This is a genomic window from Amycolatopsis sp. NPDC023774, assembly GCF_040639695.1.
In the GTDB taxonomy this organism is placed as follows: domain Bacteria; phylum Actinomycetota; class Actinomycetes; order Mycobacteriales; family Pseudonocardiaceae; genus Amycolatopsis.
In genome coordinates this window covers 1-228068 of sequence record NZ_JBFAAJ010000008.1, presented here as the reverse complement: position 1 = coordinate 228068, position 228068 = coordinate 1, and the positions used below count along the sequence as shown (strand labels likewise).

Sequence of the window (228068 nt, the reverse complement as noted above, 5' to 3'; positions counted from 1 at the left end):
GTGGGCGACACCAGCAGTGCCCGCACGGTGCGTGACGAAGGATAGCGCAGGGTGAGTCGCGCGAGGGTTGTCCGGGACGCATCTCACCCCTGTGCGGAGCGCGCGCCGAGGATCAGACGGCCGGCTTCCAGCCCAGCTCAGGGCCCAGCCGGGTGGCGATGTCCGTCAGGATCTGCACGTAGTCGGCGTGCTCGAAGGTGAACGGAAGCGCGAACGCGACTTCCGAGACCTCGCGGAACGCGGCATCCGCGTAGAGCCGCTCGGCGATGGAAGCCGACGTGCCCACCAGGTCCTCCGCGAAGGTCATCCGGGCGGGGCCGTGGGCCTTGCCGACGCGGGGCAGGCGGGAAGCGGCGTACGCCTCGTACTTCGCCCGCTGCTCGGCGCTCGCGCTGTCGGTGGGGATGACGACCAGGCCCTGGGACACGCGGGCGCCGGCGCCGAGGGGGTGGTGGGCGCGGAACTCGCGGATCTGCGCGGCCTGGATGGCGGCGAAGTCGATCTCCGTGGCGTCGGGGTCCTCGACGCGCACCACACTGCTGGCCAGCAAGTTCATGCGGTGCTCGCCGGCCCAGCGGGCGGAGCGGGTGCTGCCGCCGCCGTACCAGAGGCGGTCGGTGAGACCGGGCGAGTGCGGCTGCACGCGGGGCGAGTACTCCTCGATGCCCTCGGTGCCGCTGAAGTCCGTGGCCTTCTCGCCGCGGATGAAGGACAGGAGGCGTTCCACGCGCTGGTAGCCGAAGTCCTCGACCGACGCGGTGTCGGGGTAGAGCGCGGGCGCGAGGTGATCGTAGTGGCGCGGCTCGCCGACGCTCAGGCCCGGATTGAGGCGGCCGCCGGACAGGATGTCGACCGTGGCGAGGTCCTCGGCGATGCGAAGCGGGTTTTCCCAGCCGAGGGGGATCACGGCGGTGCCCAGCTCGATGCGGCTCGTGCGCTGCGTCGCGGCGGCCAGAACCGCGACGGGCGACGAGATCCCGAACTGCAGGTGCCGGTGGCGAACCCACGCGCTGTCGAAGCCGAGCTCCTCACCGAGCTGGATGACCTGCAGCGTCGACTCGTGACCGGCGGCGGGATCGGCCTCGTCGAACAGCCCGATCGTGAGGAAGCCCAGCTTGCGCAACGGTTCCGAGGTGATCGGCACGGCAGTTCCTTCCTGGCTCCGGGTCCTTGTCGCACATCAACCTCGGCACCGCCGGGATTGTTCCGGTTCGGGAGTGGTCTGGAGCACTTCGTCGGTATCTCACGGTAGGGTCCGAGTTCCCGGACTGAAACTAACTTGTAACGGGGCGAAGGTTCCACTCCGTCGGTGCGCACGCCAGAATCGCGCGTTGTGATCGCGTCAGAAAAGATTCGGAGGTTTGCCGTAAACCCTGAAAACAGGTACTGGCGCGAATCATTCGGACAAAGTTCCCGAACATTCGGATCGAGGCTCATCCATGGTTGAACCTGCCCAGAAAACCGCAGTGGCGGGCACTTCGCCGAGAATGCGCAGATCGGTCGGTTTCTACGGCCTGATGTTCGTCTCGCTCGGCTCGATCATCGGCTCCGGCTGGCTGCTCGGCGCGCTCAAGGCGGCGAAAGTCGCAGGCCCGGCGTCGCTCGTTTCGTGGGTGCTGACCGCGGTCATCATGGCCACGCTCGCCCTGGTCCACGCGGAGCTGGGCGCGGCCTACCCGGTCGCCGGCGGCACGGCCCGGTACCCTGCGCTCGCGTACGGCGTGCTCGGCGGGTTCGTCGGCGGCTGGGTGGCGTGGCTGCAGGCGGTGGCGCTCGCGCCGGTGGAGGTCGAGGCGAGTCTCGAGTACCTCGACAACGTCACCTGGATCAAAGAACACCTGAATCTGCTGAGTCCCTCGGGCACGCTCACCGCGAGCGGATTCGGCTGGGCGACGCTGCTGATGGCGATCTTCACGCTGATCAACCTCGTCGGTGTGAAATTGCTGTCGGAAAGCAATTCGGCCACGGCGATCTGGAAGACCGCAGTGCCGGTGCTGACCGTGGTCGTGCTGCTGTCGCTGCGGTTCCACCCGGGCAACTTCACCGCGGGCGGCGGCTTCGCCCCGCACGGCGCCCACGGCATCTTCGCGGCGCTGCCGGTCGGTGTGGTGTTCGCGTTGCAGGGCTTCGAACAGGCCGTGCAGGTCGGCGGCGAGGCGCGCGACCCGCAGAAGGACCTGTCGCGCGCGATCATCGTCGCGATGGTGATCGGCACGATCGTCTACCTGCTGCTGGAGGTCGCGTTCATCGGCGCGCTCGACCCGGCGGCGCTGCTCAAGGGCTGGGACAACCCGATCGCACAAGGGTCCTTCGGCCCGTACGCCACGCTGGCAACCCTCGCCGGCGCGGGCTGGCTGTCGTACGTGCTCTACGCCGACGCCTTCGTGTCTCCGGCCGGCACGGGGATGCTGTACCTCGGCACGTCGGCGCGCCTGTCGTACGCGATGGGCCGCGAGCGCACGCTGCCGAAGGGCCTGGGCAAGCTCAACGTGCGCGGGGTTCCGGTGTGGTCGATCGGGTTGTCCTTCGTGGTCGGCGAGATCGCGTTCCTGCCGTTCCCGAGCTGGCAGTCACTGGTCAGCGTGATCACCTCGGCCACCGCGCTGATGTACGCGTTCGCCCCGATCTCGATGATCGCGCTGCGCAGGCGCGACCCGGACCGCCCGCGCCCGTACCGCGCGCCGATGCCGAAGGTGCTGGCGCCCGCGGGGTTCGTGGCCGCGAACCTGATCATCTACTGGGGCGGCTTCGACATCACGTGGAAGATCATGATCGCCGTGGTGATCGGCTTCGTCCTGTTCCTCATCGCGCGCGCGACGAGCTCCAAGTTGGAACTCATCCCGATCGACTGGAAGGCCGCGCAGTGGATCGCACCGTGGCTCGCCGGACACGTGCTCATCGGCTACCTCGGCCGCTACGGGGAGTCGGGCAACATCAGCGCCCTGCCGGAGTGGGTCGACCTGCTCGTGGTGATCGTGTTCAGCCTGGCGGTGTTCTACTGGGCCGTGAACGTCGCGGTGGACAGTGACAAGGTGAAGGCGGCGGTCGAGCGGGAGGCGCTGGAGCTGGCCGTGCAGTGATCTCGCGGGTGACCGGTTTCCCTCGCGGGAGACCGGTCACCGGCGCCGCCACGCACCGGGCGTCGTGCCTTCCCGGCGGCTGAACACGCGGGTGAGCGCGGCGTTGGACTCGTACCCCACCCGAGCGGCGATCTGCGCGACGCTGAGGTCGGTCTCGCGCAGCAGCCGCTTGGCCTGGTGCAGCCGCCACGACGTGAGGTAGCTCAGCGGCGTCTCGCCGACCACGGCCCGGAACGCGGCCGCGAACGCCGAGCGCGAAAGGCCGGCCTCGCGGGCCAGCGCCTCGACGGTCCACGGGCGCGCGAGGTCGGCGTGCAGCGCGCGCGTGGCGGCGGCGAGGCGCGGGTCGCGCTGGGCGGCGAGCCAGCCCAGGTTGCCGCCTCCGCTGTCGCAGAACACGCGGACGGCCTGGATGAACAGCACGTCCGCGAGCCGGCTGGTCACGAGGCGGGAGCCGAGACCCGCGCCGGCCTCCTCGCGGGCGAGCAGGTCGAACGTCGCGCGCAGTTGCTCCCCGGCCTCGCCGTGCAGATCGAGCAGGAACAGCGGCGGCAGCATCGCGAACAGCGGCTCGGCCGCGGTGGCGTCGAACGAGAACCGGCCGGACACGATGTCGGTGCGCTCACCGGTCCCGCCGTGCGCCGCGACGGTGCGTTCCGGCTCGGTGAGCAGGGTTTCGCACTCGAGGAGCTCCCGGCCGGGCTCGTCTTCGAGCTTGAACCGCGCGCCGGCACGCACGACGAAGCAGTCTCCCGCCGTGAGCCGGCGCGGTTCGCCCACGTGCTCGCCCGTGAGCACGCACGAACCGGAGGCGATCAGCACGAGGCGGGTGGTCTCGGGCGCGTGGAAGGCGATGCCCCACGGCGCGCCGGCCTCGATCCGCACGTACCGCGATTGCTCGATCCGCATCGCGGTGAGCACGTCCTCCACCGGATCCATGGGGGCTCCTGGACGATCGGACAACGATTGCGGACCCGAAGGTAACACTCGTCCGGTCTGGCGGTTCTAGCGTGGGTCGCATGAAGATCACCGAACTGTTCGACCTGACCGGCAGGACTGCCCTCGTCACCGGGGCGAGCCGGGGGATCGGCGCCGCCGTGAGCCGGGTGCTGTCGGAGGCGGGCGCACGCGTGGTGCTGGTCGGCCGGTCCGCGGAGACCCTGGCTGCGGTGGCGCGCGAGCTCCCGGGTGACGCCGACGTGGTCGCCGCCGACCTGGCACGCCCGGACGCCCCGGCCGAGATACTCGCCGCCGCGGGCCCCGTCGACGTCCTCGTCAACAACGCCGGCAATGGCACGGGCGCGGGTTTCGCGGACTCGCTGCAGCTCACCGACGTCGACGAGGCCTGGGCGGTGTACCTGCGCGCCCCGATCGTGCTGTCCGGCCTCGCCGCCGCCGGCATGGCCGCGCGCGGCGGGGGCAGTGTCGTCACCCTGTCGTCGGGCGCCGCCCACCAGGGCCTGCCCGGGTTGTCTGTCTACAGTGGACTCCGGGCCGGCGCCGAAGGCGCCACCCGCGCGCTGGCCGCCGAGTGGGGCTCCCGCGGCGTCCGCTTCAACGCCGTCAGCCCCGGTGCTGTCCGGACCACCCTCGGCGCCTGGATCGTCAACGACGACTCGGCCCGGGCGAAGTACCTGGAAACCGTGCCGCTGGGCCGGGTCGGTGAGCCGGACGATGTCGCTGCCGCCGTGTTGTTCTTCGCGTCCCCCGCGTCGTCGTACATCACCGGCCACACCCTCACCGTCGACGGCGGCTGGGTCACGACGGCGCCGTCGCCGGTGGGCTGAGCCGGATCCACTGACCGCACCGCCGGCCGGGTCCCGATGTCCTTGCCGGATGAATCCCGTGGGGGTTCTCGGCGTGGTCGGTATCCGGACGCGGTTGACTTGTCAGCGCTCTGTGCCGCCTGACGGCTCCGAATCCGCCGTCGCCGGTGGGCCGAGCAGGATTCTGGCTTTCGCCGTGGTGAACTCGGGCGCCGGGCACTGGACGGGAACACGCTGCGGGTGCTCGACGTCGGCGGCGGAACCGGTGAGCCGCCGCGCTGGCTCGCGGCGGAGGGCACTCCGTGCGCGTCGTCGCGGTGCCCCGGCACGTCGAGGCCGCGGCCGGGATCCCCGGCGTGACGGCAGAACTCCGCGACGAGACGCTGGGGGGCACTCGGCCCTGGCGGGGTGTTGTGCGCGACGGCGATCAGCCGGTATTTGTCGCCGCCGGAAAGCCGACGCGGCCGGCGAGGTCATCGGCACCGGAAGGTACGACGGTCACGTCGGGTTCGTTCCCGCTCTTTCCCACCGCCGCGGAGATGGCCGCCGAGCTGCCGTCGGCCGGTGTTCGCGACGTCGACGTGTTCGGCGTGGCAGGTCCTGCCTGGACGGCGCTTGACGTTGAGCAACGCCGGCCCGCACCTCCTCGCCGCCGGAAAAGCTTAGGCAGGGGCAAAATCGCTTGACTCCCGCAGCAGACTCGCCGGTATGGGGTCGTGGGGGCGGTTGCAGCTGGTCGCGGTGTTCGGGTCGGCGGGGGAAGGGCTGGTGCTGTCGGCGATTCCGCTGCTGGCCGTGTCGATCACGACCGACCCGCGGGAGATTTCGCTGGTGACGGTGGCCGGGCAGGCGCCGTGGTTGGTGTTGTCGTTGTTCGCGGGCGTGGTGATCGACCGGGCGCGGCGGACGGCGGTGCTGGCAGGGGCGTACGCCGTGCTCACCGCGGCCGCCGTGGTGCTCGCCGTGGCCGGGTCGGTGCGCGGGCTGAGCCTGCCCGTGGTGGCGGTGGTGGCGTTCGTGGTCACCACGGCGCAGGTGTTCGGCGACGGGGCGAGCGGCGCGCTCGTGCCGGACGTCGTGGGGTCCGACCGGCTGGCGGCGGCGAACGCGCGGCTGCAGGTGATCGACCGGGGGCTGGTGCAGTTCGTCGTCCCGCCGGTGACGGGTGTGCTGCTGGGGATCGGGGCGGGAATTCCGGCGTGGGGCGCCACGGCGGCGGCGGTCGTGGCGTTCGCCTTGGTGCGCGGGATACCGTCGGCGCCGCCGGTCAAGTCGCCGTCGCACCCGGTGCGCGACATCGGCGAAGGTCTGCGGTACCTGGTGGGCACGCCGCTGCTGCGGTCGATCACGATCACTGTCGCGCTGGGATCGTTCGCGGCGAGCGCGGGCAACGCGATGCTGGTGCTCTTCGCGACGCAGGTGCTGCACCTCGGGCCCACCGGCTACGGCGGGCTGCTCGCGTGCCTGGCCGTGGGCTGGGTCGCGTCGTCGTTCGTGATCGACCGGGTGGTGCGACGGCTGGGCTACTCGTGGTCGATGCGGCTGGCGCAGAGCTGCGCGGTGGTGGCGCAGCTCGCGATCGCTGTGGTGCCGCCGTGGCCGCCGGTCGTGGGGCTGGTGCTCGTGTTCCTCACGGCGACCACGCTGGTGTGGAATGTCTGCTCCCAGTCCTCACGCCAGCGCTTCACGCCGTCGCCGTTGCTGGGCCGCGTGCTCACCAGCCACCGCGCGCTGGCGTGGGGCCTGACCCCACTCGGCGCGCTCGCCGGAGGGTTCGTCGCCGCGCAGGTGAGCCTGCGCGCGGTGTGGGTGATGAGCGCGCTGATCCAGCTTGCCGGTGCCGCGGTGGTGTGGTGGCAGCTTTCGCCGTCCGCCTTCCGCGATGCGGAACTTGCTCAGGCCCGCTTGGGCAGCTTCCAGCCCGGCCGCGGGAAGTGACACGAGTACCCGTTCGGATACGTCCGCAGGTCGTCCTGGTGCTCGGGCTCGGCTTCCCAGAAGTCGCCGGCGGGGGTGACCTCGGTGACGACCTTGCCGGGCCAGAGGCCGGAGGCCTCGACGTCGGCGATGGTGTCTTCGGCGACCTTCTTCTGCTCGTCGTTGGTGTAGAAGATCGCGGAGCGGTAGCTCAGGCCGATGTCGTTGCCGTTGGTTGGCGGTTCTTCGTGGTCGGGTCGTGGACCTGGAAGAAGAACTCGAGCAGGTTCCGGAAGTCCGTCTGCGAGGGGTCGTAGAGGACCTCGATGGCCTCGGCGTGGGTGCCGTGGTTGCGGTAGGTGGCGTTGGGTGTGTAGCCGACGCGGGTCGACACGACGCCGGGCTGGTGGCGGAACAGCTCCTCCATGCCCCAGAAACATCCGCCGGCGAGGATCGCCTTTTCCGTCGTCATGGTTCGCCATCGTGGCCGCGCCGCAGCAGGCCGAGCACGAGCGCGAGCGGCGGCCACGCGTCCCGCCCGCGCCGGGTGGCCGCGAACGACCGCAGCCGCACGTCCGGCCCGGTCAGCGGCAGCAATGCCACCTCCGGCCGAGTCGGGCGCGCGACCGGCAGCAGCCCGACGCCGGGCCCCGCGACGATCAGGTCCTCCACGAGATCGAGGCTGTCGGCCAGGTGCGTGACGCGCGGGGTGAACCCGACCATCGACGCCAGAGTGCGCACCACGTCCTCGTCGGCGCGGTTGCGGGAATTGCCGATCCAGTCGTGGTCGCGGAACGCCTCGAACACGGCCAGCGTGCCCTCGCCGGCCACCCGGGTCGCGTCCGCCGCCGGCACGCCCAGTCCCCACGCGGCCGTCCACAGAGGACGGACATCGAGTGACGGGTCCGTGGTCGCGGGCGCGAGGTCGTAGTCGTAGACCAGCGCCAGGTCGATGTCGTCGGTCAGCAGCTGGGCCAGGGCTTCGGCAGGTTCGTACTCGCTGATCACCAGCTGCACCCGTGGCTGCGTCCGCGCCAGCCGGTCGGCCGCCGGCAGCAGAGCACGCCGGATCGCCGTCGCGAAGCCCGCCACCCGCACGGTGCCGGCCGGCTCCGCGTGCGGATCCAGATCCGCCCGCGCCGCCTCCACAGCGGCCAGGATCGTCACGGCGTGCTCGGCCAGCCGCCGCCCGGCCGGGGTCAGGCGCACGCGCCGGCCGTCCGGTTCGAGCAGGGGCGCCCCCGTCTCCCGGGCCAGCGCGGAGATCTGCTGCGACACCGTCGACGTGGTGGTGTCGAGCACATCGGCGACCGCGCGCATCGAGCCGAGCCGCGACAGCTCGAGCAGGAACTGCAGCCTGCGGGTGTCCATGCCGCCATTGTCCAGGGTTCCCGAACAGTACGTCCACGATCGGCACGTGGACATGAACGGTGGGCGTCGGTTCTCCTGGACGCGTGCTCTTTTCCTCCACCCGCGCCGGGGCGGCGCTCGCCGTCGCCGCGATGCTCTGCGTACAGCTCGGCCTGGCGCTGTCCGTCGGCCTGTTCGACCGCGTCGGGCCCGAGGGCGCCGCGTGGCTGCGGCTCGCCTGGGCCGGGGTGCTGCTGCTCGTGCTGGTCCGCCCGCGCCCGTCCTCCTGCAGCCGCTCGTCGCTGCTCGCATGCGTGCTGCTGGGCGTCGTCACCGCCGGCATGACGATGCTGTTCATGGCCGCCGTCGCGCGGCTGCCGCTGGGCACCGCGAGCGCGCTGGAGTTCCTCGGCCCGCTCACGGTCGCGATCACCCGCGGACGCGGCGGCAAACGCCTGTGGCCCGTGCTCGCGGCGGTCGGCGTGCTGCTGCTGACCGAACCGTGGGAGGGCGGGGCGGATCTGCTCGGTGTCGGCTACGCACTCGCGTCAGCGGTCTGCTGGGCCACCTATATCGTGCTGACGCAGCGCGTCGGTGACGAGGTGTCGGGTGTGCGCGGCCTCGCGGTGTCCATGCCGGTGGCGGCGATCGTGGCCACGCTGGTGCAGGGGCCGGCGGTGTTCGGGCACCTGTCGTGGGAGCTGCTGCTCGCCGGGCTCGGACTCGCGATCCTGCTGCCGGTGGTGCCGTTCAGCTTCGAGATGCTCGCGCTGCGGCGGCTCACGGCGTCGGCGTTCGGCACGCTCATGAGCCTCGAACCCGCCATCGCGATGACGATCGGGCTGCTCGTGCTCCACCAGGTGCCCGACCTCGCCGCGGCTGCGGGAGTGCTGTTCGTGGTGGTCGCGGGCATCGGTGCCGAACGCACGGGTGCGCGGGAACCCGTTGCGTCGCCTTAGGTTTCGGCCAGGCGCGCCCGGCGCGTCCGCAGGAAGGCGCGTTCGGTGTCGTTGCCGGCCAGGCTGATCGCCTCGTCGTAGGCGGCGACGGCTTCCGCGGTCCGGCCCAGCCGCGTGAGCAGATCGGCCCGGGTGGCCGGCAGAAGGTGGTACCCCGGCAGGTCCAGCTCGTCCACGGCGGACAGCGCCGCCCCCGGACCGTGCACCTCGGCGACGGCGACCGCCCGGTTGAGCGCGACGACCGGGGTCGGGGAGTGCTGCAGGAGCTGGTCGTAGAGCGCCAGGACCTGCGTCCAGTCGGTGGCCGGCCCGTCGGTGTGCACGGCGTTGATCGCGGCTTGCAGCTGGTACGGACCCGGCTGTCCCCGGCGCAGGCAGCGGCGCACCAGCTCGTGCCCCTCGGTGATCAGCTCGTGGTTCCACCGCGACCGGTCCTGGTCCGACAGCACCACCAGCTCACCCGAAGGCCCGACGCGAGCAGGCCGGCGCGCTTCGGTGAGCAGGAGCAGCGCCAGCAGGCCGAGTACCTCCGGCTCGTCCGGCATCAGCTCGGCGAGCGCCCGCGCAAGGCGGACGGCTTCCAGACACAGGTCCGTCCGCACCAGCTCGCCCGACGTCGACGTGTAGCCCTCGTTGAAAACCAGGTAGAGCACGGTGAGCACGGGCGGCAGCCGGTCGGGCAGGTCGGCCGCGCCCGGCACCCGGTAGGGGATGCCCGCGTCGCGGATTTTCTTCTTGGCACGCACGATCCGCTGGGCGACGGTCGCCTCCGGCACGAGGTAGGCACGCGCGATCTCCGGCACCTCCAACCCGCCGAGCAGCCGCAACGTGAGCGCGGTCTGCGCGAGCGGTGACAGCGCCGGGTGGCAGCAGGTGAAGATCAGGCGGAGCTGGTCGTCGCGCACGGGTCCTGCCTCCTCCGGCTCGTCGGGCTGATTCAGCAGCAACGCCTGCGCGTGGCGGGATTCGCGAGTGGATTCGCGGCGCAGGCGGTCGATGGCGCGGTTGCGGGCGGTCGTCACGATCCACCCGCCGGGGTTGGGTGGCAGCGCGTCGGCCCACCTGGTGACCGCCACCGCGAACGCGTCCTGCACGGCCTCCTCGGCGAGCCCGATGTCGCCGAGCAGCCGCGTCAGCGTGGCCACGCAGGGGCCGTACTCCGCCCGGTAGACGCTGTCGAGGTCCACCGGCGTCTCAGCGTTCCGAGAGGTCGTCGAACGGGCGCACCTCGATCGGCTGCCCGCAGGCCAGCGCGCACTTCTCGGCCCACGCCAGCGCCTGGTCGAGGTCGTCGCACTCGATCACCCAGAACCCGCCGAGCTGTTCCTTCGTCTCGGCGAACGGGCCATCGGTGATCGTGACCGTGCCGTCGCCGGGCCGCACGACCGTGGACGCGTGCGAGGGCCGAAGGCCGCCGACGAACACCCACACCCCGGCGGACTTCATGTCCTCGGTGACCTGACCGGTCCGGGCCAGCATCGCCTCGAAGTCGTCCTCGGGCTCCGGTTTGCTCTCGTCGAGCTGGACGGCGAGCAGGTACTGCTTCACGGCGGGCTCCTTCGCTCGGGCGACCGGTCCGTTCGCCGGTCCCTCACCCTGCCCACGAACGGGCTCGACGCCATTCGACACCACGAAGGACGAAATTTCTCGGTTTTGCCGTGTTTCCGGCCGCCCTACACGTCCGCGAGGTCTTCTGGCGCTTGCTCGCGTAGTGGATCGCCCACGCGGCGGCGTCGAACGCGAGGCCGGTGAGCGGGTTGCCCATCGCGATCATGGCGAACGCGCGCCGACCGTGCGGTCCTGGTCGTAGAGGTACTGCTGCACCACGAACCGCGACGCGAACACCAGCGTCGCCGTGGCCGTGGTCAGCCCCGGGATGAGCCCCGCGAAGGAGTCGGGCCCACGGTCGGGTGGTCCGGGCGTCACCGTGCGGTGGGTCCGGCTCACGGCGAGCCGCCCCACCCGCGCGGCGCCCGGTTGCCTCGCCTCGCAGGAAGGGCCGCTTACCTGGGAGTGCGTACTTCTGGATCACCTCCGCGGTCCTTAGGCTGGGGGTATGCACGTGGAAATCTGGAGCGATGTCATCTGTCGGTGGTGCTACCTCGGGAAGGCGCGGTTCGAGGCGGCGCTGGAGGGGTTCGAGCACCGGGACGAGGTGGAGGTGACGTTCCGGTCGTTCGAGCTGGACCCGTCGCGCGACACGGTGGAGCCGTTGCAGGAGATGCTGACCGCGAGGTACGGGCCGCAGGCGGTGGAGATGGAGGAGCGCCTCGCCGGGCTGGTCGCGGAGGTCGGGCTCGGGTACCGGTCGGACCGGGAGATCGGCAACACCTTCGACGCCCACCGGCTGATGCACCTCGCGCGCGAGCGCGGGCTGGAACACGACATGGTGGACGCGTTGTTCAAGGCCAACTTCGCCGAGGCGCGCCCGCTGTTCACCGGGGACACGCTGCTCGACGTGGCGGTGGAGGCCGGCCTGGACCGCGACAACGCGAGCCGCGTGCTGGCCGATCCGGCGGCCTACGCGGACGCGGTGCGCGCGGAGGAGCGGGAAGCGGCGCAGCTCGGCGCGACCGGGGTGCCGTTCTTCGTGCTGGACCGGCGCATCGGCGTCGCGGGTGGTCAGGCCGTCGAGGTGTTCGCGCAGGCGCTCGAGCGCGCGTGGGGCGAGCGCGCGGCGTAACCGGAGTCCATTGTGGACGGCAGGCTCAGCCGGACCAGCCGCTGAGCCGGTCGAGCAGCCGTTCCAGTACTTCCGGGTCGGCGGCGACCGGCGCGCCCGACACGGGCTCGTCCACGAGGGTGCGGCGTTCCTGGCGGCGTGGCAGGCGGACCTGGCCTGCCGTCATGCCGCCGGGCAGCGGCATCTCGCACCACGTGAGGCGGCCGTTGCGCAGGGGCTCGACGCCGATCCGCTCGCCGGGCGCGGTGCGCGGCGGGTTCGGGCCGACCAGGTCGTCCTCGATCTCGACCACCAGCACCTCGCCGCGCAGCTGCAGGCGCACGGTGATGAACGCGGGGGCGGCGGCACTGCTCTGGTCCACGATGTCGCCGACGAGCCGCGACGTGGTGGCGGTGACCTGTTCCAGCATCGGCAGGAGCGACCAGTCCGTCAGGATCAGGCGGACGAACAGCTCGGTGCACGGAACCGCACTGGGCTGAGCCACCAGTCGGAGATCGTCCACCTGGGTGGTGCGCGTGCTCAAGCCTCACCTTCCTCGTCGGCTCACTGCCGCCCTCCGCGGGCGGGACCGGTTGGGGCATCATGCCATCGACCTCCCGCCGGTTCGCGACGGGAGGTCGATGTGCGTGTCCGCACGCCTCACGCATCCGGATTCGCTCGGTGAACGCCCCAGGTCACAGCTTCGAGGTGCCGGCCGGGGAGTTCGAGAAGTCGGCGTGGTCGTCGTGATCGGGCCTGGGTGTGTCCGGTGGCCGCCGAACCGGCAAGATCTGCTCAGCTGTCCTTTTCGCCCAGGTCCCAGTACAGGCCGGTCATGATCGCGACTGCCTCGCGCGCCAAGGGAGCGAGCAGGTGCTCGTCGGGGGCGTGCTGCGCGCAGGCCGGGTACGAGTGGGGGAGCCAGATCGTCGGCATGCCGAGGACTTCCGCGAACGCGTCGTTGGGGATCGTGCCGCCGAGGTTGGGCAGCAGCACGGGCGCGCGGCCCGTGGTGCGGGCGACGGAGCCGGCGGCCCAGCGCACCCAGGGGTGACCAGGATCCGTGCGCGTCGGCGGCCGTGTCTCGGTGACCGCGACGTCGACCATCGGAAAACCGCGTTCCGCCAAGTGGTTCCGCAGGGCCGGCTCGAGTCCGGCGAGGTCCGTGCCCACCACCGACCGCAGCTGCAGCGTCGCTTCCGCGCGGCCCGGGATGGCATTCACCGGTGACGCGGGCGTGCCGGCGAGGAAGGCCAGGACTTCGACGGTGTTCCAGCCGAACAGCCGTTCTGCCGGCGTGAGATCCAGCTCGCCCCAGTCCTCGTCGACGGCCGGGTCGTCCGCGCCACCGCCGACGGGCACGGTGGCCAGCGCCGCGCGCACGGACTCCGGGATCGCCGGGGGGCGCAGTCCTGGCACCAGAATCCGGCCCCGGCCGTCCACAAGGGACGTGATCGCGGCGGCCAGCGTGGTGGCCGCGTTGCGGAGCACGCCACCCCAGTTGCCGGAGTGGTGGTCGCGCGGGCGCAGGTCCGCGGTGAGCGTGAACTGCGTGACGCCGCGCGAGCCGAGGAACAGGGTCGGGAGGTCGGCGCGCACGCGCGGCCCGTCGGAGGCGATCAGCACATCCGCGCGCAGCTCGTCACGCAGCTCGCCGCACACCTCGACGAGGCCGGGGGAGCCGCGTTCTTCACCGGTTTCGATGAGCACGACGAGGTTGAACCCGAGCTGCCCGCGTGCGCGCAACACCTCGCGCAGGGCGAAGAGGTTGAGCGTGTGCTGGCCCTTGTTGTCGGCCGACCCGCGGCCGTACCAGCGCTCGTCCTCGGCGATCAGCGTCCACGGATCGAGGCCCTTGCGCCAGCGGGGCGCCTCGCCGTTGACGACGTCGCCGTGGCCGTAGAGCAGCACCGTGGGGCGGTCGACGGACTCGTGGCGGGTCGCCACCAGCAGCGGGCACTCGGGAGCGAGGGGGTTCTCGGCCACGCGAGTGCGGCAGCCGAGGGCTTCCAGCGCCGGAGCCAGCTCGTCGGTGAGATACGCGCGCAGCCGCGGGTGCCCGTCCGCGAGATTGCTCTCGGTCCGGTACGCCACGCGGCGGGCGAGCTCGGCGAAGAGCTCGCCGGAGTCGAACCGCTCCAGGGCCTGGTCGATCGTGTCCGCGCGCTGCATCGAGCACCTTCCGGTCGGGGACGCCGCGGTCCGTTGTAGCACCCGGCCCCGACGGAAATGGACTCAACCTTTTCGCGGTGCCGCTCGTCTGACCGGTCATGTACGCGCGCGAGGACCGGCATGGCCCGAGGTGACAGCGAGTTCGCGGAGTTCGTCCGCGCGGTCTCGCCGCGGCTGCTGCACGCGGCCTACCTGCTGACCGGTGACCGGCACCAGGCAGAGGACGACGTCCAGACCGCGCTGGTGCGCACGTACACGTCCTGGCCGCGGATCCGCAGGCAGGACCCGTTCGCCTACGCGCGCAAGGTGCTGGCCAACCACGTGATCGACCGCTGGCGCCGCCCGTACCGGGAGCAGGCCACCGAGGACGTGCCCGAGCGCGCCGTCGAACGCGACTTCACCGTCGGCGTCGCCGATCAGGAGTGGCTCATGCGGGCGCTGGCCCTGTTGAGCGCGCGGGAACGGGCGATCGTGGTGCTGCGGCACTTCTGGGACCTGTCGGAGGCCGACGTCGCGGCCGAACTGAAGGTGTCCCTGGGCACCGTGAAGAGCACCAACTCGCGCGCGCTGGCGAAGATGCGCGTCACGGCCGCCGAGCGGCACTCGTGCGCGGCGGGGCAGGCGTCGTGACTGATCCCGAAGCGCTGCGCGGGGTGCTGGCGGAGCCACCCGCCGTCGAGTTCACAGCAGTGGACTTGGCCGATGTGATGCGGCGGGGACGCCGTCGCCGTCGCGTGCGCCGGCTTTCGGCCGCCGCGGCGACGGTGGTCGTGCTGGTCGGCGTCGTCGTGGGCGCGCAGCTGCTGCGGACGCCCGATTCGCCCGCCGTGACCACGCTGACGGTCACGGCCGCCCAGCCCGAGCGACGCGCGGCGGCCCCGATCGGCGAAGTCGTGGGCACCAAGGTCGAGGACCCGGAAGGCGAGGTGGTGCTGTTCTTCGAACGCACACCGACCGGACCTGACACCTCGCCGTACCAGCTGGTGCTGGGCCACCGCACAGGCGAGGGCATCACCGCCGAGCTCGCCACCGGCTCCCGCGCGAGCTCACCCGGCTTCCACGCGCTCACCGCGGGCCGCCCGGGCCAGGACGTGCCGCTCTACGGCTACTACTCCGGCCCAGCCGCCCGCATCACCGCGGAGGTGGGCGGCCTGCTGTACAGCGCCGACACGCAGCGCGTCGAGGCCTTGTCGGTCACGGTGTTCTGGTTCCCCCGCCGCGACACCACCGTCTTGGGCGGCATCGCGACGGTGCCGATGAACGCGTACAACACGGTGGGAGACTCGCTGCCGAAATGACGCGGCTCAGACCGTCCGCGCCGCTTCCCAAGCCGCGCTCGCGCTGAAGTACGTGTCGTAGATTTCCTGGACCTCCAAGAGGCTTTCGGGGGCCGCTTTGCCGTACGCGATGCGCTCGAGGTGGCGGAAGTACTCGAAGCGCTCGACACCCGGGGTGATGACGATGAGCAGGTCGGCGTCTTCGCCCGGTGCGGCCGCGAAGGCGTGGGTCAGGTTGGGCGGCACGACGACGAGGTCGCCGCGGTCGGCGGTGACGACGGTGTCGCCCGAGAGGACCTGGACGGTGCCGCCGAGGACGTAGAACAGCTCGGCCGAGCCGGCGTGGTGGTGGGGCGCCGCGCCGTTGGCGCCGTCCTTGAGCGCGACCTGGATGGTCGACAGGGCGCCGCCCGTGGAGCTGCTGTCGGCGAGCAGCTTGACGGTCGTGGGTGCGCGGCCGATGACCTCGGCGTCGCCCGACCGCACGATCACGGAATCGTCGAAGCTGGGAATGACGATGGACATGCGAAGCCCCCAGGAAGTCCGTCGTGGGATCGCGGCGGCGCCGGATCCGCGGCGAACCTACCACGACCCGACCGGCCCCAGCGTCGTGAATTCCCCCAGTGCGCCAACGGTTTTCCGTGACGGGACACGCACTGGCGAGCAGGAGGGGTGCCTGCGTACAGCGGAACGGAGGCGCCCCTCCTCTTGCGCACCGGGAGCGATCATGTCCGCACGCCACGCCATCGAGACCTGATCTTCACCAACGCCGCGCACGTCGACTCCCGGAACTTCGCCGCGGCGAGCTGTTCGCCCACGGCACCTTCGCGGGCGGCGCCCCGGCGACGGGGCGCGAAGCCGTCGAGCGGTACTTCCACGACGCGCTCGTGCTTCTACCCCGATGGCACCCCACGCACCCGCCACCTGACCAGCAACGTGCGCGGCCACGTCGACGAGGCCGCCGGCACCGCCACGGCCCACAGCTACTGGACCGCGCTGCAGGCCGCGCCCGGGCTGCCGCTGCAGCCCATCGCGTCGGGCCACTACGACGACCGCTTCGAACGTTCGGACGGCGTGTGGCACTTCGTCGAACGGCGCCCGCGCGTGGCGCCGGCCGGGGACCTCAGTCACCACTTCAAAGCCGCGTGACCTGCCCGCTGCGCGCCGACGCCCGCCGCAACCGCGAACGGCTCGTCGCCGAGGCCAAGGCGGCGTTCCTCGCCCACGGCACGGGCGCGTCGCTCGAGGAGATCGCGCGCCAGGCCGGCGTCGGGATCGGCACGCTCTACCGCTACTTCGCGCACCGTGAAGCCCTGCTCGACGCGGTGTTCCAGGGCGAGGCGGACGCGCTGCTCGACTTCGGCCGGGAGCTGGCGCGCGCCGACGACGCGTTGGCCGCGCTGAGCACCTGGCTGAGAGCAGTGGTCGACCGGCACCGCGCGTGGCAGGCCATCGCGGCGGCGACGGGCCCGGACCGTCCGAACGCGACACTCGCCGCGTCGCGGATTCCCGTCGAGCAGGCCGGGAAGACGTTGCTCACCCGAGCGCAGAAGGCAGGGCGGCCCGTAAGGACGCGACGATCGCCGACCTCCTGCGCCTCGCCGGCGCCATCGGCCAGGCAGCCGACGAAACGCCGGACGACCCGAAGCTGGCGGACCGCCTGCTGCACCTCGTGGTGGACGGGCTGCGGGCTCAGCCGCGCACGGGCAAACGCGCGAGGTAGTGGTCGCGGGCTGTGAGGCTCGTGCCCAGGTGACGCACGAGCGGCTCGAAAAATGAGCTGCGGTACGTCGAGTCCGTGACCGCGCCCGCCGCGAAGTACAGCGCGGAGAACGCGCCGATGAACAACGACACCTGCAGCAGCTCGTTGGCGATCGGCACCTGGATCCCGAACAACGTGCCCGGTGTCGGGTCGTGCCCGACCCACGATTTGATCACCGGCGCGCGAACCGTGATCACGCCGAACGCCACGAAGAACACGAAGGTGAGCACCGACAGCACGAGCGTCTGCAGGATCTGCGTGAGCAGCAGGACGAGCACCATGTTCGCCCGCTCCAGCTCGGTCAGTGGCACCCGCTCCGGCGCGGGATCGGCGCACGAAGCGAACGGGGTCCCGTCCAGCGTGTCCGGTTCGGCGGGCTGCTCCGCCTTGGTCAGCGACCGGACCTCGTCCGACAGCGTGGACACGCGAAACAGCACCGCCACCACCGAGAACAGCCCGACGACAGCCGGGTCCGGTGCCTCGTGAGGTCGGCGGTCACCTGTCAGATCTCGGTGGTGAAGAAACCGAACAGGGTGAACAGCAGGAGCAGCGGCAGAGCGCGACACGTGAGGTCACCGAGGCGGCCGAGCTGGCGGAACGCGGCCCGCAGCGCCCAGCCGAGAATGGACCCGCCGCCGAAGAACGCCGCGACCAACCCCGACCGGCAGCGAGTCGTGCGGCGGGGCCGCGGCATCGACGATCAGGTTGAGCACCAGGAACACCGCGGCGACCCCGAGCGCGACGGGCGTGCCCCGCCGCGCCGGCACGCGCCGCCGGACCCAGCGCGCGGCGAGCCACGCGCCGGCCGACGGCACCACCACGTACGCGAGGAGCACGGCCAGGTAGAGCAGCGCGAACCAGGTCTGGTCCATCCGGCGGGCGAACTCGTCGTCGCTGCCGCCGTCGAGCACCGACGTCGCCGTGGTGAACAGCAGCCCGAGCACCACGAACACCTCGGCGGGCACGATCCGGACCAGCAGGTGCGCCGGGCGCCCGCGTACCACCGACGGCAGACCGCGCCGCCGGAACCACTGCTCGGCGGCTTCGCGGTCGTAGCGTTCGTGTGTGGTGCCCACGTCGGGTGACCTCAACGGGACCCGCGTGAACTCTCCTGGCGGAACGCGGTCAGCCGCGGCGGCGCTTGCGCAGTGCGTCGCGTGTGCGCCGACCGACCAATAACGTCGGCACCGACAGCGCCGTACCCACGCCGAGCGGCAGTCCCTGCTGCCACGCCGGCGCGCCGAGCGCCACCGGCGTCGCCGAGTCCTGCGCGTCGAAGTCGCTCACCCCGCCCCAGCGCGACGGTGGCAGGACGATGAAGCGCGCCTTGCCGATCACGTCCTCGACCGGCACCGTGCCGTTGATCCCGCCGCCGCCCTGGCAGCGGGAGTCGCACGAGTCGTTGCGGTTGTCGCCCATGACCCAGAGGCTGCCCTGCGGCACAGTGACCGGGGCGAACGAGTCCTGGGCCGGGTTGTTCGGGTCGACCCAGTGGATGTAGGGCTCGTCGAGCGCCTTGCCGTCCACGATCACCCGGCCCTGCGGGTCACAGCACTGCACCGTCTGCCCGCCGACGGCGATCACTCGCTTGACGAAGTCCTGCTCGTCCGGCGGCGCGAAGCCGACGAGCGAGCCGATCTCGCGCGCCGCCTTCGCGAAGATGTTGCTCGGCTCCTGCGGCGCGATCTCGTGTTCCGTCCACGGGCCCGGCCCGCGGAACACGATCACGTCACCCGGCGACGGGTCGGTGAAGTCGTAGGTGACCCGGTCGACGACCACGCGGTCGCCGAAGCACCCCGTGCAGCCGTGCAGCGTGGTCTCCATGGACTCGGACGGGATCATGAAAACCTTCGCCACGAACTGCTGGATCAGGATCGTGAGCACGAGGGCGATCACGATCAGGATCGGCAGTTCCTGCCAGAACGGACGTTTCTTGCGCGCCTTGCGTCCGCGACCGTCCGAACCGGACGACTCGCCCTCACCGTCCTGATCAGGACGTTCGGGGTCACTCTCGGCGGAACCGCGGGGGATGGGGTCGACCACGGGGCCAGGCTACCGACTTCCCGCTCGCCGCGGCCGCAGCGCCACCGATCACGATCGGGGCGTTGTCCCGCTGAAGGGGATCGCCGGGGTTTCCCTGAGTGCCGCGCGCTCAGCGTGAAGTGATCTTGACCGGAGGGAGCCGGTGGGGACACACCCGTGCTGAAATGCGGGAACCTGGTGCTGGGCGAACTGGATCCGGTGCTGCGCGCCGTGCGCGACACCGGTCCCGTGGCCCGCGTGCGGACGACGGCGGGTGCCGAAGCCTGGCTCGTCACCCGGCTCGCGGAGCTCAGGCCGCTGCGGCTCGACCCGTGGCTGGGCGGGACCGATCCGGCCGCCCGGCCGCGGTACGTGCGCACGTCCGTGCTCGACCTGGCGGTGTCCGACGCCGAGCCGGCCGCGGCCCGCGAACGCCGCGGTGACATCCGCAGCGCCCTCGTGCCACTTCACCGACTGGACGATGCAGCGGCCGGCCGCCGCGTCGCGGATGGGCGACGAGCAGATCGACGTCGTGCTCGCCGCCGGACCCCCGGCCGGCCTGCACAACGACTTTTCGCTGCCGCTGGCGTTCGGGACCCGGTGCGACCTCGTCGGCGTGCCCGATCCGGACGGTCTCCTCGCGTTGCCCCTCGGCGCTGGCGAGGTCGACGCCGAGCACACCGCGGCCGCGGCGCTGGACGAGCTGTACGCCTACCTGCGCGAGCTCGCCCGCCGCAAGCGAAGCACCCCGGGCGACACCCTCGCGTCCACGCTGTGCGAGGTGATCCCGGAGGACGCCGACGTGTCGGGCCTGCTCGCGCTCGTCACGTCGAGCAACCTCGGCGCGGGCATCGCGTTGCCCGCCAGGCACCCCCGGCCGGCGCGGGCGCGTGCGGGCGGGCCGCGTCTGCTCGGCACGGCCGTGGAAGAGGTGCTGCGCGTCGTCCGGGTCGCCGAGTTCTGCGTGCCGCGGTACGTGGCCGAGGACATCGCCGTGGCGGGCGTGGTGATCCGCGTGGGCGACCTCGTGCTGTGCGACCACTGCTCGATCGGCTTCGACGACCTCGTGTTCACCGATCCCGAGCCTGCGCGCCGCGTACGCCGCTTTGCTGCGGCGGATGCCGGACTTGCGCCTTCCCGTTCATGAATCCCCATGCCGGGCCACGGAACTCGGCGACCAGGTGGGCGGGTCGATCGCCCGGCTCCCGATGACCTGGTGAGCGCCCGGCCTAGACTGCCGCGCATGCCCGAAGCTCTCGTCACCGGCGCGACAGCCGGAATCGGCGCGGCGTTCGCGCGCCGGCTCGCCTCGGACGGGTTCGGTGTCGTGCTCGTCGCCCGGGACGCGGCCCGGCTGGAGCGGTTCGCGCGCTCGCTGCGGGCGGACCACGGCGTGCCCGTCGAGGTCCTCGTGGCGGACTTGGCGACGGACGCCGGGATCGCGCGCGTCGAGCAGCGCGTGGCCACGGTGGACCTGGTCGTGAACAACGCCGGGTTCGGACAACGGGGCGAGTTCCTCGAGACCGAGGTGTCCGCCGAGCTCGACATGCTGCGGGTGCACTGCGAAGCCGTCCTGCGGATCACGAAGGCGGCGTTGCCCGGCATGCTGGCGCGCCGGCGCGGGGGAGTGATCAACGTGGCCTCGGTGGCGGCGTTCTTCTCGCGCGGCACCTACAGCGCGTCGAAGGCCTGGGTTGTCGTCTTCAGTGACAGCGTGCGCGAACAGGTGCGCGGCAGCGGTGTGCACGTGATGGCGCTGTGCCCCGGCTGGGTGCGCACGGAGTTCCACGAACGGTCCGGAATGGACACCGGCGGCATCCCGGACTCGCTGTGGCTGGACGGGGAGACCCTCGTCGCCGCCGCGATCCGTGACTTCCGCCGCGGCACGGCGGTGAGCGTGCCGGACGTGCGCTACAAGACCGCGGCGGCGCTGGGCAAGCTGCTGCCCCGCCCGCTGATGACGCGGATCGCCGCGCGGGCGGGCAGCAAACACTGACCCGGGCCGAAAACCTCGGCGTCCCCGGGTCCCAGTGCTCGAACGCTTCAGTGCCCGAAAGCCTCAGTGCTCGAAAGCCTCAGTGCCCGAACGCTTCGGCGAGCCACCACGAACCACCGTCGTCGGAGACCTTCGCGTCGATCACCAGCGGCGCTTCGCGAGGACCGTCGAGCCACTTCGTCACCGCTGCCAGGTCGCCCGGCGTGCGCACGGTGACGCCGGTGCAGCCGAACCCGCGCGCGATCGCCGCGAGGTCCGTGTCGGGGAAGCGCACCGTGTCGAGGTCGGCGTCGCCGAAGTGGTGGACCTCCGCGCCGTACGCGGCGTCGTTGTAGACGATCACCACGAGCGGCAGCCGTAGCCGCACGGCCGTCTCCAGCTCGGAGATCGCCATGTGGAACCCGCCGTCTCCGACGCCGAGCACGGGCAGCCGGTCCGGCCGCGCGAGCGCCGCGCCGATCGCCGTGCCCAGCCCGAGCCCGACACACTGGTAGGCCTGCGTGAAGCAGAACCCGTTCTCGTCTGGTACGGACAGGTACGCGCTCGGGTAACCCATGAAGTTGCCCGAGTCGATCGACACCACGCGCGGGGCGGGCAGCAGCTCGTCGAGGCGGGCGCTGAGCGTGCGCGCGTCGATGCGGCCGTCGCCGGAGCTGTCGAGGTGCGCCACGTCGTTCCAGCGCACCTCGGCGGCCAGGCGCGCCGCGACCTCGGGGCCGCGGTAGCCCTCGGCCTTGTGCCCGCGGGCTTCCAGCAGCTCCAGCACGTCGACGGCCGTGGCCGCGACGTCGCCGACCACGCCGAGATCGATCGGCCGGTGCGCGCCGAGCGCGGCCTGCTCGCGGTCCACCTGTACGAGCCGCGCCCGGGGCCCGAGCAGCTTGCCGTGGCGCGTGGTCCACATGTTCAGCGCGCAGCCCCAGCCCACGACCAGGTCCGCGTCCGCGATCAGGTCGGCGGCCAGCGGCGACGAGAAGCCGCCGCTGATCCCCAGTGACCACGGGTCGTCGTGGAAGAGACCGTTGGCCACCGCCGAGGTCGCGAGCAGCGCGCCGGTGACGTCGGCCAGCGCCCGCAGCGCGGTGGCCTGGCCACGGGCGCCGCGGCCGGCGATGAACACCGGGCGCCGCGCCTCGGACAGCAGCTCCGCCAGCTCGCCGGCGACCGCGGTCTCCGGCCGGATCGGCGCGGGCCCGGGCACGGCCGGCACTTCGCCGTGCGGCGGGGCTTCCTGCTGCTGCAGGTCGATCGGCAGGCTGAACACGACGGTCCGGTTCTCCTGCCGCGCGGTGCGGAACGCGCGGATCGTGTCGGCGAAGGCGGATTCCGCCGAATGCACGCGCTCGGCCACCGCGCCGACCGCGATGCCGAGCGCGTCCTGGTCGATCTTGAAGTTCGACAGCACGGCCGCCGCGGCGGCGTCGGCGGTCACCACGACCATCGGCGTGCGGCTCTTCGCGGCCTCGGTGATGCCGGTGATCGCGTTGGTCAGGCCGCAGCCTTGGTGCAGGCTGAGCACGGAGACCTGGCCGCTCATCCGCGCGTACGCGTCGGCCATGCTCGCCGCGCCGCCTTCGTGCCGCGCGGCGACGAAGCGCACGCCCGCCGCCCGCAGCGCGTTGGTCACCTCGAAGTTGCCGCTGCCGACCACACCGAAGGCCATGCCGACGCCGAGGTCGGCGAGCGTGCGCCCGACGAGTTCCGCGACCTTCATGCGCCACGCTCGACGAGCGCGAACACCCGGGCCGGGCTGCCCGAACCGCCGACGATCGGCAGCGGGCTGATCACCAGCATCGCCCCGGTCGCGGGGAGGTTCGCCAGGTTGCGCAGCTGCGTCAGGCCGAACTTGCCCGCGCCGAGCAGCAACTCGTGGCACGGGAAGGCCGGGTCGAGCCCGGGTGCCTGACCGGCGTCGGTGCCGACGGTCTCCACGCCGAGCCCCGCGATCGGCGTCTCCTCGGCGAGCCACTTGGCGCACTCCGGCGAGACGCCGGGGGTGTGCGAGCCGGACTCGTCGGCGTTGAGGAACTCGTCCTGGTCGCTGGAGTGCACGTCCCAGCCGCTGCGGTAGAGCAGCCACGCGCCCGCGGGCAGCGCGCCGTGCTCGGCCTCCCACTCGCGCACGTCGTCGACCGACAGCAGGAAGTCCGGGTTGCCCTCGGCTTTCGCGGACGCGTCCAGCACCACCGCGGGCGCGACGAGCGTGCTCAGCGGTGCCTGGGAGACGTCGAGACCGTCCTTTCCGGACAGCCAGTGGACCGGCGCGTCGAAGTGGGTGCCGGTGTGCTCGCCGGTGTGGATGTCGTTCCAGTACCAGCGCGGGCCGCGCTCGTCGTACCGGCTGATCTCCTCGAGCCGGAACGGGATCGTGTTCGCGAACGGCTCGGGCAGCTGCAGGATCGGGGTGCTCGAGGTCAGCGGTGCGGTGAGGTCCACGACCTCGATGCCACCGCCGGTGATCGCCGCGCTCAGCTCGGCCAGCAACGACATGCGTCCTCCAGTGCTCGACGGTGAACTGCTCATCCGTGAAACCTGGGGGAGACCCTATGCCCCGCAAAGGGTTCCGGGGAACCGCTCAGCCGGCGCGCAGGCCGTAGAAGCCGGCGATGTGCCGCGTCACCTCGGCCGACGCGCGATCCGGGTCGCCGGTTTCGATCGCGTCGAGGATCCAGGTGTGCTCGGTCGCGAGTTGCCGCGCGGTGGCGGGCCAGTCGGCCGTCCGGGCGTACCCGGCGGTCATCTCGTCGCCCACGGCGTCGCCGAGCGAGGCGAGCAGCACGGCGGCGAGGTCGTTGTGCGCGGCGCGGGCGAGGCGGAGGTGGAAGCCGGAGTCGAGCTCGCGGAACCGCACGCGGGTCACGCCGGGGCGGCCCATCTCGTCGGTGACCTCCCGCAGCTGGTCGAGGTCGTCGGGCGCCACGCCGCGGGCCGCGCGCGCCGCCGACGAGCGTTCCAGTTCGAGGCGGATGGACATGAGGTCACCCGTGGCGAACCGCGACAGCGACAGGTGCAGCCGGAGCAGCTTGTGCAGCGCGCCGCTCGGCTCGCCGGCCACGACCGCGGCGGCGCTGCCCGTGGCAGCAGGTTCGAGCACGCCCGCCGCCTCCAGGGCGCGGATCCCGTCGCGTACGTGCGCGGGCCCGACGCCGAGCGCCCGGGCCAGGTCGCGTTCGGCGGGCAGCGGGTCGCCCGCGCCCAGCCGCGCGGTGAGGATCCAGTCCTGGATCCCCGCCAGCGCCTGGCCGGGTGACCCGAGGTACCGCACGTTGTCCGGTTGGCCCATCGATCGGACCGCCTCCTCGACCGCGTTGTCGGATTTCCGGCTGGTCCGAGCCTAGGTCAGCGGTGGTCAGACCACAATGTGGACTGCTCCAGCAAGTCCAGCTCGTCGGCCAGCGGCGCGAAGAACGCCTCGACGCCCGCGTCGTCGACCTCCGCGAGTGTGCTGGGGCGCCAGCGCGGTGAGCGGTCCTTGTCGAGGATCGCCGCCCGGATGCCCTCGGCCAGGTCGGGGTGCCCGAGGAACCGGCTGCACAGGCGGAAGTCCTGGCGCAGGCATTCCTCGATCGAGGTCATCCCCCGGGCCCGGCGGATGGCTCGCAGCGTCACCTTGAGTGCGGTCGGGGCGGCCGCAGTGAGCGCAGCGGCGGCCTCGCGCGGCCCCGGCTCGTCGATCGCTTCGAGGCGGTACAGCACCTCTTCGACGGTGGTCGCGCCGCCGTACGCGTCGTCGATCCAGCACCGGGCGCCTGCGAGTGGCGCCGGACCCGGGTCGACCGCCCGCGCCGCGACCGCCGGCCGGACGGGCGCGCCCGCGGCGAGATCGTCGACGAGGGCGGGCAGTTCGGCCGACGGCAGGTGGTGGTCCGCGAGTCCACAGTGGACCGCGTCAGCGGGGCCGGCGCGTCCGGCGGTGAGCGCGAGGTGCGTGCCGAGCTCGCCGGGTGCGCGGGCGAGCAGGAGCGCTCCGCCGACGTCGGGCGCGAGGCCGATCGCGACCTCCGGCATCGCGAGCACCGAGCGTTCGGTGACCACCCGGACCCCCACGTGCGCGCCGATTCCGATCCCGCCGCCCATCGTGATGCCGTCCATGAGCGCGACGACGGGTTTCGGATAGCGCGCGAGGCGCGCGTCGAGCCGGTACTCCTCGCGCCACAGCGTCAGGGCGACCGACGGATCGCTGACGGCCGACGAGTGCACCACGCCGATGTCGCCGCCCGCGCAGAACGCCCGCTCGCCCGCGCCGTCGAGTACCACGGCGGTCACCACAGGGTCTGACTCCCACTCGTCGAGGGCGGTCAGCATCGCCCGGATCATGCACAGGTCCAGGGCGTTCAGCGCCTCCGGCCGGTGCACGGTCAGCCTGCCGATCGCCCCTTCTCTGCGGGCCAAAACGGTGCTCAAGTCGGACACCTTCGCCTTCCTGCAGCCGGGTGGTGCTTGATCCCAGGGTTGCACATTTCATGCGCCCACTTCTATGGTCAGACCACATGCAAGGCAGGACCAGACGCGATACAGGTTTGTGGAGCGAGGTGTGGACACGGTGGGCGAGAGCGGCGGCGAACCGATCCGGGTGATGCTGGCCAAGATCGGGCTGGACGGCCACGACCGGGGCGTGAAGGTCGTCGCGCGGACCCTGCGCGACGCGGGCATGGAGGTGATCTACACCGGCCTGCACCGCAGCCCCGAGCAGGTGCTGGAGGCGGCCGTGCAGGAGGACGTCGACGTGCTCGGCGTCAGCCTGCTCTCCGGCGCGCACATGCCGATCTTCACCCGCATCTTCGAGCTGATCGACGCGATGCCCGACCGGCCGGGGTTCGCCATCGTCGCCGGCGGGGTGATGCCGGACGAGGACGAGGAGGCGCTCAAGAAGATGGGCGTCGCCGAGGTGCTCGGCCAGGACACCACCCCGGAGACGATCGTCGAGCGCATCCGCGCGCTGGCCGGCGTCGCAGAGGAGGCGTGATGGACCCGCGGAACCCGATGGAGCAGTGGAGCTGGCCGCCGCGCTACGACGAAACCTACCGCCCGCCGTCCGGGCAGCGGCACTGGTTCCCGCGGCGGGAGACGATGCCCGCCGGTGAACGCGACGAGGCGATCCTGGCGCGCATCCGCGAGGTGATGGCCTACGCGTGGGACCACGCGCCGTTCTACCGGCGCAAGTGGGAGGAGGCGGGGATCCACCCCTCTGCCATCCGCGACCTGTCGGACTTCGAGAAGGTCCCGGTGGTGCGCAAGGAGGAACTGCGCGCCGACCAGGCGGCCCACGAGCCGTTCGGCAGCTACCTCGCCGTGCACCCGAGCGAGGTCAAGCACGTGAACGGCACCTCGGGCACCACCGGCCGCCCGACCGCGTTCGGCATCGGCGAGCGCGACTGGCGCAGCGTCGCCAACGCCCACGCCCGCGTGATGTGGGGGATGGGCATCCGCGAGCACGACACGGTGCTGGTCGCGTCGCCGTTGAGCCTGTACTGGGGTTCGTGGGGCGCCTACATCGGCGCGGAACGCCTCGGCGCGCGGGTGTTCCCGTTCGGCGCCGGCACACCCGGGCAGACCGCCCGCACGGTCATGTGGATGAAGCAGATGGGCGTGACCGTGTTCTACGGGACGCCGTCCTACGCGTTGCACCTGGCCGAGGTCGCCGCCGACGAGGGCCTCGACCCCGCGGATCTGGGTCTACGCAAGCTGTTCTTCTCCGGCGAGCCCGGCGCGAGCGTGCCGACGATCCGCGGGCGCATCGAAGAAGCCTTCGGTGCGGAGGTCTACGACTCGGGCAGCATGGCCGAGGTCAGCCCGTGGATGCACCTGGGTGCCTCGAACCACGAGCCGGGTGTCTTCGCCTGGCAGGACCTCGTCTACACGGAGGTGTGCGACCCGGTCGAGCACCACCGCGTGGACTACGGCCGCGAGGGCACCCCCGTCTACACCACGCTCGAGCGCACCAGCCAGCCGATGATCCGGCTGCTGTCCAACGACCTCACGCGCTGGGAAGCGCCCTCGGCCGACCGCGGCCGCACGTACCCGTTCCTGCCGCAGGGCATCTACGGGCGCATCGACGACATGTTCACCGTGCGCGGCGAAAACGTGTACCCGAGCGCGATCGACGACGTGGTCATGGCCGCGGAAGGCTACGGCGGCGAGCACCGCATCGTGATCAGCCGCAAGTCCACGATGGACACCCTCGCGGTGCAGGTGGAGCACCGCGGCGTCGCGGAGTCCACACTGGACGGCTGGGCCCGCGCCATCGAGGACAAGCTGCGCCGTGCGCTGGGCGTCGGCGCGCACGTGGTCCCGGTGGAGTACAAGACGTTCGACCGCACCGAGTTCAAGGCGCGGCGGGTGATCGACGACCGCGACCTTCTGCGCCGCCTCGGAAGTGGGTCGTGAAGACGCCGGGCGACGTCGTGGGGCGGGTGCTCGCAGGGCAGCACCCGGCCATCGCGCGGATGCTCACGTTCGTGGAGCGGCGTACCGCCGGCGTCGACGAGGCGCTGGCCGAGCTGCACGGCAAAGCGGGGGACGCCCACGTGCTCGGATTGACCGGACCGCCGGGCAGTGGCAAGAGCACGTTGGTGAAGGCGCTGACCGAGCACTACCGCAAGCAGGGCCGGACCGTCGGTGTGCTGGCCGTGGACCCGTCCAGTGTGTTCAGCGGCGGCGCGATCCTCGGTGACCGCATCCGGATGACCGGCCTCGCCGGAGACGAGGGAGTGTTCATCCGCTCGGTCGCCACCCGCGGCGCGCTCGGCGGGCTTTCCCGCGCGACCCTCGACGCGATCACGGTGCTCGACGCCGCGGGCAAGGACGTGGTGGTGCTCGAGACCGTCGGCGTCGGGCAGGCGGAGGTCGACGTGATCAGCGCGGCGCAGACCGTGGCCGTGGTGAGCGTGCCGGGCATGGGCGACGACGTGCAGGCCATCAAGGCCGGCCTGCTCGAGATCGCCGACGTGCACGTGGTGAACAAGGCCGACCGCGAGGGTGCGGCCAAGACCGTGGCCGAGCTGCGCGACATGCTGCGGCTTTCGCACCGCAAGCCGCACCAGTGGAACGTGCCGATCCAGCAGACCGTCGCCGCCACCGGCGACGGCGTGCCCGAGCTCGCCGAGCGGTTCGCCGCACACCTGGCGTGGATGACCGAGCACGGCGAACGCGACCGGCGCGCCCGGCGCAACAGCGCGACCCGCATCCGGTGGGTGGCCGAACAGCTCGTGCTCGACGGGCTGCGCCCCGGCGTCCCCGCGTTCGATCAGGCGGTGGACGACGTGACCGCGCGGCGCGAGGACCCGCTTTCCGCTGCGCGCCGCTTGGTCGGGCGGCCGGGCGCGACGACTGACGAGGAGGAACTGTGGTGAACGAGCACGACCCGGCCCCGGCCGAACGGGCACTGACGACCGAGGCGCTCGTCGAGGCGATCGCGCGCGAGCTCGCCGACTGGGAGGGCGACGAACTCGCGGCGTTCCTCGACCGTCAGCCCGAATCGCGCGAGGTCTACCGCTCCGGCAGCGGTATGGAGGTGCAGCGCGTTCACACGCCCGCCGACCTGCCGGACGACTGGCACGACATCGGCCTGCCCGGCCGCTACCCGTACACGCGCGGCCCGTACCCGACGATGTACCGCGGCCGCACCTGGACCATGCGCCAGATCGCGGGCTTCGGACAGGCCGAGGAGACGAACAAGCGGTTCCAGTACCTGATCGCGCAGGGCCAGACGGGCCTGTCCGTCGACTTCGACATGCCGACGCTCATGGGGCTGGACAGCGACGACCCGATGAGCCTCGGCGAGGTCGGCCGCGAGGGCGTCGCGATCGACACGCTGCCCGACATGGAGGCGCTGTTCGACGGCATCGACCTCGAGAAGATCAGCGTGTCGATGACGATCAACCCGTCGGCGTGGATCCTGCTCGCGATGTACGTCGCCGTGGCCGAGCAGCGCGGCTACGACCTGAACAAACTCTCGGGGACGATCCAGAACGACATCCTCAAGGAGTACGTGGCGCAGAAGGAGTGGGTGTTCCCGGTCCGGCCGAGCATGCGGATCGTGCGCGACACCGTGGTCTACGCCAGCGAGCACATGGCGCGCTACAACCCCGTCAACATCTCCGGCTACCACATCAGTGAAGCCGGGGCGAACGCGCTGCAGGAGATCGCGTTCACGATGGCGATCACGAAGGCCTATGTGGAGGACGTCGTCGCGACCGGCGTCGACGTGGACCAGTTCGCTTCACGGCTGTCGTTCTTCTTCGTCAGCCAGGCGGACCTGTTCGAGGAGGTCGCGAAGTTCCGCGCGGTGCGGCGGTTCTACGCGAAGATGATGAAGGAGACCTTCGGCGCCAAGAACCCGCAGTCGATGCGGCTGCGCTTCCACGCGCAGACGGCGGCGGCCACGCTCACGAAACCCCAGCCGCTCAACAACATCATCCGCACCGCGCTGCAGGCGCTGTCGGCCGTGCTCGGCGGCGCGCAGTCCTTGCACACCAACGGTCTCGACGAGGCGTACACGATCCCCAGCGAGCAGGCGATGAAGGTCGCGCTGCGCACGCAGCAGATCATCGCCCACGAAACCGGCGTGCCGAACGTGATCGACCCGCTCGGCGGCTCGTACTACGTGGAGAACCTGACCGATCGCCTCGAACAGGGCATCCACGACTACTTCGCGAAGATCGAAGAGCTCGGCGGCGTGGTGGCCGCGATCGAACAGGGCTTTTTCCAGCGCGAGATCTCCGACACCGCCTACGACTACGCGCGCCGCAAGGCCAGCGGTGACCGCCCGGTGATCGGCGTGAACTCCTACATCGACGAGGGCGAGGGCGAGAAGATCGAGACCCACAAGCTCGACCCGGAGTCCGAAGCCCGGCAGCTCTCGCGCCTCAAGCAGGTGCGGGCCGACCGGGACTCGGCCCGGGCGAAAGCGGCGATGGAGCACCTGCTCGCCGTGGCGGCCGATCCGGCGGCGAACCTCATGCCCGCCACGATCGAGGCCGTGAAGGCACACCTGTCCATGGGAGAGATCACCGGCGCGCTGCGTGATGTCTTCGGCTCCTACACCGAAACCCCGGTGTTCTGACGAGCCCGGCTCCAGTCCCCACCCCCTCTCAACGACGAGAGTCCCGGAGGTGACCTGTGTACACACAGGTTCCCGCGCCACTGGGCGGCAGCCTCGGCTGGTCCGCCCTCGTGTCCGCCTTGCCCCTGCTGGTGTTGTTCGTGCTGCTGGGCGTGTTCCGCGTCCGCGCCTGGCTGGCTTCGGTCATCGCGCTCGTGCTGTCGATCGTGGTCGCCATCGCGGTCTACGGCATGCCCGCCGGACCGGCCTTCGACTCCGCGCTCGAAGGCGCGGCATTCGGCCTGTTCCCCGCGTTGTGGATCGTGCTCAACTCCCTGTGGATCTACCAGATGACCAAGGTGTCCGGGCACTTCGACGTGCTGCGGCGCACCTTCGCGAAGATCAGCGACGACCAGCGGGTGCAGGGCGTGATCATCGCGTTCTCGTTCGGCGCCCTGCTGGAGGCGCTCGCCGGATTCGGCGCGCCGGTGGCGATCTGCTCGGTGATGCTGGTGGCCGCCGGGCTGAAACCGCTGAAGGCGGCGACGGTCGCGCTGATCGCCAACACGGCGCCGGTCGCGTACGGCGCCGTGGCGCTGCCCGTGATCACGCTCGCGAAGGTGACCGGGCTGCCTCTTGACGACCTCGCGGCCATGACCGGGCGGCAGGTGCCGATCCTCGCCCTGATCGTGCCGCTGGTGCTCGTGATCGTGCTCGACGGGCGGCGCGGGCTGCGGCAGGCGTGGCCGGCCGCGCTCGTGTGCGGCGTGAGCTTCGCCGTGGTCCAGTACCTGATGGCGAACTTCGGCCCGGTGCAGCTCACGGACATCGCGGCTTCGCTCGTGTCCGCCGCGGCCGTGCTGGTGCTGCTGCGGTTCTGGCGGCCGAAGCCCGCCGGGGCACCGGACCGCGCGCCCGGCGACGGTGGCACGGAGCGCGCGCCGGTTTCCGGTGGCAGCGGAGTGGCCGCGGCGACGGCGGTACGGGAGCGGACGGTCCTCGACTCGCGCGTCGAGCAGGTCCGATCGTTCGCGCCGTACGCGACGATCATCGTGCTGTTCTCGATCGCCGCGATCCCGGTGGTGGCCGCGGCACTGGCCACGACGACGAAGACGTTCAGCTGGCCCGGCCTGCACATCGCGACCTCGGAGGGCAAGCCGCTGAGCCTGGTGTCGTTCAAGTTCGACTGGCTCGCAGACAGCGGCACGGTGCTGTTCATCGCCGGTGCCGTGTCCGCGTTCCTGCTGAAAGTGCCGCCGCGGCAGGTGATCCGCGCCTACGGGCAGACGATCGTGCAGCTTCGGACCGCCGGGCTGACGGTGATGGCGGTGCTGGCGCTGGCGTACGTGATGAACATGTCGGGCCAGACGGCCACGCTCGGGCTGTTCCTCGCCGGCGCCGGCGGGTTGTTCGCACTGCTCTCCCCGCTGCTGGGCTGGTTCGGCACGGCGGTGACGGGTTCGGACACGTCGTCGAACTCGCTGTTCGGGGCGCTGCAGGTGGCGGCCGCGCACGGCGCGCAGCTGCAGCCGGTGCTGATGGCGGCGGCGAACAGCAGCGGCGGCGTGCTCGGGAAGATGATCAGTCCGCAGAACCTCGCGATTGGCGCCAGCGCCGTGGGGCTCGCGGGCAAGGAGGGCCTGCTGTTCCGGCGGGTGCTCGCGGCGTCGGCGGTGTTCGTGCCGCTGATGTGCGTGCTGGTGTACCTGCAGTCCACTCCGGTGCTGTCGTGGATGGTGCCGTGAGTGCGCGCGACGCCGTCGAAGAAGCCAATGCGGCCATCGGCGCGGCGGTGTCCACGTGCACGTTGCCGGCCGACGACGAGGCGGTGCTGCTCGACGTCCAGTACGAGCTGCTCGAATTGGCCGACGCGCTCGGTGCCGGGACACCGGCGCCCGAGCTGCCCCGGCTGTGGCGGACGGCTCGGGACCTCGGTCCCGTGGTGGTGCCGCGCGGGTTCGAGGTGCTCGGCGGGCTGAGTGCCGCGGCCGGGCTGCTCAAACTCGCGCGGGCGGTGTCGCGGCGAGCGGCGCGGGAAGCCCCGGCCGACGCGGTCGTGGTGCTCGACCGGCTGGGCGAGGTCCTGCTCGCGATCGCGTTCCGTGCGGAGGAGCGCGAACGGTCACTCGGCTGTGCCGGATCGTGTGCGGACTAGTGTGGTCATACCAACAAAGAGGTCATATTGACACTGGCTGCGAGCTCCGATTACCTTGAGTGAGCACTTCGCGGTGCAGAGGAACTCCGGTGAGATTCCGGGCCGGTCGCGCCACTGTGATCGGACCCCGCCCGGCGGGGTTCGCAGGCAGACCCTCTCGCCGCGTCCATCCTTGACCGGGTCGCACGAACCCGAGGAGGAGCGTGACCACAGTGATGTCGAGGTCGACGCCGAGGAACCGGTCATGACGACCGAGGCGGCCTGGGAGCCGGTCCGCCGCGTGCGGATGCACGAACAGGTGCTGGCGCAGATCGAGGAGAAGATCCTCGACGGCAGCCTGCGCGCGGGGGAGAAGCTTCCCAGTGAACGCGAGCTCGTGAGCGCACTGGGGGTGAGCCGGACCAGCGTCCGCGAAGCCCTGCGCGCGCTCGAGGCCATGGGGATCATCGAGGCCCGCACGGGCTCGGGCGCCGACGCGGGTTCGGTCGTCACGGCGCGGTCGACGCCGGCGCTGACCAACCTGCTGCGGCTGCACCTCGCGCTCGCGCGGATCAGCCTGGCCGATCTGGTCGAGACGCGCGTGCAGCTCGAACGCAACGCCGCACGGGGCGCGGCGGGGGCCCGCACACCCGAGGACGTCGCCCGGCTCGCCGAGCTGGTCGAGGGCATGCGCGCCGCGGACCAGGAGTACCAGCAGTTCAACGCACTGGACACCGAGTTCCACGTGAGCATCGCGCGGATCTCGGGCAACGCGCTGGCCACCGACCTCATGCAGGCCCTGCGGGGCGCCGTCGAATCGGAGATGGCGGCGGCGTTCGCACGTCTGCCCGACTGGCGGACCGTCGCGGCCGACCTGGTGACCGAGCACGAGGGGATCCTGCGCGCCATCGAGGCGGGCGACGGGGATCGCGCGGCCGAGCTCGTGGCCGAGCACATCACGCGCTTCTACACCGACCGCGTGCTCAACCCCTGATCGCGCGGCGGCAGGCGACACGCTCCAGGTCGTAAGCCATCGGGGCCCACCGGCCCGGCAGTCGCCTGCCCCAGTTCTTGCCGATCGCGTCGAGGTTCGATTCACGCTGCCGCGGTGGGCGGCATCGACTAGACTCATTTGCCTCCTTTTCCCGAGAGGGAGGAGTCGGTGATGAGCGACTTCCCCAATTCACTGCACAGCAGGCGGGACGTGTTGCGTGCGGCGGCGGCCGTCACGCTCGGTTCGGTGACACTGGGCGCCTGCGCTTCCGAGGAGGACACCGGGGACACCACCGGGGGCCAAGCCCCGCAGGAGACGTTCAGTGAACCGTCCACAAAGCTCTCCGGTGACCTGAAAATCCTCCTCTGGAGCCACTTCGTGCCGAACCACGACGTGTGGTTCGACCGGTTCGCGCGGGACTGGGGTTCCCGGGTCGGGGTCAACGTGACCGTCGACCACATCGACCAGGCCCAGATCCCCACCCGGATCGCGGCCGAGATCCAGGCTCGACAGGGCCACGACCTCATTCAGTACATCGCGACGCTGTCGCAGTTCGAGCCGAGCGTGCTCGACCAGCGGGATCTCGTCAGCGAAGCGACACGACGGTGGGGACAGCAACTCCCGCTGTGCGAGAAGTCGAGCCTCAACCCCGCCACCGGCAAGTTCTACGCGTACTCGCCGGGGTGGGTACCCGACCCGGGCAACTACCGCAGGTCGCTGTGGGAGGCCGTCGGCATGCCGAACGGCCCCACCACGTGGGACGAGCTGCTCACGGGCGCGGCGCAGATCAAGAACAGCAAGGGGGTGCCGCTCGGCCTCGGCATGTCCCAGGAGATCGACTCCAACATGGTGCTGCGAGCCCTGATGTGGTCCTTCGGCGCGTCAGAGCAGGACGCGGACGAGCGCGTCACGATCAACTCGCCGGAAACGATCGCGGCCGTGGAGTACATGACGAAGCTCTACCAGCAGGCGATGACGCCCGAGGTGTTCTCCTGGAACGCCGCGAGCAACAACCAGGGCCTCGTCGCCGGCAAGATGTCCTACATCGTCAACTCGATTTCCGCCTGGCGGACCGCGGCCGGGTCGAACCCGAGCGTCGCCGACGACACGTTCTTCGTCCCGGCGCTGCGCGGGCCGGAGACCGCACTGGCCGCACAGCACGTCCTGTACAACTGGATCATCCCGCAGCACGCCACGGGGGTGCCGGCGGCGAAGGAGTTCCTGCTCCACTACACCGCCAACTTCGCCTCGGCGACCTACCAGTCGAAGCTGTACGACTTCTCCGCTTGGTCCAAGCTGACCCCCGAGCTGCCGAACTGGCTCGCGAACGACCCGTTCGGCTCTCGGCCGCCGGACAAACTGAAACTCCTCGCCGACGCCATCCCGTGGAGCGCCAACATCGGTCATCCGGGGCCGGCCAGCACGGCCATCGGAGAGGTGTTCAGCACCTTCGTGATCCCCAACATGTTCGCCAGGGCGGTACGCGGCGAAGCCACCCCGCAACAGTCGGTCGCCCAGGCGGAGGGACAGATCAACGCCGTCTTCGCCAAGTGGCGTGCCGCCGGTCTCGTCGGCGGCTGAGTGCGATGGCGGTCGTCGAGGTTCGCGACTTGGTGAAGCAGTTCGACGGCGGGCGGGTGCCCGCTATCGACCGGGTCACTCTGGCCGCCGCGGCCGGGGAGTACCTGGTGCTGCTGGGCCCGTCTGGCTGCGGCAAGACGACCCTGTTGCGCACTATCGCCGGGCTGGAAAGGCCGACCAGCGGTGACGTGCTGATCGGCGGGCACGTGGTGACCGGACTGCCGCCCCGGGCGCGCCAGATCGCGATGGTGTTCCAGAGTTACGCGCTCTACCCGCACAAAACCGTGCTGGCCAACATCGTGTTCCCGCTCCGGGCAGTGGGCATGGACAAGGCGGAACGCGAGAGCAAGGCCCGCTGGGCGGCAGAGCTCCTGGGTCTCGAGCTGCTCCTGGACCGCAAACCTCGACAGCTCTCCGGGGGTGAACGGCAGCGGGTGGCGCTCGCCCGGGCACTGGTGCGCGACCCCCAGGTGTTCCTCCTCGACGAGCCGTTGTCCAATCTGGATGCGAAGCTGCGCGCCAGCGCCAGGGACGAGCTCAAGCGGTTCCAGCAGGAAGTGGGAACCACGACGATCTACGTGACTCACGACCAGGCCGAGGCGATGGGACTGGGCGACCGGATCGCCGTGCTCAACGCGGGCCAGGTCCACCAGGCCGGCCCGCCGGTGGAGGTCTACGACGACCCGGCCGACACATTCGTGGCGACCTTCCTCGGCTCGCCGCCGATGAACCTGATCCCGCACGACGGCAAGCTCGTCGGGTTCCGCCCCGAGCACCTGCTGCCGGTCGAGAACGTCCCCGCCGGCGAAGGAGTCACGATGCCGCTGGCCGTGGAGCGGCTCGAGTACCTCTCCGGGGACCGGCACGTGTACGGCACGGTGTCGCGGATCGGCGAGCGCACCAGGGTGGTCGCCCGGCTGCCGGCCACGGTGGACACCGCGATCGCGGCGGGCGAGACGCACGAGTTCGCCGTGCCCGGCGCGCGCCTGCGGTTCTTCGACTCGGACAGTGGGCAACGCTCCGGGCCGGTCCGCCTGGACGGTGGGTGAGATGGCCACCGCCACCGACACGGTCACCACTCCCGCGACCGCACCGGCGCGGCGCGGGCTGGCGGATCGCGACGGCCTGCTGGCGTGGGGTTTCCTGCTGCCCAGCATCGTCTACATCGTCGCGCTGGTGGGTGTTCCGTTCGTGCTCGCCATCGCGTTCGCGTTCTCGGACGTGACGGCAGGGGACCCCTCCTACGATTTCGTCGGCTTCCGCAACTTCGCGCGGGTCTTCCACGACCCGGTGTTCTGGCGGGCACTGGGCAACACGTTCGTGTTCACCCTCATCTCGATGGTCCTGATCGTGGTGCTGGGCAAGGTGCTCGCCAACATCCTCATCGCGGACTTCCGCGGCAAGTGGCTCGTCCGCTTCCTGGTCTTGCTGGCGTGGACGACTCCGGTGGCCCTGTCTTCGATCTCGTGGCTCTGGTTGCTCGATTCCATCTATTCGCCGATCGACTGGATGCTGCGGCAGTTCGGCGCGCTCGGTCCGGTGGAGAACATGTACTGGCTCGGCCGGCCCGGCCTGTCGATGGCCTCGGTGATCGCGGTCCACGTCTGGCGGCTGACCCCGCTCGCCGCGGTGATCATGATGGCCGGGCTGATGGCCATTCCGAAGGACATCGACGAGGCCGCGCGGGTCGACGGAGCCGGGTACTGGCGCCGGATGTTCGAGATCACCATCCCGCTGGTCCTCCCGGTGGCGGCGGTCGCCGCGCTGTTCGGCGCGATCTTCACGTTCACCGACATGGCGGTGGTCCGGGTGCTCACCCGCGGCGGCCCGAACGACGCCACGCAGGTGCTCGCCAGCTGGGCTTTCTACCGCGGCATCGACGGCGGCGACGTCGCCCAGGGCGCCGTCATCGCGCTGTTCCTGTTCCCGCTGTTGCTCGCCGCGGCGGTGCTCATTCTGCGCGCGGTTCGCCGGATCGAGGTGCGATGACCACCGCCGAGGAAGCCGGACGGCTGCGGCAGCGATACGCCAGGCGCCACGTGCTCGCCCGGGTGGGCCTGTACCTGACGGCGATCGCGGCGGCGCTGATCTGCGCAGCGCCCTTCCTGTGGAGCCTGATCACGGCGTTCAAGCAGAACCGGGACCTGTACAACCCCCAGAACAACCCGTTCGTGTTCAACCGGGCGCCCACCTCCGACCACATCGGCTATCTGTTCACCGACACCGAGTTCCTGACGTTCGTGGCCAACACCCTGCTGGTCGGGGTCCTGGTAGTGCTGATCACGCTCGCGCTGGGCCTGCCCGCCGCGTACGCGCTGGCCCGGCTGGATCGACCGTGGTCCGGGCCCATGGCGATCGGCATCTTCCTCGTTTACCTCGTGCCGCCCAGTCTGCTGTTCCTCGCCTTGTCGCGGATCGTGGTGGCCGTCGGGCTCCAGGACTCGACGTGGTCGCTGGTCCTGATCTACCCGACCATCACCATCCCGGTCTCGGTCTGGCTGCTCATGGGATTCCTCAAGAACATCCCGAAGGACATCGAGGAACAGGCCATGGTCGACGGTTACAGCCGGGTGGGTGCGTTCGTGCGGGCCGTCCTGCCGCTGGCGTATCCCGGCATCATCGCGGTGGTCGTGTTCGCTTTCACCCTGACCGCGAGCGAGTTCATCTACGCGCTCGCTTTCGTCGCCCCGACGGACCAGATGACGGTGAGCATCGGGGTGCCGACCCAGCTGGTGCGTGGTGACGTGTTCTTCTGGCAGTCGTTGCAGGGCGCCACAGTGCTGGTGGCCGTGCCGATCGCGCTGGTGTTCACCTGGTTCCTGGACCGGTTCGTCGCCGGTTTCACGATGGGCGCGGTCAAGGAATGAGCAGCGGAGTGACCGCGTGACCGAGCGCGGACGGCGACCTCGGGGGCCGCGGCACACCTCGGGAACCTGATTGCGTCGATGCTTCGAGGTCGACGGCCGCCTAGTCTGGGCGCCGGAGATCACCGACCCGGGGAGTACGCAGACATGGCTGACGAGCCCACCACGCTGGCCGCCTTCGGTTACGAACTCGGGGTGCTCAAGCGCGTCCGCCGGACAGGGTGGTGGCAGGCCGGCGTGCGCGATCCGGAGTCGGTGGCCGAGCACAGCGTGCGGGCCGCGCAGCTCGCCGCGCTGCTGGCCGCGGAGGAAGGCGCGTCACCGGAACGCGCGGCGTTTCTGGCGCTGTGGCACGACACGCAGGAGACCCGTACGGGTGATTTGCCGCATTCGGCCGGCCCGTACCTGGTGAAGCCGGACCCGCGGGCGATCACGGCGGACCAGACGGCCGCGTTGCCATCGCGTTCGCGTGCGGTGGTGCGCGAGGCTGTCGGCGAGTACGAGGCGCGGGAGTCCACTGAGGCGCGTTGCGCGAAGGACGCCGACAAACTCGAAATGCTTCTTCAGGCGCTGGAATACCGTTCGTCAGGAGTATCCACAGTGGACGAATGGATTGACTCCGCGCGTGCCGATCTGTTCACGGAGACGGCCCGCCGGCTCGCCACGGCCGCGTTGGCGCTGTCGCCGCTGTCTTGGCGCACACTGTGATCCTCGTGGTTCGAAAAACGCCGACCGGGGAATTCTTCCTGTGACTGACGGGAGGCAGAACGATGAAGTCGAGGATCACGGCAGCCTTGGCGGGTGCGGCGGCGGTCGCGGCCACGATCGGCTTCGCCGACAGCGCGAACGCGGCCACCGCGCCGTGCAGCGCCCAGGCGAAAGCCTGCGTCCAGCTGCACACCGGCACGGCCTGGCTGATGGACAACGGAACCGTCGTCCGCGGCGGCGTCCCCATCACGGCGGGCAAACCCGCGTACCCGACGCCGGCCGGCACATTCCGCGTGCAGTACAAGGACATCGACCACTACAGCAAAGAGTTCAACGGCCCGATGCCGTACTCGGTGTTCTTCACGACCACCGGCGTGGCGTTCCACCAGGGCAGCCTGAAGGTGCAGTCGCACGGCTGCGTGCACCTTTCGCACGCCGACGCGGTGGCGTTCTACACCGGGCTTCACCCCGGCGACGTCGTCGAAGTGGTGAAATAGGGGAATTCGCGCTGTGGGGTGCGGGATGCGCTGTCTCACACTCCACAGCTGGGAGACGGGCGCGGCAGGCGGCACGTCGGCGCGGTAGGCGGAGTGGCGATGAGCGCGATCTAGGACCAGGTCCAGCGTCATCTCGACACCCTGGTCGCCACTGGCGCGGAGACCGGGGTGCAGGTCGCGGTCTACCAGGACGGCGCGCTGATCGTCGATGCGGTCGCGGGCACAGCCGACCCGGCCACCGGACGACCGGTCACTTCCGGCACGCCGATCTTCAGTTTCTCGACCTTCAAGAACGTGACAGCCACGCTCGCACACCTGCTGGTCGCGCGCGGCCTACTCGAGTACGACAGCCCGATCACGACCCTCTGGCCCGAGTTCGGGGTGCACGGCAAGGCCACGGCGACACTGCGGCACGTGCTGACCCACACAGCCGGTCTTCCGGCCATGCCGCGCGAGATCACCCCGAGCGAGCTGCCCGACTGGTCCAAGGTGTGTGGCGCGCTGGCCGCCGCCGAGCCGCGCTGGCTGCCGGGGACCGCCACCGGTTATCACTCCTACACCTTCGGTTATCTCGTCGGCGAGCTGGCGTGCCGCGCGACCGGGCTGCCCCCGCACCAGCTGCTGCGTGAGTGGATCACCACGCCGCTCGGTATCGAGGGGCAGCTCTATTACGCCGCCCCGGAGGAGTCGCTGCCCGGGTTGGCGCGCCTGGAGCAGCGGCCGTGGCCCGGCGACCGGGACGACGGGAACGCGATCCTCGCACCGTGGGAAAGCCGGCCCAGTGCCGATTTCGGCAACAACAGCGAAATCGTGCGCGCCGAGGTGCCGTCGGTGGGCATCGCCACCGCGCACGGCCTTGCCGCGATGTACAACGCCGTGCTGCAGGGCGAGCTCGTGGACTCCGCGCGGCTGGTGAAGCTGTCCGCGCTCGCGTTCGAAGGTACGGACCAGGTTTTCGGTACTCCGGCGCGGATGGCACTGGGCTTCCCGATCGGCAGGCTCGGCGCCCCCGCCGAGGCGAACTCCGTGGCCTTCGGCTGGCCGGGTGGCGGCGGGAGCTACGCGTACGCCGACCCCGCGCGGGGCATTGCCTTCGCGCTGACGAAAAACCGGCTCCTGCCGAACTTCGACACCGCGCTGTCGGTCACCAAGATCCTGGCCGACCACCTCGCCGGGAAGCGGTGAGACTTCCCCGCGGATGCGCGGGGGCGCTGAATTCACGACGATCACCAGGAGAAACCATGTCCACGCCCACCGCGGACGACCCGACCGCGCCGCAGACCAGCCTCGGTGCGTTCTCCTCGCCAGGCGCCGGCCCGACGCCGTGGGAGGAGACGGAGGGGGCGCTGCGCCGGATCCAGAAGTTCCAGCTGTGCACGGTGCGCCCGGACGGCCGCCCCCACGTGACGCCATTGCTGGCGATCTGGGCGCTCGGCGCGATGTGGTTCACCACTGGCGACAACGAGCAGAAAGCCAAGAACCTCAGCGCCAACCCGCACTGCGTGCTGACCGCCGGAACCGGCACGCTGACCGGCACGGACTACCTCGTCGAAGGCACTGCGAACCTGGTGACCGACCAGGCGACGAGGGAAACCGTGGCGGCCGCGTTCGAACAGGCCTACGGCTGGCAGCTCACCCGCGAGGACGGCACCTGGTACCAGCTGGGCGACGCCGTCCGGACCGGGAACGTTCAGCTCTATCGGGTCCGGCCGGAGAAGGGCTTCGCTTTCACCACCGGTAGCGCGTCATCCCAGACTCGCTACCGGTGGAGCTGACGGCACGGCACCCGGCTGCTCACGCCGGCGAGGCTTCGTCCGCGAGGCCGCTGGTCTGAACCGCTGCCCACCGGTCCTGGCAGGATGGCCGGGTGGCGGGGAAGCAGGGGCAGCGGCCCGCGCTGGGGCGGGAGTTCGCGAAGGTCTGGGCAGCGGCCTCGGTGTCGGTGCTGGGCGACGGTGTGCGGGTGGCCGTGCTGCCGCTGCTCGCGGCGGCCGTGGCACCGAGCCCGGGAGCCGTGAGTGCGGTCGCGGTGGCCGGGTCGGTGCCGTGGGTGCTTTTCTCGCTGTTCGGCGGGGCGCTGGCCGACCGGCACGACCGGCGGAAGCTCATGTGGCGCACGGACGCCGTCCGCGCAGTGCTGGTCGCGGCGGTGGCGGCGTGGGTGTTCGTGAACCCGCCGCCGGTCTGGGTGCTGGCGGCGCTGACCTTCGCACTGGGGTGCGCGGAAACCGTCTTCGACAACGCGGCCACGGCGTTGCTGCCGGACGTCGTGTCGGCGGATGGGCTCGACGTGGCGAACGGGCGGCTGCTGGGCAGCCAGGTGGTCGGGCTGCAGTTCGTCGGGCCGCCGCTGGGGGCGGCATTGTTCGCGGCCGCGGCCGGGGCGCCGCTGGTCGTGGACGCGGTGTCGTTCGGCCTCGCGGCGCTGCTGATGCGGCTCGTGCGCGCAGCGCCGGGTGCCGCCCGTCCGCGCATGACGTCGATGCGCGCGGACATCGCCGAGGGCGTGCGGTGGTTGTGGGGCCACCACGGGCTGCGGCTGCTCGCCTTCGAACTCGGACTGGCCGCCCTGGCGGTGCAGCTGGCGACCTCCGTGCTGGTCCTGTTGGTCGTGCAGACGCTGCACGCGCCGGAGTTCGTCTACGGCCTGGTGCTCGCGTCGGGCGCCGCCGGCGGGGTGCTGGGGTCGTTCGCGGCGGGACCGCTCAAAGCCCGGTTCGGCCTCGGCGCCCGGATCGCCGTGGCGATCACCGCGATCGGTGTCGCGCTGGTCGTGGCCGGCTTGGCCACGTCAGTGGTCCTCGTCGCCGGGATGTACGCGCTGGGCAGTTTCGGCATCATCGTCTGGAACGTGCAGGCGGTGTCGGTGCGCCAGCGGCTCGTCCCGCGCGAGCTGCGCGGCCGGGTGAACAGCGCGTACCGGCTGATCGGCTGGGCCGGCATCCCGGTCGGCGCGGCGCTGGGCGGGGTGTTCGGCACGGCGGCGGGAGTCCGTGCCCCGATTGTCGCCGGCGGCTGCCTGGCGCTCGGTTCGCTCGTGCTGGTCCCTCGGCTCGCGAAGCTGGACCGCGCCTAGGCCGGCCGCTTGGACCTCGCCCTGCGCTATGGGCCGGAGCCCGGCCAGGTGGCCGACGTCGTGGTCCCGGCCGGTGTGGGCCCCGCGCCAATGGTTCTTGTGGTGCACGGTGGGTATTGGCACGTCGACGTCGATCGCGGGTGTCTTGAGCCAGTTATGCGGGCACTGGCGCGGCCCGGGCCCGTGTTCCCACCCGCACGCGCGAGCTCGGGTGCTCGAATGCCCCGGCGTCGCCGAGGTGGCCGTGGACCTGGCCCGGATCGTGTGCTGCGAGCCCGTTGTGGCTCTCGTGGGACTCGACGTCGCGGCCGGCGGTCTGCCGTGGCTGTTCGGCGCCGAAGTGGCGGCCCCACCACGTGCGCGCGAACGGCTCGTCGAACGCGCCGCGGACGCCCGGCTTCCTTTGGCGCACGGCGGTTTCCGGGTACTCGGGTACCGCGACGTCGGCGACGGCGGCGAGCACGTCGCCTTCGTCCGGGTCGGGCGTGCTGGTCCACGTCCGCGGCCGAGGCTCGCTGTGGTACGGGCTCACCGGGCATCCGGTGCCGGACGGCCCCACTGACGACGTGGCGGAGGAGATCCTGCGCGACCTCGAGGTGGGGGACCGGTCACCCGGATCCGGAACTCCACTGTGGATCTGATGATGTGGCTCCCGGCTGGGAACCGTTCGCCACGGCGGGGTCCCGGTGTGGCACCTCACCCGAAACAGGTGAGGCCGCGCGCCGCGACCGGGCCTAGTGCCAGGCACACCGCCGCCCCGGTCCGCCGACTCGCTCGCCCGCGCCGCCGGCGAGCAGCGGGGCGGGCGGGCAGGGAGGATATCTCGCCCTCAACAGGTGAGGGGGAAACCCGCCGCGGCCTGAGAGGTTCAAGCGTCGCGGGGGGAATGGACCCTGGTCGGCGGAAGAGGACTGAACCATGGCGGGCGATGAGCGGACTGAGCGGATCGCGGAGTTCATCGAGCCGTTGCGGGTGAAGCCGGGGTCGAAGGTGCAGCTCAGCCGGGACTTCGACCCGGCTTACCGAGGTGACGTGCTGCGCAAGAAGGACGGCCGCGAGCTGCTCGCGGCGGGAGTCGCCCTGCTGGCGGACTACCAGCGGCGCCTGGCCGCCCAGAACACCTACGGCGTGCTGGTTTGCCTGCAGGCATTGGACGCGGGGGGCAAGGACGGCACGATCCGGCACGTGATGAGCGGCGTGAACCCGCAGGGCGTGCGCGTGAGTGGGTTCAAGGTGCCCTCGTCCGAGGAGCTGGACCACGACTACCTGTGGCGCTACGCCCGCAGGCTTCCCGCGCGCGGCGACATCGGGATCTTCAACCGGTCGCACTACGAGGAGGTGCTCGTGGTGCGGGTGCACCCGGAGCACCTGGACCACCAGCGGCTGCCCGCGTCGGCGCGGCGCGGGCACGTGTGGGCGCGCCGGTTCCGGGAGATCAACGACTGGGAACGCTACCTGACCGACAACGGGTTCAAGATCGTGAAGTTGTTCCTCAACCTCTCGAAGGAAGAGCAGCGCGCGCGGTTCCTCAGGCGGATCGATCGGCCCGACCGCAACTGGAAGTTCTCCGCGGCCGACGCCCGCGAACGCCGGTTCTGGGACGACTACCAGCGCGCGTTCTCCAAGGTGCTCTCCGCGACCAGCACGGAATGGGCCCCGTGGTACGTGATCCCGGCCGACCGCAAGTGGTTCGCGCGCACGTGCGCGGCCGCCGTCCTGGCGCACACCCTGATCGACATCGACCCCCAGTACCCCACGGTGAGCGACGAGCGGCGCGACGACCTCCTCGTCGCGCGGGCGGAGCTGGAAGCCGAAGCACCCGAAGGCGCGCCGGCGGATCCGTACGCTGCCGCCGCCGAACAGAAGCGGCAGAAGAAGAAGAAAAAGAAGCACTGACGGCCGCGGTTTCGGCTCACGGCGATCGGAGGGCGGAGATGGTCGCACACGAGCACGCGCCGGCGAAGGAGCACAACTGGTACTCACGCGCCCCCGGCGACGTCGCCTCGGCGTTCGGCGTCGACCTGGAGTTCGGGCTCTCGTCGGCCACGGCGGCGGAGCGGCTGAGCGTGAACGGCCCCAACTCCCTGCCCGAGGAGAAACCGAAAGCGGCCTGGCTGCGGTTCCTCGACCAGTACACCAGCTACATGGAGCTCATCCCGGTCGCGGCCGCCGTGGTATCGCTGGTGATCAAGCAGTGGGGCACGGCCGTGCTGCTGCTGGTGCTCACCGTCGGCAACGCGGTCGCGGGCCTGCGCCAGGAGGGCAAGGCCGAAAGCGCGATGAATGCGCTGAAGTCGATGATGAAGGCGACCGCGCGGGTGCGCCGCGACGGGGTCGAAGAGGAGGTCCCGGCCGAGGAGCTCGTGGTCGGCGACGTCGTGCTGATCACGGCGGGCGACCAGGTCCCCGCCGACTGCCGCATCGTCGTGGCCAACGCGCTGCAGATCGACGAGTCGGCGCTGACGGGCGAGAGCACGCCGGCGGTGAAGGACGCGGCCGCGTTGCCCGCCGGCAAGCTCGGCCCCGGCGACCAGTCGAACATGGCGTTCATGAACTGCCCGGTGACGCACGGCAGCGCGACCGTCATCGTGACCGGCACGGGCCGGAACACGGAGCTGGGCAAGATCTCCGGGATGCTGTCGGCCACGGCGCGCGAGCAGTCGCCGCTGACGAAGCAGCTCAACACGCTCACACTGTGGATCGCCGCGGCGGCCGGGATCACCATGGTCGTGATGTTCGTGCTGGGCCGCGGCCGGGACCTGTCGTGGGATGTCCTGTTCGTGAGCGCGATCTCGCTGGCGATCGCGGCCATCCCCGAGGCGCTGCCCACGGTGAGCCAGGTGATCCTCTCGCTCGGCAGCGTGGACCTGGCCAAACGCAGCTCCAGTTCCGTCGCCACGGCGGGCGCCCCGAGGAACATGCCGAGCGCGGCGGGCAGGAGCGTCAGCAGCAGCTGCGCGTAGTTGTGCACGAAAGCGATCAGCGCAGGCCAGCCGCCGCACCGGGGTTCGGGGCGCCGGCGAAGCAGCCGGGCAGGTCCACTGTGGACAGCGTGCTGCGCATGCCGGCGCCCATCGCCACGTAACCCCGGCCAGTACGATGAACAGCACGGCGAGGCCCAGCAGCCGCGCCCGGTCCTGCCGCCAGGAAACCCAGATCACGCCGCGACCTCCTTCGGCTGCCCGGCCGCGAGGTGGTGCAGCACGAGGTCTTCCAATGAGGCGGCCTCGGCGCGCCAGCCCGGCGGAAGTGCCGGCCGCGGACCGCGGATGAGCATCGTGGCCGCGTCGCCCCGGCGTTCGCACGACAGCGGGACCCTCCGGACCTCGTCCACAGTGGACGACGGGCCGGTGAGCCGCGCGTGCTCCGCCATGAGGTCGTCGACGTCGCCGGACAGCACGACCCGGCCGTGGTCGAGCACGACCAGGTGGTCGCAGAACCGCTCGAGCTCGGACACGACGTGAGAGGACAGCACCACCGTGCAGTCGTGGTCGGCTTTCGCCGCCACCACGCTGCCCATGAGGTCGCGCCGCGCGAGCGGGTCGAGGCTCGCGACGGGTTCGTCGAGTACCAGCAGCTCCGGACGCCGCGCGAGGGCGACGCTCAACGCCACCTGGGCCTGCTGGCCGCCGGACAGCTCGCCGATGCGGCGCTGCAGCGGAATGCCCAGTTCGCGCACGCGAGTGCCGCGTGGTGGTCCCAGCGCCGGTTGAGCCGGCGGGCGGCTTCGAGCATCTCGCGCACGCGGAACGACTCGTAGAGCGAATGCCGCTGGTCCGAATGCCGCTGGGCGAGGTACGCGACGCCCTCGGTCGGCTCTCCCGGCTTCACCGGGCGGCCGAACAGCTCGAGGTCCCCGCCCGAGGGTCGCAGGAGCCCGGCCAGGAGGTTCAGCAGGGTCGCTTTCCCGCACCGTTGGGTCCGACGAGGCCGACCACGCGGCCCTCGCCGATTTCGAGTGTGCAATCCCGAATCCCCCAGGTGTGACCGCAGCGCCGGACCAGGGCGTGGGTCGCGATCGCCACTGTACTCACTCGTTCTCCTTACCGGAACGTTTTCCGATGCGCAGGAGCACGGACGAGACGAGGGCCTCGACGTCGGCGACGGTCAGGCCCGACGCGCGGGCCTCGTTGATCCACCGCTCGAACCCGGCGCGCAGCTGCGCCTGGCGTTCGGGCGACACGCCCGCCGGGTCGTCGCGCGCGACGAACGTGCCCATCCCGGGCCGGCCGCGCACGATGCCGCGGTGGTCCAGCTCGCGATACGCCTTCTGCACGGTGTTCGGGTTGATCACGAGCTGCCGTGCGACCTCCTTGACCGTCGGCAGCCGGTCGCCCCGCTTGAGCTCACCGAGCCGCACGGCGTGCTCGACCTGCCGCACCAGCTGCAGATACGGCGGCACACCCGAATCACTCTCGAAGCGGAACTCGAACACCGTGTCCGTTACCCCTGTCCCCGTTACCCCAATTGACTAGGGAGCTAGGTCAACGGCCGGTCAGGGCAGTGATCATCCGGGGGTGATCACTGGGCGCCCATGATCCGTCGCTGCAGGCCACCGTCGTATTCCGCCAGTTCGGCGGCCGGACCGAGGTCGATCCGGACCGTGTGCACGAGCCCGGTGAACGCGTTGGTTCCGGCGGCGTAGGCGTCGGACACCGGTGTGCCGAGGTCGACGCCCACGTCGAGCGTCTCGTCGAAGGAGAAGTAGTACGCGATCGTCCGCTCCACGCGGGCCGCCGCGAGCTTCTCGCCGTCGGCGGTGAGCACGGCGTCGCCACCGAGGCCGGGCCCGCCGCCGTCGTAGGTGAACTCGAGGCGCAGCTCGTGCCGGCCCGGTGCGAGCGGGTCGGTCGCGGCCGCGGTGAAGTGCTCGAGCCCGAAGTAGTTGTAGACGTAGACCGGGCGGCCGTCGGCGAAGTACAGCGCCCAGCCACCGAAGCGGCCGCCCTGCGCGATGATGACGCCGGACGCGGGCGTCGCGGGTGCGCCGGCAAGTTCCACGTCAGCCGTGACGACGTGGGAGCGGTTCTTGACGTTCGGCGTGGTCTCCTCGGTGAAGCGCCGCATCCCGCCGCGGTAGGTCACCGAAGTTCGCGCGCCCAGCAGGTCGAGCCGGCCGGCCAGCACGGGGTTCTCGCGTTCGGTGACGCGGTCGTCGAGCGGGAACACCTGGTGTTTCGCCGCCTCCACGAGGAACAGGTCCTGCAGCTCCCGCAGTTTCGCGGGGTGGTCGGCGGCGAGGTCGTGGGCCTGGCTCCAGTCGCGCGTGAGGTCGTAGAGCTCCCAGACGTCGTCGGAGAACGGCCGCCGCTTCGTCGCCACCATCTCCCACGGCACACCGTGCCGCGTCACCGCGGTCCAGCCCTCGTGATAGATCCCGCGGTTGCCGCACATCTCGTAGTACTGCGTGTGGTGGCGCTCGGGCGCGGCGGCGTCGATGATCGTCTCGCGCAGGCTGACGCCCTCGATCGGCTGCTGCTGCACGCCGTCGACGCTGTGGGGTGCGGGAATGCCCGCACAGTCGAGGATCGTGGGCAGTACGTCGATCACGTGGCTGTACTGGTGGCGCAGCCCGCCGGCCTCGGCGCCGCCCGCGGGCCAGTGCACGATCAGCCCGTCGCGCGTGCCGCCGAGGTGCGAGGCGACCTGTTTCGTCCACTGGTAAGGCGTGTTCAGCGCGAGAGCCCAGCCGGCCGGCGCGATCGGGTAGGTGCCGGGGTCCCCGATCTCGTCGAGGTGGTGGATCATCTCCTCCGGGTCGTCGACGAGCCCGTGACCCAGCCGGTGCTCCACGAGCGTGCCCTCGATGCCGCCTTCGCCCGACGCGCCGTTGTCGCCGAGCAGGTAGACGAACAGCGTGTTGTCGAGCTCGCCCAGCTCTTCGAGCGCGGAGACGAACCGGCCCACCTGCGTGTCGGCGTGGTCGACGAACGCGGCGAACGTCTCCATGAACCGCGCGGCCAGCCGCCGCCGGGTGTCGTCGAGCTCGTCCCAGTGCGGCACGCCTTCGGCCCACGGTGCGAGTTCGGTGTCCTCGGGCACCACGCCGAGCTCCTTCTGCCGCGCCAGCGTGAGTTCGCGTTGCCGGTCCCAGCCGTGGTCGAACCGGCCGCGGTGCCGTTCGCGCCATCCGCGGCCGACGTGCAGCGGCGCGTGCGCGGCGCCGAGGGCGAGGTAGGTGAAGAACGGGCGGTCCGGGGTGAGCGTGCGCTGTGTGCGCACCCAGTCGACGGCGTGGTCGACGAGGTCCTCGGTCAGGTGGTAGCCGTCCTGCGGACTCCGGTCGGGCTCGACGGGCGTGGTTCCCTGGTACAGCAACGGGTACCAGTGGTTCATCTCCGCGCCGAGGAAGCCGTAGAAGGTGTCGAACCCCTCGCCGGTCGGCCACCGGTCGAAGGGCCCGACCGCGCTGATCTCGCGCGGCGGTGTCTGGTGCCACTTGCCGAACGCGGCGGTGCTGTACCCGTTGCCCTGCAAGATCTGCGCGAGCGTCGCGGCACTGCGCGGGCGGAAGCCGTGGTAACCCGGTGCCGAGGTCGCCATCTCCGTGGTGCCGCCCATGCCGACGGAGTGGTGGTTGCGTCCGGTCAGCAGCGCCTGCCGGGTCGGTGAGCACAGCGCGGTGACGTGGAAACGCGTGTAGCGCAGCCCGCCGGCCGCGAGCCGGTCGGCCGTCGGCATGGCGCACGGGCCGCCGAACGCGCTCGAGGTGCCGAAGCCCAGGTCGTCCGCCACCACGATCACGACGTTCGGCGCGCCTTCCGGTGGTGGCACCGGCCCGATCGGCGTTCCCCGGCCGCGCTGCTCGCGCACGTCGAGTGCCGTGGGCGCGGGCACGGGGACGTCCGGGCGCGGCAGTACGTGGCGCCCGGCGGGGAACGCGGACATGAAGAGCTCCTTCCGAAGTGGACGCCAACGAGCTTCACAGCGCCCTACCCCGGGCAGCCAGGCTCCGGACGGGGATGGCCCAGACCGGATTTCGATCAGGCCGAGAGGTGATCTTTATGGGCCTCGCCGGCCAGGGCCAGGAACCGTTCCGCGGCGGGGGAGAGTGGCCCGGCGCGCCAGACCATCCGGCCGCGCCGCAGGAACGGCGGGTCGAGCGGCACGGTGATCGCGCCCTGGCGGCGGGCGTCGTCGGCCATCGCGCGGGGCAGCAGCGCCGCGCCGGCCCCGGCCAGCACGAGGGGCACGATCATCGCGCGGTGCTCGGTCTCCACCACGACACGGGGCTCGGCCGTGCCGCGCAGCGCTTCCTCGACGATCCACCGCGTGGCCGTGCCGGGCGGCGTGGTGACCAGGTCCAGCGCGGCCAGCTCGGTCACCGGCAGCACGTCCCGCACCGGCGAGTCCGCGGCCAGCACGGCGAACACCTCCTGCTCGGCGAGATCGAACCCGGCGAGCCCCGGTGTCTCGGCGCCGGACTCGACGAGACCGACCTCGCTCAGTCCGTTTCGGACACGGTTCACGACGTCGGAGCCTGTCTCCGGCGCCCGCACGCGCACGAGGACCTTCGGGTGCGCCGCGCGGAACCGGCCGAGCAGCTTCGCGAGCGGGTCGACGGCGAGCGTGGTCTGCGATGCGAGGTCCAGCGTCCCGCCGCCGAGACCGAGGACTTCGCGCACGGACGCGTCGGCCGTGCGCAGGTCGCGCAGGATCTGGCGGGCCGGGGCGACCAGCGCCGTTCCCGCGGGAGTCAACGTGGCGCCGTGGGGCAGGCGGTGGAACAGCAGGCCGCCGAGCTCCTTTTCCAGCGTGCGCACGGCGTGCGAGAGCGACGGCTGCGCGACGTGCAGCCACCGGGCCGCGTTCGTGAAGCCGCCGTGGTCGACGACGGCGAGAAAGTACTGAAGCTGGCGGCGTTCCATCCCCGCAGTTCAGGCCACGGGGGCGGGCCGCCGCAAGGCCTGGCGCCGCAACCGGGTGAACTGCTTGGCACTGTTGAGTGCGAAGACCCCGACCGTCACTCCGTCGCGCTGGTAGGTCGCGACGAACGCGGGGTCGTCCGGGCCGCCCTCGGTGAACACGACTTCGTCGCCGGGCCCGGGGTGGCCGGCGAGCTGCAGGGTGGCTTCGTATTGGTCGGACCAGACGTAGCCGCTCGGCGTGTAGTGCCGCGTGGTCGTGCCGGCGAGCAGGTTCGCGACGGCGACGCCCGCTTGCTCGCTCGCGTTGGTCCAGTGCTCGTGGCGGTGGCGCCGTCCGCCTTTTTCCGACGTGTAGGCCGCGACGTCGCCGACCGCGACCACGTTGGGCAGCGCGGTGACGAGCCCGCTCGAGACGTGCACGCCGGTGCCCACCTCCAGGTCCGAACCGGCCAGCCACTCGGTCTCGGGCACCATGCCGATCCCGACGACGACCACGTCGGCGGGCAGTTCTTCACCGCCTGCGAGCCGGACGCCGGTCACCCGCCCGCCCGCGGTCACGAGCTCGTCGACGGCGGCGCCACAGCGCAGGACCGTGCCATGGCGGTCGTGCAGCCGCGAGCACACCGCGGCCAGCTGTGGCCCGAGCACCCGTTCGAGCGGCGCGGCCAGCGCTTCGAGCACGGTGACGTCGAGACCGAGTGAGCGGCAGGTCGACGCGACCTCCGCCCCGATGAACCCGGCGCCCACGATCACCACCCGCGTGCCCGGCACCAGCTCCGCGCGCAGGGCCAGCGCGTCGTCCAGCGTCCGCAGCACGTGGACCCCGGCGACGCCTGCCGTGCCGGGCAGCGTCCGCGCCCGCCCGCCCGTAGCGAGCACGACGCCGTCGACCACCAGGTCAGCGCCATCGGAAAGCACGAGCCGACCGCCGGCGGCGTCGAGCCGTTCGGCCCGGGTGCCCAGCCGCAGCTCCAGCGACGCTGTGTCGCCGGCGTCGAGCAGGTCCAGGGACTCGCGCTCGGCGGTGCCGGCGAGGAAGGCCTTCGACAGCGGCGGCCGGTCGTAGGGCAGGTGCGGTTCGGCCCCGACGAGCACGACGCGGCCGTCGAACCCCTGCGCGCGCAGCTCCTGCGCAGCTCGCGCCCCGGCGAGCGAAGCGCCGACGATCGCGACGCTTTTCACGCGGCGTCCTCGGTGTTTTCCAAGTGCTCCGCCTGTACGTAGATCACGCCGTTGTCGACGAGCACCTCGTACGTGCGCACCGGCTGCTTCGCGGGCAGGCACGACGGCATCCCCGTCCGCAAGTCGAACAGCGCCGCGTGCAGCGGGCATTCGACGAAACACCCTTCGAGCCAGCCGTCGGCCAGCGACGCGTCCTGGTGGCTGCACGTGTCGCCGATCGCGTAGAGCTCGCCGTCGGCGTTGAACACCGCGATCGGCTCGGGCCCCGCGATCCGGACGGATTCGCCGGGGGGCAGTTCGTGCACTGTGCACGCGCGCAGCATCTGGGCCTCCGGGAGGAGCTCGGTTTGACGGGCAGTTTGTTGCGTATAAGGGAACGCGGAACGTGATACGCAACAAGTCTGAGTGCCCAGGCGGGCTGTCGTCAAGGGGCGTCCGGGGTTCCGATCGGGGCGGATTTTGTGGCCCGCTGCCGGACACGCCACGGACCCGTGCGCCGGGCGGGCGCACGGGTCCGGGAGACCGGCGGCTACGCGGGACTGTGGCGGTAGAAGGGTTGCTTGATCGGCGCGAGCGGGGTGTTGCCGAGGATCAGGTCCGCGGACTTCTCGGCGGTCATCATCACCGGCGCGTAGATGTTGCCGTTGGGGATGTAGGGCAGCACCGACGCGTCGACCACCCGCAGGCCCTCGGTGCCGTGCACGCGCATGCTGCCCGGGTCCACCACCGACAGCTCGTCCACGCCCATCTTCGCGGTGCACGAGGGGTGCAATGCGGTCTCGGCGTCCTTGGCGACCCAGTCGAGGATCTCCTCGTCGGTCTCCACGGCCGGACCGGGCGAGATCTCGCCTCCGTTGAACGGGTCGAGCGCGCTCTGGTTGAGGATCTTGCGCGCCACCCGCACGGCCTCCACCCACTCGCGGCGGTCGTTCTCGGTGGACAGGTAGTTGAACCGCAGCGCCGGGTGCTCGCGCGGGTCGGTGGAGGTGATCTTCACCGTTCCGCGGGTGTCGGCGTACATCGGCCCGACGTGCACCTGGTAACCGTGCCCGCCCGCCGGCACCGAGCCGTCGTAGCGGATGGCGATGGGCAGGAAGTGGAACATCAAGTTGGGGTAGGCCACCTCGTCGTTGCTCCGGACGAACCCGCCGCCCTCGAAGTGGTTGGTGGCGGCCGGTCCCGAGCGCAGGAACAGCCACTGCGCGCCGATCCACGGGCGCTTCCACTTCGCGAGCGAGGGCTTCATCGACACCGGCTGCTTGCACGCGTACTGGATGTAGACCTCCAAGTGGTCCTGCAGGTTCTCGCCGACGCCCGGCAGGTCGCGCACCACGTCGATGCCCAGCTTCTCCAGCTCGGCCGCGTTGCCGACGCCGGAGAGCTGCAGCAGCTGCGGCGTGTTGATCGCGCCGCCGCACAGGATGATCTCCTTGCCGTAGACCTCACCCGGCGCGCCGCGGCCCTGCGCGTATTCGACGCCGATCGCGCGGGTGCGGTCGAAGAGGATCTGCGACACGAACGCGTGGGTCTTCACGGTGAGGTTCTTCCGGTGCCGCACCGGGTGCAGGTACGCGCGGGCGGCCGAGAGGCGCCGTCCCTTGCGGACGTTGCGGTCGAAGGCGGCGAAACCCTCCTGCCGGTAGCCGTTCACGTCGTCGGTGCGCGGGTAGCCCGCCTGCACCGCGGCGTCGAAGAAGGCCTCGAACAACGGGTTGGTCGCCGGGCCGCGCTCCAGCTCGAGCGGGCCGTCGTGGCCGCGCCACGGCCCGCCGGGCGCGTCGGCGAGGCAGTTCTCCATGCGGCGGAAGTACGGCAGGCAGTGGGCGTAGTCCCAGTCCGACATCCCGGGGTCGCCGGCCCAGCGTTCGTAGTCGAGCGGGTTGCCGCGCTGGAAGATCATCCCGTTGATGCTGCTGGACCCGCCGAGCACCTTGCCACGCGCGTGGTAGATCCGCCGCCGGTTCATGTGCGGTTCGGGTTCGCTGCGGTAGCCCCAATCGTAGTACTTGCTGCCGATGGGGAAGGTCAGCGCCGCGGGCATGTGGATGAACACGTCCCACTTCGCGTCCTCGCGGCCGGCTTCGAGGACCAGCACCTTCGTCGCGGGGTCGGCGGAGAGGCGGTTGGCGAGCGCGCAGCCCGCGGACCCGCCGCCGACGATGACGAAGTCGTAGGTCTCGGTACTCATGTCTCCTCCTTCGCTCAGCCGGTCACGGAACCGGGCGCCGGGGTGTGCGGCTGGTGTTCAGGGCTCGTGTGCGCGGCGGCCCAGTGCCGGCGGCGGACCCCCAGCAGGGCCCCGCCCACGAGCACGATCAACGCGGTGATGAGCACGGCGCCCCACTGGAAGTACCAGTGGTCGTCGCCGTAGACCTCGGCCCGCGGCCAGATCAGGTTGATCGTCATGCCCGCGCCGTAGAGCACGGCGACGAGGTTCACGAGCGTGCCCCAGCGGCCGAGCTTGAAGTACGGGCCGTGCTCGGGGCGCGGCCACTGCCCGCGCAGGCGGCGCACCAGCATCGGGCCGGTGACCATCAGGTAGGGGATGTAGAAAAGAATGATCGCTGTCGAGGTGAGCACGAAGAACGCGCGCTGGTTGCCGAGGTTGATCAGCAGCACCACCACGGTGAGCCCGCCGGTGATCAGCGCGGGCAGGACCGGCGTCTTCGAGCGCGGGGACACCTTCGCCAGCGCCGTGCTGAACGGCAGCCGCCCGTCGCGGGCCATCGCGAAGGTCATGCGGATCGCGGCGGTCTGCACGGCCAGGCAGCACACCGTGATCGCGATGGCCGAGCAGATCAGGAACGCGTCGCCGAGGCCGGTGCCGAGCGTGCTCTTGAGCAGGTACGGCATGCCGGACGTGGAGAGCTCATCGGCGTTGAGGTCGCCGACGGCCATCATGCCGACGAGCATGATCAGCCCGCCCACGATGAAGGCGGCCGTGAGCGCGCGGATGATGGCGCGCGGCGCGTGCTTGCGCGGCTGCGTGGTCTCCTCCGCGAGCGAGCCCGCGGTGTCGAAACCGTAGAACACATACGCGCTCATCAGCGACGCGACCAGGAACGCGCCGAGGTAGCCGAGCGACTGGCCGTCGCCGGTACCGTGCGTGTCGAACACCAGGCCGGGGCCGCGCTTGATGTGCACGGCGAGCGCGATGATCAGCAGGATGCTCGCGCCGAGCTCCACGGCCACGCCGAAGTTGTTGATCTTGGCCATGAGCTTCACGCCGATGATGTTCACGATCGTCGCGAACACCACGAGCACGAGCGCGAGGATGATCGCGTTCTGCGCGCCGCCGGGGGTGGAGGTGAGGCCGGCGTCGGAGTCGCTGCCGACGATCTGGAACGCGGTGGAGACCTGCGGCAGGATGATCTGGTAGGCCACCGCGACGGCCGCGGCCGTCACGATCGCGCCGACGATCATGATCCAGCCCGCGAGCCACGACGTCGCCGGTTTCGCGATCTGCTTGGCCCACTGGTACACCGAACCCGCGAGCGGGAACTGCCCGGCCAACTCGGCGAAGCACAACGCCACGGCCAGCTGGCCGATGAAGACGAGCGGCCAGGTCCAGATGAAGGCCGGGCCGCCCGAGCCGAAGCCGAAGAAGAACAGCTGGAACACGCCGGTCATGATCGAGATGTAGCTGAACCCGGCGGCGAAGCTGGAGAAGGAGCCGAGTGAGCGCTCGAGCTCCTGGCGGTAGCCGAACTCGGCGAGCTCCGAGCTGTCGGAGTGGTCCCCGGCGGACCCCCCGCCCGCCGGTTTGGATCGTGTGGTCATGGTTCGTCGTCCTCAAAGGTGGTGGGGAGGGAGCAAGGGGCGGGGCGGATCAGCCCTTGAACCAACGCTGCGGTATGGGGTCGATGTTGTGGTAGACGTGCTTGGTCTCGCGGTACTCCGCCAGCCCCGAGGGGCCGAGCTCACGGCCGATGCCCGACCGGCCGAACCCGCCCCACTCCGCCTGCGGCAGGTAGGGGTGGTAGTCGTTGATCCACACGGTGCCGTGGCGAAGAGCCCCGGCCACGCGCTGCGCCCGCCCCGCGTCCGAGGTCCAGACGGCACCGGCCAGCCCGTAGTCGGTGTCGTTGGCGAGCGTGATCGCCTGGGCCTCGTCGGTGAACCGCTCGACGGTCACCACCGGCCCGAAGACTTCCTCCCGCACCACGGCCATGTCGCGGGTGCAGCCGGAGAACACGGTGGGACGCAGGAAGAACCCTCGACGCAACGCGGGGTCGTCGGGCCGGCCGCCGCCCGCGCGCAGCTTCGCACCCGCCTCGATCGCGCCGGCGATGTAGCCCTCGACCTTCGCCCGGTGTTGTTCGGACACGAGCGGTCCCGCTTCGCTGGCGGGGTCGAGCCCGTCGCCGATGCGGATCCGGTCGGCCCGTGCGGCGAGCTCGGCGACGAACCGGTCGTGGACGCCGTCCTGCACGATCAGCCGCGCGCCGGCCGAGCAGACCTGTCCGGAGTGGACGAACGCGGCGGCCAGCGCGTAGTCCAGGGTGGTCTCGAAATCGGCGTCGTCGAACACCACGTTGGGGTTCTTGCCGCCCAGTTCGAGGGCCACGCGCCGGACTCCGCGCGCGGCGGCGGCCATGATCTTCTCGCCCGTGGCGAGCCCGCCGGTGAACGACACGAGATCGACCCCGGCGTGCGCCACCATGGCGGCGCCGACGGCACCCGGGCCGAGCAGCAGGTTCACCACCCCGGGCGGCACCCCCGCTTCTTCGGCGAGCGCGACGAGCCGGATCGTGGACAGCGGGGTGACCTCGCTCGGCTTGAGCACGGTGGTGTTGCCCGCGGCCAGCGCCGGTGCGAGCTTCCACGACATCTGCAGCAGCGGGTAGTTCCACGGCGCGATGAGCGCACAGACGCCCACTGGCTCGTGCGTGATCCGGCTGATCGCGCGCGGGTCGCCGGTGTCCACCACGCGCCCGGCGTCGTGCGCGGCCAGTGCGGCGTAGTAGCGGAAGACCGCGGTGACGTCGTCGATGTCGATGCGGCCCTCTGCCAGCGTCTTGCCGGTGTCGAGAGTTTCGGTGCGGGCCAGGTCCTCGCGGTCGCGCTGCAGCAGCGCGGCGATGCGGATGAGCAGGTCCGCGCGATCGGCCGCGGTCGTTCTTCGCCAGGTCCCGCCGTCGAACGCGCGGCGGGCCGCGGTCACGGCGGCGCCGACCTCGGTCGGACCGGCCACGGCCACGGTGGCCAGCACTTCGCCGTCGGCGGGGTTGAGCACTTCCGAGCGCGCCCCGTCGGCGGCTTCGGTCCAGATTCCGTCGATGTGGAGGTCCTTCATCAGGCCTTCCCAAGCAGCTCGCGGAGCCTTTTGCCACGCGGGGTGTGACGCGCGGCACTTCGAGTGCGTACATTTGTACGCTAAGCGTGTACACATGTCCACAACGAGTTCTCGGCGCCGACACCGGGCGTTCGCGCGAGGCCGTGCGACGATCAGTGGTGCCCGACGAGACCGGTGAGTGAAGGAGCTTGGCGGCGATGACGACGCGTGACACCGCCGGGCGCAGGAAGCTGCGCGGCCCCAACGACCCCGAGCGGCGGACCCGGATCGCGAAGGCGGCCATCGAGGTCGTGGCCGAACGCGGCATCGACGGGCTTACCCACCGTGCGGTCGCGGCGGCGGCCGGGGTGCCCCTCGGCTCCACGACCTACCACTTCGCGACGCTCGACGACCTGCTCGAGGTGGCGCTGCACGAGGCCGCGGCGAACAACGTGCGCGAGCTTCAGGAGTGGGAGCAGGCGCTCGACCCGGACGCCGATTTCGCCGCGGCGCTGGCCGATCTGGTGATGGGCTACATCCACGAGCTCTACCCGCACACGGTCGTCGAGTACGACCTCTACGTCGCAGCCCTGCACCGGCCGCGGCTGCGTCCGGCGAGTGCCGCGTGGGACGACGCCCTGATCAAGTTCTTCTCCACCCGGACCGACCCGCTCACGGGGCGCCTGCTCGCCGGGTTGTTCTGCGGCCTGCTCATGCAGGCGGCGCTGGCCGACCCGCCGCCGACCCGGCCGGAGATCGAAGCGCTCTTCCGTCGCGCCATCGAGGGCCCCGCGGCCTGACGGGGTTTCGTTGGGTTTGAACCGAAACCGCTTCCGTGCACCGGGTTCGCGACGGCGTCCGGTAATCGGGTGACGCGAAAATCCCGTCCTTGACAGCGCCGGTCGAGCGCCCGCATTGTGTTCCGGAGAGGGCAACCGGGCGCGTCCTGCGCAACATCAACGCCGATGATGCTCCTTCCCGCGACTTCTGCCGTTTTCGCGCCGGGGACCTCTGGCGACTCAGCCCTCGTCGATCCGGCCCGCACCGACCGTCCCGCCCCGAGAGGAGCACCGCCGGTGACCACCACCGACCTCCCGCAGAGCCTCCTGCCGACACTGTCCGGCCGCCACTACACCGACCCGGGGATCTTCGCCCGCGAGCAGGAGCGGATCTTCGAAACGGACTGGTTCTGCGCCGTGCGCACCGCGGACCTGCCGACCCCGGGGGCGTTCGAGACGGTGCAGATCGGTCGCGAGAGCGTGCTCGTCGCCCGCGGCCGCGACGGGAAGGTGAACGCGTTCCTCAACGTGTGCCGCCACCGCGGCGCGCGCCTGTGCACCGACGCGCGAGGGGAGGTGAAGCGCGCGTTCCACTGCATGTACCACGCGTGGACCTACGGCCTCGACGGCAAGCTCGTCGCCGCGCCGAACCTCACCGGCATGCCCGACGTCGACCGCACCGAGTACGGGCTCACGAAACTGGCCGTGTGCGAGTGGCTCGGCTACGCGTGGGTGTGCCTGGCCGAGGAACCGCCGTCGTTCGAGGCCACGGTGATGGCCGACGTCTCGGATCGGCTCGGCGGGCCGGGGGAGATCGAGGCGTACGGGCTCGACGGGCTCGCGCTGGGCCGGCGCATCGAGTACGACGTGAAGGCCAACTGGAAGCAGATCATCGAGAACTTCATGGAGTGCTACCACTGCGCGACGATCCACCCGGAGCTCACCGAGGTGCTGCCGGAGTTCGCCGGCGGCTACGCCGCGCAGTACTACGTGGGCCACGGCGCTGAGTTCGGCGAACAGATCACCGGGTTCACCGTGGACGGCAGCGCCGGCCTCACACGGCTGCCGGGCGTCGGGGAGCACCAGGACCGCCGCTACTACGCGATCACCATCCGGCCGCAGGTGTTCGTGAACCTCGTGCCGGACCACGTGATTCTGCACCGGATGTTCCCGCTCGCCCCCGACCGCACGCTCGTGGTGTGCGACTGGCTCTACCTGCCGGAGGTCGTGGAGTCCGGAGTGGACCTCGACCACTCGGTGGAGCTGTTCCACCGCGTGAACCTGCAGGACTTCGAGGCGTGCGAACGCTGCCAGCTCGCGATGGACTCGCGTTCCTACGCGCGCGGCGGGGTGCTCGTGCCGAGCGAGCACCACATCGGCGCGTTCCACGACTGGGTCCGCGCCCGGACCGAAGCCTAGATCAGCGCGCGGATCGCCTGTTCGAACCCGGTCACGTGGTCGAGTGTGAGGTCGGCGGCCTTCTTCGCGTCGCCCTCGATGATCGCCGTGAGCAGCGGCAGGTGCTCGTTCACGTGGCCGGCCATGCCGCGCAGGCGCGGCAGGAACACGCACCAGATGCGGGTGGCGAGGTTGTCGTAGTGGATCAGGGTGTCCTCGAGGAACGGGTTGTGCACGCAGCCGTAGATCGCGCGGTGCAGCTCGAGGTCGGTGCGCAGCAGCTCGGTGTTGTCGGCCGGGTTCGCCGCGTCGAGCTGCTCGCGCAGCACGGTGAGACCGGCGCGGTCGGCGTCCGAGGCGCGTTCGGCCGCGGCCGCCGTCGCCATTGGCTCCAGCGTACGGCGCACCTCCGAGATGTGCGCGAGATCGGAGATGTTCACGTCGGTGGCGAATGTGCCGCGGCGTGGGTAGGCGACCACGAGATGCTCGGTCTCGAGGCGTTTGAGCGCCTCGCGCACGGGCGTGCGGCCCATGCCGAGCGTGCTGCCGAGCCAGTCTTCGTTGATCGGGTCGCCCGGTTTGATGTCGAGCATGACGAGGCGGTCGCGGATGAACAGGTAGGCCTGTTCCGCGAGTGACGGGCCGCTGACCGGGATTGGGCTGTTGACCTGGGTGCTCACCCCGCCTACCCTACATCGAAGATTGATATATCAGAAGTCGACCAGCCCCTTCTGAGTCCAGGCACTGTTGTTGACGGAAGCAGGCAGAATGACCTCGACGATCGAGGGAGCGAGTGCCGTGCTTGGCCGCTCCCTGCAGGACTTCGACCCGGACGTGGCCGCCGCGATCGGCGCCGAGTTGCGCCGCCAGGTCTCGACGCTGGAGATGATCGCCAGCGAGAACTTCGCGCCCCTGTCCGTGCTGCAGGCCCAGGGCTCGGTGCTCACCAACAAGTACGCCGAGGGCTACCCCGGCCGGCGCTACTACGGCGGGTGTGAGCACGTGGACGTGCTGGAGAACCTGGCGCGCGAGCGCGTCAAGGAGCTCTTCGGCGCCCGCTTGGCCAACGTCCAGCCGCATTCGGGTGCGCAGGCCAACGCCGCCGCCATGGCCGCGCTCCTCAAGCCCGGCGACCGCGTCCTCGGCCTCTCGCTCGCGCACGGCGGGCACCTCACCCACGGCACGCGGATCAACTTCTCTGGCCTGCTTTACGAAGTCTCGGCCTACGAAGTGTCCGATAAGGACTTCCGCGTGGACCTGGCCGAGGTCGCGCGGCTCGCGCGGGAGCACCGGCCGAAGCTGGTCATCGCCGGCTGGTCGGCCTACCCGCGCCGGTTGGACTTCGCGCGGTTCCGCGAGATCGCCGACGAGGTGGGCGCGTACCTGATGGTCGACATGGCCCACTTCGCGGGCCTCGTGGCCGCCGGGCTGCACCCGTCGCCGGTGCCCCACGCGCACGTCACGACCACCACCACGCACAAGACCCTCGGCGGCCCGCGCGGTGGGGTCGTGCTGACGAACGACCCCGAGCTGGCGAAAAAGGTCAACTCCGCGGTGTTCCCCGGCCAGCAGGGCGGCCCGCTGGAGCACGTGATCGCGGCGAAGGCGGTGGCGTTCAAGATGGCCGCCGAACTAGAATTCGCCGAACGCCAGGCCCGCACGCTGCGCGGCGCGAAGCTGCTCGCCGAGCGCCTGCTCGCCGAGGACGCCGCGGCGGCGGGGATCTCCGTGCTGACCGGCGGCACCGACGTGCACCTGGTGCTCCGCGACCTCCGCGATTCCGCACTGGACGGAAAGCAGGCCGAGGACCGGTTGCATTCGGTCGGGATCACGGTCAACCGCAACGCGGTGCCGTTCGACCCGCGCCCGCCGATGGTCACCTCCGGCATCCGCATCGGCACCCCGGCACTGGCCACGCGCGGCTTCGGTGACGACGAGTTCCGAGAGGTCGCGGACATCGTGGCCACGGCGTTGCTGCCCGGTTTCGACGAAACGATCGCCGAGAAGCTGCGTGCCCGCGTCGCCGCTCTCACCGCGAAGTTCCCGCTCTACCCGGACTTGGAGGCCGCCCGATGAATCCCGGCGCCGACCTGCCAGAGCACCCCGACTTCCTCTGGGCCAACCCGGAACCGAAGCGGTCCTACGACGTCGTAGTGGTCGGCGGCGGGGGACACGGACTCGCCACCGCCTACTACCTGGCGAAGGTCCACGGCATCACCGACGTCGCCGTGCTGGAGAAGGGCTGGCTCGCGGGCGGCAACATGGCCCGCAACACCACCATCATCCGGTCCAACTACCTGTGGGACGAGAGCTCCGGCATCTACGAGCACTCGCTGAAGCTGTGGGAAGGCCTCGAAGCGGACCTCGGCTACCCGATCCTGTTCAGCCAGCGCGGCGTACTCAACCTCGCGCACAGCCTGCAGGACGTGCGCGACAGCGTCCGCCGCGTGGAGGCCAACAAGCTCAACGGCATCGACGCCGAGTGGGTCGACGCGTCCGGGGTCAAGGAAATCTGCCCCATCGTCAACACCTCGCCCGGCGTGCGGTACCCGGTGCTGGGCGCCACCTACCAGCCGCGCGCCGGGATCGCGAAGCACGACTACGTCGCGTGGGGCTTCGCCCGCGCCGCGGCGGCGCTGGGTGTCGACCTCATCCAGGACTGCGAGGTCACCGGCATCGAGACCGCAGCCGGACGCGTGACCGCGGTCGACACGACTCGCGGCCGGATCGCCGCGGGCAAGGTCGCGCTGTGCGCCGCCGGGCATTCGTCGGTGGTCGCGAAGATGGCGGGGTTCGACCTGCCGCTCGTGTCGCACCCGTTGCAGGCCTTGGTGTCGGAGCTGCTCGAACCGGTGCACCCGACGGTGGTCATGTCGAACGCCGTACACGTGTATGTCTCGCAGGCACACAAGGGTGAGCTCGTGATGGGCGCCGGCATCGACTCCTACGCGGGCTACGGCCAGCGCGGCGCGTTCCACATCATCGAGGACCAGATGGCGGCGGCGCTGGAGCTGTTCCCGGTGTTCGCGCGGGCGCACCTGCTGCGCACGTGGGCCGGGATCGTGGACGTCACGCCGGACGCGTCGCCGATCGTCGGCCTCACGCCCGTCGAGAACCTCTACGTCAACTGCGGCTGGGGCACCGGCGGGTTCAAGGCCACGCCAGGCGTCGGCGACTGCTTCGCCCACACCGTGGCGAAGGGCAAGCCGCACCCCTACGCCGAGCCGTTCACCCTCGACCGGTTCACCACCGGCGCCCTCGTCGACGAGCACGGCGCCGCCGCCGTCGCCCATTAGGAGCTCCCGTGCAACTCATCCCGTGCCCGTGGTGCGGTCCCCGCGAGGAGACCGAGTTCCACTACGGCGGCCAGGCGCACGTCGCCTACCCGCAGGACCCGGCCGCACTGTCCGACGAGGACTGGGCGAAGTTCGTCTTCTTCCGCGCCAACCCCAGCGGCCCGCTGCCCGAGCGGTGGACCCACAGGGCGGGCTGCCGCCGGTGGTTCAACGCCGTGCGCGACACCCGCACCCACGCCCTCCTGGCGGTCTACCGCCTCGACGAGGCCCGGCCGGTGATCCCGTGACCCGGCTGCCCGACCGCGGCGTCGTCGACCGGGCGGCCCCGCTCAAGTTCACCTTCGACGGCCGGGAGCTGACCGGCTTCCGCGGCGACACCCTCGCTTCGGCCCTGCTCGCGAACGGCGTGCACCAGGTGGCCACGAGCATCAAGTACGGCCGTCCGCGCGGGATCCTGGCAGCCGGCGTCGAGGACGCGACCGCCCTCGTGCAGATCGAAGCGCCGTTCCCGGAGCCGATGCTCAGCGCGACGACGGTCGAGCTGTACGACGGCCTGGTCGCCCGCGGCTTGCCCGGCCAGGGCAAGCTCGCCGCCGAGCCCGACCCGGCGCGCTACGACGCCAAGCACGTCCACTGCGACGTCCTGGTCGTCGGCGCCGGGCCGGCGGGGCTGGCCGCGGCGGCGGACGCGTCCGGGCGAGTGCTCCTGGTCGACGACCAGCCCGAGCCCAGCGCCGAGATCGCCGGCGGCGTGCGGTTCCTCTCCCGCACGACGGCGTTCGGCGTGTACGACGACGGGTTCGTGCTGGCCCTCGAACGACGCGGCGAGAGCGCAGCCCCCGAGCGGGTCTCGCGCCAGCGCGTGTGGCGGATCCGCGCGAAGCGGATCGTGCTCGCGACCGGTGCGCACGAGCGGCCCGTGGTGTTCCCCGACAACGACCGGCCCGGCATCATGCTCGCCGGCGCGGCGCGGACGTACCTGAACCGCTACGGCGTGCTCGCCGGGCAGCGCGCGGTCGTGTTCACCACCAACGACAGCGCCTACGCGGCGGCGTTCGACCTCGCCGACGCCGGTGCGCGGATCGCGGTGATCGCCGACGCGCGGGACAGCGTGTCCGCCCGGCTGGGGGAAGACGCCGCGGCCCGGGGCATCGAGATCCGGACCGGGCACGGGGTCGTCGGCACCGCCGGCGGCGACCGCATCACGTCGGCGGCCGTCGCGGAACTCGGGGCCACCCAAGGGGATCGCTTCGCCTGCGACCTGTTGCTCGTGTCCGGCGGCTGGAACCCGGCCGTGCACCTGTTCAGCCAGGCCCGTGGCACGCTGCGCTACGCACCTGAGCTCGGCGCGTACGTCCCGGACGGTGACCTCCCGGCCGTCCGCGCGGTCGGCAGCGCGGCGGGGGAAGGGCTGCCGGAGGCGAAGGTGCTGTGGCAGGTCCCGGCGGCAGCGTCCGAAGTGGACACCCGGTTCGTCGACCTGCAGCGCGACGCCACCGTGTCCGACGTCCTGCGCGCGACCGGCGCCGGCCTGCGGTCGCTGGAGCACGTGAAGCGCTACACGACCATCGGCACCGCGCACGACCAGGGCAAGACGTCCGGGCTGCTTGCCGCGGGCATCACCGCCGAGGCGCTCGGGCGTGACCTGGCCAGGCAGCGGCCGACGACGTTCCGCCCGCCCTACACCTCCGTGTCGTTCGCCGCGCTGGCCGGGCGCAACCGCGGCGACCTGCACGACCCGGTGCGGGTGACCGCACTGCACCCGTGGCACATCGAGCACGGCGCGGAGTTCGAGAACGTCGGCCAGTGGAAGCGCCCGTGGTACTACCCGCGGCCGGGCGAGGACCTGGAAACGGCCGTGCTGCGCGAATGCCGCGCCGCCCGTACCGGCGTGGCGCTGATGGACGGCTCCACGCTCGGCAAGATCGACGTGCAGGGTCCGGACGCCGCGGCGTTCCTCGACCTGCTCTACACGAACCTGATGAGCTCGCTCAAGGTCGGCCGCATCCGCTACGGCGTGATGTGCGGGGTCGACGGCATGGTCATCGACGACGGCACCGTGATCCGCGTGGCCGAGGACCGGTTCCTCGTCACCACGACCACGGGCAATGCGGCGATGGTCCTCGAGTGGATGGAAGAATGGCTGCAGACGGAGTGGCCGCACCTGCGGGTGTTCGCCACGTCGGTGACCGAGCACTGGGCCACGATCCCGCTCGTCGGCCCGCGCTCACGTGCGGTGCTGGCGAAGGTGGCGCCCGGACTCGACGTCTCGAACGACGCCTTCGGGTTCATGACCTGGCAGGACGCCGCGGTCGCCGGCGTCGACGCCCGCGTCTGCCGGATCAGCTTCTCCGGTGAGCTGGCGTACGAGATCAACGTGCCCTCATGGCACGGGATCACGCTGTGGGAAGCACTGCTGGCGGCCGGCGCCGAGGACGGGATCACGCCGTACGGCACGGAAACCATGCACGTGCTGCGCGCCGAGAAGGGCTACCCGATCATCGGCCAGGAGACCGACGCGACGGTGACCCCGCAGGACCTCGGCATGAGCTGGGCCGTGTCGAAGAAGAAGCCCGACTTCCTCGGCAAACGTTCGTTCACGCGAGCGGAGAACGCACGGCCCGACCGCAAGCAGCTGGTCGGCCTGCTCCCGCAGGACCCAGCCGTGCTGTTGCCGGAGGGCTCGCAGCTCATCGAGACCGACCACGTGCCCGAGCCGCCGGTGCGCATGGTCGGCCACGTGACGTCCAGCTATCGCAGCGCCGCCCTGGGCCGCACGTTCGCGCTCGCTCTGGTGCGGTCCGGACGGGAACGCGTCGGCCAGACGCTGTACGTGCCGGTCGGCGACGCCGTGGTGCCGGTGACGGTGACCGAGTCCGTGCTGTTCGACAAGGAGGGGACCCGTCGTGACGGTTGACCTGATGCGCCGCGCTCCACTCGCGGACCACGCGGCCTCGCTGGCCGCCCTCGCGCCCGCTGTGGTCGCGGAGGAACGGCCGTTCCTGACGCAGCTCACCGTGCGGGTGCGCGAGGGCCACGACGCCGTGGGGGCGACGCTCGGAGTGCCGCTGCCGGCCGAGCCGTGCACCTTCACCTCTGGTGCCGGTCCCTTCGGCGCCGTCGACGTGCTGTGGCTGGGTCCGGACGAGTACCTGGTCCTCGCCGGACCCGGCGCGGTGACCGAGCCGGATCTGCGACCGGCGATCGTGGTGGGCGCCGTGACCGACACGTCGGCGCAGCGCACCACCGTCCGCCTGGCCGGACCGGCGGTGCGCGATGTGCTCGCGCACGGCTGCGCGATCGACCTGGACCCGGCCGTGTCGCCGCCCGGCACCTGTGTGCAGACGTTGCTGGCCCGCACGGGGATCGTGCTGCTGGTCCGCGAAGCCGGCGAGTTCACCGTGCTGGTGCGCCAGTCCTTCGCGCCCTACTTCGCCGAGTGGCTGGCCGACGCCGCCACCGAGTACACCCAGGAGGCACCGTGGCCTTCACACTGACGCTCAAGTGCCCCGAACGCGCGGGCATCGTCCACGCCGTCACCACGTTCCTGCTGGAGCGCGGGTGCGACATCGTCGAGCACCAGCAGTTCGACGACGACGTGCGCGGTTCCCTGTTCCTACGCACGTCCTTCACGTGTTGCGTGCCGGCCACTGTGGACGATCTCCGGCGGGCGTTCGTGCCGGTGGCCGGTGACTTCGGCATGGAGTTCGAGTTCGCCGACGGTACGGCGCCGCGGGCGCTGGTGATGGTGTCGAAGTTCGGGCACTGCCTCAACGACCTGCTGTTCCGGTGGCGCGCCGGCAGCTTGGGTGCGGAGATCGCGCTGGTGGTGTCGAACCACGAGGACCTGCGCCCGATGGTCGAGGCGGCCGGGGTGCGGTTCGAGCACGTGCCGGTGACGCCGGCGACGAAGACCGGGGCCGAGCAGCGGCTGCTGGACCTGCTGTGGGAGAACGAGATCGATCTCGTCGTGCTCGCCCGGTACATGCAGGTGCTCTCGGACGAGCTGTGCGGCAAGCTCGCGGGCCGCGCGATCAACATCCACCACTCGTTCCTGCCCGGGTTCAAGGGCGCGAAGCCGTACCACCAGGCCTACGACCGGGGTGTGAAGTACGTCGGCGCGACCGCGCACTACGTGACACCCGACCTCGACGAGGGCCCGATCATCGAGCAGGAGGTGCAGCGCGTGGATCACACGTACTCGCCGCGGGAGCTGGTCACTGTCGGACGTGACGCCGAGGCGCTCGCCCTGTCCCGGGCGGTCCGCTGGCACAGCGAACGCCGCGTCCTGCTCAACGGCAACAGCACCGTCGTCTTCCGGTAAGGAGTGTTCCGCCATGACCCGAGTCGTGATCATCGGCGCCGGCATCGTGGGCGCCAACCTCGCCGACGAGCTCACCGCGCGCGGCTGGACCGACGTCACCGTGCTCGACCAGGGGCCGCTGCCGCTCACCGGCGGCTCGACCTCGCACGCGCCCGGTCTCGTGTTCCAGACCAACCCGTCGAAGACGATGACCGAGTTCGCGCGCTACACCGTCGAGAAGTTCGGCGACCTGGAGGTCGATGGGCTGCCGTGCTTCAACCAGGTCGGCGGCATGGAGGTGGCGAGCACGCCGGCGCGGTGGCAGGACCTGCACCGCAAGCACGGCTGGGCCACGTCGTGGGGCGTCGAGGCGCACCTCATCGACGTCGACGAGTGCGTGCGGCGCTGGCCGCTGCTCGACGGCTCGCGGATCCACGGCGCGCTGTACGTGCCGACCGACGGGCTGGCGAAGGCCTCGCGCGCGGTCGTCGCACTGGCCCGCCGCGCCGAGTCGCGGGGCGCGCGGTTCGTGGGGTCGACCAAGGTGACCGGTCTCAAGCAGGCCGGCGGCCGGGTGACCGGCGTCGAAACGGACCAGGGCGAGTTCGCGGCCGACATCGTGGTGTCGTGCGCCGGGTTCTGGGGCCGTGAGCTCGGTGCGCTGGCGGGCATGGAGGTCCCGCTGCTCCCGCTCGCGCACCAGTACGCGAAGACCGGCCAGATCGCGGAGCTGGTGGGGCGCAACACCGAGACGAGTGAGGCGAGCTTGCCGATCCTGCGTCACCAGGACCAGGACCTGTACTTCCGCGAGCACGTGGACCGCCTCGGCATCGGCTCGTACGCCCACCGGCCGATGCCCGTCGAACCCACCTGCGTGGACGGTGAGGTGACCGAGTCGTCGATGCCTTCGATGCTGCCGTTCACCGACGAGGACTTCGCGCCGTCGTGGGAGGAGAGCAAGCTGCTGCTGCCCGCGCTCGGCCGGACGAAAGTCGAGGAGGGCTTCAACGGCATCTTCTCGTTCACGCCCGACGGCGGTTCGCTGGTGGGGGAGTCCGAGCACGTGCGCGGGTTCTGGATCGCCGAGGCGGTGTGGGTGACGCACTCGGCGGGCATCGCGAAGGCCGTGGCGGAGTTGCTGGTACACGGTCGTTCCGAGACGGATCTGCACGAGGTGGACGTGCACCGGTTCGAGAAGGTGCAGCTCGCGCGGGAGTACGTGAGCGAGACTTCGCAGCAGAACTTCGTGGAGATCTACGACGTGCTGCACCCGTTGCAGCCCAAGCTTTCGCCGCGCGACCTGCGGGTGAGCCCGTTCCACGTCCGGCAGCGCGAGCTGGGCGCGGTGTTCCTGGAGGCGGGCGGCTGGGAACGGCCGCACTGGTTCGAGGCCAACGCGCTCCTGGTGAACCGCCTGCCGCACGAGTACCTGCCACCGGCGCGCGACGCGTGGGCGGGGCAGTTCCACTCGTCGATCGTGGCGGCGGAGGCGTGGTACACGCGCCACGGGGTGGCACTGTATGACATGACGCCGCTCAAGCGCGTCGAGGTGAGCGGGGCGGGCGCGCTGGAGTTCCTGCAGGGGCTGACGACGAACCAGCTCGACAAGTCCGTCGGATCGGTGACCTACACGCTGATGCTCGACGACGCCGGTGGGGTGCGCAGTGATGTCACGGTGGCGCGGCTCGAGCCTTCGGTCTTCCAGGTGGGGATCAACGGGAACATCGATGTCGCGTACCTGAACTCGCTGGTGCCTGAGGGGGTCCGGGTTCGGGACAGCACCGGGGGCACGTGCTGCATCGGCGTGTGGGGCCCGCTCGCGCGGGACCTGGTGCAGCCATTGTCGGCGCAGGACTTCTCACACGCGGGGCTGAAGTACTTCCGGGCGAGTCCGGCGCGGATCGCCGGGGTGCCGGTGACCGCGATGCGACTGTCCTATGTGGGCGAGCTCGGCTGGGAGATCTACACGTCGGCGGACAACGGGCTGCGGCTCTGGGACGCGCTGTGGGCGGCGGGGCAGTCCCTCGGCGTGATCGCGGCCGGGCGGGCGGCGTTCAACAGCTTGCGCCTGGAGAAGGGCTACCGGCTGTGGGGCACGGACATGACCACCGAGCACGATCCGTACGAGGCCGGGGTCGGGTTCGCCGTTCGCCCGGCGAAAGGACCGTTCGCCGGGCGGGAGGCGATCGAGGGCCGTTCGGAGGAGACGGCCGCGAGGCGGTTGCGGTGCCTGACCGTGGACGACGGGCGGACGGTCGTGCTGGGCAAGGAACCGGTGTTCGTCGACGGCGCTGCGTCGGGTTACGTGACCAGCGCGGCGTACGGGTACACGGTCGGGCTGCCGATCGCGTACGCCTGGCTGCCGGGGACCGTCGGCATCGGCGACGCCGTGGAGATCGAGTACTTCGGGCGGCGGGTCGCGGCGACGGTGGCCGCGGAGCCGCTGGTCGACCCGGGCATGGAACGCATTCGACGCTGAGGGGGATTTTCCTGCGGGATCAGATCACGAGCGAGTTCCTGAAGTGCCTGGCGACGCCGCCGCTCGGCGCCGCGGTGCCGGTCGGCGGGACCGTCGCGGCCCTCTCGCCGGCTCAGGCCGCGGCGTTGCCGGCGCGCACCGGCGACGGTGCGGGCGGCGGCTGGATGCACGGGCTGCGGCCGAGCAGGACGCGTTCACGGTGCGGACGTCGGATCTCGAGGCCTGGCGGCCTCCGGCGGACATGATCACCGCGGCGGCCTCCGCGCTGGGCGTGGCCGAACGGCGGCTGCGCGAGGTGCGCGGCGCTGGTCGATGTCGCGGCTGCCCCGGAGGCGCTGCGCTCGGCGGTGGTGATCGCGCGGGTGGCGACCGAGAGCCGGACGGGTTCGGTGGCGGTGCTCGGTGAGGTGGACGAGCTCGTCTCGCGGGCGGCGCGGATCACGGAGGCGGTGCGTAGTGGTCTAACTAACCAACTGGTTGGTTGACGAACCTCCGGGGTCGGTGTCTGACGGAGAGGTAGGCACGAACTCCCGGAAGGCACGCATGTCCAAGACCTGGCTCATCACCGGCAGCTCCCGCGGCTTCGGGCGCGAGCTGGCGAAAGCAGTCCTCGACCACGGCGACCGGCTCGTCGCGACCGCTCGCAAGCCCGAACAGCTCGGCGACCTGGTCGCCCAATACGGCGAACGCGTGCGCGCGGTCGCCCTCGACGTCACCGACCCGGCGGCCGCCCGCGGGGCCGTGCAGACGGCGGTGGACGCGTTCGGCTCGCTCGACGTCGTGGTGAACAACGCCGGCTACGCCAACTCCGCCCCCATCGAAGAAATGCCCGACGACGACTTCCGCGCCCAGGTGGACGCGAACTTCTACGGCGTCGTCAACGTCACCAAGGCCGCCCTCCCGATCCTGCGCGCCCAGCGCTCGGGCCACCTCGTGCAGTTCTCCTCCGTCGGCGGCCGCGTCGGCGGCTCGCCCGGCATGGGCGCGTACCAGGCCGCGAAGTTCGCGGTCGAGGGCTTCTCCGAGGTGCTGGCCAACGAGGTCGCGCCCTTCGGCGTCAAGGTCCTCATCATCGAGCCCGGAGCGTTCCGCACCGACTGGGCCGGCTCCTCCATGCGCGTCGACCCGGTGAGCCCCGACTACGACGAAACGGTCGGCGCGATGAACCGCCGCCGCACCGACTCCGCCACCTGGCCCGGCGACCCCGCCCGCGCCGCCGAGATCATCGTCGACGTCGTCGACCACGCCGACCCGCCCCGCCGCCTCCTGCTGGGCGCCGGCGCGGTGGAACTGGCCGTGCGATCTTCGGCGGAACGCGCGGCCGAGGCCGAAAAATGGGCGGACGTCAGCCGCTCGGTGGACTTCCCGCCGGGGGAGTGAAGTCGTCCCGAAGGACCCCCGGCGCCCGTGCGGAGCACTAGCATCGGATGCATGGAACGACGTGCCGGGCCGAACCGGTGAAGGCCTTCGTCATCACCGGGCCCGGCGAGGCCGGGGTGGCCGAGGTGCCCGAGCCGGTCGCGGCGATGGGCGAGGTCGTGGTGGCCGTGGAGCGCGCCGGCGTGTGTGGCACGGACTTCGAGTTCTTCACGGGCGAAATGCACTACTTCGCCGACGGCCAGGCGCGCTACCCGATGCGGATCGGGCACGAGTGGTGCGGGACCGTGGTCGAGACCGGCGAGGGGGTGCACCCCGCGTGGGTGGGGCGGCGGGTCGTCGGCGACACGATGCTCGGGTGCGGACACTGCCGGCGGTGCCGCAGCGGCCACCAGCACGTGTGCGCCGACCGGCAGGAAGTCGGGATTCGCGGCGGGCGGGCCGGGGCGCTGGCGGAGAAGATCGCGGTGCCGGTGACCTCGCTGCACGAGCTGCCCCCGCACCTCGACGCGACGGCGGGCGCGCTGGTGGAGCCGGGCGGGAACGCGCTGCGGGCGGCGCGGGCCGCGTTGGGCGAGAAAGACGGCATGCGGGTCGCGGTCTACGGGCCGGGCACGATCGGGCTGCTCACCGCGATGTTCCTGCGCGCCGCCGGCGCCGAGGTCCACCTGGTCGGCGTCACGGCCGGCTCGATCGCCTTTGCGCGCGAGCTGGGGTTCACCGCGGCCGCCGAGCCGCCCGCTTCGCCGGTGGACGCCGTCGTGGACGCCACCAGCGACCCGGCCGTCCCGGCGGCCGCGCTGGAGCTCGTGGAGCCGTCCGGCCGGCTCGTCTACATCGGACTCGCCGGTGAGCCGAGCGGGATCGACACGCGGCAGCTGACTCTCAAGGACGTGACCGCCGTCGGGATCCTCAGCGCGTCGCCCGGACTCGAGGCGGCGATCGACCGATACGCCGACGGGGACGTCGACCCGCGGCCGATCGTCGCCGCGACGGTCGGGCTCCACGAGGTCGCCGACTTCTTCGCCGGGCGCCGGCCGCCGGGAGCGGGACCGAAGATCCTCGTCGACCCGAACCGGACGTGAAGGCCGGTCCGTGGGCAGGGGTCGGGGAACCGCGCCCACGGACCGGGGTCAGGCGAGGTACTCCGCGGCCGCGCGCAGGCTCACGTACGAGCCACTGAACGTGTCGATCCGCGGCCCTGTGCCCGAAGGTCCGGGCACGCCCGTCTCGACGCGGATGTAGTCCACATCGGACAGTTCTGCGAGGAACGCGAGCACCGCCGGGTGGCGGTGCGCCTCGCGCGTCACCACGACCACGCTCGCGAAGCCACGGGCCTCCGCGCGCACCAGTGCGGCGTCATCCGGGGACACGGTCAGCGCCCGGGTGCCGGGCACCAGCTCCGCCAGGTGCGGGCCCAGGCCCCACGGCATGGGCCCGGCCGCGATCGACGGGTCGGTGCGCACGTCGACGACCAGCGGCGCACCGGCCAGCCGCGGCGAGCCCTGGATCCGCAGCGCCGCGCGAGCCGCCGAGAGGCCCAGCGCGGAGTCCACCGGTTTCTGCTCGGCAGGCGTCGGCGAGGTGCCCAGCGCCGCCGTCCGGGCCGCCGCGTCCGCGAGCCGTTCCGCGGACAGCGTCCCGTCCGCAACCGCGGCAACGATCGTCGCCGTGATGGCGTCCAACGTGTCCGCCTCGAACGCCGCCCCGCCGATGCACAACGCGTCCGCGCCCGCGGCCAAAGCGCGGACCGCCGTGCTGCCGAGCCCGTCGTGCCGGCCGTAGGAACCCGACACCGCGCCCATCTCGAGCGCGTCCGTGATCACCGCGCCGTCGAAGCCCAGCTCGCCGCGCAGCACGTCGGTGAGCGCGACGTGGTTGAGCGTCGCGGGTTCGTCGCCCCACGCCCGCACCACGAGGTGGCCCGACATGACCGACCGCACGCCCGCCGAGATCGCCGCGTTGAACGGCACGAGCTCGATCTCCCGCAGCTCCTCGACCGTTCGCGGCAGCACAGGCAGCGCCACGTGCGAATCCTCCGTCGCCGCACCGTGCCCGGGGAAGTGCTTCGCGCACGCGGCGACGCCGTACTTCTGCAGGCCCGTCACGAACGCGGCGACGTGCGGCGACGCCTTCGCCGGGTCCGAGCCGAACGCGCGGACCCCGATGATCGGGTCCTGTGCCGCGAGCGTCAGATCCGCGCACGGCGCCAGGTTCACCGTCACCCCGCACGCGGCCAGCCGCTCGCCGAGCGCCGCCGCGACCGCCGTGGTGAGCTCCGGGTCGTCGGCCGCGCCCAGCGCGAGCGGGCCGGGCACGAACGAGCCGGTGTTCACGTCGAGGCGGGTGACGTCGCCGCCCTCCTCGTCGATGCCGACCACCACGTCGTCGCGTTCGGCCCGCAGCGCCGAGGTCAACGCCGCCACCTGCTCGTCGTCGACCACGTTGCGCCCGAACAGGATCACGCCGCCGAGGCCCTGGCCCAGGCGGCGCCGCAACCAGTCCGGCGCCGTCGTGCCCGCGAAACCGGGCAGCAGCACCGCTTTCGCCCACGCCCGAGGATCAGACATCGCTCACCCCTTCACCGCGCCTGCCGTCAGGCCGGACACCAGCTTGCGCTGCACGATCAGGAAGAAGATCAGCGCCGGGATCGCGTACACCACCGATGCCGCCATGATGCCGCCCCAGTCGACCGAGAACGCGGTCTTGAACGACGAGAGCCACACCGGCAGCGTCTGTTTCGGCTTGTCCTGCATGAACACCAGCGCGAACAGGAACTCGTTCCACGCGGTGATGAAGCTGAACACCGACGTGGTCACCAGGCCCGGGCCCAGCAGCGGCAGCGTCACGCGGCGGAACGCGCCCGCGCGGCTGCAGCCGTCGATCATCGCGGCCTCTTCGAGGTCGTACGGGATGCCGTTGATGAACCCGTAGAGCATCCAGACGGTGAAGGGCAGCGACGTCGCGAAGTACACCAGTAGCAGCGAGGGCAGCGTGTTGAGCAGCCCGAGGTCGCGCATCAGCAGGTACATCGGGATGAACAGCGCCGAGAGCGGCGCCAGCTGCGCGACCAGGATCAGCAGCAGGAACCCCTTGCGGCCGCGGAAGCGGAACCGCGCGAGCGGGATCGCCGCCAGCACGCCGACAACCAGCGCCGCGAGCACGGCCCCGAGCGTGACGATGAGGCTGTTGCTCAAGTAGGTCACGAACCCCGGCTTGGTGAGGGCCGACGCGAAGTTCGCCAGCGTCGCCGCGGTGGGGAACAGGTCGTACTTCGGTGAGAGCACCTCGCCCGGTGTCTTGAGCGACGTGGTGAACATCCAGTACGTCGGGAAGAAGAACAGCAGCGCGACGAGCACGCCGGCCACCGAGAGCGCGACCCGCTGGGTCAGGGACTTCCTCACGCGAGCTCACCGTCCTTCGACCGAACCAGCAGCTGCACGTACCGCCCGGTGACCAGCAGCAGGAGTACCAGCATGATGGTGGCGATCGCGGCGGCCGAACCGAAGTGGCTGCCCGCGATGCCCTTGAGGTACTGCAGGATCGCGAGCGTCGTGCTCGCGCCGTCGGGCCCGCCTTGGCGGATCGCCCAGACCTGGCCGAACATGTTGAAGTCCCACAGCACCGACAGGAACGTGACCATCGTCAGGATCGGCTGGATCGCGGGCCAGCTCACCGCGCGGAACGTCTGCCACGGCCCGGCGCCGTCGATGCCCGCGGCCTCGTACTGCTCCCTCGGCACGCCGAGCAGGCCCGCGTAAAGCGTGAACGCCACGAACGGCACGGCCTGCCACAGCACCAGCAGCCCGATCACCGCGAGCGTGCTCGCGCCGGTGGAGAACCACGAGTACCCGATGAACGAGTGGAACCCCAGCCGGTCCAGCGTCTTGTTCAGGATCCCGTACTGCTGGTCGAAGATCCACTGGAACACCGTGGTCGTCGCGATCACCGGCACGGCCCACGCGAGCACGAGCGAGATCTGCAGGATGATCCGGACCACCGGGTTGAGGTGGCGCATGAGCACCGCGATGACCAGCGCGACGACCAGGGTGGCCGCCACCAGCAGAGCGGTGAACGCGACCGTGCGCACGGCGACCGACCAGAACTCAGGATCGGTCAGCTCCTCGGTGTAGTTGTCGAACCCGATCCACACGGCCTTGCCGGTCACGAGCTCGTGCAGGTCGAGCTTGCGCAGGCTGATGCCGAGCATCTGGATCGTGGGCCAGCCGAGCAGCACCAGCACGGCGACGAGGGCGGGCAGGAGCAGCAGGTACGGCATCATCCCCTCGCCGATCCCCACCCGGCGCCTCGGTTTCTCCGGAGTGGCGCGTGCCGATGCCGGCGGGGTGGCCCCCGCCGGCATCGGCACGACTTTGGAGGCGGTCATCCGCCGATGATCTTGTCGAGGGCGGCGTTGGCGTCAGTCGTGGCCTGGTCGATCGACTTCTTCCCGGTGAGGTACGCCGTGAGCATGTCCTTCAGCGGGTTCTGGCCGGACTCGACCTCGCCCCACTTCGGGCTGGTCGGCACGGCGCGGCCGTTCTTCGAGGCCTTCGCCATCACGCCGCCGAGCGGGTCCTTGGCCAGCGCGCTGGTGTCGGTGGAGGTGCCCGGCACGTAGCCGGCGGCGGCCATCTGGCTCATGTATTTGGTGCTGGTGAGCAGCTTCAGGTATTCCTTGGCGAGGTCCGCGTGCTTGCTGTTGAGCGGGACCACCAGGTTCGAGCCGCCGAGGAACACCGGGGCCGTCTGGCCGGCGGTCTTGCTGGGGATCGGGAACGCACCGGTCTTGTCGGCGATGCTCGGGTCGGTCTTCGCGGCCGTGGCGACCTCGCCCGGCGTGCCGATGAACATCGCGACCTTGCCGCCGCCGTAGATGCCGGCCTGCTGCGGGGTGGCCTCGTCGTTGTCCTTCGGCGCAGTGGTGCCGGAGGCGTCCACGAGCTGCTTGTAGAACTCGAGACCCGCCTTCGCGCCGGCCGAGTCCAGCGTCGACTTGAAGCCCTTGCCTTCGGCCTTGGCGACGTCACCGCCGTTGTCCCAGATGAACGACAGCAGGGCGTACCAGTACTGGCCCGGCAGGTAGAGCGGCTGGAAGTCCTTGTCGCTGCCGAACTTCGCCTTCAGCTTGGCGATGTCGTCGAGCCACTCCGCGTTCGAGGTCGGCGGCGCGGTGATGCCCGCCTGCTCGAACATGTCCTTGCGGTAGAGGACCTCGCGGTTGGCGGCGTAGAACGGCACGCCGTAGGTCTTGCCCTCGAACTCGCCCGAGGCCTTGAGCCCGGCCAGCCACTGCGAGCCGTTGAAGCTGTTGACGTCCGCGGACAGGTCGGTGAGCACCTCGTCGGAGGCGAACGCCGGGGTCTGGGTGTTGCCGACCTCGATCACGTCGGGCGGGGTGTCGCTCGCGAGCGCGGTGGTCAGCTTTTGCTGGATGCCGTTCCACGGCTGGATCTGGTAGTTGACTTTGACCCCGGCGTGGGCCGCCTCGAACTCCTTGTTGAGGGCACCCGTGAGGCTGTCCGGCGCGGAGCCGTCCATGAGCCACACCGTGAGCGTGTCACCGTCCGAACCACCCGAACCGGACGCGGTGTCACCGCCGCCCGAACCGGCACACCCGGCTGTCGCGAGGGTGAGGGCGGCGGCACCCGCCGCCAGTTTGAGCCAGCGCTTCACTTGTCTGTCCTTTCGGTGTCCGGCCCCCAGGCCGGTCGAGTGACAAATGGTGTAGACCAATGTGGAGAGGGTGGTCCGGACCACAGCTGGTGTCAAGCCGGTTGCCAAGACGTTGTAAACGCGACGGGGAGTTTGACGCTACGTGTCCGGACGGTTACCAGCGCGCGTCCCGAAAGTGCAGGTGCCGCACCAGAAACCTTGACCGGGCAGGGTTTGTCGCGCCGTGGCGGTTGTTCGTGAAGACCTCTCCGGGGACGGGCACGAGGGCAGGAACTGTCCGCGAGAGGGGGCAGGACCCGGTCCAGTGGTACGGCCTGGTCCGCCCGGAGGTCCGACGGCGCGAAATCGGCGGGGCTGTGACAAGGCCGAGATGGGACCTCGCCCGCAAGGGAGGGAAGCGCCCGATCGCGGTTCGAGCGGGCGAGACCCGGGTGGCTCCCGCTGGCCGGGACACCGCGAAAACGGGTGCCGCTCAAGGGGCCGGGGCACGAAACGGGCCCCGCCCGGCGAGTGCCGGGCGGGGCCGTGGTGCGCTCCCCGAACGGGTCAGGGTCGACCGGTCGGCGGTTGACCGACCGGTGCCGGACGGGTCGGTGCCGGACGGGTCAGTGGTTGACCTTGAACCACGGCTGCGACCAGCCGAGGTAGGTCTGGCCCCACTTGCTCTTGATCTCCGAGATCGTGGTCTGCGTGTAGGTGCCCGCGCCGTGGATGTCGTTCGACAGGAACTGGCCGCCGCCGATCGAGATCATGGTGTGGCCCGCGCCGCCGTTGGAGAAGAAAGCGAGGCCGCCGGCCGGCACGTTCTGGTCGCCGGCGTGCTTGTACTGCGCGGGAATCTGGGTCCAGTGCACGTACGCGGTCTCGGAACCGCTTGCGGAGAACCCGTAGTTCTGGGCGTTGATGCGGTCGCACCAGCCGTCGTAGGACGCGATGTTGGTCGTGTGCACGCGGGTCTTGGCGTAGGCCACGGCCTCCGCGCAGGTCTTCCCGTCACCGAGACCCGAGGTGGAGCAGGTGGCCTGCGGGGGCGGCGGCACGTCGGTGCAGTCGGGGGCGATGCGGCCGTCGGAACCGGTGTAGACGTAGGTGTCGGTGATGTAGCCGCCCTTGGCGGCGACGTGGTCCCAGATGTTGCTGGTGCCGTACTTGCCGGTCACGGTGTCGCCCGTGGTCTGGCAGTCGATGACCACGGCGGTGCCGTCGGCGATGGTGCCGACGGAACTCGCGCCGGTGCCGGGCGCCGAACGCACGGTGAGCGGTGCGCCGGAGTCGGTGTGCACGGTGCCGCTCGCGTCGGCGGCCAGCGCCGGCGCGATGCCCGACAGCGTCAGCGCCGCGGCGAACGCGACCAGGCCCAGCGTGCGTTTCGCGATTCTCATCCTCGGTCCTCCTGATCCCCGGTGGGTGTGGGAACCAGGTTCGCCCGAGCCGATACACGCGCCGTACAAATGCGTTCGCGGCGGCCGTGAACCCCGGACATTCCGGGCGTGCGGTCAGCCCTTGCGGGGGTTGCCGGACTTGCGCCGCGGCACGTAGTCGCGGCTGTCGCCGTGGATCAACCGCGAGCGCAACGTGGTGAGCAGTTCCGAGGTCTGGTTGGCGTGGTCCTCGTCGCGCGAGGCCAGCCCGAGCAGCAGCGCGTCGGCCAGTACCTCGGCGCTGAGCATCTCGCCGGTGAAGTTGCTGGGGGAGTGCGTGGCCTGCAGGGCCACGGCCACGCGGTCGCCGAAGACGGGCGCGAGCGAGTCGGTGATCAGCAGCGTGCGGGCGCCGACCTCGCGCGTTCGGTCGAGCAGCACCTCGATGTCGCCGAGCAGCCGGCTCGGCAGGAACAGCACCACGACGTCGCCCTCGCCGAGGCCGAGCAGGTCGTCGGCGAGGCGGAACCCCGTGGCGCCGCTGGCGCGGGCACGGCGGCCCATCCGGCCGAGGCGCAGCGCGACGTACCCGGCGAGGAAGCTCGACGGACCGATGCCGAAGGCCAGGACCTCGCGCGCGCCGGCGAGCAGGTCCACGGCCTTCTCGAAGTCTTCCTCGGAGACGAGACGCCAGGTCTCGGCCAGCCGCTCCGTCGCCTCGGTGAACACGCGCGCGAGCACGGTCGTGGGCTCGCCGGTGGGCTCGCCGATCTGGCGGTGACGCAACTCGATCGACGGGCTGGTCTCGGTGACCACCTGCCGGGCGAGGTGCTGGCGCAGGTCGGCCAGGCCGCTGTAGCCGAGTGTCTTGGCGGTGCGGACCACGGTGGCGTCGCTCGTGCCCGTGGCCGAGCCGATCTGCTCGGCGGTGGCGAAGATCGCCTCGCGCGCGTGGTGGCGCAGGTACTCGGCGACGGCGCGCTCGGCCCGCGACATCCCGGCGAGGCGGCCGGTGATCCGCTCGGTGAGCGAGTCGCCGCCGTCGGCGGGGGTAGCGTCGTCGGGCATCGGATCACTCTCCTGTCGGCTCGTGTGCATCGTAGTGGTCCGCGGTGCCGTCGTGTGCGGGACCACAGTGGACGGTGTGGCGCGCCCTGTGATCCGCGGCGCGGATCGCCCGCCGGGAACGCGGTGACCGCGGCCGAGCCAGTCATACCTGGTGACTGATTCGAACCGACCAGCCGACGATGTCGGTGATCGAACTGACGACCTTCACGGTTCGTCCCGAGCGGGCCCAGGCGATGCCGGACACCCCGGCCCGGCCTGGTGGAGGCGTTCCGCCGGGACCGGCGCGGGTTCGTCTCGGCGCGCCTCGCGCCCGAAGCGAGGGTCCGGACCATTGCGTACACCGGGCGCGTACGCGACGGCGGCGGAGTGAACTCGGGGGGAGCTCGGCCGGGTGAGCGGGATCCGGTCGCTACGCTGCCGGGCATGACCACCACTCGTCCGGCTTTGCAGGGGTTGCCCGGGTTCGTGCTCGTCGCGCGGTTCTGCACGGAGCTGGCCCTTATGGCGGGTCTCGCGGTCGCCGGGGCGCGGCTGGGTGGGAGCGTGCTGCTGGACGTCGTCGGCGGGGTGCTGTGGCCGGTGTTGGCCGGGGCGATCTGGGCGCTGGTGGTGGCCCCCAAGGCGCCGCGGCGGGCGCCGGAGCCGACGCGGTTCATCCTGGAGTTCGCGTTGTTCGCGGCGGCGGCCGTGGCGCTGGCGGCGTCCGGGTTGCTCATCGTCGGGATCGTGCTCGCGGTGGCCGGCGTGGCGACCGCAGTCGCGGTGCGGGTCTTCGCCAAGGACTCCTAGCCGGAAGCCCCAGCTCGAGGCCCTGGCCGGAAACCCTGTCGAGCCGATCGAGCCGGTCGAGGACGTCCCCCCGAGGTGCGCCGACGGAGCTTAACCGGTGGCGCGCGGGTGCCGCTCGGCCTGGCAGCCCGCTGCCGCGCGCCAGGGTTGCGCCCCGCGCGGCGGTGGATGAAACTCCGGGCTATGCCGAGCCCGTTCAGCGCCGAAACCGGCGAAGCGATCCAGCACGCGCGTCAGCACTCCGTCAGTGACCTGCTCCGGCGCACGGCCGCGCGGTACCCGGGCAAGCTCGCCGTGGTCGACGGCGAGCGGCGGCTGAGTTTCGCGGAGTTCGACGCGGCCGTGAATCGGTGCGCCCACCGGCTCGCCGAGCGCGGTCTCGTCAAGGGCGACCGGCTGGCGCTGCTGAGCCACAACTGCCTGCAGTACGCGGTGCTGGCGTTCGCGACGGCCCGGCTCGGCGTGGTGCTCGTGCCCGTCAACTTCATGCTCGGCGCCGACGAGATCGCCTACATCCTCGGCGACGCCGGGGTGTCCGGGCTGGTCACGGAAGACGCGCTGCTGGCCACCGGGGCCGCTGCGCTGGAGCGCGCCGGGCTCGGCGAGGCGGTGCGCGGCCGCATCGGCGGCACCGCCGAGGACTGGGAAGACGTCAACGCCTGGATCGACGGCCCTGGCGACGAGACCGACCCCGGCGTGGCCGTCGCCGACGACGATCCGCTGCGGCTGATGTACACCTCCGGCACCGAGTCGCGGCCGAAAGGCGTGCTGCTCTCGAGCCGTTCGCTGATCGCGCAGTACGTGTCGTGCGTGATCGACGGTGGCATGAGCGCCGAGGACGTCGAGGTCCACTCCCTGCCGCTGTACCACTGCGCGCAGCTGGACTGCTTCTTCTCCGTGGACGTGTACCTCGGCGCCACCAGCGTGATCCTGCCCGGCCCGGACCCGGCCGCGCTGCTGGCGACCGTCGAGCGCGAGCGCGCCACGAAGCTGTTCGCGCCGCCGACGGTGTGGATCTCGCTGCTGCGCCACCCCGCGTTCGACACCACCGATCTCTCCAGTCTGCGCAAGGGCTACTACGGCGCTTCGGCAATGCCGGTCGAGGTCCTGCGCGAGCTCGCCCGGCGGCTGCCGGACGTCGAGTTCTGGAACTTCTACGGCCAGACCGAGATGGCGCCGCTCGCCACGATCCTGCGCCCGCACGAACAGCTGCCGAAGGCCGGCTCGGCGGGCCGGGCCTCGCTCAACGTCGAGACGCGCATCGTCGACGAGGACGGCCGCGAGCTGCCGCCGGGGGAGATCGGCGAAATCGTGCACCGCAGCCCGCATGCGACGCTCGGCTACTACGGGGACGAGGAGAAGACGGCCGCCGCGTTCGCGGGCGGCTGGTTCCACTCCGGTGACCTCGGCGTGCTCGACGACGAGGGCTACCTGTCCGTGGTGGACCGCAAGAAGGACATGATCAAGACCGGCGGCGAGAACGTCGCGAGCCGCGAGGTGGAGGAAGCCCTCTACCGCCTGGACGGGGTGGCCGAGGTCGCCGTGTTCGGCGTGGCGCACCCGCGCTGGATCGAGGCGGTGACGGCGGCCGTCGTCCCGCGCGAGGGCGTGGAGCTGACCGTCGAGGCCGTGCTCGCCCACGCGCGCGAGCACCTGGCCGGCTACAAGTGTCCGAAATACGTGGTCTTCACCGACGCGTTGCCGAAGAACCCGAGCGGGAAGATCGTGAAGCGCACTTTGCGCGACACCCACGCTGACCTCGCCGTGGGGGAGCCGGGCGCTCAGTCGTCGGGGGCCGTCAGGTAGCGCCGGGCGACAGCCTTGTTGTAGCGGCTCAGCAGCGCGCCGAAGGAGCGCAGATCCTCTTCGCTCCAGTCGCCGAGCAGCTCGGCGGACGCGTTGCGCCGACGCGACTGGGTCACGCGCATGCGGTGGCGGCCCTCCTCGGTCGGTGTGAGGATGCTGCGCCGGCGGTCGGCAGCCGAGGGGCTGCGCTCGACGAGCCCTTTGCCGAGCAGCACCGAGCCCTGCCTGCCGACGGTCGACGGGTCTAGACCGAGTGCCCCGGCGAGCGTGCCGACGTCCGCTGAGCCCAACTCGTCCAAAGTGCGCAGCAGCAGGTACTCCGCTTGGTCCAGTTCGGCGTAGGCGTCGGTGCGGCGGCGCAGCAGTTCGAAGTTGCGCACGAGCACCGCGGTGGCCAGTTCGAGCACGTCGAGTGTGTCGCCGGTCTCGGCGAGCCGAGCCGCGAGCTTCGAGGCTGCGAAAGTCGGTTCGATCACTCGGACTCCAAACCCCTGTATGACACCGGTAATTATCGGTATCATACCGGTGATCGCTCCGAACGCACGGGAAGGCGGGTTTTGTGCTGCCCACGGCCAGGGAGTTCCGGGACAGAGTCGTCGCTTCCGATCCGGGTCTCAACCGGTTGAGATCGGCCGGTTCCGCGACCATCGGCATGGCCAGCGCCTTGGCCGTGGAGTACCTCGTGGCCAAGCTCACCGGCGCCGACGCCATGGGCACGCTCACCTCGATGCTGCTCGGCGCGGTCGTCGGGATGATGGGCGCGATGGCGCTCGGCGACGGCAGCAGGTGGGTCAAGACCCGCACGGCCGCGTTCTTCCCGGTCGCGCTCGGCACCGGCATGACGCTCGGCGTGCTCGTCGGCGACAACGCCACCCTCATGCTCGCCGTGTTCGTGCTGGTCATGTTCATGTCGGTGTACGTCCGCAAGTTCGGCGGGCCGTTCTTCTTCTACGGCTTCATGGGCTGGATGGGCTACTTCTTCGCCGCGTTCCTCCACGCGACATTCGCGACACTGCCGAGCCTGCTGCTCGCCGTCGTCGTCGCGAGTGCGTGGCTGCTGCTGCTTTTCGTCACAGTGCTGAAGACCAACACCACGAGGACCCTGCGCCGTGTGCTGCGGGCGTTCGACGCGCGCGGCCGGGCCGTGGTTCGCGCGTGCGCCGACGTGCTGTCCAACCGCGACCCCAAGCAGGAAGCGAGGTTGCGCCGCCGGGTGCAGCGGCGGCAGGCGCGCCTGGCCGACACGGCGCTGATGGTCGAGGGCTGGTCGGCCCAGCCGGGCGCGGTGCCACGCGGGCGGTCGGCGGCTTCACTGCGGCGGCAGATGGTCGACGCGCACCACCTGCTCGACGAGCTCGCCACGGCCGCGGACTCCTTGGTGCGCAGTGGTTCGGGCCTCACTGTGCTCGCCGCCGAGGTGGCCGACCGCCTGGCCCGCCGCGACGACCGCGGCGCGAGCGAGGTCGCGTACCGGCTCGCGGGGCACGCCGAGGTGGCCGGCGGTGTCGCGGGTGGCTGGTGGCCCGCGCGGCACTTCTCGGCGGCGGCCCTGGAAGTCGTCGCGGTGTTCGACGCCGCGCCGAAGCCCGAGGAGATCGCGGCCGAACCGGTGGACGATTTCGAGCCGGCCGTCGGGCTCGCGTTCGGCAACCTGCCCGGCTCGCCCGCCGCGGCGGGCGACGTGCTGCCGCGGCAGTCGAAGTGGAACCCGTTGGCACGGCTGGACTTCATCACGCGCCAGGCCGTCCAGAGCGCGATCGCGGGCGGGCTCGCCATCCTCATCGGCAAGGAGCTGTCCTCGGCGCGTTACTACTGGGCGGTGCTGGCGGCGTTCTTCATGTTCACCGGCACGGCCACGCGCAGCGAGACGTTCATCAAGGGCTTCAACCGCGTGCTCGGCACGCTGGTGGGGCTGCTCGCGTCGGCCGGGTTCGCCGAGTTGACCGCGGGCAACACCGCCGCCGTACTGGTCACGATCTGCGGCGCCATGTTCTTCGGCTTCTACCTGATCCAGATCTCCTACGCATACATGATCTTCTTCGTCACGATCATGGTCGGGCAGCTCTACAGCGTCCTCAACGAGTTCTCCGCGGGGCTGCTCCTGCTGAGGCTCGAGGAGACCGCGGCGGGCGCCGTGGCGGGGCTGGTCGTCGCGATGCTGGTGATCCCTCTGTCCACACGGGACACCGTGCGCAACGCGCGCAACAATCTGCTGGCGGCCCTCGGCGACATCCTCAAGGCCACGGCCGAGCGGCTGGAGCACGGCAAGGCCGTGGACCCCCAGCCCGATTTCGACGCACTCGCGCGCGCCCTGGACCACCGCCGCTACCAGCTCGCGCTCGTCGCGCGGCCGCTGACCCGGCCCATCCTCGGCGGCACGAACTCGCCGAAGCTGCGGCACCGGCTTTCGCTCTACGCGGCGCTGGCCACGCACGGCCGCGCGCTCGCCGTCGCCGTCCGCTGGCCGGAAGGCGCGGGCAAGGCGCACCCGGAAGGCCCGGTCGCGGCATGTACCGCGCTGGCGGCGGCGGTGGAGGAGCTGGCGGCGACGTCGGTCGGCGAGCCCACCACGGCGGTGCGCGGTCCCTTGGCGAGCGCCGACGTGGCGTTGTTCGCGTACACGCCGGCCGCGCCAGGGGACCGGGCGAAGGATCCGCTGCTGCGGGCGTTGAGCCACCTGTACCTGGTGTTGCGCGACCTGACGGCGACCGGACCTGCCGAGCTGCGTCCCGCCCCGGCTCTCGCGTCGCCGGGGCCGCGGCTCTACCGGCAGATCCGGGCGGGGCTGCCGCCCGTGCCGGCCCCCGGGTCGACCCCGGTGCCGACCCGGGAGAACTGACATCCGCGCACGAACCGTGCCCTTCGCGACCTTCCCCTGAGACCCGTCGGCGCCTTTCGGGCGGCGGAGGCGCTATCACTGTCCTGCTGGGGATTTCCGGGAGGAGGGCTCCGATGGCCGCGGAACCGAGGCAGACCGTCCAGCTGTGCCGGTGCGTGTGCTCGGTACTGGGACACCACCACTCGGTGTGCGACGAACTCGCCGTGCCGGGGGCCACGGTCGCGCTGGTGTCCGGCACCGACGTGCGGGCTGTGCCCGCGTGCCTCGGCTGCCACACCGCCGTGGACCAGAAGCTGGCGCGCCGCTGAGGGTTCGCGGGGGACTACGCTTTCCGGGTGGCGCGACGGAAGAACCCTGCGGTGGACCTGCCCGAGCACCCGAGGCTGACCCTGCCGCCGCGCACCATCCTGCGCGACAGCGTGTACGAGGCGCTCAAGGCGATGCTCGTGGACCTCGACGTCGCTCCCGGCAGCCGCCTGTCGATCGACGGCATCGCCCGCCGCCTCGACGTCTCGCCGACCCCCGTGCGCGAGGCCCTCACCAAGCTCGAGTCCGACGGCCTCGTCGCGACCCGCCCCAACGCCGGCTACGTCGTGGCACCTGTCCTGGACGAGACCGAGCTGGACCACCTCTTCGACGTCCGCGCCCTGCTGGAACCCGAGGCCGCCCGCCTCGCCGCCGGCGCAGCCTCGAAGGCCGCGGTTGCCTCCCTGCGCTCCGCCTGCGCCGCCATGTCCGCCCACCCCGCGGGCGAGGACTACCACGCCTACCGCGATTTCGCCGTCCTCGACGCCCGCCTCCACCGCGTCATCGCAGAAGCGTCGGGCAATCCCCTCATCGCCGACGCCCTCGCCCGCCTCCACGCCCACACCCACGGCTACCGCCTGTACTTCCGCGTCGGCATCGCCGCCGAGACGACCCGGGAACACGCTGCCGTCGTCGACGCGATCGCCGCGCACGACGGCCCGGCCGCGGCGGCCGCGATGCGGACGCACCTCGACCGTTCACGGGTCCGGCTGCACCGCGCCTACGAAACCGCGGCGGAGCAGTCCGAAGAGGACTGATCCGGGGAAACGCGCGGGCTCGGTACCTTGCTTACGGCTCGGCCGGTGCGGCCGCGATGCGTGTCCGGCGGCGCTGCGGTGCGAGCGGTCGGTCGGTGCGCGGCGGGTCGCTTCGCGTCGGGCGCGGTAGAGGGAGGCGAGCGACCGCGCTGCATTTTTCGGTAGCCGGTCACCGGTCGGGGCTTGCTATGGTCGCGGCAGTCGTCCGGACCCGAATCGGTCCGGGCCTGGTCTTCCCCCGCTGATGAGGGCGACGGCGCGGGCGTGCGGAGCGTCCGGTCGTGGTCTGGACGTCCTCCGGTGAGCCACGGGTCGCGCGGCGATCGTGGCCGCCCCCGTCGGGTGGCGAGAAGGATCGTCCATGTCTCGCGCCGGTGGTTATCGGTCACTGTTGTGTTCGCGTGGTGCGGCGGTGTTCTTCCTGGCGGCCGCGGTAGGGCGGGTCGGGATTGCCATGACGGGGCTCGGCCTGGTGTGGCTGGTGCATGCGCGTACTGGGTCCTACGGGACGGCCGGGCTTGCCAGCGGCGGGTTCGCGCTCGCCGAGGCGCTGATGGGGCCGCAGGTCGCGCGCCTCATCGACAGGTACGGGCAAACGCGCGTGCTGCCGCTGTGCCTCGTCGGGCATGGCGGGGCGATTGGCGTGGTGGTGGGGTCTTCGAGCGTCGCGGCGGAGGTCGCCTCCGCAGGCTGTGCCGGTGCGGTCGTGCCGCAGCTCGGTGCGCTGTCCGGGGCGCGGTGGGCGCACCTCTTGCGCGAGCGGACCGACGAGCTGCCCACCGCCTTCTCGCTGGAGTCGCTGGCCAACGCCACGGCGTTCCTGTTGGGGCCGGTCCTGGTCACCTCGCTCGGAGCGGCCGAACACGCCGAAATGGCCTCCGCCACCGCGGCGAGCCTGGTTCTCGGCGGGGCAGCGGTGCTGACCGCTCAGCGCCGCACGGCACCCAGGCCCGCGAAGGCCGTCCACACAGGACAGAACCTGCTCCGCCCGGCCTTCGCCCGGATTGCCCTGATGAACCTGGCCCTCGGTCTGTACTTCGGCACCACGCAGGTCTCGGTGAGCTCGTTCGCTCTCGCTCACGGCGTCCCGGCCGCACCGATCGTCGCCGCGGCCGGCGTCAGCGGGTTGCTGTCCGGCTGGGTCTACGGACGGCGCCGCCACCGCACTTCGCCCGAACGCCGGCTCGTCCGCGCCGGGACCCACCTCACCGGCGTGTCCCTGCTGCTGCCCCTCGCCCCCGACGGGCTCTGGCTCGCCGCGGCCCTCGTCCTCACCGAGGCGGCGATCCCGCCCACGTTGGTCCTGCTGAACGTCGAAACCGAAAAGTCCGTCCACAAAGCAGCTCTCACCCAGGCGTTCACCTGGAACAACTCCGCCGGCGCAGCCGGTTCCGCCCTCGCCGCGGCCCTCGCCGGACGAGCCGCCGACGCCTGGGGCGCCTCCACCGCACTGGCGCTGGCACTGGTCCCCGCGGCCGGCCTCCTCGCGTTGGCCAGGTGTATTGCGCGGCGAGGTTAGGAACGCGGCTGGGTGGTTGGCCTGCGAGTGCGGTGTGCCCGCGGTGGAGGTGTGTGGCCAAGCTGGCGGGGGTCCGGCGGCGTTCGGTTTCGGTGCGGTAGGGCTGGTTGGGCCCATTCGTCGAGCGGGGTGTGGGTGAAGCGTTCTATCTTGTCCTTGGTTGGTGGTCGGTAGGGGCGGGTGCGTTGGTGGGTGACGCCGGCCGTAGTGAGTGTGTCGTGCCAGAGGCGTGAGAGGTAGCAGGGCCCGAGGTCGGTCAGCGCGCGCCGGGGGGTGATCCGGTAGCCGGTGAAGAACGCGTGTGCTCGGGTCCAGAACGCGGCGGCGGTTTGCTTGGTTTCGTCGGAGCGGACCTCGGTGTAGGCCAGCTTGCTGCGGTCGTCGACGGCGTTGTGCAGGTAGCTGTAGCCCCGGTTCGGGGCGTCGTAGCGTAGCCCGACCGGCCGTGGCCCGATCCGGGTGTGCGAGGAGGGGGAGCCGGTAGTGGATCAGGATCCGGTGCACCGTGGACAGGTTGAGGCTGAGCCGGTAGCCGATCCGGGCCCCACCGGCGAGCGAGCCGGACCTTGATCACCCGCCGCTTGGTGCGTGTCGGCGGTGTCCGGTTCGGGCTGGTGAGAGGGCAGGATGACCGATCCGTCATCCCCGCGGCACCGTGGTCGCGGTAGCGGCCGGCCCCGCGCGGCGGTGGAGAGCGACCCCCTGGAACCGTTCCGCAGCGGACAGCCCGCGTCCACGACGTCACGCGCCGGACACAGTCGCCTGGGTCGGGGTCAGGCGTGCGTTGGCGTGGGTCACGAGGGCCTCGGTTGGTCGGTGCGGACGTCGCAATCCACACCACCGCCACGCGGTCCTCGTCGCTGATTCGGCAGGCGTGCACGATCCTCTGGGAAAGTGCACCGATGAGTTTCCGTGCCCGCGCCCGTCGGTACGGGAAACGACCACGGAGGTGCGGAATGGGCAAGCTGCTGTACTCGGCCGCGATGTCGCTCGACGGGTTCATCGCGGGACCCGGTGGCGACATGCAGTGGGTGAAGGAGTTCTTCGGTCCGAACCCGGAGATCGACCGGCTGGTGGACGACGTCGGCGCGCTGCTCGTCGGACGCCGCACGTACGGCGGCGACGACCCGTACCGCGACACGGAAGCCGAGGGCAAAGCCTTCGGCGGCGCCTGGGCCGGCCCGCAGTTCGTGCTCACGCGCCGGCCCGCCGAGCCGGCACCCGACGTGACGTTCGTCGACGACCTGCACCGCGGTGTCGAGCTCGCGAAGGCGGCCGCGGAGGAGAAGTACGTGAACGTCCTCGGCGCCACCGTCGCCCGGGGGTGCCTCGACGCAGGGCTGCTCGACGAGGTCCTCGTGTCGGTTCTGCCCGTGATGCTCGGCGACGGGGTGCGGCTGTTCGACCGGCCGGGCGGCGATCCGGTGCGGCTCGAACGGAAGTCACAGACCGAGGCGCCGCTCGCGACGAACCTGTGGCTACGCGTCGTCCGCTGACGAGATCAGGCCGGCGAGGACGGCTTCCGTGAGGTGGAGCAGCCGCGGGGTGAACTCGACGACGCCGTGCCCCAGCCGAGGGTCTTCCCGGTAGAGCTGCGCGAGCGTTTCCGGCGGGTGTGAAATCTGCCAGAACGAGGCGGCCAGTGACGTCACGGCGCCGACGACGTGGCGGCCGCCCTGCGCACCCAGTCCGGGCAGTGTCCGGGTGAGGAGGGTGGCGATGTCGTTGACGGCTTCGAGTGCGGAGAGCTTGAACGCCCGCACCGATTCCAGGGACACGTGCCGTTCGAGGGTCAACGGCGCGTGGGCGAGCAGGTCGCAGAACAGTGGCCGTTCGTCGAGTGTGCGGGCGATGACGCCGGCGACCTCGGCCGGCGTCGCGCCGGTGGTCTCGTCCAGTGCCGCGTGCAGCCCGGCGGCCCAGTCGTGCCAGCCCGCGGCGGTGAGGTGCAGGTAGATCTCTTCGCGGGTCTCGAAGTACCGCAGCAGCGCGGACTTGTGCACGCCGACCTCGCCGGCGATGTCCCCGAGCGTCACGGCGCGCACGCCGGCACGGGTGGCGAGCAGTCGCGCCGCGGCGAGGATCGCGTCGCGCCGCTGCTCCTTGTGCTCGGGACGCCGCGCCCGCTGGAACTCGGAGGTGACCACGTCTCCAGGTTACCGCAACGCCGTTTTGTTGTTAAGAGAACGCCGTTGCGCTAACTTGGGAGGGTGGGGAAGTGCCCCGCTCGAGGTGAGAGGGAACGAACGATGAGCAAGGTGTGGCTGGTCACCGGTGGTTCGCGCGGTCTGGGCCGCGCAGTGGTGGAAGAGGTGCTCGCGGCGGGCAACGACGTCGTGGCGACGGCACGCAACGTCGACGCCCTGAAAGACCTGGACGAGCGCCACGGTGACCACCTGCTGCGGTTCTCGCTGGACGTGACGGACCCGGCGCAGGCCGAGGCCGCCGTCGCCGCTGCCGTGGAGCGGTTCGGGCGGCTCGACGTGGTGGTGAACAACGCGGGCTACGCGAACATGGCTTCGGTGGAGGAAGTCGACCTGGCCGATTTCCGCGCGCAGGTGGAGACGGTGTTCTTCGGCACCGTGCACGTGACCAAGGCGGCGCTGCCGGTGTTCCTGGCCCAGCGCTCGGGCCACTTCATTCAGGTCACGTCGATCGGCGGCAGGGGCACCGCGCCCGGCATCTCGGCCTACCAGAGCGCGAAGTTCGCGACGGAGGGCTTCTCCGGGGTGCTCAACGACGAGGTGTCGGGTCTCGGGATCAAGGTCACCATGGCCGAGCCGGGCCTGATGCGCACGGACTGGTCCGGACCGTCGATGGAGATCCGACCCTACAAGGCGGAGTACGAACCGACCATGGGCCCGCTGATCGAGCACCTGCGCAGCAAGCGAGGCATCGAGCCGATCGACCCGGCCGCGGTCGCGCGCGTGTTCCTCCAGGTCGTGGCGATGGCTGAGCCGCCGCTGCACCTCGTGCTCGGCAGTGATGCCGTTGGTCTGGTGCGGGCCGGGATGACGAAACTGATGGCGGAGGACGAGCGCTGGGCCGAACTCGGCCGGTCCGTCGACTTCGCGAGCTGACTCGAGCAGAGTCGAGCCGCGCGGGGTCCGAGCGGGAGGGCGCCGACGTCGTGATCTCGGCGCGCTGTTCGACGGCGGCACCTCGCCCCGCGCCGGCACCCGGTACGGCCCGCAGGACATCCGGCAGAGTGCTACCTCGTCGCCGACGGTTCGCGTCCGTCGCTCGCCCCGCACGTGGACGCGTGGCGGGACCTGAAGGTCTTCGACGCCGGCGACGTCGAGATGTACTCGGTCGTCGCCCATCGCTCGGTGCGCTCGCTGCAGGAGGCGGTGCACGCGGTCACCGCCGCGGGCGCGATCCCACTGGTGCTGGGCGGGGACCACACGATCGCGTGGCCGGACGCGGCCGGGGTGCGTTCGGCTCGCTCGTGGGCCACGGCCAGCCGATGCGCAGGATGATCGAGTCCGGCGCCCTGGGTGGCGACCGGTTCCTGCAGCTCGGCCTGCGCGGCTACTGGCCTGGCCCGGAGACGCTTGACTGGATGGCCGCGCAGGGCCTGCGGTCCTACGAGATGACCGACCTCGTCGCGCGAGGTCTCGAAGAATGCCTCACCGAGGCGTTCGGGATCGTCACCGACGAGTGCGACGGCGCGTTCCTCTCGGTGGACATCGACGTGTGCGATCCCGGCCAAGCGCCGGGCACGGGCACGCCGGAACCGGGGGCGCACCGCCCGGCAGCTGCTGGACTCCGTGCGGCGCATCGCGTACGAGCTGCCGGTGGCGGGGACGACGTGGTCGAGCTGTCGCCACCGTAGACCACGCGGACAACACGTCGTTCCTCGCGAACCGGGTCGTGCTGAAAGCGTTGTCGGGCATCGCGCGCCGGCGGCGTGACCAGGCCGACGGCACGGTGTGGGACTCCACGCGGCCACTGCGGCCGAGCGGCCCGAGCGGCGGCCGTGACAGGCGCGGTGACCCGAACGCGCGACGTTTTCCGCCCGTGCGCGGCCGATGCCGCGTGCCGCCGCGCACCCCTACGGTGGTGAGTCCTCGGAGTGGGGAGGGCCCGTGGCCAAGTCGGTCGAGGAGATCCTGGCGAACGTCGACCTGTACGCCGAAGACCAGCGCGAGAACCTGCTGGCAGCGGCAGCGGCGGCCAGAAGTGGCTGTCCCGTCCCGCACACCGACTCGGACGGCGGCTACCACCTGCTCACCCGGTACGAAGACGTGCGCGCGGTCTGCGCCGCGCCCGAGCTGTTCAGCTCGGCGCAGCCCGCGATCCGCGGCGTGCCGGTGCGGGTGATCCCGATCGACACGGACCCGCCGGACCACCGCGAATACCGGCGGATCGTCAACCCGTTCTTCACGCGGGCCGCCCTCGCGCGGTACGAGCCACAGCTTCGTGAGCTAGCGCGCACGGCGATCGAATCCTTTGCGGACCGCGGCACGTGCGACATCGTGAGCGACTTCGCGATCCCGTTCAGCGCCGGTTCACTAGCGCGGATCGTCTTCGCGACGGACAACCGCGACCTCGTGGACCGCGGGGTGGCGGCCAAGGACGCCGCTGTCACGAGCAGCACCGAAGCGTTCCAGACGCTCGCGGGCCTGGCGATGGAGGCGCTGGCCGAAGCGGAAGCCAAGCCGGACGACGGCGAGGACAGCGTGCTGCGCGCGCTCGTCACCGCGACGATCCACGGCCGGCCGCTCACCCTCGAGGAACGGCTCGGCATGGTGACCACGCTGTTGCTCGGCGGCCTCGACACCACCCGAGGGGTGATCGCGAACATCGCCTACCACCTCACGACCCGCGGCGACGTCGAGCCGATCCTGCGCAAGCCCGGCGGCTGGCAGCGTGAGCTCGAGGAGTTCCTGCGGCACGAGACCACCGTGGCGTTCATGGCGCGCACGGCCACGCAGGACACCCGGATCGGGGACACGCCGGTGAAGGCAGGGGAGCGCGTTGCCGTGTTCTTCGCCGCGGCCAACCGCGATCCGGCGCGGTTCGAGCGGCCGGACGAGCTGGTGTTCGACCGGGCCGGAGTGCCGCACGTGTCGTTCGGGTTCGGCATCCACCGCTGCCTGGGGCTGCACTTCGCGCGGATTCAGCCGGCCGTGGCGTTCGAGGAGCTGTTGGCCCGGACCACGCGATTCCGCCTCGCGCCGGGTGCACAGATCCGGCGGCAGGTCGGGCTGAGCCTGGGCAGTCCGTACCGGCTGGACGTGACGTTCGACCGCGTCTGACTCACGCCGGTTCGAAGCGGGCGATGGCCTTCATGATCGCCTCGCCCATCGCGGGACTGCCCGTGTGGCCGGAGTCGTCGATCACCACGAGCTCGGCCGACGGCCAGGCCTGCACGAGGTTCCACGCCGCCCGCAACGGCACGCTCAGGTCCAGCCGGCCCTGGACGAACACGGCGGGGATGCCGTGGAGGCGGTGGACCTTCCCCAGGATCTCGCCGGCTTCCAGCCACGCGTGGTGGCCGTAGTAGTGCGCACACATGCGGGCGAGCGTGATGAGCTCTTTTTCGGGGCGGTCGCCGTACTGGCCGGGCCTGCCGTTGTTCTCGTGTGCGATCACGGCGTCTTCCCAGGCGCACCAATCGCGCGCGGCCTTCAGCTGCACCGCGCGGTCGGATGAGGCGAGCAGGCGGGAGTACGCGGCGAGCAGGTCCCCGTCGCGGTCGGCCTCGGGCACTCCGGCACGGAAGTCCTCCCATTCGCGTGGAAGGAGCCGGCCGACGCCGCGGTAGAGCCAGTCGATCTCGTCGGGCGTGGAGGTGAACGCCGCGATGAATACGAGCTCCGACACGCGTTCGGGGTGGCGCTCGGCATAGGCGAGCATGAGGGTCGGGCCCCAGGAACCGCCGTACAGCATCCACTTCTCGACGCCGAGGTGCTCACGCAGGCGTTCCATGTCCGAGATCAGGTGGTGGGTGGTGTTGTGCTCCAGGCTCACCGCCGGGTCCGCGATGTTCGGCACGCTCTCGCCGCAGCCGCGCTGGTCGAACAGGATGATGCGGAACTTCTCCGGGTCGAAGCCCTTGCGGCTGTTGCGGGCGCCGCCCGCGCCGGGCCCGCCGTGCACGCACAGCACCGGCTTTCCGTCGGGGTTGCCGCTGGTCTCCCAGTAGATCCGGTTGCCGTCACCGACGTCGAGCAGACCGTGTGCATACCTTTCGAGCGGCGGGAACGGGGCCATGGCGGGATCCTCCAGGGGTTGTTGGCGGCCCGCGCAGACTACTGCCCGGATCTGGCGGCGACACCTCGTTTTCCGTGTGGCCGCCGGCGAGCTCGCGGCGATGGGACAGGCGGGAACGCGAACGGCTGCGGCGGGGTGGACGAGCGATCGCGCTCGGCATCGGAGGGGGATCGGCGACGGGGCTGCCCGAACCGACGGGTGCTCTGGCCGCAGGCGAGGACGGCAGGTACCACTTCAAGCCGCTCGTCAAGTTCGAGACCGTCGGCTCCAACGCGGATTGCGCCGCCGACTGGGACGAGCGCAGGAAAGATGCCGGGTACTGATCGTCAGGACGGCCCGGGCTCCGCTTCCGCGGCTCGCCCCGCCAGCCGACCGGCGCGGGCACCCGCCCGTCGGGCGACCCGGCGTGCCCTGCCGGCTCGCGCGCCTCATCTCGCAACGCCTGCAGCCCGGCGCCGAGCGCAGCGGCGACCTCGTCCATCGTGGACATATCTGGTGCCGGGTCACGAGTCTCCGCGTCCGGTGCCGGGAATGGGTGGAATGGCGGGGCGAGGCCACCACACATTCGATATTTACATGATTAATCGACGTAGTTACCGTTTCCTGAATGGACTACCTCGTCACCGCGGTGTCCGCGGAACTGATTCCTGCGCTCGTGTCCTCGGTGGAAGAGTTGTTCCGCGAGGACGGTGGCCGCCACGACGACCGGATGGACCTCTCCTGGCCACACCGCGAAGGCTCCGCCTACTACACCGAGCTCCTGGCCGACGAGGACGCGCTTTGCCTTGTCGTGCGGGGAGGAAACGGCATCGCCGGGCACCTCGTGGGCCGGCTCCGGCGCCACGACGCGCTGCACCCCGGCGTCGTCACGGCCCTGCTCGAAAGCATGCGAGTCGCCGCGGGGGAACGCCGTACCGGACTGGGCACTGCGCTCGTCGAGCGATTCGAGGAGTGGGCGGAAGACAACGGTGCGAACGGATTCGAGGTCACCGCCTACGCCGCCAACGCCGGCGCCCTCGCGTTCTACCGCCGGCACGGATTCCGCGAGGCCGAGGTCACCCTCCGGCGCTGATCATCCGGTCGAGAGGTCCAGTACGGCCTTGCCGTCGAGGACACCGGAGAGGCGGACGGTCACCATGTGGCCCGCCGTCCCGAAGGACCCGCTGCCACCGAAGCCGAAGCTCATCTCACCCGAGTCCTGCAGGATGCGAACGCCGTTCGACGTGCCGGACGCGGTGAACATCAGGCCGCTCGCGGTGATGTCGGCCTGGCCGGTCACGAAGATCCGGCACTTGCCGCCGGCGCACGCACGTACGTCGGTGCCGTTGGCGGCGGGCGGCAGCGTCGGCGGCGGTGAGCCGAGCGGCCGGCACGGCGGGGTGACGTCGTGGGATTGGGCCGGCACCGGGTTCGCGCCCGCGATCGTCGGCAGGTCGGGCGTGGGCAGGGCGCTGGTCGCCAGCACCCCGATGATCTGCTGTGCCTGCGGTCAGCTGCTCGACGGGCTGGAAGTCCAGCTCGGGCGGCCGCGAATCGCTCGGCGGCAGCTTCGGCGCCACCGCGCGCAGCGAGGCGAGCAGGCTGCCGTGGTATTTGTCGGCTGCGGGGATGCTCGAAGGCGTGACGGCGCCCAGTGTCTCGACCAGCCGGGCGACGCCGGAGCCGGCCGAGGAGATGAAGCTGCTCAGGTCGAAGCCGCTGAGGCGGGCGTAGCGCGGGTCGGTGATGATCAGGTCTTAGATCTTCAGCGCTTTCAGGGCCGTGGCGGCGGTGGCGGCGCCGCACATCGTGTCCGCCCACGCCACAAGCGGGCGGGCCGGCGCGGCGGCGGCCACGGGGCCGAACTGCCGCGCGGGCGCGCAGGCGGGCGCCACGTTGTACGACGCGTTGAGCTGCCCGTCGCTGCGCACCGCCTTCGCCAGGCCGGCGGCGGCCGGCCTCAGCGCGGCAACGGCGGTGGCGAGATCGCGGCCTGCGCGAGTGTCGGCTGCGCGGTGGTGTCCGGAGGCGTCTTCCTGGTCACCTCTACGAGGGACTTGCCCAGCTGCGTCACATAGGCGTCTGCCGCCATGATCCCGGACGGCGGCACGGCCTTCAGTCCTTGGCCGGCCTGGCCGATCCGCCCGGTGATGCCGCTGACGTAGGAGCCGATCTCCGAGGCGAGGAAGCCGGCGTGCGGACGGGTCGGCTGCGGTGCGGTTCACCTCGTCGATCCCGCCCTGCAGACCCCCGAGCGCCTGCACGCTCGTGCACACCGCCTGCGACCACGCCGCGAGGGCCCGCGCGGCGGCGGGCACCGGGCGCAGCGCGTGCCCGCCCGTGGTGCAGCCGGCCGCGACCAGCGCGAACACTCCCAGAACGACAGCACACCGAACCCGCATCTCCGACTCCCTTTCCCTGGCGGGCGCAGACTAGGCCGCCCCCTCCGGGAGGAGTCCCCGACGGCCAGGGAAATCCGCTGTGGACGGTGCCGGACCGCGCGGGCGCCGGCACGAAGCCGATCCGGCACCGGCGCGGGCCCTCGGCGGCTGCCCGATCCTGCGGCGCGGCTGGCCGATCTGCGCGGCCAGCACGTCGAGCCGGTCGCCGTCGCTGACCGGCGTGCCGTGGCGGGAGAGCAGCAGCTGGTGCTGCCCGAGCGCGTGCTGACGATGAAGATGCCGGTGGACCCGGTGCGCAAGGACTGCTTCCAGATCCAGGGCACGGACCGTGCCAAGGCGTACCTCAGTCGGACCATGCCGGCGCGCGCGGCCGTGCTTCTCCCGTGAATTTCCGTCACCCTGGGTGAGCAAGTGGGGGCGGGTTTACCTGATCGGGCGGAGGTTCATAGGATCTTGCCGCCGGTCGTGCCGCGGGCCCGCGGCCCCGGCGGTGTGGAGGTCTGGATGGCAGGCACGGGGCCCAGTGAAGGTCGCGATGAGCTCGACTCGGTCGCGAAGCTGGTGAGCCTGTCGGAAACGGCGCCGATGCCGCGCATCGACGGCGAGCGGCCACCGCTCGTAACACAACCCAAGTCCAAGCCCAAGCCCAAGCCCAAGTCCGATCCGAGCGGGCTGTACCCGGAGCCCGCCGCCACGCCGCGCACCTCGGGCGGGGGGCCGGCCACGAAACCGCAGTCGATCGCCGGCGAGCTGCCGTCGGGGCTGGACGCGATGTTCGCCGCCGCGGGGCCCGAGCACGAAACCGAGCGGCCCCAGACCTCGCCGCCCGTGGCGAACCAGCGCCACACGCGGTACGTGGTGATCGCCGGCGCGGTGGTCGTCGCGCTGGCCGGGCTCGGCACGTGGGCGCTGTGGCCCGCGCCGGAACGCGGCTCGGCCGGGCGGCCCGCGGAGGTGCCGGTCGCGCCGTCGAAGCTCTCGTCCGCGCCGCCCGCGGTCACGACCATGACCGCGAGCCCGACGCCGCCGACGGCCACCGACCGGGTGGACCACACCACCGTGCGCACCATCGAGGGGCAGAAGCAGCCGGCGAGCGAGCACCCGGGCGCCCCGCACAGGACGTCGGCGGGCACGACGTCGGAGGACATCTGGAGCTCGGCCGTGAGCTCGTTCCTCCAGGACTGGAGCAGCCGCCACCAGCAGCCGCCCGGCCGCCACCGCGGCTGACGGGCGGGGAAGGCGCAGGTAGCTCCGATTTCCGCTGCGACGTGCAGCTGAACGGGCGACCTCACGTAACCAGGGGGTGTCAAGGTACTACTCTGAGTAGGTCAAAGCCGCCCCCGAGCCGCCTTGCGAGGTGCCCATGCCCAGCGCTCCGCCGTCCACGCTGTCGCCCAGCCAGGTTCCCGTGGGGGTCGACCCGAACCGGCCGAGCATCGCGCGGATCTACGACGGTTTCCTCGGCGGCAACCACTACTACGAGGTCGACCGCGCGGTCATGGAGAAGATCAGCGCGGCCGTGCCCGAGGCTGTGCACATCGCGCGCGGCAACCGCGGTTTCCACAACCGCGCGCTGCGGATGCTGGCCAACCAGACGGGCATCCGCCAGTTCCTCGACTGCGGTTCCGGCCTGCCGACCGCCGAGAACACCCACCAGATCGTGCAGCGCGCCCACCGCGACGCGCACGTGGTCTACGTCGACAACGACCCGGTAGTGCTCGCCCACGGCCGCGCACTGCTGGCCGAGAACGACTACACGCACATGGTCGACGCCGACATCTTCCGGCCGGAACTGGTGCTGGAGAACGAGACCGTGCGCGAGTACATCGACTTCTCGCAGCCGCTGGGCCTGCTGCACATCGGCACCATCCACCACTTCGAGGGCGACGGCGCCGTCGACGTGATGCGCCAGTACATCGACGCCCTCGCCCCGGGCTCCTTCGTGGCGCTGGCCCACTTCTACGACCCCGAGGTGCCGGAGCTGACCGCCGTCGCGAAGCGGATCGAGGAGATCCTCGTGTCCGGCCCACTGGGGGCCGGCCGCTTCCGCACACGCACGGAGATCGAAGGCATGCTGCCGGGCCTGGAACTGCTGCCGCCCAACGCGACCAGCGGTCCCGGCCTGTCCGTCTGCGACGAGTGGTGGCCGGACGGCCCGCGGCTCACCCCCCTCAGCGACTCCGCGAAGTGCGTCGCGGGCGTCGTCGGCCGCAAGCCGTGAGCTGACTCTCCCGGAAGTCCCCGGTACCCGCATGGTGCCGGGGATTTTTCTTGTCCGGCAACGGGTTTACGTCGGCAGTGCGCGTGGCGCGGTGGCGAGCACGTGCTTTCGGAACGTCTCGCTCGCCGGCGGCAGCACGCGTCCGGCGAGCTGGGCCAGACCGATGTCGCGAGCCGCGGGCACGTCCGTGACGCGTAGGTGCGGGGTCGTCGGCGCGGTGGCCGCGGGCGGGAACGTCGCGGTGTGGGGGAGCGGCAGCAGGGACACGCCGAGCCCCGCCGTGACGAGCCCGCGCAGGGTCTCGACCTCCTCGCCCTCGAACCCGACGCGCGGCGTGAACCCGGCCCGCGCGCACAGCTGCTCGGTGGTCTCGCGCAGCGCGTATCCCCGGCGCAGCAGGATGAAGGACTCGTCGGCGACGTCGGTTAGGCGGGCCTGTTTGCGGCCCGCGAAGCGGTGTTTCGGCGGCACGGCCAGCAGCAGCGGTTCCTCCAGCAACCGCACCCAGCGGATCAGCGGGTCACCCGGGTCGCCGCTGGTGAGCACGAGATCCGCGGTGCCGTCGAGCAGTTCGCGTGCCAGTCCTTCCTCACCGTGCTGGCGCAGCTCGAACCGGGCCCGCGGGTGCTCGGCGCGGTAACTGCTCACCACCGGCGGCACGAGCCAGGTGCCGAACGTGTGCAGGAACGCCAGCGGGATCACCCCCGATTCGGGATCGACCGCCTCGGCGACGGCGCGCAGGCCCTCGTCGTAGTGCTCGAGGATCGCGTCGACGTGGGTCGCGAAGGCGTGCCCCGCGGGCGTGAGCCGCAGCGCGCGGCCCGAACGCTGGAACAGGGCCGCGCCGGCTTCGCGCTCGATCCGGTGCAGCGCACGGGAAAGTGCGGGCTGGGTGAGCCGGGCGCGGGCCGCTGTGCCGGTCACCGTCGCGCCGCGCGCCACCTCCCGGAAGAGCCGCAGTACGTGCAGGTCCATGCCACCCATACTGCCACGGTATGGAACCGAGGAAAAAGAGGCATTGGACGCATAGGCCCAGGCTGCACATGCTGGAAGCAGGTTTTCCGAGAGAGGAGCGTGGCTCATGGGCACTGTGGCCGAACAGCTCGTACGGACCCTGCGCGACGCCGGTGTGGAACGGATCTACGGCATCGTCGGCGACAGCCTCAACCCGATCGTCGACGCGGTCCGCCGCACCGACGGTATCGAGTGGGTCCACGTACGCCACGAAGAGGCGGCGGCGTTCGCGGCCGCGGCCGAAGCCCAGGTCACGGGAAAGCTCGCCGTGTGCGCCGGCAGCTGCGGCCCGGGCAACCTGCACCTGATCAACGGGCTCTTCGACGCCCACCGCAGCGGCGCGCCGGTGCTGGCGATCGCGTCGCACATCCCCTCGGCGCAGATCGGCACGGGGTTCTTCCAGGAGACGCACCCGGAACAGTTGTTCACCGAGTGCAGTCACTACAGCGAACTCGTGTCGCAGCCGGAGCAGATGCCGCGGATGCTGCGGATCGCGATGCAGACGGCCGTCGGCAAGGGCGGCGTGTCCGTGCTGACCATCCCGGGTGACATCGCCGACCGCAAGGCCGCGCAGCCGGTTGTGGAGAAGGTCCGGCTCGTCACGCCCTCGCCCGTCGTGCCGCCCACCGAGACGATCGAGGAGCTGGCCCGCCTGCTCAACTCCGGCGAGAAGGTGATGCTCTTCGCCGGCGCCGGGACCCGCGGCGCGCACGACGAGGTGCTGGCCCTGGCCGAGCGGCTCAACGCTCCGGTCGGCCACTCGCTCGGTGGCAAGGAGTGGATCCAGTACGACAACCCGTTCGATGTCGGCATGAGCGGCCTGCTCGGCTACGGCGCCTGCTACGACGCGATGCACGCGGCCGACCGGATCGTGTTGCTGGGCACGGATTTCCCGTACGACAACTTCCTCCCGCAGGCCCGCACGATCCAGGTCGACACGGACGTCGCGCGCCTGGGCCGCCGCACTCCGCTGGAGTTGGCGGTCCACGGCGACGTCAAGGCGACGATCAAGGCCGTGCTGCCGCTGCTGCGCGAGCGGACCGATCGCACCTACCTCGACCGGATGCTGCGCGAGCACGTGCGGAAACTCGAGAAGGTGGTTTCGGCCTACACCACGAAGATCGAGCACCGCCGGCCCATCCACCCGGAGTTCGCCGCGGCGATCCTCGACGAGGTGGCCGACGACGACGCGGTGTTCACCGTGGACACCGGCATGGGCAACGTGTGGGCCGCGCGCTACCTCACGCCCAACGGCCGCCGCCGCGTGCTCGGCTCGTTCCGCCACGGCAGCATGGCCAACGCGCTGCCGCACGCCATCGGCGCCCAGTTCGCGCAACCGGGCCGCCAGGTCGTGTCGCTCTCGGGCGACGGCGGGCTCGCGATGCTCATGGGCGACCTGCTCACCCTGCCCACCTACGACATCCCGGTGAAGGTGGTGGTGTTCAACAACGCCACGCTCGGCATGGTGAAGCTGGAGATGCTCGTGGACGGACTGCCCGACTTCGGCACCGACCACGCGCCCGTGAACTTCGCCGCGATCGCCCAGGCGTGCGGTATCCACGCGACGCGCGTCGAGGACCCGCGCGACGTGCGGGAGGCACTGGCGAAGGCGTTCGTCCACCCCGGACCGGCCGTGGTGGAGCTCGTGACCGACCCCAACGCGCTGTCGATCCCGCCGCACATCACCGGCGCGCAGGTCCGCGGCTTCGCGCTCGGGGCGGGCAAAACGGTGCTCAACGGGGGTGTCGGCAAGATGATCGAGCTCGCGCGCACCAACCTGCGCAACGCGCCGGGCTTCTGAGCCCAGGGCGGGCCCGTACGCTGGTCGCCGAGGAGATGATCGACGTGCGTGAGCTGGCGGGGCGCATGCGGGCGATCGACCCGGAGCCGGGGCCGCCCTGCAGGTGGTTGCGCATTTCGACGCCTTGGTCGAAGCCCGCGCCGGTCTCGAGGCGACGGTGCGGGCCGCGGCCGTGCTCGCGGGCTGCGCCGCGGGTCTCGTGGTTGCGGGCCGCCGGTTGCGGGTCCGGGTGGAGCCGGACGGCCGGCGCGTGGACGGCGAGGTCACCGGGCTTTCGGTGCCGCTGCCGGGGTACGCGGGTGCGCTCGTCTGGGTGGAGCGCGTGGCCGCGGAGCCGGGTCGCGCGGAGTTCGACCGGGTGCTCGTGGACCGGCTGGCCACGACGGCCGGGATCGTGCTCGACCGCATCGGCACCAGATTTCCGGCGGGTGACTCGGCGGCGGTCGAGCTCCTGGTGGACGCCACCGCCGACGAAGCCGCACGGCTGGCCGCGGCCCGGCGCCTCGGGTTGGCGCCGGAGGGGTCGTTTGCCGTGACGGTGCGCGCGGGCGGCCCGCATCCCCCCGGCGCGGCCCGCCTCGGCGACCTGGCGGTGACGATCGAACCGCGAGCCGGATCGGGATCCGATCGCTTCGCGGTTGCGGCGACGCGGGCCGGCGCAGTCTCGACCGCCGAGAGCGGACGAGGGGCACCGGGGCTGGAGCGGGGTGCCCCCGCGCGAACGCCCGCCGGGCGTGCGGAAACCGAGACAGTGCGCGGGGTTCGGGCGGCCGCGGAGCCCGCCACAGGCGGCGCGAGCCGAGCGGAGAAGCCCGTTTCGGGTGTCGCGGACCTCGCTTCGGCCGTCGGGAGGCCCACGACACGACCTGTTGCAGGTGACGCAGCAGCGAGGTCTGTGTCCGGCGTGGGGAATCCGGCGTCGGGCGGCGGGCACCCGGCGGTGCGGTCGGCGTCGGGACCGGCGGTCGCCGTACGGGATCTGCCGTTTTCCTACGGGCAGGCGGTTCTCGCGCTGCGGCTCACCGCCGTCGACGAGCCGGGGCCGTCGCATGTGGACGCCGCCGAGGTGGGTGGGCTGCTCGCGCTCGCCGACGGAGGTGACTCACCGGCGGCCACGGCCGAAGTGACGCACCTCGAACGCGTCCTCGCCGCGCACCCGTGGGCGCTCGCAACGCTGACCGCCGTCGCGGCGGAGCCGAGCCTGCGGGCTGCGGCGGCGGTGCTCCACGTGCACCACTCGATGTTGCAGAGTCGCGTCGACCTGCTCGCCCAGGAACTGGGCTACGGCCTCGCCACCCCGGCTGGGCGGACCCGGCTCGGTGGCGCTGGTGCTGCGCCGGTTCCACCGCACCCGCTGACCGCCGCGTGGCGGGGAACGGCCGCCGTGTGACGGGTTCACCCGAGGCGGGCGCGGGCCCTAGCGTCGGAGGTCGACGTCTCGAGAGGAGCAAGCGGCATGCAGAAGGTGCACCCACCGTTCGACTCCGAGATCGCGGCGGCGCTGGTGGCGGTGAACGAGGCGCTGCCGTCCTCGGTGACACCGGAGCTCGTGGGCCGGCTGCGTGAGCTGACAGCGGCCGGGCACACGATGAGCGTGGCCGAGATCAGCGAGCACGCCGACGTGCGCGAGATCGACGCCGGAGTTCCCCTGCTGGTGCTGCGGCCGAAGGGCAGCGACCCGGCCGTGCCGTTGCCGGGCCTGTACTTCATGCACGGCGGCGGCATGATGGCCGGCAACAACCGCACAGGCGCCGACTGGCTGCTCGGCTGGCTGGCCGAGATCCCGATGGTCGTGGTGAGCGTCGACTACCGCCTCGCGCCGGAGCATCCGCACCCCGCGCCCGTCGATGACTGCTACACCGGCCTGACGTGGGTCGGCGAGCACCTCACGGACCTGGGCATCGACTCCGGCCGGCTTGTGGTGGCGGGCGGCAGCGCGGGCGGTGGGCTCGCGGCCGCCACCGCGTTGATGGCGCGCGACCGCGGCGGCCCGCGGCTGCGGGGCCAGCTGCTCGTGTGCCCGATGATCGACGACCGCGCGAGCACGCCGTCGAGCACCGAACTGGTCGGCGAAGGCGTGTGGGACAGCGTCTCCAATGCCACCGGCTGGTCCGCGCTCCTGGGCGACGCCGCCGGCGGACCGGACGTCTCCCCGTACGCCGCGCCCGCCCGCGCCACCGACCTCTCGGACCTGCCGCCGGCGTTCATCGAGGTCGGCTCGGTCGAGACCTTCCGCGACGAGGCCGTCGCCTACGCGTCGCACCTGTGGCAGTCGGGCGGGCAGGCGGAGTTGCACGTGTGGCCGGGCGGGTGCCACGGCTTCGACGAGGTCGTCCCGCACGCCCCGATGTCCCGCGAGGCGCGGGCGAGCCGCGTCAACTGGCTGCGCCGCGTGCTCGCGGAGTAGGTCACTTGCGGGTTTTGCGCGCCGCCTTGAGGAACTCGCGGTTGAGCGTGGTGATGCTCGTCAGCGGGATGCCCTTGGGGCAGGCCAGCGTGCACTCACCGCTGTTGGTGCAGCCACCGAAGCCTTCTGCGTCCATGGTGTCGACCATGTCGAGCACTCGCTGCGCGCGTTCGGGCTGGCCCTGTGGCAGGGAGTTGAGGTGGCTGACCTTCGCGGCGGTGAACAGCATCGCCGAGCCGTTGGGGCACGCCGCGACGCAGGCGCCGCAGCCGATGCAGGTGGCGTTGTCGAAGGCGAGGTCGGCGTCGGGCTTGGGCACCGGCGTCGCGTGGGCGTCGGGAGCCGCCCCCGTGGGCGCGGTGATGTAGCCGCCGGCCTGGATGATGCGGTCGAACGCCGAGCGGTCGACGACCAAGTCCTTGATCACGGGGAAACCCTTGGCGCGCCAGGGTTCGACGTCGATCACGTCGCCGTCGGAGAATGCCCGCATGTGCAGCTGGCACGTCGTGGTCGTCTCCGGGCCGTGGGCCTGGCCGTTGATGACGACGCCGCAGGAGCCGCAGATGCCTTCGCGGCAGTCGTGGTCGAACGCGACCGGCTGCTCGCCCGCCTCGATGAGCTGCTGGTTGAGCGTGTCGAGCATTTCGAGGAAGGACATGTCGGCGCTGATGCCGTCGACGGGGTAGTCGACGAGGTGTCCTTCGGTGTCGGGGCCGGACTGGCGCCAGACACGCACGGTGAGTTTCACGTGTAGCTCCGCTGGGTGGGGTGGACGTAGTCGAAGTTCAGGGGTTCCTTGTGCAGCACGGGTTTCTCGCCGTACTCCCAGGCCGAGACGTGCGAGAAGTTCTCGTCGTCGCGGGCGGCCTCGCCCTCGGGAGTCTGGTGTTCCTCCCGGAAGTGACCGCCGCAGGACTCCTCGCGCACGAGGGCGTCGAGCAGCAGCAGTTCGGCGAGCTCGAGGAAGTCGGCGACGCGCCCGGCCTTCTCCAGCTCCTGGTTGAGTTCTTCGCCGGTGCCGGGGATGCGGACGTCGCGCCAGAACTCGGCGCGCAGTTCCGGGACGCGTTCGAGGGCCTTGCGCAGGCCTTCGGCGGTGCGGGCCATGCCGCAGTGGTCCCACATCATCAGACCCAGCTCGCGGTGGAACGAGTCGACCGACCGCGTGCCGTTCACCGCGAGGAGCCGCTCGAGGCGGTCGCGGACGCCGGTCTGCGCCTCGACGACGGCGGGGTCGTCCGGGGTGACGTCGGTGAACCCGCCTTGTCCGATGTAGTCGTTGAGGGTCGCGGGCAGGACGAAGTAGCCGTCGGCCAGGCCCTGCATGAGCGCCGAGGCGCCGAGGCGGTTGGCGCCGTGGTCGGAGAAGTTGGCCTCGCCGATCACGAACATGCCCGGAATCGTGCTCTGCAGGTCGTAGTCGACCCACAGCCCGCCCATCGTGTAGTGGATGGCGGGGTAGATGCGCATCGGGACCTCGTACGGGTTCTCGGCGGTGATGCGCTGGTACATGTCGAAGAGGTTGCCGTAGCGGGCTTCGACGGCGGGGCGCCCGAGACGCTGGATGGCGTCGGCGAAGTCGAGGTAGACCCCGAGCCCGCCCGGCCCGACGCCGTAGCCCGCGTCACAGATGTTCTTCGCCGCGCGGGAGGCGATGTCGCGGGGGACGAGGTTGCCGAAGCTGGGGTAGAGGCGTTCGAGGTAGTAGTCGCGTTCGTCTTCCGGGATCTCCGCCGGCGGCCGCGGGTCCTGCTTTTCCTTGGGCACCCAGATGCGGCCGTCGTTGCGCAGGGACTCGCTCATCAGCGTCAGCTTCGACTGGTGGTCACCGGAGCGCGGGATGCACGTCGGGTGGATCTGGGTGAAGCAGGGGTTGGCGAAGTACGCGCCACGCTTGTGGGCGCGCCAGATGGCCGAGGCGTTGGAGCCCTTCGCGTTGGTGGAGAGGTAGAAGACGTTGCCGTACCCGCCGGTGGCCAGCACCACGGCGTCAGCCAGGTGCGTGGTGACCTCGCCGGTGACCAGGTTGCGCGCGACGATCCCGCGGGCCCGGCCGTCAACCACGATCAGGTCCAGCATCTCCGTGCGCGGGTGCAGCTCGACGTTCCCGGCGTCGATCTGCCGCGACAGCGCCTGGTACGCCCCGATCAGCAGCTGCTGCCCGGTTTGGCCCCTCGCGTAGAACGTCCGCTGCACCTGTACGCCGCCGAACGAGCGCGTGTCGAGCAGGCCGCCGTACTCCCGCGCGAACGGCACGCCCTGCGCCACGGCCTGGTCGATGATCTGCGCCGACACCTCGGCCAGCCGGTACACATTGGACTCCCGTGACCGGAAGTCGCCGCCCTTAACCGTGTCGTAGAACAGCCGGTGCACGGAGTCGCCGTCGTTGCGGTAGTTCTTCGCCGCGTTGATGCCACCCTGAGCGGCGACGGAGTGCGCGCGCCGCGGTGAGTCCTGGAAGCAGAACTGCACCACGTGGTACCCCTGTTCGGCCAGCGTCGCCCCGGCGGATCCCCCGGCCAGGCCGGTGCCGACCACGATCACCCGGTGCTTGCGCCGATTCGCGGGGTTCACCAGCTTCGCGGAGAACTTCCGCGCGCTCCACCGCTCGTCGATGGGCCCGGACGGCGCCTTGGTGTCGGTGATCGGCTCGCCGATCGTGTAGTCGAGCATGCTCAGCTCACCCATCCAGTCATGACGGAGATCGGCACGATCATGAACCCGCCGGTGATGACCACGGCCAGGACGGTGCCGACGGTCTTGATCGTGCGGTCCTTGCTCGCACTCTTGATGCCCAGGGTCTGGGTGGCGCTCCAGAAGCCGTGGTTGATGTGCAACCCGAGCATCAGCAACGCGACCAGGTAGATCACGTTGACCCACCACACCTGGAAGTCCGCGACGACGTTGTGGAACGGCTGCTCGGGCACGAAGTCCCGGTTCGCGACCCCGACGGTGAGGTCGAGGATGTGCCACACGATGTACACCGCGAGCGTCGCGCCGCCCCAGCGCATGGTGTGCGTCGCGAACGTCGCCCGCGGCCGCTGCCCGTGCACATACCGCACCGGCCGCGCGCGGCGGTCGCGCCGGGACAGCTGCACGGCCGCCGTGACGTGCAGCACCAGCGCCACCACCAGGACCGCGCGCTGGATCCACAGGAACCACGCATAGGGCAGGGCCGGCTCCCCGATCGTGCGGAGCCAGGCCGCGTAGTGGTCGAAGGTCTCGGGCCCGAAGAAGATCTTCAGATTGCCCGCCATGTGCGCGAACAGCCAGACCACGAACAGCAGTCCGGTCGCCGCCATCACGACCTTCTTGCCGATCGACGATTCCCAGAAAAGCCGCACCGCCGGGCGGTTACGCCGGACGGTGGCGAGTTCACGTGCCACGCCTGCGACGTTAGGTCCGCGTCAACGAGAGGGCAAACACATGATTCCTCTCATGACCAGAGCCAACGTCTATGATGGGGCGTATGCAGTTCCAGCAGCTGGCATATTTCCTGGCAGTGGCCGACACGCGGCACTTCACCCGCGCGGCCGAACAGGCACGTGTGGCGCAACCCTCACTCTCCCAACAGATCCGCGCGCTCGAACGCGACGTCGGGGCCACGCTGTTCCACCGCGTCCGCGGCAACGTCACGCTCACCGAGGCCGGTGAGACGCTCCTGCCCATCGCGCGGCGCATCCTGGCCGAGACCGAGACGGCGTACCGGGCGATCCGCGAGCTCGACGAGCTGGGCCGCGGCCGGGTGCGCCTCGGCGCGACGCCCAGCCTGTGCACCGGCCTGCTGCCGGTGATGCTCGCGGCCTTCCGGCGCACCTACCCCGGCATCGAGCTGGTCCTGCGCGAAAGCGGTTCCCGCGACCTGCAGACCGACCTTTCGGAAGGCGGCCTCGACCTCGCGATGATCGTCGACAGCCGGGTCCGCGACGACCACCGCCTGGAGAGCACGCCGCTGTTCGTCGAGGAGCTCGTGGTGGTCTCCCCCAAAAACGAACCGGCGCCAGTGCGCGGGAGGCTCGCCATCCAGGACCTGAAGGGCCGGCCGCTCGTCATGTTCCGCCGCGGCTACGACCTGCGCGAGGCCACCGTGAACGCCTGCCGCGCCGCCGGGTTCGACCCGGCCTTCGCGATCGAGGGCGGTGAGATGGACGCCGTGCTCGAGCTCGTGCAGGCGGGCCTCGGCCTCGCCGTCGTCCCGAGCACCGTGGTGGGAGACCGGTTCCGGATGACGCAGTTCGCCGAACCCGGCCTCAGCCGCGTCGTCCGGCTCGCCTTCCGCCGCGACGTCGAGCTCACGCGCGCGGCCCGCGCTCTGCAGGAGGAGATTGTCCGGTTCCTGGCCGGAGAGGGTGGGCTCGGTCACCTCCCGCCCGGGATCAGCTCGCTCGCCGGGCGCTGACGGGGGCATGATCAACTCATCGAGTCCGCGAGGGGAGTGCGTGATGGCGGGAGCGCTGAACGAGCAGTCGGCCGTGCGGGTGCTGGAGCTCGCGGGAGTGCGGTTCACCTATGTGGTCGACGGCGCGATGGCCATGGTGCCCGGTGCCTTCTTCCCCGCCATCCCGGCCGCCTACTGGACCGAACACCCCGAGGCACTCGACGCGAAGGGACGCGTCACGGCGTCCGCGGGCGGCCTGCTCGTGGAACGCGACGGCCGGACGCTGCTCGTCGACGCCGGGCTCGGCGTCGTGACCGACCCGGTCGAGATCGCCGGCGAGCGGGTCGCCTTCAGCGATTCCGGCGCGTTGCCCGACACCCTCGCCGCGCTCGGCCACAAGCCAGAAGACATCGAGGCCGTGGCGTTCACACACCTCCACGTGGACCACACCGGCTGGGCGTTCGCCGACGGCAGCAAGTTCTTTCCGGCGGCCACCTACCTCGTCGCCGCGCAGGAGTGGGCGCCGCACGGACGCGGGGAGCTCATCCCGGGCGCGCCGGGCCGGGCCGAGGTGATCGAGCCGCTGGCGGCCACGCACCAGGTGATCGGCGACGGCGACGAGGTCTTCCCGGGTGTCCAGGCACTCGTGACACCCGGCCACAGCCCGGGTCACACCTCGTACGTGATCGAGGCGGGGGAGCAGCGCGTGATCGCGTTCGGCGACGTCTTCCACATTCCCGCGCAGATCACGCACCCCGACTGGCCGTCGCTGCCCGACGTCGACGCCGCGGGTGTGCTCGCCGCTCGTCGCCGGGTCGTCGAGGAGCTGGAGCGACCCGGTGCGATCGGCTTCGGCATCCATTTCGGGGACCAGGCGTTCGGCCGCGTCCGGCGGGACACCGACGGCCTGCTGAAGTGGGAACCGGTCGAGGCCGAAGCCGTGCTGCCCGCGCCGCGGGTGCTGGGGGACTGAGCCCGCTCCGCTCGTCGGGCGACGCCCGTGGACAGGGTGCAGGACCGGTGCTATAACCGGACTACTCCATACTGCATACAACATCCAGTCGAGCGGGTGACGCCATGTCCGAGCAGGGGACCACCACCGCGGTTCGCGAACTGAAGGACGTCTACGGACGCCGGTACCGGGTCGGGGAAAGCGACCTGGACCTGCTCGGCCGCCCTCGGAGCTGGATGCTCTGGCTCAGCGGCGCCGCGATGTTCGCGGCCGGGCTGCAGCAGTACGGCTTCGGCGCCATCGCGCCGGTGCTCACCGGGGCCCACGGCTGGACGTTCACCGAAGTGGTGGTGTCGCTCGCCGTCTGGGCGGTGGCCCAGGCGAGTGTGGTGTTCCCCCTCGCGTGGCTGCGCGACCGCGGCCGGCTCTCGCCGTCGTTCGCCGTGGTGCTGGGCGGGATCCTGTGCGCGATCGGGCTCGTGACACTCGGCCACGCGTCGAGCCTGGCCGTGGTGTTCGTGGGCTACTCGCTGCTCGGCGGCATCGGCACGGGGCTGGTGTACGGCACATGCGTCGGCGCCGTGATGCGGTGGTTCCCCGACCACACCGCCACGCGCGTCGGCGCGGTCAGCGGGGCTTTCGCCTACGGCAGCGTCCCTTTCGTGCTCGTCGCCGGCTTCGGTCTCAGCGTCGGCAACCGGGACGTGCTGCTCGACGTGACGGCGGCACTCGTGCTCGTCGTCGTGGCCGGCGCCGGCGTGCTCCTGCGCTACCCGCCGCAAAACTGGTGGCCGTCCGGTGCTCCGGACCCGCGCGAGTGGGCGCGGGACAAGGTCCGCAACCGCACCGTCTCGGTCAACCGTCCGGCCGTCCGGCACTACCGTCCGGCCGAACTCCTGCGGTGCGGCACGACTCTGGCTCTGTACGCCACGGTGGTGCTGGCCGCCGCGGTCCTGCTGTTCGACCTCGCCTACCTCGCCACGTTCGTCGCCGAGCAGGGCGGCGGCACGGGCCTCGCGGCGGTCGCGCTCGCCGTGCTCGCCGGGGTGACCGGCACGGGCCGCGTGCTGCTCGGGTGGCTGTCCGACCGCCTGGGCCGCCGCCGCATCCTGCGGCTGGCCCTCGTGGCCGGGGGCATCGGCCAGTTCGTGCTGTTCTACTCGGGCGAGCACCGGCATGCCTTCGGCCTCGTGCTCGGTGCCGCGCTCGCCGGGCTCGGCAACGGCTGCTGCTACACGCTGCTGACCGGGCTGGTGCGCGAGTATTTCGGCGAGGAGTCGGCGTTGCAGAACTTCGGCGTGCTCTACAGCGCCAAAGCCGTCGGCGCGCTGCTCGGCATCGGGCTCGCCGCCCTCGTCGTCACGGCGCACGGCTACTTCGGCGCCTTCGCCGCGGCCGGTCTCTTCAGCCTGGCCGGCGCCGTCCTCACCGGACGGCTCACACAGCCGGGCCGGCCCAAGTCCCTGCTCCCCGCGCGCTGACCCCGGAGGTGGCCCCCATGGGCCGGATGACGAGCCGACGCCGCGTGTTCCGCGTCGTCGACGGCGAGCTCACGATGCGCCCGGACACGCTCGGCGCCGAGGAACCGCTGGAGATCCGCGTGGCCGGCAAGGCGCTCACGATCACCATGCGCACGCCCGGCAGTGACTTCGACCTCGCCGCCGGGTTCCTGGTGGGCGAGGGGATCGTGCACCAGGGCGCCGACGTAGCCGGGATCCGGTACTGCGCCGGGGCCACTGTGGACGGTCCCAACACTTACAACATCGTCGACGTCGTGCTGCGCGCCGGCGTGCCGCTGCCTGACCCGTCGATGGAACGCAACTTCTACACCACGTCCTCGTGCGGCCTCTGCGGTAAAGCGAGCCTCGACGCGGTACGCACGACGTTGCGGTGGCCGGTGACCGCCGACCCGCTCGCCGTCGGCCCGGAGGTGCTGACGGGATTGCCCGACGCATTGCGCGAGGCGCAGAAGGTGTTCGACCGCACCGGCGGCCTGCACGCGGCCGGGCTCTTCGACGCCGGCGGGAGACTGCTGTGCGTACGGGAGGACGTGGGGCGGCACAACGCGGTCGACAAGGTCGTGGGCTGGGCCGCGCGCGAGGGCCGGCTGCCGCTGACCGGCACGATGCTGATGGTCAGCGGACGGGCGTCGTTCGAGTTGGTCCAGAAGGCGGCGATGGCGGGAATCCCTTTGCTGGCAGCGGTTTCCGCGCCCTCGTCGCTCGCGGTGGAGCTGGCCGAGGAGGTCGGGCTGACGCTCGCCGGTTTCCTGCGTGGCAGCTCGATGAACGTCTACACACGAGCCGACCGGCTCGGCCTGCACGACCCGCTGCAGCTCGTCGAGCGCTGAGGTCGCACGCGAAGTAGCACCCTTCGCCCCAGCAACGGTGCAGCGGGCTTCGTTCGGGATGTCAGCGGTTTGGTCGAGTACGAGTGACCAGGCACCGGCGAGCTTGCCGGTGCCGACGGTGCGGTACTCGTTTCGAATGGGCGTGCCGGCGAACCACGATTCGAGACCTCGCGGGCCAGGACCGGACGATCGCGTCGCAAGGTCGGCGATGCGGGTGCCCGCGGTGTTGACCAGGTACTTGCCCCCGCGTCATGGTAGCGATGAGGTCGTCATCGAACAGGCCCTCCGTCTCCCGGTGCAGCGGTGCGTTGACGGTGACCACGTCGCAGTGCGGCGCCATCGCCGCGGCACTGTCGTGGAAAGTCAGGTCCAGCTCCTGCTCGGCCTCGGCCGGCGGGCGGTGCCGATCGAGGTTGCTGCGCATGGTGGAGAGGTCCTGGCGCGGGCCGTCGCACCCGGCGAGGATCCGGTGCGCCCACGGCAGCACGCGCTCGCCCTCGGGTGTCAGGCCCTCGAACCGCCGGCCCGGCGCACGATCGGCGCGCCCAGTCCGTGCTCCATCGCGCACGCCCCGTACGGGCGAAAGGTCTTGCGGCGTCAGGTCAGGTGCCGCAGCACGGCCGCGACCGCCGGCGGGGGATCACCGGCGCGGCGGGTCACGGTGATGTGCCAGGTGGGGCCGCCGCGAGAGAAGGGCCGCGAGGTGAGATCGGGGAACCGCGCGGCGACGGACGCGGGCAGGATGCACGCGCCCAGGTCATGGCGCACGAGTTCCGCCGCCGCGCCGACGTCGGTGACCTCGTGAGCCACGGTCCGGCGCACCTTCGCGGTGTGGAACGCGCGGTCGGTCGCCTCGCGGTTGGCCCACCCCGGAGCGAAGTCGACGACTGCCGCGGCGGCCGCGTCGGCCGCGGTGACCGGCCGGTCGGCACCGCGCTCGCCCGCGTGCGTCACCAGCACCATGGCCTCGCGCCGCAGTGGCCGGCTGATCAGGCCGTCACCGGCCACGCAGTCCTCCACGGCGACCAGAACGTCCACACTGGACTCGTGCACCGCCGAGCGCAGCTGCCGCGGCGGGACCAGGAGGACCTGTACCTGCACGCCCGGGTGCTCCCGGCGCACCCCCGCCAGGGCGCGGTGCGGATCGGACCACGCGCCGGGCATCACGCCGATGCGGACGCGGCCGCCGAGTTCCCAGCGCGCCCCGTCCACGGTCGCCCGGGCGTGTTCGGCGGCCTTCAGCGCGGCGCGCGCGGCGGGCAGGAACGCGCGACCCGCCGGGGTCAGGGCGACCCGGTGGGTGGTGCGCTCGAACAGCGACGTGCCGAGGTCGCGTTCGAGCGCGCGCACCACCGTGGAAACCGTCGACTGCACGGTGTGCAGGCGGTGCGCCGCGGCGGTGAACCCGCCCTCCTCGGCGACCGCGACGACGATCTCCAGCTGCCGCAGGTCCATCCGCGGTCCTCCTCGAGTGCTCGTGGTCAGGGCAGGGGCAGCAGTTCGACGTCACCGCCCCGCCAGCCCGGCGGCACCACGGCGAGCGCGTCGGCGAGCGCCGCGCCCCACAGCGAACCGGGCCGGTCGTGACCCACCGGTGTGACGTCACCGCCCGAGCGCACGACGGGCACGAGCCGGGTGTCACTCGGGTGCGCAGGCAAGGACTCGGCGGCCCTCGCCGTGACGGGCGCCGGCTCGCGGTGCCCGCCGAGCTGGGTCAGCAGCGGCATGAGCAGCGTCAACCCGGCCCCGAGTGCTGCGAACGGGTTGCCCGGCAGCCCGACCACGCACCGGCCTTCGGGCAGCACCGCCAGCAGCTGCGGGTGGCCGGGCCGGACCGCGACGCCGTCCACGCGTACGTCGGCGAGCAGCGCGCGCAGCACCCCCCGCAGGTGGTCGGCCGGCCCTCGGGACGTGGCGCCGCAGACCACCACCGCGTCCGCGTCGTCGTCGGTCAGCGCCGCGGTGAGGGCGTCGGGCCGGTCGGCGAGCCGGACGAGGCCGTGCTCGTCCGCACCCGCGGCGCGCAGCAGGCCGGGCAGCTGCGGCCCGATCGCGTCGCGCACCCGGCCCGGCCGCGGCAGCCCTGAGGTCTGGACCTCGTCGCCGGTCACGACCACCGACACCCGCGGCCGGCGGTGGACCAGCAGCGTGTCGTGCCCGACGGCCGCCGCCGCGCCGAGTACCGCGGCCGTCACGGTGGTCGAGGTGGTGAGCAGCTCCTGGCCCTCGGGACAGTCGTCACCCCGGCGGCGGACGTGCTTGCCGGTCACCGCGGTGCCGCTCACCCGTCGTCCACTGTGGACGGCGTGCTCCACCGGCAGCACCGCCCGCGTGCCGGCCGGGACCGGCGCGCCCGTGGCGATCTCGAGCGCCGTGCCGTGGGCCAGCACCCCCGCGTACGGCGCGCCGCCGGCGCGGACCGCGCCCACCACGGTCCACGGTCCGGGCCCGGCGACGGCGTACCCGTCCATCGCCGAGTTGTCGTACGCCGGCATCGGCACCAGGGCACGGACCGGGCTCGCCAGTGCCCGGCCCAGCGCTTCGGCCAACGGCAGCTCCACCGCCTCGAGCGGCTTCACCGCGTCGCGGGCGATCCGGCGGGCCTCGGCCCATCCCCGGTGCATGACGTACCTCCTAGTCGGGCCGGCCCGCGGCGCCGACCTCGGTCATCGCCCCGGTCCGCTCGTCGTACACGAACCCTCGCACGGAGGCGGTGTGCGGCAGGAACGGACTGCTGCGCACCCGGCGCAGGCACTGGCGCACGTCCTGGTCGGCGTCGGTGAACGCCTCCGCCGACCAGGGCGGCCGGATCCCGGTGCCCTGCTCGACCTGACGCGCGAACTCCGTGTCCGTGAAGGTTCGCATGCCGCAGTCCTCGTGGTGGACGAGGATGATCTCCCGGGTCCCCAGCAGCCGCTGGCTCACCGCTAGGGACCGGATCGCGTCGTCGGTCACGGCGCCGCCGGCGTTGCGGATCACGTGGGCGTCGCCCTCTTCCAGGCCCAGCAACCGGTACACGCTGATCCGCGCGTCCATGCACGCCACCACCGCCACGCGCCGGCGTGGCCGCTTCACCAGCCGGGTGTGGTCGAGGCCGCGTGGTAGCGCCCGGCGTTGGCGACCAGCCCGTCGAACTCGCCCACAGCTACGGCGTTCCCGCGAGGACCTCGCGCACCAGCCGCGCGGTCTCGCTCGGAGTCCGGCCGACGCGGATGCCCGCGGCCTCCAGCGCCGCCTTCTTCGCGACGGCCGTGCCCGCCGAGCCCGAGACGATCGCGCCGGCGTGGCCCATCGTCTTGCCCTCCGGCGCGGTGAACCCGGCGACGTAGCCGACCACGGGCTTGCTCACGTGCTCCCGGACGTAGGCGGCCGCGCGTTCCTCGGCGTCGCCGCCGATCTCGCCGATCAGCACGATCACGTCGGTGTCCGGGTCCTTCTCGAAGGCCTCGACCGCGTCGATGTGCGTGGTCCCGATCACCGGGTCGCCGCCGATGCCCACGCAGGTGGAGAAGCCGATGTCGCGCAGTTCGTGCATGAGCTGGTAGGTGAGCGTGCCCGACTTCGACACCAGCCCGATGCGGCCGGGGCCGGTGATGTCGGCCGGGATGATGCCCGCGTTGGACAGGCCGGGGGAGACGATGCCGGGGCAGTTGGGCCCGATGATCCGGGTCTTGCCGCCCTGGGCGACGGCGTGCGCCCAGAACACCGCCGAGTCGTGCACCGGCACGCCCTCCGTGATGACCACGGCCAGGCCGATCTCGGCATCGACCGCCTCGATGACCGCGTCCTTCACGAATGGTGGCGGCACGAACAGCACCACCACGTCGGCGCCGGTCTCGGCCATCGCGTCCGCGACACTGCCGAACACCGGCAGCTCGTGCTCACCGACCGCCACTTTCCGGCCGGCCTTGCGCGGGTTCACACCGCCGACCACGTTCGTGCCCGCGGCCAGCATCCGCTTGGTGTGCTTCATGCCCTCGGCGCCGGTCATGCCCGACACGACGACACGGCTGTTCTCGTCCAGGAAGATCGCCACTTCTCAGGCCTCCGCGCTAGCAGTAACGGTCGCGAGCTTGGCCGCCTCGCGGGCGGCGTCGTCCATGGTCTCCACCACGGTCACGAGCGGGTGGCCGGCTTCGGCGAGGATGCGCCGGCCCTCGGCCACGTTGTTGCCGTCGAGGCGTACCACCAGCGGTTTCGTCGCGCGCTCACCGAGGATCCCCAGCGCCTGCACGATGCCGTCGGCCACCGCGTCGCACGCGGTGATGCCGCCGAAGACGTTCACGAAGACGCTGCGCACGTCCGGATCTCCCAGGATCACGCCGAGCCCGGCCGACATGATCCCGGCCGACGCGCCGCCGCCGATGTCGAGGAAGTTCGCCGGTCCGCGCGCGCCCACCTCGGCCGCTGCGGCCGCGACGACGTCCAATGTGGACATCACCAGCCCCGCGCCGTTGCCGATCACGCCGATGTCGCCGTCGAGCTTCACGTAGTTGAGCCCCTGCTCGGCCGCTTCGCGCTCCAGCGGGTCGCCCGCGTTCGGATCGGCGAACGCCGCGTGGTCGGCGTGGCGGAACTCGGCGTTCGCGTCGAGGGTGACCTTCCCGTCGAGCGCGATCACCTGGCCCTTCTTGGTGCGCGCCAGCGGGTTCACCTCGACCAGTGTGGCGTCCTCGCCGACGAAGACCTCCCACAGCCGCACCAGCGCGTCGGCGATGTCGTCGGCCACCTCGGCCGGGAACTGCGCCGCGGCCACGATTTCGGCAGCCTTGGCTCGGTCCACGCCGGTGAGCGCGTCGACCGGCACCTTCGCCAGCGCCTCGGGCCGCGTCGCCGCGACCTCCTCGATCTCCATGCCACCGGCCACCGACGCCATGGCGAGGAACGTCCGCTCCGCGCGGTCGAGCAAGTAGGACACGTAGTACTCCTCGGCGATCTCGCTCGCCTCGGTCACCAGCACTTTGTGCACGGTGTGGCCCTTGATGTCCATACCGAGGATGTCGTCGGCGACCTGCTCGGCGTCGTCCGGCCCGGCCGCGAGCTTCACGCCGCCGGCCTTGCCGCGTCCGCCGGCCTTGACCTGCGCCTTCACCGCCACGGCGCCGCCGATCACCACGGCCGCGGCGCGAGCTTCTTCCGGGCTCGCGGCGACGCGGCCGCGGGGGACCGGTACGCCGTGCGACGAGAACAGCTCGCGCGCCTCGTGTTCGAAGAGATCCATCTGAGTCCTTCCTGGCGGGCCCGGGTGGGCCGCGAACGGGACGGGGGAGGAAAAGTGGCCGTCCGGTGTGCCGTCGGCCGCGGCGGCTCCGGGGAAAAAACCTCCGGACAAACCTGCGGATGGCCCTGGACAGCGGGTCGCTCGGAGAGTAATTCTAATGCCTACCTCATACGGTATGCAATCTACAGTTTTCGGTGAAGGTGCCGCTGACCTGGAGGGATGCCCTTCGCCGCGGCTGTGAACCGACGGCAGTGCAGACCGGGGAGCGCACCGGAACGAGCGCCCGGATCAGAGAGGTCCGGCGTGAGACCAGAGGAGTTGAGCAATGGCGCCAACCACGACCGGCCAGAACGTCGACAAGGACCGGGCCGCCCCTGCGACGAACGGCGGCCAGCCGGCTCCGGACACGATCTCCGGCGGGCACCTGGTGGCCAAGGCGCTCAAGGCGGAGGGCGTCGACACGATCTTCACGCTGTGCGGCGGGCACATCATCGACATCTACGACGGCTGCGTCGACGAGGGCATCAACGTCATCGACGTACGCCACGAGCAGGTCGCCGCACACGCCGCCGACGGCTACGCGCGGATCACCGGCCGGCCCGGCTGCGCGGTCGTCACCGCGGGCCCGGGCACCACGGACGCGGTGACGGGCGTGGCCAACGCCCTGCGCGCGGAGAGCCCGATGCTGCTGATCGGCGGCCAGGGGGCGCTGAGCCAGCACAAGATGGGCTCGCTGCAGGACCTCCCGCACGTGGACATGATGACCCCGATCACCAAGTTCGCTGCGACCGTGCCCTCGACCGCCCGTGCGGCCGACCTCGTGTCGATGGCCTTCCGCGAGGCGCTGGCCGGCGCGCCCGGACCGGCGTTCCTCGAGATCCCGCGCGACGTGCTCGACGCGCGGGTCCCGTTGTCGGCCGCGCGGATCCCCGAGTCGGGCCGCTACCGCGCCTCGACCCGCAGCGCCGGCGACCCTGCCGACGTCGAGCGCCTCGCCGATCTGCTGGTGCACGCGAAGAAGCCGGTGATCCTGCTGGGGAGCCAGGTTTGGACCACCCGCGCGGCCGAGCCGGCGACCGAGCTCGTGCGCACGCTGAACATCCCCGCGTACATGAACGGCGCGGGCCGCGGCACCCTGCCGCCCGGCGACCCGCACCACTTCCAGCTTTCGCGCCGCTACGCGTTCGACAACGCCGACGTGATCGTGATCGTCGGAACGCCGTTCGACTTCCGCATGGGCTACGGCAAGCGCCTTTCGCCCGACGCCACCGTGGTGCAGATCGATCTGGACTACCGCACCGTCGGCAAGAACCGCGACATCGACCTGGGCCTCGTCGGCGACGCCAGCCAGATCCTCGCCGGGGTGACGCAGGCGGCTTCGGGCCGCACCGACAACGGCGCGGTGGCCCGCAAGCCGTGGTTGGAAGAGCTGCGCGCGGTGGAGGACAAGGCGAAGGAGAAGCGCCTGCCGCAGCAGCACTCCGACGCGAACCCGATCCACCCGTACCGGCTGGTGCACGAGATCAACGAGTTCCTCACCGAGGACTCGATCTACATCGGCGACGGCGGCGACATAGTCACTTTCTCCGGCCAGGTCGTGCAGCCGAAGTCGCCGGGTCACTGGATGGACCCGGGCCCGCTCGGCACGCTCGGTGTCGGCATCCCGTTTGTGATGGCCGCCAAGCACGCCCGCCCGGACAAGGAGGTCGTCGCGCTGTTCGGCGACGGCGCGTTCTCACTGACCGGCTGGGACTTCGAGACGCTGGTGCGGTTCAACCTGCCCTTCGTCGGGATCGTCGGCAACAACTCGTCGATGAACCAGATCCGCTACGGCCAGGCCCAGAAGTACGGCCTGTCCCGCGAGCGCATCGGCAACACCCTCGGCGACGTCCGCTACGACGAGTTCGCCCGCATGCTGGGCGGCTACGGCGAAGAGGTCCGCGACCCCGCCGACATCGCGCCGGCCCTGCAGCGCGCCCGCGAGTCGGGCAAGCCGTCGCTGATCAACGTCTGGGTCGACCCGGACGCGTACGCCCCCGGAACCATGAACCAGACGATGTACAAGTAGTCGGGAGGCACGAGAAATGGGAAAGGCACTCGAAGGCGTCCGCGTCCTCGACATGACCCATGTCCAGTCGGGACCGTCGTCGACCCAGATCCTCGCCTGGCTGGGCGCGGACGTGATCAAGCTGGAGACACCGGGCCGCGGGGACATCACCCGTGGCCAGCTGCGGGACCTGCCCGGAGTGGACAGTCTCTACTTCACGATGCTGAACGGGAACAAGCGCAGCATCACGCTCAACATGAAAAGCGAGGAGGGCAAGGAGATCTTCACGAAGCTGGTGTCCGGTGTGGACATCCTTGTGGAGAACTTCGGCCCCGGTGTCGTCGATCGGTTCGGCTTCTCCTGGGAGAAGCTGCAGGAGATCAACAACCGGCTGATCTACGCGTCCATCAAGGGCTTCGGCCCGGGCCGCTACGCCGACTTCAAGGCCTACGAGGTGATCGCGCAGGCCATGGGCGGCTCGATGAGCACCACCGGGTTCGAGGAGGGGCCGCCCACCGCGACCGGCGCGCAGATCGGCGACTCCGGCACGGGCATCCACCTCGTGGCCGCGATCCTCGCCGCGCTCTACCAGCGCACGAACTCGGGCCGCGGGCAGCGGGTGCAGGTGGCCATGCAGGACGCGGTGCTCAACCTCTGCCGCGTGAAGCTGCGCGACCAGCAGCGGCTGGCGCACGGCCCGCTCGGCGAGTACCCCAACGAGGTGTTCGGCGACGAGGTGCCGCGCTCGGGCAACGCGTCCGGCGGCGGGCAGCCCGGCTGGGCGGTGCGCTGCGCGCCCGGCGGCCCGAACGACTACATCTACGTGATCATCCAGCCCGTCGGCTGGCAGCCCATCACCGAGCTGATCGGGCAGCCCGAGCTCGCCCAGGACCCGGAATGGGCCACGCCCGAGGCTCGGCTGTCCAAACTGGACAAGGTGTTCGCGCTGGTGGAGCAGTGGACCGAGCGGCACACCAAGTGGGAGGTCATGGAGAAGCTCAACGCCCGCAACATCCCGTGCGGGCCGATCCTGTCCACCCAGGAGCTCATCGAGGACGAGACGCTCGCCGAGCTCGGCAGCGTGGTCGAAGTCGACCACCCGGAGCGCGGCAAGTTCAAGACCGTGGGCTGCCCGCTCAAGCTGTCGGACTCCCCGGTCGACATCGGCCGCTCGCCGCTGCTGGGCGAGCACAACGACGAGGTGCTGGGCGAGCTCGGCTACGCAGGCGACGACCTCGAGCGGCTGCGCACCGCAGGCGTGATCTAAGGAGAAGCTGGATGACCACGGGAACCGGCCGCGCTGCGGTCGAGAAGATCCTGGAAAAGGTGGCGGCCGAGGGACGCTCGTCCCTCACCGCCCCCGAAGGCCGCGCAGTGTGCGAGGCCTACGACATCCCCACCCCGCAGGAGCGCCTCGCGACCTCAGCCGACGAGGCTGTGGCGCAGGCGCAGGAGATCGGCCTGCCGGTGGTGCTGAAGATCGTGTCGCCCGACATCCTGCACAAGACCGAGGCCGGTGGCGTGCTCGTCGGCCTGCGCACGGCCGAGCAGGTGGCCGACGGGTACGCCACGATCCTCGCCAACGCCAAGGCGTACAACGCCGGGGCGAGCATCGCCGGCGTGCAGGTGCAGCAGATGCTCACCACCGGCCAGGAGGTGATCATCGGGTCGGTCACCGACCAGACCTTCGGCAAGATCGTGGCCTTCGGGCTCGGCGGCGTGCTCGTCGAGGTGCTCAAGGACGTGACCTTCCGGCTGGCCCCCACCAGTGAGGACGAGGCACTGTCCATGGTGGACGGCATCGCCGCCGCCGAGGTCCTCAACGGGGTGCGCGGCAGCGAGGCGGTGGACAAGAAGGCGCTCGCGGGCATCGTGAACAAGCTCTCGCAGCTCGTCACGGACTTCCCGCAGCTGGCGGAGGTCGACCTCAACCCGGTGCTCGCGACGGCCGCCGGCGCGACCGCGGTCGACGTGCGCATCCTGGTCGACCCGGACGCGGCCAAGGAGCCGGTGCGGTTCACGCAGGAGGAGATCCTCGCGTCGATGAACCGGATCATGAAGCCGGCCGCCGTCGCGGTGATCGGGGCCTCGGCCGAAGCCGGCAAGATCGGCAACTCGGTGATGAAGAACCTCGTCAACGGCGGCTACGCGGGGGAGATCCACCCGATCAACCCCAAGGCGTCGGAGATCCTGGACCGCAAGGCCTACGTGAGCATCGCCGACGTACCCGGGGACGTGGACGTCGCCGTGTTCGCCATCCCGGCGAAGTTCGTGCCCGCCGCGCTCGAAGAAGCGGGCAAAAAGGGTGTGGCCGGCGCGATCCTGATCCCCTCCGGGTTCGGCGAGACCGGGAACATCGAGCTGCAGGACGAGGTCGTGGCGATCGCGCGCAAGCACGGCGTGCGCATCCTCGGGCCGAACATCTACGGCTACTACTACACGCCGGAGAACCTGTCGGCGACCTTCTGCACCCCGTACGACGTCAAGGGCGGTGTCGCGCTCTCCTCGCAGAGCGGCGGCATCGGCATGGCGATCCTGGGCTTCAGCCGGTCGGCGGGCATGGGCGTCTCGTCCATCGTGGGTGTGGGCAACAAGGCGGACATCGACGAGGACGACCTGCTCACCTTCTTCGAGCACGACGACAACACCCAGCTCGTCGCGATGCACCTCGAGGACCTCAAGGACGGCCGCTCGTTCGCGGAGACCGCCAAACGCGTCTCGGCGAAGAAGCCCGTCGTGGTGCTGAAAGCCGGGCGCACGGCGCAGGGTGCGAAGGCGGCCAGCTCGCACACCGGCGCGCTGGCCGGCAACGACAAGGTCTACGACGACATCCTGCGCCAGAGCGGGGTGATCCGGGCGCCGGGGCTCAACGACATGCTGGAGTACGCCCGCGGCATCCCGCTGCTGCCGACGCCGCAGGGCGAGAACGTCGTGATCATCACCGGTGCCGGCGGCTCGGGCGTGCTGCTGTCGGACGCCTGTGTGGACAACGGCCTCTCCCTGATGGAGATCCCCGACGACCTCGACGCGGCGTTCCGCGAGTTCATCCCGCCGTTCGGCGCGGCCGGCAACCCGGTGGACATCACAGGTGGCGAGCCGCCGTCGACGTACCGGAACACGATCGCTCTCGGCCTGCTCGACGAGCGCATCCACTCCTTGATTCTCGGCTACTGGCACACGATCGTCACGCCGCCGATGGTGTTCGCCGAGCTCGTGGTGGACGTGGTCGAGGAGTTCCGCCGCAAGGGGATCCACAAGCCGGTGGTGGCGTCGCTGTCCGGGGACGTCGAGGTGGAGGCCGCGAGCGACCACCTCTACGCCCACGGGATCGTCGCCTACCCGTACACGACCGAGAAGCCGGTGGCGGTACTCGGTGCCAAGTACCGCTGGGCGCGGTCGGCCGGGCTGCTCGGCTGATCACTTCCGGCGAGAGGGAAGGAGGCGTATCTTGCCGGACACCTAGCCGTCGGCCACCGCGGGGGACACGAGCACACGCAAGAAGCGCCGGGCGCGCGCGGTCGCGCCCGGCGGGGGACAAGGAGCCACCCCACTCAGAGGGAACCGAAGTCAACGTTGACGAAAGAGAACTCTCATGACCGCAGCCCTACCGACGTACCAGGAGATCGTCGACGACAACGGACGCAAGTACCGGATCGGTGAGAGTCCCAGAGACATCATGGGCCGCTCACGCGCATTCATGGTCTGGCTGCCGTGGGTCGCCATGATGGCGGTGAGTGTGTTCGAGTACGGCTGGGGAGCCGTCGAAGGCACGCTCGAAGAGAAGTACGGCTGGTCGTTGTCGGACGCGTTCTGGCTGGCCAGCATCTGGGCCGTGTTCCAGGCCGGGGTCGCGTTCCCGGCCGGCCGGCTGCGCGAGAAGAACATCGTCTCGGCGAAGACTGCCATGCTGCTCGGCGCGCTCTTCTCCGGGATCGGCTACTTCACCATCGCGCACAGCGGGAATCTGGTGCTCGCGTTCATCGGGTACTCGGTCCTCGGCGGCACCGGCGCCGGATTGGTCTACGCCACCTGCATCAACATGGTCGGCAAGTGGTACCCGGAGAAACGTGGTGCCCGCACCGGGTTCGTGAACGGCGGTTTCGCCTACGGTTCGGTGCCGTTCATCTACCTGTTCAGCGCTTTCCTCGGCCACGAGAACCTGACGATCACGCTCGACGGCATCGGCCTCTACATGCTGCTCGTCGTCGGGATCTGCGGGTTCCTGTTCAAGGACCCGCCGAAGAACTGGTGGCCGGCCGAGGTCGACCCGATCGCGTGGCTGAAGGGCAAGGCGACCGGCAACGCCAAGAGCCTCGAGAAGAACCCGCCGGCCGTCCGGCAGTTCACCCCGATGGAAGCGATCAGGACCGGCATGCTGCCGTTGATGTGGGTCACGTTGATCGTGATCGGCGGCGTCTCGCTGTTCGGCATCAACTTCCAGGTGCCGTTCGCCGAGCAGAGCAACTTCGGGCCGTTCGTCGCCGCGTCGTCGGCCGGTCTGCTGGCCATCGTGAACGGTACCGGCCGTGCGCTGGTCGGCTGGGCCTCGGACCGCATCGGCCGCAAGCAGACACTGTTCTGGGTGCTCGTGATCGCCGCGATCGCGCAGTTCGGCGTGATGTGGTCCGGCAACACGCACAGCCTGTTCTGGTTCATGGTCTTCGCGATCCTGACCGGGTTCGGCAGTGGCGCGTTCTACCCGATGTTCGCGGCACTCGTGCCCGACTACTTCGGCGAGAACCACAACGCCACGAACTACGGCCTCGTCTACAGCGCCAAGCTGATCGGCGGTGTCGGCGGTGGGGGTCTCGCCGCGGGCGTGATCGCGGCGTGGGGTTACACCGGTGCCTACATCCTGGCCGGTTGCATCGCGTTGCTCTCGGCCGTCATGGTGCTGTTCCTGCGCCAGCCGGGCCGCCGCAGCGGCCCGACCGCCTCGGAGCAGACGGGCGCGGTGGCGCAGGCCTCACCGGCCACCGGAAGCGCCGGCAGCTGACGCCTGCCGGGGTTTTCGGTACAGGGCCCGGGAGTGAGGGGGCGGCTGACGCCCGCCCCGTCACTCCCGGGCTGCTTCGGGCCGCTCGTGGAACGCCTGGCGCGTGCGTTCCGTGTGGTGGGCCATGATCTTCTCGGCCTTGTCGACGTCGTGCGCCGCGACGGCCTCGATCAGCTCGGCGTGCTCGTGCCAGGCGTCGTGGCCGCGGGGCCGGGCGATCGGCGTGTAGTACCAGCGCACGCGGCGGTCGACGAGCCCGATCAGCTCGGCCAGCACGGCGTTGCCGGTCAGCTCGGTGAGGAACGCGTGCAGGTCGGCGTTGGCCGAGACCAGGCCCTCGCTGTCGTCGGCGGCGAGCGCTTCGAGGCCGGCGTTCTGCAGCTCCCACAGCCGGGCCACGTCCGCTTCGGACGCGCAGCCGGCGGCCAGCCGCGCCGAGTGGGTCTCGAGCACCGCGCGGACGCCGAGCAGCTGGTCGGCCTCCTCGTCGGTGGGCATGTGCACGAACGCGCCCTGCGCGGGACGCAGGTCGACCCAGCCCTCCGTCTGCAGGCGCTGCAGCGCTTCACGTACCGGCTGGCGGCTCACGCCGAGGTACTCCGCCAGGTCGGCCTCGACGAGGTGCTGGCCGGGCTCGAGCGTGCGGTTGATGATGAGCTCGGCCAGCGCGTCGTACACGACCTGGCGCAGCGGCGCCGGCCGCTCCACGCGCTGGGCGGACTTGGCCGCGAGGGAACCCTTGGCCGTCCGCCGACCGGTGGGCCCGCGCTCGGGCAGGGGAGAGGCGGTCTGGGTCACGAGGCACCTCGGGGTTCTGAGTTGACGCGGTCCGCGCGAATGCGGGGAAACCGCGGGAGTTCGTGGAGCTGACCCGAGAATACAGGTTTTGGTATGCAAAATCCCAACTCTTCACTCTGTGGCCTGGATCTCACCCGAAGTGGATCAATCGACGGGTCTGAAATGACAATCAGTACCGGATGAGACTGCGCCGCTCGGGTGTCATCGGCGAATTCCATCATCGGATCCTGGTGCCCGAGACATTCACGGGATACTGTATGCAATCGATGTGTTCGACCGAGCGGGAGGCACACCATGCGGGTTGCTGTTCTGGGCGCGGGTGCGATCGGCGCCTACGTGGGTGCGGCTATGCACCGAGGCGGCACCGAGGTCCATCTGGTCGCGCGCAAGGCGCACCTCGAGGCGATGCGCGAACACGGAGTGCGGGTGCTCAGCCCCCGCGGCGACTTCACCGCGCATCCCCACGTCACCGACGACCCGGCCGAGATCGGTCCGGTCAACTTCGTCTTCCTCGGGCTCAAAGCCCACTCCTACCCGAGCAGCGGCCCGCTGCTCGAACCACTGCTGGGCCCGGACACCGCGCTCGTCGCGGCGCAGAACGGGATCCCGTGGTGGTACTTCCACGGCCTGACCGGACACCCCCTGGAGGGCCACCGGGTCGAGACCGTCGACCCGGACGGCGACACCAGCCGGGTAATGGCCGTCGAGCGCGCCATCGGGTGCGTCGTCTACTGCTCCACCGTGATCGAGGAGCCGGGCGTGATCCGCCACCTCGAGGGTACGCGGTTCTCCCTCGGGGAGCCGGCGGGCGGGGTCTCGCCCCGCTGCGTCGCGTTGTCGGAGGCGATGATCGAGGGCGGGCTCAAGGCTCCCGTCGAGCCGAACCTGCGCGACGACATCTGGGTCAAGCTCATGGGCAACGTCGCCTTCAACCCGTTGAGCGCGCTCACGCGGGCGACGATGGCGCAGATGTGCGAGCACGACGACACGCGCGAGCTCGTGGCCACGATGATGACCGAGACCCTCGCGATCGCCAGGGCCGCGGGGGCGGATCCCCAGGTCTCCGTGGAGAAGCGGATCGACGGCGCCTGGCGCGTCGGGCACCACAAGACGTCGATGCTGCAGGACCTCGAAGCCGGCAAGCCACTGGAGATCGACGCCATCATCGGCGCCGTCGTGGAGCTGGCCGACCTCACCGGGGTGCCCGCGCCCGCGCTGCGCCACGTGCACGCGGCCATCGGCCTGCTGAACCGCACGGCCACCGCCGTGCCGGTCGGCTGACCCCCATCCCACCACCTTTCGGAGGCAGAAGATGAAGCGCAGGAAGGGCACCACGCCGTACGCCCGGCTGACCGAACCGCTGGTGCGGGACTCCGGTGTGCTGCGGCCGGCGACGTGGGAAGAGGCGCTCGACCGCGCCGCCGCGGGGTTCCGGCGCACGCTGGAGACGAAGGGCCCCGAGGCGTTCGGCATGTTCTCCTGCGCCCGGGCCACGAACGAGATGAACTTCGTGGCCCAGAAGTTTACCCGCACGGTGATGGGCACGAACAACGTCGACTCGTGCAACCGGACCTGCCACGCGCCGAGCGTGGCGGGTCTGGCGCGGGTGTTCGACAGCGGCGGCGGCACGTCGTCGTACGCGGAGGTCGAAGACGCCGACGTGATCGTGATCTGGGGCGGCAACCCGCGCGAGGCGCACCCGATCTTCTTCCAGCACGTGCTCAAGGCCGTCCACAAGGGAGCCAAGCTCTTCGTGGTGGATCCGCGCCGGACGAGCACGGCGAAGTGGGCGCACCGGCAGCTGCAGCTGGAGGTGGGCACCGACATCCCGCTCGCCAACGCGATCGCGCGGGAGATCATCCACTCCGGACTCGCCAACACCATGTTCATCGAACGGGCCACGGAAGGCTACGAGGAGTTCGCCGCCTCCGTGGAGCCGTGGACGCTCGAGGTCGCCGAGCAGGTCACGAAGGTGCCGGCGGAGCTCATCAAGGAGCTGGCCCACGCCTACGCCCGCGCCGACCGCGGGCAGATGTCGTGGACACTGGGCATCACCGAGCACCACAACGGCACGGACAACGTGCTGTCGCTGATCAACCTGTCGCTGCTGGCCGGGCAGGTCGGGCGGTACGGCGCCGGGCTGAACCCGTTGCGCGGGCAGAACAACGTGCAGGGCGGCGGTGACATGGGCGCGATCCCCGACCGGCTGCCGGGGTTCCAGGACATCCTCGACCCGGCCGTGCGCGCGAAGTTCGACGCGGCGTGGGGCTCGCACATCCCGCCGTACAAGGGCAAGAACCTCACGCAGATGCTCGAGGCGATGGAGAACGGCCTGATCACCTGCGTGTACGTGATCGGGGAGAACCCCGTTCAGTCCGAGGCCGACTGCGAGCACACGATCAAGCGCCTGTCGAACATCGAGCACCTGGTGGTGCAGGACATCTTCCTGACCAAGACCGCGCAGCTGGCCGACGTGGTTTTGCCGGCGTCGGCCGCCTGGTGCGAGAGCGACGGAACCTTCACCAACAGCGAGCGGCGCGTGCAGCGGGTGCGCAAGGCGGTGAACCCGCCGGCCGGGGCGCGGGACGACATCGAGCTGCTCTGCGAGCTCGCCCGCCGGCTGGGCCGCGACTGGCACTACAGCGGCGAGGACGGCCGCGAGGTGTGGGACGAGCTGCGCTCGCTCTCGCCGATCCATGCCGGCATGAGCTACGCGCGGCTCGAGGAGCTCGGCGGCATCCAGTGGCCGTGCTACAGCGAGGACACGCTGGAGCCGTCGTACCTGCACGCCCGGCTGTGGGCCGAGGACCCGGCCGACCGCGGCCGCCCGGCGCCGTTCACCGTGCTGCGCCACAGCCCGCCGGTCGACGTGCTCGACGACGAGTTCCCGTTGCGCCTCACCACGGGCCGGCGCCTGGACTCGTACAACACCGGCGTGCAGTCGGGCGGGTTCCCGTCGCCGCGCCGGTGTGGCGAGACGCTCGACCTGTGCTCGGCCGACGCCGCGCAGCTGGGTGTGGTGGCGGACGAAATGGTGCAGGTCTCCTCGCGGCGCGGTGCGATCGTCGCGCCGGTGCGGATCGACGAGGGACTGCGCCCCGGCCTGGCGTTCATGACGTTCCACTTCCCGGACGAGATCGACGTCAACGTGATTACCATCGAGGCCACGGACCCCGTCGCGGGCACCGCGGAGTACAAGGCCGCGGCCATCCGCGTGGACAAATTGCTTTCGGGGAGTCCAGGGGGGCTTGCCCCCCGGCTGGAGTCTGGGGCTCGGCCGAAGAAGACACAGCTCGGCGCGGTCGCGGGCTGAGGGGGCGGGGATGGATCTCCAGTTCCTCGACGCCAAGGCCTCCTTCGAAGAACGCGCGGCCGTGGACGCGCTGCCCGAGGGCGCCGCACGCGACCAGCTGCTGCCGGCCCTGCACGCGGTGAACGACCGCGTCGGCTGGATCAGCCAGGGCGCGCTGAACTACATCTGCGAGAAGCTGCACGTGCCGCCGGCCGACGCGTACGGCGTGGCGAGCTTCTACTCGCTGTTCTCGCTCACCGAACGGCCGGAACGCGTGGTGCACGTGTGCACGGACCTCGCCTGCCGCGTCAACGGGGCCGACACGGTGTGCGACACGCTCACCGAGCACGTCGGTCCCGCGGGCAAGGCGCGCGGCGGTGTGACGTGGCTGCGCAGCCCGTGCCTGGGGGTGTGCGAGAAGGCGCCCGCGGCGCTGGCGTTCGAAGCCGGTGACCCGCCGGGCAGCGAACTGCTCGCGCCCGCCACCGGCGCGTCCGTGGTGCTGGCCGCGCGCCGCTCTCCCTCCCCGGAGGAGGGTGCCGCGCCGGTGCTGCACCAGCCGGACCGGGAGTCGCTGAGGCTGCTGCGCCGGGTCGGGGCTGTCGACCCGGAAAGCCTCGACGACTACCGCGCCACCGGTGGCTACGCCGCGCTGCGCAACGCATTGCGGCTCGGCCCGAACGGCGTGATCCGCGAGGTCACCGACTCCGGGCTGATGGGCCGCGGCGGCGCCGCGTTCCCCACCGGGCGCAAGTGGGAGGGCGCGGCGCGCCAGCCCGCCCTGCCGCACTACCTGGTGTGCAACGCGGACGAGAGCGAACCCGGCACGTTCAAGGACCGCGTGCTGCTGGAGGGTGACCCGTTCGCGCTGGTCGAGGCGATGACGATCGCCGGGTTCGCCACCGGCGCCACCCGTGGCTTCCTGTACCTGCGCGGCGAGTACCCCCGGGCGCGCCGGCTGGTGCAGAACGCGATCGACGTCGCCCGTGAACGCGGGTTCCTCGGCGTGGACATCATGGGCCACGAGGGGTTCTCGTTCGACATCGAGATCCGCCGGGGCGCCGGTGCCTACATCTGTGGCGAGGAGACGGCGATCTTCAACTCGATCGAGGGCTTCCGCGGGGAGCCCCGGTCGAAGCCGCCGTTCCCGACCGAGCAGGGCCTGTTCGGCAAGCCGACGGTGGTGAACAACGTCGAGACCCTGGTCAACGTGCCGCTGATCCTGACCGCCGGGTACGCGGCGTACCGGGAGATCGGCACGGAGAAGTCAGCCGGGCCCAAGCTGTTCTGCCTGTCCGGCAACGTGCGCAAGCCCGGCGTGTACGAGGTCCCGTTCGGGACCACGCTGCGCGAGCTGCTGGAGCTGGCCGGGGGAGTGCCGGAAGGCCGCGAGCTGCGGGCGGTGCTGCTGGGTGGTGCGGCCGGCGGGTTCGTTCGGCCCGACGAGCTCGACCTGCCGCTCACGATGGAGGACGCGCGCGCTGCCGGTACCACGCTCGGTTCCGGGGTGGTGCTGGCGCTGGACGACCAGGCCGACCTCGGCGGGTTCCTGCTGCGCATCGCGTCGTTCTTCCGCGACGAATCGTGTGGGCAGTGCGTGCCCTGCCGCATCGGGACGGTGCGGCAGGAGGAGGCGGTGAGCCGCATCGTCGGTGGCCGGAAGCTGAGTACTGGTGCCGACGACCTCGCGCTGCTGCGGGAGGTCGGACAGGTGATGCGGGACTCGTCGATCTGCGGGCTGGGGCAGACGGCGTGGAACGCGATCGAGTCGGCCGTCGAGCGGCTGGGTGCGTTGGACGGAGGGCAGCGATGACGGTCGTGGACATCGGACTACCCAAGCGGCTGGTCGAGTTCACTGTGGACGGTGAGACCGTCCGGGTGCCGGAAGGCGCGACGATTCTGGACGCCTGCTCGGCGGCCGGGAAAGAGCTCCCCACGCTGTGCTACGGCGACACCCTGAAGCCCGCCAATGCGTGCCGGGTCTGCATGGTGGAGGTAGAGGGCTCGCGGACGCTGGTGCCGTCGTGCTCGCGCAAGGCGGAGCCGGGCATGGTCGTGCACACGGATTCCGAGCGTACGCGGACGAGCCGCAAGGTGGTGCTGGAGCTGCTCGGCTCGGCCACCGACCTCTCGACCACTCCCGGCGTCGCCGAGTGGATGGCGCAGACGGGCGCCGACCCCGAGCGGTTCGGCCCGCCGGCGCCGCCTTCCGACGAACGCGACGACGCGCTGCCCGGCGAGCACGAGCCGGTCGACGGCCTGACCGCGGCGACCGTCCGGCAGCCGGTCAAGGTGGACAACGCGCTCTACGTCCGGGACTACGGCAAGTGCATCCTGTGCTACAAGTGCGTGGACGCCTGTGGTGACCAGTGGCAGAACTCGTTCGCGATCTCCGTGGCCGGCCGCGGGTTCGGCGCGCGGATCTCCACGGAGTTCGCGACGCCGTTGCCCGAGAGCGCGTGTGTCTACTGTGGAAATTGCGTCGAGGTCTGCCCCACGGGTGCGCTCAGCTTCAAGACCGAGCACGACAAACGCGAGGACGGCAGCTGGGACGAGTCCGCCCAGACGCAGACGACCACGGTGTGCACGTTCTGCGGGGTCGGCTGCAATCTCACGCTCCACGTGCAGGACAACGAGATCGTGAAGGTCACCAGCCCGCACGACAGCTCCGTGACCTACGGCAACCTCTGCATCAAGGGCCGCTTCGGCTGGCAGCACGTGCAGAACACCTGACGGCGGCCCCGACCCGCCTGCCCCGGACCCGCCGTCCCCGCCCCGGCCGCCACCGGCCGACGTGTGCGGACGGCGGGTCCCGTGCGTTCTTCTCCTTCCGAAAACCCTGAGCGAAGGGGGCAATGGTGCCTTCTGTCGAACAAATCTCCCGAGTGGTGGCTTCCGTCATCGCACCGGCCGCGGCCGAGGCCGACCGGCTCGCGCGGTTCCCGCGAGGGGCGATGGCCGCGTTGAGCCGCAAGGGCGTGCTGGCGCTGACGGCGTCGCGGCGGCTGGGCGGGGGCGGCCACGGCCTGGCCGAAGCCGCGCGGGTGGTCGAGGTGGTGGCGCGTTCGTGCGCGAGCACGGCCACGGTGCTGCGTTCGCACTTCGCGGCCGTCGCGGTGCTGGAGGCGCACGCGGACCCGTCCGTGCGCGCGGAACTCGCCGCGGGCCGCCACCTCAGCACGCTGGCGCTGGTCGACGCGGGGCCCGGCAGCCGCCTGCTCGCGCCGGACGGCGTGGCCGGTTCCCATGGCGGAGTCGTCGACCTGACCGGTCGCAAGGCCGGGGTGGTCGCGGCGGGGGAGGCCGACAGTTACGTGTGGTCGAGCCGGCCGGCGAGCGGCCGGGGCGCCGCGACCGTGTGGTTCGTGCCCGGCCACGCGCCCGGGTTGTTCGTCCCCGCTGCCGGCGGCGGCCTGGGGCTGCGGGCGAGCGCGATCACCACCGTGTGTGCGGATCCTGTGCAGCTGCCTGAAAACACGGTCCTCGGACGAGACGGCGAGGGAGCCGAGGTGGTGCTCGACCTGGCGCTGCCGTGGTTCCTCGGCCTTGGCGCGGCCGTCGCGCTGGGTCTCGCGGAGGCGGCGATCGAGCGGGTCTCGCGGGACGGGGCCGGAGCGGATCTCGCACGTCTGCGCCTGCGTGCTTCCGCCGTGCGGGTGCTGGCCGCCGACGCGTTCGCCACGTACAGCTGGGATCCGGCGCACGCATTGCCGAAGTTCTTCCACCTCTGGCTCACCGCCGCGGAAACCGTCACGGTGACCACCGAGGTGGCGCTGCGGCTGTGCTCGGGCTACCCGGGCGACCCGGTGCTCGAACGCTGCTTCCGCGACGCGCGGGCGCACTGCGCGCTGGAGCCGACCGTCGACACCGTGGTGGACCTCGCCGCGCGCGCGAGTGGCGACCTCGTCGGCCGCGAAGTGTCCGCAGCCCGTTGACCGGGCACAGCCTGGACGACTAGTCTCGATATGCGGAAGAAAGATTCCACACAGCGAAATTAGACCAGAGGCAATTCGATGAGCCGAGGTATCCGATGACCGGTCCCGCCGGAGTGCGGCACTCGCTGCCCTACACCGCCAACCTGTCGATCCTGTTCACCGAGCTCCCGCTGCTCGAGCGCGCGCAGGCCGCTCGGGCAGCGGGTTTCACCGCGGTCGAGTACTGGTGGCCGTTCGACAGCGCCGACCCGCGCCCGGTCGAGGTCGAGAAGTTCGTGCGCTCCATCGAGCAGGCCGGGGTGCAGCTGACCGGGCTCAACCTGTTTGCCGGCGACATGGCCGCGGGCGAGCGCGGGCTCGTGTCGTGGGTCGGACGCGAGGCGGAGTTCGCCGTGAGCCTCACCATCGCGGTCGGGATCGCGGAGCGGCTCGGCTGCCGCAGCTTCAACGCGCTGTACGGCAATCGGCTCGACAGCGTCGCACCGTCCGAACAGGACGCGCTGGCTCTGGAGCACCTGGCCACGGCCGCCGAGGCGGCGGGCAAGATCGGGGCTCAGCTGGTACTGGAGCCGTTGTCAGGGGCCCCGGCCTACCCGCTCAAGACGGCCGCGGACGCCGTGGCGGTCATGGACCGGCTGGGGCTGGACAACGTGCGACTGCTGGCGGACCTCTACCACCTGGCGGTGAACGGCGACGACCTCGATTCCGTGATCGCCGGGTACACCCCGCGCACCGGGCACGTGCAGATCGCCGACGCGCCGGGCCGGCACCAGCCGGGCACAGGGGAGCTCGACCTGCAGGGACACCTGGAAAAGCTGGAGGCGGCGGGCTACCGCGGGCACGTGGGGATCGAGTACAAACCGGACGGCCCGACGCTCGCGTCGCTGGCCTGGCTGCCGGAAGAGCGAAGGGGAGACAAATGAGCAAGGTGGGCTTCATCGGCCTCGGCGTGATGGGCACGCCGATGGCCGCGCACCTGGCCGGTGCGGGACACGACGTGAGTGGCTTCGACCTGAGCGCCGACGCGCTGGCGAAACTGACGGCGGCGGGCGGGCGCGCGGCGTCCGACGTGGCGGACGCGGTGGCCGAGGCGGACGTGGTGGTCACGATGCTGCCCGACCACCCGCAGGTCGAGCAGGTGGTGCTGGCGGCGGGCGGGGTTCTCGACGTCGTGAAGCCGGGCACGCTGTTGGCCGACATGAGCACCATCCGGCCGGAGACGTCGATCGCCGTCGCGAAGGCTGGTGGCGGCAAGGGCATCCGGGTGCTCGACGCGCCGGTCTCCGGAGGTCAGGCGGGCGCGGAGCAGGCCGCCCTGTCCATCATGGTCGGTGGCGAAGCCGCGGACTTCGAGGCGGCCAAGCCGATCTTCGAGGTGCTCGGCAAGACGATCGTCCACGTGGGACCGCACGGCGCGGGCCAGGTCGTGAAGGCGGCCAACCAGCTCGTGGTCGGCGGCATCTACGGGCTGGTCGCCGAGGCGATCGTGTTGCTGGAGGCGTCCGGGGTGGACGCGGGCACGGGCCTCGACGTGCTGGCCGGCGGGCTCGCCGGTAGCCGGATCCTGGAGCTCAAGCGCAAGTCGATGGTCGCGCGGCAGTTCCAGCCGGGCTTTCGGATCGACTTGCACCACAAGGACATGGGCATCGCGCTCGCGGCCGCGCGCCAGGCCGACGTAGCGCTTCCGCTGACCGGGCTGGTCGCCCAGCTCGTGGCCGCCGGGCGCGCAATGGGCCACGGCTCGCTGGACCACTCGGCGCTGCTGAAAGTCGTCGAAGAGCTGTCCGGACGCGAGCGCTGACCACGGCCCCGAGCCGCCGCCCTGCGCTCGTCGCTGCAGCGGGCGCGCAGGAAAAACCCGGCCGGTTCTCGTCGGGATCGTGATCGAGCGTGAGGTCGGCGCGGTGAGGGAGTTCGAGAGCCGAGTCGCCGCCGCGGGCGGGCCTGGGTATGCGGGATCCGCCCGCAGCAGTGCTTGTCCGCGGCTACTGGCTGGCGACGAGGTTGGCCGGCGAGGCGAGTGCCTCGGCGTGGCGGCTGCCCGGCACGGCGTGGAAGACGACGAGCGACAGCGCGTCGGGGCCGGGTAGGGTGAGCTTGTCGCTGTGGAGGTCGAGGGGGCCGGCGGCCGGGTGGCGGAAGCGGACGAGGTGGCCGGTGCGGGGCCTGATGTCGTGGCGGGACCACAGTTCGCGGAAGCGTTCACTCCTCGCGGAGAGCTCGGTGATCAACTCGGGGGCGGCGGGGTCGCCCACGTCGCGGCCGAGTGAGGCGCGCAGGCCGCCCACGCCGTCGGCCGTCGTCTCGTCCCAGTCGACGCGGAAGTCCTGCTCGGCGGGTCGAGGAACACCTCGCGCAGGAGATTGTGGCCGGCCACGTAGTGCGGCGAGAGCGCGGTGGCGGCGGCGTTGGCGGCGAGGACGTTGGTGACGCGGTCCTGCACATACGCGGGTGTGGCCGGCCATGTGCCGATCAGCTCGGCGGCACGACCGGCGCGGGGCCGACGGCGGTGGCGGGGCGCGGGAGCGGTGAGGCTGTGGAGGTGGTTCGTGGCGTCGTCGTCGAGGCCCAGCACGCGGGCCAGCGCGTCGAGGACCTGCGCGGACGGGTTCTGGTCGCGGCCCTGCTCGAGGCGCACGTAGTAGTCGCTGCTGATTCCGGCCAGCAGCGCCAGCTCCTCGCGGCGCAGGCCGCGCCGCGCCCGGAGGTAGTCGCCGAGGAGGTTGTCCACGCCAGACAGTCTACGAGAGCGCGGCCAGGAGTCCGAAGTAGACGGCGCCGCCCACCACCGCGCCCACGAAGACACCGCCGGTCACCTCGGCCGCCGTGTGGTCGCCCAGCTCCACGCGCGACCACGCGACCCACAACACGAACGGCACCAGCAGGAGCAGCCACGGCCCGTACACCCACACGAGCATCACCGTCGCCCCCGCGGCGACCTCGGCGTGGATGGAGATCTTGAATTTCAGCCCGAACGTGATCGCCACCGCCACCACCAGGCAAGCCAGCTCGGTCGCCGTCAGCGCGACCAGTTCTTCAGGCGCCCCACCGACGATCAGCGCCACGAACCCCGCCGCCAGCGAGCCGAGGCACACCGCGAACGGCACCACCCGCCCCGCGCGGTTCGTCACGTGGTGCGAGTCCCACTTCCCGCGCCGCGCCCCGCGCACGATGACGGCCATGGGAATCAGCGATCCCGTGACGCCCACGACGAGGCCCCACAGAACCGTCGCCCCGACCCGGTGCCCGGTCACCTCCCACGCCACGGCAAGCGGCAACCCCAGCACCCACACCCACGGCGCCAACACCTCCGTCGCGACGCGCGCCGCGACCCGCCGAACTCCACCGGACGCCGACACGGTCGAGGACATCGGTCTCCTTGTGTTGGGGACTCCGCGGGTTTCGCGGACAGGGTGGAGAGCTTACGGCGTTCGGAGCTCGCCTCTGCCGAGGTCTGGCCTGTTGTGCATGGTCGTGGGTGTTCCGGGAGTTCTGTTCGGCGACGGTCGAATAGACCAGCCTCGTCTGTGCTGGTCGACGCGGGCCGGGCCGCGAAACCCGAATCAGCCCTCGCTGGGTCGGCTGCGCCCTGGCCGCGATACGCGCTGCCGCATCCTCGTCTTCGCCGCCGACGCGGGCCGCCATTTTCTGCTACGCCTCACCTGGCTCACGCCGTGGCCGAACTGACGCAGGTCCTCCTCGCGGGCGCCCCGCCAGCCGACTGCGCGGCCGAGGCCGTGCCCGCGATGGAAGCCGCCCGATGACTCCCGAGCCACGGCTCGCGCCGGGGGTCTCGTTCGGCCCGGTGGCGCGCCCGGAGGTTCCGGACGGGAGCGGGCCCGCGGTGGTGGGGCAGCGAGGCGCGCCCGGACGCGGCGACTGTCGCCGAGAGCCGCGGCGAGTCGGCTGCTGTTCCACTGCACCGGAAGTTTCTGTCGACCGTCGGCGCGTGTTTGCAGCCGGTTGTGTTCGTGAGGACCGGCCCGGCGTGGAGGTGGCGTGATGGGCCACGAGGCGCGGGTCGAACCCGTGGCTGTCGGCGTGTGCAGCGGCGGCACCGGTTGCTGTGCGTCGGAGACGGCGGCCTCGGGTGATCGGCGGTGTCGGAGGCGCGGCGGCACGTGCTGGGTCGGCGGATGCGGTGGCCGTGGCGGCGACGGTCGTGTCCCATGTGGTCGAGGCCGTGGTTGTCGAGGATGCGGCGACCTCGGCGCGCCGGTGGGGTTCGACTGGATTGGGTGGTGGAGGTGGCGTCTACGGCGGCGTGGCGTGGCAGTTCGCCGGAGTGGATCGGGAGCGGTCGGAGCGCGCGGCGCTGAAAGTGATCGCGGTGTCGTTCTTCGCGTTGGTGGCCGACGCCGTCGGGGCGCTGGTGCGGGGCGCGCCGGGGCACTGGGCCGTCGGGACCGTGCCGGCGTCGCGGTCACCGGCGGCCACCCAGGCGGGTGCGCGGCGCAGGGCCGGCGGCGAGCTCGGTTCCGCGAGCGCCGTGGCCGGCTCCAGCCAGACTCTGCTGTGCGTTTGCCTCTCGGCGGTGTTGCCCGGCCGGGCTGCGGCTCACCACGCTGTTCGGCTGGTACTGGGCCGATCCGGTCGTCACACGGGTCATCGCGGCGATGGTGGTGCGGGAGGCAGCCAGGCCCGGCGTGGCGAGCACTGCTGCTGAGTGTGTGCCAGCCCGCGGTCGCGGCCGAGCCACCACTGCAACCCCCGCAGCACCACCGCGAACGCGAGGAACACGCCCACCAGCAGCACCTCACCGCCGAGATCACTCACCGCACGCCCTCTTCCCCGCGGCACCCTGACGAACCCCAGCGTGCGACGGCACTGCCCGGCCCGCCCCCGGCACTCACGGTTCCTTGACGCCCGCGGGAGCGACGTTGACGTCATGCGCCGGGTGCGCGTGGATCAACGCCCGCGCGAGCCGGGGCAAGGCCGTCGCCATGCGTTGCTCGGCGGCGTGCGCGATGCCGTGCGCCTCGGCCAGCGTGCGGCCCGGGTCGACCGACACCTCCGCCTCGGCCGCGAGGGTGTGGCCGATCCAGCGCAGCCGGATCACGTCGACGCCCAGCACGCCGGGAGTCTCGGCGAGCGCGTGTTCGGCGTCGTCCACCAGGTGCGGGTCGACGGCGTCGAGCAGCCGACCGAACACCTCGCGCGCGGCGTCGCGCAGCACCAGCACAATCGCCACCGTGATGAGCAGGCCGACCACCGGATCGGCCCACGCCCAGCCGACGAGCGCCCCACCTGCCGCGAGCACCACGGCGAGGCTTGCGAACCCGTCGGTCCGCGCGTGCAGCCCGTCCGCGACGAGCGCGGCCGACCCGATCCGCCGCCCGACGCGGATGCGGAAGCGGGCGACGAGCTCGTTGCCGGCGAAACCGATCACGCCGGCGAGCGCCACCCACCCGGCCCCTGTCATGGGTCGCGGGTTCAGCAGGCGGTCGATCGCCTCGTACCCCGCGAGCACCGCGGACCCGGCCATCACCACGAGGATCACCAGGCCCGCGAGGTCCTCGGCGCGCCCGAGCCCGTGTGTGAACCGGCGCGTCGCCTGCCTCCGCGCGAGCAGGAACGCGACGGCCAGCGGCACGGCGGTCAGTGCGTCGGCGAAGTTGTGCAGCGTGTCGCCGAGCAGCGCGACCGACCCGGTGAACCCGACCACGATGAGCTGCGCGACCGCCGTCGCCAGCAGCCCGGCGAACGACAGCCACAACGCGCGCATCCCGGAGCGGCTCGCCTCGAGCGTGCCGTCGACGAGCTCCGCCGACTCGTGGCTGTGCGGTTTCAGGGCGTGCTTGAGCCGGCTCCAGTGGCCGTGCCCGTGCCCATGCCCGTGTCCAGCGCTGTCCATGCCCGGCACGGTAGCAGAACGAATGAAGATATGTTCATGTCTCCTGTGGTGTTCTAGTCTCCTCTCCATGGGACACGGGGTCGAAGGGCGCCGCCGCCCCGCGGGACCGCTCGACGCGACCACCGCGGCCGCGGTGGCCACCACGCTGCAGGCGCTCGCGACCCCGAGCCGCCTGCTCATCCTCAGCGCGCTGCGCGAACAACCCCTCGCCGTCGGCGACCTGGTGGCCGCGGTCGGGATGGAGCAGTCGGCGGTGTCGCACCAGCTGCGGCTGCTGCGCAACCTCGGGCTGGTCGTCGGCACCCGCAACGGCCGCAGCATCGTCTACAGCCTCTACGACAGCCACGTCGCCCAGCTGCTCGACGAAGCCGTCTACCACAGCGAGCACCTGCGGCTCGGGGTTGCCGACCGCGCGGGTGAAGCCGGGTAGGGTCGCGCCGGCTTCGGGGGGTGTCTCTGGCGGTGGGTGCTCCTTTCATTCGCCTAGACTTCGAGTGTGAGTGACTCTTGCGATGCCGTCGACGAGGTCATCGCGCAGTGGCGGCAGGAACGGCCGGACCTCGACCTGTCCGCCATGGACGTGTTCGGGCGGCTCGCCCAGCTGACCCGGGTGGTCGAGTCCGCGGTGGAACGCGTGTTCACCGAACACGGCCTGCGCCCCGGCGAGTTCGACGTGCTCGCCGCTCTGCGCCGCACAGGCCCGCCCTACACGCTCACCCCCTCCGAGCTCTCCGCCGCGTTGATGACCTCCCGCGCCGGTATGACCAACCGCCTCGACCGCCTGGAGGCCGCGGGGTACGTCGAGCGCAGCCTCGATCCGGCTGACCGCCGCAGCTTCCGCATCACCCTCACCCCTGCCGGCCGCGACGTCATCGACGCGACTCTCACCGACCACGCGGCGGGCCTTGCGGAACTCCTTTCCTCGGCCACCAGCCCGGAGGACGCGGCTACCCTGAGCCGCATCCTGAAGGCCATGCTCGCCGAACTTCGCTGAGGTCAGGCGGACGACGACCCCGACCGTCCTGTGTGGAGAGATACGGCGGCACCGGATCTCGGACGCCCGTCGCCGCGGTGGTGGGGTGACCGCCGCCAACTGGCGGCAGCACCGCCGCGACAGCCCACCGGGCTCCGGCACGGCGGCCACGAGGCAGGCCCGGCCGCCGCGCCGGCGACGCTGATTGCCGGCTGCGCCATCTCGCGTGGACTGAGGAGTAGCGACGGTGCAGGCCGCCTCGGCTGCAGTGGGCTCGGCGCCACCAGCTGGCCGCCACGCCTTCGCGACGGCCGGCGGCGCGCTCAAGCCTGCCGTGCCGGTTGGGGTGGGGTGCTGGGGCTGGCTGCCTCAGCATCAAGCGGCGTCCAAGCTGCTGCTTGACCGCCCATGGGCGCGTTCCGGTTCGCCTGATCGGTCGGGGCGGGGTGCTGAGGATCTCAACCGCAGCGCCAAAAGCCGGAAGTCCCCTGTGGTCCGAGCCGGCCGATGGTTCGCTCGAACTCGCTCTCGCAACCGTTGAGACGGAGCGCCGGGGCCGGCTGCGTGGGCATCAAGCGGCGTCGCGACGGCCGGCGGTGCGCTCCGATTCGCACCAGCGGCCGCGTGGTGTGCTGAGTCTGGCAATCCCAGCATCAAAAGGCGTCGTCGCCTTTGATCCGAGACAGCCGACGGTGCCTCGAGCCCACCCACCAACGGGCGAGACGTGGTACCGGTGCCGGCTGCGTCAGCATCAAGCGGGTCGCGGCTGCTGCTTGACGTCCGGTGGCGCGATCCGGCACGCCCCGTGGTCGAGGCGAGGCGCTGAGACTGGCTGCCTCAGCACCAAAGCGGCGTCGTCGCAACTGATCCGCGTGCTGCGTCGCGTCGCGTGTTCCATGTGGGCGTGGGTGTAATTCCTCCTTCCAGCAGCGCGGCGGCGAAGCCTCCATCGTGGCACCGCAGCCCACCACAGCTCGCCCGGCGCCATCGCAGGACCGCGCCGGCACGGGGCCGGGGCGACCGGCGCGCATCACCGTTCGCGGCCGGCAACGTCAGAACGGCGGATCCCCCGCGTTCGCCGTGACCGGAATCGGGGCGGCGGGGGACCACGGGTTGTCGGACCGGCCCGAACTCTCCGGGGAATCGCCGGCAGGCGGCTCGGAACGGTTGGCGCGGTTGACTTTCGCCGTGGCGTAGCGCAGGGAGGGGCCGATTTCGTCGACCTGGAGTTCCACGACTGTGCGGTGTTCGCCTTCCTTGGTGTCGTAGGAGCGTTGGGTGAGGCGGCCCTGGACGATGACGCGCGCGCCGCGGGTGAGGGATTCCGCGGCGTTTTCCGCGGGCTGGCGCCAGAGGGCGCAGCGCAAGAAGAGGGCTTCGCCGTCTTTCCATTCGCCGGAGGCGCGGTCGAAGGTGCGCGGGGTGGATGCGACGGTGAAGTTGGCGACGGCGGCGCCGGACGGGGTGAAGCGCAGCTCCGGGTCGGACGTGAGGTTGCCGACGATGGTGACGACCGTGTCTCCGGCCATGGTGTTCTCCTTGGGTTTCCGGCGGCGCCCCGGGGTGAGGGCCGCTTCGGGATTCAGGAGACCATCCGGGTACGACAGTTTCTCCGACCGCGGCCGTCACCCCATCAGGTGGTGTGCCCGAACCCTTCCTTCGGCCGTGGTCGGACCTGCCGCTGCCACGGCACGATGGGCGGCCGAGGCGGCGGAGAGGAAGTCGCTTCCTCGTGCAGCAAGTCCGCTGCGCGCCTCCACCTGAGCGGGCAGGCGCGTGCCGTCGGGCAGCTCCAGCGAGACCTCGTCGCACGGCGTTTCGACGTCCAGCGTCACCAGGTCGCGACGAGCCGCGGGCGTCGGGTTGAGCACCCGCGGCGAATCCCGCGCCACGGACCGGTCGAGCGGGCCGACCACGCGCTCGCGCACCGCCTGCCCGAGGTGGCCCGTCTCGCTGATACGTGCGAACACCCGCGTCGCCGTGTCGTCGACCCCGCAGCCGGTCACGGAGTCGTGCCCTGAGGCGTCGCTCAGCCGCCACCACGCCAGGTCCAGGAACCGCTGCGGCCACTCGGCCGAGAACAGCGCGGCGAACGGCTCGGCGTAGCGCTCCACGAGCCGCTCCACCCGGGCCATCGCCTGCTTGAGCTGCGACGCACCGAAAGGACACCCAGCAGGATGTTGGCCGCCGCGTGGCTGCGCAGCTCACCCCGCACCACGGGCAGTGCAGGATCCGCGGCGTCGCGCGCGCCGAGATACTCGGCCAGCGTGCTGATCCGCACGTCGACCGACGCCGGGTCGAGCCCCGCGACGAGCGTCACCAGTGAGCTGACGGGCGCGGAGTGGTCGGTGCCGTACATCGCGAGCACCGGGTCGGCCCCGAACGACGGCCGCAGCCGCCGCCCGAGCTCGGCCATGCGGGAGGCGAAGCAGCCGGGCTCGGAGAACACGTAGGCCGCGTTGCCGTAACCGTTGGCCAGGTACTCCGCCCGCACTGAGCTGCCGTCCGGCGCCGTCCAGCGGAACGCGTGACCGTCCACTCCGGACGGCACTCCGCGGCCACACGCACGCGTGCTCGAACCCGGCGGCCGCGAGGATCCGCGGCATCTGCGCGCGATGGCCGAATTCGTCGGGCAGGTAGCCCACGCGCATCACGCCGCCGAGCTCGGTGGCGCGCGCCCAGCCGAGCTCCAGGTTGCGCACGATGTTCTCGCCCCAGACGAGCAACTCGTCGAGCAGGATCTGCCACGGCCCGACCGCGAGCTGCCCGGACGCGACCGGCGCGGCCACCCGGTCGCGGTTCTCGCCGCGCATCTCGAGGTAGTCGTCAACGGCCGCCACTTGCCCGTCGAGCGTGAAGCGGAACCGCGGGTCGGCCTCGGCGTGGTCGAGGATCTCGTCGAGCAGGTCGACCAGGCGCAGGCGGAAGCGCTGGAACGGCTCGTACCACTCACGGTCCCAGTGTGTGCGGGACGAGGCGGACCTCGGGCACGCCAGTCATCGGGCGGCTCCTCGGGGTGTGATCGGGGAGAACGTGAGCGTGAGGTTTGCTTTCTGGGCGTGCAGGCGGTAGCGCGGCAGCACGCCGGGCCCGCAGGAGGCGGTGCCGAGCCCGTGCTGGGCCAGGTCGAGGTTGAGGTGTACGAGCTCACCGGGCACCAGGTCGACGGTGTGGCGAGCGGCGTCGAGATCCTCCGAAGTCCAACGCCGCGCGGTGAAGTCGAACACCGGCTCGCCCTCGATCCGGACCCCGGCGCCGCCCGTGGAAGCCAGACGCAGCCAGCGCACGTCGGCGCGGTTGCCGTTCTCCTGCGGGTACACGTACGGCGTCTGCAAAGCGTCCACGGTGGAGGCGAACCGGCCGATCCGCGCCGCTTGGCGGCTGTCGGCGTAGGCCTCGCCCGGGCCCGCGCCGAACCACTCGACGCGGCCGAACGCGCCCGGCACCGCCATCCGCAGGCCGAGGCGGGGGAGCGTGCAGGGCCACTCGCCGTCCGGCTCCAGCTCGACACGCAGGCGCAGCCGGTCGCCGTCGGCGGTCCAGTGGTACTCGGCGAGCATGCCGAATCCGAGCCCGGGCGGGGCGACCCGCGTCCGCACGACGAGCGCCGACGCTTGCCCGTCCACTTCGGCCACGCGGTGCTGCAGCCGGTGCAGGCCCGCGGCCCGCCACTGCGCGGCTTCGGGGTCGTCGGAACCCCGGTCGTTGTCGGTCGGCGCGCGCCACAGGTCCAGCCGCGGCCCTTCGACGCGGTGGCCGCCGAGCGCGACGAGCCGGCCGGTGGCGGCGTCGAACGCGCCGGGTCCGAGCCGCAGGAGCCCGCGTTCGCGCAGCAGCGGCGCACCCGCCGCGGGGGGCACGGGGTCGGCAGCGTGCGTGACCGGCATCTGTCCCCACGCCACCACGTGGCCGGCGGCTGCCCAGCCGGCGTCGGCCGCCAGCACCGCTCGCACGGTGAGCACGCCTTCCCCCGACGTGTCGGGCAGCCGGGGCAGCGGCACGTCGAGGCTCTGTCCGGAGTGGACCTCGGGCACGGCGAGCTCGCCGGCCGCCACCTCGACGCCGTCGTCCTCGAAGCTCCAGCGGAACACCAGGTGCGCCGACCCGACCACGTCGTAGTGGTTCGAGATACGTACACCCCCGGCACTCGCGTCGATCCGCACCGGCTCGAAGACCTTCGCGAACTCGGCCAGGGCCGGCGAGGGCGTGCGGTCGGGGTGGACCACACCGTCGATCACGAAGTTGCCGTCGTGGATCTGTTCGCCGAAGTCGCCGCCGTACGCGAAGTACTCGCGGCCGTCGGCGTCGCGCCGGGCGAGCCCGTGGTCGAGCCACTCCCACACGAACCCGCCCTGCACGTGCGGGTACCGCTCGAACAGCTCGCGGTACTCCAGCAGTCCGCCGGGGCCGTTGCCCATCGCGTGCGCGAACTCGCACAGCAAAAACGGCAGCGACCTGCGGCGTTCGTTGGGGTCGTCGCGGCGGCCGATCCGATCGACCTCCGTGTGGTCGGCGTACATGCGGCTGTACACGTCCACGTACTCGCACGCGAAGTCGCCTTCGTAGTGCACCGGACGCGACGGGTCGCGCTCCTTCGTCCACGCGGCAGTCGCGGCAAGGTTCCGGCCGGTGTGGGCCTCGTTGCCGAGTGACCACAGCACGATCGACGGGTGGTTCTTGTCGCGCTCGACGGTGCGGCGCATGCGGTCGAGGTAGGCCTCGCCCCAGCGCGGGTCGTCACTCGGGTTGCCCGCCCAGCCCAGGTCGCCGAAGCCGTGGGTCTCGAGGTCGCATTCGTCGATCACCCACAGGCCGTGGGTGTCGCACAGCTCCAGGAAATACGGGTCGGGCGGGTAGTGGCTGGTGCGCACCGCGTTCACGTTGTGGCGCTTCATGAGCAGCACGTCGGCCAGCGCGAACTCGCGTGGCAGCGCGCGGCCGAACCGCGGGTGGTGCTCGTGCCGGTTGACGCCGCGGAACAGCACCCGCCGGCCGTTCACCTCGAGCAGGCCGTTCTCGATCCGGACGGTTCGGAATCCGATCCGCACTGGGACGTGTTCGGCTGCGGTGTGCACCTCGCCGTGGTAGAGCCGCGGCGACTCGGCGCTCCACGGCTGAACGGCGAGCGCCACCGTCTCGCCGGCCGGCAGGTTCTCGACGCCGAGCTCGGGCACGCTCAGCAGCACGCCCGCGGCCGCGGTGACCGAGAGCGTGCCGAGGCCGCTGACGTGGTCGTAGCCGGCGTGCAGCTGGTAGTCCTCGACGCCAACTACCGGGCGCGAAAGCAGCGTGACCCCGCGGAAGATGCCCGAGAGCCACCACATGTCCTGATCCTCGAGGTAGCTGCCCGAGGACCACTGGTGCACGCGCACTGCCAGCACGTTGCCGCGCGGACGCAGCAGGTGGCCCACCGCGAACTCCGACGGCAGCCGGCTGCCGCGCGTGACGCCGAGCTCCTCGCCGTTGAGCCACACCTTCGCGCACGAGTCGACGCCGTCGAAGCGCAGGACCGCCGGCTCGTCCGGCCAGGCGGCCGGCAGGTCGAACGCGAACCGGTGATCACCCGTCGGGTTGTCCGACGGCACCAGCGGCGGCTGCACCGGAAAGGGGTAGCGCACGTTGGTGTAAGCCGGTTTCCCGTGGCCCTGCAGCTGCCAGTGGCCCGGCACCGTGAGCGTGACCCAGCCGCTGTCGTCGAAGTCGTCGCGCGCGATACCCTCGGGCGCGGCCGCCGGAGAGGGCGACAGGTGGAACCGCCACGTCCCGGCCAGGCACACCGACCGCGCGTCGGAGGAGAACGCGGCGCGGGGTGGCAGTGAGCCGTGGCCGGGGGCGGGGTCTTCGACGTACGACGACGACATGGGTTCCTTTCAGCCCTTGAGGGCGCCGGCGGCGATGTTGCGGATGAAGTGCCGGGCACCGAAGAGGAAGACGATGATCAGCGGCACGATCGCCACGAGCGTCCCGGCCATCACAACGCTGTAGTCCTTCACGTACACGCCTTGCAGCTGCGAAAGCGCCACCTGCAGCGTCACGTGGTTGGAGTCGATCAGCACGACCAGCGGCCACAGGTAGTCGTTCCAGGCGTTGACGAAGGTGAAGATGCCGAGGAACGCGAGCGCCGGGCGGAGCACCGGCAGCCCGACCGACAGGTACGTGCGGAAGAACCCCGCGCCGTCCATCCGGGCCGCTTCCAGCAACTCGTCCGGGATGGCGCCGCGGGCGTACTGGCGCATCCAGAAGATGCCGAACGCGTTGGCGGCGGCCGGGACGATGAGCGCCTTGAGGTCGCCGACCCAGCCGAAACCGGCCATGAGCGTGAACTGCGGGATCGCCGAGAGCTGCGTGGGCACCACGAACGTCGCGAGCAGGATGCCGAAGAGCACGTTGCTGCCCGGGAAGTCGTACTTGGCGAAGGTGAACGCCGCCAGCGAGTCGAAAAACAGCACCAGCACGGTGGTGACCAGGGCGACGACCAGTGTGTTGAGCAGCGAGCCGAAGAAGTCGATCTTCGCGAACACCTCGCCGATGTTGGCGAACAGGTGCCCGCCGAACGTCAGCCGCGGCGGGGTCGCGTAGATGTCGGCCGTGGTGTTGGACGCCATCACGGCCAGCCAGTAGTAGGGGAAGAGGGTGATCAGGGCGCCGGCGATCAGAGCCACCAGCGTCAGCACCCGTGCGCGCCTCTTCGTCATCGGCCGGCTCCCTTGGTCTGGACCTGGCCGCGCTCGGGCCGCATCACGAGCCGCCAGTTGAGGATCGAGAACAGCACGACGACCATGAAGATGCCCCACGCGATCGCGGCGCCGTAACCGTAATCGTTGTCCGCGAAGGCCGTGTTGTAGAAATAGAGGACCATCGTCATGCCCGCGCCGCCGGGGCCGCCGCGGTTGCCGAGCAGGACCTGCGGCTCGGTGAAGATCTGCAGGCCGTTGATCGCCGACATCACCACGGAGAACAGCAACACCGGCCGCAGCAACGGGAGCGTGATGCGGAAGAACGTCTGCACCGGGCCGGCGCCGTCGATGCGGGCCGCCTCGAACACGTCCGGCGGCAACGCCTGCAGCCCGGCCAGGAAGATGATCGCGTTGTAGCCGGTCCAGCGCCAGATGATCATGATCGAGATCGCGCAGCGGATGGCCCACGGGTCGCTCAGCCAGTCGACGTTGCCGATGCCGAACAGGCCCAGGAACCAGTTCAGGATCCCGAACTCGTCGGAGAAGATCGAGCCGAACACCAGGGACATCGCCACGATCGAGGTCACGTTCGGCAGGAAGTACGCGACCCGCAGCAGGCCCTTGTACCGCACCGACGAGTTGAGGCCGACCGCGATGAGCAGCGCGAGCGCCGTCATCGGGACCGTCGACATCACCCAGATGACCAGCGTGTTGCCGATCGAGTCCCAGAACGCGGTGTCCGACAGCAGGAACGCGAAGTTCTCCAGCCCGACGAACTTCATCGGGCCGACGCCGTCCCAGCGCTGCAGTGCGAGGTAGAGCGAGTACAGCACTGGGTAGACGCCGAAGATCGCGAACAGCACGAAGAACGGCGCGACGGCCAGGTACTGGGGCAGGTAGCGCCACCGTTTGCGGCGGCCGTCGGTGGTGCGCCGGACCGGGGCACGGCGGGCTCCGGCCGTCTCGGCGGGCAGGATCGCTGTCACGAGAGCACCCCCTGACGGCGCAGCAGGCGTTCCACCGAAGCGCGGGCGTCCTGCCACGCGTCCTCGGGGTCCTTGCCCGCACTTTCCACATTGGTCAGTTCGTCGGTGTACGTGTCGCTGATCGTGATGTCCCACGGGCTGAAGTACACGGGCTTGACCTCCCGTGCGATCTTCGAAAACACGTCCATCGTGACCTGTCCGCCGAAGAACGGTTCTGGGCCGAGCAGCCGAGGGTCCGTGTAGGCCGAGGGACTGGGCGGGAAGAGCCCCAGGTCCAGGAACGTCCGCGGCTGGTTCTGCGGCGACTGCAGCCACTTCACGATTTCGAACGCGGCGTGCGGGTCGGGGCAGTACTTCGTGATCGCCAGGAACGAACCGCCCTGGTTGCCCGCGCCACCGGGCGGCCGGCACACGCGCCACTTGCCCGAGGTGCCCGGCGCCGACTCCTTGAGCTCGCCGGTGATCCAGGAGGCGTTGACGAAGCTGAGCTCCTTGCCGCTGTTCCAGGCCGCGTGGCGGTCGATCGACTGGCCGTTGACGCTCTGCGAACCCGCGTACCCGGCGGTCAGGCCCATCCGGAACGCCTGCACTGCCCGGTCCCACGCGCGGCGGACCTGCGACTGGTCGTCGAGATAGTGGTTGGCGCGGTCGAAGTACTTGTGCGGTTCCTGCGCGAGCGAGTACGTGAACACCGTCTTGGTGTCGGTGATCATGTACCGCCCGGGCAGCTTCTTCTGCACGTGCGCGCCGAACGTGAAGTAGTCGTCCCACGTGGACACGGCCGCGGCGACCTCGTCCGGCTCACTGGGGAGGCCTGCCACGGTGAACAGGTCGTGGCGGTAGTACAGCGCGGCCGGGCCGACGTCGACGGGGAACCCGAGCTGGAAGCCGGCGGGGCTGGTGCCAGCCTGCCACTTCCAGGGCAGGTAATCGTCGCGCACATTTCCCGCGCCCAGGCTGTTCAGATCGACGAAGTGGTCGGTATCGGCGAAGTAGGTGGCGATGTCGTCCCCGAGCATGGTGATGTCGGGCAGGTAGGCCTCGCCGGCCAGCGCGGCGAGCAGCCGCTGTTTCAGCTCGCCGCTGACCTGCGAAGGCGTCAGCTTGTCGGCGGCGAACCGCGTCACGGCCTCGCCGAGCACGGCGTCGGACAGGCCGTTCGAGGTGTACCAGAGCGTGATCCGCCCTGGGTTGGCGGTCGTGGGACTGGTGCAGGCAACTGCCCCGAACGCCGCGGCGCCGAGTGCCGCCGCGCCGGTCAGGAACCGTCGTCGAGTCAACGTCATCGGGGACCCTCCGGAGAGCTCCGTGAGCGCTCCCGTGAACGTTCACGAATTGCCCGGAAGTGTGCGCGAGGTACCTCGGGGTGTCAAGCGGAGCGGCTCAGGCGGATTCGCGGACCAGCAGCTCGGCCTGGATCACGAGCTCGTCGGCCGAGAGGGGAGTGGCGCCGGTGAGCAGGCGCGCGGCCTGGTCGATCGCGAGCGCGCCCAGCCGGCGTGTGTCGAGGGCGACGCTGGTCAGCGCCGGGTCCACAACGGTGCCGAGCTGCAGCCCGTCGAACCCGACCACGGCGAGGTCGTCCGGCACCCGGCGCCCGACGCGGCGGGCGGCGCGCAGTGCGCCCATGGCGATGATGTCGTTGAAGGTGAACACGGCGGTCACGTCGGGGTGCTCGGCCAGCAGCGCCTCCAGGGCGGCGGCACCGCCGTCGACCGACTGGGCGGCTCGCTCGACGACCTCGGCTTCGAGACCGTGCTCGGCGACCGCGGCGGCGAACCAGTCGCGCCGGACGCTCGGTTCGGCGCGGCCCGCGTGGTCCAGCATGCCGATGCGCCGGTGACCGGCGCGCACGAGGTGGGTGATCGCGGCCCGCACGCCATCCGCGCCTTCGACCCGGATCGAGCTGAACCGCGGCGTGTGGTGCTCGCGCCCGATGAGAACCACCGGGATACCGCGGGTGAAGCGGTCGAGCTCATCCTCGGGCCGGCTGAAGTACCCGACGACGGCGTCGACCTGCGAGCCGATCACCTGCAGCGTGCCGAGCTCTTCCTCGGCGCTGTCGGAGGTGTCGTACACGACCACGTGCCAGCCGCGGGCGCGCGCGGCCTCGAGCGCGGCGGCGGCGACCTCGGTGAAGAACGGGTTGAGCAGGTCGGGGATCACGAGCCCGATCGTGGTGGTGTCCTGGCGCACGAGGCCGCGGGCGAACCGGCTCGGCCGGTAGCCGAGCTCACGAGCCGCGTCGAGCACCCGCTGTTTCGTGGTGCCGTCGATCTCGGCCTTGTCGTTGAGCGCCCGCGACACGGTCTGACGCGACACCCCCGCGCTGCGGGCGACGTCGTGGATCGTCACCTTCCGGGACGTTCCCGACGACACCATCACGGACCTCCCGCTGTGCGACGCGTCCGCGCCGCCGGACCCGAGTATGCCTGCACCGCGCACGCCGGGCCGGGAACGGTGCCCGGCCCGGCGTGCGCGGCGCCGCCCGGTGGCGGGCTCAGGCGCGGTCGCCGACGCGCGCTCCGCGTCGGCGCGACACGATCCGCCAGCCGACCGCCAGGACGATCGCGAGCACGGGGATGGAGTAGAACGCGATCTTCTCGGCGCCGTCGGAGAAGCCCATCAGCACGACGACCAGCAGGAGGAATCCGAGCGTGGCCCAGCCGGTGTATGGTGCGCCCGGCATGCGGTAGCTCGGCCGCTCGACCTCGCCGCGCAGCGCGGCCTGGCGCATGCGCATCTGCGAGTAGATGAGCGTGGCCCACGTGGCCACGACGCCGAGCGAGGCCACCGCGATGGCGATGTCGAACGCCTCCTGCGGAACGATGTAGTTCAGCACGACGCCGAGCACGTAGACGATCGAGGTGAACAGGATGCCGCCGTAGGGCACGTGGCGGCTGTTCATGCGGCCGACGAACTTCGGCGCCTCGCCGTGGTCGGCCAGCGCGCGCAGGATGCGGCCGGTCGAGTAGAGACCCGAGTTGCACGACGAGAGCGCGGCGGTGAGCACCACGGCGTTCATCACGTCGCCGATGCCGCCGATACCCAAGCGCGAGAAGACGGTGACGAACGGGCTTTCGGCGCCGCTGTAGAACGACCACGGCATCAGCATGGCCAGCAGCAGCACCGAACCGACGTAGAACACGCCGATGCGCCAGACGACGCCGTTGATGGCCTTCGGCAGCACCTTGCGCGCGTCCTTGGTCTCGCCGGCCGCGATGCCGACGACCTCGATCGCGGAGTAGGCGAAAATCACGGCCTGCAGGGTCATGAGCGCGATGCCGATACCCGCGGGGAAGAAGCCGCCGTGGTCGGTCAGGTTGTGCACACCGGCGGGGGTGCCGTCGATGTCGGCGCCCGCGATCACGAGGCCGATCGCCGTGATCAGGAACACCACGATCGCGAGCACCTTCACCACGGAGAACCAGAACTCCAGCTCACCGAACAGCTTCACGCTCACCAGGTTCACACCGAGCAGCACGCCGAGCGCCAAGAGCGCGGTGATCCACTGCGGCACGTCGGGCAGCCACTTGTGCACGTAGATCGCGACGGCGGTGATCTCGGCGATGCCGGTCATCGCCCAGTTCACCCAGTACATCCAACCGGACACGAAACCGGCCCACGGCCCGATGAACTTGCGAGCGTAGGTGACGAAACTTCCGGAACTCGGTTCGTGCAGGACGAGTTCACCGAGAGCGCGCATGACGAAATACGCGGCGATGCCGCAGATGGCGTAGGAGAGCACCAGCGACGGGCCGACCTGCTCGAGCTTGCCGCCGGCCCCGAGGAAGAGGCCGACACCGATCGCGCCGCCGATCGCGATCATCTGCACCTGGCGGTTGCCCAGTGCTTTCGTGTAGCTGTCGCCTTCGCCTGCGACCACTGTGGAATCCATGGTTGCGTGACGCTAGCGGTGCGAGCGCGCGTGACCAAGCACACCAAGGAAGACTTAAGGTGTGCGACACCTCACTCGGGGGAAATCCCCGGAAAACGCTCCCTCGATTTGACAGGGGCGGCATCCTTCCGCCGACTTGATCAAGCTGGATGCGCCCGGTCCGGCGATTCCGGTGGCCGGGTTTTCGGAATATCTCTCGGGTTCGCGGGAACTTCAGGAACACTTCCATGGCCGGGCGGGTAGTGCGGCCGTCGCGCACGCGCGACCGCCGTTACCTTCGCGACATGACCACCGAACTGCCCGCGTCCCAGCTCTCCGTGTCCATCGTGGACGAGATCGAGCAGCTGAAGGGCACCTACCCGGGTTACCGCCGGGCCCACGCCCGGGGCGTCTGCTACGACGCCACCTTCGTCCCGTCCGGCGTCGCCGCCGACCTCACCACGGCGGCGCACCTGCGCGGCGAGCCCGTGCGCGCGACCGTTCGGTTCTCGCACACCGACACCAACCCGCACCTGCCCGACGCCGGCACGGCCGTGCGCGGGCTCGCCGTGAAGTTCCACCTCCCGGGTGGCGGAACCACCGACATCGTCGGCGTCAACCTCGACCGGTTCATCGCCGCGACGCCCGAGGACTTCCTCGCGCTGCTCAAGTCGGCCGCGCCCGACCCGGTGACGGGCGCGCCCGACCTCAGCAAGGTGCAGGCTCATGTGGACGCGCACCCGAGCGCGGGCTCGGGCCTGTTCACCGCCTCGCAGGTGCCCACACCGGTCAGCTACGGCACCACCACCTACTGGGCGATCCACGCGTTCTTCTGGCGCGCCGCCGACGATTCCCGGCGCCCGGTGCGCTACCGCTGGGTGCCCGGGGCCGGGGACCACGTGCTCGCCGCCGGCGAGGGCGGTGACTGGTCGGCCGAGCACCTCACCGAGGAGCTCGGCCGGCGGTTGGCGCGCGGCCCGGTCGAGTTCACCCTCAAGGTGCAGCTCGGCGAGCCGGGCGATCCGACGAACGACGCCACGCTCGTGTGGCCCGCCGAGCGCACGGAGATCACGGCCGGGCGGCTGGCGATCACCGCCGAGGTCACCGACCAGGAGCACTGGAACGCCCAAGTCTTCGACCCCACGCTGCTCACCGAGGGCATCGAGCTGTCCGACGACCCGATCCTGGCCGCCCGCAGCGCGATCTACGCGGTCTCCTACGACCGGCGCAGCCACGACCGCTGACCGGTCGCGGTCAGACGAGCGTGCTCATCGTGGTGGCCGCCTTCAGCCCGGAGCCGGTGAGGATGACGGCGGTCGTCTCCCCGGGCGCGAGTACGCCCTCGGCGCGGAAGACGTCGACGGCGGCCGCCGCGGTGGCGCTGGTCGGCTCGGCGTAGAGGCCGATCCGGGGAAGCTCCCGCGCGGCGCGGGCGATCTCGTCCTCGGCGATGGCCACCGTCGCCCCGCCGGAGCGGCGGATCGCAGCGAGCACCTCGGGGAGGCGGACCGGTTCGCGGATGGCGGTGCCCTCGGCGATCGTCGGGGCGAACTCCGTCGGCACGGCGAAATCGGCACCGGCGCGGAAGGCGGCGTCGATCGGCGCGCAGTTCGCGGGCTGCGCGACCAACAGGCGCGGCCGCTTCGCGATCGCGCCGGAGGCGAGCAGCTCGCCGAACCCGAGGTCGAGGCCGAGGACGAGGCTGCCCGCGCCGGCCACGGTCACGACCGTGTCCGGCGCGGTGTACCCGAAGTCCTCCCACAGCTCGTACGCGAGGGTTTTCGTACCCTGCAGGAAAAACGGGTGCCAGTTGTGGCTCGCGTACGTGGTTTCCCCGGATCGGCGCAGGGCCTCGGCGGCCGTGTCGTCGCGGCTGCCCGGCACGAGGTCCACGACCGCGCCGTACGCGCGGCTCTGCAGGATCTTCGCGGGTGACGTCGATTCCGGCGCGAGGATCGTGGCCGCGATGCCCGCTGCCGCCGCGTAGGCCGACACCGAAGAACCGCCGTTGCCGGAGCTGTCTTCGAGGACCTCCCGCACGCCGGCCTGGGCGAGCGCCGAGAGCATGACACTGCTGCCGCGGTCCTTGAAGCTCCCCGTGGGGCTGAACCACTCGAGCTTGAACCGGGTGCCGTGCCCGCGCCACGGCCGCTCGACCAGCGGCGTGCAGCCCTCGCCGAGCGAGATCGGCCACAGGTCGCCCGGCAGCGCCGCGCGGTAGCGCCACAGCGACCGCGTCGCGGTGTCCACCTGCTCACGCGTGATGCCCGGCAGCGCTTCCACGGTGAGCGGCGCGCCGTCCTCCCCGCACCAGCGCAGGGCGTCGAGCGGGTAGCGGCGGCCGGAGCGTTCGTCCACGTAGTCCACGAGGGACACTTTGGCCACGCGCACCCGTCCGGTCAATGTGATGGTGGCGTCGGTGCGGCCGCCGCCACCCCGCACGGATGGAGGTGCCGGCGGTGGGCCGGGCGTCGGGCGCAGTCGCCTCGATGACGTCTTGTGGGGCCGACCTCGCTCGGCCTTTGTGGGCGTGAACGCGGTGAGCCCCGTCGCGTGGACGTGCCTGCACGTGGTCCGCCGGCCCGCGAAGCGCCGGTCGCTCGGACCGGCCGGTGTCCACCGTGGACGGCGCCCGCGTCACCGGAGCGAGCGGCTATCCACAGTGGACGCCTCGCCCGACGTGGACCCGCGGGCACGACCGCCGAGCGGGTGACGAGGAGGGACGCAGGACAGTCACGGCCGAGGTGACGCAGGAGGAGCCGGCCGCGCTGGGGGCCGGCTTGTCGCGGCGGAAGATCAACGCGGTGTTCGGCGCGGTCCTGCTCGGCATGCTGCTCGCTGCGCTGGACCAGACGATCGTGGGCACGGCCCTGCCCACGATCGTGGGTGACCTCGGCGGGGCGGGCACCTGTCCTGGGTCGTCACCGCGTACCTGCTGGCCGAGACGATCATGACCGTGGTCGTCGGCAAGCTCGGCGACCCCTTCGTGCTCAAGATGATGTTGCAGCTGTCCGTCGTGATCTTCGGGGTCGGCTCCTTCTTCTGATGGTGTGGCGCGCCGTGCAGGGGCTGTGCGGCGGTGGCCTCATGGTGACCTCGACGGCGCTCATCGCCGACGTCGTGCCGCTGCGCGAACGCGGCAAGTACCACGGCGCGCTCGGCTCGGTGTTCGGCGTGGTGACCGTGGCCGGACCGATGCTCGGCGGCTTCTTCGTGGACCACCTGTCGTGGCGCTGGGCGTTCTACGTGAACATCCCGCTGGTCGTCGTGGTGCTCATCGTGGCCGCGTCGGCGATGCCCCCCCGCGCGGGCCGCCCTCAAACCCGTGATCGATTATCTCGGCACCCTGCTCATCGGCCTCGTGGAGCTGCGGGCGAAGGAACCGATGCTGCCGATGCGGCTGTTCCGGAACCCGGTGTTCACGGTGGCCGGGATCATGAGCTTCGTCGTCGGTTTCGCGACGCTCGGGGCGCTGTCCTACCTGCCCACCTATATGCACTACGTGCAAGGTGCGCTGCTGTTCGCGTCGATCCTGTCGGGCAACCTCGTGAGCTGCACCGACCGGTACAAGATTTCCCCCTGGTCGGCTCCGCCCTGGTGACGGCCGGCCTCTACCTGCTCTCGCATCTCGAACCGGAGAAGGGGTTCTGGAAGTCGGCGCTGTGCATGGCGGTGTTGGGGCTCCGGATCGGCCTCGGCATGCAGGTGCTCACCATCGCGGGGCAGAACACCGTCGGCTACCGTGACCTCGGCGTCGCCACGTCCGGCGTCACGTTCCTGCGATCCATCGGCAGCTCGTTCGGCGCGGCGATCTTCGGCATGGTCTACGCCAACCAGCTCGGCCCGAACCTGGCCGGCGCTCTCGCGGCGCACACCTGCCTCCGGGAGTCGATCCACGTGCGACGCAGCTGCCGCAGGCGTTGCACCAGCTTCCGCCGGCCGTGTCACAGTGTGTGATCGCCGCCTAGAGCGATTCACTGCATGTGGTGTTCTTGTCGGCCGCTCCGGTGGGCCTCGTCGCGCTGGCGCTGGCGTTCTTCCTCAAGGAGGTGCCGCTCAGTGACACATCCAGGGCGGCCGCGCCCGACCTCGGCGACGGATTCGCGGTGCCTGAGCCGCGCGACCACGACCGTGAGCTGGAACGGGCCATCGCCACGCTGTTCTTCCGCGAGCGACGCAAGGTCGCGCCCGCCATCGCGGCGCGCTCCGGCTCCGAGCTCGACCACGGCGGCCTATGGTGCCTCGTGCAAGTTCACCTACGTGCACGCCGTGGCGAGCCGGCGACGGTCACGGCGATCGGACAGCACTACGGCGTGCCCCCGCAAGGTGCTCGAACCCGCGTTCGCGCGGCTGGAGCTCACCGGGTACCTGAAGTTCTCCGGCGGGAACTGGACGCGCACCGCCGCCGGGCACGAGGAGTTCGGCAAGCTCGTTCGCGCCTGGCGCGACTGGTTGGCCGAGCGGCTCGCCGACGGGGGCACCGGCGACCGCGCCGAGCTCGACACCGCCATCGGTCGCATCGCCGCGCGCGTGCTCGACCAGAGTGCTGACCCTGAGCGCACGGGACGTCACGCGCTGGTCTGAAAAAACCGGGGCGTTACGGGCGGGGCGTTAACATCGCCGGGACGAACACCCCCTATTGTTCCCGGACCATGTCGGTGGATGAGTCAGTGGTCACGATTCCGGAAGACGCGGACAGCCGTGTCGAGCCCCACTCCAGCGGTGCCGTACGGTCACGCTCCGTGCGCTTCCGGTGGCTGCCCTGGGCCGCGGCCCTCCTGGGCCTGTTGTCGTTCCTCCTGGTGCGCGGGAGCTTGACCGACGACGGATACATCACGCTCGCCTACGCGAAGAACCTGGCGCTTCACGGCGAGTGGGCGCTGGTGCCGGGCACCACGGCCAACTCGGCGACCTCGCCGCTCGACGTGCTGCTGCTCGGGCTGCTCACGCTCGTCACGCGGATCAGCGGCGCCGCCCACCCGGTGCTCGCGCTGGGCGCGCTCACGGTGGCCTCGTCCGCCGCCATCGGCTGGGCGTGGCAGCGCCTGGCGCGCTCGTTCGGGCTGGCGACGTGGGTCGGCCTGCTCGGCGTGGTGATCGTGGTCGTGAACCCGTTCCTGCTCTCGGCCACGGGTCTCGAGGTCCTGCTCGTGCCGGCGATCCTGCTGTGGCTCACGGTGTTCGCCGTCGAGGGCCGGCCGGTCCTGTTCGGGGTGTTCGCGGCACTGACGGTGCTCACGCGCCTCGACCTGATCGCGTTCGTCCTCATCATCACGTTCAGTACGCGCGCCATCCGGCGGCACTTCTGGCGGGCGTTCGGCACGGCCGTGCTCGTCGCCGCGCCGTGGTTCCTGTTCAGCTGGTTCGCGCTCGGCTCGTTCATCCCCGACACGCTGGTCATCAAGCAGGACCAGGAAGGCCTCTTCGGTGCCTGGGGCTACTTCAGCGGCCCGGTGATGTACTTCCTGTACCAGCCGGTGACGGTGATCTTCACGTTCGCCGCGGCGGTCGCGGGCGCCGTGGTCCTGCTGGCCTGGTTCGGCCTGCGCTTCGCGCGCCGCTGGGACGACTTCCCGGCTCTCGCGCCGGTCGTCGGTCTCGGCCTGGGCGGCGTCGTCTACTACATCGTGTACTCGACGCTCGGCGTCGGCCCGTACCACTGGTACTACGTGACGCCGACGGCCACGGTCGGGTCCTTCGCCGTGCTCATGACCGGCATCTGGCTCGCGGAGGCCCGTCGGCGGCCGGGCCTGCGCAAGGCTGCGCCACTGACGGCGCTGGGCCTGGCCTGGGTGACCGCGCTCGGCATGGTGTCGATCGACCTCGCGCAGGGGGTGCCGTGGCCGTCGCCGGTCATCTTCGGCAACTGGGCGAGCTCGACCGACTACGCCCGGGTGGGCCGCGAGCTCGGGCAGCGGCTCAACGGCGCGTCGGTGGCGGGGCCGGGGGAGATCGGCACGCTCGCGTACTACTGCGACTGCCAGATCCTGGACGTGTTCTCCGACCGCAGTCAGGTCGCGTCGATCGTGCGCAAGCGGATCGCGGAGGACGGGGCAGTCTCGAGCCTCGGCCTGCGCATCAACTACCACTGGTTCGACCGGAACCAGCAGCCGCGCCAGGTAGACTACCGGCTTCTCTACGGCAAGGGCCCGGCTTCGGGACCCGACTCGTGGACGGTGTACTCGGCCGCCAAGGGCATCGGGCACTTCACGCTGGTGCCCGCCCGCTGAGACCCTGCCCGACCCCTCCCGACGAGGAGTCCGCGTGGCATCGACCAGCACCACCGCACCCGACGACGTCGAGGACGCCGGACCGGCACCACGCCGCCACGGCGCGCTCGCGCTCGTGGTCGCCGTGCTCTCGGCCGGCGCGTTCGCGCTGTTCCGTCACCACCTGATCGACGACACCTTCATCACGCTCTCCTTCGCCCGCAACCTCGCGTTCCACGGGCACTGGGGCCTGATCGAGCTGGGCACGTCGAACACGGCGACATCGCCGTTGAGCGTGCTGGTGCTGGCCGGGCTGACGCTGGTCGTGCGCGACGCCGTGCTGGCCGCGGCGATCTTGTACGTGCTGTGCCAGGTCGTCATCGCGGTCGGCCTGGCCCGCCTGGGTGACCGGACGGGCCTGCCGCGGTGGTTCTCGCCGCTGGCCGTCGCGCTGCTCACCGTGAACCCGCTGCTGATCTCGTCGATCGGGCTCGAGGTCGAGTTCGGCGTAGCGGCGGTGGTGGCCCTGCTGGTGTTCTCGGCCGAGCGGCGGCCGGTGCTCGTCGGCGTGGCCACGGGCGTGCTCGTGCTCATCCGCGTGGACCTGGTGCTGATCGCGATCGTGGTGCTCCTGCTGCGGGCGCGGTTCTGGGCCGGGCTCGGCAAGTCGGTACTGGCGGCGGTCGTGGTCGCGCTGCCGTGGTTCGTGTTCAGCTGGTTCGTGCTCGGCTCCGCGGTGCCGGACACGTTGATCATCAAGACGTTGCAGAAGTCGTGGGGCGCCTACGGGTTCTCGAACGGACCGGTGCTGTACGAGGGCGTGTTCCCTTGGGCCACCTGGCTTTCGTTCCTCCCGGCGGCGCTGGGCGTGGTGGCTTTCCTGGGCTGGCTCCTCACGCTGGTGCGCCGCGGCCCCGCGGCGAGGACGCTGCTGCCGTTCGCGGCGCTCGTGCCGGCCGGGTTCGTGCACTACCTCGCGTACTCGCGGCTGCACGTGCCGCCCTATCACTGGTACTACGGGCCGAGCATCGCCGTGACCACGCTCTTCTTCGCCGCGGCGGTCGCCGCCGTGGCCGGGCGCGCACCGGCGGTGGCCCGCTGGACGGCCGGGGTGCCCGCGATGGTTGCGGCGGTCGGGCTCGTGGTCGTGAGCACGGCGTTCTACGCGTGGGGCGGGCTGCCGCGGCCGTTCGCGCCGATCATGTCGAACCACACCACCACGGCCCAGTACGAGCGGATCGGACCGGAGCTCGGCCGGCTCGTCGGTACCGGCACGGTGCGCAGTGGCGGGGAGATCGGCGTGCTCGCGTACAGCTGTGGCTGTTCGATCGTGGACCTGTTCGACGACCGGGGCGCGGTCGGCCCGGCCATCGCGCAGCGCGAGGCAACGATGGGCTCGTTCGGCCGCAAGCTCGTCGACCTCAACTTCCACCACTTCAACTATGGCGCGCCGGCCGTGAAGCCTGAGTACGCGCTGGTTCCGACCCCGGTCGGCGCGGCCGCGCCGGCGAACGTGCTGGCGCAGTGGCGGATCGCGTCGCCGTGGGCCGGCGAGCAGGTGCTTTACCTCGTGCACGGCGACGGGACTTGACGTGGGCCGGGCCTCGGCTCCCGCGCGTCTCCCGGCCGAGCCGGGGGAGCCCGCGAGACGCGGCCGTGGCCGGGCACTGCTGTGGCCGGCCACGGTGGCCGTGGTCTCAGCCGTGGTGTTCCTCGGCGTCAAGGGCAGCCTCATCGACGACTCGTTCATCACGCTCGGATACGCGCGCAACCTCGCCGAGCACTTCCACTGGGGACTGGTCGAGGCCGAGACGGCGAACTCGGCGACCTCGCCGCTGAACGTCCTGGTGCTCGCCCTCGGCGGCACGCTCACGCGGGTCGCGGGCGGCCAGGTCCACCCGGTGGCCGGCGCGGGACTCGTCTTCGTGGCGGCGATGACGGCCGTGGGCTGGGGGTTCGCGCGCATCACCCGGGCGCTGCGCCTGCCGTTTTTCACGGCCGTGGCGGGGACGGTGGCGATCCTGGTCAACCCGTTCGTGCTGTCGGCGACCGGGCTGGAGGTACACCTGATTTCGGCGGCGCTGGTGCTGCTCACGGCGTACGCGCTGGAGGGCCGTGCGATCGGGTTCGGCGTGGTGGCCGCTCTCGCGGTGCTGGTGCGGCTGGATCTCGTCGTCTTCGTGGTGCTGTTCGCGCTGGGGGTCAGCGCGCTGCGGCGCCGGCTGCTGCCGGTGACGGGCGTGGCGCTCGCGGTGTGCCTGCCGTGGTTCGTCTTCAGCTGGTTCGCGCTCGGCTCGGCGATCCCGGACACCTTCCTGATCAAGACGACCCAGGGTGCGTTCGGCGAGTACACCTACGGCAACGGGCCGGAGTACTACCTCGACCCGAAGCGCTGGAAGGCCACGATCGTGGCGTTCGCGCCGGCCGCCGCCGGGCTGGTGGCGCTGCTCGGCTGGCCGGTGTGGCTCGTGGCGCGCCGTGACCAGGCCACGCGGTTCGGGCCGGTGGCCGTGCTGGGCCTGGGAGGGCTGGCGTACTACGGTGCGTACTCGCTGCTGGGCGTGCCGCCCTACCAGTGGTACTACGTGGCGCCGATCGTCGCGCTCACCGCCGTGTTCGTAGTCGGCGCCGGGTGGCTGTGCCGCGGCGGCGCACTCCGGGTGGGTGCAGCAAGCCTGGCGTTCGCGCTCGCGGTGCTGCCGGCGGCGTACCTCGACGTGAACCGCGGGGTGCCGTGGACGGCGCCGCCGATCTTCGGCAATTGGGCCACGACAGCGGACTACGCCCGCGTCGGCCACGAAATCGGCACGCGGGTCGGCGACGCGACGGTGGCGGCCCCGCCGGAGATCGGCACCCTCGCGTACTTCTGCGAGTGCACGATGGTCGACACGTTCGCCGACCAGGGCCGCGTCGTCCCGCTGGTGGCGCAGCGCATTGCGGCGGCGGGACCGGTCGCCGGTTTCCTGCTGCGGCTGGACTACCACTGGCTCGACCGCGCCCGCCGGCCCCGGCCCGTGGACTACCGCCTTGACTGGAGCTGGACGCCGATCTCCGGGCCTGACACGTGGCACCTGCGCTCACCGGCGACGGGCGACGGCTGGGTGCGGCTCGTGCGGATCTGATCGCGCCCGCGCCGCGCAGCGGTTACCGTCACGGCATGGCGAAAGACTCGGCGGTGGAGGTCGCGGTCGGGGACCGCATGGTGCGCATCTCCAACCCGGACCGGGTGTACTTCCCGGCCCGCGGCGAGACGAAGCTGGACCTGGTGAACTACTACCTCTCGGTGGGCGAGGGCATCGTGCGCGCGCTGCGGGAGCGCCCGTGCATGCTGCACCGGTTCCCCTCGGGCGTCGCGGGGGAGAAGGTGCACCAGAAGCGCGTGCCGAACGGCGCGCCGCCGTGGCTGCAGACCGTGCGGGTGCACTTCCCCCGCTACGGCCGCTACGCCGACGAGCTGTGCGTGACCGAGGCGGCGCACGTCGCGTGGGCGGTGCAGATGTCCACTGTGGAGTTCCACCCGTGGAACTCGCGTCGCGCGGACACGGAAAAGCCCGACGAGTGGCGGATCGACCTCGACCCGATGCCCGACTGCCCCTTCGACACGGTCCGCCGCGTCGCCCACATCGCGCACGAGGTACTGGACGAGCTCGGCGCCGTCGGCTGGCCGAAAACCTCGGGTGGCAGCGGGCTGCACGTCTACGTGCGGATCGAACCCCGGTGGGGCTTCGCCGAGGTGCGCCGCGCCGCGCTCGCCTTCGCGCGCGAGGTGGAGCGGCGTGCGCCCGAGGAGGTGACAACCACGTGGTGGCGCAAGGACCGCGACCCGAAGAAGCTGTTCGTGGACTACAACCAGAACGCGCGCGACCACACGATCGCCAGCGCCTACTCGGTGCGCGGGGTGCCGGAGGGCACCGTGTCGACGCCGATCCGGTGGGACGAGGTCGACGACGTCGAGCCGCGAGAGTGCACTATCGCCACGGTGCCCGCGCGCTTCGCCGAGCTGGGCGACCTCCACGCGGGCATCGACGACGCCGTGTTCTCGCTGGAACCCCTGCTCGAGTGGGCTGATCGCGACGGGCTGGAAGCGGACGATTCCTGAGCGGTGACCGTCAGTCGATCCGGGAGGCGGCGGCTCCGTTGTGCAGGAACCGGGCGCGGCCGTGCCGGTCGGCCCCGACCAGCGACAGGACCTGGTGGCCGTCGAACTTCGGCTCGAGGGTTGATCGCGCTGTCGCCGAGGCGGACGACCTCGACGCGGTTCTCACGCTTGCCGAGGAGGGACTCGGCGAGCGCGCTTCGGGGTCGATGGGTGAGGAACGCTCGGCCGCCCTCGGCGGTGAGGGCGATGTCGTACAGCGTGGTGCGGTAGGTGCCGCATATGCGGTCCGCGTCGATCGGAGTGGGGTTCGCGGGCGGCGCGGGAAGCGGTGCCGTCCCGACTCCGGCGAGTTCCCCCAGCGCCGTGCTGAAAACCTCGTGGGCCAGCGGTTCGCCCCCCGCGCTGTTGGTCAGCACGGCCACCGCCACACCTGCCGAGGGGGCGACGCGGAGGAAGGCCTTCTGTCCCTTGGAGACGCCGGTGTGGCCGAGCACGCCGTCCTGGTAGAGCATCCAGCCCAGCCCCCAGCCCAGGATGCCGCCGCCGAAGTCCGGGACGGAGTCGAGCTGAGGCTCGCGCAGTGGCGCGAGCGTCTCGTCGGTGAGATGCAGGCGGACGAACTCCAGCAGGTCCCGGGCGCTCATCGCGAGGTGTGAGCCGCTGGGTACGCAGTGGTACCGGACCGCCCACGACGTGGTGGGCACGAGTTCCCCGCCGGCCTCGACATGGCCGACGGCTGCGCGGTGCAGGATCGCCTCGTACGGGTCGGTGGCAACGGTCCGCAAGCCCAGCGGTGCCACGAGGTGTTCGCGCAGCACGGCATGGAAACGCCGGCCGCGCAGCACCTCCGCGAGCCGGCCGAGCAGCGCGTACCCGCTGTTGGAGTAGGAGAAGAGGGTGCCGGGCGGGAGGAGCTGGTCCGCGTCGGCGAGGGCGGCGACGAACTTTTCGATCGCGTCGTCGTCGCGACCGGCGTCGAGATAGTGGTTGCCGTCGATGCCGCCGGTGTGGGTGAGCAGGTGGCGGGGCGTCAGCGAGGCGGTCGCGGCCGGGTCGCTCAGCCGGAAACCGGGCATGTACTCGTGAACCGGCCGGTCGAGATCAAGCGCGCCCTCGTTCACCAGCTGCCGGACCAGCGTGGCGGTCCAGATCTTGGTGATCGAGCCGATCTTGAACACCGAGTCGGTCGTGGTCTCGACCCGCGTGCGCACGCTCAACACGCCCGCGGCCTCGTCCCGGATCTCCCCGCCGGCCAGCACCGCCACCTGCGCGCCCGGCACGCCGTACTTCGTGACGAGCTCGCCCAGGTTCCACCCCACCGCGCCAACCTAGCGCGCCAACCGAGCGCGCGAGATCGCGCCGGTCTCCCGATTGTGCGGTGCGATCGACCCCCGGCCGATCCGACCGCACAATCGGGTAACCGGCTTCCAGGCGATCTCGCACGCCCCGGCGGAGCCGGGGCCACATTAGAGCCGGGGCCAAATTACAGCCGCTCGATGATGGTCGCGTTGGCGAGGCCGCCGGCCTCGCACATGGTCTGCAGGCCGTAGCGGCCGCCGGTCTGCTCCAGCACCGACAGCAGCGTCGTCATGAGCCGCCCGCCGCTCGCGCCGAGCGGGTGGCCGATCGAGATGGCGCCGCCGTTGACGTTGACCTTGTCCAGGTCCGCGCCGAGCTCCGCCTGCCACGCCAGCACCACGCTGGCGAACGCTTCGTTGACCTCGAACGCGTCGATGTCCGACAGCTTCAGGCCCGCGCGGTCGAGCACCTTGCGGGTCGCCGGGATCACGCCGGTGAGCATGTACAGCGGGTCGTCGCCGACCACGGAGAACGAGTGCAGGCGAGCCCTCGGCTTGAGGCCGAGCTTCTTCGCCGTCTCGCTGCTGGTGATGAGCACGGCCGAGGCACCGTCGTTGATCGGCGAGGAGTTGCCGGCGGTCACACGCCAGTCGATCTGCGGGAAGCGCTCCGACCACAGGTCGGCCTTGAACGCCGGCTTGAGGCCCGCGAGGACCTCCGGCGTGGTGCCCGGGCGCACCGACTCGTCGGTGGTCACGTCCACCAGCGTGCCGTCGGGGCCCGGGGCCTTGAGCGCGGCGACCTCGCCGGCGAACTTGCCGTCGGCCCACGCCTGTGCCGCGCGACGGTGGCTCTCGGCGGAGTACGCGTCGAGCCGTTCGCGCGAGAAGCCCCACTTGGCGGCGATGAGCTCCGCGCTGATGCCCTGCGGCACAAGGCCTTCGGGGTAACGCGCGGCCACGCCGGCGCCGAACGGGTCCTTGCCCGCCATCTGGCTGCCCATCGGCACGCGGCCCATGGACTCGATGCCGGACGCGATGGCGATGTCGTACGCGCCGCTCAGCACACCCTGTGCGGCGAAGTGGATGGCCTGCTGGCTGCTGCCGCACTGGCGGTCGACGGTCACGGCGGGCACCGACTCCGGCAGCCCCGCGGCGAGCGCGGCCCAGCGCGCGGTGTTCATGCTCTGCTCGCCGACCTGCCCGACCGCGCCGCTGATCACGTCGTCGACCAGGGCGGGGTCGATACCGGTGCGCTCGACGAGCGACCGAATGGCGTGCGCGTGCAGATCGACCGGGTGGACCCCCGCCAGTCGCCCCGTGGGCTTGCCCTTGCCGATCGGTGTCCGAACCGCGTCGACGATGACCGCGTCCCTCATGACCTGCCTCCTCGCATAGCCGCTTGATCCCGTTGTACGCCCTATGGGTTTGATAACACAACTCACTCGGTGAGGGCTGTCGGCCAGCTCACACCGGCCCGGTGACGTGCTAGGTTGGAAATTCCTGCTGGGGTGTAACGGAGGTGGGACGGATGGCCGCACGAGGCCGGGAGTGCTCGATCGCGGACGCGCTCGAGGTGGTCGGCGAGCGATGGAGCCTGCTCGCGCTCCGGGAGGTCCTGCTGGGCGAGCGGCGGTTCAACCAGATCGCCGAGAACACCGGGGCCAGCCGCGATATCCTCGCGGCACGGCTGCGCAAGCTGGTCGACGCCGGCGTGCTCGAGAAGCGCCAGTACGAAGACCACCCGCCGCGTTTCGAGTACCTGCCGACAGAGTCCGCGAAGGCGCTTCAGCCAGTGCTGCTCGGCCTGATGCAGTGGGGCGACCGGTTCGTCCGCCAAGGCCCGCCGCCGACGGTGTATGAGCACGACTGCGGTGAAGAGCTGCACGTGAAGAGCGTGTGCGAGCACTGCGGCGAGCCGATCGCGTCGAAGGGCCTGCACACGGTCCGTCTCGGCGCGGTGCGCTGATCTTCCCCTGACCCGCACGGCTTTCGGGCCGGGCGGGCGCGTGCCAGGATGGCCGCGGAAGCCGTCCGGCCGGGCGGTGGTGCCGGGAAGGGGTGGCGTGCCGGAACGGATCCTGGTGACCGGCGGGACCGGTCAGCTCGGCAGCGTGGTCGTCGAACGCCTGGTCTCGGCGGGGGAGCGGGTGCGCGCGCTGAGCCGCCGGCGCCGCAGCGGAGGTGGCGCCGACTGGGTCGCCGGGGATCTGTGCTCCGGACGCGGCATCAACACGGCGCTGGCGGGTTGTGACGTCGTTCTGCACTGCGCCACCGACTACCGGCACGAAGTCGCCACGATGCGGACGCTCGTGGAGGCCGCGCGCTGGACGGGCAATCCGCCGCACGTGGTGTATGTGTCCATCGTGGGCGTCGACCGCGTGCCGCTGGGCTACTACGCGGCGAAGCTCGCCGCCGAAGAAGTCCTCGCGAGTTCCGGGCTGCCGCATACGATCCAGCGCGCGACGCAGTTCCACTCGCTGGTGCGCGTTGTGCTCGCGGGCGTGGGCCGGCTGCCCGCGGTCCCGGTGCCGCGCTGGCGGTTCCAGCCCGTGGACGTGCGCGACCTCGCGGTGCGCCTGGCCGAGCTGGCCAAGGCCGAGCCCGCGGGCCGGGCGCCGGACTTCGGCGGACCGGAGGTGCTGGCGGCGGCCGATCTGGCGAAGGCGCTGCTCGCGGCGACCGGCCGGACCAAACCCGTGCTGCCGGTGCGGCTGCCCGGCGCGTTGTTCCGCGCCTACGCCGAAGGCGGCAATCTCGCGCCCGGCCACGCTGACGGGGTGATCACCTTCCGGCAGTACCTGGCGGAGCAGGCGAATCCGGCGGCTCTGCGCTACCACTGACCCCGCCTGGCGTGACCAGCAGTTTCAGCACGTCGGCGAAGAGCGAGTCCGGCACCGCCGACGCGTCGACACCGCGCTCCACCGCGAGCCCGTTGGACAGCGCCAGCACCACCACGGCGAGCTGCTCCGGCGGCAGCGGCAGGTCGACGCCGTGCTGGGCCGCGGCCCGCGTGATGGCCGCGGTGATGGCGTCGCGCAGCTGGGCCCGGCGCAACGCGAGTCCTTTGTGGACGGCTGGGTTGCGCATCGCGATTCCCCAGTACTCCAGCAGAAGCCGGTGCCACGTCGCCTCCGTGTCGACGCCCGCGGCCAGCCGCGCGCCCGCCTCCGCAGTGGCCTCGCCGAGATCGCTCAGCTCGTCGAACGCCGTGGTGGCCGAACGCATGCGCTCCACGATGTGCTCTTCCATGATGGTGAGCACGAGGTCGTCACGGCCTTCGAAGTTCGAGTAGACGGCGCCCTTGGTGAGGCCGGCCGCCATGGCGATGTCGTTGAGTGACGTGGCCGCGATGCCCTGCCGGGCGAACACCTCGCCCGCGGCGTCGATGATCTTACGCCGGGTCTCGGCGCGGCTCGGGCGACGGCGCGGGGTCCGCGAAGGGGCCATGAGCCGGAGACTACAGCTCCGTCACCTGGACCTTTTTCGTTGACCGAGATCCAGATCATCTGCCCACGCCGGTTTCGACGTCCGCCACCGTGACGCCGTCGCCAGGCAATCCCGTGAGCGACCCGCGCTACGAGTCGAGCGCGGTGCCCGGCGCGCGCAAGCTCGTGTCGCACCAGACCGCGCAGGACAGGCTGACCACCGACTGCGCGCCCTCGTACGTTCTCGCCACGGGCACCGCCCTGCCGGCCGAGGGGCTCGCGGTAATGCTTCCGCTGGTCGCGGCCGGCTTACACCGTGGTGACCGCCGACTACGCAGGACCGGACGCCGAGAAGGCGGCCGTGGCCAACGCCGCCCACAATGTGCTGGACGGGATCCGCGCCGCGCAGTCGTTCTCGCCCGCCGGGCTCGCCGGCTGCGGCGAGCCCGCGGACCTCGACTACCTCGCGCGCCACATCGACGGCGGTCCGTTCGTCGGCATCTACGTGGGCGCCGCTGTCGGGCCGGCCTGCGCGTACCCGGAGAGATCCGCACGGACACGCTGCTCAACGTGCGGGGCAAGCAGCGTCCGCCGAGGTCGGCGAGCAGGGCATCGCCCAGTTCACGGTCGGGCAGGCGTTCCGGCGCATGCGGGACTACACGACTGTGCCGCAGCTGCTCGGCGTGTCCGCGGTGAAGCTCGTGATCGCCGCGAACACCATGGGGCACTTCAGGCCCGGCTCGCCGCTCTGTGTCTACCAGGGCGTGTCGACGAACCGGCGTTGTCGCCGCCGGTCCGATCAGCGACCGCGTGACGGTGGCGATGCAGGGGTGCGCCAGGTGCCCTGGCCTACCGCGCCGCGCTCAGCACCTGCTGAGGGGGTGTGCGGCCGGCGGCCCTCGGAAGGACGGGCCCACCCAAGTCGTCCGAGGGGTTTGATCCGGCTTCGCCGGAAACTGATCCATCTCCCGTGGTGAGCGGGAAATAATTCCGAAGAATCTTGACCAGGTTCAGGCAGACATCCTATGTTTGGCGAGCTTCAGGCCTCGCTCACGGCCGGATTCCGCCTTCGACGACGAACGGACCTGTCATGTCGGACCTCTCCTCCCCGCCCTCCCGGCGGACCTTTCTCAAGCTCGGTGGTGCCGTCGGCGCAGGCTTCGCCCTGAGCGGGTTTCGCCCGTTCACGGCGCAAGCGTCGCCCGCGCGACCGCCGGCCGCGGACCTTGTGGCCGACAACGCCGCGACCACGCTGTGGTACCCGGCGCCGGCCGCCGAGTCGCACGTGATCGAGCAGGCGCTGCCGATCGGCAATGGTCGGATCGGTGGCCTCGTCGGCGGTGACCCCGCGGCCGACTACGTGTACTTCACCGACTCGTCCCTCTGGACCGGCGGGCTCAACGACACGGTGCAGGACGACGGCCAGCTGCCCTATGGCAAGGACGACTTCGGCAGCTTCGGCCTTTTGGCCAAGGTGCGGCTGAAGCTGCCCGCCCACACCGGCGTCAGCGGGTACCGGCGCACCCTGGACCTCAGCAACGGCCTCGTCACGACGACCTACGGCCTGCACGGCGCGACCTACCGGCGCGAGGTGTACGCGAGCCACCCCGACGACGTCGTGGTGATCCGGCTGACGCAGCAGGGCGGCGGTTCGTACACCGGCTCGGTCACACTGGAAGGCACGCGCGACGAAAAGCCGACGGCGGGCAGCGGTGCCGTCTCGCTGGGCGGCACGTTCGCGAACGGCCTGAAGTACAGCAGCGCCGTGACGGCCGCGTCGAAGGGCGGGCGCGTCGCCGTCTCGGGTACGGAGGTGACCTTCACCGGCTGCAGCGAGGTGGTGATCGTGGTCTGTGGCGGCACGAACTACGTGCCCGACGCGGCCCGTCATTACCTGGACGCCGGCGCGAACCCGGCTTCCGTGGCCGTCGGCAAGGTCACGGCCGCGGCCGCCGCGTCCGGTACCGCGCTGCTCGCTACCCACGTGCAGGACTACCGCAAGCTGTTCGACCGCATGAAGATCGACCTCGGCCAGTCGCCGGCCAACCGGCGCACACTCGACTCGTGGTCGCGCATCGCGGTGCGCTACACGGACCCGGGTACGCCGGACCCGGAACTCGAGGCGAGCTACGTGCAGTTCGGCCGGTACCTGACGATCACCGGTTCCCGCAGCGGCCTCCCGATCAGCCTCCAGGGCCTGTGGCTCAACAACAACTCGCCCGACTGGTACAGCGACTACCACACCGACATCAACCTGGAGATGAACTACTGGCTAGCCGACCGCGCGGGTCTGAAGGAGTGCTTCACCGCCCTGGCGGACTATTGCCTCGCTCAGCTGCCCTGGTGGACCGACACGACGAGGCGGCTGTTCAACGACCCGCGCAACCGGTTCCGCAACAGCACCGGCAAGATCGCCGGCTGGGCCATCGCGTTCTCCACCAACATCTACGGCGGCTCCGGCTGGGCGTGGCACCCGGCGGGCAACGCGTGGCTGTGCAACAACCTGTGGGACCACTACGAGTTCACCCAGGACAAGGCCTACCTCGCGAAGGTCTACCCGGTGCTGAAGGGCGCGACGGAGTTCTGGGAGGCGCGCCTGGTCACCAAGAACATCGACGGCAAGGACTACCTCGTCAGCGACACCGACTGGTCGCCCGAGCACGGCCCGGACGCGCAGGGCAACACCTACTCCCAGGAGCTCGTCCACGACCTGTTCGGGCACTTCACGCAGGCGACACAGATCCTCGGCCGCGACGGCGACTACGGCAGGACGATCACCGGGATGCGCGACCGGCTGCACCTGCCTGCCGTCAGCCCGGTCACCGGCTGGCTGCAGGAGTGGCTCTCGCCGGAGAACCTGGGGGAGACGACCCACCGGCACCTCTCGCCGCTCATCGGGTTCTTTCCCGGCGACCGCATCAACACCGACACCGCGTCGAAGGAACTGATCGACGGTGTGCGCAACCTCCTGATCGCCCGCGGCATGGACACCTTCGGCTGGGGCTGCGCGTGGCGCTCCGCGTGCTGGGCCCGGCTCAAGGACGCCGACCGCGCGTACCAGCTCTTCCTCACGGTGCTGCGGCCCTCGTTCAACAACGGCAACGGCACGGCGGCCAACTTCTTCGACATGTACAGCCAGGGCAGCTACACGATCTTCCAGATCGACGCGAACCTCGGCGGGCCGGCCGCGGTGCTGGAAATGCTGCTGTACTCGCGCTCCGGTGTGATCGAGCTCCTGCCCGCGCTGCCGTCGGCCTGGGCCGAGTCCGGGCATGTGACGGGCATCGGCGCCCGCGGTGGGTTCGAGGTCGACCTCGAATGGCGGCGCGGCAAGGTCACGAAGGCGGTCGTGCGCAGCGTCGGCGGCACCGAGACCGAACTGCGCGCCGGCACCTGGAAGCAGCAGATCCGGCTGCGCCCGGGCCAGTCGATCACCGTCACCCCGCGGTGACCGGACGGGCGCCGGAAGGATCCCGTCCGCACCTTCCGGCGCCCGTGCCGCTCGTCAGTTCGACCTCGAACAGTGTAGCTTTCAACTACATGGGTCGGACTGATCGGGAGCGGGAATGAACATCGTGTTGTGGATCGCGGCGGGGATAGCGGCGGCGCTGTATCTGGGGGCGGGCGGGATGAAGCTCGCCACGCCGCGGAAGAAGCTGCTGGAGAACCCCAACATGGGCTGGGTTGAGGACTTCTCGGACACCTCGGTCAAGCTGATCGCGCTCGCGGAGGTCCTCGGCGCGATCGGCCTGGTCCTGCCGCAGGCACTGGACATCGCCCCCGTCCTGACGCCGATCGCGGCGGTGGGCCTGGCGATCGTGGCGCTCGGCGCGATCGTGGTGCACGCGCGGCGCAAGGAGCCGAAGGGCGTGCCGGTCAACGCGGTGCTGCTGGTGCTGACGGTGTTCGTCGCCGCGGGCCGCTTCGCCGGCTGAGCGCGGGCCTCACCCGGGTGTCGGTCTCGACCCGTCCACGAAGCCGCGGCTGGCCTAGGCTGGGCGTGGCGAGGGACGGGAGGCCCGAGGTGGACGTCGACCTGCGAAAGGTGCGCTACTTCGTCGCCGTGGCCGAGGAACTGCACTTCGGCCGGGCGGCGGAGCGGCTGCACATCGCGCAGCCCGTGCTGTCGCGCCAGATCCGGGCGCTGGAGGAGGAGCTGCGTACGCAGCTGTTCGTCCGCGACCGGCGTTCGACCGAGCTCACGGCCGCCGGCCGCCAGCTGCTCGAGGACAGCCGGCCGATCCTCGCCGCGGCCGACGCGTTGCGGCGTCGCGTGGCGCTGGCCGCACGGGGAACGTCGACCTTCACCATCGGCTTCATGCCTGGCATCACCGTGACCGAACCCGTGCGGGTGTTGACGGACCGCCACCCTGGTCTCGAGGTGGAGCTGGTCCGGACCACGTGGGACGACCAGACCCAGGTGCTGCACGACGGCCGGGCCGACGTCGGCATCGTCCGGCTGCCGGTGGACCCCCGCGGGCTCACGGTGCGGCCGATGTTCAGCGAGCCGCGCGTGGCCATCCTGCCGGCGTCGCACCGCCTGGCGGGCAAGGAGTCCGTCGACGTCGCCGACCTCGCCGACGAGCACCTGCTCAACGACCCTGACGCGGTGCCGGAGTGGCGGGCCGTGGCGACCGAGCTGCGCACCGGCGGCGCCGCGCGCCCCCGCGGGTTCCGCAGCATCGAAGAGAAGCTGGAGCACGTGGCCGCCGGTCTCGGCATCGCGATCGTGCCGTTGTCCACCTCCGAGTACTACACGCGCCCCGACGTCACCCACGTGCCGGTGGGCGACCTCCCGCCGGGCCAGGTCGCCTTGGCCTGGGTCGCGTCGCGGCGCTCGCGGCTGATCTACGAGTTCGCGGAGCTCGTCACAGCCTGACTGCGGGGCGGGTGGTGCTGTGGTAGGCCGGGACCATGAACGCGCTGGGTTCCTCCGTCGAGTCATGGTCGCCCGAACCCGTCACCGACACCGATGCGCTCCCGGCCGGGCCGGCCGCCGCGCTGTCCGCGGCGCTGGACCTGCCCCGGCCGCCGGCCGTCGCGGGGCAGGCGCTGCCACCGCTGTGGCACTGGCTGTACTTCCTGGAGTGGCCGAGGCATTCCGAGATCGGCGCCGACGGCCATCCGGCGGACGGCCACTTCCTGCCGCCGCTGCCGGACCGGCGGCGGATGTTCGCCGGCGGACGCCTGAAAGTCCGGGGGCCGCTCGTGCTGGGCACGCCGGCGGAACGGACGCGGTCGCTCGGCGAAGTCGTGGCGAAACACGGCCGGACGGGCGAGATGCTGTTCGTGACCGTGCGATCGGAGATCAGCCAGGGCGGCACCGTGCGGGTGGTCGAGGAACAGGACATCGTCTACCGCTCGGGCGAGGGCGCCGGGCGCACCGCGCTGGCCGCGCTCGACGTGACCGGCATGCCGGAGTCGGCCGCCGAATGGCAGCAGGCGTGGACGCCGGATCCCGTGCTGCTGTTCAGGTTCAGCGCGCTGACGGCCAACGCGCACCGGATCCACTACGACGAGCCGTACGTCACCGGCACCGAGGGGTACCCGGGCCTCGTCGTGCACGGCCCGCTGCTCGTGCTGTTCCTGCTGGAGCTCGCCCGCACGCGCGCGCCGGAACGCGCGATCCCGTCGTTGTCCTACCGGTTGCGCCGCCCGGTCTTCGCGGGCGAGCACCTTCTCGCGACGGGCGCGCCCGGCGACGGCGGTGCGGCGTTGCAGGTCGACTCCGTGCGCGCGGCAGCCGTCGCGACCGCGGACGTCGTGTTCGCCTGACGGCCGTTCAGGCCAGGCGGGCCTCGGCTGGGGACACGGGCGGGTCGGCTTCGACGCCGTGCAGCACGTGGGCCAGGATCTCCGCGCCGCGGACGACGCGCGGGCCTGGGCGGTTGAAGTAGGCCGGACCGTCGAGCAGCCACACCGCGCCGGCGCGCACGGCGGGCAGTCCGGCCCAGCCCGGCAACGCCGTGAGGACGTCGAACTCCGCCGCCGTGCGGTGGGGGCTGAAACCGCAGGGCAGGACCAGCAGTACGTCCGGGCGCGCCGCGACCACGGCGTCCCACGGGATCGGGTGCGTGTGCTCGCCGGGCGCCGCGAGCAGCGGTTCGCCGCCCGCCGCGGTGATCTGCTCCGGCACCCAGTGCCCGGCGGGCCACAGCGGGTCGAGCCATTCCAGCGCGGCCACCCGCGGGCGCGGCTTGCCGGCGACGCGAGCGCGGACGGCGTCGAGTCGCGTGGTGAGCGAGCGGACGCGATCGGCGGCGAGCTTCGGCACGCCCAGCGCGTCGCCGAGTGTCGTGACGCAGCCGAGGACCTCGGCGAGCCGCCGGGGTTCCAGGCTGAGGACTTTCGGCCCCGCGTCGAGCATCCGCACGGCTTCGGCGACGCGGGTGTAGGACACCGCGCACACCTCGCACAGGTCCTGGGTCAGGACGAGGTCCGGCGCGAGCTCGGCCAGCCGCGCGGTGTCCACTGAGTACAGCGAAGAACCGCGGTGGGCCGAGCCACCGACGGCGTCGGAGATCTCGCGGCTGGTCAGCACGGCGTCGTCCACCTCGGCCGCGGTGACGACCGGCACCGATTCGACGCCGGGTGGCCAGTCGCATTCGTGGGTGCGGCCGACCAGGTCATCGAGGCGGCCGAGCTCCGCGACGAGGTCGGTGGCGGCGGGCAGCAGCGACACGATCCGCATGGTTCGAACCTAGCCCGTGCCGGACCGCCCCGCGCGGGGAGAGCCAGGACCGGGATCACCCTGGGTAGTGTGCGGCTTGCGAGAAACCGAAAGGGAGGTCGGGTTACCGACAGGGGAGAAGCGGAAGAATTCGCGCGACCCGTGAGCTCCTGGTCCACCGAGGCGACCTGGCCGGTGAGCGGACCTCACCTCCTTCGCGCGCGACGTCAAAACCCGACGACGCGCGGAGGCGGACCTCGCCGGCAGCATGGTGGTGAGGATGTTGACCAAGGTGGTCTTGCCCGCGCCGTTGTGGGCCAGCAAGCCCAGGAAGGTGCCGCGCGCGGCGCTCAGGCTCACCGAGGACAACGCGCCGACCGACCCGAACGTCCTGGTGCTGCCGGTGGCCTCGCTCATCGGGCTCATTCGTGCCCTCCGGGGTCTGCCTCGGGCCGGCAGCGAGCTTCTCGGTCCTTCCGGACAGCCGCCGGCGGTGCTTCGACGAAGCCGAGTCCCACCCGGGTGCCGAGCGGCGGTCCGTCGTGCCGTACCAGCAAAAATCGGTGGACCGCTGGCGAAAGACTCCGCTCAGGCGGCCTCGTGCAGCGCCGCCAGCAGCGTCGCGGCGCGCGTGTCGACGTCCTCGGCCTGCAGTTCGTTGGTGGTGAAGGAGAACGAGACACCGCGGTTCGGCCACGCGCCGTGCCGGCCGCCGCCTGCGCCCGAGTGGCCGAAGGCGCCCGGGTCGGCGCCTTCCGGACCGTAGGTGCCGATCGGGTCGGCCAGCTCGAAGCCGAGGCCGAAGCGCAACGGCCGGTCGTTGATCGCGTCGACGCCCTCGCTCCACGTGCGGGTCGCCTGTGCCAGCACGGCCGAGGGGACCAGCGAACCGGCCAGCAGCAAATCGTAGAGACGCGCCATGCTCGTGGCCGTGCCGACGCCGCTGCCCGCCGCGAGTTCGGCGCCGCGGTACGCGGGGGAGTTCATGGTGTCGGTGGAGTCCAGCAGGCCGCGGTACATGCGCTCGACAATGCGCCGGCGCTCCTCGTCTTGCAGGAACGTGCTGATCCGGGAGCCCGGCGCGCGGTGCAGTGTCGCGACCGCCACCGACGGCGGGGTGCCGAGCCGCAGATCCAGCCCGTGCGGGGCAGCGAGCAGCTCGTGCAGCAGCTCGCCGACGCCCTGGCCGGTGACGCGGCGGATCAGTTCCGTGGCGAGGTAGCCGTAGGTCAAGGCGTGGTAGGCCACGCGCGTGCCGGGTGTCCACAAGGGACTCTGCGCGGCGAGGGCGGCCGCGTTGGCGGCGTTGTCGGCCATCGGCACGTCGGCGTCCACATAGGGCAGCCCGACGGTGTGCGCGAGGACCTGCGCCACGGCGACGTCGGCCTTGCCCGCCGCCGCGAACTCCGGCCAGTAGCGCGCCACCCGCTCCCTCGGGCCCAGCTGGCCGCGCGCGGTGAGCATCGCGACGAGCGTGGCGACGATGCCCTTGGTGCCGCTGAAAAGCACCACGCGCGTGTCGCGGGTCCAGGGCACCCCGGGCGCCGCCGAGCCGGCACACAGCTCGACCACGAGGCGGCCACGCCGGAAGACGCTGAACGCGACCCGCCCGAGGCCGCGGCGGCGACCTCGTCGAACGCTTCGCGCACCGCCTCGAACCCCGGCCGCACCTCGCCGTGCGCGGTCATAGGCGCGGCGTGGTGGCCAGCAGTTCGCCGGTGTAGGGGTGCGCGGGCGCGGTCAGCACGGCTTCGACCGTACCCTCTTCCACGATCTCCCCGCCGCGCAGAACGGCGATCCGGTCGGCCACCTCGGGCGCGAGCGCGATGTTGTGCGTCACGAACAGCACTGCCATCCCCAGCTCGCGGCGCAGCCCGCCGAGCAGCTCCGCGATGGTCGCCTGCACCGACACGTCCAGCGCGGAGGTCACCTCGTCGCACACCAGCACGTCGGGTGTCGTGACCAGCGCCCGCGCGATCGCCGCGCGCTGACGTTCCCGCCGCTGAGCTGGTTGGGCAGGCGGTTCGCGAGCGACCGGCCGAGCCGCACGCGGTCCAGTACCTCGGCCACGCGCTCGCGCCGCTGCGGACGCGACAGGGAGGTCAGGTGCACCACCGGCACCTCGATCGACTGCGCGATCGTGCGACGCGGGTTGAGCGAGGAGAACGGGCTCTGGAACACGTACTGGATCCGCCGCCGCTCGTCGTTGCTGCGCTGGCGGGTGCCAGGCGCGAGCGGCGTCCCGTCGAGCGCGACGGTGCCGGTGAAGCCGCGCGTGAGACCCGCGACGCACTGCGACAGCATGGTCTTGCCGGACCCCGACTCGCCCAGCAGCATCACGCACTCGCCGCGTGTCACCTGCAGGTCCACTCCGCGCAGCACGTCCTGGCGCCCGTAGGCGACGCGGATGGCGCGTGCGGCCAGCACCGCGTCCGAGGGCGGGGGAGCGGCGCCGGGTTCCGCGCTCAGATCCGGCACCGCGGCCAGCAGTTCGCGCGTGTACGCGTGTTCCGGCCGCTTCAGCACGTCCTCGGCCGGCCCGGCCTCGACCACCCGGCCCTGGTACATGACCGAGACACGGTCGACCAGCTGCGCGATCACGGCCAGGTCGTGGGTGATGGAGAGCGCGGCCACGCCGTGCTCGGCCGTCAGCCGCCGCACGGTCTCGAGCACGAGCGCCTGCGTCATTACGTCGAGCCCGGTTGTCGGTTCGTCGAGCACCACGACGCTCGGCCGGCACGCGAACGCCATCGCGATCCCCACGGGCTGCTGCTGCTGCTGCCCGCCCGAGAGCTGGTGCGGATACCGCCGGCGGTAGGCCGGATCGGCGGGCAGGCCGACTTCGGTGAGCACCTCGTCCACCCGGTCCTCGACCGGGCCGGGGTAGCCGTGCGTCCGGAGCACCTCGGCGATCTGCAGCCCGATCCGCAGCGCCGGGTTCAAGCGACAGCGCGGGGTCCTGCGGCACGCAGGAAACGGTCGTGGCCCGCAGTTTCCGGCGATCCGGCGGCGCGAGCGAGAGCACTTCGACGGGTTCACCTTCGCGCGGGTGCAGCGTCACCTGGCTGCCGTCCTCCACGAGCCCGCGGCGGAAGTGGCCGAGCGCGGCCAGCCCCGCCGTGGTCTTGCCCGACCCGGATCCGCCGACGAGCGCCAGCACCTCGCCCTGCGCGATGCGGTAGGAGACGTCGTGGAGCACCGGCCGACCCGCGGCCGTCTTCACGCGCAGGCCGGACTTCCAGCGCGAGCTGCGCGTGGTCCACCGCGGTCACGAGCGTTCCTCCCGGGTGCGCCCGGCCGCGGCTAAGGCGAGCGAGTCGGCCACGAGGTTCGTGCCGACGGCGAGCAGTGCGATCGCCACCACCGGGAGAAGCACGCCCCACGGCTGAACGACCAGCGCGATCCGGTTCTCGTTGATCATCAACCCCCAGTCGGCCGCGGGCGGCTGAATGCCGAGCCCGAGGAACGACAGCGACGCGATGTAGCCCATGGAGTAGGTCAGCCGCAGGCCGAGCTCCACCATGAGCGGACCGGTGATGTTCGGCAGGATCTCGCGCAGGAGGATCCGGCCGCTCGGCACGGCGTACATCTCCGCGGCCCGAATGTAGTCCTCGCCGCGCACCGCGACCGTCGCTTGGCGCGCGACGCGAGCGGTGCGGGGCGCGTGGGTCAGGCCGATCACCAGCACGAGCAGCCAGCCCTTCGGCCCGATCACCGCGATGGCGAGCAGCGCGGTCACCAGCTGCGGGAACGACAACAGCACGTCGTTGCCGCGCATCAGCAGGCTGTCGAGCCGGCCGCCGCCGTAGCCGGCGACCATGCCGAGCACCGCGCCCAGCACGATCCCGAGCACGGTGCGAGCACCGCGTAGAGCAGCGCAATGGTCCGGACACCTTGACCGCCGCACTCGCGTGGTTTTGGCGCAGTGTCAGGGAAATGCGATGCGAGCTGACTTTCGAGTCAGTCAGATCCCCGGTTTGACCGCCGGCGGCAGGGGGTTTACCGTCCGAGCGTGACCGTCGCTCCGTCCTGTGCCGTGCACACCGAGGTGGTCGACGGCGTGCTCGTCGCCACTCTGGACCGGCCCGGCGGCAACAAGGTCGACTCCCGGATGAGCTTCGAGCTCTACACCGCGTGGGCGCGGCTGCGGGACGACCCGGCGTTGCTGGCCGGCGTGGTGACCGGCGCGGGATCGGTGTACTTCTCGGCGGGCTGGGACCTCGCGCCCGGCTCCGGAGGGTTCGCCGGTGTGGCCGACTTCTTCCGGCTCGGCAAGCCCATGATCGCGGCCGTCAACGGGCTCGCCCGCGGGGGCGGGTTCGAGCTCGCGCTGATGACGGATCTCATCATCGCCGCCGACCACGCCGAGTTCGCCCTGCCCGACCCCCGCGGTGCGGTGCCGTTGCCCGAGCGGCTCTCCGAAGAGGCTGTGCACGGACTGTGCCGCACCGGACGGCTCACCGCGGGCGCCGCCGCGCGCTGCGGGATCGTGCACCGGGTCGTCGTGGCGGGCACCGAACTCGCGGCGGCGGTGGACCTCGCGCGCTCGCTCGGCAGCGCGCCCGGCGCGGCCGCGGCCGTGAAGGAGATCGGCCTCGGCGCGCACCGCGGCGAGACCTGGTTCGGCTAGTTCTCCTTGGCCGTCACGCTGAACCGCCGCAACGCCGAGGCCGGGTTCGTGGTGCGGACGTGTTCCACACGGCCGGCCGAGATCCCGCCAGGGCCACTCCCGGCGTTGACCCAGCGACGCGGTCACGACGCCCATCGGGTCGACGACGAGGCTCGACCCGATCCCATCGGCGTGATCTGCCCCGCCGCGGCGACGGAGACGGTGTTCTCGATCGCCCGCGCCTTCACGAGCGTCGTCCAGTGCTACTCCTTCAGTGGCCCCGGTACTCACTCCGCCGGCAGCGCCACGACCTGCGCGCGGCCGTCCGCGAGCCGGCCGGTCACCTCGGGGAAGCGCAGGTCGTAGCACGTCTGCAGATCGAACGTCAGCCCCGCGGCCTTGACGTGGCCGGCTCCGTGATCTCCCCGGCGAGCACGAAAGCGGACTCGCGGGAGCGTGTTGAAGATCCGCCCGCCCTCGGGCAAGGCTTCGTTCATCTCGGCGACAACGGTGCTCCCGCGGTGGGCTGCGACCTCGCGCAGGCCGGTCACGAAGGCGCCGTCGAGGCCCTCGGCCGAGGCGACGAAGCGCTCGTCCATCGCCGGTACGGTGAACATCGAGTACTCGGGCAGCACCACGACCTCAGCACCGCGGTCCGCCGCCGCACCGGCGAGCCGCGCGACTTCCGCCAGGTTGCCCGGTTTGTCGGCGATGGGCGCGAACTGCGCGACGGCGACGTGCCCTATGACGAGTGTCCTTTCGAGAGCGACGGCGACCGTCGCTGTGCTGTGTACTCGGCGTATACATGGCGGATTCCATGCGGTCCAGGGGTGCAGGCTCGCCAGCGCGCGGGCGCGGGACGAGGGGAGGCGCATGACCACCGCCGCACGGGGCCGGTCCCGGTCGAGGGTGGCGGACCGGCTCGGGATCGGGTGTACGCCTGGCTGCGCGACGGGATCATCTCGGGCGAGCTGGAAGGCGGACGTTTTCTCGACGAGCTGTGGGTCTCCGGGGTGGTCGGCGTGTCGCGGACGCCGGTGCGCGAGGCGTTCCACCGGCTCGAGGCCGAGCGGTTCATCAGCCTCCTGCCGCGCAAGGGCGCACAGGTCCGCGCGGTGACCGCGCGCGAGCTGGAAGAGGCGTACCAGAGCCGCCGGCTCATCGAAGGCCACGCGATCACCGAGGTCTGCGCCGCGGGCGCGGGTGCCCCCGCCGAACTGGCCGTGCTGATCGAGGACATGGCCCGCGCGGGCGCGGAACGCGACTGGTTCGCCGCCTCCGGCCTCGACCGCCGGTTCCACCGCGCGATCGTGAGCGCCGCCGGCAACACCGTGCTCACGGAGCTGTACGACATACTCCGCTCGCGTCAGCAGCGCGTCGCCGTGCGGGCGCTGGAGGCGCGGCCGGAACGGCTGTCGATCATCGACGCGGAGCACCGGCAGCTCGTGGCGGCGCTCGCCGCGGGGGACGCGGAAACGGCGCTGCGGATCCTGAATCAGCACCTGCGGCCGGTTTCCGAGGTGGTCTCGGCCCTTGACCGCGCCTGAACGGGCGTGAGCGGCGCCGCCCCGCGGGCGCTGATGATAGGAAGGTCGGGTGACCGAACCGAACTCGATCGACGCCGCCGCTGACGAGGCCGTCACGCTCACCAGCGACCTCATCCGCATCGACACCACCAACACCGGAGACCCCGACACCCTGATCGGCGAACGCGCCGCCGCCGAGTACGTCGCGGAGCAGCTCACCGACGCCGGCTACGAGATCACCTACGTCGAGTCCGGTGGCGCGGACCGGCACAACGTCATCGTCCGGCTCGCCGGCGCCGACCCGTCCCGCGGGGCTCTGTTGATCCACGGGCACCTCGACGTGGTGCCGGCGGACCCGGCCGAGTGGTCGGTGCACCCGTTCTCCGGCGCCGTGCAGGACGGCTACGTGTGGGGCCGCGGCGCGGTGGACATGAAGGGCATGGTCGGCATGACGCTGGCACTGGCCCGCCACTACAAGATCCACGGCATCGTGCCCCCGCGCGACATCGTGTTCGCCTTCCTCGCCGACGAGGAGGCCGGCGGCAAGTACGGCGCGCAGTGGCTGGTGGAGAACCGGCCGGAGCTGTTCGAGGGCGTCACCGAGGCGATCAGCGAGGTCGGCGGGTTCTCGATCACGCTCAAGGACGACGTGCGAGCATACGTGGTCGAGACGGCCGAGAAGGGCATCCGCTGGATGAAGCTGCGCGTGCGCGGCACGGCGGGCCACGGCTCGATGATCCACCGCGACAACGCGGTCACCAAGCTCGCCGAGGCCGTCGCGAAGCTCGGCAGCCACCAGTTCCCGCTCGTGCTCACCGACTCCGTACGCGAGTTCCTCGCCGGCGTCACCGAGATCACCGGCTGGGACTTCCCCGAGGACGATCTCGAGGGCTCGGTCGCCAAGCTGGGCAACATCTCGCGCATGATCGGTGCGACCTTGCGCGACACGGCGAACCCGACGATGCTCACCGCCGGCTACAAGTCGAACGTGATCCCGTCGGTCGCCGAGGCCGCGGTCGACTGTCGCATCCTGCCCGGGCGCATCGAGGCGTTCGACCGCGAGCTCGACGAGTTGCTCGGCCCGGACATCGAGAAGGAGTGGATGGAGCTCCCGCCGGTCGAGACCACGTTCGACGGCGCGCTCGTCGACGCGATGACGGCCGCGGTACTCGCCGAGGACCCGGGCGCGCGCACGCTGCCGTACATGCTTTCCGGCGGCACCGACGCGAAGTCCTTCCAGCAGCTCGGGATCCGCAACTTCGGCTTCGCGCCGTTGAAGCTGCCGGCGGACCTCGACTTCTCCGCGCTCTTCCACGGGGTGGACGAGCGGGTGCCGGTGGACGCGCTGAAGTTCGGCACGCGCGTGCTCGACCGGTTCGTGCGGTCGTCCTGATCGCCGGGGCTCGCCGAGTTACCCGGGTTCACGCTCGCTGACGGGACACCCCCTGCACCTGGTGCGCTGAGGTGACCCGTCGGCCGGCGTGACCGTGGTGCTCCTGCACGGCGCCGCGCTCGACCGGCGCAGCTGGGGCCGGATCGCCCCGGTGCTCCCGGAGGCGGTGGACGAGCCGCTGTCGGTCGTGGGCTACGACCACCGCGGTCACGGCAAGTCCGGCCGCGCCGGCCGCGGCACGGCGACCATGGCCCAGCTGGGCGACGACCTCGCCGAAGTACTGGAACCCGCCGTGCCCGAAGGCCGGGTGGTGCTGGTGGGCCACGACATGGGCGGGCTCGCGATCATGTCGCTCACGCAGCGCCACCCCCGGCTGTTCGCCGCGCGCGTGGCGGGGCTCGTGCTGCTCGCGACGTCGTCCGGGCGGCTCGCGACGGAGGCTTCGGCGGCGTGGCCGGGCGCGCTCGGGATGCTGGCGCAGGACCTGGAACTGGTGCTGGGCGCCAAGCTGTTCGGCCTGGTGCGCGAGCACACGAGCCGCGCGGCGAGCGCGGGGCTGCGCGGTGGCTCTTCGGCGACGACCCGGATCCGGAGCTCGTGGAGCTGACCGTGACGATGATCGGGCGCAACTGGCCGCACACCGTCGCGGCGCTCGACGCATACGCGCGAGAAGCCGCGTTGGCGCGCGTGGGTGCCTTGCCGGGTCACGGCGATCGTGGGAGAGCGGGACCGGATCGTCGCGGCCACGGACGTCGAGCACCTCGTCGGGGCCCTCGAACACGGGACGGCCGTGGTGCTGCCGGGCGTCGGGCACGTCGTGCCGCAGGCGGCCGCCGCCCAGGTCGTGCCGCGGATCGTGGCGCCGGTAGGCGCGGCGTACCGACAATATCGAAGTTCTTGACAACTTCGTTTTTCGGAAGCACGATGGGCGCATGTTTCCCGTTGCGGTGATCGAGGACGCGGCCGCGGCCGAGGTGTCGCTGGATCCGGTCCGCGCCCGGCTGCTGGCCGAGCTGGCGGAGCCGGCGTCGGCGACCATGCTCGCGGCACGCGTCGACCTGCCCCGGCAGAAGGTCAACTACCACCTGCGCGCGCTGGAGAAGCACGGGCTGGTGGAGCTGGTTGAGGAGCGGCGCAAGGGCAACGTCACCGAGCGCATGATGCGCGCGACCGCGGCGTCGTACGTGATCTCGCCTTCCGCGCTGTCGGCGGTGCAGCCGGACCCGGCACAGTCGCCCGACCGGCTGTCGGCGCGCTGGCTGCTCGCCGTGGCCGGCCGGCTGGTGCGCGACGTCGGGATCCTGATCACGGGCGCCGCCAAGGCGCGCAAGCGCGTCGCGACGTTCGCGCTCGACGGACAGGTGCGCTTCGCTTCGGCGGCGGACCGGGCCGCGTTCGCCGAGGAGCTCGCGGTGGCCGTGACGACCTTGGTGGGGAAGTACCACGACGAGGGAGCGGAGAACGGGCGCGCGCACCGCGTGATCGTGGCCGTGCACCCGAGCGTGCCGGACGAGGAGGCCTGAGGTGGCGGAGTTCATCGGGAAAGAGTTCGAACTCCCCGGGTCGGCCGAGGTGGCCGCCACCCCGGAGCAGGTCTGGGCGGCGATCGCGACCGGGCCGGGCATCGACTCGTGGTACATGGGCCGCAACGAGGTCGAAGGTGGTCTCGGCGGGGTCGTTCGCGGCTCGTTCGCGGGCTACGAGCCGGACATGGCGATCACGGCGTGGGACCCGCTGGAGCGGCTCGCCTACGGCACGGAGACCGAGCCCGACGGGCGCCGGATCGCCTACGAGTTCCTGATCGAGGGCCGCGACGGCGGCAGCTCGGTCGTCCGCTGCGTCACCAGCGGGTTCCTGCCCGGCGACGGCTGGGAGGACGAGTTCGAGGCGATGGCCGCCGGCGGCGCACTGTTCTTCCGCAACCTCGCCGAGTACGTCACCTACTTCGCCGGCCGCACGGCCACACCGGTCACGGTGTTCGGCCCGCCCGTGTCCGACTGGGACCGGCTGTGGGCGGCGCTCGGCGCAGAACTGGGGCTGCCGCGCCGGCCCGAGGAGGGCGACCGCGTGCGCGTCGAGCTGGCGGGCCGGGCGGTCGAGGGCGTCGTCTACGCCGCGAACCCGCAGACGGTGGGCGTGCGCACGGCCGACGCGCTGTACTGCTTCCTGCACGGCTTCCACGGTCCGCTCGTCGCCTGCCACCACGTGTTCTCCACCGACGGCGGCGACGAGCAGAGCTGGCAGGAGTGGCTGGGTCGGCTCACCGCCTGAGGCCGGCCCGCGCTCGGCAGGTCGGTAGGTTCGTCACCATGGTGATTCGCGCGGTGGTGTTCGACATCGGTGACGTCCTGGAGATCGCGCCCGACCTCGGCGTCGACCGGCGGTGGGAGGCCCGGCTCGGTCTCGCGGAGGGTGAGATCGTCCGGCGGCTGGCCGACGTCTGGGCAGCCGGCGCCGTCGGCGCGATCACCGAGGAAAACGTGCGGGACACGATCAGCGACAGACTCGGTCTCGGCCAAGGGCAAGCCGACGCGATCATGGCGGACATCTGGGAGCAGTACCTCGGCACCGGCAACACCGACCTGATCGACTACGCCCGCGGGCTGCGGCCGCGCTGTCGAACCGGCATCTTGAGCAACAGCTTCGTCGGCGCCAGGGAACGGGAACAAGCCGCCTACGGTTTCGAGGACCTGGTGGACGACATCGTCTACTCGCACGAGGTCGGGATGAGCAAGCCGGATCCGGAGATCTACCGGCTGAGCTGTGCGCGGCTCGGCGTAACCCCCGAGGAACTGATCTTCCTCGACGATGTCGAACCCAACGTCGCCGCCGCCTGCGCCCTCGGTATCCACGGAATCCACTACCGCGACAACGCCCAGGCGATCACCGAGATCGAAGGGCTGCTGGCGTCCGCGGGCGCGTGAACGAGCGCGGCCACCGTGCCGGCCACGGACCCACAGCACCGCGCGACGGCATCCGTGGCGTTGCCGGGATCGTGCGTCAGATCCGGGCAACCCACGCACGCGGCTGAACCCGGGCTCGGTCAGGTGGCGAGCCCGGGCAGGCGGTCGGCGGCGGTGCGCTTGCGCCGCAACCAGACCCGCCGGGTGCCGTCGGCGTAGAGCCGCACGGTGCGCAGCTCCCAGCCGGCGAACTCGGCGTGGATCGAGAGCTGGATCGCCGCCGCGCGCCGGGACACACCCGGGGGCAGGCGCAGGCGGCGGTACTCCCAATCCCCTTCGACCACCGCCTCGTCGACCGTCGTCATGGCTGGATCACCTGGGTCCCTTCTCCTGCGGCCGAGCCGACGAGCACTCGGCCGCTCCGGTCGTCGACGCTCACCGAGTTCGGCTGGCGCACGGTCGGGAATCGGTACTTCTCGACGGGTTCCCCGCCGCGGACGTCGAAGCCCACCACCTGGTTCTGCCCCGTGAGGGTGACCCACGCGAGGTTGCGCTGGTGGTCGTAGGCGATGCCGTAGATCCCGCCCGGCACCGGGTAGCGCTGGCGCAGGATCAGCGGGCCGACGGAGAACGCGAGGAGCGCACCCGCGCGGGCGTCGGTGACGAGCACGCGCCCGTAGGAGTCACTGGTGGCGTTGGCGGCGCCGTCGCCGGCGCGCAGGCCCTCGCCCATCGTCCCCGCGTTCACGTCGACGCTGAACACCGCGGTGCGCAGGCGGTCGAGCACGACCACGCCCTGTCCGGTGTCCACGACGTCGTCGGCGCTGTAGAGCTGGCCGGTGATGGTCTTGGTGACCGCGCCACCGGCCAGGACCTCCACGGCCTTGCGGTCGCGCACGGCCACGAGCGTGTCCGGACCGTCGGCCACGCCGTCGGCCGGCTGGCCCGCCACCTGCTGCGTGGTCAGCTGACCGCCGGGCAGCGCGATCTTCGCGAGCTCTCCCTTGGCCGGGATGCTCGCGATCGCCTGGCCGCCGGACGTCGTCAGCGATTCGGGCGGCCCGGGCAGGGGCACGGTGACCTTGGGGGTGCTCAGGGAGTCGAGGTCGTAGACGAGCACCGACGGCGGCTGCGTGACCGCGACCGCGAGCGTGCGGGTCTTCTCGTCGGTCGCCATCGCCGACACCGCCGGCGTGGCGAGCACCTGGCCCGCGGGCTTGACCGTCACGGCGGGGGAGACCGCCGGCTTCACGGCCACCGGGTTCGCCACCACCTGCAGAGAATCCGTGTCGTCCTGGCCCGAAGCCGAGCATGCCGAGAGCGCGAGGGCACCGACCAGCGGAATCGCGATCCGCGACGCGGCGGTGAGCCGACGCACCTTGAAGCCTCCAGCTGTCCCTCGGCGAGGTGTCCTCACCAGCATCCCCCAGGATTCCCGTGCCGTCACGTCTGCGTCACCCAACAGACACCTGCGCCTCATTTCGGTCCCCGCTCGGGATAGCCGACGTCGACGCAGCTCACGTCGTCGAGCGCGCTGCGGATCGCGGGCGGGAGAGTCAGCTCCTCCGCGGCCAGCGAACCCGTCAGCTGGCCGGTGTCGCGGGCGCCGACGACCGGCGCCACGACTCCAGGCCGGTCGCGCACCCAGGCCAGCGCGACGACCAGCGGCGAGGTGCCGAGCCCGTCGGCGGCCGTGGCCACGGCCTGCACGATCCGCGCCGCGCGGTCTGTGCGGTGGTGCTCCACGTACCCGGCGAACTCGCTGGACGCGCCGCGCGAGTCGGCGGGTGTGCCCGTGCGGTACTTCCCGGTCAGCACGCCGCGGCCGAGCGGCGCCCAGGGCAGCAGCCCGATGCCATGGTGCAGTGCGGCGGGCGCGGCTTCGCGGTCGACGCCGCGCTCCAGCAGCGAGTACTCGTACTGGCAGGACACGATCGGCGCCGCGGCGCTCGCGTGCGACGCGGCCGTGGCGAGCTGCCAGCCCGCGTAGTTGGAGACGCCGACGTAGCGGACCTTCCCGCTGGTCACCGCGTAGTCCAGGGCCGAGAGGGTCTCCTCGATCGGCACTCCGGCGTCCCACGCGTGCAGCTGCCACAGGTCGAGGTGGTCGGTGCCGAGCCGGCGCAGCGAGCCGTCGAGCGCGCTCAGCAGCGCGCCCCGGGAAGCTCCGCCGCCGAAGGGACCGTCGGTGCGCCGCGCGACGGCCTTCGTGGCCACCACCACGTCGTCGCGGGGCACGAGGTCGCCCAGCAGGCTCCCGAGCACGCGCTCGGCCTCGCCCTCGGCGTAGATGTCCGCGGTGTCCACGAGGGTGCCGCCGGCGTCGACGAACGCGACGAGCTGGCTGGCCGCCTCCTCGGCGTCGGTGTCGCCGCCCCACGTCATCGTGCCGAGCGCCAGGCGCGAGACCCGCAGTCCCGACCGGCCGAGCTGTCGCTTTTCCACGACGACCGAGCCTAGCCGTCGGCCCGGCCCGTACTTGACCAAGGTGACGCCGTGTCGCGACCGGTCACCCCGTCGGTGCACCCAGGGCACGGCGCGAGTCGTGCTCTCGGTACGTTTCCCGCCGTGCGAATCGGACTCAACCTCGGTTACTGGGGCACCGGGGACAACTCCGCGAACCTCGCCTTGGCCAGGAGAGCGGACGAACTCGGGTATTCGGTGGTGTGGGCGGCCGAGGCCTACGGCTCGGACGCCGTGACGATGCTCACCTGGATCGCCGCCCGGACCGAACGGATCGACGTCGGCAGCGCCGTGCTGCAGATCCCCGCGCGGACACCGGCGATGACGGGCATGACCGCCGCCACGCTCGACACGCTCTCGGGCGGCCGCTTCCGGCTCGGCCTGGGTGTCTCGGGCCCGCAGGTGTCGGAGGGCTGGCACGGCGTGCGGTTCGCCGACCCGGTGGGCCGCACTCGCGAGTACGTGGAGATCGTGCGCGCCGTGCAGTCCCGGCGCCGCGTGCGGTTCAGCGGGGAGCACTTCGAGCTGCCGCTGCCCGACGGGCCCGGGCTCGCACTGGGCCTGACCTTCCGGCCCGAGCGCAAGCAGGTGCCGGTGTACCTCGCCGCGATCGGGCCGAGGAACCTTGCATTGACGGGTGAGCTCGCCGACGGCTGGCTGCCGGTGTTCTTCTCGCCCGAGCACGCCGGTGAGCAGCTGGCCCACATCCGAGCCGGCGCCGAGGCGGCCGGGCGTTCGCTCGACGGGTTCGACATCGCCCCGTCGGTGCCGCTCGTGGTCGGTGACGACTGGCGCGAGTGTGCCGACGCCGTGCGCGCCCACGCCGCGCTTTACGTTGGCGGGATGGGCAGCCGGAAGCAGAACTTCTACAACCGCCTCGCCGTGCGGATGGGGTTCGAGGCCGAGGCGGCCGAGGTGCAGAAGAAATACCTCGCTCGTGACTACGAGGGGGCTCAGGCGGCCTTGCCGCTGGAGTTCCTCGACGCGACGTCGCTGCTCGGCCCGCGGGAGCGGATCGCCGAGCGCATGGCGGAGTTCGCGAAGGCGGGCGTGACGACGTTGTCCGTGACTCCGTACGGGGAGTCCGCGGGATTCGAGGCGGCTCTGCGGACCGCTGTGGAAGCGATCGAGCTGGCGGGAGTGGCCTGATGGGGTGGTTCGAAGCACTGGTGCTGGGGCTGGTGCAGGGGCTCACGGAGTTCCTGCCCATCTCCTCCAGCGCGCACCTGCGGATCGTGGCCGCGCTCGTCGGCTGGGACGATCCGGGCGCGGCGTTCACGGCCGTGACGCAGATCGGTACCGAGCTCGCGGTGATCCTGTACTTCGGCAAGAAGATCGGCCGCATCCTGCAGGCGTGGTTCTTCTCGCTCTACCGCCGCAGCTGGCGCCAAGACCCCGACGCGCGGCTGGGCTGGCTGATCATCGTCGGCTCGATCCCCATCGTCGTGCTCGGCCTGCTGCTGCAGGACCAGATCGACGAGGCCTTCCGCGACCTGCGCATCACCGCGTCCACGCTGATCGTGTTCGGCGTGATCCTGCTCATCGCCGACCGCGTGGGCTCGCAGCGGCGCACGCTCGACCACCTCACCGTGCCGCACGGCCTCGGCTTCGGCTTCGCGCAGGCCCTGGCGCTGATCCCGGGCGTCTCGCGCTCCGGCGGCACCACCAGCGCCGGCCTGCTCATGGGCTACACCCGCGCCGACGCCGCGGAGTACTCGTTCCTGCTGGCCCTGCCGGCCGTGTTCGGCTCGGGCCTCTACAAGCTCACCGACATCGGCAAGAACGGCGAGACCGCCCAGTGGGGGCCCACGATCCTGGCCACGCTGGTGGCCTTCGGCGTCGGGTACGTGGTGATCGCGTGGCTGATGTCCTACATCAAGCGCAAGAGCTTCGTGCCGTTCGTGATCTACCGGATCGTGCTCGGCCTGCTGCTGTTCGGGCTGATCATCGGCGGGGTGCTCGACCCCAACGCTGGGCCGGTGGGCAGCTGAGGCCGCTCGTCAATCGTCTGGCGGTAGTGGCTGATCAAGCTGTCGCCGGCCGCTGCCCGAGTGTTCATGAGTGGTAAGGCACCGAAGGCCTCGAAGGGACCGGGTGTATGCGCGAAGACGTCGAGTGACGCGTAGCTGCGCGCGAGCCCGTCGCCGACGCACCCTCCAGGAGCGTCGCCGCCGCCACCCGTACTGCGCGCCGCCCGGCACGCGGGCGCTTGGCCGGCAATACGCGTCGACGTCCGTCTCGTGCACCGCGACGATCGGCACCCGCCGCTTCAGGGCCGCCCGCACGGCGTGCGCGCCGAGCAGCAACGGGCTCGACAGATACACGACGCCGGGCCATGCGTGGCGATGGCGCGGCCCGCCACGCCGGTCGGCCGCGCCATGCGCACGTCCGGGTAACCCGGCCACGGCAGCGCGGGCGCCGGACCACCGGCAAGTCCCCGCTCTCCGCCGAGGTTCGCGCCCGACGCCGAGGACCCGCACGAAGGTCCCCCGCTCTGCGTGGACGTCATTCGGCTGATCCGAACCGATGTAACCCACCTCACATCCCCGCATCGCCGGCTCAAAGGCGATCACCCACGCCTCGGCGGAGTCGAGCCCAAAGACCCAGCTAGGGTTGCGGTTGTGAGTACGGTCATCTTGCTGCGGCACGGGAAGTCCACCGCGAACGGGTCCGGCGTCCTGGCGGGGCGCACGCCGAAGGTCGGTCTCGACGACACCGGCCGCGCACAGGCCGAGAAGCTGGTGGAGCGGCTGGCCGGCGTGCCGGTCGCCGAGCTGGTGGTGTCGCCGATGCTGCGTTGCAAGCAGACGGTGACGCCGCTGGTGGCCGCGCTGGGGCTGGACAAGACGGTGGAGCCGCGCCTGTCCGAAGTGGACTACGGCGAGTGGACCGGTCGCGAGCTGAAGACGCTGGTCAAGGAGCCGTTGTGGCGGGTGGTCCAGTCCCACCCCTCGGCGGCCGTGTTCCCCGGCGGTGAGGGCCTGGCCGCGATGCAGGCCCGCGCGGTGGCCGCGATCCGCGCGCACGACGCCCGCATCGCCGCCGAGCACGGCGACCACGCCGTGTGGATCGCCTGCAGCCACGGCGACGTGATCAAGGCTGTGCTGGCCGACGCCCTGGGCCAGCACCTCGACGCGTTCCAGCGCATCGTGGTCGACCCGGCGTCGGTGTCGGTGGTCCGCTACACCGAGACGCGGCCGTTCGTGCTGCGCGTGAACGAGAACGGCGGCGACCTCAAGGGCATCGTGCCCCGGCCGCCGAAGAAGAAAACCGGCCGCGGCAAGAAGGCGGGCGACAGCGACGCGGTGGTCGGGGGCAGCACCGGGCGCTGAGCCCGGCGGACACGCCCTCGGCGAAAAGCGGCTCGACCAGGGCCGGGAAACCCGTAGGGTGGGCGGGATCAGCGCGGGAAAGCACGTGAAGAACCAGGAGCACAACCCGATGATTTCGCCGGACAACCCGTTCGCCACCCCGAGTGAGCTGCCCTACGCCTTGCCGCCGTTCGACCAGATCAAGGTCGAGCACTACCGGCCCGCGTTCGAAGAGGGCCTGACCGCCCACGCCGCGGAAATCCACGAGATCGCGTCGAATCCGGCGGAGCCGACGTTCGAGAACACGATCGCCGCGCTGGAGCGGGCGGGGGAGCTGCTGGAGCGGGCGTCCGGCACGTTCTTCAACGTCTCCGGTTCCGACTCGACCGACGAGATCCAGGAGATCCAGGCCGAGCTGGCCCCGAAGCTGGCCGCGCACTCCGACGCGATCCACCTGAACCCGCGGCTGTTCGCGCGGATCAGCGCGCTGTACGAACGCCGCGAGAGCCTCGGCCTCGACCCCGAGTCGCTGCGCCTGCTGGAGCGCCGCCACACCGACTTCAGCCGCGCCGGTGCCGGGCTGCCCGAGACTGAACAGGAGAAGCTGCGCAAGCTCAACGAGCAGCTCTCGACCCTGCAGACGAAGTTCCAGCAGAACCTGCTGCGCGACACCAACGAGCTCGCCGTGGTCCTCGACGACGTCGCCGACCTGGCCGGCCTCGACGAGGGCGCGATCGCCACCGCCGCCGAGGCGGCCGCTGCTCGCGGCGAAGAGGGCAAGTTCGTCCTGAACCTCACGCTGCCGACCGCGCAGGCCGCCCTGGAGTCGCTGGAGAACCGCGAGGTGCGCGAGCGCGTCTTCACGGCCTCGGTCTCGCGGGGCAACCGGGGCAACGAGTACGACAACAACTCCGTCGCCGCCGAGATCGTCCGGCTGCGCGCCGAACGTGCGGCGCTGCTGGGCTACCCGGACCACGCTTCGTACGTGATCTCCGACGAGACGGCCAAGACCGCCGACGCGGCCTCGGGCCTGCTGGAGCGGCTGGCGCCCGTCGCCGTGGCCAATGCCCGCGCCGAGGCGGCCGAGCTGCAGCGGCACCTCGAGGCGGACGTCCCCGGTGCGACGCTGAAGCCGTGGGACTGGGCGTTCTACGCCGAGAAGGTGCGCCGCGAGCGCTACGAGGTGGACACCGCGGCGTTGCGCCCGTACTTCGAGCTCAACCGTGTGCTGACCGACGGCGTGTTCTTCGCCGCGAACCGCCTGTACGGCCTGACCTTCACCGAGCGCGACGACCTGCCGAAGTACCACCCGGAGGTGCGGACCTTCGAGGTCTTCGACGCCGACGACAGCGGCATGGGCCTGTTCCTCGTGGATTACTACACCCGTGACTCCAAGCGCGGCGGCGCGTGGATGAACAACTTCGTGAGCCAGTCGGACCTGCTCGGGCGGAAGTCCGTGGTGGTCAACGTGCTCAACGTAGCGAAGCCGCCGGCGGGGGAGCCGACCCTGCTGACGCTCGACGAGGTGACCACCGTGTTCCACGAGTTCGGCCACGCGTTGCATGGGCTGCTTTCCGGTGTCGTGTACCCGACGTTCTCCGGCCCGAACGTGCCGCGGGACTTCGTGGAGTACCCGTCGCAGGTCAACGAGATGTGGATGCTGTGGCCCGAGGTACTGGCCAACTACGCCAAGCACCACGTCACGGGGGAGCCGCTGCCCGCCGAACAGGTCGCGAAGCTGGAAGCCGCGCAGCAGTACGGCGAGGGTTTCAAGACGACCGAGTACCTCGCCGCGTCGCTGCTCGACCTCGCCTGGCACCGCCTCGGCGTGGACGACCGCGTCGACGACGTGCAGCGGTTCGAGGCCGACGCGCTGGAGAAGGCCGGCGTGGCCCTGGAAAGCGTCCCGCCGCGCTACCGCACCACGTACTTCAACCACGTCTTCGGCGGCGGCTACAGCGCGGGCTACTACTCCTACATCTGGAGCGAGGTCCTCGACGCCGACACTGTGCAGTGGTTCCGTGAGAACGGTGGCCTCAAGCGGGAGAACGGCGACCACTTCCGCTCGACACTGCTGGGCCGCGGGGGGAGCGTGGACCCGATGGAGGCGTTCGCGAACTTCCGCGGTCGCCAGCCGGAGATCCAGCCGCTGCTGGAGCGCCGGGGTCTCGCGGGGGCCTGATCGTTCTTCGGGTGGGGCCGGCCGTCCTCGGTCGGCCCCACTGCTGTCTCTTGTGGACTGTATAACGACCTATACGGCCGGGCATCAGGCTGACGACTATCACTCAAGAGGGAACAAGATCGGGCTGAGGAGGTGCTGGCGCCGGCCGGGGGCGGGCTCGTGACGCAGCCGGGGGAGGAGTACCTCGCGGAGATCGCTGATCAAGTCGGCGAGCTCTTCGCGGCTCAGCCAGATCGAGTGCTGGCGGTAACCCACCAGGTCCTCGACCGGGTTCGCGCCGGCCCGGTCCAGGTACGCGGTGAACTCGGCGATCAACGTCGTCATCGCGGTCGCGAACACCTTGCGGTGGTCGTCGAGCGTCGCCGAGGCTGCCGCGTCCGCGTCGACCACCGCGCGGTCCCGCCGCAGCCGGTAGCTGCGCTCGACGGCGCCGCGGACGCGTTGTTCCTCGGCCACTTCGAGGATGCCGGCTTCGGCGAGCAGGCCGACGTGGCGGTACAGGGTCGCCTTCGACACGTCGTGGATCCGCTCGGCCAGTTCAGTGGTGGTCATGGGCCGCCCGCCGGAGAGCGCGTGCACCACGCGCAGCCGCACCGGGTGCACCAGGAGTTCCAGATTGTCCACGCCGTTATGTTCGCACATTTGCTACCGTTCGCAATATTGAGAACGGTGGGCCGCTGGGGGCCCATGACGGGAGGTTCGGGGATGACGGTCGACGCGGCACCACTGGGCGAGCACTACGACGTCGCGGGGCGCCGGCTGCTGCTGCACCGCTCCGGTGCCGGTGGCCCGGCGGTGGTGTTCCTGCCCGGCGCAGGCCTGATGGCGTACGACTTCCTGAACGTGCAGCGGCGCATCGCGGAGTTCACCACGAGCGTCGTGTACGACCGGGCCGGCACGGGCTGGAGCGACGCGGACGAACTGCCGCGCACGCCGGACGAGGTCGCGGACGAGCTGCGGGCCCTGCTGGCGGCCGCGGGCGTACCCGGTCCATACGTGCTGGCCGGGCATTCGCTCGGGGCGCTGTACGCCCGCCGCTACGCGCAGCGCTTCCCCGGGGACCTCGCCGGCTTGGTGTTCCTCGACCCAGGCCACGAGGACATCCTGCAGTTCCTGCCGAAGGAGGCCGCCGAGCTGAACGAGAGCCTCAAACCCGACCCGGCCGCCCTGCCTGAGCCGACTCCGGCGCAGCTGGACGCTTCGCGCGACGCATTGCTGGGCCTGTACGCGAACTGGCCCGACAGTGTCCGGGACGCGTTGGCGGACAAGCACCTCAGGGAATGGCGCACGGCGATCCTGGAGACGCAGAACTTCGAAACCGAGGTGTACGACCAGGTCAGAGCCGGGGGCGGGCTGCCGGACGTACCACTGGTGGTGCTGAGTGCACTCGGGGCCAACCCGTACTGGGCGCAGTTCGCCTCTCCCGAGCTGATGGGGTCGATGCTCGCGGGAATCAAGGCCCTGCACGCGTCGATCGCCGCCTCGGTGCCGCGCCGAGGTGAGCACCGCGTACTCGACGGTGCGGCCCACCAGACGATGCACGTCGAGCACGAGGACGCTGTCGTGGAGGCCATCCGCTCAGTCCTCTGAGGACGATCCGCGCGGAAGATCACCTCGATCGCCGCCGATTCCTTGAGGCTCGGTGCGAGGTCTCACTCTTCGACGGTGCGGCTCGACCCGAGCCGGCCGGATTCGGCAAGCCGAGAAGAGAGCTGATCGCCGTGAGTGTTCCCACCACCATGCGCGCCCTGGAGCAGACCTCGCTCGAGGGGCCGCGAGACCTGCGGTTGATCACCGACGCGCCGGTACCGGCTCCCGGCCGGGGTGAAGTGCTGATCAGGGTCCGGGCCGCCGGAATCAACTTCGCCGACCTCTCGCAGGCCCGTGGGGTGTTCGGAGGCGGCCCGCGGCCGCCCTACCTGGCGGGTTTCGAGGCCGTGGGCGAAGTGGTCGCGCTGGGCGCGCAGGTCAATGACCCGGGCCTGGGAACCGCGGTCGTCGGCGTCGGGTCCGGGGCGTTCGCCGAGTACGCGGTGCTGCCCGCGGCCGCGGCGATGCCCGTGCCGGCCGGCTGGACAGCCGAGCAGGCGCTGGGTCTGGTCGTGAACCGCGCGGCCGCGCTCGCCGCGCTCAACCCGCTGGGCCGGCTGACCCCGGGGGAAACGGTGGTGGTCCACGCCGCCGCCGGCGCGACCGGCCAGGCCGCGGTGCGGATGGCCAAACATTACGGCGCGACGGTCATCGCCGCCGCGTCCCCGGCCAAGCACGAAACCGTGCGGGCGCTCGGCGCCGATCACGTCCTGGACTCCCTGGACGCCGATCTCGCCGCCGAAGTCCGGCGGCTGACCGGTGGTGCCGGTGCGGATCTGGTGCTGGAGTCGGCCGGCGGAGCCGCCTTCGCGGCCGCGCTGGCCTCGGCCAAGCCGGTCACCGGCCGGGTCGTCGTCTACGGCCTGGCGGGCGGCGAAGCCGCGATCACCAACTGGGACCTGGTGTACCGCCACCAGGTCCACGTCATCGGTCTCAACCTCGGGACGCTGAGCCAGGCGGCGCCGCGGGTCTTCGGTGAGGTCATGAGCGAGCTGTCGGTCCTCGTCGCCGCCGGTGTCCTCCCGCCCGAGCGCCCGGTCGTCCACGACTTGGCCGACGGCCCGGAAGCCCTCGCCGCGCTGGAGTCGAGGGGGACCGTCGGCAAGCTCGCTCTGCTGCCCTGACACCGCGCTGACCTGCGGTTCGATTCCTTCCCGCCGCTTACGGGGTCATAGTGGGCGACGGTCCCGATCCGCGGGATCGGTAAGGACGAGGAGCAGGGCATGGTCACCAGCCAATCCACGGCCAACCTCGGGCCGCGACCCGGACTCCCCGCATGACGACCCAAGTTCGGAAGCCGGCGGATCGAGACCGGTTCGCCGCCGAAACCGAGCCGTTCCGCCGGGAACTGCTGGCGCACTGCTACCGCATGGTCGGCTCGGCCCACGACGCCGAGGACCTGGTGCAGGAAACCTACCTGCGGGCCTGGCGGTCCTACGCCGGGTTCGAGGGCCGCGCGTCGATCCGGTCCTGGCTCTACAAGATCGCCACCAACGTCTGCCTGACCGCGGTGGAGCCGCGCAAGATCCGGATGCTGCCCTCGGGCCTCGGCGGTCCTCAGGACGGATCCGAACGCCCGGCCGACCCCGTCGCGCCAGGTGAGGTCTCATGGCTGCAACCGTGGCCGGACCGGTGGCGGGCCCCGGCCGACGACGACCCGGCCACGTCGGTGGTGTCGCGCGAATCGGTGCGCCTGGCGCTCATCGCGAGCCTGCAGCACCTGCCCGCGCGCCAGCGCGCGATCCTCATCCTACGCGAGGTACTCGCGTTCTCCGCCGCCGAAACCGCACAGCTGCTCGGTACCACCACGGCGGCAGTGAAGAGCGGACTGCAGCGGGCCCGCGCTCGGCTGGGGGAGCTGGAACCACAGCCGGAGCGGCTGCTCGACCCCGCCGACCCGCGGGCGCGGGCTCTGCTCGACGGTTACGTCGCGGCCTTCGAACGCTCGGATGCCCGTCTCCTGGAGCAGGTGCTGCGCACGGACGCGACGCTGGAGGCGACCCCCTTCCGCGAATGGCAGGCCGGGCTGGTGAACTGCCTGCGCATGCTCGCCACGGACGTGCTGGGCGAGCCGGGGGACTGGCGAATGCTCGCCACCACAGCGAACGGCCAGCCCGCCGCCGTCGAGTACCGCCGGGACGAAGCCGGCGTGTTCCGGGGGAGAGGCATCGTGGTGCTGGACGCGACCGCCACCGGGGTCTCTCGAGTCGTGGCGTTCCACGACGATGCTCTGGTCCGCCTGTTCGGCTTTCCCGAATCGCTCACAGACCGATCCTGACCGATCGCGCCAAGCCCGCTGTAGACGGCCACTTAAAAAATGTATAACGACCTATACGGTGGGCCACAGGACAAAAATCAGATCTCGTCCAAGTCCGTAGCTCACCACAAAAAACGCTAAAGACGGGAGAGGATCTCGACCACGGCGTCGTAGGTTTGTTCCACGTCAAGGCTTTCCGTGCCGACCACAGTGCACTTGGGACGTTGCCGCAGGTACGCGGCGAGGTGGTCGTGGACACGGTCGATCAGCTTCAGCCCGCCGGCCCGGGCGATGATCTCGTCGATGTCGCGGGCTGGTCCGCTGTCGCTGGAGCGGGACGAGTAGCGGTCGAACGCGTGGGGCTTCGCCGCCGTCAGCACGATCTCGACGTACGGGGCACCTGCGGCACGCGCGGCGGCCTCGAAGCCGGATACCTCTTTCAGGTGTGTCGCCAGCTGGGGCATCACGACGGAGAACCCGGACCGCAGATGGGTTTCCGCCATGGTGACGGCCAGGCGGCGCGCGACGGGCAGGGTGGCGAAGAAGTCGTCACGCCAGCCGCCGATGAGGGAGACGACGTGGTCGGTGTCGAGGTCGAGCACGCCGGGGTGGCGGTCGGCGTAGAGCCGGGCGACGGTGGACTTGCCGATGCCCGACGGGCCGTTGAGGTGGATGAGGCGAGGGCCGCCCCGGACGGATCCGGGGCGGCCCTCAGAAGAAGCACTTCTCAACTCAGATGAGGCCGAGCTTCTGCACCGCGTCGCGCTCCTCGACGAGCTCGCCGACGGTGGCGTCGATGCGGGCGCGGGAGAAGTCGTCGATCTCGAGGCCCTGCACGATCTCGTACTTGCCGTCCTTGGCGGTGACCGGGAAGGACGAGATGAGGCCTTCGGGGACGCCGTAGGAGCCGTCGGAGACGACCGCGGCGGAGGTCCAGTCGCCTTCGTCGGTGCCGTTGACCCAGGTGTAGACGTGGTCGATGGCGGCCGACGCGGCGGAGGCGGCGGAGGAGAGACCGCGGGCCTCGATGATGGCCGCGCCACGCTTGGCGACGGTGGGGATGAAGGTCTCTTCGACCCAGGTCTGGTCGTTGACGGCTTCGGCGAGGTTCTTGCCGCCGACGGTGCCGTGGGTGATCATCGGGTACTGAGTGGCCGAGTGGTTGCCCCAGATGGCCAGGCGCTTGATGTCCGAGACCGGAACGTCGAGCTTCTTCGACAGCTGCGCGAGGGCGCGGTTGTGGTCGAGGCGGGTCATCGCGGTGAAGCGGTCGGCCGGGACGTCGGGCGCGTGGGACTTGGCGATGAGGGCGTTGGTGTTGGCCGGGTTGCCCACCACGAGGACGCGGATGTCGTCGGCCGCGCCGGCGTTGATGGCTTCGCCTTGGGGCTTGAAAATGCCGCCGTTGGCCTCGAGCAGGTCGCCGCGCTCCATGCCCTTGGTGCGGGGGCGGGCGCCGACGAGCAGGGCGATGTTGGTGCCGGAGAACGCCTGCTTGGGGTCGTCGAAGATGTCGATCCCGGACAGGAGCGGGAAGGCGCCGTCGTCGAGCTCCATCGCGGTGCCCTCAGCCGCCTTGACCGCCTGCGGGATCTCGAGGAGCCGCAGCTTCACCGGGGTGTCCGGGCCGAGGAGCTGACCGGACGCGATGCGGAAGAGCAGCGCGTAGCCGATCTGGCCGGCCGCACCGGTGACGGTGACGTTGACAGGGGCTTGGGTCATAGCGGGTTCTCCAGCTTGAGACGACTTTGGCTAGTACCGCGACTCTAGTACTCGCGGGTGCGTTCGTTCGGGTGCGTCCAGTCACTCTCCGGCGGGTGTCGTGACGTTGGCGGCGAGGCGGCCCAGGAGTGTGGCCAGCGTCGCGATTTCGTGGTCGGTGAGGCCGGTGCGCATGCGGTTGTCGTGGGCGACGGCGGCTTCGGCGAGGCGGTGGAAGGTGGTCTCGCCGTACTCGGTGAGTTCGACGTGGTGGACCCGGCGGTTTTCGGGGTCGCGGGTGCGGGTGAGCAGGCCGGCGGTTTCCATGCCGTTGAGGTGGTGGGTGAGGGTGGCCCCTCGGATGCCGACGGCGTCGGCGAGCTCGCGTTGGCTGGTGTGGTGGTGGGTTTTGAGGGCGATGAGGATCTGCCAGACCGGTTGGGAGCCGCCGACGGCGGCGAGGGCCTGGTCGAAGGCTTGTCCCGCGGCTTTGGCGGTGCGGGCGAGGACGACGCCGATGGGGGCGGTGGTTGGTCGGGGCACGGGTGCACTGTAGCGGAGATTGATCGACGGCTAAGCGTTTGACATCTAACGATTAGAGTTCTAACGTCTGCCACGTCGAGCTGCTCCACTGACCACGGGAGGGATCATGGGCACCACCGAAGAGATCACCGACTTGGGGAAACGCTGGGTCGCGGCCGAGACGGCCGGGGACACCACGACGCTGGCGGGGATGACCACGGGTGACTTCACACTGGTCGGCCCGCTGGGTTTCGTGCTGAACCGCGACCAGTGGCTGCAGCGCTACGAAGGCGGCGGGCTGGTTACGCGCCGGCTGGACTGGCGCGACGTCGAGGTGCGCGAGCACGGTGACTCGGCGATCGCGGTGGGCGTGCACGAGCAGGAGGCGACGCACCGCGGCAACGCGGTGGACGGGCAGTTCCGGTCGACGCACGTGCTGGTGCGCGAGGACGGCCGGTGGTTGCTGGCGGGGATGCACCTGAGTCCGATCGGTGCGCCGCCGGCGTTCGCGCGCGGGGGTGCGTGATGGCCGAGCTGAACCACACGATCGTCTGGGCGCGGGACCGGGCCGCGTCGGCGGAGTTCCTCGCGGGTGTGCTGGGGTTGAGCGTGGGTGCGGAGACCGCGCCGTTCCTGCCGGTGGTGCTGGGCAACGGGGTGTCACTGGATTTTGCGCAGGTGGGCGAGTCGGACGCGGTCGCCGCGCAGCACTACGCGTTCCTGGTGAGCGACGCGGAGTTCGACGCTGCGCTCGAGCGCCTCACGGCGTCGGGGACAACGATCTACGCCGATCCGATGCACCGCACGAGGGGGATCAACGGGATGTTCGGCGGGCGCGGGTTCTACTTCGACGATCCGGACGGGCACAACATGGAGCTGCTCACGAAGGCTGGTTAGCGCCAGCCGGTGCGGGCTGGGTCGCGTCGACGTTGAACACGCGGCCCAGTGCGATGACGCCTTCGTCGAGGTGGCTGAAGCTGGAGACGACGGCGCGGGTTTCGGAGTCGTCGATGCGGTCGACGACGGGGGTGCCGTCGTCGCGGACGAGCTTGTCCGTGGGTGTGGTGTTGGGGTGGCGGACGGCGTCGCCGACGAGGTCGATGTTGGCGAGCACGCGGCCGGCGAAGAGGTCGAGGCGGTCGGCGACCGGCCCGTCGAGCTGGCCCGGCTGGGCGCGGGCGGCTACGTGGCGGGCGCGGAAGGCGATGGTTTCCAGTGTGGTGAGCACGTGCCAGCCGTAGTCGCGCCGTGCGCTGCGGAGGTTGATGGGGTGGGTGAGGGGTTCGATGGTCTTGCGGACCTGTTCGACGGCTCGGTCGAGGTCGCGCGACATCTCGATGATGTTCACGTTGTCGCGGCCGGAGAGCAGGGTGTCGGCAGATTCGACGAACTCGTGCAGTTCGTCGAGCACGGTGGCGATGTCGTCGAGCATCACCGAGCGGGTGCGGACGGGGACGATGACCACGGCGGCGAGCAGGCCGGCGGCGGCGCCGACGGCGGTTTCGGCGACGCGGATCCAGAGGACTTCGATGCTGAAGGTGCCGAGCAGGCTGTAGAGCAGGCCGAGCATGCTGGTGACGAAGAAGGCCATGAGGAACTGCGAGACGCGGGACATGTAGACCATGCCGAAGACGCAGACCATGATCAGGGCCAGGATCGCGATGGTGTTGCCGCTGACGAGCAGCGCGAGGGCGACGCCGCCGACGATGCCGATGAGGGTGCCGCCGGTGCGGCGGACGCCTTTGACAAAGCGGGCGCCGGCGCTGGAGGTGCCGACGAAGACCACGAAGACGGTGAGGACGGCCCAGTACCAGCGTTGGTGGGAGATGAGCTGGCCGGCGGCCACGGCGAGCCCGCCGCCGATCACGGCTTGGATGGCGCTGCGGGTCTGGTTGTCGTAGGCGAACGCTTTGGTGGGTTCGTCGTCGTCGTCTTCGTCGAGGGAGTAGTCCACTGTGGCCTCTTGGCCGGCGACGCGCTGGGCGCGGTCGTCGGCGACGGCGAGCTCGGCGATGGCGCGGCGGACGCCGTCGCCGGGGTGGGCTTTCTCGTCGATGCGGCTGCCTTCCACGAGCATGCGGCTGTATTCGCCGGTCTGGCTGATCAGCGGCAGTTCGCGCGGGTCGCGTGCCATCAGTGACCGGAACTTCGCCAGCCGGGCGACGAGGTCGTCGGCGACGCTGGGGGTGAGTGGGTGGGAGCAGGTGCGTTGCACGGTAATCGTGAGCCACTGCACGGCGAGCTCGACCTCGATGGCGCGACGGCGCAGGAGGTCGGCGTTGCGGTCGTCGACGACGTCGGGGGCGTTGTCCTCGATGAGCAGGACGGATTCGTGGAGGCGGGCCAGGGCGGTGCGGATCTGGCGGTTGCTGCGGTCGCTGCCGGCGGAGGCGATGTAGGCCTCGGTGGCGCGCACGGCGGCGGCGACGCGGGCGCGGAAGGCGCGGCGGATGCGGATGAACTCGGTTTCGGCGTTGCGGCGCAGCACGACGAGGCGCACGAGGGCGTTGGCGGCGACGCCGGTGGCCATGGCGATGAGCAGCTGCGGGGCCTGGGCCAGGTGGGCTTGCAGGAACATGGGGAAGAAGAACAGGAAGAACGCCATGGAGCCCAGGGCGGTGCCGCGGGGGCCGAAGCGCTGGACGTACACCGCGACGAAGATCAGCAGCACGAAGATGATGCTGTCGAGCGGTGGGTAGGCGGCGCCGATGGTGGCCAGGGTGATGGAGCAGGCGCCAACGACGGCCGCGAGGCACAGTGTCACGGCTTGGCCGCCGCTGGTGGGGTCATTGACGGTGAACGCGCTCATCATCGCGGCGATGGCGGCGACCAGTGACGTGGTGAGCGCGAAGTGCAGGGGCTGCAGGACGAGGATGGCGATGATGATGCCCAGCACGGCGGAGCCGGCCAGCCGCAGGCGGACGAGGCCGGGATCGGCTGCCGCCAGCCGGTCGAGGGTGGCGTCGCGCAGATCGGCGATCATCGGGCGAGCAGCTCCCACTGGGCGAGGGTGACGCGACGGCGGTTCGCCGCCGTGACACGCAGACGGTAGTGCTCGCAGGACGCGGGGCTGTCGAGGACGAACGGGCGGATCTGGCGGCGCCAGCGGAACAGCTCGTCGCTGCGGCGGTCGAGCACGTGCCAGCGGCGGCCGTCGGCGGAGCCTTCCAGTACCCAGGCGGTCGGGTCGCCGTCGCGGCTGCCCGAAGTGAGCGTGTACATCGTGACTTCGCGAGGGCTGCCGTGCACGGAGAACTCGATCAGGGGCGTGCGGGTGGCGAAGGTGGCTTCGGTGCGGCTGGTGTCGTCGACGAGGAGCGCGGCGGGACCGTCGGGGCTGTAGGCGGTGCCGACGAGGTCGGTCAGCGGGGCGGGCTTGACCGGCGTGACGGGTTCGGTGCCCCACGTGCCGGGTTCTGCGCGGACGTCGAACTCCAGCACGGCGCCGCGGGCGAGCACGGCGTGGGACAGGGTTGCCGAGTGGTGGGGTCGGCCGTCGATGGTGAGCCCGTGGACGTAGGGCGTGTCCGCCGTGTCCTCCAGGTCGGCGGCGGTCGCGGCGCCGGGTGCGCGGATCACGAGGTCATGGCCGTTCTCCAGGTGCAGGGTTGCCTGGCGGAACAGCGGCGCGCACACGACGTACCGCGCGCTGCCGACCGTGAGGGGGTAGAGGCCGAGCGCGGCGAAGACGTACCACGCGGACATCTCCCCGTTGTCCTCGTCGCCCGGGTAGCCCTGGCCGAGCTCGCTGCCGAGGTAGAGGCGGCGCAGGACCTCGCGGACGGTGCGCTGCAGCTTGGCGGGCGCGCCGGCGAAGGCGTAGATCCAGGGGATGTGGTGCGAGGGCTGGTTGGAGTGGCCGTACTGGCCCATGCGCACGTCGCGGGCCTCGGTCATCTCGTGGATGAGGCCGCCGTAGGAGCCGGGTGTGCGGCCGGTCTCGGGGGTCGTGAAAAACGTGTCGAGCTTGGCTTCGAGGCCGGCGCGGCCGCCGTGCAGCGCGGCGAGGCCGGGCCCGTCGTGAGGCACGGAGAACGCGGTGTTCCACGCGTTGGTCTCCACGAAGTCGCCGCCCCACGCCTCGGGGTCGTAGCCCCGCGCGGGGAAGTGGCGGCCGCCGTCCGGGGTGCGGCCCTGGAAGAAGCCGATGCGCGGGTCGAAGTGGTGCACGTAGTGCTGGGCGCGTTGGCGCAGGTAAGCGGCGTTGTCGGCGCGGCGGCGCGCGCGGGGGCCTTCGCTTTCGCGGGCGAGCGCGTCGGCGAGGTTGGCGAGGCCGTAGTCGTTGAGGCAGCCTTCCAGCGCCCAGGACAGGCCTTCGCGCGTCGAGGTCCGTGTGTAGCCGAGGAACGGTGAGGTGTCGAGGCCTTTGCGGCCCACGCCGGCGCGCGGCGGGGCGACGGTCGCGTTTTTCAGGGCGGCGTCGTAGGCGGACTCGACGTCGAAGTTGCGCACGCCTTTGAGGTAGGCGTCGGCGAAGGCGACGTCGGAGCTGGTGCCGGTCATGAGGTCGGCGTAGCCGGGGGAGGACCAGCGGGCGATCCAGCCGCCTTCGCGGTACTGCTGCACGAACCCGTCGATCATCCGGCCGCAGCGTTCGGGGGTGAGCAGCGCGTACGCGGGCCAGGTGGTGCGGTAGGTGTCCCAGAAGCCGTTGTTGACGTACAGCTCGCCGTCGACGATTTTCGCGCCGGTGCGCTTGCCGGTGCTGAACCCGCGGCCGCGGACGACGGGGCTGGCATGGCGGATGCCGTCGGGAGTGTTCTCGTGCGCGCGGTTCGGGTAGAGGTAGAGCCGGTAGAGGTTCGAGTAGAACGTGGCGAGCTCGTCCTCGCTCGCGCCCTCCAGCTCGACGCGGCCCAGCACGTCCTGCCACTGCTCCCGCGCCCGGTCGCGGACCTCGTCGAACGTGGTGCCGGCCGGGATCTCCAGTTCCAGGTTGCGCCGCGCCTGCGCGAGGCTGATCAGCGACGTCGCGATCCGCAGCGTCACCTCCGGCGCGGCGAACTCCAGGTGCCCGGTCACCCGGCGCCAGAACGGGCCGCGACCTCCGCCGGAGGCGGGCACGTCGGCCTGGGCGTGGACGAACATCCGCCGCGCGCCCGTGGACAGGCGGCTGCGCACCCACGTGTGCCCGGTGACCACCCCGGTCGACGGGTGCACGCGCAGGCCGCCGCGGTTGCGGGCGTTGTCGAAGACCACCCAGCCGGCGCCGTCGGGGAAGGTGAAGCGGAACATCGCCGCGTGGTCGGTCGGGGCGATCTCCGCTGTGACCCCGTTGCCGAACCGCACGCCGTAGTGGTGCGGCCGATCGGTCTCGTCGTCGTGGGAGAACGTCAGCGCGCGGCGGCGGCGGTCGGTTTCGACGGGACCGGTGCCGGGCATGAGGTGGAAGGTGTGGCGGTCGCCCATCCAGGGGCTCGGCTGGTGGCTCACCGCGAACGCCTGCAGTGCCGGCTCGTTCGCCGCCGTGTTGTGCCGGTGGTAGGAGTAGAACCAGTCGAGCGCCCGGGCGTCGGTGACCGGGGTCCAGAAGTTGAAGCCGTGTGGCACGGCCGTGGCCGGGAACGTGTTGCCTCGGGAGAAGTCGAACCCGGAGTGTGTGCCCCGCGTGGTGCGGACGTGGTCGACCGGGTCGCCGGTGCGCGGGTGGTGCTCGCCGATCCGCACGTCGTCGAGCCAGCCCTTGACGTCGCGGCCGCCCGGCGCGTCGGTGAGCAGCACGATCCGCCGCACGCGGCGCCCGGCGAACGCGCCCAGTGGGCGGCGCACGAGGTTCCACTGGTCCACCAGCAGCGTTTTCGCGTGCCCCTGCTGGGTGGCGGAGAACCCGGCGCTGCTGCCGTCGTCGAACTCCACCTCCAGCGCGACGAACGTGCTGCGGTAGGACGGGATCGCCGCGTCCGAAGCCGGGAAGACCACGTAGGACAGTGCACTGTGGGCGGTGACCTCGACGTCGGTCTCGAACAGCACCGCCCGCGCCACTCCGCTGTAGCGCAGCGCGCGCACGCCGGTGAACCCCACGCCCGTCTTCGCGGTGGGGGATCGGTCGGGCCCGCTGTCGACGCGGACACCGGAGGCGACCGGCTGCGGGTCACCCGCCTCGAACGATGAGAAGAACCCGGCGCTGCTCACGCGCACACGGTAGCCGCTCGCACGCCCGGGCACCCGGCAACGCCGCTCGCCCTGGCCGAACCGCCCCAATGTGGCGTTCGGTGCGCTCAACGCAACCGACGCCGCATTGGGGTCGGGTCAGCCGGCTACAGCTTCGCGCACTGGCCGGCGGCCGGGCCGCGGACGGTGTTGGCGAGGTCGTGGTCGGTCGGCGCGGGTGTGTTGCCCGTGCAGGCCAGCGGCCCGCCCACGGTGCTTCCGGCCAGCACCGGCCCGTGGTTGCCCGTGAAGGTCGCCGGGCCGCCGATGTCGGTCAGCTCGACCGAGACGGCCCCGGTCGTGCCCGTGATCGCCACGGGACCCGTCACCTTCGTGCGGTTCAGCACGACCTGCGCCGCGCCCGTCGTCGCGAGCGGACCCGAGATCGACCCGCCCCGCACCACCAGCGCCGCACCGGCGGACACGGTCACGGGGCCGGACACCGTCGCGTCGTCGAGGCACACGGTGCCGCTCGACACCGTCAGCGGACCCTTCTGCGCCCCCGTCAGCGTCTTCGTGCACGACGCGTCCGGCCGGCCCAGCAGCTCGAACTCCGCCAGCGACGCCGGACCACCGGTGCTGTCGGTCACCGTGAGCCGGTAGTAGGCGTAGTGCGCCGGATCGGCCACCGCGAACGCCCGCGTCTGCTGCCGCCATGGGAACGTCTGGCCGGTCTGCTGGTCCGCGACCGCCCACGTCTTCCCGTCGTAGGAACCCTCCAGTTTCCAGCTCTTCGGATCACCCGCGCCCTTCGGCGAGGTCAGCGTGTAGTGCGTGACCGCCTCGTCCGTCGAGTTCAGCTGGTAGGTCACGGCGCCGGTCACCTTCGCCTCGGTGCGCGAGGAGTTGTCGATGAGCGCCGCCGCGTTCGAACCGTCCGAAGTGGACAGCGTGCCCTTGCCGGCGCCGGTCTCGTCGTGCAGCGGCGTCGGCACCGCGTCGCCCGTGGTGATCGACTTCGGCGCGTCGTTGGCACCCGTGCCCCAGGCCGAGGGGTTCGGGCCCATGTCGAAGTCGAGCGTCGCCCCGTGGGAGAGCACGTCCTGCGGCAGCGACGTCGACGTCCAGGCCTTGCCGTTGATCTTCAGGCCCTGCACGTAGACGTTCTTCGCCGAGTTCTTCGGCGCGTTGATCACCACGTCACCACCCGGCAGGTGCAGCGTCGCCTTGGTGAACAGCGGCGACCCGATCGCGTAGTTCGGGCTGCCCATCTGCAACGGGTAGAAACCGAGCGCGCCGAACACGTACCACGCGGACATCTCGCCGTTGTCCTCGTCGCCCGCGTAGCCCTGGCCCAGCTCGCTGCCCGTGTAGAGCCGCGAGAGCGCCTCACGCACCTTGGCCTGCGTCTTGGAGGGCTGACCGGCGTAGTCGTACATGTAGAGCAGGTGGTGCGACGGCTGGTTGGAGCCGCCGTACTGGCCCATCCGCACGTCCCGCGCCTCGCGCATCTCGTGGATGACGGTGCCGTACGAACCGGTCATCGTCGCGGTCTCCTGGTCGGCGAAGAACTGGTCCAGCTTGTTCGCCAGCCCGGCCTTGCCGCCGTAGAGGTTCGCCAGGCCCTGACCGTCCTGCGGCACGGTGAAAGCCATGCCCCAGCCGTCGGTCTCGGTGTAGTCCCCGCCCCACGCCCGCGGGTCGTACTGGTCTGGCGTCTTGGTGAACTTCCCGTTCGCGTCCTTGCCCTGGAAGAATCCGACACTCGGGTCGAACAGGTTCACGTACTGCTGCGCCCGGCTGGTGAAGTACTGGTAGTTCTCCAGGTACTCCGCCTTGCGCGGGTCGCTCGCCGGCGCCTCGTCGTAGAGCTTCTTCGACAGGTTCGCGGTGCCGAAGTCGTTCACGTAGCTCTCGATCGCCCACGAGAAGCCCTCGCTGGCGGTGTTGGGCGTGTAGCCGAGGAAGACGCCCTGATCCAGGCCCTTGCGCCCGACCGCCGAGTTCGGCGGCGTGACCGTGGCGTTCTTCAACGCCGCGTCGTAGGCCGACTTCACGTCGAAGTTCGTCACGCCCTTGAGGTAGGCGTCGGCGAACGCGACGTCGGAGCTCGTGCCCGTCATCAGGTCCGCGTAACCGGGGGAGGACCAGCGCGCGATCCAGCCCGAGTCGCGATACTGCTGCACGAACCCGTCGACCATCTTCCCGGCCATGTCCGGCGTCAGCAGCGAATACGCCGGCCACGTGGTGCGGTAGGTGTCCCAGAACCCGTTGTTGACGTAGATCTGGCCGTCGACGACCTTCGACCCCGTCTGCGTCGCGGTGTCCGCACCCGTCTTCGCCGCCACCGGGCTGGCGTACTTGTACACCGGGGCCTGCGGTGTGCCGGTGTTCTCGAACGCCTCATTCGGGTACAGGAACAGGCGGTAGAGGTTCGAGTACAGCGTCTCCAGCTGGTCCTTCGACGCGCCCTGCACCTCGATCACCCGCAGCTGCTTGTCCCACGCCTGCTGCGCGGCGTCGCGCACGGAGTCGAACGTGGCCGTCGGGGCGATCTCCTGCTCGAGGTTCTTCTTCGCCTGCTCCACGCTGATCAGCGACGTCGCAATCCGCATCGTCACCGTCTTGTCCGCGCCCGCGGCGAACCGCAGGTAGCCGGTGACGTTGTCGCGGCCCTGGCCGGTCAGCTTCGCCCCGGCGGTCACCGGCTTGTCGAAGCTCGCGTAGACGAACATCCGCCCCGCACCCGCCGACAGGCCGCTCTTCTGGTCGGAGTATCCCGTCAGCGTGCCCGTGGCCGGGTCGAGCGTGAGCCCGCCGGAGTTGTTGACGTTGTCGAAGATCAGGCTCGAGTCGTTGCCCGGGAAGGAGAACCGCATGACGGCCGCGTGGTCGGTCGGCGCGATCTCGGTCTTGATCCCGTTGTCGAACGTCACGCCGTAGTAGTGCGCCCGAGCGACCTCGTTGTCGTGGGAGAACGCCAGCGCCCGCGTGTCCCGGTTCGCGTCCGGCACCCCGGCCGCGGCCGACGGCATCACCTGGAAGGTCTGCCGGTCACCCATCCACGGGCTCGGCTCGTGGCTCACCGAGAACGCCTGCAGCTGCGGGCGGTTGTCCGCGTTGTTCTGCGAGTGGTAGTTGTACAGCCAGTCCGACGAACCGGCCGCCGTCACCGGCGTCCAGAAGTTGAACCCGTGCGGCAGCGCCGTCGCCGGGAAGTTGTTGCCGCGCGAAAACGTGCCGTTGGCCATCGTGCCGCGCGTGGTCAGCACGTTGTCGCTCGGCCGCTGGCTCACCGGCGGCGTCGGCGTCGCCGAGATCTTCACGTCATCGAGCCAGCCCTGGAACGCGCCCGGCCCGTTCGGGTTGTCGTAGCCGACGAGGATCCGGTCGATCGTCTTGCCCGCCGCGACCGTGCCGACCGCCGAACGCACCAGGTTCCACTGGTTCGCGTACAGCACCTTGCTCGCACCCTGGCCCTGGGGCGAGAGCGGGAACCCGTACTGGTCCGTCGCGCCCAGCCCCGACAGGTACGTGCCGTCGGTGAAGGCCAGGTCGATCGCCGCGTTCGTGCTCGGGTACTTCAGGTCGTTGCCCGTGAACTGCGGCTGCACCTTGTAAGACAGCTCGGTGGTCGGGACCACCGGCAGGTTCACGTCGAACACCTTGTTGTAGGAGTACCCATGCCCGGCTGCGGTCTGCGTCCCCGCGTAGCGGAAGGCCTTCTTGCCGGTGAAACCCACGCGGTTCTTGTTCGTGTACCCGCTGGTGGGCCCGGCGTCGACGAAGCTGCGCATGTTCGGCAACGGCGGTGGCGGGGCGTCGTCGTTGGCCAGCAGCAGCTCCGACATCTGCAGGATGTCGTCGCCGTGGTTGCGGGTCACGTCGAGCCGGTAGTAGCGGTAGGCCGCGCTCGGCTCCGCCAGCTTGTACTGGTTCGTCCGGAACCGCGCGTCGAACGACTGGCCCGACTGCTTGTCCAGGTCCGTCCACTGCTGCGCGTCGTTCGACCCCTGCAGCGTCCAGTCCTGTGGGTCACGGCCCGGGAAGTCGTTGGCCGAGCTGATCGCGTAGTGCGTGATCGCCACCGGCTCCGACAACGTCAGCTGCGCCCACGCCGTGGGATCCCACGAAAGCCACTTCGTGTCCGTGGTGCCGTCGACGAGGTTCGCCGAGACCTCACCACCGTCGGTGTTCTCGCTGCTCGCGCTCGTCTCGGTCACCTTGCCCCGGATGTCACCCGGGATCGTGGCCCCGTTCGCGCCGTTGACCCCCGACGTCCGTGGCTGCCCCGCGGCATCGGTGTCAACGGTGTCCTGCCACGTCGGCTGCGGATCGGACGGCTCGAACGAGGACGAGAAATCCGGCGGAGGGGCGTCCGCCGCGGCGGTCGAGGTCGCCGGCACGGCGACCAGTCCGGCCGCCGCCACGACCGCGACCAGCGCGGCGCGGACGGGTCTGGCGCTTCGGGGCATCGTTGCTCCCAGCTTGTCGGGGCGGGTCGGGCGCGCCCGCGCAGGAACCCTTCCGGCGGCGGCGCTACGGAAGGGAAACCCGTGTGTGACATCGATGTCAAGATCCGGTGGGCAAACCTGACCGGAAACGGACAACGCCGGACGTACCCGCTGGCGCATCCGGCCTTGCGCCACTGCGCGCGAGGCTCGCGCGCAGTGGCCCAGTGGCCCAGTGGCCGCCGCCGCGTCGGAACCCGCGGCACACCCCGTCCTCGTCCGCTGACGAGGTGAACTTCTCCCGATCCATGTTGGCCGGCGAGATGGTGTTCCCGATCGACCACAGGTGCTTCGCGACGACCCGCAGCCTTCCGTTCTCGCGCGGGCCCTCTCGGACCACCGGCAACGGCAGCTCCGCCGACGCGAGGCCGTCCGGTCCGCCGGCGCCAGCAGCGGCCACTCCGGCGCCGGCGCGAGCAACCGGTCCGCGGGCGCGTCGCGGTACGCCGGGTCGTCGACCACATGCAGGTTCGGCAGCAAACACCGGCCGGCGAAGTCCGGCCGGATGAGCAGGCTGGTCCGGACGGTCGGGCAGTCGGTTCACGGTGATCAGCGAACCGCAGCCGCGCAGCCGGGCCGTCACCGCGGTTGCGCCGGGGTTCACGCCGGTGCGCGGCCGGGTGGCACATCCGGAAATCCCGCACACCGAAAGGCCGCCGCCGGTATAAGAGGAGCATGCCCCCTGAAGCAATCGACCAGGCGGCGGCCGACGACGCCGCGCGCCGCCGTGCCGAGACCGCGCTTGCCGCCGGCGACCCGACGGGGTGGTTCGAACCCCTGTACGCCGCGGCCGAAGCGGGGGAGGCCGTCGTGCCGTGGTACCGCGGCGAACCGGGTCCCGAGCTCGCGGCCTGGGCGGCGACGAACCCCGGCGACGGCCGCAGCGCGCTCGTCGTCGGGTGCGGCATGGGCGACGACGCGGAACTGCTCGCCGACGCCGGCTACGCGACCTCGGCGTTCGACGTCTCGCCCAGCGCGATCAAGGCCGTGCTCAACCGCTTCCCCGACACCCGCGTCTCCTACCGCACCGCCGACCTGCTCGACCCGCCCGCCGAATGGCACCACGCCTTCGACGTCGTCGTCGAGATCCTCACCGTGCAGTCCATGCCGAAGTCCGTGCGCGCCGCGGCGATCGCGTCCGTCGCCGGCTTCCTCGCCCCGGGCGGCACGCTCGTCGTCGGCGCCTTCGCCGAGGAAAGCATCGACCTCGCGACCTGGTCCGGACCACCTTGGCCGCTCAACCGCGCCGAGCTTGACTCCTTCGCCCGCGACGGCGTCAAGGCCACCACCGTGGACCGCGTCCGCGACGGCAGCCGCTGGTGGGCCACCTTCACCCGGGAGGCCTGAGGTGAACCCGACTCTCGAACGCTGGCTCACCGAGCACGTCCCGGACCTGCCGCCCACCGAGGTGCTCACCGCGCTGCTCATGACCGCCCAGCTGGGCCACGAAGTTCCCGACGACGTGCTCGACGCCTGGGGCCGCGAAGTCGTCATCAGCCGCCGGGTCGTCGACCAGTCCGAACCCGAGTTCCTCCACCAGGCCCGCCGCCGCGGCTGGTCCTGGGACCGCATCGCCGAACGCCTCGGCCTTCCGAACGCCGAAGCCGCCGAACAGCGCCAAGCCGTCCTCGAGGCGGAACTCGACCGCACGCACCCGCGGAACCTGCCGGGCGCCTGGCGCGCCTAGCCTCCTGGACAGATCCGGTGAAGCTGCCTGTCACCATCCACCACGCCCGTCTCGGAACCGACGCGTTCAGGGTCATCCGGCCCGGCCGGCCCTTGACGCACGCGCTGCTCACCGACCGCGACTGGCACCTGGCCGCCTACCTCGGCCAGGACGCCGCCCTCATGATCGCCGGGGCTGTGGCTGCTCGCCGCCCGCTCACCACGCTTACTGATCCACTTACCGATCCGAGCCAACCGCCCGTCGGCCTGCAACTCACCTGGCACCACCAGCCCCGGCTCGACCTGGTGCTTCTGCACCACTCTTTGCAGTTCGCCCCAGCGCGATGGAAACAAGTGCGACAACGGCTCGGCCCCGGCCGGCCTCAGGCCGCCACCCTGCCCGAGGCGGAGCACGCCGATGAGATGGCCATCGGCCACGCCGCCCGCCACTACCGGGACAACCGCGACAAGTTCCCCCAACACCTGCACGCCGAGACGCTGTTCATGACGGGCAGCGCGAAGGTGTTCCGAGAGACCGCCGACCGCTTCCTCGACATCGCAAGGCACGGGCCGGCGTGGGCACAGCCGCGAACTTCCCGCACTACTGCACAGAGCTGCACGTGGCCGACGGCGTCTTGGCCCACGCTCGCGAACTCCACATCGACTACTGCGACCAGTGGACCGCCTGATCACCCGACGCTGAGCCGCAACGACCAGCCAGGCGTTCCACCAGGCCCATACCCGCTGTCGCCCCCGGCGTCCTAGCAGGACCCCAGAAACCGCTTCAGCACCCGCGTCCCGAACCGCAACCCGTCGACCGGCACCCGCTCGTCGACGCCGTGCGCCATGGCGCGGTACGGGAAGCCCTCCGGCAGCGACAGGGGAGCGAAGCCGTAACACGCCATGCCCAGCTTGGAAAACGCCTTCGCGTCCGTGCCGCCGCCCATGCAGTACGGCACCACCACGGCGTCGGGGTCCTCGCCGCGCAGGGCGGCGGCCATGGCGTCGAACCACGGTGAGTCCACCGGCGCCTGCACAGGTGGCTGCTGCGCCACGAACTCGCGTGCCACCCCGGGGCCGAGCAGTGAGTCGAGGACCTCGAACAGCTCGTCCTCGGCGTCCGGCAGCACCCGCACGTCCACCTGGGCCGTCGCGGTCGACGGGATCACGTTCACCTTGTAGCCGGCGGACAGCATCGTCGGCGTGGTGCTGTTGCGGACCGTCGGCACCACCAGCGAACCCGCCGGGCCGAGCCGCGCCACCGTCGCATCCACCGCGTCACCCGAAGAAAGGTCCACGGGCACACCCAGTGCCGCACCCGTGCGGTCCAGGAACGCCCGCACGGCTGGGGTCAGCCTGACCGGCCAGCGGTACCCGGCGATCCGGTGCAGCGCGTCGGCGAGCATGGTCACGGCGTTCTCGTCATTGGGGCGCGAACCGTGCCCCGCCCGGCCGCGTGCCGTGAGCTTGATGTGGGCGGTGCCGCGCTCGGCCGTCCCGACCGGGTACAGCCGCACGGCGCGCCCGTCGGCGGCCGGCACGTGGTAGCTGTAGCCGCCCGACTCGCTGATCGCCGCGACGCACCCCTCGAACAGCTCGGGGTGTCGCTCGACCAGCCAGTGCGCCCCGAAATCGCCCCTGTCCTCTTCGTCCGCCACGAACGCCAGCACCAGATCCCGGCGCGGCCGCAGCCCCGACGCGACGGCGGACAGCACCATCGCGCAGAAGTCCTTCATGTCCACCGCGCCGCGGCCCCACAGGAACCCGTCGCGCACCTCACCGGAAAACGGCGGCACCGACCAGTCCGCCGCGTCCGCCGGCACCACGTCCAGGTGCCCCTGCACCAGCAGCCCCGGCAACGCCGGATCGGCACCCGGGATCCGCGCGATCACGTTCGCGCGCCGCGGTGCCGACTCCACGATCTTCGCCGAAACCCCGTGCCGTCCCAGGAATTCCGCGACGTACTCCGCCGCCTCCCGCTCGCCGTCGGAGTCCCCGCCGCCGCGGTTGGTCGTGTCGAACCGGATCAGATCGGCGCAGAGCTCGACCACGTCAGCCATAGATACCCTGCACCGCCCCTGCCGCGATGGCCGTGACCACCTTGAACGCCTTCATCGCCTCGGTCATGCTCGGCGCGTCGAACCCCACGCGGCGCGTGCCGATCTGCTCCACCGTCGGGATCACGGCCGTCGCCTGCGCCAGGTGGCTCGCGTCGAACTCCACCTCGATCCGGTGCCGGCCCGGCAGCCGCTCCACCCGCCCGGCCCGCCCACACGAGTCCAGCGCCGCCGCGGTCAGCAGCTCCGAGGTGCGTGCCGGCGGCAGGCAGATCGCCGCGTACCGGCTCACACACTCCTTCACCGCCACCAGCTCGGCCTCCGGAGCGTAGTCGCGGGCATCCTCGCACGCCTGGTCGTCACCGCTCACCAGCAGCACCGGCACGCCGTACTCCGCGGCCAGCGCCGCGTTGAGCCGGCCCTCGCTCGCGGGCACGTCGTCCAGCCACACCCCAGTGATCTGGTTCTCCAGGTACGTGTGCGACAGCACCCCGTCGAACCCGGCGCCCGCGTGGTAGCCGAGGAACACCACACCGTCCAGACCGGAATCGATGCCCTGCATCATCGACAACGGCTTGTGGCGACCCGTGAGCATCCGCGCCCGCGGGTCCAGCTCCTCCAGCAACAGGTTCCGCTGCGCCGAGTGCGCCTCGTTCACCAGGACGTCGGACGCGCCGGCTTCGAACAACCCCGTCAGCACCGCGTTGACGTCACCGGTGAACAACCGCCGGAACCGCTGCCAGGGCTCGGTGCCGGGCACGACGTCGTCGGTCCACGTGACGCCCGTGGCGCCCTCCATGTCCGCCGAGACCATGATCCGCATGCGGGCACTCTAGTCATCCTCATGTCCGGCCCGGGCGGAACACCCGAGCTCACATACGGTGACGACACGCCGCACATAACGATCGGACACGCACAGTTGTCGGAACATATTGCGCCCTTCCCTTGGTATGTGGTTACTTTTCGGCTCTGGGGCTAGACGATGGGGTGGTCTTCAAGTGCGGATCAAGCACGTTCGGCGCGGGGTGAACCGCGCCATCGCGGTTCTGGCCGCGGGAACCATGGCGATTTTGCCGCTGGCGGGAACCGCCGCGGCACAGCAGCCGGCGCAGCCGAAGGTGCTGCGGGTGGCGCTCACGACCGGGATCGACCACCTGAACCCGTTCACGGCGTCGCTCGCGGCGTCGACGCAGGTCGGCCGGTTCATCTACGAGTTCCTCACCATCCCGAGCGCGGACAAGGCCGAAGCCGCGCCCGCGCTCGCGGAGTCGTGGACGACCTCGCCCGACAAGCTCACCTGGACGTTCAAGATCCGCCGGGGCGTGAAGTGGTCCGACGGGCAGCCCGTCACCGCCAAGGACGCGGCGTTCACCTTCCAGCGCATGCTCGACGACGAGACCGCGCGCACCGCGAACGGCAACTACGTCGCCAACTTCCAGAGCGTCGCCGCGCCGGACGACACCACGCTCGTCATCAAGACCAAAGCCGTGCAGGCCACCATGGACCTGCTCGACGTGCCGATCGTGCCCGAGCACATCTGGGCGCCGATCAAGGACCTCAACGACCCGAAGACCGACGACCTGTCCGTGGTCGGCGTCAGCGACGGCCCGTACCAGCTCACCGAGTACAAGCAGAACGAGTACGTGAAGTTCAAGGCCAACACCTCCTACTGGCGCGGCGCGCCCAAGGTCGACGAACTGCAGCTGCTCGTGTTCAAGGACGTCGAGGCCGCCGTCAACGCCCTCAAACAAGGCGAGGTCGACGTGATCAACCGGCTCACCCCGACCCAGTTCGACGCCCTCAAGGGCCAGCCGAACATCGCCACCAACCAGGCACCCGGGCGCCGCTACAACGAGATCAACATCAACTTCGGCGTCGAGGACGTGGACAACAAGCCCATCGGCAACGGCAACCCCGTGCTGAAGGACCTCAAGCTGCGCCAGGCGATCGCGCAGAGCATCGACACCAAGACCATCGTGGACAAGGTCATGGGCGGCTACGGCCAGCTCGGCGGAGGCGTGATCCCGCCGATCTACTCCGCCTACCACTGGGATCCCACCCCGGCCGAGGCCCGCAAGTTCGACCTCGCCGCCGCCAACAAGACGCTTGACGACGCCGGCTACCGCAAGGGCGCCGACGGCATCCGCGTCGCCCCCGGCGGCGCGCGCCTCGAGCTGCGGCTGACCGGCCACGCGAACCGCGCGTTCGACCAGCGCACCGCGCAGTACGTCGCCGGCTGGCTGCAGCAGATCGGCATCTCGGTCAAGCAGGAGCTCGTCTCCGACGAGGAGCTCAACGACCGCACCACCGCCGGCAACTACGACCTCGCGATCTCCGGCTACGCCACCAACCCCGACCCGGACTACGCGCTCGCGCTGCACACCTGCGCCGCGCGGCCCAACGCCGAGGGCAAGGGCGCCACCACCGACACGTTCTTCTGCGACCCTGCCTACGACGGGTTCTACAAGCAGCAGCTCACCGACACCGACCCGGCCACCCGCGCCGGCTACGTCAAGCAGGCCCAGGCCCGCCTCTACAGCCAGGCCGTGAACGTCGTGCTCGACTACGACAACGCCCTCGAGGCCTACCGCTCCGACAAGTTCTCCGGCTTCCAGACCCAGCCGCAGCCCCAGGGCTCGATCCTGGAGCAGACCGGCTACTGGGGCGTCTACGGCGCCGTCCCCGCCGGCTCGGACACCGCGGCCGCCGACGCCGGCGGCTCGAACACCGTGCTGTGGATCGTGCTCGGCGTCGTCGTGGTCGTCGTCCTCGTCGGCGGCGGCATCATGATCGGCCGGCGCGGCAAAGCCGCGGACGACCGGGAGTAGCACCTCTTGACGCAGTCACTCACCTCCGACCAGGCCGCGGTTCTCGTCGACCCCGACGAGAACCGCGGCGGGACCGGCACCGCCCGGTTCGTCGGCACCAAGATCGCCGAAGCCCTCGCCAGCATCCTCCTGGTGATCGTCCTGGGGTTCCTGCTGTTCCGGCTCCTGCCCGGCGACCCCGTGGCGTTCATGGTCCGCGAACGGCCCACCGACCCCGCCCAGATCGCCGAGCTGCGCGACCGCCTCGGCATCGACAAGCCCCTGCTCACGCAGTTCTGGGACTACTTCACCGGCCTGTTCCGCGGCGACTTCGGCACCTCCTACATCGAACGCCGGCCCGTGCTCGACATGATCGGCGAACGGCTGTGGCCGACCGTGTTGCTCGTGGGCAGCGCGACTGTGCTCGCCGTCGCGCTCGGCCTGTGGCTCGGCATCCGCGCCGCCTGGAAGCGCGACAGTTTCTTCGACCGCGCCCAGACCGGCATCGCCTTGACCCTGTGGTCGGTGCCGCAGTTCTGGCTCGGCCTGCTACTGCTCGTCGTCACCGGGGGCCTGTTCCCCAGCCGCGGCATGCACTCACCCGACGCCGGCCCCGGGTTCTTCGCGCAGGGCCTCGACGTGCTCCACCACCTCGTCCTGCCGTGCGTGACGCTGCTCGCGGTGTTCTACGCCCAGTACATGCTGGTGATGCGCTCGTCGCTGCTGGGGGAGATGAACGCCGACTACCTCACCACCGCCCGCGCCAAAGGCCTGCGCGACGACCTCGTCCGCCGCCGCCACGCCGTGCCCAATGCGCTGCTGCCCACCGTGACCCTGGTGTTCATGCAGTTCGGCATGGTCGTCTCCGGCGCGGTCACCGTCGAGGCCGTGTTCAGCTGGCCCGGCCTCGGCCAGCTCACCTACGACGCGCTGCACGGCCCGGACCTGCCGGTGCTGCAAGGAGTTTTCGTCGTGCTCGCCAGCGCCGTCGTCCTGATGAACCTGCTCGCGGAACTGCTCTACCGCGTGCTCGACCCGAGGGTGCGCACCGCATGACCGCCCCCGCCGCCGCCGCGTCCGAGACCCCGCGCGCCATCGCGTGGCGCCGCCGCCGTGCCGGCATCGCCCGTACCTGGCACGAGTTCGCCGCCCAGAAGGCCGCGCTCACCGGGTTCGTGCTGCTCGTGCTCACCGTCCTGCTCGCCCTGCTGCTGCCGGTGATCAGCGACTCCGACGGCCTCGACGTCACCAAAGCCACCGGCCACCCGCTGAGCCCACCCGACGGGCAGTTCTGGCTGGGCACCGACATCGACGGCCGCTCCGTGCTCCTGCTGACGCTGTGGGGCACCCGGATCTCCCTGCTCGTCGGGTTCGCCGCCACCGTGCTGAGCGTCCTCATCGGCACCGTCATCGGCATCGCCGCCGCGCACTTCGGCGGCTGGATCTCCACGATCCTGTTGCGCTTCACCGACTTCTTCCTCGTCCTGCCGTCCCTCGTGCTGGCCATCGCACTGTCCGCCGTGCTGCCGCAAGGGATCTGGACGATCGTGCTCGCCATCGGCGTCACCGCCTGGCCCAGCACGGCCCGGCTCGTGCGGGCCCAGACGCTCACCATCGAAAGCCGCCCCTACATCGAACGCTCCCGCGCACTCGGCGGCGGCCACCTGCACGTGGTCGGCAAACACGTCCTGCCCGGTGTCGCGCCGCTCGTGCTCGCCAACACCACCCTCGTGGTCGGCAACTCGATCATCGCCGACGCGACCCTGTCGTTCCTCGGCGTCGGCGACCCGAGCTCCATCTCCTGGGGCGCCATGCTCGAGACCGCGCTCAACAACGGCGCCGTCAGCCGCGGCGCGTGGTGGAACCTGCTCCCGCCGGGCATCGCGATCGTGCTCGTCGTGCTGTTCTTCACCCTGGTCGGCCGCGGGCTGGAAACGGTGCTGAACCCGAGGCTCAAAGGACAACACTCGTGACCGCCCTGCTCGAACTCAAGAACCTCGGCGTCACCTACCGCACCGGCGGCGGCGAGGTCGCCGCCGTCCGGGGCGTCGACCTGCGCCTGGAAGCCGGCGGCACGCTCGGTGTGGCGGGGGAGTCCGGCTCGGGCAAGTCCACCGTCGCCATGAGCGTGCTGCGCCTGCTGCCGCGCAGTGCTTCGGTGACCGGCGAGATCCTGCTCGACGGCGAAGACGTCGCCACCATGCGCTGGGGCCGCCTGCGCGCCGTGCGCTGGGCCGAGGCCTCGGTGGTGTTCCAGGGCGCCATGCACGCGCTGAACCCCGTGCGCCGCATCGGCGAGCAGATCGCCGAACCCCTGCGCCTGCACCCGCCCGAGACCGGCGCCCTGAGCGAGACCCAGGTGCAGGCCCGTGTCGCCGAGCTGCTCGACCAGGTCGACCTGCCACGCTCACGCGCCGGCGCCTACCCGCACGAGCTGTCCGGCGGGCAGAAACAGCGCGTGATGATCGCGATGGCACTGGCCTGCTCACCGCGCCTGGTGATCGCCGACGAGCCGACCACCGCGCTCGACGTGATCGTGCAGGCCCAGGTGCTGGCCCTGCTGTCGAAGCTCGTGGCCGAACAGGACATCGGGCTCGTCATGATCAGCCATGACCTGTCCGTGCTCGCCGCCACCTGCGATCGCATCGCCGTGATGTACGACGGCCAGGTCGTCGAGGAACGCGGCAGCGCCGAGCTCATGGCCGACCCCCACCACGAACACAGCCGCGCGCTCGCCGCCGCGTTCCCCACCGTCGGCGACCCCGCGTCCCGCTTTGCCCCCGCCACCAGCACCCCGCTGCCGCCCGAACCCGACCACCGCGCCGGCCCCGGCGACACCCCGCTGCTCGAAGCCGAGAACCTCCACGTGAGCTTCCGCGACCGCGCCGGCAAGCGCATCCACGCCGTCAACGGTGTCGACCTCGCCGTGCGCCGCGACGAGATCGTGGCCCTGGTCGGCCAGTCGGGCTCCGGCAAGACCACGCTCGCCCGCACGCTGCTCGGCCTGCAGAAAGCCGACTCCGGCGCGATCCGCCACGACGGCAAACCCATCCCCGCCGGCGGCGCCGCGCTGCGCGCGTACCGGCGCAAAGTCCAGCTCGTGCTGCAAGACCCCACCAGCGCGCTCAACCCCGCCCACACCGTCTACGAAGCCGTCGCGGAAGGCCCGCGCATCCACGGCCTGCCGGCCGAACGCGACACCGTGCTCAACGCCTTGGAGGCGGCCGAGCTGCGGCCCCCGGAGAGGTTCCTCGACCGCCTGCCCCACGAGCTCTCCGGCGGCCAGCGCCAGCGCGTGGTCATCGCCGGAGCGCTGGCGCTCGAACCCGCCGTGCTCGTGGCCGACGAACCCGTCGCCTCGCTCGACGCCTCCGTGCGCGGCGAGATCCTCGCCCTGCTGCTGCGGCTGCGGCGCGAGCTGGGCCTCGCCGGGCTCGTGATCACCCATGACCTGGGCCTGGCCTGGAACATCGCCGACCGCGTCGCCGTGATGTACCGGGGCGAGCTCGTCGAAACCGGCACCGTCGAACAGGTCCTGCTCGACCCGCAGCACGAGTACACGCGCTCCCTGCTCGCCGCCCTGCCCGGCGGCACGGCCCAGCGTGCGACCACCGGCAGCTGAACGTTCCGGACCGCGTCGGCAAAACCACCGTCTACCACCCACGGGCGGAAGATTCACCCGGACCGCACGCCGGCCGCCCGAACAGGTGCGCGAAACGGCATCGGAGCGGGAGCCCGTGCGGTGAGGCGAAGATTCACCCGGTAATCTCCTGGATCGAAATGGCGACCACCACCGACTCCGCGCAGCCGTCCGCGATCAGCGCCCCGGACGCGCGATTCCTCACGCCCTCGCGGTTCCCGTACCGCACGATCGCGATGGGCACCATCGGGACCACGCTGCTCATGCTCGCCGCGCTCGGCGCCGGCGGGATCCTGATCCGCGACCCCGTCCTCGGCCACGGACCGCTCTCGTGGATCCGCTACGGCCACGGCCGCGCACTCGCCAACGGACTGCTCTACCTCGGCTTCGCGCTCGTCGTCTGGGCCTGGGTCCGCCTCGGCCGCTACGTGCTCGCCGGCCGCATCGGCAGCAAGCCGATCCTCGTCGCCGCCCTGTGCTGGATGGCGCCCCTGCTCGTGTCGCCGCCGCTGTTCACCCGCGACGTCTTCTCCTACCTCGGCCAGGGCGCGCAGCTGCTCTACGGGCTCGACCCGTACGCCAACGGCCCCGCCGAGCTCGACGTGCTCCCCAACGTGGTGCAGAACGTCCACCCGCTGTGGCAGACCACGCCCGCCCCGTACGGGCCGCTGTTCCTGCTGATCTCCAAAGGCATCGTGTCCGTTACGCAGGACAACATGATCGCCGGCGTGATCCTCACCCGCGTCGTGCTGCTCGTCGGCCTCGGCATGACCCTGTGGGCGCTGCCGCGGCTCGTGAAGCACCTCGGCGGCAAGCTCCCCGTGGCGCTGTGGCTCGCGGTCGCCAGCCCGATGATGGTCATCCACCTCTTCGGCGGCCCGCACAACGACCTCATGATGCTCGGCTTCCTCACCACCGGCGTCCTCGCCGCGCTCGAGCGCAAATACGTCGTCGCCGTCGTGCTCGTCACCATCGGCATGCTGATCAAACCGACCGCCGCCGTCGCGCTGCCCTTCCTCGTGTGGATGTGGGCCGCGAACCTGACCGGCGAGTCGAAGGTCAAGAACTTCTTCAAGGCCGGCGCCGCGTCCGTCGGGCTCTTCCTGCCCGTGTTCGTCGCCGGCACGTGGCTCTCGCTCGGCTCGCTCAACCTCGGCTGGTGGTCGGGCCTCGCGGCGCCCCAGCTCATCGCCAACTGGCTCAACTTCCCGACCGGCATCGGCGAAGCCGTGTACAACCTCGTGCACCTCGTCGCCAACGTCCAGCCCTCGCCGTTTGTCACCGTCGCCCGTGCGATCGCCATGCTCGGCCTCGTGGCCTTCGGCATCCGCCAGTGGTGGCTCGCCCGCGAAGGCGGCGCCAAGGCCGTCTACCGCGCCGCGATCACCCTGCTGGCCGTCGCCATCCTCATGCCGCCGACCCTGCCGTGGTACCTCACGTGGGGCTTCGTGCTCATCTCCGCGTTCCCCTGGGAACGCCGCAACCTGTCCGCGGTCGTGGCGGTGTCGGTCTTCGTGACCCTGGTGTACTACCCGACCGGTGAACAGGCCCTCTACGACTGGTGGTTCATCGCCATCGTCGTGGTGGTGAGCCTCTACGCGGCCGCTTCGCTGCTGCGCCCGGACCCCCTCGGCCTCATCTCGGCGTGGCGGCGACCGCGGGAAGACAAGTTCCTCCCCGCAGCGCCTCCCACCCCTGCGGCTTCCTCCGCTTCCCAGGACTAGGGCCGCGCGAGCGCCTCGGCGAACACCGGAGCGATCTTCTTCAACGCCGCCTGCTGCGCCTTGGCATCGGACGAATCCCGGTTCGAAATCGTCAACGCCTCGGCCCGGTCGCCCTGGGCGAGCAGCAACACGCACTGCACGAAACTTCCGGTGCCCTCCAGCGACACGCAGAACCCGTACTGATCGTCGGCGACCTTCGGCACCGTGAACTCACCGAGCTTGGTGAACTCCTCGTCGTCGATCGTCACCTTGCGGCACGACAGCGCGTTCTTCACGCCGTCGACCACCTCGGTCCCGGTGACGCCGTCGTACTCGGCCATCAGCTGCTTGAGCTGGCCCGCAGTACCGGTCGCAATGGCCTGAGCACCCTGCTTCGCCTTGCCATCCCACGGCTGCGCAGCACCACACACGTTCACCAGCCGCAGCGGTGTTGTCGAGCCGACCACGTACTCGATCGGCTCCTGCGAGTCGTCCAAGCCCACCTTCGCCACCTCGTCGCCGGTCGGCAACAACCGCTCCGGCAGCTTCGGCAGCGCCGACGAAGGCGGCGCGCTACTCGACACGGGCGGCGGCTTCGGCGCCTCGCTGACCGGCGTCGTCGCCGCACCGGACGAGCACCCCGCGACAATCACCACGAGACCGGACACCACCGCTGTTTTCCACAAAATCGGTCTGTGCACGCACCAAGATCGCCGATCATCGGGCGATCGTTACCGGTCCTTCGTGGAGGCCGACGCGGAAGGGCAGGAACGGCGACAGATCCGCCGGCTTCGGGACCGTGCGACTTCCGGCTCGTGGTCGACGGGGCCCGTCGTCACACCGTTATGAGAAGGACCAACCGTGCCACGAACGGACGGTCGTGAGAACCACGGCGTGCTCCGGCGGATGCTCGGCGTACTGCGGGTACTTCGCCACCAGCCACGACACCGGCTCCGCCCGCCAAGCGTCGTCGACGACCCGGGCGACGCCGTCCGCGCGGGCCCACCACAGCTGGGACCAGTCGTCGGAGTAGGCGTCGACGAGAAAGGACACCGCCGGGTTCTCCGCGATGTTCGCCAGGCGCCGCAACGCGGTGGTCGACTTGGGTTTGTGATCGACGGCGAAGGCGACCTCATCGCCGGACACCGCGAAGGTCACCGGCACCAGGTGCGGCACGCCTGCGGCCGAGGCAGTGGCCAGGCGGGCCACCCGAGCAGCGGCGAACCTGGCGCGAGCCTCAAGACCGGAAAGCCGCATGGTCAGGCCAGCGCGGGGGAGTCGAGGGTCACCGTGCCCAGCTCCGTGTCCAGCGAAGCCCGCGCGCCCAGTGGCAGCGTCGGCGACGACGCCACGTGGCCGAACCCGAAGTCGCCCAGCACGGGGATCCCCCAGGGCGCCAGCCGGTCCAGCACCAGCGACCGGATCTCGGCCGGGTCGCCGCATGCGGCCCACGAACCCAGCACCACGCCCCGCGCCCCGGTGAACCAGCCCGAGCGCAGCAGCTGCGTCAGCATCCGGTCGATCCGGTACACGCTCTCGGTCACGTCCTCCAGCAGCACGATCCCGTCCGCGGCCGACCCCTGCTCCGCCGTGCCGAGCCCGGCCGCGAGCAGCGACAGGTTGCCGCCCACCAGCACGCCCGAAGCGCGCCCCGGCACGAGCACGTCGGCGCCCGGCGCGTGCAGCACGCGGGTGCGTTCCGGTTCGAAAAGGGTCCGCCGCAGGTGCTCGGCCGCGGTCTCGTCGAACAAGACCGAAGCGGGCATCGGCGAGAACAACGTGTCCAGGTCCAGGTGCGTGGCCACGGCGCGGTGCAGCGCCGTCACGTCGGACGATCCCGCCAGCACTTTCGGGCCGGCCTTCCGCAGCGCCGCCCAGTCGATCAGGTCCAGCATCCGCTGCGCGCCGTACCCGCCGCGGGCCGCGAGCACACACGAGACCTCGGGGTCGAGCCACGCGGCCGTGAACTCCGCCGCCCGCACCTCGTCCGGCGCCGACAGGTAGCCCGACGTCGAGCCGTGCACCGCCTCGCCGACCCGCACCTTCACGCCCCAGCCGCGCAGCACCGGCAGCGCCGCGTCGAGCAGGTCCGGCGCCACGGGACCGGACGGAGCCACCAGCGCAACCGTGTCCCCGGGCGCCAGCCGCGGTGGTCTCATCGGGACAGCTCCAGCCTCGCCACGTCCGGCGTCGCGAACCCGAACACCTGGCCGTAGAACGACAGCTCGGCCTCCAACGCCGTGACGATCGTCTCAGCCCGCCGGAACCCGTGCTGCTCACCCGGGAACCGCAGGTAGGCGTGATCGACGCCGCTGCCGGCCAGCCCGGCGACGAACCGGTCCGCCTGCTCCGGCGGGCAGATCTGGTCCTCCAGCCCCTGCAGGAACAGCACCGGCCCCGCCAGCGAACCCGCGTGCGTGATCGGCGACCGCTCCCGGTAACGCTCCTCGGTCTCCGGGTACGGCCCGACCAGTCCCACCAGGTACTGCGACTCGAAGTCGTGCGTCTCGCCGCCCGCGCCCGTCCAGGTGGCGAGGTCCAGGATCGGAAACTTCACCGTCGCCGCCGCGTACGTGCGCGTCATCGTGATCGACGCCGCCGACGTGAACCCGCCGGCGCTGCCGCCCCGGATCCCCAACCGCGCACCGTCGGCGGCGCCCTCGGCCACGAGCGCCTCGGCCACCGCCACGCAGTCGCCGACGTCGACGACACCCCACTGCTCGCGCAGCCGCTCCCGGAACGCACGCCCGTAACCGGTGGAGCCGCCGTAGTTCACGGCCACCACGCCGATGCCGCGGCTGGTGAAGTACGCGATCGTCAGGTCCAGCGCCGCGTCGCTGCGCCCGGTCGGCCCGCCGTGCACGTGGACCAGGAACGGCGGCCGCTCACCCTCGGGGCCGGTGAAGTCCGGGTTCCGCGGCGCGAACACGAACGCCGGGATCCGCGAACCGTCCTCCGCGGTGAACACGCGCTCCTGCGGCACCGGCAGGTACTCCGCCGGCGGCAGGTCGGCCGACTGCGGCGTCAGCGCCGTCCACGTGCCCGCCTCGAGATCCACGCGCACCACGGCGCTCTCGCGGTCCGCGCCCCCGGCGATCCCCACGACGCCACCCGGCACCGCGGCCAGCCCCGACGCCGACCACGCGCTCAGCTCCGGCACCACCGGCGTCACTGAACCGGCGTGCTCGTCGAGCACCGCCAGCCCGTCCGGCGTGAGGACGGCGTGCCGCCCGCCGCCGAGCGGGGCGAACCAGCTCGCGCCGAGCTTCCACATCGCGCCGCCGATCTCCTGCTCCACCGGCGCCAGGTTCACCACCGACGCGTCGAGCCCGACGCGGTGCAGGTTCCACCAACCATCCGGGTCCAGCAGGGCCAGCAGCCGGTCCGGCGCCTCCCACTCCAGCTGGCAGACCGCCACGTCGGCGCCACCGGCCAGCACCCGGGCCTCGCCGAACACCCCGTCATCGTCCACGGGCGCGACGAACAGCTCCGTGCCGTCCCACGGCATCGCCGGGTGGTCCCACGCGAGCCACGCCGCGTGCGCGCCGTCGGGCGAGAGCTGCGGCGCCGTGAAAAACCGGTGCCCCTCCACCAGCACCCGCTCGGCGCCGTCCGCGAGGGAGACGGCCACGAGCTCGCGGGAGATGTCCGTGCGGCGCGGCCCGGTGCTGCGTTCGCGCACCGCCCACACCTCGCCGGGGCGGCCGGGCCGGAGATCGCCGTACCGCACGCCCTGCGGCTCGGCCGGCTCCGGCGTCAGCGGCCTCACCTCACCCGTTACGGACGCGTACATCCGCTGATCGGCCCAATGGGTGAAAACCACGGCGTCGCCGATCGCGACCCAGGGGCGGCCGCCGTATTCGTGCACGCGGTTGCGGACGTTCCACGGTGCGGGCACCACGTCCTCGACCCCGCCTCCCGGCACCGCGCGCACGAGCGCCACGCGGCCGCTTTCGGCCGGTCGGGCCTCGGCCCACCACAGTTCGTCACCCACGGTCGCCGGCCACAACGCGCCACCTCCTGTGGCCGCCACGTCCGCCGCCGAAACGGGTGAGGTCCAGGTTCCGTATGCAGAGATCTGTGGCACCCGGAAAGCCTAACGGCGATCCGCTGCGTGTCCGCACCCGCACGCACCGCACCGAAAATCCCGGTCAACCAGGGGCGGCGGATGCCGATCATGCGCGGGTGGCCTAGGGTCGGGGGTGCTATGTCTCGCGTAATCCACGTCTTCCGCAAGCCCGACCGGTTCGTCGCCGGAACGGTCGGCGAGCCCGGCGATCGCACGTTCTACCTCCAGGCGTCGGAAGATGTCAGGACGATCAGCGTGACGATCGAGAAACAGCAGGTCGTTGTCCTCGCCGAACGCCTCGGCTCCCTTCTCGAGGAGGTCGCCAGCCGCTTCGGCGCCGACGTGCCGACCGACGTCCCCGACGACCAGCTCGACGTGGACCCCCTCACGGTCCCCGTCGAGGAGGAGTTCCGCGTCGGCACCATGGGCCTCGGCTGGGACGCCGACTCCAGCGCCGTCGTGATCGAGCTCCTCGCGATCACCGAGGGCGAGGTCGACGAGACCGTGGTCCTCGACGACACCGAAGAGGGTCCCGACGCCGTGCGCGTGTTCCTCACCCCCGTCGCCGCCCGCGCCTTCACCGAACGTGCCGACCGCGTCGTCAACGCCGGGCGCAAGCCGTGCCCGCTGTGCGGCGAGCCGCTCGACGCGACCGGGCACATCTGCCCCCGGCAGAACGGCTACCGCCGCGACGTCGACGTGGCCGAGGACTGAGGGCGCCGGTGGCCAGCACCCCGCCGGAACCGACGGACCCGGCCGCGCGCGAGTTCGTCACCCACGGCCGCATCGACGTCGAGGGCCGGCTCGTCGACGCCTCCAACGTCACCCTGTTCTGCGCGATCGAGCTCGACGGTGTCACCGGCCGCGTGGTGTACAAGCCGGTGTCGGGGGAGCGGCCGCTGTGGGACTTCCCCGACGGCACCCTCGCCGGCCGTGAGGTCGCGACCGCGATGATCGCCGACGCGTCCGGCCTCGGCGCCATCCCGCCCACCGTCCTGCGCGACGGCCCGTTCGGGCCCGGCATGGTCCAGCTGTGGGTGGAGACCTCCGAGGACGGCGACGTCGTCGACGTCTGCGCGCCCGACGAGGTTCCCGACGGCTGGCGCACCGTGCTGCACGCCCACGACCGCCTCGGCGACCCGGCGGTCCTGGTGCACGCGGACCACCCCGGGATGCGTGAGCTGGCCGTGCTCGACGTGATCGTGAACAACACCGACCGCAAGGGCGGGCACCTGCTCGCCGGCACCGACGGCCGGGTCTACGGGGTCGACCACGGCATCTGCCTGCACACCGACCCGAAGCTGCGGACCGTGCTGTGGGGCTGGATCGGCGAGCGCCTCGGGGACGAGGCCGTGGAGAAGCTGCGCAAGCTGCGGTCCGACCTCGACGGCAAGCTCGGCGCCGACCTCGGCGAGCACATCACCACCTTCGAGGTCCGCGCGCTCTCGCAGCGCACCGACTTCCTGCTCGCCGAAGGCGTCTTCCCCGAACCCGGCGACGACTGGCGCGCGATCCCCTGGCCGCTCTTCTGAGCGACTCGCTGGACACCGCGGCCCGCGCCCGGCTCGTCGACCGGTTCGGCGCGGGCGTCGGACCGTGGTGCGACGCGCTGCCCGACCTCGTCACACGCCTCGCGCAGCGCTGGAACCTCACGGTCCGGGAAGAGCGCCCGGGCAACACCGGCCGCACACTGCTGTGTGGCAGCCCTGATGGACCCCGCGTGCTGAAGCTGTGCCCCGATCCCGGGATCGCCCGGGCCGAGGCCACGGCGTTGCAGGCGTGGGCCGGTCTGCCGCGGATCGTTCAGCTGCTCGACACCGACCTCGCCGCGGGCGCGGTCCTGCTGGAAGGCCTCGTGCCCGGCACGACCCTGACCGGCGCCGACGTTCCCTGGGACCAGGTCCGCGACCTGCTCGGCCAGCTCCACGCGGTCACTGCGGACGGCCCGTTCCCGACCCAGCTCGAGCGCGTCCACACGATGTTCGACCTCGCCGAACGCCGCCTGCGCGGCAGTACGGCGGAAGCGCACCTGCCGGTGGACGTCCTGCACGCCGGGCGCACCCGCGCCGAAACCCTTGCCACGACCGGCCCCGTCACCCTCGTCCACGGCGACCTGCACCCCGGCAACGTCCTCGACGCCGGCCCGGCCCGCGGCATCGTCGCGATCGATCCCCGCCCGTGTGTCGGCGACCCCGCCCTCGACGGCGTCGACTGGGTGTTCCTTCCGCTCGCCGAGGGGGGCACGCTCGACGACGGCCTCGCCCAGGTGCCCGACCCCGACCGCACCCGCGCCTGGTGCGTCGCGCTCGCCCCGCTCATCGCGATGGGCCCCCTGCGCCGCACCGGCCCGACGCCCTTCACCGACGCGGTTCTCGCCCTCCTGCGGTGACGCGGTGTGGCGCTCGTCCGTGTTCGGCCCGGGTTCGACCGCCGCCGCGGGCGCCGTGTCGCGGATGCCGGGCGAGCACGCGCCGGCTCCTGCTGCCGAAGGATCGACATGACCGCGACGAAGGCTCCCGGCGCGATGACCCTCGAGATGCGCATGGTGCACACCGCGCTGCGCCGCGAGTTCGGGCTGATGCCGTAGCTGATCGCCGGCGTCGCCGACGGGGCCACCGTGCGCGCCGCGCTCGTCGCCCGCCACCTCGAGCTCGTCAGCACGATCCTGCACCGACACCATCACGCCGAAGACCTCGAGATCTGGCCCAACCTGCTCGAACGATGTCCTGCCGACGACGCGCCGCTCGTGTCCGGAATAGCGCGCCGCCACGAACGCATCGCGTTCCTCGGCGTCGACCTCACCGAAGCCATCTCGGCCTGGCGCACCGCGCCCAACCCTGCGCACCGCGACGCGGTGCTGGCCGTCCTCGACCTGCTGATCACCGTGCTGTACGAGCACCTCGGCGTGGAGGAGGACCACGTTCTGCCGCTGATCGAACAGCACATCACCGCCCCGGAGTGGACACGATGGTCGCCCGGGGGCGGCCGAGCTCCCGGTCGTGCTCGGGATCACGATGTGCGAAGGCGACCCCGGCGCCGTCCAGGACGCTCTCGGCAACCTGCCCGCCGAAGCCCGCGGCACAGTCGCTGAGCTCGCGCCACGCCGGTACGCGGACCTCGCGGAAACCTTCTACGGCACCGGCACCCCGTCGACAGAATCCACGCCCGCCCGTGGCAGCCCGTGACGGCCACCGGTCACGGCCACAGGAGCGGCACCGCCGTCTGCAGCGCCCAGCCGATGACCACGAACCAGCCGCCGATCCACACGAACGCCGGGATCGACGTGAGCTCCGCGAGGCCGGCCGCGTCGTCGGTGTGGTGCCGCAGGCCGTGGCGCACCCGGTTGGACACGAGCGCGGCCAGCCCGCCGATCTCGCTGGTGAGCAGCAGCCACGCCTCGCCGTACGCGACGGCGTTCTGCACCCACCCCGGCGCCGTCCGCCAGACGGTGAAGGTGACCATGCCGAGCGCGACGACCGCTACAAACGTGATCAGATCCCGCGTGACCACCAGCACGAGCACCATCACCAGCGTGGTGAGCGCGAGGACGGCGGGCGCGTGGCCGTGCCGCAGCAACCCGGCCGCACCGAGCCCGGCCAGCGACGGCATCGCGTACCCGGCCACGCTCGTCAAGGCCCGCGACCACGGCGACGGCGTCCACGTCCACGTGGCGCCGCTGTCGGCGCCGGTGACCGCGATCCGGTACACCCCGCCGCCGGTGAGGACGCTGGCGAACGCGTGCCCGGCCTCGTGGAACACCGTCCCCAGCACGTTCGCCCGCCCGATCAGCAACTCCTTCTCGCTCGCCATGAACGCGAACGTCCCCATCGACACCGCGGCCGCGAACAGCCCCGTGACCAGCACCAACCACTGATCAGGTGCCTCGACCGTCCCGGTCAGCGGCCCGAAGAACCCCCCACCCGCCATGACCTCGACCTCCCCTGGGAACGGCAGGAACCCGAAGAATCGCACGGGGGTACGACATTTTCGGCCCACCGAAGCGCGTCAAGGATCGCGAGCCGACCGGCGTGGCGGCACGACGTGGGCACCTGAACCGCACTAGCGTGCTCGGCCGTGCGCTCACATTCGTACGACGACGTGCTGTCGGGCCCGCGCAAGCGGAAGATCCCCGAGATCCCGGCCGAACCCGGGCTCGTGGTCGAAGACCCCGCCAGCGGCTACTGCGGCGCGGTCGTGAAGATCGAGTACGGGAACGTCGTCCTCGAGGACGCCAAGGGCCGCCACCGCGTGTTCCCGCTCGGCCCCGCGGCGTTCCTGCTGGAGGGCAAGCCCGTCACGCTCGTGCCGGTCCGCAAGGCCGCCGCCCCTGTCAAGCAGGTGACGGCCTCCGGGTCGGTGAAGGTGCAGGGCCTGCAGGCCCGCGTCGCGCGGGACTCCCGGATCTGGGTCGAAGGCAAGCACGACGCCGAACTCGTCGAACGCGTGTGGGGCCACGACCTGCGGGTGGAAGGCGTGGTCGTGGAGCCGCTCGACGGCGTCGACGTGCTGGCCGGGAAGATCGCCGAGTTCGGCACCGGTCCCGGGCGCCGCCTCGGCGTGCTGGTCGACCACCTCGTGCAAGGCAGCAAGGAGTCACGGCTGGTCGCGCAGGTCCGCGACGAGCAGGTGCTCGTGACCGGTCACCCGTACGTGGACATCTGGCAGGCCGTGAAACCTGCCGCCGTCGGCATCCGCGCGTGGCCGGAGATCCCGCGCGGCACCGAGTGGAAGGTCGGCATCTGCGAGGCACTCGGCTGGGGCGAGACCTATGAAGGCTGGCAACGGGTCCTGGCGGCCGTGAGCAGTTTCCGTGACCTCGAGACGCCGCTCATCGGCGCTGTGGAACGGCTCATCGACTTCGTCACCGAGCCCGCCGAATGAGCCTGGAGTGAGCCCGATATATCCGGTTCTGGGCAAGGTCACGCGTCGGTCACGTCGAGTCACTTGCCCGGTGCGAACCGGCGCGGTCTGAGAGCATGAGCACATGGCAGTGGCATTGATCTGGCTGATCATCGGCATCGTCCTGATGATCGCGGAAGTCATCTCCGGCGACTTCGTGTTGATCATGCTCGGCATCGCCGCCCTGCTCGGTGCCGGCTCCGAAGCGATCACCGGCAACATCTTCATCGACGTCGCCGTGTTCGCCGTCAGCTCCGTCGCGCTGCTGGCACTCGCCCGCCCTGCGCTCAGGCGCCGCTTCCTCGCCGGCTCCCACACGGCCACGGGCACGGACGCACTCATCGGCGCCCGCGCCGTCGTGGTGTCCACAGTGGACTACGACGCCGGGCAGGTGAAGATCGGGGGAGAGATCTGGTCGGCGCGCGCCGTGCACGAGTCGCACCCGCCGATCGCGCCGGGTACCAGCGTCACCGTCGTCGAGATCTCGGGCGCCACCGCCGTGGTGGACGTCGTGTCGTGATCGCGAGAACTCCGGAAAACGGTACTAGGTAAGGGGAAACGCTCTTGTCGACAATTGCGATCGTCGTGGTCGCGCTGCTGGTCTTGTTCGTCATCATCACCGTGGCCAAGGCGATCATGGTGGTGCCGCAGGCCCAGTCGGCGGTGATCGAGCGACTCGGCCGGTTCCGCACGGTCGCCTCGCCCGGCCTGACGTTCCTGGTGCCGTTCCTGGACAAGGTCCGCGCCCGGATCGACCTGCGCGAGCAGGTCGTCTCGTTCCCGCCGCAACCGGTGATCACCGAGGACAACCTGACGGTCAACATCGACACCGTCGTGTACTTCCAGGTCACCGACTCGCGCGCCGCGGTGTACGAGATCTCCAACTACATCATCGGTGTCGAGCAGCTCACCACCACCACACTCCGCAACGTGGTCGGTGGCATGAGCCTGGAGCAGACGCTGACCTCCCGCGACGCGATCAACAGCCAGCTGCGCGGCGTGCTCGACGAGGCCACCGGCAGGTGGGGTATCCGCGTCGCGCGGGTGGAGCTCAAGGCGATCGACCCGCCGCCCTCGATCCAGGACTCGATGGAGAAGCAGATGCGCGCCGACCGGGAGAAGCGCGCGATGATCCTCACCGCCGAAGGCCAGCGGGAGTCGTCGATCAAGACGGCGGAAGGCCAGAAGCAGAGCCAGATCCTCTCCGCGGAAGGCCAGAAGCAGGCCGCGATCCTCGCGGCCGAGGCCGAGCGGCAGTCCCGCATCCTGCGCGCGCAGGGTGAACGCGCCGCCCGCTACCTGCAGGCCCAGGGCCAGGCGAAGGCGATCGAGAAGGTCTTCGCCGCCATCAAGGCCGGCCGGCCGACGCCCGAGGTGCTCGCGTACCAGTACCTGCAGACCCTGCCGCAGATGGCTCAGGGCGACGCGAACAAGGTCTGGATGATCCCGAGCGACTACGGCAAGGCCCTCGAAGGCTTCGCCCGCGCGCTCGGGGCCCCCGGCGACGACGGCGTGTTCCGCTACGAGCCGCCGAAGGACGACACCCCCGAACGCCCGGATCTCGACGACGACGAGGTCGCCGGCTGGTTCGACACCTCGACCGACCCGAAGGTCGCCGAGGCCGTCGCCGCCGCGGAAGCCGTGGCGCGCAAGGAGGTGCCGAGCCCGCTCAACACCCCGCCGCCGCGCCGCGCCCTCGGCGGAGCGACCCCGGCACCGGAAGCCGCGGCTCCACCCGCCCCAGCGGAAGAAGAGCCGGCCGCACCTCCGGCTCCGGCCACGCCGCCGCAGCCCAGCACGCCGCCGCCGGGTGTCCAGCAGCAGAACCCGCCGTCGCTCCCGCAGCCGCAGCCCCCGACCACGCCGCCGGGTGGCCCGTACCAGGGCCCGCCGCAGCAGTTCGGTGGCCAGCAGGGGCAGGGCCCGGGCAGTGGGCCGTTCCCCCAGCAGGGCCCGTTCGGCGGCCCCCAGGGGGGCCCGCCGCAGCAGCACCGCTGACATACCACGCGGAAAGGGGGCGCCGCACCGGAATCCGGTGCGGCGCCCCCTTTTTTAGGGCTCTGTTGATTTATGTGTGGGTGCGGTCGGGTAGTTCGGGGCGGTAGCCGCCGAGGGCGAGGAGCGCGAGGGAGATCAGGGCGTCGGGGT

At 71.2% G+C, this 228068-nt stretch carries 207 protein-coding genes and 9 pseudogenes; 122 read left to right on the top strand and 94 right to left on the bottom strand.

Translation table 11 applies throughout. From position 1 onward, the window contains the following. Positions 1-112: 112 nt before the first annotated feature. Entirely contained in the window at positions 113-1144 is a 1032-nt protein-coding gene (locus AB0F91_RS20085; protein WP_360599146.1) for an LLM class flavin-dependent oxidoreductase, read from the bottom strand. 343 nt (positions 1145-1487) lie between these two features. On the opposite strand from AB0F91_RS20085, the gene AB0F91_RS20080 reads away from it, so the two are divergent. After that, positions 1488-3080 carry an APC family permease gene (locus tag AB0F91_RS20080; RefSeq protein ID WP_360599144.1) on the top strand — a complete coding sequence of 531 codons (1593 nt, stop codon included), beginning with the start codon at positions 1488-1490 and terminating at the stop codon, positions 3078-3080. A 36-nt stretch (positions 3081-3116) separates the two neighbouring features. On the opposite strand, the gene AB0F91_RS20075 is transcribed toward AB0F91_RS20080, so the two are convergent. Beyond that, on the bottom strand, positions 3117-4019 hold the full coding sequence (locus AB0F91_RS20075; protein WP_360599142.1) for an AraC family transcriptional regulator: 903 nt from the start codon (positions 4017-4019) through the stop codon (positions 3117-3119). 80 nt (positions 4020-4099) lie between these two features. On the opposite strand from AB0F91_RS20075, the gene AB0F91_RS20070 reads away from it, so the two are divergent. The 3 genes from AB0F91_RS20070 to AB0F91_RS20060 all read left to right on the top strand — a co-directional run bounded on the left by AB0F91_RS20070 (position 4100) and on the right by AB0F91_RS20060 (position 6784). Further along, complete coding sequence (locus AB0F91_RS20070; protein WP_360599140.1) at positions 4100-4867, top strand: SDR family oxidoreductase; 768 nt, start codon at positions 4100-4102, stop codon at positions 4865-4867. A 281-nt stretch (positions 4868-5148) separates the two neighbouring features. Further along, positions 5149-5532: a hypothetical protein gene (locus AB0F91_RS20065; protein ID WP_360599138.1), complete on the top strand. Its 384-nt coding sequence runs from the start codon at positions 5149-5151 to the stop codon at positions 5530-5532. Positions 5533-5554: 22 nt separating this feature from the next. Beyond that, entirely contained in the window at positions 5555-6784 is a 1230-nt protein-coding gene (locus tag AB0F91_RS20060) for an MFS transporter (protein ID WP_360599136.1), read from the top strand. Here AB0F91_RS20060 and msrA read toward each other — a convergent pair. Both msrA and AB0F91_RS20050 read right to left on the bottom strand, forming a co-directional pair. Further along, positions 6742-7235, bottom strand: a pseudogene (gene msrA / locus AB0F91_RS20055) (peptide-methionine (S)-S-oxide reductase MsrA). The gene AB0F91_RS20060 and the pseudogene msrA overlap by 43 nt on opposite strands. After that, the gene (locus AB0F91_RS20050) at positions 7232-8134 is read right to left on the bottom strand and encodes a LysR family transcriptional regulator (RefSeq protein WP_360599134.1); all 903 of its coding nucleotides are present in this window, start codon (positions 8132-8134) and stop codon (positions 7232-7234) included. The pseudogene msrA and the gene AB0F91_RS20050 overlap by 4 nt, the downstream one beginning before the upstream one ends. An 83-nt stretch (positions 8135-8217) precedes the next feature. On the opposite strand from AB0F91_RS20050, the gene AB0F91_RS20045 reads away from it, so the two are divergent. Continuing rightward, a complete protein-coding gene (locus tag AB0F91_RS20045; protein WP_360599132.1) occupies positions 8218-9072 on the top strand; it encodes an EamA family transporter in 855 nt (284 codons plus the stop codon). On the opposite strand, the gene AB0F91_RS20040 is transcribed toward AB0F91_RS20045, so the two are convergent. The 3 genes from AB0F91_RS20040 to AB0F91_RS20030 form a co-directional block, all read right to left on the bottom strand. After that, entirely contained in the window at positions 9069-10259 is a 1191-nt protein-coding gene (locus AB0F91_RS20040) for an RNA polymerase sigma factor (RefSeq protein WP_360599129.1), read from the bottom strand. The genes AB0F91_RS20045 and AB0F91_RS20040 overlap by 4 nt on opposite strands. A gap of 7 nt (positions 10260-10266) precedes the next feature. Continuing rightward, complete coding sequence (locus tag AB0F91_RS20035; protein ID WP_360599127.1) at positions 10267-10620, bottom strand: YciI family protein; 354 nt, start codon at positions 10618-10620, stop codon at positions 10267-10269. A 222-nt stretch (positions 10621-10842) separates the two neighbouring features. Continuing rightward, positions 10843-11019, bottom strand: a complete 177-nt coding sequence (locus tag AB0F91_RS20030; RefSeq protein WP_360599124.1) for a hypothetical protein — start codon at positions 11017-11019, stop codon at positions 10843-10845. A gap of 109 nt (positions 11020-11128) precedes the next feature. Between AB0F91_RS20030 and AB0F91_RS20025 the strand changes: the two genes are divergently transcribed. Next, positions 11129-11755 (top strand): DsbA family oxidoreductase, encoded by a 627-nt coding sequence (locus AB0F91_RS20025; protein WP_360599122.1) that lies wholly within the window; start codon positions 11129-11131, stop codon positions 11753-11755. Positions 11756-11780: 25 nt separating this feature from the next. Here the strand turns inward: AB0F91_RS20025 and AB0F91_RS20020 are convergent, their stop codons facing one another. Continuing rightward, a complete protein-coding gene (locus AB0F91_RS20020) occupies positions 11781-12278 on the bottom strand; it encodes an ATP-binding protein (RefSeq protein WP_360599120.1) in 498 nt (165 codons plus the stop codon). A gap of 251 nt (positions 12279-12529) precedes the next feature. After that, on the bottom strand, positions 12530-13906 hold the full coding sequence (locus AB0F91_RS20015; RefSeq protein WP_360599117.1) for a M20 family metallopeptidase: 1377 nt from the start codon (positions 13904-13906) through the stop codon (positions 12530-12532). Between the two features lie 120 nt (positions 13907-14026). Between AB0F91_RS20015 and AB0F91_RS20010 the strand changes: the two genes are divergently transcribed. Together AB0F91_RS20010 and AB0F91_RS20005 are read left to right on the top strand one after the other, a co-directional pair. After that, complete coding sequence (locus tag AB0F91_RS20010; RefSeq protein WP_360599115.1) at positions 14027-14536, top strand: SigE family RNA polymerase sigma factor; 510 nt, start codon at positions 14027-14029, stop codon at positions 14534-14536. Beyond that, positions 14533-15204 carry a hypothetical protein gene (locus AB0F91_RS20005; RefSeq protein WP_360599113.1) on the top strand — a complete coding sequence of 224 codons (672 nt, stop codon included), beginning with the start codon at positions 14533-14535 and terminating at the stop codon, positions 15202-15204. Before AB0F91_RS20010 ends, AB0F91_RS20005 begins: the two co-directional genes overlap by 4 nt. Before the next feature lie 6 nt (positions 15205-15210). On the opposite strand, the gene AB0F91_RS20000 is transcribed toward AB0F91_RS20005, so the two are convergent. Next, positions 15211-15708: a cupin domain-containing protein gene (locus AB0F91_RS20000; RefSeq protein WP_360599111.1), complete on the bottom strand. Its 498-nt coding sequence runs from the start codon at positions 15706-15708 to the stop codon at positions 15211-15213. A gap of 183 nt (positions 15709-15891) precedes the next feature. Between AB0F91_RS20000 and AB0F91_RS19995 the strand changes: the two genes are divergently transcribed. The 3 genes and pseudogenes from AB0F91_RS19995 (at position 15892) to AB0F91_RS19985 (ending at position 16906) form a co-directional block, all read left to right on the top strand. Continuing rightward, a complete protein-coding gene (locus AB0F91_RS19995) occupies positions 15892-16332 on the top strand; it encodes a nuclear transport factor 2 family protein (protein WP_360599109.1) in 441 nt (146 codons plus the stop codon). After that, positions 16260-16499 (top strand): annotated as a pseudogene (locus AB0F91_RS19990) (helix-turn-helix domain-containing protein); the annotation flags it as partial. The gene AB0F91_RS19995 and the pseudogene AB0F91_RS19990, both read left to right, overlap by 73 nt. 125 nt (positions 16500-16624) lie before the next feature. Further along, positions 16625-16906: a hypothetical protein gene (locus AB0F91_RS19985; RefSeq protein WP_360599225.1), complete on the top strand. Its 282-nt coding sequence runs from the start codon at positions 16625-16627 to the stop codon at positions 16904-16906. On the opposite strand, the gene AB0F91_RS19980 is transcribed toward AB0F91_RS19985, so the two are convergent. From AB0F91_RS19980 to lepB, 3 genes are all read right to left on the bottom strand, one after another. Further along, a complete protein-coding gene (locus tag AB0F91_RS19980) occupies positions 16876-17370 on the bottom strand; it encodes a hypothetical protein (protein ID WP_360599107.1) in 495 nt (164 codons plus the stop codon). The two genes, AB0F91_RS19985 and AB0F91_RS19980, sit on opposite strands and share 31 nt — an antisense overlap. A gap of 147 nt (positions 17371-17517) precedes the next feature. Next, complete coding sequence (locus AB0F91_RS19975; protein ID WP_360599105.1) at positions 17518-18021, bottom strand: hypothetical protein; 504 nt, start codon at positions 18019-18021, stop codon at positions 17518-17520. A 49-nt stretch (positions 18022-18070) separates the two neighbouring features. After that, entirely contained in the window at positions 18071-18988 is a 918-nt protein-coding gene (lepB, locus tag AB0F91_RS19970; RefSeq protein WP_360599103.1) for a signal peptidase I, read from the bottom strand. 418 nt (positions 18989-19406) lie between these two features. On the opposite strand from lepB, the gene AB0F91_RS19965 reads away from it, so the two are divergent. Both AB0F91_RS19965 and AB0F91_RS19960 read left to right on the top strand, forming a co-directional pair. Beyond that, positions 19407-20114, top strand: a complete 708-nt coding sequence (locus AB0F91_RS19965) for a cytochrome P450 (RefSeq protein ID WP_360599100.1) — start codon at positions 19407-19409, stop codon at positions 20112-20114. 96 nt (positions 20115-20210) lie between these two features. Then, positions 20211-20963: an SDR family oxidoreductase gene (locus tag AB0F91_RS19960; protein WP_360599097.1), complete on the top strand. Its 753-nt coding sequence runs from the start codon at positions 20211-20213 to the stop codon at positions 20961-20963. Positions 20964-21042: 79 nt separating this feature from the next. Here AB0F91_RS19960 and AB0F91_RS19955 read toward each other — a convergent pair whose 3' ends face one another. The 4 genes from AB0F91_RS19955 to AB0F91_RS19940 form a co-directional block, all read right to left on the bottom strand. Then, positions 21043-22677 (bottom strand): thiamine pyrophosphate-binding protein, encoded by a 1635-nt coding sequence (locus tag AB0F91_RS19955; RefSeq protein WP_360599095.1) that lies wholly within the window; start codon positions 22675-22677, stop codon positions 21043-21045. Further along, positions 22674-23453 (bottom strand): cyclase family protein, encoded by a 780-nt coding sequence (locus AB0F91_RS19950; protein WP_360599223.1) that lies wholly within the window; start codon positions 23451-23453, stop codon positions 22674-22676. Before AB0F91_RS19950 ends, AB0F91_RS19955 begins: the two co-directional genes overlap by 4 nt. Before the next feature lie 85 nt (positions 23454-23538). Further along, positions 23539-24246 carry an FCD domain-containing protein gene (locus AB0F91_RS19945; protein WP_360599093.1) on the bottom strand — a complete coding sequence of 236 codons (708 nt, stop codon included), beginning with the start codon at positions 24244-24246 and terminating at the stop codon, positions 23539-23541. A 56-nt stretch (positions 24247-24302) separates the two neighbouring features. Then, positions 24303-25367 (bottom strand): 3-hydroxyisobutyryl-CoA hydrolase, encoded by a 1065-nt coding sequence (locus tag AB0F91_RS19940; RefSeq protein ID WP_360599091.1) that lies wholly within the window; start codon positions 25365-25367, stop codon positions 24303-24305. 130 nt (positions 25368-25497) lie between these two features. Between AB0F91_RS19940 and AB0F91_RS19935 the strand changes: the two genes are divergently transcribed. The 16 genes and pseudogenes from AB0F91_RS19935 to AB0F91_RS19860 all read left to right on the top strand — a co-directional run bounded on the left by AB0F91_RS19935 (position 25498) and on the right by AB0F91_RS19860 (position 41860). Then, positions 25498-25929 carry a cobalamin B12-binding domain-containing protein gene (locus AB0F91_RS19935; protein ID WP_360599089.1) on the top strand — a complete coding sequence of 144 codons (432 nt, stop codon included), beginning with the start codon at positions 25498-25500 and terminating at the stop codon, positions 25927-25929. Next, positions 25929-27350, top strand: coding sequence for an AMP-binding protein (locus tag AB0F91_RS19930; RefSeq protein ID WP_360599087.1), 1422 nt, complete (start codon positions 25929-25931; stop codon positions 27348-27350). The genes AB0F91_RS19935 and AB0F91_RS19930 overlap by 1 nt, the downstream gene beginning before the upstream one ends. After that, positions 27347-28315, top strand: coding sequence for a methylmalonyl Co-A mutase-associated GTPase MeaB (gene meaB / locus AB0F91_RS19925; protein WP_360599085.1), 969 nt, complete (start codon positions 27347-27349; stop codon positions 28313-28315). The genes AB0F91_RS19930 and meaB overlap by 4 nt, the downstream gene beginning before the upstream one ends. Beyond that, the gene (locus tag AB0F91_RS19920; RefSeq protein WP_360599083.1) at positions 28312-30027 is read left to right on the top strand and encodes a methylmalonyl-CoA mutase family protein; all 1716 of its coding nucleotides are present in this window, start codon (positions 28312-28314) and stop codon (positions 30025-30027) included. Before meaB ends, AB0F91_RS19920 begins: the two co-directional genes overlap by 4 nt. Before the next feature lie 56 nt (positions 30028-30083). After that, a complete protein-coding gene (locus tag AB0F91_RS19915; protein ID WP_360599081.1) occupies positions 30084-31751 on the top strand; it encodes an L-lactate permease in 1668 nt (555 codons plus the stop codon). Continuing rightward, positions 31748-32161 (top strand): hypothetical protein, encoded by a 414-nt coding sequence (locus AB0F91_RS19910; RefSeq protein ID WP_360599079.1) that lies wholly within the window; start codon positions 31748-31750, stop codon positions 32159-32161. Before AB0F91_RS19915 ends, AB0F91_RS19910 begins: the two co-directional genes overlap by 4 nt. Before the next feature lie 244 nt (positions 32162-32405). Next, on the top strand, positions 32406-33134 hold the full coding sequence (locus AB0F91_RS19905; protein ID WP_360599077.1) for a FadR/GntR family transcriptional regulator: 729 nt from the start codon (positions 32406-32408) through the stop codon (positions 33132-33134). A 171-nt stretch (positions 33135-33305) separates the two neighbouring features. Continuing rightward, positions 33306-34715 carry an extracellular solute-binding protein gene (locus AB0F91_RS19900; protein ID WP_360599075.1) on the top strand — a complete coding sequence of 470 codons (1410 nt, stop codon included), beginning with the start codon at positions 33306-33308 and terminating at the stop codon, positions 34713-34715. Between the two features lie 5 nt (positions 34716-34720). Beyond that, positions 34721-35764: an ABC transporter ATP-binding protein gene (locus AB0F91_RS19895; RefSeq protein ID WP_360599073.1), complete on the top strand. Its 1044-nt coding sequence runs from the start codon at positions 34721-34723 to the stop codon at positions 35762-35764. Between the two features lies 1 nt (position 35765). Continuing rightward, positions 35766-36704, top strand: a complete 939-nt coding sequence (locus AB0F91_RS19890; protein ID WP_360599071.1) for a sugar ABC transporter permease — start codon at positions 35766-35768, stop codon at positions 36702-36704. After that, on the top strand, positions 36701-37582 hold the full coding sequence (locus AB0F91_RS19885; protein ID WP_360599069.1) for a carbohydrate ABC transporter permease: 882 nt from the start codon (positions 36701-36703) through the stop codon (positions 37580-37582). Before AB0F91_RS19890 ends, AB0F91_RS19885 begins: the two co-directional genes overlap by 4 nt. A 144-nt stretch (positions 37583-37726) precedes the next feature. Then, the gene (locus AB0F91_RS19880) at positions 37727-38287 is read left to right on the top strand and encodes an HD domain-containing protein (protein WP_360599067.1); all 561 of its coding nucleotides are present in this window, start codon (positions 37727-37729) and stop codon (positions 38285-38287) included. A gap of 62 nt (positions 38288-38349) precedes the next feature. Continuing rightward, the gene (locus AB0F91_RS19875; protein ID WP_360599065.1) at positions 38350-38784 is read left to right on the top strand and encodes a L,D-transpeptidase; all 435 of its coding nucleotides are present in this window, start codon (positions 38350-38352) and stop codon (positions 38782-38784) included. Positions 38785-38919: 135 nt separating this feature from the next. Further along, positions 38920-39969, top strand: a pseudogene (locus AB0F91_RS19870) (serine hydrolase domain-containing protein); the annotation flags it as partial. A 56-nt stretch (positions 39970-40025) separates the two neighbouring features. Continuing rightward, positions 40026-40559 (top strand): pyridoxamine 5'-phosphate oxidase family protein, encoded by a 534-nt coding sequence (locus AB0F91_RS19865; RefSeq protein ID WP_360599063.1) that lies wholly within the window; start codon positions 40026-40028, stop codon positions 40557-40559. A 92-nt stretch (positions 40560-40651) separates the two neighbouring features. Continuing rightward, positions 40652-41860, top strand: a complete 1209-nt coding sequence (locus tag AB0F91_RS19860; RefSeq protein WP_360599061.1) for an MFS transporter — start codon at positions 40652-40654, stop codon at positions 41858-41860. A gap of 154 nt (positions 41861-42014) precedes the next feature. Here the strand turns inward: AB0F91_RS19860 and AB0F91_RS19855 are convergent, their stop codons facing one another. After that, positions 42015-42392: a hypothetical protein gene (locus AB0F91_RS19855; protein WP_360599059.1), complete on the bottom strand. Its 378-nt coding sequence runs from the start codon at positions 42390-42392 to the stop codon at positions 42015-42017. Positions 42393-42778: 386 nt separating this feature from the next. On the opposite strand from AB0F91_RS19855, the gene AB0F91_RS19850 reads away from it, so the two are divergent. Together AB0F91_RS19850 and AB0F91_RS19845 are read left to right on the top strand one after the other, a co-directional pair. Further along, positions 42779-43756, top strand: a complete 978-nt coding sequence (locus AB0F91_RS19850; protein ID WP_360599056.1) for a polyphosphate kinase 2 family protein — start codon at positions 42779-42781, stop codon at positions 43754-43756. A 38-nt stretch (positions 43757-43794) separates the two neighbouring features. Next, on the top strand, positions 43795-44823 hold the full coding sequence (locus AB0F91_RS19845) for an HAD-IC family P-type ATPase (protein ID WP_360599054.1): 1029 nt from the start codon (positions 43795-43797) through the stop codon (positions 44821-44823). A gap of 194 nt (positions 44824-45017) precedes the next feature. On the opposite strand, the gene AB0F91_RS19840 is transcribed toward AB0F91_RS19845, so the two are convergent. From AB0F91_RS19840 to AB0F91_RS19800, 9 genes are all read right to left on the bottom strand, one after another. Continuing rightward, entirely contained in the window at positions 45018-45539 is a 522-nt protein-coding gene (locus AB0F91_RS19840) for an AAA family ATPase (protein ID WP_360599052.1), read from the bottom strand. A gap of 351 nt (positions 45540-45890) precedes the next feature. Next, the gene (locus AB0F91_RS19835) at positions 45891-46295 is read right to left on the bottom strand and encodes a GntR family transcriptional regulator (RefSeq protein WP_360599050.1); all 405 of its coding nucleotides are present in this window, start codon (positions 46293-46295) and stop codon (positions 45891-45893) included. Between the two features lie 86 nt (positions 46296-46381). Then, entirely contained in the window at positions 46382-48748 is a 2367-nt protein-coding gene (locus tag AB0F91_RS19830; RefSeq protein ID WP_360599048.1) for an arylsulfatase, read from the bottom strand. Positions 48749-48843: 95 nt separating this feature from the next. Next, on the bottom strand, positions 48844-49728 hold the full coding sequence (locus AB0F91_RS19825; RefSeq protein ID WP_360599046.1) for a LysR family transcriptional regulator: 885 nt from the start codon (positions 49726-49728) through the stop codon (positions 48844-48846). A 9-nt stretch (positions 49729-49737) separates the two neighbouring features. Next, the gene (locus tag AB0F91_RS19820; protein WP_360599044.1) at positions 49738-50910 is read right to left on the bottom strand and encodes an FAD-dependent oxidoreductase; all 1173 of its coding nucleotides are present in this window, start codon (positions 50908-50910) and stop codon (positions 49738-49740) included. Further along, on the bottom strand, positions 50907-51233 hold the full coding sequence (locus AB0F91_RS19815) for a bifunctional 3-phenylpropionate/cinnamic acid dioxygenase ferredoxin subunit (RefSeq protein WP_360599042.1): 327 nt from the start codon (positions 51231-51233) through the stop codon (positions 50907-50909). The genes AB0F91_RS19820 and AB0F91_RS19815 overlap by 4 nt, the downstream gene beginning before the upstream one ends. 206 nt (positions 51234-51439) lie before the next feature. Further along, entirely contained in the window at positions 51440-53098 is a 1659-nt protein-coding gene (betA, locus tag AB0F91_RS19810) for a choline dehydrogenase (RefSeq protein WP_360599040.1), read from the bottom strand. A gap of 14 nt (positions 53099-53112) precedes the next feature. After that, the gene (locus tag AB0F91_RS19805; RefSeq protein WP_360599038.1) at positions 53113-54690 is read right to left on the bottom strand and encodes an amino acid permease; all 1578 of its coding nucleotides are present in this window, start codon (positions 54688-54690) and stop codon (positions 53113-53115) included. Between the two features lie 49 nt (positions 54691-54739). Beyond that, a complete protein-coding gene (locus AB0F91_RS19800; RefSeq protein WP_360599036.1) occupies positions 54740-56206 on the bottom strand; it encodes an aldehyde dehydrogenase family protein in 1467 nt (488 codons plus the stop codon). A gap of 197 nt (positions 56207-56403) precedes the next feature. Between AB0F91_RS19800 and AB0F91_RS19795 the strand changes: the two genes are divergently transcribed. Together AB0F91_RS19795 and AB0F91_RS19790 are read left to right on the top strand one after the other, a co-directional pair. Then, positions 56404-56985: a TetR family transcriptional regulator gene (locus tag AB0F91_RS19795; protein ID WP_360599034.1), complete on the top strand. Its 582-nt coding sequence runs from the start codon at positions 56404-56406 to the stop codon at positions 56983-56985. A gap of 276 nt (positions 56986-57261) precedes the next feature. After that, a complete protein-coding gene (locus AB0F91_RS19790; RefSeq protein WP_360599032.1) occupies positions 57262-58383 on the top strand; it encodes an aromatic ring-hydroxylating dioxygenase subunit alpha in 1122 nt (373 codons plus the stop codon). On the opposite strand, the gene AB0F91_RS19785 is transcribed toward AB0F91_RS19790, so the two are convergent. Further along, positions 58380-59042 carry a GntR family transcriptional regulator gene (locus tag AB0F91_RS19785; RefSeq protein ID WP_360599030.1) on the bottom strand — a complete coding sequence of 221 codons (663 nt, stop codon included), beginning with the start codon at positions 59040-59042 and terminating at the stop codon, positions 58380-58382. The genes AB0F91_RS19790 and AB0F91_RS19785 overlap by 4 nt on opposite strands. 88 nt (positions 59043-59130) lie before the next feature. Between AB0F91_RS19785 and glyA the strand changes: the two genes are divergently transcribed. The 7 genes from glyA to AB0F91_RS19750 are packed head-to-tail and all read left to right on the top strand — an operon-like array spanning position 59131 to position 68440. Next, complete coding sequence (glyA, locus tag AB0F91_RS19780) at positions 59131-60438, top strand: serine hydroxymethyltransferase (RefSeq protein WP_360599028.1); 1308 nt, start codon at positions 59131-59133, stop codon at positions 60436-60438. Beyond that, complete coding sequence (locus AB0F91_RS19775; RefSeq protein WP_360599026.1) at positions 60435-61658, top strand: sarcosine oxidase subunit beta family protein; 1224 nt, start codon at positions 60435-60437, stop codon at positions 61656-61658. Before glyA ends, AB0F91_RS19775 begins: the two co-directional genes overlap by 4 nt. An 8-nt stretch (positions 61659-61666) precedes the next feature. Beyond that, complete coding sequence (locus AB0F91_RS19770) at positions 61667-61945, top strand: sarcosine oxidase subunit delta (RefSeq protein WP_360599024.1); 279 nt, start codon at positions 61667-61669, stop codon at positions 61943-61945. Further along, a complete protein-coding gene (locus AB0F91_RS19765) occupies positions 61942-64575 on the top strand; it encodes a 2Fe-2S iron-sulfur cluster-binding protein (RefSeq protein WP_360599022.1) in 2634 nt (877 codons plus the stop codon). Before AB0F91_RS19770 ends, AB0F91_RS19765 begins: the two co-directional genes overlap by 4 nt. Continuing rightward, the gene (locus tag AB0F91_RS19760; RefSeq protein WP_360599020.1) at positions 64565-65155 is read left to right on the top strand and encodes a sarcosine oxidase subunit gamma family protein; all 591 of its coding nucleotides are present in this window, start codon (positions 64565-64567) and stop codon (positions 65153-65155) included. The genes AB0F91_RS19765 and AB0F91_RS19760 overlap by 11 nt, the downstream gene beginning before the upstream one ends. Beyond that, the gene (gene purU, locus AB0F91_RS19755) at positions 65140-65982 is read left to right on the top strand and encodes a formyltetrahydrofolate deformylase (RefSeq protein ID WP_360599018.1); all 843 of its coding nucleotides are present in this window, start codon (positions 65140-65142) and stop codon (positions 65980-65982) included. The genes AB0F91_RS19760 and purU overlap by 16 nt, the downstream gene beginning before the upstream one ends. 13 nt (positions 65983-65995) lie before the next feature. Continuing rightward, positions 65996-68440, top strand: coding sequence for an FAD-dependent oxidoreductase (locus tag AB0F91_RS19750; protein WP_360599016.1), 2445 nt, complete (start codon positions 65996-65998; stop codon positions 68438-68440). Positions 68441-68552: 112 nt separating this feature from the next. Here the strand turns inward: AB0F91_RS19750 and AB0F91_RS19745 are convergent, their stop codons facing one another. Then, positions 68553-68882 (bottom strand): hypothetical protein, encoded by a 330-nt coding sequence (locus AB0F91_RS19745; RefSeq protein ID WP_360599014.1) that lies wholly within the window; start codon positions 68880-68882, stop codon positions 68553-68555. A 101-nt stretch (positions 68883-68983) separates the two neighbouring features. Between AB0F91_RS19745 and AB0F91_RS19740 the strand changes: the two genes are divergently transcribed. Beyond that, entirely contained in the window at positions 68984-69820 is an 837-nt protein-coding gene (locus AB0F91_RS19740; protein WP_360599012.1) for an oxidoreductase, read from the top strand. 47 nt (positions 69821-69867) lie between these two features. After that, the gene (locus AB0F91_RS19735; protein WP_360599010.1) at positions 69868-70902 is read left to right on the top strand and encodes an alcohol dehydrogenase catalytic domain-containing protein; all 1035 of its coding nucleotides are present in this window, start codon (positions 69868-69870) and stop codon (positions 70900-70902) included. A gap of 48 nt (positions 70903-70950) precedes the next feature. Here the strand turns inward: AB0F91_RS19735 and AB0F91_RS19730 are convergent, their stop codons facing one another. The 6 genes from AB0F91_RS19730 to AB0F91_RS19705 form a co-directional block, all read right to left on the bottom strand. Continuing rightward, a complete protein-coding gene (locus AB0F91_RS19730; protein ID WP_360599008.1) occupies positions 70951-72387 on the bottom strand; it encodes a glycoside hydrolase family 3 N-terminal domain-containing protein in 1437 nt (478 codons plus the stop codon). Between the two features lie 3 nt (positions 72388-72390). Next, positions 72391-73221: a carbohydrate ABC transporter permease gene (locus AB0F91_RS19725; RefSeq protein WP_360599006.1), complete on the bottom strand. Its 831-nt coding sequence runs from the start codon at positions 73219-73221 to the stop codon at positions 72391-72393. Continuing rightward, positions 73218-74204, bottom strand: a complete 987-nt coding sequence (locus tag AB0F91_RS19720; RefSeq protein WP_360599003.1) for a sugar ABC transporter permease — start codon at positions 74202-74204, stop codon at positions 73218-73220. Before AB0F91_RS19720 ends, AB0F91_RS19725 begins: the two co-directional genes overlap by 4 nt. Next, positions 74201-75493, bottom strand: a complete 1293-nt coding sequence (locus AB0F91_RS19715) for a sugar ABC transporter substrate-binding protein (RefSeq protein ID WP_360599001.1) — start codon at positions 75491-75493, stop codon at positions 74201-74203. The genes AB0F91_RS19720 and AB0F91_RS19715 overlap by 4 nt, the downstream gene beginning before the upstream one ends. Before the next feature lie 605 nt (positions 75494-76098). After that, complete coding sequence (locus tag AB0F91_RS19710; protein ID WP_360598999.1) at positions 76099-76875, bottom strand: hypothetical protein; 777 nt, start codon at positions 76873-76875, stop codon at positions 76099-76101. 114 nt (positions 76876-76989) lie between these two features. Beyond that, entirely contained in the window at positions 76990-77922 is a 933-nt protein-coding gene (locus AB0F91_RS19705; protein WP_360598997.1) for a MurR/RpiR family transcriptional regulator, read from the bottom strand. A 423-nt stretch (positions 77923-78345) separates the two neighbouring features. Between AB0F91_RS19705 and AB0F91_RS19700 the strand changes: the two genes are divergently transcribed. Together AB0F91_RS19700 and AB0F91_RS19695 are read left to right on the top strand one after the other, a co-directional pair. Next, positions 78346-78711 (top strand): YrdB family protein, encoded by a 366-nt coding sequence (locus AB0F91_RS19700; RefSeq protein ID WP_360598995.1) that lies wholly within the window; start codon positions 78346-78348, stop codon positions 78709-78711. A gap of 183 nt (positions 78712-78894) precedes the next feature. Further along, positions 78895-80517: an acyl-CoA synthetase gene (locus AB0F91_RS19695; RefSeq protein ID WP_360598993.1), complete on the top strand. Its 1623-nt coding sequence runs from the start codon at positions 78895-78897 to the stop codon at positions 80515-80517. Here AB0F91_RS19695 and AB0F91_RS19690 read toward each other — a convergent pair. Further along, entirely contained in the window at positions 80493-80993 is a 501-nt protein-coding gene (locus AB0F91_RS19690) for a MarR family transcriptional regulator (RefSeq protein ID WP_360598991.1), read from the bottom strand. The genes AB0F91_RS19695 and AB0F91_RS19690 overlap by 25 nt on opposite strands. A 176-nt stretch (positions 80994-81169) precedes the next feature. On the opposite strand from AB0F91_RS19690, the gene AB0F91_RS19685 reads away from it, so the two are divergent. The 4 genes from AB0F91_RS19685 to AB0F91_RS19670 all read left to right on the top strand — a co-directional run bounded on the left by AB0F91_RS19685 (position 81170) and on the right by AB0F91_RS19670 (position 85939). Beyond that, a complete protein-coding gene (locus AB0F91_RS19685; RefSeq protein WP_360598989.1) occupies positions 81170-83356 on the top strand; it encodes an FUSC family protein in 2187 nt (728 codons plus the stop codon). Positions 83357-83469: 113 nt separating this feature from the next. Continuing rightward, complete coding sequence (locus AB0F91_RS19680) at positions 83470-83664, top strand: hypothetical protein (RefSeq protein ID WP_360598987.1); 195 nt, start codon at positions 83470-83472, stop codon at positions 83662-83664. A gap of 27 nt (positions 83665-83691) precedes the next feature. After that, a complete protein-coding gene (locus tag AB0F91_RS19675; protein WP_360598985.1) occupies positions 83692-84420 on the top strand; it encodes a GntR family transcriptional regulator in 729 nt (242 codons plus the stop codon). Between the two features lie 361 nt (positions 84421-84781). Continuing rightward, positions 84782-85939, top strand: a complete 1158-nt coding sequence (locus tag AB0F91_RS19670) for an MFS transporter (RefSeq protein WP_360598983.1) — start codon at positions 84782-84784, stop codon at positions 85937-85939. On the opposite strand, the pseudogene AB0F91_RS19665 reads toward AB0F91_RS19670, so the two are convergent. Continuing rightward, positions 85920-86697 (bottom strand): annotated as a pseudogene (locus tag AB0F91_RS19665) (DDE-type integrase/transposase/recombinase); the annotation flags it as partial. The gene AB0F91_RS19670 and the pseudogene AB0F91_RS19665 sit on opposite strands and share 20 nt — an antisense overlap. A 198-nt stretch (positions 86698-86895) precedes the next feature. Between AB0F91_RS19665 and AB0F91_RS19660 the strand changes: the two are divergent. After that, positions 86896-87435, top strand: a complete 540-nt coding sequence (locus tag AB0F91_RS19660; RefSeq protein WP_360598981.1) for a dihydrofolate reductase family protein — start codon at positions 86896-86898, stop codon at positions 87433-87435. Here AB0F91_RS19660 and AB0F91_RS19655 read toward each other — a convergent pair. Then, positions 87418-88086: a TetR/AcrR family transcriptional regulator gene (locus AB0F91_RS19655; RefSeq protein WP_360598979.1), complete on the bottom strand. Its 669-nt coding sequence runs from the start codon at positions 88084-88086 to the stop codon at positions 87418-87420. The genes AB0F91_RS19660 and AB0F91_RS19655 overlap by 18 nt on opposite strands. 102 nt (positions 88087-88188) lie before the next feature. On the opposite strand from AB0F91_RS19655, the gene AB0F91_RS19650 reads away from it, so the two are divergent. The 4 genes from AB0F91_RS19650 to AB0F91_RS19635 all read left to right on the top strand — a co-directional run bounded on the left by AB0F91_RS19650 (position 88189) and on the right by AB0F91_RS19635 (position 91200). Then, entirely contained in the window at positions 88189-89019 is an 831-nt protein-coding gene (locus AB0F91_RS19650; protein WP_360598977.1) for an SDR family NAD(P)-dependent oxidoreductase, read from the top strand. 174 nt (positions 89020-89193) lie between these two features. Further along, a complete protein-coding gene (locus tag AB0F91_RS19645; protein WP_360598975.1) occupies positions 89194-89418 on the top strand; it encodes an arginase family protein in 225 nt (74 codons plus the stop codon). Further along, a complete protein-coding gene (locus AB0F91_RS19640) occupies positions 89406-89774 on the top strand; it encodes an arginase family protein (protein ID WP_360598973.1) in 369 nt (122 codons plus the stop codon). The genes AB0F91_RS19645 and AB0F91_RS19640 overlap by 13 nt, the downstream gene beginning before the upstream one ends. Before the next feature lie 253 nt (positions 89775-90027). After that, positions 90028-91200, top strand: a complete 1173-nt coding sequence (locus AB0F91_RS19635; RefSeq protein WP_360598971.1) for a cytochrome P450 — start codon at positions 90028-90030, stop codon at positions 91198-91200. 1 nt (position 91201) lies between these two features. On the opposite strand, the gene pip is transcribed toward AB0F91_RS19635, so the two are convergent. Next, positions 91202-92158: a prolyl aminopeptidase gene (gene pip, locus AB0F91_RS19630; RefSeq protein WP_360598969.1), complete on the bottom strand. Its 957-nt coding sequence runs from the start codon at positions 92156-92158 to the stop codon at positions 91202-91204. 607 nt (positions 92159-92765) lie between these two features. Between pip and AB0F91_RS19625 the strand changes: the two genes are divergently transcribed. Further along, on the top strand, positions 92766-93230 hold the full coding sequence (locus AB0F91_RS19625; protein ID WP_360598967.1) for a GNAT family N-acetyltransferase: 465 nt from the start codon (positions 92766-92768) through the stop codon (positions 93228-93230). On the opposite strand, the gene AB0F91_RS19620 is transcribed toward AB0F91_RS19625, so the two are convergent. Then, on the bottom strand, positions 93231-93623 hold the full coding sequence (locus tag AB0F91_RS19620) for a hypothetical protein (RefSeq protein WP_360598965.1): 393 nt from the start codon (positions 93621-93623) through the stop codon (positions 93231-93233). 14 nt (positions 93624-93637) lie between these two features. Here AB0F91_RS19620 and AB0F91_RS19615 point away from each other — a divergent pair, with 14 nt between their 5' ends. Further along, on the top strand, positions 93638-93871 hold the full coding sequence (locus AB0F91_RS19615; protein ID WP_360598963.1) for a hypothetical protein: 234 nt from the start codon (positions 93638-93640) through the stop codon (positions 93869-93871). A gap of 23 nt (positions 93872-93894) precedes the next feature. Here AB0F91_RS19615 and AB0F91_RS19610 read toward each other — a convergent pair whose 3' ends face one another. Together AB0F91_RS19610 and AB0F91_RS19605 are read right to left on the bottom strand one after the other, a co-directional pair. Continuing rightward, on the bottom strand, positions 93895-94068 hold the full coding sequence (locus tag AB0F91_RS19610) for a hypothetical protein (RefSeq protein WP_360598961.1): 174 nt from the start codon (positions 94066-94068) through the stop codon (positions 93895-93897). Positions 94069-94097: 29 nt separating this feature from the next. Next, positions 94098-94247, bottom strand: a complete 150-nt coding sequence (locus AB0F91_RS19605; RefSeq protein ID WP_360598959.1) for a hypothetical protein — start codon at positions 94245-94247, stop codon at positions 94098-94100. Between the two features lie 517 nt (positions 94248-94764). Between AB0F91_RS19605 and AB0F91_RS19600 the strand changes: the two genes are divergently transcribed. The 3 genes from AB0F91_RS19600 (at position 94765) to AB0F91_RS19590 (ending at position 96760) form a co-directional block, all read left to right on the top strand. Continuing rightward, complete coding sequence (locus AB0F91_RS19600) at positions 94765-94926, top strand: hypothetical protein (RefSeq protein ID WP_360598957.1); 162 nt, start codon at positions 94765-94767, stop codon at positions 94924-94926. Between the two features lie 117 nt (positions 94927-95043). Next, positions 95044-95766 (top strand): hypothetical protein, encoded by a 723-nt coding sequence (locus AB0F91_RS19595; protein WP_360598956.1) that lies wholly within the window; start codon positions 95044-95046, stop codon positions 95764-95766. 136 nt (positions 95767-95902) lie between these two features. Continuing rightward, positions 95903-96760, top strand: coding sequence for an SAM-dependent methyltransferase (locus tag AB0F91_RS19590; protein WP_360598955.1), 858 nt, complete (start codon positions 95903-95905; stop codon positions 96758-96760). 66 nt (positions 96761-96826) lie between these two features. Here the strand turns inward: AB0F91_RS19590 and AB0F91_RS19585 are convergent, their stop codons facing one another. Continuing rightward, entirely contained in the window at positions 96827-97735 is a 909-nt protein-coding gene (locus AB0F91_RS19585) for a LysR family transcriptional regulator (RefSeq protein WP_360598954.1), read from the bottom strand. A 106-nt stretch (positions 97736-97841) separates the two neighbouring features. Here AB0F91_RS19585 and AB0F91_RS19580 point away from each other — a divergent pair, with 106 nt between their 5' ends. From AB0F91_RS19580 to AB0F91_RS19570, 3 genes are all read left to right on the top strand, one after another. After that, positions 97842-99575: a pyruvate dehydrogenase gene (locus AB0F91_RS19580; RefSeq protein ID WP_360598953.1), complete on the top strand. Its 1734-nt coding sequence runs from the start codon at positions 97842-97844 to the stop codon at positions 99573-99575. 103 nt (positions 99576-99678) lie between these two features. Next, positions 99679-100965: a hypothetical protein gene (locus tag AB0F91_RS19575; RefSeq protein WP_360598952.1), complete on the top strand. Its 1287-nt coding sequence runs from the start codon at positions 99679-99681 to the stop codon at positions 100963-100965. A 66-nt stretch (positions 100966-101031) separates the two neighbouring features. Further along, positions 101032-101982, top strand: coding sequence for an alpha/beta hydrolase (locus AB0F91_RS19570; protein WP_360598951.1), 951 nt, complete (start codon positions 101032-101034; stop codon positions 101980-101982). Position 101983: 1 nt separating this feature from the next. Here AB0F91_RS19570 and AB0F91_RS19565 read toward each other — a convergent pair whose 3' ends face one another. Genes AB0F91_RS19565 through AB0F91_RS19555 form a run of 3 tightly spaced genes read right to left on the bottom strand, consistent with a single transcriptional unit; the run spans position 101984 to position 105368 of the window. Continuing rightward, positions 101984-102730, bottom strand: coding sequence for a succinate dehydrogenase/fumarate reductase iron-sulfur subunit (locus tag AB0F91_RS19565; RefSeq protein WP_360598950.1), 747 nt, complete (start codon positions 102728-102730; stop codon positions 101984-101986). After that, complete coding sequence (locus tag AB0F91_RS19560) at positions 102727-104655, bottom strand: fumarate reductase/succinate dehydrogenase flavoprotein subunit (protein WP_360599221.1); 1929 nt, start codon at positions 104653-104655, stop codon at positions 102727-102729. Before AB0F91_RS19560 ends, AB0F91_RS19565 begins: the two co-directional genes overlap by 4 nt. A gap of 2 nt (positions 104656-104657) precedes the next feature. After that, positions 104658-105368, bottom strand: coding sequence for a succinate dehydrogenase cytochrome b subunit (locus tag AB0F91_RS19555; protein WP_360598949.1), 711 nt, complete (start codon positions 105366-105368; stop codon positions 104658-104660). An 83-nt stretch (positions 105369-105451) separates the two neighbouring features. Here AB0F91_RS19555 and AB0F91_RS19550 point away from each other — a divergent pair, with 83 nt between their 5' ends. The 4 genes from AB0F91_RS19550 (at position 105452) to fdhD (ending at position 109662) form a co-directional block, all read left to right on the top strand. Further along, the gene (locus AB0F91_RS19550; protein WP_360598948.1) at positions 105452-106381 is read left to right on the top strand and encodes a LysR substrate-binding domain-containing protein; all 930 of its coding nucleotides are present in this window, start codon (positions 105452-105454) and stop codon (positions 106379-106381) included. A 43-nt stretch (positions 106382-106424) separates the two neighbouring features. After that, complete coding sequence (locus AB0F91_RS19545) at positions 106425-107333, top strand: MBL fold metallo-hydrolase (protein ID WP_360598947.1); 909 nt, start codon at positions 106425-106427, stop codon at positions 107331-107333. Positions 107334-107437: 104 nt separating this feature from the next. Continuing rightward, complete coding sequence (locus AB0F91_RS19540; protein ID WP_360598946.1) at positions 107438-108793, top strand: OFA family MFS transporter; 1356 nt, start codon at positions 107438-107440, stop codon at positions 108791-108793. 17 nt (positions 108794-108810) lie between these two features. Next, positions 108811-109662 (top strand): formate dehydrogenase accessory sulfurtransferase FdhD, encoded by an 852-nt coding sequence (gene fdhD / locus AB0F91_RS19535; protein ID WP_360598945.1) that lies wholly within the window; start codon positions 108811-108813, stop codon positions 109660-109662. Positions 109663-109723: 61 nt separating this feature from the next. Here the strand turns inward: fdhD and AB0F91_RS19530 are convergent, their stop codons facing one another. The 6 genes from AB0F91_RS19530 to sucC form a co-directional block, all read right to left on the bottom strand. Continuing rightward, positions 109724-110086, bottom strand: a complete 363-nt coding sequence (locus tag AB0F91_RS19530) for an NAD(P)-dependent oxidoreductase (protein ID WP_360599219.1) — start codon at positions 110084-110086, stop codon at positions 109724-109726. A 173-nt stretch (positions 110087-110259) separates the two neighbouring features. Beyond that, on the bottom strand, positions 110260-111117 hold the full coding sequence (locus tag AB0F91_RS19525) for a LysR family transcriptional regulator (protein ID WP_360598944.1): 858 nt from the start codon (positions 111115-111117) through the stop codon (positions 110260-110262). Between the two features lie 26 nt (positions 111118-111143). Further along, positions 111144-112286 (bottom strand): molybdopterin molybdotransferase MoeA, encoded by a 1143-nt coding sequence (locus AB0F91_RS19520; RefSeq protein WP_360598943.1) that lies wholly within the window; start codon positions 112284-112286, stop codon positions 111144-111146. A gap of 10 nt (positions 112287-112296) precedes the next feature. After that, the gene (locus AB0F91_RS19515; RefSeq protein WP_360598942.1) at positions 112297-112737 is read right to left on the bottom strand and encodes a carbonic anhydrase; all 441 of its coding nucleotides are present in this window, start codon (positions 112735-112737) and stop codon (positions 112297-112299) included. Between the two features lie 70 nt (positions 112738-112807). Next, positions 112808-113698: a succinate--CoA ligase subunit alpha gene (gene sucD / locus AB0F91_RS19510; RefSeq protein WP_360598941.1), complete on the bottom strand. Its 891-nt coding sequence runs from the start codon at positions 113696-113698 to the stop codon at positions 112808-112810. A 3-nt stretch (positions 113699-113701) separates the two neighbouring features. After that, positions 113702-114883, bottom strand: coding sequence for an ADP-forming succinate--CoA ligase subunit beta (gene sucC / locus AB0F91_RS19505; RefSeq protein ID WP_360598940.1), 1182 nt, complete (start codon positions 114881-114883; stop codon positions 113702-113704). 325 nt (positions 114884-115208) lie between these two features. Between sucC and AB0F91_RS19500 the strand changes: the two genes are divergently transcribed. The 4 genes from AB0F91_RS19500 to AB0F91_RS19485 all read left to right on the top strand — a co-directional run bounded on the left by AB0F91_RS19500 (position 115209) and on the right by AB0F91_RS19485 (position 121926). Beyond that, the gene (locus tag AB0F91_RS19500) at positions 115209-116951 is read left to right on the top strand and encodes a thiamine pyrophosphate-binding protein (RefSeq protein ID WP_360598939.1); all 1743 of its coding nucleotides are present in this window, start codon (positions 115209-115211) and stop codon (positions 116949-116951) included. A 16-nt stretch (positions 116952-116967) separates the two neighbouring features. After that, positions 116968-118197: a formyl-CoA transferase gene (gene frc, locus AB0F91_RS19495; RefSeq protein ID WP_360598938.1), complete on the top strand. Its 1230-nt coding sequence runs from the start codon at positions 116968-116970 to the stop codon at positions 118195-118197. Positions 118198-118208: 11 nt separating this feature from the next. After that, on the top strand, positions 118209-120347 hold the full coding sequence (locus tag AB0F91_RS19490) for an acetate--CoA ligase family protein (RefSeq protein WP_360598937.1): 2139 nt from the start codon (positions 118209-118211) through the stop codon (positions 120345-120347). A gap of 175 nt (positions 120348-120522) precedes the next feature. Next, positions 120523-121926: an OFA family MFS transporter gene (locus AB0F91_RS19485; protein WP_360598936.1), complete on the top strand. Its 1404-nt coding sequence runs from the start codon at positions 120523-120525 to the stop codon at positions 121924-121926. A 60-nt stretch (positions 121927-121986) separates the two neighbouring features. On the opposite strand, the gene AB0F91_RS19480 is transcribed toward AB0F91_RS19485, so the two are convergent. Next, positions 121987-122724, bottom strand: a complete 738-nt coding sequence (locus AB0F91_RS19480; protein ID WP_360598935.1) for a GntR family transcriptional regulator — start codon at positions 122722-122724, stop codon at positions 121987-121989. Positions 122725-123018: 294 nt separating this feature from the next. On the opposite strand from AB0F91_RS19480, the gene AB0F91_RS19475 reads away from it, so the two are divergent. The 7 genes from AB0F91_RS19475 to AB0F91_RS19445 all read left to right on the top strand — a co-directional run bounded on the left by AB0F91_RS19475 (position 123019) and on the right by AB0F91_RS19445 (position 131752). Next, positions 123019-124005: a 2-dehydropantoate 2-reductase gene (locus AB0F91_RS19475; protein ID WP_360598934.1), complete on the top strand. Its 987-nt coding sequence runs from the start codon at positions 123019-123021 to the stop codon at positions 124003-124005. A 31-nt stretch (positions 124006-124036) separates the two neighbouring features. Beyond that, on the top strand, positions 124037-126037 hold the full coding sequence (locus AB0F91_RS19470) for a molybdopterin-dependent oxidoreductase (protein WP_360598933.1): 2001 nt from the start codon (positions 124037-124039) through the stop codon (positions 126035-126037). Between the two features lie 10 nt (positions 126038-126047). Then, the gene (locus AB0F91_RS19465; protein WP_360598932.1) at positions 126048-127829 is read left to right on the top strand and encodes an NAD(P)H-dependent oxidoreductase subunit E; all 1782 of its coding nucleotides are present in this window, start codon (positions 126048-126050) and stop codon (positions 127827-127829) included. Beyond that, a complete protein-coding gene (locus tag AB0F91_RS19460) occupies positions 127826-128749 on the top strand; it encodes a 2Fe-2S iron-sulfur cluster-binding protein (RefSeq protein WP_360598931.1) in 924 nt (307 codons plus the stop codon). The genes AB0F91_RS19465 and AB0F91_RS19460 overlap by 4 nt, the downstream gene beginning before the upstream one ends. 122 nt (positions 128750-128871) lie before the next feature. Next, entirely contained in the window at positions 128872-129951 is a 1080-nt protein-coding gene (locus tag AB0F91_RS19455) for an acyl-CoA dehydrogenase family protein (RefSeq protein ID WP_360598930.1), read from the top strand. Between the two features lie 95 nt (positions 129952-130046). Further along, on the top strand, positions 130047-130874 hold the full coding sequence (locus AB0F91_RS19450; RefSeq protein ID WP_360598929.1) for a TIM barrel protein: 828 nt from the start codon (positions 130047-130049) through the stop codon (positions 130872-130874). Beyond that, positions 130871-131752 carry a 2-hydroxy-3-oxopropionate reductase gene (locus tag AB0F91_RS19445; protein WP_360598928.1) on the top strand — a complete coding sequence of 294 codons (882 nt, stop codon included), beginning with the start codon at positions 130871-130873 and terminating at the stop codon, positions 131750-131752. Before AB0F91_RS19450 ends, AB0F91_RS19445 begins: the two co-directional genes overlap by 4 nt. Positions 131753-131936: 184 nt before the next feature. Here AB0F91_RS19445 and AB0F91_RS19440 read toward each other — a convergent pair. Together AB0F91_RS19440 and AB0F91_RS19435 are read right to left on the bottom strand one after the other, a co-directional pair. Continuing rightward, positions 131937-132682, bottom strand: a pseudogene (locus tag AB0F91_RS19440) (helix-turn-helix transcriptional regulator). Positions 132683-132692: 10 nt separating this feature from the next. After that, positions 132693-133322 carry a hypothetical protein gene (locus AB0F91_RS19435; RefSeq protein WP_360598927.1) on the bottom strand — a complete coding sequence of 210 codons (630 nt, stop codon included), beginning with the start codon at positions 133320-133322 and terminating at the stop codon, positions 132693-132695. 776 nt (positions 133323-134098) lie between these two features. On the opposite strand from AB0F91_RS19435, the gene AB0F91_RS19430 reads away from it, so the two are divergent. Then, on the top strand, positions 134099-134617 hold the full coding sequence (locus AB0F91_RS19430; protein ID WP_360598926.1) for a cobalt transporter: 519 nt from the start codon (positions 134099-134101) through the stop codon (positions 134615-134617). A 183-nt stretch (positions 134618-134800) separates the two neighbouring features. Here the strand turns inward: AB0F91_RS19430 and AB0F91_RS19425 are convergent, their stop codons facing one another. Further along, positions 134801-135805: a cation diffusion facilitator family transporter gene (locus AB0F91_RS19425; protein ID WP_360598925.1), complete on the bottom strand. Its 1005-nt coding sequence runs from the start codon at positions 135803-135805 to the stop codon at positions 134801-134803. 67 nt (positions 135806-135872) lie between these two features. On the opposite strand from AB0F91_RS19425, the gene AB0F91_RS19420 reads away from it, so the two are divergent. Then, the gene (locus tag AB0F91_RS19420) at positions 135873-136235 is read left to right on the top strand and encodes a metalloregulator ArsR/SmtB family transcription factor (protein WP_360598924.1); all 363 of its coding nucleotides are present in this window, start codon (positions 135873-135875) and stop codon (positions 136233-136235) included. A gap of 66 nt (positions 136236-136301) precedes the next feature. After that, entirely contained in the window at positions 136302-136799 is a 498-nt protein-coding gene (locus AB0F91_RS19415; protein WP_360598923.1) for a MarR family transcriptional regulator, read from the top strand. A gap of 1031 nt (positions 136800-137830) precedes the next feature. Here the strand turns inward: AB0F91_RS19415 and AB0F91_RS19410 are convergent. The 10 genes and pseudogenes from AB0F91_RS19410 to AB0F91_RS19365 all read right to left on the bottom strand — a co-directional run bounded on the left by AB0F91_RS19410 (position 137831) and on the right by AB0F91_RS19365 (position 148339). Beyond that, the gene (locus AB0F91_RS19410) at positions 137831-138307 is read right to left on the bottom strand and encodes a single-stranded DNA-binding protein (RefSeq protein WP_360598922.1); all 477 of its coding nucleotides are present in this window, start codon (positions 138305-138307) and stop codon (positions 137831-137833) included. A gap of 96 nt (positions 138308-138403) precedes the next feature. Continuing rightward, positions 138404-138892: a hypothetical protein gene (locus AB0F91_RS19405; protein WP_360598921.1), complete on the bottom strand. Its 489-nt coding sequence runs from the start codon at positions 138890-138892 to the stop codon at positions 138404-138406. Further along, positions 138808-139317 (bottom strand): hypothetical protein, encoded by a 510-nt coding sequence (locus AB0F91_RS19400; protein WP_360598920.1) that lies wholly within the window; start codon positions 139315-139317, stop codon positions 138808-138810. The genes AB0F91_RS19405 and AB0F91_RS19400 overlap by 85 nt, the downstream gene beginning before the upstream one ends. A 34-nt stretch (positions 139318-139351) precedes the next feature. Continuing rightward, a pseudogene (locus AB0F91_RS19395) lies at positions 139352-139774 on the bottom strand (hypothetical protein); the annotation flags it as partial. Next, entirely contained in the window at positions 139775-142639 is a 2865-nt protein-coding gene (locus tag AB0F91_RS19390; RefSeq protein WP_360598919.1) for a glycoside hydrolase family 2 TIM barrel-domain containing protein, read from the bottom strand. 9 nt (positions 142640-142648) lie between these two features. Then, positions 142649-143473, bottom strand: coding sequence for a carbohydrate ABC transporter permease (locus AB0F91_RS19385; RefSeq protein ID WP_360598918.1), 825 nt, complete (start codon positions 143471-143473; stop codon positions 142649-142651). Next, positions 143470-144441: a sugar ABC transporter permease gene (locus AB0F91_RS19380; RefSeq protein WP_360598917.1), complete on the bottom strand. Its 972-nt coding sequence runs from the start codon at positions 144439-144441 to the stop codon at positions 143470-143472. The genes AB0F91_RS19385 and AB0F91_RS19380 overlap by 4 nt, the downstream gene beginning before the upstream one ends. Next, positions 144438-145727: an extracellular solute-binding protein gene (locus AB0F91_RS19375; protein ID WP_360598916.1), complete on the bottom strand. Its 1290-nt coding sequence runs from the start codon at positions 145725-145727 to the stop codon at positions 144438-144440. The genes AB0F91_RS19380 and AB0F91_RS19375 overlap by 4 nt, the downstream gene beginning before the upstream one ends. A 97-nt stretch (positions 145728-145824) precedes the next feature. Continuing rightward, positions 145825-146796 (bottom strand): LacI family DNA-binding transcriptional regulator, encoded by a 972-nt coding sequence (locus tag AB0F91_RS19370; protein ID WP_360598915.1) that lies wholly within the window; start codon positions 146794-146796, stop codon positions 145825-145827. A gap of 145 nt (positions 146797-146941) precedes the next feature. Then, complete coding sequence (locus AB0F91_RS19365) at positions 146942-148339, bottom strand: amino acid permease (RefSeq protein WP_360598914.1); 1398 nt, start codon at positions 148337-148339, stop codon at positions 146942-146944. A gap of 284 nt (positions 148340-148623) precedes the next feature. Here AB0F91_RS19365 and AB0F91_RS19360 point away from each other — a divergent pair, with 284 nt between their 5' ends. Further along, positions 148624-149562 carry a catalase family peroxidase gene (locus AB0F91_RS19360; RefSeq protein ID WP_360598913.1) on the top strand — a complete coding sequence of 313 codons (939 nt, stop codon included), beginning with the start codon at positions 148624-148626 and terminating at the stop codon, positions 149560-149562. 10 nt (positions 149563-149572) lie between these two features. On the opposite strand, the gene AB0F91_RS19355 is transcribed toward AB0F91_RS19360, so the two are convergent. Beyond that, positions 149573-150685, bottom strand: a complete 1113-nt coding sequence (locus tag AB0F91_RS19355) for a pyridoxal-phosphate dependent enzyme (protein ID WP_360598912.1) — start codon at positions 150683-150685, stop codon at positions 149573-149575. A gap of 461 nt (positions 150686-151146) precedes the next feature. Between AB0F91_RS19355 and AB0F91_RS19350 the strand changes: the two are divergent. The 5 genes and pseudogenes from AB0F91_RS19350 (at position 151147) to ligD (ending at position 158626) form a co-directional block, all read left to right on the top strand. Continuing rightward, positions 151147-152902 (top strand): annotated as a pseudogene (locus AB0F91_RS19350) (MDR family MFS transporter). A gap of 158 nt (positions 152903-153060) precedes the next feature. After that, on the top strand, positions 153061-154548 hold the full coding sequence (locus tag AB0F91_RS19345; protein WP_360598911.1) for a hypothetical protein: 1488 nt from the start codon (positions 153061-153063) through the stop codon (positions 154546-154548). Positions 154549-154582: 34 nt separating this feature from the next. Next, the gene (locus AB0F91_RS19340) at positions 154583-156118 is read left to right on the top strand and encodes a hypothetical protein (RefSeq protein ID WP_360598910.1); all 1536 of its coding nucleotides are present in this window, start codon (positions 154583-154585) and stop codon (positions 156116-156118) included. Positions 156119-156212: 94 nt separating this feature from the next. Continuing rightward, positions 156213-157649, top strand: coding sequence for a hypothetical protein (locus tag AB0F91_RS19335; protein WP_360598909.1), 1437 nt, complete (start codon positions 156213-156215; stop codon positions 157647-157649). Between the two features lie 35 nt (positions 157650-157684). Next, on the top strand, positions 157685-158626 hold the full coding sequence (gene ligD, locus AB0F91_RS19330) for a non-homologous end-joining DNA ligase (RefSeq protein ID WP_360598908.1): 942 nt from the start codon (positions 157685-157687) through the stop codon (positions 158624-158626). A 443-nt stretch (positions 158627-159069) separates the two neighbouring features. Here ligD and AB0F91_RS19325 read toward each other — a convergent pair. Together AB0F91_RS19325 and AB0F91_RS19320 are read right to left on the bottom strand one after the other, a co-directional pair. Continuing rightward, positions 159070-159885 (bottom strand): annotated as a pseudogene (locus tag AB0F91_RS19325) (serine hydrolase domain-containing protein); the annotation flags it as partial. A gap of 224 nt (positions 159886-160109) precedes the next feature. Then, complete coding sequence (locus tag AB0F91_RS19320; protein ID WP_360598907.1) at positions 160110-161303, bottom strand: thiolase family protein; 1194 nt, start codon at positions 161301-161303, stop codon at positions 160110-160112. Between the two features lie 152 nt (positions 161304-161455). On the opposite strand from AB0F91_RS19320, the gene AB0F91_RS19315 reads away from it, so the two are divergent. Together AB0F91_RS19315 and AB0F91_RS19310 are read left to right on the top strand one after the other, a co-directional pair. Then, complete coding sequence (locus AB0F91_RS19315) at positions 161456-161893, top strand: helix-turn-helix domain-containing protein (protein ID WP_360598906.1); 438 nt, start codon at positions 161456-161458, stop codon at positions 161891-161893. 97 nt (positions 161894-161990) lie between these two features. Next, positions 161991-162767 (top strand): NAD(P)H-binding protein, encoded by a 777-nt coding sequence (locus AB0F91_RS19310; protein ID WP_360598905.1) that lies wholly within the window; start codon positions 161991-161993, stop codon positions 162765-162767. On the opposite strand, the gene AB0F91_RS19305 is transcribed toward AB0F91_RS19310, so the two are convergent. After that, positions 162709-163374: a TetR family transcriptional regulator gene (locus AB0F91_RS19305; RefSeq protein WP_360598904.1), complete on the bottom strand. Its 666-nt coding sequence runs from the start codon at positions 163372-163374 to the stop codon at positions 162709-162711. The genes AB0F91_RS19310 and AB0F91_RS19305 overlap by 59 nt on opposite strands. A 1068-nt stretch (positions 163375-164442) precedes the next feature. On the opposite strand from AB0F91_RS19305, the gene AB0F91_RS19300 reads away from it, so the two are divergent. From AB0F91_RS19300 to AB0F91_RS19285, 4 genes are all read left to right on the top strand, one after another. Beyond that, the gene (locus AB0F91_RS19300) at positions 164443-166803 is read left to right on the top strand and encodes a glycoside hydrolase N-terminal domain-containing protein (protein WP_360598903.1); all 2361 of its coding nucleotides are present in this window, start codon (positions 164443-164445) and stop codon (positions 166801-166803) included. A 115-nt stretch (positions 166804-166918) separates the two neighbouring features. Then, positions 166919-167287, top strand: a complete 369-nt coding sequence (locus AB0F91_RS19295) for a DoxX family protein (protein ID WP_360598902.1) — start codon at positions 166919-166921, stop codon at positions 167285-167287. An 89-nt stretch (positions 167288-167376) separates the two neighbouring features. Next, entirely contained in the window at positions 167377-168231 is an 855-nt protein-coding gene (locus AB0F91_RS19290; RefSeq protein ID WP_360598901.1) for a LysR substrate-binding domain-containing protein, read from the top strand. Between the two features lie 35 nt (positions 168232-168266). After that, positions 168267-169127 (top strand): hypothetical protein, encoded by an 861-nt coding sequence (locus tag AB0F91_RS19285; RefSeq protein ID WP_360598900.1) that lies wholly within the window; start codon positions 168267-168269, stop codon positions 169125-169127. Between the two features lie 7 nt (positions 169128-169134). Here AB0F91_RS19285 and AB0F91_RS19280 read toward each other — a convergent pair whose 3' ends face one another. The 5 genes and pseudogenes from AB0F91_RS19280 to AB0F91_RS19260 all read right to left on the bottom strand — a co-directional run bounded on the left by AB0F91_RS19280 (position 169135) and on the right by AB0F91_RS19260 (position 173875). Beyond that, positions 169135-170043: a cobalamin-binding protein gene (locus AB0F91_RS19280; RefSeq protein ID WP_360598899.1), complete on the bottom strand. Its 909-nt coding sequence runs from the start codon at positions 170041-170043 to the stop codon at positions 169135-169137. Positions 170044-170052: 9 nt separating this feature from the next. Then, positions 170053-170439 (bottom strand): ATP-binding cassette domain-containing protein, encoded by a 387-nt coding sequence (locus AB0F91_RS19275; RefSeq protein WP_360598898.1) that lies wholly within the window; start codon positions 170437-170439, stop codon positions 170053-170055. Between the two features lie 171 nt (positions 170440-170610). Further along, positions 170611-171594: a serine hydrolase domain-containing protein gene (locus AB0F91_RS19270; RefSeq protein WP_360598897.1), complete on the bottom strand. Its 984-nt coding sequence runs from the start codon at positions 171592-171594 to the stop codon at positions 170611-170613. 112 nt (positions 171595-171706) lie between these two features. Next, a pseudogene (locus tag AB0F91_RS19265) lies at positions 171707-173251 on the bottom strand (ABC transporter ATP-binding protein). A gap of 39 nt (positions 173252-173290) precedes the next feature. Further along, on the bottom strand, positions 173291-173875 hold the full coding sequence (locus AB0F91_RS19260; RefSeq protein ID WP_360598896.1) for an ABC transporter permease: 585 nt from the start codon (positions 173873-173875) through the stop codon (positions 173291-173293). A gap of 159 nt (positions 173876-174034) precedes the next feature. Here AB0F91_RS19260 and AB0F91_RS19255 point away from each other — a divergent pair, with 159 nt between their 5' ends. After that, positions 174035-174652, top strand: a complete 618-nt coding sequence (locus tag AB0F91_RS19255; protein ID WP_360598895.1) for an enoyl-CoA hydratase-related protein — start codon at positions 174035-174037, stop codon at positions 174650-174652. Between the two features lie 266 nt (positions 174653-174918). On the opposite strand, the gene AB0F91_RS19250 is transcribed toward AB0F91_RS19255, so the two are convergent. Next, positions 174919-175506, bottom strand: coding sequence for a nitrilase-related carbon-nitrogen hydrolase (locus tag AB0F91_RS19250; protein WP_360598894.1), 588 nt, complete (start codon positions 175504-175506; stop codon positions 174919-174921). Positions 175507-175563: 57 nt separating this feature from the next. Here AB0F91_RS19250 and AB0F91_RS19245 point away from each other — a divergent pair, with 57 nt between their 5' ends. The 7 genes from AB0F91_RS19245 to AB0F91_RS19215 all read left to right on the top strand — a co-directional run bounded on the left by AB0F91_RS19245 (position 175564) and on the right by AB0F91_RS19215 (position 180474). Next, on the top strand, positions 175564-176178 hold the full coding sequence (locus AB0F91_RS19245; RefSeq protein ID WP_360598893.1) for a GntR family transcriptional regulator: 615 nt from the start codon (positions 175564-175566) through the stop codon (positions 176176-176178). Between the two features lie 49 nt (positions 176179-176227). After that, positions 176228-177550: a M20/M25/M40 family metallo-hydrolase gene (locus AB0F91_RS19240; RefSeq protein ID WP_360598892.1), complete on the top strand. Its 1323-nt coding sequence runs from the start codon at positions 176228-176230 to the stop codon at positions 177548-177550. Positions 177551-177638: 88 nt separating this feature from the next. Beyond that, entirely contained in the window at positions 177639-178157 is a 519-nt protein-coding gene (locus tag AB0F91_RS19235; protein ID WP_360598891.1) for an alpha/beta fold hydrolase, read from the top strand. A gap of 108 nt (positions 178158-178265) precedes the next feature. After that, a complete protein-coding gene (locus tag AB0F91_RS19230) occupies positions 178266-178451 on the top strand; it encodes a hypothetical protein (protein WP_360598890.1) in 186 nt (61 codons plus the stop codon). Positions 178452-178482: 31 nt separating this feature from the next. Then, positions 178483-179073 (top strand): helix-turn-helix domain-containing protein, encoded by a 591-nt coding sequence (locus AB0F91_RS19225; protein ID WP_360598889.1) that lies wholly within the window; start codon positions 178483-178485, stop codon positions 179071-179073. A 13-nt stretch (positions 179074-179086) separates the two neighbouring features. Beyond that, on the top strand, positions 179087-179821 hold the full coding sequence (locus AB0F91_RS19220; protein ID WP_360599217.1) for an SRPBCC domain-containing protein: 735 nt from the start codon (positions 179087-179089) through the stop codon (positions 179819-179821). Between the two features lie 38 nt (positions 179822-179859). After that, complete coding sequence (locus AB0F91_RS19215) at positions 179860-180474, top strand: HAD family phosphatase (RefSeq protein WP_360598888.1); 615 nt, start codon at positions 179860-179862, stop codon at positions 180472-180474. A gap of 119 nt (positions 180475-180593) precedes the next feature. Here AB0F91_RS19215 and AB0F91_RS19210 read toward each other — a convergent pair whose 3' ends face one another. From AB0F91_RS19210 to AB0F91_RS19200, 3 genes are all read right to left on the bottom strand, one after another. Further along, positions 180594-180818, bottom strand: coding sequence for a DUF5703 family protein (locus AB0F91_RS19210; RefSeq protein ID WP_285967049.1), 225 nt, complete (start codon positions 180816-180818; stop codon positions 180594-180596). Beyond that, positions 180815-181831, bottom strand: coding sequence for a hypothetical protein (locus tag AB0F91_RS19205; protein WP_360598887.1), 1017 nt, complete (start codon positions 181829-181831; stop codon positions 180815-180817). The genes AB0F91_RS19210 and AB0F91_RS19205 overlap by 4 nt, the downstream gene beginning before the upstream one ends. Before the next feature lie 98 nt (positions 181832-181929). Further along, positions 181930-182898: an aldo/keto reductase gene (locus AB0F91_RS19200; RefSeq protein WP_360598886.1), complete on the bottom strand. Its 969-nt coding sequence runs from the start codon at positions 182896-182898 to the stop codon at positions 181930-181932. A gap of 123 nt (positions 182899-183021) precedes the next feature. Here AB0F91_RS19200 and AB0F91_RS19195 point away from each other — a divergent pair, with 123 nt between their 5' ends. The 4 genes from AB0F91_RS19195 (at position 183022) to AB0F91_RS19180 (ending at position 188409) form a co-directional block, all read left to right on the top strand. After that, positions 183022-184065, top strand: coding sequence for an LLM class F420-dependent oxidoreductase (locus AB0F91_RS19195; RefSeq protein ID WP_360598885.1), 1044 nt, complete (start codon positions 183022-183024; stop codon positions 184063-184065). After that, entirely contained in the window at positions 184065-184907 is an 843-nt protein-coding gene (locus AB0F91_RS19190) for an undecaprenyl-diphosphate phosphatase (protein ID WP_360598884.1), read from the top strand. Before AB0F91_RS19195 ends, AB0F91_RS19190 begins: the two co-directional genes overlap by 1 nt. Positions 184908-185537: 630 nt before the next feature. After that, positions 185538-186248, top strand: a complete 711-nt coding sequence (locus AB0F91_RS19185) for a histidine phosphatase family protein (protein WP_360598883.1) — start codon at positions 185538-185540, stop codon at positions 186246-186248. Between the two features lie 109 nt (positions 186249-186357). Continuing rightward, positions 186358-188409, top strand: a complete 2052-nt coding sequence (locus AB0F91_RS19180) for a M3 family metallopeptidase (protein ID WP_360599215.1) — start codon at positions 186358-186360, stop codon at positions 188407-188409. A gap of 99 nt (positions 188410-188508) precedes the next feature. Here AB0F91_RS19180 and AB0F91_RS19175 read toward each other — a convergent pair whose 3' ends face one another. Then, complete coding sequence (locus tag AB0F91_RS19175; RefSeq protein ID WP_360598882.1) at positions 188509-189033, bottom strand: helix-turn-helix domain-containing protein; 525 nt, start codon at positions 189031-189033, stop codon at positions 188509-188511. Positions 189034-189114: 81 nt separating this feature from the next. On the opposite strand from AB0F91_RS19175, the gene AB0F91_RS19170 reads away from it, so the two are divergent. The 3 genes from AB0F91_RS19170 (at position 189115) to AB0F91_RS19160 (ending at position 192277) form a co-directional block, all read left to right on the top strand. Further along, positions 189115-189999, top strand: a complete 885-nt coding sequence (locus AB0F91_RS19170; RefSeq protein ID WP_360598881.1) for an alpha/beta hydrolase — start codon at positions 189115-189117, stop codon at positions 189997-189999. A 131-nt stretch (positions 190000-190130) separates the two neighbouring features. After that, on the top strand, positions 190131-191123 hold the full coding sequence (locus AB0F91_RS19165) for a zinc-binding dehydrogenase (RefSeq protein WP_360598880.1): 993 nt from the start codon (positions 190131-190133) through the stop codon (positions 191121-191123). Positions 191124-191275: 152 nt separating this feature from the next. Beyond that, positions 191276-192277, top strand: a complete 1002-nt coding sequence (locus AB0F91_RS19160) for a sigma-70 family RNA polymerase sigma factor (RefSeq protein ID WP_360598879.1) — start codon at positions 191276-191278, stop codon at positions 192275-192277. Between the two features lie 116 nt (positions 192278-192393). On the opposite strand, the gene AB0F91_RS19155 is transcribed toward AB0F91_RS19160, so the two are convergent. From AB0F91_RS19155 to AB0F91_RS19145, 3 genes are all read right to left on the bottom strand, one after another. Further along, on the bottom strand, positions 192394-192987 hold the full coding sequence (locus AB0F91_RS19155; protein WP_360598878.1) for an AAA family ATPase: 594 nt from the start codon (positions 192985-192987) through the stop codon (positions 192394-192396). A 1-nt stretch (position 192988) separates the two neighbouring features. Then, positions 192989-193978 carry a malate dehydrogenase gene (locus tag AB0F91_RS19150; RefSeq protein ID WP_360598877.1) on the bottom strand — a complete coding sequence of 330 codons (990 nt, stop codon included), beginning with the start codon at positions 193976-193978 and terminating at the stop codon, positions 192989-192991. 81 nt (positions 193979-194059) lie between these two features. Next, positions 194060-194500, bottom strand: a complete 441-nt coding sequence (locus tag AB0F91_RS19145) for a MarR family winged helix-turn-helix transcriptional regulator (protein WP_360598876.1) — start codon at positions 194498-194500, stop codon at positions 194060-194062. Positions 194501-194606: 106 nt separating this feature from the next. Between AB0F91_RS19145 and AB0F91_RS19140 the strand changes: the two genes are divergently transcribed. Both AB0F91_RS19140 and AB0F91_RS19135 read left to right on the top strand, forming a co-directional pair. Continuing rightward, complete coding sequence (locus AB0F91_RS19140; RefSeq protein WP_360598875.1) at positions 194607-195005, top strand: nuclear transport factor 2 family protein; 399 nt, start codon at positions 194607-194609, stop codon at positions 195003-195005. Then, a complete protein-coding gene (locus AB0F91_RS19135) occupies positions 195005-195376 on the top strand; it encodes a VOC family protein (RefSeq protein ID WP_360598874.1) in 372 nt (123 codons plus the stop codon). The genes AB0F91_RS19140 and AB0F91_RS19135 overlap by 1 nt, the downstream gene beginning before the upstream one ends. Here the strand turns inward: AB0F91_RS19135 and AB0F91_RS19130 are convergent. The 3 genes from AB0F91_RS19130 to AB0F91_RS19120 form a co-directional block, all read right to left on the bottom strand. Next, positions 195360-197462, bottom strand: coding sequence for an FUSC family protein (locus AB0F91_RS19130; protein ID WP_360598873.1), 2103 nt, complete (start codon positions 197460-197462; stop codon positions 195360-195362). The genes AB0F91_RS19135 and AB0F91_RS19130 overlap by 17 nt on opposite strands. Then, complete coding sequence (locus tag AB0F91_RS19125; protein WP_360598872.1) at positions 197459-200611, bottom strand: GH92 family glycosyl hydrolase; 3153 nt, start codon at positions 200609-200611, stop codon at positions 197459-197461. The genes AB0F91_RS19130 and AB0F91_RS19125 overlap by 4 nt, the downstream gene beginning before the upstream one ends. 125 nt (positions 200612-200736) lie before the next feature. Then, on the bottom strand, positions 200737-205044 hold the full coding sequence (locus AB0F91_RS19120) for a GH92 family glycosyl hydrolase (RefSeq protein ID WP_360598871.1): 4308 nt from the start codon (positions 205042-205044) through the stop codon (positions 200737-200739). Positions 205045-205755: 711 nt separating this feature from the next. Here AB0F91_RS19120 and AB0F91_RS19115 point away from each other — a divergent pair. Together AB0F91_RS19115 and AB0F91_RS19110 are read left to right on the top strand one after the other, a co-directional pair. Continuing rightward, complete coding sequence (locus AB0F91_RS19115) at positions 205756-206427, top strand: class I SAM-dependent methyltransferase (RefSeq protein WP_360598870.1); 672 nt, start codon at positions 205756-205758, stop codon at positions 206425-206427. Position 206428: 1 nt separating this feature from the next. Further along, positions 206429-206767, top strand: a complete 339-nt coding sequence (locus tag AB0F91_RS19110; RefSeq protein ID WP_360598869.1) for a hypothetical protein — start codon at positions 206429-206431, stop codon at positions 206765-206767. Here the strand turns inward: AB0F91_RS19110 and AB0F91_RS19105 are convergent. From AB0F91_RS19105 to AB0F91_RS19095, 3 genes are all read right to left on the bottom strand, one after another. Continuing rightward, positions 206764-207234, bottom strand: a complete 471-nt coding sequence (locus tag AB0F91_RS19105; protein ID WP_360598868.1) for a hypothetical protein — start codon at positions 207232-207234, stop codon at positions 206764-206766. The genes AB0F91_RS19110 and AB0F91_RS19105 overlap by 4 nt on opposite strands. Before the next feature lie 272 nt (positions 207235-207506). Continuing rightward, complete coding sequence (locus tag AB0F91_RS19100; RefSeq protein WP_360598867.1) at positions 207507-208805, bottom strand: M20/M25/M40 family metallo-hydrolase; 1299 nt, start codon at positions 208803-208805, stop codon at positions 207507-207509. Next, positions 208798-209625 carry a M55 family metallopeptidase gene (locus AB0F91_RS19095; protein ID WP_360598866.1) on the bottom strand — a complete coding sequence of 276 codons (828 nt, stop codon included), beginning with the start codon at positions 209623-209625 and terminating at the stop codon, positions 208798-208800. Before AB0F91_RS19095 ends, AB0F91_RS19100 begins: the two co-directional genes overlap by 8 nt. 238 nt (positions 209626-209863) lie before the next feature. Between AB0F91_RS19095 and AB0F91_RS19090 the strand changes: the two genes are divergently transcribed. The 5 genes from AB0F91_RS19090 to mptB all read left to right on the top strand — a co-directional run bounded on the left by AB0F91_RS19090 (position 209864) and on the right by mptB (position 216973). Then, on the top strand, positions 209864-211630 hold the full coding sequence (locus tag AB0F91_RS19090) for an ABC transporter substrate-binding protein (RefSeq protein ID WP_360599213.1): 1767 nt from the start codon (positions 209864-209866) through the stop codon (positions 211628-211630). 6 nt (positions 211631-211636) lie between these two features. Then, a complete protein-coding gene (locus AB0F91_RS19085) occupies positions 211637-212665 on the top strand; it encodes an ABC transporter permease (protein WP_360598865.1) in 1029 nt (342 codons plus the stop codon). After that, positions 212662-213582, top strand: coding sequence for an ABC transporter permease (locus tag AB0F91_RS19080; protein WP_360598864.1), 921 nt, complete (start codon positions 212662-212664; stop codon positions 213580-213582). Before AB0F91_RS19085 ends, AB0F91_RS19080 begins: the two co-directional genes overlap by 4 nt. Beyond that, positions 213579-215231, top strand: coding sequence for an ABC transporter ATP-binding protein (locus AB0F91_RS19075; protein ID WP_360598863.1), 1653 nt, complete (start codon positions 213579-213581; stop codon positions 215229-215231). Before AB0F91_RS19080 ends, AB0F91_RS19075 begins: the two co-directional genes overlap by 4 nt. 158 nt (positions 215232-215389) lie before the next feature. Then, positions 215390-216973 carry a polyprenol phosphomannose-dependent alpha 1,6 mannosyltransferase MptB gene (gene mptB / locus AB0F91_RS19070; RefSeq protein WP_360598862.1) on the top strand — a complete coding sequence of 528 codons (1584 nt, stop codon included), beginning with the start codon at positions 215390-215392 and terminating at the stop codon, positions 216971-216973. On the opposite strand, the gene AB0F91_RS19065 is transcribed toward mptB, so the two are convergent. The 4 genes from AB0F91_RS19065 to AB0F91_RS19050 all read right to left on the bottom strand — a co-directional run bounded on the left by AB0F91_RS19065 (position 216970) and on the right by AB0F91_RS19050 (position 221039). Next, the gene (locus AB0F91_RS19065) at positions 216970-217620 is read right to left on the bottom strand and encodes a hypothetical protein (RefSeq protein WP_360598861.1); all 651 of its coding nucleotides are present in this window, start codon (positions 217618-217620) and stop codon (positions 216970-216972) included. The genes mptB and AB0F91_RS19065 overlap by 4 nt on opposite strands. 175 nt (positions 217621-217795) lie before the next feature. Then, positions 217796-218209 carry a TIGR03668 family PPOX class F420-dependent oxidoreductase gene (locus AB0F91_RS19060; protein WP_360598860.1) on the bottom strand — a complete coding sequence of 138 codons (414 nt, stop codon included), beginning with the start codon at positions 218207-218209 and terminating at the stop codon, positions 217796-217798. Between the two features lie 2 nt (positions 218210-218211). Then, complete coding sequence (locus tag AB0F91_RS19055) at positions 218212-219111, bottom strand: LD-carboxypeptidase (protein WP_360598859.1); 900 nt, start codon at positions 219109-219111, stop codon at positions 218212-218214. Next, complete coding sequence (locus AB0F91_RS19050; RefSeq protein ID WP_360598858.1) at positions 219108-221039, bottom strand: prolyl oligopeptidase family serine peptidase; 1932 nt, start codon at positions 221037-221039, stop codon at positions 219108-219110. The genes AB0F91_RS19055 and AB0F91_RS19050 overlap by 4 nt, the downstream gene beginning before the upstream one ends. 120 nt (positions 221040-221159) lie before the next feature. Here AB0F91_RS19050 and AB0F91_RS19045 point away from each other — a divergent pair, with 120 nt between their 5' ends. The 4 genes from AB0F91_RS19045 (at position 221160) to AB0F91_RS19030 (ending at position 224112) form a co-directional block, all read left to right on the top strand. After that, positions 221160-221735, top strand: coding sequence for a DUF3090 domain-containing protein (locus tag AB0F91_RS19045; RefSeq protein ID WP_360598857.1), 576 nt, complete (start codon positions 221160-221162; stop codon positions 221733-221735). 8 nt (positions 221736-221743) lie between these two features. After that, a complete protein-coding gene (locus AB0F91_RS19040) occupies positions 221744-222553 on the top strand; it encodes an SCO1664 family protein (RefSeq protein ID WP_360598856.1) in 810 nt (269 codons plus the stop codon). After that, positions 222538-223410 (top strand): aminoglycoside phosphotransferase family protein, encoded by an 873-nt coding sequence (locus AB0F91_RS19035; RefSeq protein WP_360599211.1) that lies wholly within the window; start codon positions 222538-222540, stop codon positions 223408-223410. Before AB0F91_RS19040 ends, AB0F91_RS19035 begins: the two co-directional genes overlap by 16 nt. Positions 223411-223638: 228 nt before the next feature. Further along, positions 223639-224112, top strand: a complete 474-nt coding sequence (locus AB0F91_RS19030; RefSeq protein ID WP_360598855.1) for a hemerythrin domain-containing protein — start codon at positions 223639-223641, stop codon at positions 224110-224112. A gap of 104 nt (positions 224113-224216) precedes the next feature. Here AB0F91_RS19030 and AB0F91_RS19025 read toward each other — a convergent pair whose 3' ends face one another. Next, a complete protein-coding gene (locus AB0F91_RS19025; RefSeq protein WP_360598854.1) occupies positions 224217-224993 on the bottom strand; it encodes a M50 family metallopeptidase in 777 nt (258 codons plus the stop codon). A 102-nt stretch (positions 224994-225095) separates the two neighbouring features. Here AB0F91_RS19025 and AB0F91_RS19020 point away from each other — a divergent pair, with 102 nt between their 5' ends. From AB0F91_RS19020 to AB0F91_RS19010, 3 genes are all read left to right on the top strand, one after another. After that, entirely contained in the window at positions 225096-225902 is an 807-nt protein-coding gene (locus tag AB0F91_RS19020; RefSeq protein ID WP_360598853.1) for a DUF3097 domain-containing protein, read from the top strand. A gap of 103 nt (positions 225903-226005) precedes the next feature. Then, positions 226006-226440: an NfeD family protein gene (locus AB0F91_RS19015; RefSeq protein ID WP_360598852.1), complete on the top strand. Its 435-nt coding sequence runs from the start codon at positions 226006-226008 to the stop codon at positions 226438-226440. Between the two features lie 53 nt (positions 226441-226493). Further along, positions 226494-227918 (top strand): SPFH domain-containing protein, encoded by a 1425-nt coding sequence (locus AB0F91_RS19010; RefSeq protein WP_360599209.1) that lies wholly within the window; start codon positions 226494-226496, stop codon positions 227916-227918. Positions 227919-228068: the final 150 nt, after the last annotated feature.

What these genes read in the sequence shown, in the direction of transcription:
- AB0F91_RS20075 (WP_360599142.1), bottom strand. Translation starts at nt 4,019, where the DNA reads ATGGATCCGGTGGAGGACGTGCTCACCGCGATGCGGATCGAGCAATCG.
- AB0F91_RS19710 (WP_360598999.1), bottom strand. Translation starts at nt 76,875, where the DNA reads ATGAGAATCGCGAAACGCACGCTGGGCCTGGTCGCGTTCGCCGCGGCG.
- AB0F91_RS19800 (WP_360599036.1), bottom strand. Translation starts at nt 56,206, where the DNA reads ATGAAGGACCTCCACATCGACGGAATCTGGACCGAAGCCGCCGACGGG.
- AB0F91_RS19305 (WP_360598904.1), bottom strand. Translation starts at nt 163,374, where the DNA reads ATGGCCCCTTCGCGGACCCCGCGCCGTCGCCCGAGCCGCGCCGAGACC.
- AB0F91_RS19890 (WP_360599071.1), top strand. Translation starts at nt 35,766, where the DNA reads ATGGCCACCGCCACCGACACGGTCACCACTCCCGCGACCGCACCGGCG.
- AB0F91_RS19640 (WP_360598973.1), top strand. Translation starts at nt 89,406, where the DNA reads ATGCGCAGGATGATCGAGTCCGGCGCCCTGGGTGGCGACCGGTTCCTG.
- AB0F91_RS19210 (WP_285967049.1), bottom strand. Translation starts at nt 180,818, where the DNA reads ATGACGACGGTCGACGAGGCGGTGGTCGAAGGGGATTGGGAGTACCGC.
- AB0F91_RS19250 (WP_360598894.1), bottom strand. Translation starts at nt 175,506, where the DNA reads ATGCGCCTCCCCTCGTCCCGCGCCCGCGCGCTGGCGAGCCTGCACCCC.
- AB0F91_RS20025 (WP_360599122.1), top strand. Translation starts at nt 11,129, where the DNA reads ATGCACGTGGAAATCTGGAGCGATGTCATCTGTCGGTGGTGCTACCTC.
- AB0F91_RS19360 (WP_360598913.1), top strand. Translation starts at nt 148,624, where the DNA reads ATGACCACCGAACTGCCCGCGTCCCAGCTCTCCGTGTCCATCGTGGAC.
- AB0F91_RS19470 (WP_360598933.1), top strand. Translation starts at nt 124,037, where the DNA reads ATGAAGCGCAGGAAGGGCACCACGCCGTACGCCCGGCTGACCGAACCG.
- AB0F91_RS19750 (WP_360599016.1), top strand. Translation starts at nt 65,996, where the DNA reads ATGACCCGAGTCGTGATCATCGGCGCCGGCATCGTGGGCGCCAACCTC.
- AB0F91_RS20015 (WP_360599117.1), bottom strand. Translation starts at nt 13,906, where the DNA reads ATGCAGCGCGCGGACACGATCGACCAGGCCCTGGAGCGGTTCGACTCC.
- AB0F91_RS19865 (WP_360599063.1), top strand. Translation starts at nt 40,026, where the DNA reads ATGTCCACGCCCACCGCGGACGACCCGACCGCGCCGCAGACCAGCCTC.
- sucC (WP_360598940.1), bottom strand. Translation starts at nt 114,883, where the DNA reads ATGGATCTCTTCGAACACGAGGCGCGCGAGCTGTTCTCGTCGCACGGC.
- ligD (WP_360598908.1), top strand. Translation starts at nt 157,685, where the DNA reads ATGGCGAAAGACTCGGCGGTGGAGGTCGCGGTCGGGGACCGCATGGTG.
- AB0F91_RS20050 (WP_360599134.1), bottom strand. Translation starts at nt 8,134, where the DNA reads ATGGACACCCGCAGGCTGCAGTTCCTGCTCGAGCTGTCGCGGCTCGGC.
- AB0F91_RS19100 (WP_360598867.1), bottom strand. Translation starts at nt 208,805, where the DNA reads ATGGCTGACGTGGTCGAGCTCTGCGCCGATCTGATCCGGTTCGACACG.
- AB0F91_RS20060 (WP_360599136.1), top strand. Translation starts at nt 5,555, where the DNA reads ATGGGGTCGTGGGGGCGGTTGCAGCTGGTCGCGGTGTTCGGGTCGGCG.
- AB0F91_RS19055 (WP_360598859.1), bottom strand. Translation starts at nt 219,111, where the DNA reads ATGAGACCACCGCGGCTGGCGCCCGGGGACACGGTTGCGCTGGTGGCT.
- AB0F91_RS19815 (WP_360599042.1), bottom strand. Translation starts at nt 51,233, where the DNA reads ATGCTGCGCGCGTGCACAGTGCACGAACTGCCCCCCGGCGAATCCGTC.
- AB0F91_RS19590 (WP_360598955.1), top strand. Translation starts at nt 95,903, where the DNA reads ATGCCCAGCGCTCCGCCGTCCACGCTGTCGCCCAGCCAGGTTCCCGTG.
- AB0F91_RS19680 (WP_360598987.1), top strand. Translation starts at nt 83,470, where the DNA reads ATGGCCGCGGAACCGAGGCAGACCGTCCAGCTGTGCCGGTGCGTGTGC.
- AB0F91_RS19460 (WP_360598931.1), top strand. Translation starts at nt 127,826, where the DNA reads ATGACGGTCGTGGACATCGGACTACCCAAGCGGCTGGTCGAGTTCACT.
- AB0F91_RS19930 (WP_360599087.1), top strand. Translation starts at nt 25,929, where the DNA reads ATGGACCCGCGGAACCCGATGGAGCAGTGGAGCTGGCCGCCGCGCTAC.
- AB0F91_RS19140 (WP_360598875.1), top strand. Translation starts at nt 194,607, where the DNA reads ATGGGCACCACCGAAGAGATCACCGACTTGGGGAAACGCTGGGTCGCG.
- AB0F91_RS19650 (WP_360598977.1), top strand. Translation starts at nt 88,189, where the DNA reads ATGAGCAAGGTGTGGCTGGTCACCGGTGGTTCGCGCGGTCTGGGCCGC.
- fdhD (WP_360598945.1), top strand. Translation starts at nt 108,811, where the DNA reads ATGGGCCGGATGACGAGCCGACGCCGCGTGTTCCGCGTCGTCGACGGC.
- AB0F91_RS19875 (WP_360599065.1), top strand. Translation starts at nt 38,350, where the DNA reads ATGAAGTCGAGGATCACGGCAGCCTTGGCGGGTGCGGCGGCGGTCGCG.
- AB0F91_RS19595 (WP_360598956.1), top strand. Translation starts at nt 95,044, where the DNA reads ATGGCAGGCACGGGGCCCAGTGAAGGTCGCGATGAGCTCGACTCGGTC.
- AB0F91_RS19955 (WP_360599095.1), bottom strand. Translation starts at nt 22,677, where the DNA reads ATGAAGGTCGCGGAACTCGTCGGGCGCACGCTCGCCGACCTCGGCGTC.
- AB0F91_RS19425 (WP_360598925.1), bottom strand. Translation starts at nt 135,805, where the DNA reads ATGGACAGCGCTGGACACGGGCATGGGCACGGGCACGGCCACTGGAGC.
- AB0F91_RS19670 (WP_360598983.1), top strand. Translation starts at nt 84,782, where the DNA reads ATGTCTCGCGCCGGTGGTTATCGGTCACTGTTGTGTTCGCGTGGTGCG.
- AB0F91_RS19830 (WP_360599048.1), bottom strand. Translation starts at nt 48,748, where the DNA reads ATGTCCGCGTTCCCCGCCGGGCGCCACGTACTGCCGCGCCCGGACGTC.
- AB0F91_RS19015 (WP_360598852.1), top strand. Translation starts at nt 226,006, where the DNA reads ATGGCAGTGGCATTGATCTGGCTGATCATCGGCATCGTCCTGATGATC.
- AB0F91_RS19570 (WP_360598951.1), top strand. Translation starts at nt 101,032, where the DNA reads ATGCAGAAGGTGCACCCACCGTTCGACTCCGAGATCGCGGCGGCGCTG.
- AB0F91_RS19280 (WP_360598899.1), bottom strand. Translation starts at nt 170,043, where the DNA reads ATGCGGATCGTGTCGCTGCTGCCCGCCGCCACCGACCTCGTCGCGGAG.
- AB0F91_RS19420 (WP_360598924.1), top strand. Translation starts at nt 135,873, where the DNA reads ATGGGACACGGGGTCGAAGGGCGCCGCCGCCCCGCGGGACCGCTCGAC.
- AB0F91_RS19455 (WP_360598930.1), top strand. Translation starts at nt 128,872, where the DNA reads ATGGTGCCTTCTGTCGAACAAATCTCCCGAGTGGTGGCTTCCGTCATC.
- AB0F91_RS19375 (WP_360598916.1), bottom strand. Translation starts at nt 145,727, where the DNA reads ATGACGTTGACTCGACGACGGTTCCTGACCGGCGCGGCGGCACTCGGC.
- AB0F91_RS19410 (WP_360598922.1), bottom strand. Translation starts at nt 138,307, where the DNA reads ATGGCCGGAGACACGGTCGTCACCATCGTCGGCAACCTCACGTCCGAC.
- AB0F91_RS19225 (WP_360598889.1), top strand. Translation starts at nt 178,483, where the DNA reads ATGTTTCCCGTTGCGGTGATCGAGGACGCGGCCGCGGCCGAGGTGTCG.
- AB0F91_RS19530 (WP_360599219.1), bottom strand. Translation starts at nt 110,086, where the DNA reads ATGCGCAGCAACCTCGATCGGCACCGCCCGCCGGCCGAGGCCGAGCAG.
- AB0F91_RS19080 (WP_360598864.1), top strand. Translation starts at nt 212,662, where the DNA reads ATGACCGCCCCCGCCGCCGCCGCGTCCGAGACCCCGCGCGCCATCGCG.
- AB0F91_RS19585 (WP_360598954.1), bottom strand. Translation starts at nt 97,735, where the DNA reads ATGGACCTGCACGTACTGCGGCTCTTCCGGGAGGTGGCGCGCGGCGCG.
- AB0F91_RS19520 (WP_360598943.1), bottom strand. Translation starts at nt 112,286, where the DNA reads ATGCACCGGGGATGGGCCGAGGCCCGCCGGATCGCCCGCGACGCGGTG.
- AB0F91_RS19490 (WP_360598937.1), top strand. Translation starts at nt 118,209, where the DNA reads ATGACCACGGGAACCGGCCGCGCTGCGGTCGAGAAGATCCTGGAAAAG.
- AB0F91_RS19895 (WP_360599073.1), top strand. Translation starts at nt 34,721, where the DNA reads ATGGCGGTCGTCGAGGTTCGCGACTTGGTGAAGCAGTTCGACGGCGGG.
- AB0F91_RS19700 (WP_360598995.1), top strand. Translation starts at nt 78,346, where the DNA reads ATGACCACCACTCGTCCGGCTTTGCAGGGGTTGCCCGGGTTCGTGCTC.
- AB0F91_RS19300 (WP_360598903.1), top strand. Translation starts at nt 164,443, where the DNA reads ATGTCGGACCTCTCCTCCCCGCCCTCCCGGCGGACCTTTCTCAAGCTC.
- AB0F91_RS19450 (WP_360598929.1), top strand. Translation starts at nt 130,047, where the DNA reads ATGACCGGTCCCGCCGGAGTGCGGCACTCGCTGCCCTACACCGCCAAC.
- AB0F91_RS19465 (WP_360598932.1), top strand. Translation starts at nt 126,048, where the DNA reads ATGGATCTCCAGTTCCTCGACGCCAAGGCCTCCTTCGAAGAACGCGCG.
- AB0F91_RS20070 (WP_360599140.1), top strand. Translation starts at nt 4,100, where the DNA reads ATGAAGATCACCGAACTGTTCGACCTGACCGGCAGGACTGCCCTCGTC.
- frc (WP_360598938.1), top strand. Translation starts at nt 116,968, where the DNA reads ATGGGAAAGGCACTCGAAGGCGTCCGCGTCCTCGACATGACCCATGTC.
- AB0F91_RS19435 (WP_360598927.1), bottom strand. Translation starts at nt 133,322, where the DNA reads ATGTCCTCGACCGTGTCGGCGTCCGGTGGAGTTCGGCGGGTCGCGGCG.
- AB0F91_RS19845 (WP_360599054.1), top strand. Translation starts at nt 43,795, where the DNA reads ATGGTCGCACACGAGCACGCGCCGGCGAAGGAGCACAACTGGTACTCA.
- AB0F91_RS20010 (WP_360599115.1), top strand. Translation starts at nt 14,027, where the DNA reads ATGGCCCGAGGTGACAGCGAGTTCGCGGAGTTCGTCCGCGCGGTCTCG.
- glyA (WP_360599028.1), top strand. Translation starts at nt 59,131, where the DNA reads ATGACCTCGACGATCGAGGGAGCGAGTGCCGTGCTTGGCCGCTCCCTG.
- AB0F91_RS19180 (WP_360599215.1), top strand. Translation starts at nt 186,358, where the DNA reads ATGATTTCGCCGGACAACCCGTTCGCCACCCCGAGTGAGCTGCCCTAC.
- AB0F91_RS19135 (WP_360598874.1), top strand. Translation starts at nt 195,005, where the DNA reads ATGGCCGAGCTGAACCACACGATCGTCTGGGCGCGGGACCGGGCCGCG.
- pip (WP_360598969.1), bottom strand. Translation starts at nt 92,158, where the DNA reads ATGGCCCCGTTCCCGCCGCTCGAAAGGTATGCACACGGTCTGCTCGAC.
- mptB (WP_360598862.1), top strand. Translation starts at nt 215,390, where the DNA reads ATGGCGACCACCACCGACTCCGCGCAGCCGTCCGCGATCAGCGCCCCG.
- AB0F91_RS19735 (WP_360599010.1), top strand. Translation starts at nt 69,868, where the DNA reads ATGCATGGAACGACGTGCCGGGCCGAACCGGTGAAGGCCTTCGTCATC.
- AB0F91_RS19580 (WP_360598953.1), top strand. Translation starts at nt 97,842, where the DNA reads ATGGGCACTGTGGCCGAACAGCTCGTACGGACCCTGCGCGACGCCGGT.
- AB0F91_RS19705 (WP_360598997.1), bottom strand. Translation starts at nt 77,922, where the DNA reads ATGCCCGACGACGCTACCCCCGCCGACGGCGGCGACTCGCTCACCGAG.
- AB0F91_RS19130 (WP_360598873.1), bottom strand. Translation starts at nt 197,462, where the DNA reads ATGATCGCCGATCTGCGCGACGCCACCCTCGACCGGCTGGCGGCAGCC.
- AB0F91_RS19550 (WP_360598948.1), top strand. Translation starts at nt 105,452, where the DNA reads ATGCAGTTCCAGCAGCTGGCATATTTCCTGGCAGTGGCCGACACGCGG.
- AB0F91_RS19160 (WP_360598879.1), top strand. Translation starts at nt 191,276, where the DNA reads ATGACGACCCAAGTTCGGAAGCCGGCGGATCGAGACCGGTTCGCCGCC.
- AB0F91_RS19215 (WP_360598888.1), top strand. Translation starts at nt 179,860, where the DNA reads ATGGTGATTCGCGCGGTGGTGTTCGACATCGGTGACGTCCTGGAGATC.
- AB0F91_RS19880 (WP_360599067.1), top strand. Translation starts at nt 37,727, where the DNA reads ATGGCTGACGAGCCCACCACGCTGGCCGCCTTCGGTTACGAACTCGGG.
- betA (WP_360599040.1), bottom strand. Translation starts at nt 53,098, where the DNA reads ATGAGTACCGAGACCTACGACTTCGTCATCGTCGGCGGCGGGTCCGCG.
- AB0F91_RS19485 (WP_360598936.1), top strand. Translation starts at nt 120,523, where the DNA reads ATGACCGCAGCCCTACCGACGTACCAGGAGATCGTCGACGACAACGGA.
- AB0F91_RS19475 (WP_360598934.1), top strand. Translation starts at nt 123,019, where the DNA reads ATGCGGGTTGCTGTTCTGGGCGCGGGTGCGATCGGCGCCTACGTGGGT.
- AB0F91_RS19905 (WP_360599077.1), top strand. Translation starts at nt 32,406, where the DNA reads ATGACGACCGAGGCGGCCTGGGAGCCGGTCCGCCGCGTGCGGATGCAC.
- AB0F91_RS19120 (WP_360598871.1), bottom strand. Translation starts at nt 205,044, where the DNA reads ATGCCCCGAAGCGCCAGACCCGTCCGCGCCGCGCTGGTCGCGGTCGTG.
- AB0F91_RS19625 (WP_360598967.1), top strand. Translation starts at nt 92,766, where the DNA reads ATGGACTACCTCGTCACCGCGGTGTCCGCGGAACTGATTCCTGCGCTC.
- AB0F91_RS19740 (WP_360599012.1), top strand. Translation starts at nt 68,984, where the DNA reads ATGTCCAAGACCTGGCTCATCACCGGCAGCTCCCGCGGCTTCGGGCGC.
- AB0F91_RS19560 (WP_360599221.1), bottom strand. Translation starts at nt 104,655, where the DNA reads ATGCTCGACTACACGATCGGCGAGCCGATCACCGACACCAAGGCGCCG.
- AB0F91_RS19805 (WP_360599038.1), bottom strand. Translation starts at nt 54,690, where the DNA reads ATGACCACACGATCCAAACCGGCGGGCGGGGGGTCCGCCGGGGACCAC.
- AB0F91_RS19115 (WP_360598870.1), top strand. Translation starts at nt 205,756, where the DNA reads ATGCCCCCTGAAGCAATCGACCAGGCGGCGGCCGACGACGCCGCGCGC.
- AB0F91_RS20080 (WP_360599144.1), top strand. Translation starts at nt 1,488, where the DNA reads ATGCGCAGATCGGTCGGTTTCTACGGCCTGATGTTCGTCTCGCTCGGC.
- AB0F91_RS19945 (WP_360599093.1), bottom strand. Translation starts at nt 24,246, where the DNA reads ATGGGCCAACCGGACAACGTGCGGTACCTCGGGTCACCCGGCCAGGCG.
- AB0F91_RS19540 (WP_360598946.1), top strand. Translation starts at nt 107,438, where the DNA reads ATGTCCGAGCAGGGGACCACCACCGCGGTTCGCGAACTGAAGGACGTC.
- AB0F91_RS19150 (WP_360598877.1), bottom strand. Translation starts at nt 193,978, where the DNA reads ATGACCCAAGCCCCTGTCAACGTCACCGTCACCGGTGCGGCCGGCCAG.
- AB0F91_RS19445 (WP_360598928.1), top strand. Translation starts at nt 130,871, where the DNA reads ATGAGCAAGGTGGGCTTCATCGGCCTCGGCGTGATGGGCACGCCGATG.
- AB0F91_RS19385 (WP_360598918.1), bottom strand. Translation starts at nt 143,473, where the DNA reads ATGACGAAGAGGCGCGCACGGGTGCTGACGCTGGTGGCTCTGATCGCC.
- AB0F91_RS19885 (WP_360599069.1), top strand. Translation starts at nt 36,701, where the DNA reads ATGACCACCGCCGAGGAAGCCGGACGGCTGCGGCAGCGATACGCCAGG.
- AB0F91_RS19695 (WP_360598993.1), top strand. Translation starts at nt 78,895, where the DNA reads ATGCCGAGCCCGTTCAGCGCCGAAACCGGCGAAGCGATCCAGCACGCG.
- AB0F91_RS19190 (WP_360598884.1), top strand. Translation starts at nt 184,065, where the DNA reads ATGGGGTGGTTCGAAGCACTGGTGCTGGGGCTGGTGCAGGGGCTCACG.
- AB0F91_RS19060 (WP_360598860.1), bottom strand. Translation starts at nt 218,209, where the DNA reads ATGCGGCTTTCCGGTCTTGAGGCTCGCGCCAGGTTCGCCGCTGCTCGG.
- AB0F91_RS19275 (WP_360598898.1), bottom strand. Translation starts at nt 170,439, where the DNA reads ATGAGCGAGGCCACCGGCAGCACCAGGACGTTCGGGTCGGTCGGCGCG.
- AB0F91_RS19825 (WP_360599046.1), bottom strand. Translation starts at nt 49,728, where the DNA reads ATGGAACGCCGCCAGCTTCAGTACTTTCTCGCCGTCGTCGACCACGGC.
- AB0F91_RS19775 (WP_360599026.1), top strand. Translation starts at nt 60,435, where the DNA reads ATGAATCCCGGCGCCGACCTGCCAGAGCACCCCGACTTCCTCTGGGCC.
- AB0F91_RS19320 (WP_360598907.1), bottom strand. Translation starts at nt 161,303, where the DNA reads ATGAGGGACGCGGTCATCGTCGACGCGGTTCGGACACCGATCGGCAAG.
- AB0F91_RS19525 (WP_360598944.1), bottom strand. Translation starts at nt 111,117, where the DNA reads ATGGACCTGCGGCAGCTGGAGATCGTCGTCGCGGTCGCCGAGGAGGGC.
- AB0F91_RS19730 (WP_360599008.1), bottom strand. Translation starts at nt 72,387, where the DNA reads ATGTCTGATCCTCGGGCGTGGGCGAAAGCGGTGCTGCTGCCCGGTTTC.
- AB0F91_RS19960 (WP_360599097.1), top strand. Translation starts at nt 20,211, where the DNA reads ATGCCCGAAGCTCTCGTCACCGGCGCGACAGCCGGAATCGGCGCGGCG.
- AB0F91_RS19500 (WP_360598939.1), top strand. Translation starts at nt 115,209, where the DNA reads ATGGCGCCAACCACGACCGGCCAGAACGTCGACAAGGACCGGGCCGCC.
- AB0F91_RS19090 (WP_360599213.1), top strand. Translation starts at nt 209,864, where the DNA reads ATGGCGATTTTGCCGCTGGCGGGAACCGCCGCGGCACAGCAGCCGGCG.
- AB0F91_RS19285 (WP_360598900.1), top strand. Translation starts at nt 168,267, where the DNA reads ATGAACGCGCTGGGTTCCTCCGTCGAGTCATGGTCGCCCGAACCCGTC.
- AB0F91_RS19720 (WP_360599003.1), bottom strand. Translation starts at nt 74,204, where the DNA reads ATGACCGCCTCCAAAGTCGTGCCGATGCCGGCGGGGGCCACCCCGCCG.
- AB0F91_RS19795 (WP_360599034.1), top strand. Translation starts at nt 56,404, where the DNA reads ATGACGACGCGTGACACCGCCGGGCGCAGGAAGCTGCGCGGCCCCAAC.
- AB0F91_RS19295 (WP_360598902.1), top strand. Translation starts at nt 166,919, where the DNA reads ATGAACATCGTGTTGTGGATCGCGGCGGGGATAGCGGCGGCGCTGTAT.
- AB0F91_RS19170 (WP_360598881.1), top strand. Translation starts at nt 189,115, where the DNA reads ATGACGGTCGACGCGGCACCACTGGGCGAGCACTACGACGTCGCGGGG.
- AB0F91_RS19365 (WP_360598914.1), bottom strand. Translation starts at nt 148,339, where the DNA reads ATGGATTCCACAGTGGTCGCAGGCGAAGGCGACAGCTACACGAAAGCA.
- AB0F91_RS19685 (WP_360598989.1), top strand. Translation starts at nt 81,170, where the DNA reads ATGGCCAGCGCCTTGGCCGTGGAGTACCTCGTGGCCAAGCTCACCGGC.
- AB0F91_RS19660 (WP_360598981.1), top strand. Translation starts at nt 86,896, where the DNA reads ATGGGCAAGCTGCTGTACTCGGCCGCGATGTCGCTCGACGGGTTCATC.
- AB0F91_RS19315 (WP_360598906.1), top strand. Translation starts at nt 161,456, where the DNA reads ATGGCCGCACGAGGCCGGGAGTGCTCGATCGCGGACGCGCTCGAGGTG.
- AB0F91_RS19045 (WP_360598857.1), top strand. Translation starts at nt 221,160, where the DNA reads ATGTCTCGCGTAATCCACGTCTTCCGCAAGCCCGACCGGTTCGTCGCC.
- AB0F91_RS20000 (WP_360599111.1), bottom strand. Translation starts at nt 15,708, where the DNA reads ATGTCCATCGTCATTCCCAGCTTCGACGATTCCGTGATCGTGCGGTCG.
- AB0F91_RS19900 (WP_360599075.1), top strand. Translation starts at nt 33,306, where the DNA reads ATGAGCGACTTCCCCAATTCACTGCACAGCAGGCGGGACGTGTTGCGT.
- AB0F91_RS19095 (WP_360598866.1), bottom strand. Translation starts at nt 209,625, where the DNA reads ATGCGGATCATGGTCTCGGCGGACATGGAGGGCGCCACGGGCGTCACG.
- AB0F91_RS19545 (WP_360598947.1), top strand. Translation starts at nt 106,425, where the DNA reads ATGGCGGGAGCGCTGAACGAGCAGTCGGCCGTGCGGGTGCTGGAGCTC.
- AB0F91_RS19390 (WP_360598919.1), bottom strand. Translation starts at nt 142,639, where the DNA reads ATGTCGTCGTCGTACGTCGAAGACCCCGCCCCCGGCCACGGCTCACTG.
- AB0F91_RS19950 (WP_360599223.1), bottom strand. Translation starts at nt 23,453, where the DNA reads ATGTCGTTGCTGGCCGAGCTGAGCGCGGCGATCACCGGCGGTGGCATC.
- AB0F91_RS19850 (WP_360599056.1), top strand. Translation starts at nt 42,779, where the DNA reads ATGGCGGGCGATGAGCGGACTGAGCGGATCGCGGAGTTCATCGAGCCG.